This is a genomic window from Streptomyces sp. GDS52, assembly GCF_052246875.1.
Classification (GTDB): Bacteria; Actinomycetota; Actinomycetes; order Streptomycetales; family Streptomycetaceae; genus Streptomyces; species Streptomyces cathayae.
On the sequence record NZ_CM125966.1, the window covers coordinates 6,355,736 to 6,580,484 of the forward strand.

211 protein-coding genes, 5 pseudogenes and 1 riboswitch (1 of these 217 only partly in view) are annotated in these 224,749 nt (G+C 72.2%); of the genes and pseudogenes, 92 read left to right on the forward strand and 124 right to left on the reverse strand.

Going from position 1 to position 224,749, the window contains the following annotated elements; genetic code table 11:
• A protein-coding gene (locus ACTWJ9_RS29080) for a Ppx/GppA phosphatase family protein (protein ID WP_279337233.1) crosses the window boundary here: on the forward strand, positions 1–449 show its end. It extends 451 nt beyond the left edge of the window; the window shows 449 of its 900 coding nt (coding positions 452–900); the start codon falls outside the window, past its left edge; it ends in the stop codon at positions 447–449.
• A 141-nt stretch (positions 450–590) separates the two neighbouring features.
• Here ACTWJ9_RS29080 and ACTWJ9_RS29085 read toward each other — a convergent pair whose 3' ends face one another.
• The 4 genes and pseudogenes from ACTWJ9_RS29085 to ACTWJ9_RS29100 all read right to left on the reverse strand — a co-directional run bounded on the left by ACTWJ9_RS29085 (position 591) and on the right by ACTWJ9_RS29100 (position 4,985).
• A complete protein-coding gene (locus tag ACTWJ9_RS29085) occupies positions 591–1,112 on the reverse strand; it encodes a DUF5958 family protein (protein ID WP_279337234.1) in 522 nt (173 codons plus the stop codon).
• Positions 1,113–1,247: 135 nt separating this feature from the next.
• Positions 1,248–1,448: pseudogene (locus ACTWJ9_RS29090) on the reverse strand (GNAT family N-acetyltransferase); the annotation flags it as partial.
• An 80-nt stretch (positions 1,449–1,528) separates the two neighbouring features.
• Positions 1,529–4,096 (reverse strand): ABC transporter permease, encoded by a 2,568-nt coding sequence (locus tag ACTWJ9_RS29095; protein ID WP_443294938.1) that lies wholly within the window; start codon positions 4,094–4,096, stop codon positions 1,529–1,531.
• A 4-nt stretch (positions 4,097–4,100) separates the two neighbouring features.
• A complete protein-coding gene (locus tag ACTWJ9_RS29100) occupies positions 4,101–4,985 on the reverse strand; it encodes an ABC transporter ATP-binding protein (RefSeq protein WP_443294939.1) in 885 nt (294 codons plus the stop codon).
• A 269-nt stretch (positions 4,986–5,254) separates the two neighbouring features.
• On the opposite strand from ACTWJ9_RS29100, the gene ACTWJ9_RS29105 reads away from it, so the two are divergent.
• The gene (locus ACTWJ9_RS29105) at positions 5,255–5,533 is read left to right on the forward strand and encodes a toxin-antitoxin system HicB family antitoxin (protein ID WP_279337237.1); all 279 of its coding nucleotides are present in this window, start codon (positions 5,255–5,257) and stop codon (positions 5,531–5,533) included.
• Positions 5,534–5,537: 4 nt separating this feature from the next.
• Positions 5,538–5,912 (forward strand): fic family toxin-antitoxin system, toxin component, encoded by a 375-nt coding sequence (locus tag ACTWJ9_RS29110; RefSeq protein WP_279337238.1) that lies wholly within the window; start codon positions 5,538–5,540, stop codon positions 5,910–5,912.
• Here ACTWJ9_RS29110 and ACTWJ9_RS29115 read toward each other — a convergent pair whose 3' ends face one another.
• The 4 genes from ACTWJ9_RS29115 to bioB all read right to left on the reverse strand — a co-directional run bounded on the left by ACTWJ9_RS29115 (position 5,913) and on the right by bioB (position 10,005).
• Positions 5,913–6,617 carry a class I SAM-dependent methyltransferase gene (locus ACTWJ9_RS29115; RefSeq protein ID WP_387036648.1) on the reverse strand — a complete coding sequence of 235 codons (705 nt, stop codon included), beginning with the start codon at positions 6,615–6,617 and terminating at the stop codon, positions 5,913–5,915.
• Between the two features lie 146 nt (positions 6,618–6,763).
• Entirely contained in the window at positions 6,764–7,495 is a 732-nt protein-coding gene (gene bioD / locus ACTWJ9_RS29120; RefSeq protein WP_279337240.1) for a dethiobiotin synthase, read from the reverse strand.
• Position 7,496: 1 nt separating this feature from the next.
• Positions 7,497–8,786, reverse strand: a complete 1,290-nt coding sequence (locus ACTWJ9_RS29125; protein ID WP_279337241.1) for an adenosylmethionine--8-amino-7-oxononanoate transaminase — start codon at positions 8,784–8,786, stop codon at positions 7,497–7,499.
• Positions 8,779–10,005 (reverse strand): biotin synthase BioB, encoded by a 1,227-nt coding sequence (gene bioB, locus ACTWJ9_RS29130; RefSeq protein WP_279337242.1) that lies wholly within the window; start codon positions 10,003–10,005, stop codon positions 8,779–8,781. The genes ACTWJ9_RS29125 and bioB overlap by 8 nt, the downstream gene beginning before the upstream one ends.
• A 146-nt stretch (positions 10,006–10,151) precedes the next feature.
• Here bioB and ACTWJ9_RS29135 point away from each other — a divergent pair, with 146 nt between their 5' ends.
• A complete protein-coding gene (locus ACTWJ9_RS29135) occupies positions 10,152–11,279 on the forward strand; it encodes an 8-amino-7-oxononanoate synthase (RefSeq protein ID WP_387036644.1) in 1,128 nt (375 codons plus the stop codon).
• Between the two features lie 88 nt (positions 11,280–11,367).
• Here ACTWJ9_RS29135 and ACTWJ9_RS29140 read toward each other — a convergent pair whose 3' ends face one another.
• Positions 11,368–11,592 carry a DUF397 domain-containing protein gene (locus ACTWJ9_RS29140; RefSeq protein ID WP_279337244.1) on the reverse strand — a complete coding sequence of 75 codons (225 nt, stop codon included), beginning with the start codon at positions 11,590–11,592 and terminating at the stop codon, positions 11,368–11,370.
• A 9-nt stretch (positions 11,593–11,601) separates the two neighbouring features.
• Positions 11,602–12,462: a helix-turn-helix domain-containing protein gene (locus ACTWJ9_RS29145; RefSeq protein ID WP_279337245.1), complete on the reverse strand. Its 861-nt coding sequence runs from the start codon at positions 12,460–12,462 to the stop codon at positions 11,602–11,604.
• 211 nt (positions 12,463–12,673) lie between these two features.
• Here ACTWJ9_RS29145 and ACTWJ9_RS29150 point away from each other — a divergent pair, with 211 nt between their 5' ends.
• A complete protein-coding gene (locus tag ACTWJ9_RS29150; protein WP_279337246.1) occupies positions 12,674–13,132 on the forward strand; it encodes an ATP-binding protein in 459 nt (152 codons plus the stop codon).
• A gap of 97 nt (positions 13,133–13,229) precedes the next feature.
• Here the strand turns inward: ACTWJ9_RS29150 and ACTWJ9_RS29155 are convergent, their stop codons facing one another.
• The 3 genes from ACTWJ9_RS29155 to ACTWJ9_RS29165 all read right to left on the reverse strand — a co-directional run bounded on the left by ACTWJ9_RS29155 (position 13,230) and on the right by ACTWJ9_RS29165 (position 15,198).
• Complete coding sequence (locus ACTWJ9_RS29155) at positions 13,230–13,703, reverse strand: C40 family peptidase (protein WP_279337247.1); 474 nt, start codon at positions 13,701–13,703, stop codon at positions 13,230–13,232.
• Positions 13,704–13,706: 3 nt separating this feature from the next.
• Positions 13,707–13,837: riboswitch (cyclic di-AMP (ydaO/yuaA leader) on the reverse strand.
• A gap of 409 nt (positions 13,838–14,246) precedes the next feature.
• On the reverse strand, positions 14,247–14,555 hold the full coding sequence (locus tag ACTWJ9_RS29160; protein WP_279337248.1) for a hypothetical protein: 309 nt from the start codon (positions 14,553–14,555) through the stop codon (positions 14,247–14,249).
• A 7-nt stretch (positions 14,556–14,562) separates the two neighbouring features.
• Positions 14,563–15,198 carry an ATP-dependent Clp protease proteolytic subunit gene (locus tag ACTWJ9_RS29165; protein WP_387036641.1) on the reverse strand — a complete coding sequence of 212 codons (636 nt, stop codon included), beginning with the start codon at positions 15,196–15,198 and terminating at the stop codon, positions 14,563–14,565.
• Between the two features lie 68 nt (positions 15,199–15,266).
• On the opposite strand from ACTWJ9_RS29165, the gene ACTWJ9_RS29170 reads away from it, so the two are divergent.
• Positions 15,267–15,563, forward strand: a complete 297-nt coding sequence (locus ACTWJ9_RS29170) for a type II toxin-antitoxin system Phd/YefM family antitoxin (RefSeq protein ID WP_279337250.1) — start codon at positions 15,267–15,269, stop codon at positions 15,561–15,563.
• Positions 15,564–15,647: 84 nt separating this feature from the next.
• Here the strand turns inward: ACTWJ9_RS29170 and ACTWJ9_RS29175 are convergent, their stop codons facing one another.
• Positions 15,648–16,373: a lysophospholipid acyltransferase family protein gene (locus tag ACTWJ9_RS29175; protein WP_279337251.1), complete on the reverse strand. Its 726-nt coding sequence runs from the start codon at positions 16,371–16,373 to the stop codon at positions 15,648–15,650.
• 224 nt (positions 16,374–16,597) lie between these two features.
• Between ACTWJ9_RS29175 and ACTWJ9_RS29180 the strand changes: the two genes are divergently transcribed.
• Complete coding sequence (locus ACTWJ9_RS29180) at positions 16,598–17,053, forward strand: RpiB/LacA/LacB family sugar-phosphate isomerase (protein ID WP_279337252.1); 456 nt, start codon at positions 16,598–16,600, stop codon at positions 17,051–17,053.
• A 24-nt stretch (positions 17,054–17,077) separates the two neighbouring features.
• On the opposite strand, the gene ACTWJ9_RS29185 is transcribed toward ACTWJ9_RS29180, so the two are convergent.
• From ACTWJ9_RS29185 to ACTWJ9_RS29205, 5 genes are all read right to left on the reverse strand, one after another.
• Positions 17,078–18,304, reverse strand: a complete 1,227-nt coding sequence (locus ACTWJ9_RS29185; protein WP_387035419.1) for a PP2C family protein-serine/threonine phosphatase — start codon at positions 18,302–18,304, stop codon at positions 17,078–17,080.
• A gap of 24 nt (positions 18,305–18,328) precedes the next feature.
• Entirely contained in the window at positions 18,329–20,851 is a 2,523-nt protein-coding gene (locus ACTWJ9_RS29190) for a SpoIIE family protein phosphatase (protein WP_279337254.1), read from the reverse strand.
• Between the two features lie 173 nt (positions 20,852–21,024).
• Positions 21,025–22,251: an ornithine--oxo-acid transaminase gene (gene rocD, locus ACTWJ9_RS29195; protein ID WP_279337255.1), complete on the reverse strand. Its 1,227-nt coding sequence runs from the start codon at positions 22,249–22,251 to the stop codon at positions 21,025–21,027.
• Positions 22,248–23,060 carry a dimethylargininase gene (gene ddaH, locus ACTWJ9_RS29200; protein ID WP_341483703.1) on the reverse strand — a complete coding sequence of 271 codons (813 nt, stop codon included), beginning with the start codon at positions 23,058–23,060 and terminating at the stop codon, positions 22,248–22,250. The genes rocD and ddaH overlap by 4 nt, the downstream gene beginning before the upstream one ends.
• 144 nt (positions 23,061–23,204) lie before the next feature.
• A complete protein-coding gene (locus ACTWJ9_RS29205) occupies positions 23,205–23,699 on the reverse strand; it encodes an Lrp/AsnC family transcriptional regulator (protein WP_279337256.1) in 495 nt (164 codons plus the stop codon).
• A 74-nt stretch (positions 23,700–23,773) separates the two neighbouring features.
• Here ACTWJ9_RS29205 and ACTWJ9_RS29210 point away from each other — a divergent pair, with 74 nt between their 5' ends.
• A complete protein-coding gene (locus ACTWJ9_RS29210) occupies positions 23,774–23,950 on the forward strand; it encodes a hypothetical protein (RefSeq protein ID WP_279337257.1) in 177 nt (58 codons plus the stop codon).
• Positions 23,951–23,971: 21 nt separating this feature from the next.
• On the opposite strand, the gene ACTWJ9_RS29215 is transcribed toward ACTWJ9_RS29210, so the two are convergent.
• The 8 genes from ACTWJ9_RS29215 to ACTWJ9_RS29250 all read right to left on the reverse strand — a co-directional run bounded on the left by ACTWJ9_RS29215 (position 23,972) and on the right by ACTWJ9_RS29250 (position 32,545).
• Entirely contained in the window at positions 23,972–25,177 is a 1,206-nt protein-coding gene (locus ACTWJ9_RS29215) for a sensor histidine kinase (protein ID WP_279337258.1), read from the reverse strand.
• Positions 25,174–26,886, reverse strand: coding sequence for a sodium/solute symporter (locus tag ACTWJ9_RS29220; RefSeq protein WP_279337259.1), 1,713 nt, complete (start codon positions 26,884–26,886; stop codon positions 25,174–25,176). Before ACTWJ9_RS29220 ends, ACTWJ9_RS29215 begins: the two co-directional genes overlap by 4 nt.
• 25 nt (positions 26,887–26,911) lie before the next feature.
• On the reverse strand, positions 26,912–27,271 hold the full coding sequence (locus ACTWJ9_RS29225) for a hypothetical protein (protein ID WP_279337260.1): 360 nt from the start codon (positions 27,269–27,271) through the stop codon (positions 26,912–26,914).
• Positions 27,272–27,280: 9 nt separating this feature from the next.
• Positions 27,281–28,063, reverse strand: a complete 783-nt coding sequence (locus ACTWJ9_RS29230) for a LytR/AlgR family response regulator transcription factor (RefSeq protein WP_279337261.1) — start codon at positions 28,061–28,063, stop codon at positions 27,281–27,283.
• A gap of 105 nt (positions 28,064–28,168) precedes the next feature.
• Entirely contained in the window at positions 28,169–29,119 is a 951-nt protein-coding gene (locus tag ACTWJ9_RS29235) for a cytochrome c oxidase assembly protein (RefSeq protein WP_279337262.1), read from the reverse strand.
• A gap of 155 nt (positions 29,120–29,274) precedes the next feature.
• A complete protein-coding gene (locus tag ACTWJ9_RS29240; protein ID WP_279337263.1) occupies positions 29,275–30,300 on the reverse strand; it encodes a 6-phosphofructokinase in 1,026 nt (341 codons plus the stop codon).
• A gap of 234 nt (positions 30,301–30,534) precedes the next feature.
• The gene (locus tag ACTWJ9_RS29245) at positions 30,535–31,263 is read right to left on the reverse strand and encodes a type 1 glutamine amidotransferase (RefSeq protein ID WP_279337264.1); all 729 of its coding nucleotides are present in this window, start codon (positions 31,261–31,263) and stop codon (positions 30,535–30,537) included.
• A gap of 43 nt (positions 31,264–31,306) precedes the next feature.
• Positions 31,307–32,545 carry a Mur ligase family protein gene (locus ACTWJ9_RS29250; protein WP_384208110.1) on the reverse strand — a complete coding sequence of 413 codons (1,239 nt, stop codon included), beginning with the start codon at positions 32,543–32,545 and terminating at the stop codon, positions 31,307–31,309.
• A gap of 148 nt (positions 32,546–32,693) precedes the next feature.
• On the opposite strand from ACTWJ9_RS29250, the gene def reads away from it, so the two are divergent.
• The gene (gene def / locus ACTWJ9_RS29255) at positions 32,694–33,239 is read left to right on the forward strand and encodes a peptide deformylase (protein WP_279337266.1); all 546 of its coding nucleotides are present in this window, start codon (positions 32,694–32,696) and stop codon (positions 33,237–33,239) included.
• A 3-nt stretch (positions 33,240–33,242) separates the two neighbouring features.
• Here def and ACTWJ9_RS29260 read toward each other — a convergent pair whose 3' ends face one another.
• Complete coding sequence (locus ACTWJ9_RS29260) at positions 33,243–33,884, reverse strand: TetR family transcriptional regulator (RefSeq protein ID WP_279337267.1); 642 nt, start codon at positions 33,882–33,884, stop codon at positions 33,243–33,245.
• A 171-nt stretch (positions 33,885–34,055) separates the two neighbouring features.
• Here ACTWJ9_RS29260 and ACTWJ9_RS29265 point away from each other — a divergent pair, with 171 nt between their 5' ends.
• A complete protein-coding gene (locus tag ACTWJ9_RS29265; RefSeq protein WP_279337268.1) occupies positions 34,056–35,285 on the forward strand; it encodes an acyl-CoA dehydrogenase family protein in 1,230 nt (409 codons plus the stop codon).
• A gap of 191 nt (positions 35,286–35,476) precedes the next feature.
• Positions 35,477–36,139: a transcriptional regulator gene (locus tag ACTWJ9_RS29270; protein ID WP_279337269.1), complete on the forward strand. Its 663-nt coding sequence runs from the start codon at positions 35,477–35,479 to the stop codon at positions 36,137–36,139.
• A 32-nt stretch (positions 36,140–36,171) separates the two neighbouring features.
• Here the strand turns inward: ACTWJ9_RS29270 and ACTWJ9_RS29275 are convergent, their stop codons facing one another.
• The 4 genes from ACTWJ9_RS29275 to ACTWJ9_RS29290 form a co-directional block, all read right to left on the reverse strand.
• Positions 36,172–36,408, reverse strand: coding sequence for a DUF6213 family protein (locus tag ACTWJ9_RS29275; protein ID WP_279337270.1), 237 nt, complete (start codon positions 36,406–36,408; stop codon positions 36,172–36,174).
• A 25-nt stretch (positions 36,409–36,433) separates the two neighbouring features.
• A complete protein-coding gene (locus tag ACTWJ9_RS29280) occupies positions 36,434–37,819 on the reverse strand; it encodes an NADP-dependent succinic semialdehyde dehydrogenase (RefSeq protein WP_443294940.1) in 1,386 nt (461 codons plus the stop codon).
• Between the two features lie 77 nt (positions 37,820–37,896).
• A complete protein-coding gene (locus ACTWJ9_RS29285) occupies positions 37,897–38,361 on the reverse strand; it encodes an NUDIX domain-containing protein (RefSeq protein WP_387035428.1) in 465 nt (154 codons plus the stop codon).
• Between the two features lie 122 nt (positions 38,362–38,483).
• Positions 38,484–39,476 carry an NAD(P)/FAD-dependent oxidoreductase gene (locus tag ACTWJ9_RS29290; RefSeq protein ID WP_388706067.1) on the reverse strand — a complete coding sequence of 331 codons (993 nt, stop codon included), beginning with the start codon at positions 39,474–39,476 and terminating at the stop codon, positions 38,484–38,486.
• A gap of 76 nt (positions 39,477–39,552) precedes the next feature.
• Here ACTWJ9_RS29290 and ACTWJ9_RS29295 point away from each other — a divergent pair, with 76 nt between their 5' ends.
• The 6 genes from ACTWJ9_RS29295 (at position 39,553) to ACTWJ9_RS29320 (ending at position 44,959) form a co-directional block, all read left to right on the forward strand.
• A complete protein-coding gene (locus ACTWJ9_RS29295; protein WP_279337274.1) occupies positions 39,553–40,125 on the forward strand; it encodes a helix-turn-helix domain-containing protein in 573 nt (190 codons plus the stop codon).
• 94 nt (positions 40,126–40,219) lie between these two features.
• Positions 40,220–41,197, forward strand: coding sequence for an NADPH:quinone oxidoreductase family protein (locus tag ACTWJ9_RS29300; RefSeq protein ID WP_279337275.1), 978 nt, complete (start codon positions 40,220–40,222; stop codon positions 41,195–41,197).
• Positions 41,194–42,432 (forward strand): acyl-CoA dehydrogenase family protein, encoded by a 1,239-nt coding sequence (locus tag ACTWJ9_RS29305; protein WP_387035431.1) that lies wholly within the window; start codon positions 41,194–41,196, stop codon positions 42,430–42,432. Before ACTWJ9_RS29300 ends, ACTWJ9_RS29305 begins: the two co-directional genes overlap by 4 nt.
• 74 nt (positions 42,433–42,506) lie before the next feature.
• Positions 42,507–43,607: an acyl-CoA dehydrogenase family protein gene (locus ACTWJ9_RS29310; RefSeq protein ID WP_387035473.1), complete on the forward strand. Its 1,101-nt coding sequence runs from the start codon at positions 42,507–42,509 to the stop codon at positions 43,605–43,607.
• A gap of 190 nt (positions 43,608–43,797) precedes the next feature.
• Entirely contained in the window at positions 43,798–44,661 is an 864-nt protein-coding gene (locus ACTWJ9_RS29315; RefSeq protein ID WP_279337277.1) for a phosphatidylinositol-specific phospholipase C/glycerophosphodiester phosphodiesterase family protein, read from the forward strand.
• Positions 44,662–44,764: 103 nt separating this feature from the next.
• Positions 44,765–44,959 (forward strand): hypothetical protein, encoded by a 195-nt coding sequence (locus tag ACTWJ9_RS29320; RefSeq protein WP_279337278.1) that lies wholly within the window; start codon positions 44,765–44,767, stop codon positions 44,957–44,959.
• 76 nt (positions 44,960–45,035) lie between these two features.
• Here the strand turns inward: ACTWJ9_RS29320 and ACTWJ9_RS29325 are convergent, their stop codons facing one another.
• The 3 genes from ACTWJ9_RS29325 to xylB form a co-directional block, all read right to left on the reverse strand.
• Positions 45,036–45,434 (reverse strand): luciferase domain-containing protein, encoded by a 399-nt coding sequence (locus ACTWJ9_RS29325; RefSeq protein WP_387035434.1) that lies wholly within the window; start codon positions 45,432–45,434, stop codon positions 45,036–45,038.
• Between the two features lie 188 nt (positions 45,435–45,622).
• On the reverse strand, positions 45,623–46,858 hold the full coding sequence (locus ACTWJ9_RS29330; RefSeq protein WP_279337280.1) for an ROK family transcriptional regulator: 1,236 nt from the start codon (positions 46,856–46,858) through the stop codon (positions 45,623–45,625).
• Between the two features lie 65 nt (positions 46,859–46,923).
• The gene (gene xylB, locus ACTWJ9_RS29335) at positions 46,924–48,405 is read right to left on the reverse strand and encodes a xylulokinase (RefSeq protein ID WP_279337281.1); all 1,482 of its coding nucleotides are present in this window, start codon (positions 48,403–48,405) and stop codon (positions 46,924–46,926) included.
• Between the two features lie 114 nt (positions 48,406–48,519).
• On the opposite strand from xylB, the gene xylA reads away from it, so the two are divergent.
• Positions 48,520–49,686, forward strand: a complete 1,167-nt coding sequence (gene xylA / locus ACTWJ9_RS29340) for a xylose isomerase (RefSeq protein ID WP_279337282.1) — start codon at positions 48,520–48,522, stop codon at positions 49,684–49,686.
• A gap of 470 nt (positions 49,687–50,156) precedes the next feature.
• Positions 50,157–50,480, forward strand: a complete 324-nt coding sequence (locus ACTWJ9_RS29345) for a hypothetical protein (RefSeq protein WP_279337283.1) — start codon at positions 50,157–50,159, stop codon at positions 50,478–50,480.
• A 43-nt stretch (positions 50,481–50,523) separates the two neighbouring features.
• On the opposite strand, the gene ACTWJ9_RS29350 is transcribed toward ACTWJ9_RS29345, so the two are convergent.
• Both ACTWJ9_RS29350 and ACTWJ9_RS29355 read right to left on the reverse strand, forming a co-directional pair.
• A complete protein-coding gene (locus ACTWJ9_RS29350; RefSeq protein WP_443294941.1) occupies positions 50,524–51,873 on the reverse strand; it encodes an SWIM zinc finger family protein in 1,350 nt (449 codons plus the stop codon).
• Positions 51,870–54,827 carry an SNF2-related protein gene (locus ACTWJ9_RS29355; protein ID WP_443295930.1) on the reverse strand — a complete coding sequence of 986 codons (2,958 nt, stop codon included), beginning with the start codon at positions 54,825–54,827 and terminating at the stop codon, positions 51,870–51,872. The genes ACTWJ9_RS29350 and ACTWJ9_RS29355 overlap by 4 nt, the downstream gene beginning before the upstream one ends.
• Positions 54,828–55,159: 332 nt before the next feature.
• On the opposite strand from ACTWJ9_RS29355, the gene ACTWJ9_RS29360 reads away from it, so the two are divergent.
• Positions 55,160–55,342 carry a hypothetical protein gene (locus ACTWJ9_RS29360; protein WP_109380710.1) on the forward strand — a complete coding sequence of 61 codons (183 nt, stop codon included), beginning with the start codon at positions 55,160–55,162 and terminating at the stop codon, positions 55,340–55,342.
• 189 nt (positions 55,343–55,531) lie between these two features.
• Positions 55,532–56,428: an oxygenase MpaB family protein gene (locus ACTWJ9_RS29365; RefSeq protein WP_279337285.1), complete on the forward strand. Its 897-nt coding sequence runs from the start codon at positions 55,532–55,534 to the stop codon at positions 56,426–56,428.
• 21 nt (positions 56,429–56,449) lie between these two features.
• On the opposite strand, the gene ACTWJ9_RS29370 is transcribed toward ACTWJ9_RS29365, so the two are convergent.
• Complete coding sequence (locus ACTWJ9_RS29370; protein WP_443295931.1) at positions 56,450–57,082, reverse strand: class I SAM-dependent methyltransferase; 633 nt, start codon at positions 57,080–57,082, stop codon at positions 56,450–56,452.
• A gap of 280 nt (positions 57,083–57,362) precedes the next feature.
• On the opposite strand from ACTWJ9_RS29370, the gene ACTWJ9_RS29375 reads away from it, so the two are divergent.
• Entirely contained in the window at positions 57,363–57,776 is a 414-nt protein-coding gene (locus tag ACTWJ9_RS29375) for a roadblock/LC7 domain-containing protein (RefSeq protein WP_279337286.1), read from the forward strand.
• A gap of 262 nt (positions 57,777–58,038) precedes the next feature.
• Here ACTWJ9_RS29375 and ACTWJ9_RS29380 read toward each other — a convergent pair whose 3' ends face one another.
• Together ACTWJ9_RS29380 and ACTWJ9_RS29385 are read right to left on the reverse strand one after the other, a co-directional pair.
• Positions 58,039–58,905: an acyl-CoA thioesterase gene (locus ACTWJ9_RS29380; RefSeq protein WP_279337287.1), complete on the reverse strand. Its 867-nt coding sequence runs from the start codon at positions 58,903–58,905 to the stop codon at positions 58,039–58,041.
• A 19-nt stretch (positions 58,906–58,924) separates the two neighbouring features.
• Positions 58,925–61,438 carry a DEAD/DEAH box helicase gene (locus tag ACTWJ9_RS29385; protein ID WP_279337288.1) on the reverse strand — a complete coding sequence of 838 codons (2,514 nt, stop codon included), beginning with the start codon at positions 61,436–61,438 and terminating at the stop codon, positions 58,925–58,927.
• 145 nt (positions 61,439–61,583) lie between these two features.
• On the opposite strand from ACTWJ9_RS29385, the gene ACTWJ9_RS29390 reads away from it, so the two are divergent.
• Positions 61,584–62,378, forward strand: a complete 795-nt coding sequence (locus ACTWJ9_RS29390; protein ID WP_279337289.1) for a metal-dependent hydrolase — start codon at positions 61,584–61,586, stop codon at positions 62,376–62,378.
• Positions 62,379–62,407: 29 nt separating this feature from the next.
• On the opposite strand, the gene ACTWJ9_RS29395 is transcribed toward ACTWJ9_RS29390, so the two are convergent.
• The 5 genes from ACTWJ9_RS29395 to ACTWJ9_RS29415 all read right to left on the reverse strand — a co-directional run bounded on the left by ACTWJ9_RS29395 (position 62,408) and on the right by ACTWJ9_RS29415 (position 67,770).
• Positions 62,408–62,662: a type B 50S ribosomal protein L31 gene (locus ACTWJ9_RS29395; RefSeq protein WP_109380703.1), complete on the reverse strand. Its 255-nt coding sequence runs from the start codon at positions 62,660–62,662 to the stop codon at positions 62,408–62,410.
• An 83-nt stretch (positions 62,663–62,745) separates the two neighbouring features.
• Entirely contained in the window at positions 62,746–63,216 is a 471-nt protein-coding gene (locus ACTWJ9_RS29400) for a DUF5709 domain-containing protein (protein ID WP_279337290.1), read from the reverse strand.
• Between the two features lie 200 nt (positions 63,217–63,416).
• Positions 63,417–65,198 carry an ABC transporter ATP-binding protein gene (locus ACTWJ9_RS29405; protein ID WP_279337291.1) on the reverse strand — a complete coding sequence of 594 codons (1,782 nt, stop codon included), beginning with the start codon at positions 65,196–65,198 and terminating at the stop codon, positions 63,417–63,419.
• Positions 65,195–67,033 carry an ABC transporter ATP-binding protein gene (locus ACTWJ9_RS29410; protein ID WP_279337292.1) on the reverse strand — a complete coding sequence of 613 codons (1,839 nt, stop codon included), beginning with the start codon at positions 67,031–67,033 and terminating at the stop codon, positions 65,195–65,197. Before ACTWJ9_RS29410 ends, ACTWJ9_RS29405 begins: the two co-directional genes overlap by 4 nt.
• Before the next feature lie 269 nt (positions 67,034–67,302).
• Complete coding sequence (locus tag ACTWJ9_RS29415) at positions 67,303–67,770, reverse strand: MarR family winged helix-turn-helix transcriptional regulator (RefSeq protein ID WP_279337293.1); 468 nt, start codon at positions 67,768–67,770, stop codon at positions 67,303–67,305.
• Positions 67,771–67,936: 166 nt separating this feature from the next.
• Here ACTWJ9_RS29415 and ACTWJ9_RS29420 point away from each other — a divergent pair, with 166 nt between their 5' ends.
• Positions 67,937–69,739, forward strand: a complete 1,803-nt coding sequence (locus ACTWJ9_RS29420) for an ABC transporter ATP-binding protein (RefSeq protein ID WP_279337294.1) — start codon at positions 67,937–67,939, stop codon at positions 69,737–69,739.
• Between the two features lie 43 nt (positions 69,740–69,782).
• Entirely contained in the window at positions 69,783–70,649 is an 867-nt protein-coding gene (gene mltG, locus ACTWJ9_RS29425; RefSeq protein WP_443294942.1) for an endolytic transglycosylase MltG, read from the forward strand.
• A 45-nt stretch (positions 70,650–70,694) separates the two neighbouring features.
• Here the strand turns inward: mltG and ACTWJ9_RS29430 are convergent, their stop codons facing one another.
• Positions 70,695–71,825, reverse strand: coding sequence for an NAD(P)-binding domain-containing protein (locus tag ACTWJ9_RS29430; protein WP_443294943.1), 1,131 nt, complete (start codon positions 71,823–71,825; stop codon positions 70,695–70,697).
• Between the two features lie 105 nt (positions 71,826–71,930).
• On the opposite strand from ACTWJ9_RS29430, the gene ACTWJ9_RS29435 reads away from it, so the two are divergent.
• Positions 71,931–72,359: a secondary thiamine-phosphate synthase enzyme YjbQ gene (locus ACTWJ9_RS29435; protein WP_384199859.1), complete on the forward strand. Its 429-nt coding sequence runs from the start codon at positions 71,931–71,933 to the stop codon at positions 72,357–72,359.
• A gap of 332 nt (positions 72,360–72,691) precedes the next feature.
• Here the strand turns inward: ACTWJ9_RS29435 and ACTWJ9_RS29440 are convergent, their stop codons facing one another.
• Positions 72,692–73,528: a universal stress protein gene (locus tag ACTWJ9_RS29440; RefSeq protein WP_443294944.1), complete on the reverse strand. Its 837-nt coding sequence runs from the start codon at positions 73,526–73,528 to the stop codon at positions 72,692–72,694.
• A gap of 134 nt (positions 73,529–73,662) precedes the next feature.
• On the reverse strand, positions 73,663–74,565 hold the full coding sequence (locus ACTWJ9_RS29445) for a universal stress protein (protein WP_443294945.1): 903 nt from the start codon (positions 74,563–74,565) through the stop codon (positions 73,663–73,665).
• A 299-nt stretch (positions 74,566–74,864) separates the two neighbouring features.
• Between ACTWJ9_RS29445 and ACTWJ9_RS29450 the strand changes: the two genes are divergently transcribed.
• Positions 74,865–75,335 (forward strand): cation:proton antiporter regulatory subunit, encoded by a 471-nt coding sequence (locus ACTWJ9_RS29450; RefSeq protein WP_279337300.1) that lies wholly within the window; start codon positions 74,865–74,867, stop codon positions 75,333–75,335.
• Between the two features lie 132 nt (positions 75,336–75,467).
• Here ACTWJ9_RS29450 and ACTWJ9_RS29455 read toward each other — a convergent pair whose 3' ends face one another.
• The 8 genes from ACTWJ9_RS29455 to ACTWJ9_RS29490 all read right to left on the reverse strand — a co-directional run bounded on the left by ACTWJ9_RS29455 (position 75,468) and on the right by ACTWJ9_RS29490 (position 82,743).
• Positions 75,468–76,760, reverse strand: coding sequence for an MFS transporter (locus ACTWJ9_RS29455; RefSeq protein WP_443294946.1), 1,293 nt, complete (start codon positions 76,758–76,760; stop codon positions 75,468–75,470).
• A gap of 127 nt (positions 76,761–76,887) precedes the next feature.
• Entirely contained in the window at positions 76,888–77,979 is a 1,092-nt protein-coding gene (locus ACTWJ9_RS29460) for a DNA polymerase III subunit beta family protein (protein ID WP_279337302.1), read from the reverse strand.
• A gap of 46 nt (positions 77,980–78,025) precedes the next feature.
• Positions 78,026–79,534, reverse strand: coding sequence for a hypothetical protein (locus ACTWJ9_RS29465; RefSeq protein WP_387035453.1), 1,509 nt, complete (start codon positions 79,532–79,534; stop codon positions 78,026–78,028).
• Positions 79,535–79,752: 218 nt separating this feature from the next.
• Positions 79,753–80,316: an SRPBCC family protein gene (locus ACTWJ9_RS29470; protein ID WP_387035455.1), complete on the reverse strand. Its 564-nt coding sequence runs from the start codon at positions 80,314–80,316 to the stop codon at positions 79,753–79,755.
• 158 nt (positions 80,317–80,474) lie between these two features.
• On the reverse strand, positions 80,475–80,951 hold the full coding sequence (locus ACTWJ9_RS29475; protein ID WP_384199849.1) for a GNAT family N-acetyltransferase: 477 nt from the start codon (positions 80,949–80,951) through the stop codon (positions 80,475–80,477).
• An 11-nt stretch (positions 80,952–80,962) separates the two neighbouring features.
• Positions 80,963–81,547, reverse strand: coding sequence for a hypothetical protein (locus tag ACTWJ9_RS29480; RefSeq protein WP_279337306.1), 585 nt, complete (start codon positions 81,545–81,547; stop codon positions 80,963–80,965).
• A 135-nt stretch (positions 81,548–81,682) separates the two neighbouring features.
• Positions 81,683–81,889: a DUF397 domain-containing protein gene (locus ACTWJ9_RS29485; RefSeq protein ID WP_279337307.1), complete on the reverse strand. Its 207-nt coding sequence runs from the start codon at positions 81,887–81,889 to the stop codon at positions 81,683–81,685.
• The gene (locus ACTWJ9_RS29490) at positions 81,886–82,743 is read right to left on the reverse strand and encodes a helix-turn-helix domain-containing protein (RefSeq protein ID WP_443294947.1); all 858 of its coding nucleotides are present in this window, start codon (positions 82,741–82,743) and stop codon (positions 81,886–81,888) included. Before ACTWJ9_RS29490 ends, ACTWJ9_RS29485 begins: the two co-directional genes overlap by 4 nt.
• 108 nt (positions 82,744–82,851) lie before the next feature.
• Between ACTWJ9_RS29490 and ACTWJ9_RS29495 the strand changes: the two genes are divergently transcribed.
• Positions 82,852–83,085 (forward strand): hypothetical protein, encoded by a 234-nt coding sequence (locus ACTWJ9_RS29495; RefSeq protein WP_279337309.1) that lies wholly within the window; start codon positions 82,852–82,854, stop codon positions 83,083–83,085.
• A gap of 184 nt (positions 83,086–83,269) precedes the next feature.
• Here the strand turns inward: ACTWJ9_RS29495 and ACTWJ9_RS29500 are convergent, their stop codons facing one another.
• Both ACTWJ9_RS29500 and ACTWJ9_RS29505 read right to left on the reverse strand, forming a co-directional pair.
• The gene (locus ACTWJ9_RS29500) at positions 83,270–83,758 is read right to left on the reverse strand and encodes a hypothetical protein (protein ID WP_388706291.1); all 489 of its coding nucleotides are present in this window, start codon (positions 83,756–83,758) and stop codon (positions 83,270–83,272) included.
• Positions 83,759–84,027: 269 nt separating this feature from the next.
• Positions 84,028–84,420 carry a DUF5997 family protein gene (locus ACTWJ9_RS29505; RefSeq protein ID WP_387035462.1) on the reverse strand — a complete coding sequence of 131 codons (393 nt, stop codon included), beginning with the start codon at positions 84,418–84,420 and terminating at the stop codon, positions 84,028–84,030.
• A 71-nt stretch (positions 84,421–84,491) separates the two neighbouring features.
• On the opposite strand from ACTWJ9_RS29505, the gene ACTWJ9_RS29510 reads away from it, so the two are divergent.
• The gene (locus tag ACTWJ9_RS29510) at positions 84,492–85,301 is read left to right on the forward strand and encodes a LysR family transcriptional regulator substrate-binding protein (RefSeq protein ID WP_387035464.1); all 810 of its coding nucleotides are present in this window, start codon (positions 84,492–84,494) and stop codon (positions 85,299–85,301) included.
• A gap of 26 nt (positions 85,302–85,327) precedes the next feature.
• On the opposite strand, the gene ACTWJ9_RS29515 is transcribed toward ACTWJ9_RS29510, so the two are convergent.
• Positions 85,328–86,077, reverse strand: a complete 750-nt coding sequence (locus tag ACTWJ9_RS29515; protein WP_279337312.1) for a DUF4142 domain-containing protein — start codon at positions 86,075–86,077, stop codon at positions 85,328–85,330.
• 488 nt (positions 86,078–86,565) lie between these two features.
• On the opposite strand from ACTWJ9_RS29515, the gene ACTWJ9_RS29520 reads away from it, so the two are divergent.
• Positions 86,566–87,636, forward strand: coding sequence for a lactonase family protein (locus ACTWJ9_RS29520; RefSeq protein WP_443294948.1), 1,071 nt, complete (start codon positions 86,566–86,568; stop codon positions 87,634–87,636).
• 108 nt (positions 87,637–87,744) lie between these two features.
• Here the strand turns inward: ACTWJ9_RS29520 and ACTWJ9_RS29525 are convergent, their stop codons facing one another.
• On the reverse strand, positions 87,745–88,668 hold the full coding sequence (locus tag ACTWJ9_RS29525) for a sirohydrochlorin chelatase (RefSeq protein WP_279337314.1): 924 nt from the start codon (positions 88,666–88,668) through the stop codon (positions 87,745–87,747).
• An 84-nt stretch (positions 88,669–88,752) separates the two neighbouring features.
• Positions 88,753–89,784 carry an N-acetylglucosamine kinase gene (locus ACTWJ9_RS29530; RefSeq protein WP_387035467.1) on the reverse strand — a complete coding sequence of 344 codons (1,032 nt, stop codon included), beginning with the start codon at positions 89,782–89,784 and terminating at the stop codon, positions 88,753–88,755.
• Positions 89,785–89,906: 122 nt separating this feature from the next.
• On the opposite strand from ACTWJ9_RS29530, the gene ACTWJ9_RS29535 reads away from it, so the two are divergent.
• On the forward strand, positions 89,907–90,623 hold the full coding sequence (locus ACTWJ9_RS29535) for a uracil-DNA glycosylase (protein WP_279337316.1): 717 nt from the start codon (positions 89,907–89,909) through the stop codon (positions 90,621–90,623).
• 133 nt (positions 90,624–90,756) lie between these two features.
• On the opposite strand, the gene ACTWJ9_RS29540 is transcribed toward ACTWJ9_RS29535, so the two are convergent.
• Complete coding sequence (locus ACTWJ9_RS29540; RefSeq protein ID WP_387035469.1) at positions 90,757–91,917, reverse strand: WD40/YVTN/BNR-like repeat-containing protein; 1,161 nt, start codon at positions 91,915–91,917, stop codon at positions 90,757–90,759.
• Between the two features lie 52 nt (positions 91,918–91,969).
• Positions 91,970–93,688 (reverse strand): DNA alkylation response protein, encoded by a 1,719-nt coding sequence (locus ACTWJ9_RS29545; RefSeq protein WP_387035471.1) that lies wholly within the window; start codon positions 93,686–93,688, stop codon positions 91,970–91,972.
• Positions 93,689–93,789: 101 nt separating this feature from the next.
• Here ACTWJ9_RS29545 and ACTWJ9_RS29550 point away from each other — a divergent pair, with 101 nt between their 5' ends.
• Positions 93,790–94,557 carry a PaaX family transcriptional regulator C-terminal domain-containing protein gene (locus ACTWJ9_RS29550; protein ID WP_279337319.1) on the forward strand — a complete coding sequence of 256 codons (768 nt, stop codon included), beginning with the start codon at positions 93,790–93,792 and terminating at the stop codon, positions 94,555–94,557.
• A gap of 149 nt (positions 94,558–94,706) precedes the next feature.
• On the opposite strand, the gene ACTWJ9_RS29555 is transcribed toward ACTWJ9_RS29550, so the two are convergent.
• Complete coding sequence (locus ACTWJ9_RS29555) at positions 94,707–95,510, reverse strand: pectate lyase (RefSeq protein ID WP_279337320.1); 804 nt, start codon at positions 95,508–95,510, stop codon at positions 94,707–94,709.
• A 366-nt stretch (positions 95,511–95,876) separates the two neighbouring features.
• Here ACTWJ9_RS29555 and ACTWJ9_RS29560 point away from each other — a divergent pair, with 366 nt between their 5' ends.
• Positions 95,877–96,344, forward strand: a complete 468-nt coding sequence (locus tag ACTWJ9_RS29560; RefSeq protein ID WP_279337321.1) for a DUF6214 family protein — start codon at positions 95,877–95,879, stop codon at positions 96,342–96,344.
• Positions 96,345–96,362: 18 nt separating this feature from the next.
• Here the strand turns inward: ACTWJ9_RS29560 and ACTWJ9_RS29565 are convergent, their stop codons facing one another.
• Positions 96,363–97,031 carry a DUF305 domain-containing protein gene (locus ACTWJ9_RS29565; RefSeq protein WP_443294949.1) on the reverse strand — a complete coding sequence of 223 codons (669 nt, stop codon included), beginning with the start codon at positions 97,029–97,031 and terminating at the stop codon, positions 96,363–96,365.
• 209 nt (positions 97,032–97,240) lie between these two features.
• Between ACTWJ9_RS29565 and ACTWJ9_RS29570 the strand changes: the two genes are divergently transcribed.
• Positions 97,241–98,752 carry an LVIVD repeat-containing protein gene (locus tag ACTWJ9_RS29570; protein WP_279337323.1) on the forward strand — a complete coding sequence of 504 codons (1,512 nt, stop codon included), beginning with the start codon at positions 97,241–97,243 and terminating at the stop codon, positions 98,750–98,752.
• Here the strand turns inward: ACTWJ9_RS29570 and ACTWJ9_RS29575 are convergent.
• The 4 genes from ACTWJ9_RS29575 to ACTWJ9_RS29590 form a co-directional block, all read right to left on the reverse strand.
• On the reverse strand, positions 98,749–99,504 hold the full coding sequence (locus ACTWJ9_RS29575; protein ID WP_279337324.1) for a TetR/AcrR family transcriptional regulator: 756 nt from the start codon (positions 99,502–99,504) through the stop codon (positions 98,749–98,751). The two genes, ACTWJ9_RS29570 and ACTWJ9_RS29575, sit on opposite strands and share 4 nt — an antisense overlap.
• A gap of 270 nt (positions 99,505–99,774) precedes the next feature.
• Positions 99,775–100,467, reverse strand: coding sequence for a phosphatase PAP2 family protein (locus tag ACTWJ9_RS29580; protein ID WP_387039283.1), 693 nt, complete (start codon positions 100,465–100,467; stop codon positions 99,775–99,777).
• Positions 100,468–100,571: 104 nt separating this feature from the next.
• The gene (locus tag ACTWJ9_RS29585) at positions 100,572–101,504 is read right to left on the reverse strand and encodes a M56 family metallopeptidase (protein WP_443294950.1); all 933 of its coding nucleotides are present in this window, start codon (positions 101,502–101,504) and stop codon (positions 100,572–100,574) included.
• A gap of 101 nt (positions 101,505–101,605) precedes the next feature.
• A complete protein-coding gene (locus ACTWJ9_RS29590) occupies positions 101,606–102,178 on the reverse strand; it encodes a DUF5134 domain-containing protein (RefSeq protein WP_279337326.1) in 573 nt (190 codons plus the stop codon).
• Between the two features lie 154 nt (positions 102,179–102,332).
• On the opposite strand from ACTWJ9_RS29590, the gene ACTWJ9_RS29595 reads away from it, so the two are divergent.
• Together ACTWJ9_RS29595 and ACTWJ9_RS29600 are read left to right on the forward strand one after the other, a co-directional pair.
• Positions 102,333–104,057 (forward strand): FUSC family protein, encoded by a 1,725-nt coding sequence (locus ACTWJ9_RS29595; RefSeq protein WP_279337327.1) that lies wholly within the window; start codon positions 102,333–102,335, stop codon positions 104,055–104,057.
• On the forward strand, positions 104,054–104,704 hold the full coding sequence (locus ACTWJ9_RS29600; RefSeq protein ID WP_279337328.1) for a MarR family winged helix-turn-helix transcriptional regulator: 651 nt from the start codon (positions 104,054–104,056) through the stop codon (positions 104,702–104,704). Before ACTWJ9_RS29595 ends, ACTWJ9_RS29600 begins: the two co-directional genes overlap by 4 nt.
• Positions 104,705–104,744: 40 nt before the next feature.
• Here the strand turns inward: ACTWJ9_RS29600 and ACTWJ9_RS29605 are convergent, their stop codons facing one another.
• Positions 104,745–105,146, reverse strand: coding sequence for a VOC family protein (locus ACTWJ9_RS29605; protein ID WP_279337329.1), 402 nt, complete (start codon positions 105,144–105,146; stop codon positions 104,745–104,747).
• A gap of 93 nt (positions 105,147–105,239) precedes the next feature.
• Between ACTWJ9_RS29605 and ACTWJ9_RS29610 the strand changes: the two genes are divergently transcribed.
• Positions 105,240–105,782, forward strand: a complete 543-nt coding sequence (locus ACTWJ9_RS29610) for a GNAT family N-acetyltransferase (protein ID WP_279337330.1) — start codon at positions 105,240–105,242, stop codon at positions 105,780–105,782.
• Between the two features lie 6 nt (positions 105,783–105,788).
• Here ACTWJ9_RS29610 and ACTWJ9_RS29615 read toward each other — a convergent pair whose 3' ends face one another.
• Positions 105,789–106,472: a glycerophosphodiester phosphodiesterase gene (locus ACTWJ9_RS29615; RefSeq protein ID WP_384199801.1), complete on the reverse strand. Its 684-nt coding sequence runs from the start codon at positions 106,470–106,472 to the stop codon at positions 105,789–105,791.
• Positions 106,473–106,724: 252 nt separating this feature from the next.
• Between ACTWJ9_RS29615 and ACTWJ9_RS29620 the strand changes: the two genes are divergently transcribed.
• The 3 genes from ACTWJ9_RS29620 to ACTWJ9_RS29630 are packed head-to-tail and all read left to right on the forward strand — an operon-like array spanning position 106,725 to position 109,977.
• Positions 106,725–108,122, forward strand: a complete 1,398-nt coding sequence (locus tag ACTWJ9_RS29620) for a DUF6421 family protein (protein ID WP_387039274.1) — start codon at positions 106,725–106,727, stop codon at positions 108,120–108,122.
• Between the two features lie 38 nt (positions 108,123–108,160).
• Positions 108,161–108,907, forward strand: coding sequence for an SDR family NAD(P)-dependent oxidoreductase (locus ACTWJ9_RS29625; protein ID WP_279337333.1), 747 nt, complete (start codon positions 108,161–108,163; stop codon positions 108,905–108,907).
• Positions 108,904–109,977 carry a threonine aldolase family protein gene (locus tag ACTWJ9_RS29630; protein WP_279337334.1) on the forward strand — a complete coding sequence of 358 codons (1,074 nt, stop codon included), beginning with the start codon at positions 108,904–108,906 and terminating at the stop codon, positions 109,975–109,977. The genes ACTWJ9_RS29625 and ACTWJ9_RS29630 overlap by 4 nt, the downstream gene beginning before the upstream one ends.
• A gap of 103 nt (positions 109,978–110,080) precedes the next feature.
• Here the strand turns inward: ACTWJ9_RS29630 and ACTWJ9_RS29635 are convergent, their stop codons facing one another.
• Positions 110,081–110,809: a lysophospholipid acyltransferase family protein gene (locus ACTWJ9_RS29635; RefSeq protein WP_279337335.1), complete on the reverse strand. Its 729-nt coding sequence runs from the start codon at positions 110,807–110,809 to the stop codon at positions 110,081–110,083.
• A 377-nt stretch (positions 110,810–111,186) separates the two neighbouring features.
• Here ACTWJ9_RS29635 and ACTWJ9_RS29640 point away from each other — a divergent pair, with 377 nt between their 5' ends.
• From ACTWJ9_RS29640 to ACTWJ9_RS29655, 4 genes and pseudogenes are all read left to right on the forward strand, one after another.
• Positions 111,187–111,573, forward strand: a complete 387-nt coding sequence (locus ACTWJ9_RS29640) for a thioredoxin family protein (RefSeq protein WP_279338138.1) — start codon at positions 111,187–111,189, stop codon at positions 111,571–111,573.
• Between the two features lie 84 nt (positions 111,574–111,657).
• Positions 111,658–112,186: pseudogene (locus ACTWJ9_RS29645) on the forward strand (flavin reductase family protein).
• A 220-nt stretch (positions 112,187–112,406) separates the two neighbouring features.
• Positions 112,407–113,195, forward strand: coding sequence for an electron transfer flavoprotein subunit beta/FixA family protein (locus tag ACTWJ9_RS29650; RefSeq protein WP_387039271.1), 789 nt, complete (start codon positions 112,407–112,409; stop codon positions 113,193–113,195).
• A gap of 61 nt (positions 113,196–113,256) precedes the next feature.
• A complete protein-coding gene (locus ACTWJ9_RS29655; protein WP_388706128.1) occupies positions 113,257–114,219 on the forward strand; it encodes an electron transfer flavoprotein subunit alpha/FixB family protein in 963 nt (320 codons plus the stop codon).
• 102 nt (positions 114,220–114,321) lie between these two features.
• On the opposite strand, the gene ACTWJ9_RS29660 is transcribed toward ACTWJ9_RS29655, so the two are convergent.
• Complete coding sequence (locus tag ACTWJ9_RS29660; RefSeq protein WP_387039267.1) at positions 114,322–115,227, reverse strand: endonuclease/exonuclease/phosphatase family protein; 906 nt, start codon at positions 115,225–115,227, stop codon at positions 114,322–114,324.
• A 227-nt stretch (positions 115,228–115,454) separates the two neighbouring features.
• Between ACTWJ9_RS29660 and ACTWJ9_RS29665 the strand changes: the two genes are divergently transcribed.
• Entirely contained in the window at positions 115,455–116,759 is a 1,305-nt protein-coding gene (locus ACTWJ9_RS29665; protein WP_279337339.1) for a DUF6986 family protein, read from the forward strand.
• 12 nt (positions 116,760–116,771) lie between these two features.
• On the opposite strand, the gene ACTWJ9_RS29670 is transcribed toward ACTWJ9_RS29665, so the two are convergent.
• Both ACTWJ9_RS29670 and ACTWJ9_RS29675 read right to left on the reverse strand, forming a co-directional pair.
• Positions 116,772–117,599 (reverse strand): hypothetical protein, encoded by an 828-nt coding sequence (locus tag ACTWJ9_RS29670; protein ID WP_279337340.1) that lies wholly within the window; start codon positions 117,597–117,599, stop codon positions 116,772–116,774.
• A gap of 7 nt (positions 117,600–117,606) precedes the next feature.
• Complete coding sequence (locus ACTWJ9_RS29675; protein WP_279337341.1) at positions 117,607–118,683, reverse strand: LacI family DNA-binding transcriptional regulator; 1,077 nt, start codon at positions 118,681–118,683, stop codon at positions 117,607–117,609.
• A 211-nt stretch (positions 118,684–118,894) separates the two neighbouring features.
• On the opposite strand from ACTWJ9_RS29675, the gene ACTWJ9_RS29680 reads away from it, so the two are divergent.
• The 3 genes from ACTWJ9_RS29680 to ACTWJ9_RS29690 all read left to right on the forward strand — a co-directional run bounded on the left by ACTWJ9_RS29680 (position 118,895) and on the right by ACTWJ9_RS29690 (position 121,297).
• Positions 118,895–119,848 carry an ROK family protein gene (locus ACTWJ9_RS29680; RefSeq protein WP_279337342.1) on the forward strand — a complete coding sequence of 318 codons (954 nt, stop codon included), beginning with the start codon at positions 118,895–118,897 and terminating at the stop codon, positions 119,846–119,848.
• 77 nt (positions 119,849–119,925) lie between these two features.
• On the forward strand, positions 119,926–120,117 hold the full coding sequence (locus tag ACTWJ9_RS29685) for a hypothetical protein (protein ID WP_443294951.1): 192 nt from the start codon (positions 119,926–119,928) through the stop codon (positions 120,115–120,117).
• A gap of 139 nt (positions 120,118–120,256) precedes the next feature.
• Entirely contained in the window at positions 120,257–121,297 is a 1,041-nt protein-coding gene (locus ACTWJ9_RS29690; RefSeq protein ID WP_279337344.1) for an NUDIX hydrolase, read from the forward strand.
• 157 nt (positions 121,298–121,454) lie between these two features.
• Here the strand turns inward: ACTWJ9_RS29690 and ACTWJ9_RS29695 are convergent, their stop codons facing one another.
• Complete coding sequence (locus ACTWJ9_RS29695; RefSeq protein WP_387042337.1) at positions 121,455–122,816, reverse strand: dipeptidase; 1,362 nt, start codon at positions 122,814–122,816, stop codon at positions 121,455–121,457.
• Positions 122,817–123,046: 230 nt separating this feature from the next.
• Here ACTWJ9_RS29695 and ACTWJ9_RS29700 point away from each other — a divergent pair, with 230 nt between their 5' ends.
• Positions 123,047–124,300 carry a geranylgeranyl reductase family protein gene (locus ACTWJ9_RS29700; protein ID WP_279337346.1) on the forward strand — a complete coding sequence of 418 codons (1,254 nt, stop codon included), beginning with the start codon at positions 123,047–123,049 and terminating at the stop codon, positions 124,298–124,300.
• Here ACTWJ9_RS29700 and ACTWJ9_RS29705 read toward each other — a convergent pair.
• Entirely contained in the window at positions 124,290–124,745 is a 456-nt protein-coding gene (locus ACTWJ9_RS29705) for a nitroreductase/quinone reductase family protein (RefSeq protein ID WP_279337347.1), read from the reverse strand. The two genes, ACTWJ9_RS29700 and ACTWJ9_RS29705, sit on opposite strands and share 11 nt — an antisense overlap.
• Before the next feature lie 157 nt (positions 124,746–124,902).
• Here ACTWJ9_RS29705 and ACTWJ9_RS29710 point away from each other — a divergent pair, with 157 nt between their 5' ends.
• The 4 genes and pseudogenes from ACTWJ9_RS29710 to ACTWJ9_RS29725 all read left to right on the forward strand — a co-directional run bounded on the left by ACTWJ9_RS29710 (position 124,903) and on the right by ACTWJ9_RS29725 (position 128,183).
• Positions 124,903–125,601 (forward strand): TetR/AcrR family transcriptional regulator, encoded by a 699-nt coding sequence (locus tag ACTWJ9_RS29710; protein ID WP_279337348.1) that lies wholly within the window; start codon positions 124,903–124,905, stop codon positions 125,599–125,601.
• A gap of 137 nt (positions 125,602–125,738) precedes the next feature.
• Positions 125,739–126,065 (forward strand): annotated as a pseudogene (locus ACTWJ9_RS29715) (response regulator); the annotation flags it as partial.
• Positions 126,066–126,434: 369 nt separating this feature from the next.
• Positions 126,435–127,361, forward strand: coding sequence for a hypothetical protein (locus ACTWJ9_RS29720; RefSeq protein ID WP_443294952.1), 927 nt, complete (start codon positions 126,435–126,437; stop codon positions 127,359–127,361).
• A gap of 117 nt (positions 127,362–127,478) precedes the next feature.
• Entirely contained in the window at positions 127,479–128,183 is a 705-nt protein-coding gene (locus tag ACTWJ9_RS29725) for a class F sortase (protein ID WP_387037770.1), read from the forward strand.
• Positions 128,184–128,272: 89 nt separating this feature from the next.
• Here the strand turns inward: ACTWJ9_RS29725 and ACTWJ9_RS29730 are convergent, their stop codons facing one another.
• From ACTWJ9_RS29730 to ACTWJ9_RS29750, 5 genes are all read right to left on the reverse strand, one after another.
• Positions 128,273–129,931 carry a cellulase family glycosylhydrolase gene (locus tag ACTWJ9_RS29730; protein WP_387037771.1) on the reverse strand — a complete coding sequence of 553 codons (1,659 nt, stop codon included), beginning with the start codon at positions 129,929–129,931 and terminating at the stop codon, positions 128,273–128,275.
• A gap of 85 nt (positions 129,932–130,016) precedes the next feature.
• Positions 130,017–131,117, reverse strand: coding sequence for a GDSL-type esterase/lipase family protein (locus tag ACTWJ9_RS29735; RefSeq protein ID WP_443294953.1), 1,101 nt, complete (start codon positions 131,115–131,117; stop codon positions 130,017–130,019).
• Positions 131,118–131,301: 184 nt separating this feature from the next.
• The gene (locus ACTWJ9_RS29740) at positions 131,302–132,795 is read right to left on the reverse strand and encodes a tripartite tricarboxylate transporter permease (RefSeq protein ID WP_279337352.1); all 1,494 of its coding nucleotides are present in this window, start codon (positions 132,793–132,795) and stop codon (positions 131,302–131,304) included.
• A gap of 1 nt (position 132,796) precedes the next feature.
• The gene (locus ACTWJ9_RS29745; protein WP_279337353.1) at positions 132,797–133,336 is read right to left on the reverse strand and encodes a tripartite tricarboxylate transporter TctB family protein; all 540 of its coding nucleotides are present in this window, start codon (positions 133,334–133,336) and stop codon (positions 132,797–132,799) included.
• A complete protein-coding gene (locus ACTWJ9_RS29750; RefSeq protein ID WP_388706295.1) occupies positions 133,333–134,316 on the reverse strand; it encodes a Bug family tripartite tricarboxylate transporter substrate binding protein in 984 nt (327 codons plus the stop codon). The genes ACTWJ9_RS29745 and ACTWJ9_RS29750 overlap by 4 nt, the downstream gene beginning before the upstream one ends.
• Before the next feature lie 349 nt (positions 134,317–134,665).
• Between ACTWJ9_RS29750 and ACTWJ9_RS29755 the strand changes: the two genes are divergently transcribed.
• Both ACTWJ9_RS29755 and ACTWJ9_RS29760 read left to right on the forward strand, forming a co-directional pair.
• Positions 134,666–134,869, forward strand: coding sequence for a hypothetical protein (locus tag ACTWJ9_RS29755; protein WP_279337355.1), 204 nt, complete (start codon positions 134,666–134,668; stop codon positions 134,867–134,869).
• Complete coding sequence (locus ACTWJ9_RS29760; RefSeq protein ID WP_279337356.1) at positions 134,866–135,657, forward strand: response regulator; 792 nt, start codon at positions 134,866–134,868, stop codon at positions 135,655–135,657. Before ACTWJ9_RS29755 ends, ACTWJ9_RS29760 begins: the two co-directional genes overlap by 4 nt.
• A 53-nt stretch (positions 135,658–135,710) precedes the next feature.
• On the opposite strand, the gene ACTWJ9_RS29765 is transcribed toward ACTWJ9_RS29760, so the two are convergent.
• Positions 135,711–136,382, reverse strand: a complete 672-nt coding sequence (locus ACTWJ9_RS29765; protein ID WP_279337357.1) for a phosphatase PAP2 family protein — start codon at positions 136,380–136,382, stop codon at positions 135,711–135,713.
• Between the two features lie 182 nt (positions 136,383–136,564).
• Positions 136,565–138,847 carry a heavy metal translocating P-type ATPase gene (locus ACTWJ9_RS29770; protein WP_279337358.1) on the reverse strand — a complete coding sequence of 761 codons (2,283 nt, stop codon included), beginning with the start codon at positions 138,845–138,847 and terminating at the stop codon, positions 136,565–136,567.
• Positions 138,848–139,084: 237 nt separating this feature from the next.
• Between ACTWJ9_RS29770 and ACTWJ9_RS29775 the strand changes: the two genes are divergently transcribed.
• Entirely contained in the window at positions 139,085–139,258 is a 174-nt protein-coding gene (locus ACTWJ9_RS29775; protein ID WP_279338175.1) for a hypothetical protein, read from the forward strand.
• Between the two features lie 3 nt (positions 139,259–139,261).
• Here the strand turns inward: ACTWJ9_RS29775 and ACTWJ9_RS29780 are convergent, their stop codons facing one another.
• Both ACTWJ9_RS29780 and ACTWJ9_RS29785 read right to left on the reverse strand, forming a co-directional pair.
• Positions 139,262–141,103: a glycoside hydrolase family 15 protein gene (locus tag ACTWJ9_RS29780; protein WP_387037778.1), complete on the reverse strand. Its 1,842-nt coding sequence runs from the start codon at positions 141,101–141,103 to the stop codon at positions 139,262–139,264.
• Positions 141,104–141,186: 83 nt separating this feature from the next.
• A complete protein-coding gene (locus tag ACTWJ9_RS29785; protein ID WP_279337362.1) occupies positions 141,187–141,966 on the reverse strand; it encodes a DeoR/GlpR family DNA-binding transcription regulator in 780 nt (259 codons plus the stop codon).
• Between the two features lie 168 nt (positions 141,967–142,134).
• Here ACTWJ9_RS29785 and ACTWJ9_RS29790 point away from each other — a divergent pair, with 168 nt between their 5' ends.
• Entirely contained in the window at positions 142,135–143,016 is an 882-nt protein-coding gene (locus ACTWJ9_RS29790) for an SIS domain-containing protein (RefSeq protein ID WP_443294954.1), read from the forward strand.
• Between the two features lie 69 nt (positions 143,017–143,085).
• Entirely contained in the window at positions 143,086–143,937 is an 852-nt protein-coding gene (locus ACTWJ9_RS29795) for a class II fructose-bisphosphate aldolase (protein WP_387037780.1), read from the forward strand.
• Between the two features lie 39 nt (positions 143,938–143,976).
• Here the strand turns inward: ACTWJ9_RS29795 and ACTWJ9_RS29800 are convergent, their stop codons facing one another.
• Complete coding sequence (locus ACTWJ9_RS29800) at positions 143,977–145,110, reverse strand: methyltransferase (RefSeq protein ID WP_279337365.1); 1,134 nt, start codon at positions 145,108–145,110, stop codon at positions 143,977–143,979.
• A gap of 122 nt (positions 145,111–145,232) precedes the next feature.
• On the opposite strand from ACTWJ9_RS29800, the gene ACTWJ9_RS29805 reads away from it, so the two are divergent.
• The 3 genes from ACTWJ9_RS29805 (at position 145,233) to ACTWJ9_RS29815 (ending at position 148,090) form a co-directional block, all read left to right on the forward strand.
• On the forward strand, positions 145,233–146,471 hold the full coding sequence (locus ACTWJ9_RS29805) for an ROK family protein (RefSeq protein ID WP_279337366.1): 1,239 nt from the start codon (positions 145,233–145,235) through the stop codon (positions 146,469–146,471).
• A gap of 244 nt (positions 146,472–146,715) precedes the next feature.
• Positions 146,716–147,612: an NAD(P)-dependent oxidoreductase gene (locus ACTWJ9_RS29810; RefSeq protein WP_388706157.1), complete on the forward strand. Its 897-nt coding sequence runs from the start codon at positions 146,716–146,718 to the stop codon at positions 147,610–147,612.
• Positions 147,613–147,667: 55 nt separating this feature from the next.
• Complete coding sequence (locus ACTWJ9_RS29815) at positions 147,668–148,090, forward strand: PPOX class F420-dependent oxidoreductase (RefSeq protein ID WP_387037785.1); 423 nt, start codon at positions 147,668–147,670, stop codon at positions 148,088–148,090.
• 138 nt (positions 148,091–148,228) lie between these two features.
• Here ACTWJ9_RS29815 and ACTWJ9_RS29820 read toward each other — a convergent pair whose 3' ends face one another.
• Together ACTWJ9_RS29820 and ACTWJ9_RS29825 are read right to left on the reverse strand one after the other, a co-directional pair.
• The gene (locus ACTWJ9_RS29820; RefSeq protein WP_443294955.1) at positions 148,229–148,774 is read right to left on the reverse strand and encodes an ATP-binding protein; all 546 of its coding nucleotides are present in this window, start codon (positions 148,772–148,774) and stop codon (positions 148,229–148,231) included.
• Between the two features lie 195 nt (positions 148,775–148,969).
• The gene (locus tag ACTWJ9_RS29825) at positions 148,970–149,293 is read right to left on the reverse strand and encodes a hypothetical protein (protein ID WP_109382788.1); all 324 of its coding nucleotides are present in this window, start codon (positions 149,291–149,293) and stop codon (positions 148,970–148,972) included.
• 356 nt (positions 149,294–149,649) lie between these two features.
• On the opposite strand from ACTWJ9_RS29825, the gene ACTWJ9_RS29830 reads away from it, so the two are divergent.
• Positions 149,650–150,774 (forward strand): PLP-dependent cysteine synthase family protein, encoded by a 1,125-nt coding sequence (locus tag ACTWJ9_RS29830; RefSeq protein ID WP_279337371.1) that lies wholly within the window; start codon positions 149,650–149,652, stop codon positions 150,772–150,774.
• A 27-nt stretch (positions 150,775–150,801) separates the two neighbouring features.
• Here the strand turns inward: ACTWJ9_RS29830 and ACTWJ9_RS29835 are convergent, their stop codons facing one another.
• The gene (locus tag ACTWJ9_RS29835) at positions 150,802–151,641 is read right to left on the reverse strand and encodes a DeoR/GlpR family DNA-binding transcription regulator (RefSeq protein ID WP_279337373.1); all 840 of its coding nucleotides are present in this window, start codon (positions 151,639–151,641) and stop codon (positions 150,802–150,804) included.
• Positions 151,642–151,954: 313 nt separating this feature from the next.
• On the opposite strand from ACTWJ9_RS29835, the gene ACTWJ9_RS29840 reads away from it, so the two are divergent.
• The gene (locus ACTWJ9_RS29840; protein WP_387037790.1) at positions 151,955–154,333 is read left to right on the forward strand and encodes a hypothetical protein; all 2,379 of its coding nucleotides are present in this window, start codon (positions 151,955–151,957) and stop codon (positions 154,331–154,333) included.
• Between the two features lie 31 nt (positions 154,334–154,364).
• Here the strand turns inward: ACTWJ9_RS29840 and ACTWJ9_RS29845 are convergent, their stop codons facing one another.
• Both ACTWJ9_RS29845 and ACTWJ9_RS29850 read right to left on the reverse strand, forming a co-directional pair.
• Positions 154,365–156,797, reverse strand: a complete 2,433-nt coding sequence (locus ACTWJ9_RS29845) for a right-handed parallel beta-helix repeat-containing protein (protein ID WP_388706169.1) — start codon at positions 156,795–156,797, stop codon at positions 154,365–154,367.
• A 108-nt stretch (positions 156,798–156,905) separates the two neighbouring features.
• Entirely contained in the window at positions 156,906–157,511 is a 606-nt protein-coding gene (locus ACTWJ9_RS29850; RefSeq protein WP_279337375.1) for an Rv1733c family protein, read from the reverse strand.
• Between the two features lie 355 nt (positions 157,512–157,866).
• Between ACTWJ9_RS29850 and ACTWJ9_RS29855 the strand changes: the two genes are divergently transcribed.
• Positions 157,867–159,162, forward strand: coding sequence for a hypothetical protein (locus ACTWJ9_RS29855; RefSeq protein ID WP_443294956.1), 1,296 nt, complete (start codon positions 157,867–157,869; stop codon positions 159,160–159,162).
• Here ACTWJ9_RS29855 and ACTWJ9_RS29860 read toward each other — a convergent pair.
• From ACTWJ9_RS29860 to ACTWJ9_RS29870, 3 genes are all read right to left on the reverse strand, one after another.
• Complete coding sequence (locus ACTWJ9_RS29860; RefSeq protein ID WP_443294957.1) at positions 159,146–160,969, reverse strand: asparagine synthase-related protein; 1,824 nt, start codon at positions 160,967–160,969, stop codon at positions 159,146–159,148. The genes ACTWJ9_RS29855 and ACTWJ9_RS29860 overlap by 17 nt on opposite strands.
• Position 160,970: 1 nt before the next feature.
• A complete protein-coding gene (locus tag ACTWJ9_RS29865) occupies positions 160,971–161,606 on the reverse strand; it encodes a lasso peptide biosynthesis B2 protein (protein ID WP_279337378.1) in 636 nt (211 codons plus the stop codon).
• A gap of 689 nt (positions 161,607–162,295) precedes the next feature.
• Positions 162,296–162,745 (reverse strand): DUF6643 family protein, encoded by a 450-nt coding sequence (locus tag ACTWJ9_RS29870; RefSeq protein ID WP_279337380.1) that lies wholly within the window; start codon positions 162,743–162,745, stop codon positions 162,296–162,298.
• Positions 162,746–163,037: 292 nt separating this feature from the next.
• Between ACTWJ9_RS29870 and ACTWJ9_RS29875 the strand changes: the two genes are divergently transcribed.
• Complete coding sequence (locus ACTWJ9_RS29875; RefSeq protein ID WP_443295932.1) at positions 163,038–164,339, forward strand: TerD family protein; 1,302 nt, start codon at positions 163,038–163,040, stop codon at positions 164,337–164,339.
• A gap of 13 nt (positions 164,340–164,352) precedes the next feature.
• On the opposite strand, the gene ACTWJ9_RS29880 is transcribed toward ACTWJ9_RS29875, so the two are convergent.
• Positions 164,353–165,546 (reverse strand): glycosyltransferase, encoded by a 1,194-nt coding sequence (locus tag ACTWJ9_RS29880; protein ID WP_443294958.1) that lies wholly within the window; start codon positions 165,544–165,546, stop codon positions 164,353–164,355.
• Between the two features lie 39 nt (positions 165,547–165,585).
• Here ACTWJ9_RS29880 and ACTWJ9_RS29885 point away from each other — a divergent pair, with 39 nt between their 5' ends.
• The 8 genes from ACTWJ9_RS29885 (at position 165,586) to ACTWJ9_RS29920 (ending at position 176,213) form a co-directional block, all read left to right on the forward strand.
• On the forward strand, positions 165,586–166,371 hold the full coding sequence (locus tag ACTWJ9_RS29885; RefSeq protein ID WP_279337383.1) for a glutamate racemase: 786 nt from the start codon (positions 165,586–165,588) through the stop codon (positions 166,369–166,371).
• A gap of 90 nt (positions 166,372–166,461) precedes the next feature.
• Positions 166,462–167,007, forward strand: coding sequence for a phage holin family protein (locus ACTWJ9_RS29890; protein ID WP_279337384.1), 546 nt, complete (start codon positions 166,462–166,464; stop codon positions 167,005–167,007).
• An 85-nt stretch (positions 167,008–167,092) separates the two neighbouring features.
• Positions 167,093–168,703 (forward strand): apolipoprotein N-acyltransferase, encoded by a 1,611-nt coding sequence (gene lnt, locus ACTWJ9_RS29895; protein ID WP_443294959.1) that lies wholly within the window; start codon positions 167,093–167,095, stop codon positions 168,701–168,703.
• Positions 168,704–168,771: 68 nt separating this feature from the next.
• Positions 168,772–169,251 (forward strand): NUDIX hydrolase, encoded by a 480-nt coding sequence (locus tag ACTWJ9_RS29900; RefSeq protein ID WP_279337386.1) that lies wholly within the window; start codon positions 168,772–168,774, stop codon positions 169,249–169,251.
• Between the two features lie 265 nt (positions 169,252–169,516).
• Complete coding sequence (locus ACTWJ9_RS29905) at positions 169,517–171,511, forward strand: helix-turn-helix domain-containing protein (protein ID WP_279337387.1); 1,995 nt, start codon at positions 169,517–169,519, stop codon at positions 171,509–171,511.
• An 80-nt stretch (positions 171,512–171,591) separates the two neighbouring features.
• The gene (locus ACTWJ9_RS29910; RefSeq protein ID WP_443294960.1) at positions 171,592–173,010 is read left to right on the forward strand and encodes an amidase; all 1,419 of its coding nucleotides are present in this window, start codon (positions 171,592–171,594) and stop codon (positions 173,008–173,010) included.
• Positions 173,011–173,121: 111 nt separating this feature from the next.
• The gene (locus ACTWJ9_RS29915; protein ID WP_279337390.1) at positions 173,122–173,316 is read left to right on the forward strand and encodes a hypothetical protein; all 195 of its coding nucleotides are present in this window, start codon (positions 173,122–173,124) and stop codon (positions 173,314–173,316) included.
• Positions 173,313–176,213 (forward strand): hypothetical protein, encoded by a 2,901-nt coding sequence (locus tag ACTWJ9_RS29920; RefSeq protein WP_387037322.1) that lies wholly within the window; start codon positions 173,313–173,315, stop codon positions 176,211–176,213. Before ACTWJ9_RS29915 ends, ACTWJ9_RS29920 begins: the two co-directional genes overlap by 4 nt.
• Positions 176,214–176,879: 666 nt before the next feature.
• On the opposite strand, the gene ACTWJ9_RS29925 is transcribed toward ACTWJ9_RS29920, so the two are convergent.
• From ACTWJ9_RS29925 to ACTWJ9_RS29955, 7 genes are all read right to left on the reverse strand, one after another.
• Positions 176,880–177,215 (reverse strand): TcmI family type II polyketide cyclase, encoded by a 336-nt coding sequence (locus ACTWJ9_RS29925; protein ID WP_279337392.1) that lies wholly within the window; start codon positions 177,213–177,215, stop codon positions 176,880–176,882.
• Between the two features lie 28 nt (positions 177,216–177,243).
• On the reverse strand, positions 177,244–177,723 hold the full coding sequence (locus ACTWJ9_RS29930; RefSeq protein ID WP_279337393.1) for an SRPBCC family protein: 480 nt from the start codon (positions 177,721–177,723) through the stop codon (positions 177,244–177,246).
• Position 177,724: 1 nt separating this feature from the next.
• Positions 177,725–177,985: an acyl carrier protein gene (locus ACTWJ9_RS29935; RefSeq protein ID WP_279337394.1), complete on the reverse strand. Its 261-nt coding sequence runs from the start codon at positions 177,983–177,985 to the stop codon at positions 177,725–177,727.
• Between the two features lie 28 nt (positions 177,986–178,013).
• Complete coding sequence (locus ACTWJ9_RS29940) at positions 178,014–179,279, reverse strand: ketosynthase chain-length factor (protein ID WP_279337396.1); 1,266 nt, start codon at positions 179,277–179,279, stop codon at positions 178,014–178,016.
• Complete coding sequence (locus ACTWJ9_RS29945; protein ID WP_279337397.1) at positions 179,276–180,544, reverse strand: beta-ketoacyl-[acyl-carrier-protein] synthase family protein; 1,269 nt, start codon at positions 180,542–180,544, stop codon at positions 179,276–179,278. Before ACTWJ9_RS29945 ends, ACTWJ9_RS29940 begins: the two co-directional genes overlap by 4 nt.
• Positions 180,541–181,023, reverse strand: coding sequence for a cupin domain-containing protein (locus ACTWJ9_RS29950; protein WP_279337398.1), 483 nt, complete (start codon positions 181,021–181,023; stop codon positions 180,541–180,543). Before ACTWJ9_RS29950 ends, ACTWJ9_RS29945 begins: the two co-directional genes overlap by 4 nt.
• A gap of 68 nt (positions 181,024–181,091) precedes the next feature.
• On the reverse strand, positions 181,092–182,225 hold the full coding sequence (locus ACTWJ9_RS29955) for a SchA/CurD-like domain-containing protein (RefSeq protein ID WP_279337400.1): 1,134 nt from the start codon (positions 182,223–182,225) through the stop codon (positions 181,092–181,094).
• 245 nt (positions 182,226–182,470) lie between these two features.
• Here ACTWJ9_RS29955 and ACTWJ9_RS29960 point away from each other — a divergent pair, with 245 nt between their 5' ends.
• Entirely contained in the window at positions 182,471–184,126 is a 1,656-nt protein-coding gene (locus tag ACTWJ9_RS29960) for an FAD-dependent monooxygenase (RefSeq protein ID WP_443294961.1), read from the forward strand.
• Positions 184,127–184,160: 34 nt separating this feature from the next.
• Here ACTWJ9_RS29960 and ACTWJ9_RS29965 read toward each other — a convergent pair whose 3' ends face one another.
• Together ACTWJ9_RS29965 and ACTWJ9_RS29970 are read right to left on the reverse strand one after the other, a co-directional pair.
• Complete coding sequence (locus ACTWJ9_RS29965) at positions 184,161–185,135, reverse strand: hypothetical protein (protein ID WP_387039625.1); 975 nt, start codon at positions 185,133–185,135, stop codon at positions 184,161–184,163.
• A gap of 184 nt (positions 185,136–185,319) precedes the next feature.
• Positions 185,320–186,765 carry a glyceraldehyde-3-phosphate dehydrogenase gene (locus tag ACTWJ9_RS29970; RefSeq protein WP_387039627.1) on the reverse strand — a complete coding sequence of 482 codons (1,446 nt, stop codon included), beginning with the start codon at positions 186,763–186,765 and terminating at the stop codon, positions 185,320–185,322.
• A gap of 234 nt (positions 186,766–186,999) precedes the next feature.
• Here ACTWJ9_RS29970 and ACTWJ9_RS29975 point away from each other — a divergent pair, with 234 nt between their 5' ends.
• Positions 187,000–187,404, forward strand: coding sequence for an SseB family protein (locus tag ACTWJ9_RS29975; protein ID WP_279337404.1), 405 nt, complete (start codon positions 187,000–187,002; stop codon positions 187,402–187,404).
• A 36-nt stretch (positions 187,405–187,440) separates the two neighbouring features.
• Here ACTWJ9_RS29975 and ACTWJ9_RS29980 read toward each other — a convergent pair whose 3' ends face one another.
• The 5 genes from ACTWJ9_RS29980 to ACTWJ9_RS30000 form a co-directional block, all read right to left on the reverse strand.
• Complete coding sequence (locus ACTWJ9_RS29980; RefSeq protein WP_279337405.1) at positions 187,441–187,830, reverse strand: MarR family winged helix-turn-helix transcriptional regulator; 390 nt, start codon at positions 187,828–187,830, stop codon at positions 187,441–187,443.
• A 70-nt stretch (positions 187,831–187,900) separates the two neighbouring features.
• Positions 187,901–188,932 (reverse strand): LacI family DNA-binding transcriptional regulator, encoded by a 1,032-nt coding sequence (locus tag ACTWJ9_RS29985; protein ID WP_279337406.1) that lies wholly within the window; start codon positions 188,930–188,932, stop codon positions 187,901–187,903.
• Entirely contained in the window at positions 188,929–189,822 is an 894-nt protein-coding gene (locus ACTWJ9_RS29990; RefSeq protein ID WP_279337407.1) for a carbohydrate ABC transporter permease, read from the reverse strand. The genes ACTWJ9_RS29985 and ACTWJ9_RS29990 overlap by 4 nt, the downstream gene beginning before the upstream one ends.
• Positions 189,819–190,796 carry a carbohydrate ABC transporter permease gene (locus tag ACTWJ9_RS29995; protein ID WP_279337408.1) on the reverse strand — a complete coding sequence of 326 codons (978 nt, stop codon included), beginning with the start codon at positions 190,794–190,796 and terminating at the stop codon, positions 189,819–189,821. Before ACTWJ9_RS29995 ends, ACTWJ9_RS29990 begins: the two co-directional genes overlap by 4 nt.
• Positions 190,793–192,115: an extracellular solute-binding protein gene (locus ACTWJ9_RS30000; RefSeq protein WP_279337409.1), complete on the reverse strand. Its 1,323-nt coding sequence runs from the start codon at positions 192,113–192,115 to the stop codon at positions 190,793–190,795. Before ACTWJ9_RS30000 ends, ACTWJ9_RS29995 begins: the two co-directional genes overlap by 4 nt.
• A 184-nt stretch (positions 192,116–192,299) precedes the next feature.
• Between ACTWJ9_RS30000 and ACTWJ9_RS30005 the strand changes: the two genes are divergently transcribed.
• From ACTWJ9_RS30005 to crcB (ACTWJ9_RS30030), 6 genes are all read left to right on the forward strand, one after another.
• Positions 192,300–194,321, forward strand: a complete 2,022-nt coding sequence (locus ACTWJ9_RS30005; protein WP_443294962.1) for a beta-galactosidase — start codon at positions 192,300–192,302, stop codon at positions 194,319–194,321.
• A gap of 114 nt (positions 194,322–194,435) precedes the next feature.
• On the forward strand, positions 194,436–195,995 hold the full coding sequence (locus tag ACTWJ9_RS30010) for a glycoside hydrolase family 53 protein (protein WP_443294964.1): 1,560 nt from the start codon (positions 194,436–194,438) through the stop codon (positions 195,993–195,995).
• A 223-nt stretch (positions 195,996–196,218) separates the two neighbouring features.
• A complete protein-coding gene (locus ACTWJ9_RS30015) occupies positions 196,219–196,515 on the forward strand; it encodes an ArsR/SmtB family transcription factor (protein WP_387039636.1) in 297 nt (98 codons plus the stop codon).
• A gap of 166 nt (positions 196,516–196,681) precedes the next feature.
• The gene (crcB, locus tag ACTWJ9_RS30020) at positions 196,682–197,128 is read left to right on the forward strand and encodes a fluoride efflux transporter CrcB (protein ID WP_279337414.1); all 447 of its coding nucleotides are present in this window, start codon (positions 196,682–196,684) and stop codon (positions 197,126–197,128) included.
• Positions 197,125–197,511, forward strand: a complete 387-nt coding sequence (locus tag ACTWJ9_RS30025; RefSeq protein ID WP_279337415.1) for a DUF190 domain-containing protein — start codon at positions 197,125–197,127, stop codon at positions 197,509–197,511. The genes crcB (ACTWJ9_RS30020) and ACTWJ9_RS30025 overlap by 4 nt, the downstream gene beginning before the upstream one ends.
• A complete protein-coding gene (crcB, locus tag ACTWJ9_RS30030) occupies positions 197,508–197,885 on the forward strand; it encodes a fluoride efflux transporter CrcB (RefSeq protein WP_443294966.1) in 378 nt (125 codons plus the stop codon). Before ACTWJ9_RS30025 ends, crcB (ACTWJ9_RS30030) begins: the two co-directional genes overlap by 4 nt.
• A 49-nt stretch (positions 197,886–197,934) precedes the next feature.
• Here crcB (ACTWJ9_RS30030) and ACTWJ9_RS30035 read toward each other — a convergent pair whose 3' ends face one another.
• Entirely contained in the window at positions 197,935–198,981 is a 1,047-nt protein-coding gene (locus tag ACTWJ9_RS30035; RefSeq protein WP_443294967.1) for a fatty acid desaturase family protein, read from the reverse strand.
• A 135-nt stretch (positions 198,982–199,116) separates the two neighbouring features.
• Here ACTWJ9_RS30035 and ACTWJ9_RS30040 point away from each other — a divergent pair, with 135 nt between their 5' ends.
• On the forward strand, positions 199,117–199,857 hold the full coding sequence (locus tag ACTWJ9_RS30040; RefSeq protein WP_443294968.1) for a FadR/GntR family transcriptional regulator: 741 nt from the start codon (positions 199,117–199,119) through the stop codon (positions 199,855–199,857).
• Positions 199,854–200,870: an asparaginase gene (locus ACTWJ9_RS30045; RefSeq protein WP_279337419.1), complete on the forward strand. Its 1,017-nt coding sequence runs from the start codon at positions 199,854–199,856 to the stop codon at positions 200,868–200,870. Before ACTWJ9_RS30040 ends, ACTWJ9_RS30045 begins: the two co-directional genes overlap by 4 nt.
• 30 nt (positions 200,871–200,900) lie before the next feature.
• Here the strand turns inward: ACTWJ9_RS30045 and ACTWJ9_RS30050 are convergent, their stop codons facing one another.
• The 3 genes from ACTWJ9_RS30050 to ACTWJ9_RS30060 all read right to left on the reverse strand — a co-directional run bounded on the left by ACTWJ9_RS30050 (position 200,901) and on the right by ACTWJ9_RS30060 (position 204,182).
• A complete protein-coding gene (locus ACTWJ9_RS30050) occupies positions 200,901–202,088 on the reverse strand; it encodes a D-alanyl-D-alanine carboxypeptidase family protein (protein ID WP_443294970.1) in 1,188 nt (395 codons plus the stop codon).
• Between the two features lie 83 nt (positions 202,089–202,171).
• The gene (gene rho, locus ACTWJ9_RS30055) at positions 202,172–203,323 is read right to left on the reverse strand and encodes a transcription termination factor Rho (RefSeq protein ID WP_279337422.1); all 1,152 of its coding nucleotides are present in this window, start codon (positions 203,321–203,323) and stop codon (positions 202,172–202,174) included.
• A 460-nt stretch (positions 203,324–203,783) separates the two neighbouring features.
• Positions 203,784–204,182, reverse strand: coding sequence for a nuclear transport factor 2 family protein (locus tag ACTWJ9_RS30060; RefSeq protein ID WP_279337423.1), 399 nt, complete (start codon positions 204,180–204,182; stop codon positions 203,784–203,786).
• A gap of 80 nt (positions 204,183–204,262) precedes the next feature.
• Between ACTWJ9_RS30060 and ACTWJ9_RS30065 the strand changes: the two genes are divergently transcribed.
• Together ACTWJ9_RS30065 and ACTWJ9_RS30070 are read left to right on the forward strand one after the other, a co-directional pair.
• A complete protein-coding gene (locus ACTWJ9_RS30065) occupies positions 204,263–204,991 on the forward strand; it encodes a class I SAM-dependent methyltransferase (protein ID WP_279337424.1) in 729 nt (242 codons plus the stop codon).
• Between the two features lie 311 nt (positions 204,992–205,302).
• A complete protein-coding gene (locus tag ACTWJ9_RS30070) occupies positions 205,303–206,994 on the forward strand; it encodes a multicopper oxidase family protein (RefSeq protein WP_387039644.1) in 1,692 nt (563 codons plus the stop codon).
• A 174-nt stretch (positions 206,995–207,168) separates the two neighbouring features.
• Here ACTWJ9_RS30070 and ACTWJ9_RS30075 read toward each other — a convergent pair whose 3' ends face one another.
• The 4 genes from ACTWJ9_RS30075 to ACTWJ9_RS30090 form a co-directional block, all read right to left on the reverse strand.
• Positions 207,169–208,236: a right-handed parallel beta-helix repeat-containing protein gene (locus tag ACTWJ9_RS30075; protein ID WP_279337426.1), complete on the reverse strand. Its 1,068-nt coding sequence runs from the start codon at positions 208,234–208,236 to the stop codon at positions 207,169–207,171.
• A 106-nt stretch (positions 208,237–208,342) separates the two neighbouring features.
• On the reverse strand, positions 208,343–209,311 hold the full coding sequence (locus tag ACTWJ9_RS30080; RefSeq protein ID WP_279337427.1) for an acetylxylan esterase: 969 nt from the start codon (positions 209,309–209,311) through the stop codon (positions 208,343–208,345).
• Between the two features lie 189 nt (positions 209,312–209,500).
• Positions 209,501–210,220, reverse strand: a complete 720-nt coding sequence (locus ACTWJ9_RS30085; protein WP_387037000.1) for a ferredoxin reductase — start codon at positions 210,218–210,220, stop codon at positions 209,501–209,503.
• A 73-nt stretch (positions 210,221–210,293) separates the two neighbouring features.
• Positions 210,294–210,899 (reverse strand): sulfite oxidase-like oxidoreductase, encoded by a 606-nt coding sequence (locus ACTWJ9_RS30090; RefSeq protein ID WP_279337428.1) that lies wholly within the window; start codon positions 210,897–210,899, stop codon positions 210,294–210,296.
• Positions 210,900–211,257: 358 nt separating this feature from the next.
• Here ACTWJ9_RS30090 and ACTWJ9_RS30095 point away from each other — a divergent pair, with 358 nt between their 5' ends.
• A complete protein-coding gene (locus ACTWJ9_RS30095; RefSeq protein WP_387036998.1) occupies positions 211,258–212,094 on the forward strand; it encodes a putative protein N(5)-glutamine methyltransferase in 837 nt (278 codons plus the stop codon).
• Here ACTWJ9_RS30095 and ACTWJ9_RS30100 read toward each other — a convergent pair.
• The gene (locus tag ACTWJ9_RS30100; protein WP_279337430.1) at positions 212,084–214,198 is read right to left on the reverse strand and encodes a SpoIIE family protein phosphatase; all 2,115 of its coding nucleotides are present in this window, start codon (positions 214,196–214,198) and stop codon (positions 212,084–212,086) included. The two genes, ACTWJ9_RS30095 and ACTWJ9_RS30100, sit on opposite strands and share 11 nt — an antisense overlap.
• A gap of 243 nt (positions 214,199–214,441) precedes the next feature.
• Here ACTWJ9_RS30100 and ACTWJ9_RS30105 point away from each other — a divergent pair, with 243 nt between their 5' ends.
• The 3 genes and pseudogenes from ACTWJ9_RS30105 to ACTWJ9_RS30115 all read left to right on the forward strand — a co-directional run.
• Entirely contained in the window at positions 214,442–214,813 is a 372-nt protein-coding gene (locus ACTWJ9_RS30105; protein WP_279337431.1) for a hypothetical protein, read from the forward strand.
• A 149-nt stretch (positions 214,814–214,962) separates the two neighbouring features.
• Positions 214,963–216,978: an FAD-dependent oxidoreductase gene (locus ACTWJ9_RS30110; protein ID WP_387036992.1), complete on the forward strand. Its 2,016-nt coding sequence runs from the start codon at positions 214,963–214,965 to the stop codon at positions 216,976–216,978.
• 31 nt (positions 216,979–217,009) lie between these two features.
• Positions 217,010–217,546, forward strand: a pseudogene (locus ACTWJ9_RS30115) (PadR family transcriptional regulator); the annotation flags it as partial.
• Between the two features lie 198 nt (positions 217,547–217,744).
• Here ACTWJ9_RS30115 and ACTWJ9_RS30120 read toward each other — a convergent pair.
• The 5 genes from ACTWJ9_RS30120 to dhaK form a co-directional block, all read right to left on the reverse strand.
• A complete protein-coding gene (locus ACTWJ9_RS30120) occupies positions 217,745–218,284 on the reverse strand; it encodes a hypothetical protein (protein ID WP_279337433.1) in 540 nt (179 codons plus the stop codon).
• Positions 218,285–218,448: 164 nt separating this feature from the next.
• Positions 218,449–219,480 (reverse strand): fibronectin type III domain-containing protein, encoded by a 1,032-nt coding sequence (locus tag ACTWJ9_RS30125; protein WP_387036990.1) that lies wholly within the window; start codon positions 219,478–219,480, stop codon positions 218,449–218,451.
• Positions 219,481–219,711: 231 nt separating this feature from the next.
• On the reverse strand, positions 219,712–220,122 hold the full coding sequence (locus ACTWJ9_RS30130) for a PTS-dependent dihydroxyacetone kinase phosphotransferase subunit DhaM (RefSeq protein WP_279337434.1): 411 nt from the start codon (positions 220,120–220,122) through the stop codon (positions 219,712–219,714).
• The gene (gene dhaL / locus ACTWJ9_RS30135; protein WP_279337435.1) at positions 220,115–220,741 is read right to left on the reverse strand and encodes a dihydroxyacetone kinase subunit DhaL; all 627 of its coding nucleotides are present in this window, start codon (positions 220,739–220,741) and stop codon (positions 220,115–220,117) included. Before dhaL ends, ACTWJ9_RS30130 begins: the two co-directional genes overlap by 8 nt.
• Positions 220,742–220,789: 48 nt before the next feature.
• The gene (gene dhaK, locus ACTWJ9_RS30140) at positions 220,790–221,782 is read right to left on the reverse strand and encodes a dihydroxyacetone kinase subunit DhaK (RefSeq protein ID WP_279337436.1); all 993 of its coding nucleotides are present in this window, start codon (positions 221,780–221,782) and stop codon (positions 220,790–220,792) included.
• A gap of 381 nt (positions 221,783–222,163) precedes the next feature.
• Between dhaK and ACTWJ9_RS30145 the strand changes: the two genes are divergently transcribed.
• The 3 genes and pseudogenes from ACTWJ9_RS30145 (at position 222,164) to ACTWJ9_RS30155 (ending at position 224,571) form a co-directional block, all read left to right on the forward strand.
• Entirely contained in the window at positions 222,164–222,442 is a 279-nt protein-coding gene (locus tag ACTWJ9_RS30145; RefSeq protein WP_279337437.1) for a hypothetical protein, read from the forward strand.
• Positions 222,443–222,557: 115 nt separating this feature from the next.
• The gene (locus tag ACTWJ9_RS30150; RefSeq protein ID WP_387036988.1) at positions 222,558–223,202 is read left to right on the forward strand and encodes a helix-turn-helix domain-containing protein; all 645 of its coding nucleotides are present in this window, start codon (positions 222,558–222,560) and stop codon (positions 223,200–223,202) included.
• Positions 223,199–224,571 (forward strand): annotated as a pseudogene (locus tag ACTWJ9_RS30155) (MFS transporter). Before ACTWJ9_RS30150 ends, ACTWJ9_RS30155 begins: the two are co-directional and overlap by 4 nt.
• Positions 224,572–224,749: the final 178 nt, after the last annotated feature.

The window sequence follows — 224,749 nt, forward strand, 5'->3', positions numbered from 1 at the left end:
GGCTTCCCGGCGGCACCGCGCCGTCCCAACGCCGCCTGGCCGAGATCCGGCAGCACCTTCATCGGTCCCTGGAAGCCGTGCCCGGTCTGCCGCAGGCCGAACCCGATGGGCGGGTGCTGGCCTGTTCCAAGACCTTCGAACAGCTCGCCCGGCTCGCCGCCGCCCAGGGCAAGGCACCGCGAGCCGGACGGCGGCTGGCGCTACCCCAGCTGCGCACGTCAGTCTCCCTGCTGGCCGATGCGGGACCGGCCCGCCGTGCCAAGCTGCCGGGCATCTCCCGGCACCGCGCCGAGCAGTCCCTGGCCGGAGCCCTGATCGCACAGGCCCTCATGGAAGCCTGCGGGGCCAGGAGCGTCGAGATCTGCCCGTGGTCCACCCGGGAAGGGCTGTTGCTCGAACGCCTCGGCCCACCCCACATCACGGCCGACCGGTCCCGCCTGGCCGGCTGAGCCCGAGGGACGTCGAAAGCGTCGACATCCGCACCATGAGGGTGGCCACCGTGAACGGGCATGAGTCACAGGGGATCCAGTTCCCCGCTCGCGAGCCCCCGACGATATGAGCGCGACTCAGATCCGATGCCGCAACCGGACTCACCCTGACGACATCACGCCCACAAACTCAGTGGCGGGCCCGCCATGGACATGGGACTGCTGACCGAGTCGCTCCCAAGTTCCCGGGAGCGCACTCGATGCCTTCAGGGGTGCTGTGCTGGGTTGTCGGACGACGGACAGCCTGTGCCACCAGTGACCGCAGCCGCCGGAGCAGAAGCGCTCGCGGCGCCGCGCGTCGGCAATCGTGAGCACCGCGATCAGCAGCCTGAACGCCTTGCGGCGTTCGTCGAGGGGCGCGAGAGAGGCGATCTTTCCCAGTTGCTCGTCGATCCGGCCTCGTGAGATCAGCACCGCGGGCGTATGCGTCGGGCGCAGCCCGGCACGGCGGATGCTCTCCGGTGCGTCCTCGGCGACGGCGCGCGCCTGGACGCAGTGATGGCGCAGGAACAGCAGCACCTCGGACTGCTCTTCCCGGCCGAGGCCGTCGAACCATTCGATGCCCTCCGGCACCGGGCGCAGCCCCTGCGCGAGTTCGTTGAGCAGGACGTCGCGTTCGTCCATGACTGCCTCCCGTGAGACAGACGCCGCCCCGCAGCGGTGATCTCCGCTCGTGAACAGCCTCCGCTCGAAGTACAGCAACCGTACCTTCCGCTCCGGCCCGCCCCGTCGTGGAGCAGCTGGAAGGTGCCGCCTTCACCCGTCGTAGCCCGCGATCACGGTGCCGACCGGCTCCGCGTCCTTCTCGGCGAGGAACAGCGCCTCGGGATCGCGTGCGACCAGCCGCTCCACGCCGGCCCGGTCGTCACTGATGCTCGTGCCTTCGGCGGCGACCTTCCAGAAGGCCAGTAAGGTGTCCGGGTCCTCGGGCGTCGCGGCCCGTATGCGCAGCCCGGTCATGGGCCGGTCCCAGCACGCGGCACCGTCCGCGACACGGAATTCCACGATCCGGACGCCGGTGCGAAAGCCTCGCGCACGTGTCACTCGTGCGCGATCGCCTCCAGGACGTTCATCCGCGACGCGCGGAGGGCGGGCAGCAGCGCCGCGACGACGCCGATCACCGCCGCACCGATGACGACCGCCACGATCGTGCCCCAGGGGATCGCGAGCGCGGTCATGCCCTGCAGCGCCAGCACCTGGTGCATGCAGACGCCCCACACCAGCCCCAGCACGAGACCCAGCACCGCGCCGAACACCGCGATCACCACCGACTCCAGCCGGATCATGCGACGCAGCTGCCGCCGGGACAGTCCGACGGCCCGCAGCAGCCCGATCTCCCGGGTGCGCTCCACCACCGACAGCGCCAGGGTGTTGACCACGCCGAGCACCGCGATGATGATCGCCAGCCCCAGCAGGGCGTAGACGAGGTACAGCAGGACCGCGATCTGGTCGTGCACCAGATCCTTGTAGTCGGCCTGGTCCCGTGCCTGGACCTGCGGGTACGGGGCGAGAGTGGTCTCCAGCCGGTCACGGAGTTCATCCGCGCTCGTGCCGTCGGCGGCGTTCACGTACAGCGCGGAGTCCTGCCCGCCGGGCACGTACTTCTCGACCGTCGCGATACCGAGGAACAGTCCGCCCTGCACGCCGAAGCCCTCACCGCTCTCCATGTCGGTGAGGGCGCCCACGGTCAGCTCGGTGCGCCGCCCGCCCGGGAACTCGACGGGGATCGTGCTGCCCGTCCGGACGCCGTGGTCCGCGGCGAATTTGGCGTCCATGGCGATACCGCCGTCGGCCAGTGCCGCCGCCGTGCCGCCGCTCGCGTAGGTGAGCCGGGCGACGTCGTCGATCCGGTGGTCGTACCCGGCGGCGGTCGTCTCGATCCTCTTCCCGTCCGGCAGCCGCACCGCCACCGGCGCGAACCGCTGCCGTACGACGACGCCCACGCCCTCCGTGTGCCGCACCTTGTCGGTGACCTCCTGGGAGAACGGCAGGAAGTTGGCGTTCTGGACGACGAAATCGGCGCCCAGCGTCCTGTCGATCTGCTCGTCGAAGGAGCGGGACATGGAGGTGCCGGCCACCGACATGCCGCCGACCAGGGCGAGTCCCACCATCAGCGCGGCGGCGGTGGCACCCGTACGGCGGGGATTGCGCAGGGCGTTGCGCTGGCTCATCCTCCCGACCGGTCCGAACAGGGCGGGGAAGGCCCCGCCCAGCACCCGGATCACCGGTCGCACCAGCAACGGACCGGCGACGACGGCCGCGACCAGGGTCAGCACGACGCCCAGCCCCAGCAGGAACGCCGCCGGCGCCGTCTCGGCGGAGACGGCGCAGCCCGCCAGAGCGGCCGCGCCGAGCGCCCCGACGACGGAACCCGCCACCGCGCGGGTCCGCAACGGCCGGCCCACCCCGGCGATCTCGGCGTCGGCGAGGGCGGCCATCGGGGACACCTCCGCCGCGCGGCGGGCCGGAAGGTACGCCGCCACGAAGGTGACCCCGACCCCGACCCCGTACGCCATGACGGGCGTGCCCCACCCGACGACCATCTCCGTGGTGTTCAGGTTCATGCCGAAGACGCTCATCAGCCGGATCAGCCCGTGGGCGAGCCCGATACCGGCCGCCAGGCCCAGCGTCGAGCCGAACAGGCCGAGCAGCACCGCCTCGGTGAGCACCGACCGGCGCACCTGCCGCCGGTCGGCGCCGATCGCCCGCAGCAGCCCGAGTTCGCGGGTGCGCTGCGCGATCAGCATCGAGAAGGTGTTGACGATCAGGAAGACGCCGACGAGCACGGCGATCCCGGCGAAGCCGAGCATCACGTACTTGATCACGGCGAGGAAATCGCCCAGCTCGTCGGTGGCCGTCGCGGCCTGCTCGTCGGCCGTCTCCACCCGGTAGGTGCCGGCGCCGAGCGCCTCGGTGACACGGCGGTCGACCTGCTCGGCGGTCGCACCCGGCGCCGCCTCGACGGCGATGCTCGTGGCCCGGTCCGCCGAGCCCAGCAGCTCGACGGCGGCGACCTCGGGATCGAGGAAGATGAGGGCTGCGCCCGGGTTGGGGGTGGTGAAGGCGGCGATCCCCACGATCTTGACGCGGAAGGTGCCCGGCTGAGCCTGCACCGACAGGGTGTCGCCGATCGCCAAGTCCTTGGCGTCGGCGGTGTCCGCGTCCAGCACGGCCTCCCCGGCACCGCGCGGGGCGCGGCCGGAGGCCAGCTCCGCGACGCTGTGTTCGTCGGCGTACCAGGCCATCGCACGCGTCGGTGCGCCGGTCGTCGGTCCCACCGGCTCGTTGTCGCTGTCGACGACCGTGACGTTCCCGGCCCTGACGACCGGGCGGGCGGACTCGACCCCCTCGATCCCGGCCAGCCGCTCGGCGAGCGAGGCCGGCACGGTCCGGACCTGGCCGGTGGGCACAGCCGCTTCCAGGTCGTCCGGGGGTGACACGGTCACGTCGGCGGAGGTGGAGGCGAAGAGCCGGTCGAAGGTGTGGGCGACGGTGTCGGAGAAGACCAGACTGCCCGCGACGAACGCCACGGACAGGACGACGGCCAGCGCGGACAGCAGCAGCCGCCCCTTGTGCGAGAGGAAACTCCTGAGCGTCGCCTTCAGCACGGTCTCAGCCCTTGCCGGGGACCGACTCGTCGGGCCGCCCGGCCCCGTCGCCGACGAGGCCGGGAGCGAGGCCGGGAGCGAGGCCGGGAGCGGGGCCGTCGTCGTCGCTCTGGGCGCGGAGCACGTCGAACCGCTTCATCCGCTCCAGCACCGCCTCCGCCGTGGGCCGACGCATCTCGTCGACGATCCGGCCGTCCGCCAGGAACAGCACCAGATCGGAGTGGGAGGCGGCGCCCGGGTCGTGCGTGACCATCACCACGGTCTGGTTCAGCCGGTCGACGGCCTCACGCAGAAAGCCGAGCACCTCCAGACCGGCGCGCGAGTCGAGGTTGCCGGTCGGCTCGTCCGCGAAGATCAGCTCGGGCCGGGAGGCCAGCGCCCGCGCACAGGCCACGCGCTGCTGCTGGCCGCCGGAGAGCTGGGCCGGCCGGTGCTTCAGCCGGTTCCGCAGGCCGAGCGTGTCGATGACCTGGTCCAGCCACCTCTCGTCGGGCTTCCGGCCCGCGATGTCCATCGGGAGAGTGATGTTCTCCAGTGCGTTCAGAGTAGGAATGAGATTGAACGACTGGAACATGAACCCGACCCGGTCCCGGCGCAGGCGGGTCAGCTCACGGTCCTTCAACCCGGTGATCTCGGTGTCGCCGAGCCATACCTGTCCGGCCGAAACGTTGTCGAGTCCGGCCAGGCAGTGCATCAGGGTCGACTTCCCGGACCCCGAGGGACCCATCACCGCGGTGAACCGGCCGCGCGCGATGGCCACGTCCACCGAGTCCAGGGCGAGCACGGTCGTCTCGCCGGATCCGTACGCCTTGGTCAGGCCGCGCGCGCGGGCCGCGATTCCGTCCGCCGACGCGAGGCCGGGGGAGTGCTCCGCAGCAGGTGTGGACAAGGCCGCCTCCTTCGTCTGGAGATGTAGAGAGCGATGCAGAGATACCGCGGTGTGGATATGCCGACAGTGGATATGCCGGCATACGGGCAGGTGGGGATCTGCGTATGCGGGCATCGGACCGTGCCGAGGCGTCTGCCGCACCCGAGGCTAGTGTGACCCGCTCCGCACCAAATATCCCCCGCAGGTGCACCATCACCCCATATCGCTGTAAGGGGCACGTTTTACGGCGGCACTTGCCGGTACTAGCGCATCGGCGCTAGCTTCGAGGCATGGCGAAGACCCAGCTGAACGTACGCGTGGACGAGGGCACCGCCCGGGCGGCGCGGGAGCGCGCACTGGCCCGCGGGATGAGCGTCAACCGCTACATCGAGGAACTGGTCCGGCAGGACGCCGGTGAGGTCGGCCACACCTTCGTGGAGGCCGCCGCCGACTTCATGAAGCAGTACGAGAGCGTCTTCGCCGAGGAGTTCGACGGAACCTCGCCCGCGCGGGCGATGCCGGGAGCGGGGGAGAAGAACCCCGAAGGCCCGAGCGAAGGTCGCCGCTGATCCCTTGGACGGTCTGCGCATCGACCTCGCCTGGCTGCTGATGCTCGCCGAACGGCAGACTCCGGGGGACCCCCAGGTCACCGACTGGGGAGCTCTCGTCGCCGCCGTCGCCCGTCACGAGGCCGAGATATTCGACGTCCCCGTCTACGGCAGCCCGCAGGCCCGTGCCGCCGCGCTGCTCCAGCTGCTGCTCCATGTGCCCGCGCTGGAACGCTCCAACGCCCTGTTCGCCTCCGCCGTCGCGTACGCCTACCTCGTCGCCAGCGGTCTGAAGGTCGTCACCTCGCCGGAGCAGGTGCGCGATCTGGCCCGGCTGGTCAAGAACGGCGAGGCGTCCGTGGACGACATCGCCGCCGAGTTGCGCCGCTGGAGCGAGTGATCAGCTCCGGCCGGTCGGCGCGCCGCCCGCCGCATCGGTCGCCGGCCGCCACGCGGTGCCCAGCACGCAGTACGACGTCGGCAGCTTCGGGCCGCTCTCCGGCATCAGCGTCCGCCGGTACGGGCCGATTTCGAACCCTGCCTCCCGCAACGCGCCCACCGGGTCGCGCGCCACATGGCAGCCACCGGCGAGCAGCGGCCACACCGTCCGGTCCAGGGCGCGCTGGGTGAGGCGCATGACCCGGCCGCCGCCCCGGCCGTGCTCGAAGAACCGCACCTCACCGCCCGGCCGCAGCACCCGCCGGAGTTCCGCGAGCGCCCGCGGCAGGTCCCGCACACTGCACAGCACCAGGGAGACCACCGCCGCGTCGAACGCCCCGCTCTCGACCGGCAGCGCCTCCGCCGCACCCGGCGCGACCTCCACCGGGACGCGGGCGCGCAGGGCGGCCTCCACGGCCAGCCGGCGCAGCACCCGTTCCGGCTCGACGGCGACGACCTCCGAGACGGTGCCCGGGTAGTGCGCGAAGTTGAGGCCGTTGCCGGCGCCGACCTCGATCACCCGGCCCGACAGCCCGTCGAGCAGTCTGTGGCGCACCGCGGCCATGCCCCCGCGGGTCTCCGCGGTGACACTGAGCCGGGCGTAGCAGCGGGCGAACAACGGATGGCGCACGGGATCCCGCGCCACCTTCGCGGAACCGGCGGACATGGGGCACCTCCCTGCCGTGAGGAAACCGGGAAGCCCGGGGGGGCGAGGACTCCGTCCCCGGACCGGCCTTACCGCGATTGTCCCCCGCGGAGCCACCCCGCATCCCACCGACGCATCCCCCGACGCATCCCTCGACAGGAGTTCCGCTACGTCCTTTGCCCCCGGCGTGCCTCCCGCACCTGGAACGCCTCCGCGTCCCAGGTGCCGTCCAGCCGGGGCGCGAGCCAGTGCGGTGCCGCGGTCCGGAAGCCGGCCGGGGCGAGGGCGGCCGCCCCTTCCGGCACCGCGCCCAGCAGCGGGACCCCCGTCACGTCCGGCAGGTCCTGCAGGTTGCAGCGCGAGGCCAGATCGGGCTCGGCGGGCCAGCTGCCGATCACCACACCCGCCGGGGCGAGCCCGCGCGAGCGCAGGTGGCCCGCCGTCAGCTCCGCGACGTTCAGGGTGCCCAGGCCCGCCGACACCACCACCAGGACCGGTGCCGCCAGCAGTGCCGCCGCGTCCGCGAGCGTCCCGCCGGCCGCGTCGAACCGTACGAGCAGTCCGCCGGCGCCCTCCACCAGTACCAGGTCGTGCTCGGTGGCCAGCTTGGCGGCCGCCTCGGCCACCTCGTGCGGATGCACCGGTGCCCGGCCGGCCCGGCGGGCGGCTGTGGCGGGCGCCAAGGGCTCCGGGTACCGGGCGATCTCGGTGGCCGTGACGGCACCGGCGAGCCGGGTGATCTCCTCGGCGTCTCCGGGTTCGCCCGGCGCCACACCCGTCTGCGCCGCCTTCAGCACGGCCACCGACCGGCCCGCCGCCAGCGCCGTCGCGGCGAGAGCCGCCGTCACCACCGTCTTGCCGACCTCGGTGCCCGTGCCCGTGATCACCAGTACCGGCATGTCATCCTTCCTGCGTGGCCGCAGCCGCAGCGCACACCGCGCGGGCGATCCGGGCCACGTCGGTGTCACCGGTGACGTACGGCGGCATGGTGTAGATCAGATCGCGGAACGGCCGCAACCACACGCCCTCGCGCACCGCGGCCCGCGTGGCCGCCTCCATGTCCACGGCGTGATCGAGCTGGACGACGCCGATGGCGCCGAGGACCCGCACGTCACGGACGCCCGGCAGGTCCGCCGCCGGGCTCAGCCCGTCCCGCAGGCCCGACTCGATCCGCTTGACCTCCGCGCGCCAGTCCTGTCCGAGCAGCAGCTCGATCGAGGCGCAGGCCACGGCCGCCGCCAGCGGATTGCCCATGAAGGTCGGACCGTGCGCCAGCACCGGTACCTCGCCGCGCGAGATGCCGTCGGCCACCCGCGCGGTGCACAGCGTCGCCGCCATGGTCAGATAGCCGCCGGTCAGCGCCTTGCCGACACACATCACATCCGGGGTCACGGCCGCGTGCTCCGCCGCGAACAGCGCGCCGGTGCGCCCGAACCCGGTCGCGATCTCGTCGAACACCAGCAGCACGTCGTGCGCGTCGCACGCCTCGCGCAGCACCCGCAGGTACGCGGGGGAGTGGAAGCGCATCCCGCCCGCGCCCTGCACCACCGGCTCCACGATCACCGCGGCCAATTCCCCGGCGTGCCGCCCGATCAGCTCCCGCAGGTGGTCGGCGTACGCCTCCTCGTACTCCGCGGGCGGGGCCTCGGCGAACACCTGCTCCGGCAGGACCCCGGTCCACAGCTCGTGCATCCCGCCCTCGGGATCGCAGACCGACATCGGCTGCCAGGTGTCACCGTGGTAGCCGCCCCGCCAGGTCAGCAGCCGCCGCTTCTCGGGACGCCCGAGCGAACGCCAGTACTGCAGGCACATCTTGACGGCGACCTCGACGGACACCGAGCCGGAGTCGGCGAGGAAGACATGCTCCAGCCCCTCGGGCGACATGTCGACTAGGAGTTTCGCCAGCCGGACGGCGGGTTCGTGGGTGAGCCCGCCGAACATCACATGGCTCATGCGCCCGAGCTGGTCGGTCGCGGCCTCGTTCAGCACCGGGTGGTTGTAGCCGTGGATCGCCGACCACCAGGAGGCCATCCCGTCGACCAGCTCGCCCGAGCCGTCGGCGAGCCGGAGCCGCACCCCGGCCGCCGACTCCACGACCAGCGGCTCCCCGCGCCCCGGCATGGGCCCGTACGGGTGCCAGACGTGCCGCCGGTCCAGCTCGAGCAACTCGGACACGGACCGCTCAGGCATTGGGAGCGAGATCCGTTCCGGCGCCCCGGCGGCGGACCGCGACGAGATCGGTACGCGGCCCGTCGGCCCGGCCGGCCCCCTCCGCGGCGGTCCCGGCACCCGCGGGCGCCTCCGCCTGCGCACACCCGCCGGAGGACGAGGTGCCCGCGCAGGCACCGGCACCCGCGGGTGCCGTACCGCAGACACCGCCGCCGTCGTGCGACCCGCACCCGCCCGTCCGGTGCTCGGGCAGAGTCACCTGGTCGGTGCCCTCCACCTCGAACCCGGCGTCCGCGATCATCTCCAGGTCGGCCCGCCCCGCCTGGCCCTCGCTGGTGAGGTAGTCGCCCAGGAAGATCGAGTTGGCCAGGTGCAGCGCGAGCGGCTGCATCGTGCGCAGGTGCACCTCCCGGCCGCCCGCGATCCGCACCTCGACGTCCGGGCACACGAACCGCACCATCGCCAGGATCCTGAGGCACCGCTGCGGGGTGAGGTTCCACTCCTCGGCGAGCGGCGTGCCCTCGAACGGGATCAGGAAGTTCACCGGGACCGAGTCGGGGTCCAGCTCGCGCAGTGCGAACACCACGTCGACCAGATCCGTGTCGCTCTCACCCATGCCGGCGATCAGCCCGGAGCAGGCGGACAGGCCGGCCGCGTGCGCCTTGTGCACGGTGTCCACCCGGTCGGCGTACGTGTGCGTCGTGGTGATGTCCCCGTAGGTGGCCTCGGAGGTGTTCAGATTGTGGTTGTAGGCGTCCGCCCCCGCCTCGCGCAGCCGCTCCGCCTGGCCGTCGGAGAGCAGACCGAGACAGGCGCACACCTCGACGCCCTCGTTGCCCTCCTTGATCGCCTTGATGGTGTCGGAGACCCGGTCCACGTCACGGTCGGTCGGGCCCCGGCCGCTGGCCACCAGACACACCCGCTTGGCGCCGCCCGCCAGTCCGGCCGCGGCCGCCTCCGAGGCCTGCTCCGGCTTGAGCCAGGTGTACTTGAGGATGTCGGCCTTGGAACCGAGCCGCTGGGAACAGTAGGAGCAGTCCTCCGGGCACAGACCCGACTTGAGGTTGACCAGATAGTTGAGTTTCACCCGTCGGCCGAACCAGTGCCGCCGCACCTTCCCGGCCGCGGTCACCACGTCGAGCAGGTCGTCGTCGGACGTCCCGAGGACGGCCAGCGCTTCCTCGCGGGTCGGCGTCTCGCGCCGCAGCCCCTTGTCCACCAGCGTGTTCAGCAGGTTCATGAGAGCCGATCCTGTCCTATTCGACCGCCGTGGCCAAGGAGGGTCCGTACAACAGAGGCGCTTCCGGGTGTGGGTATGGCCACACAAGGGCCCGCCGGCCACCCCGCTAAGGTCTGTGCACTGCCTACAAGAGCCCCGGAGGACCCATGGCGTTCGGCTGGATCGGCGAACAGGCGGAGCTGCGGCGCCGGGCCGGACTCGTACGGACCCTGCGCCCGCGGGCCGCCGACACACCGCTCCTCGACCTGGCGAGCAACGACTACCTGGGCCTGGCCCGTCATCCGGAGGTCACCGAGGGCGCGGCACGGGCCGCGCGGACCTGGGGCGGCGGGGCGACCGGGTCCCGGCTCGTCACCGGCACCACCGAACTGCACACCGCGCTGGAACGCGAACTGGCGGACTTCTGCGGCTTCGAGGCGGCCCTCGTCTTCTCCTCCGGCTACGCGGCCAACCTGGCCGCCGTCACCGCGCTGGCCCCGCACGGCTCGCTGATCGTGTCCGACGCGGGCAACCACGCCTCGCTGATCGACGGCTGCCGGCTGGCCCGCGGCGGGACGCGGGTCGCGGCGCACGCCGACCCGGACGCCGTACGCAAGGCGTTGGACGGGCACGACGGGCCGGCCGTCATGGTGTCCGACACGGTCTTCTCGGTCGACGGGGACGCCGCCCCGCTCACCGCGCTGGCCGCGGCCTGCCGGGAACACGGCGCGGGACTGGTGCTCGACGACGCCCACGGCCTCGGGGTGCTCGGCGGCGGCGGACGCGGCGCCCCGCACGCGGCCGGACTCGCCGGCGCCGACGACGTCGTCGCGACGGTCACGCTGTCCAAGTCGCTCGGCAGCCAGGGCGGGGCGGTGCTCGGACCGGCACGGGTCGTCGAACACCTCGTCAACGTGGCCCGGACGTTCATCTTCGACACGGGCCTCGCCCCCGCGGCCGCCGGCGCCGCACTGTCGGCGCTCCGGCTGCTGCGCCGGGAGCCCGCGCGTGCCGCACGGGCGGGCGAGGTGGCGCGCGAACTGCACGGACGGCTGACGGCCGCGGGTCTTCACGCGGTGCGCCCCGACGCCGCGGTCGTCTCCGTGCGTGCCCCGTCCCCGGAGCAGGCCGTGCGATGGGCGGCCGACTGCCGGGCGGCCGGCCTGTCCGTGGGCTGCTTCCGTCCTCCTTCCGTGCCCGACGGCATCTCACGGCTCAGACTGACCGCCCGCGCGGACCTGTCCGGGGCCGAGATCGAACGCGCTGTACAGGTGGTCGGCGAGACGCGGCCATGAGTCGGCGGGGCACGGCCGTGGGTCGGCTCGGCAGCGGACGGTTCGGGCGGTGGTGCCGGGCGGGCGGTCGGGCCGGCGGTGCCGCCGGTCAGCGGAGCGCGGCCACGAACTTCGTCCAGCTCCCGGGGGAGACGAGCAGTGCGGGCCCGGACGGGGCCTTGGAATCGCGTACGGCGAGCAGCCCGGCACCCGGGCCGGTGGTCGGCCGGGCCGTCTCGACGCAGTTGTTCGCGCCCGTGCTGTAGCTGCTGCGCAGCCACCGCACAGCGTGCAGATCGGTGCTGGAGAGAAGGGTCCGAGGCGGTACGGGCATCGTGCCTCCTTACCCGCCGGCAGCTGTCCCGGCGATGAAATCCAACGAGTCCTCGGGCGAAAGGGCGTGGATCGAAAGGGCGTTGAAGGCCTCCGAGTACACCCGGAGGTCTTCTTTCCGCTCGAGATAGAGGCTACTCGTCAAGTGGTCGAGAACCACAACATCCAGATCGGAAGTGCGCGAAAATGAGAAGATGACGAAAGGGCCGGTGACGCCGATGTGCGCCCCTGCCGTGAACGGCAGGATCTGGAGCCGCACGTGGGGAAGGCGTGCCGCCTCCACGAGCCGGTTCAGCTGCCGGGTCATCACGCCGGGGCCGCCGACCTCCCGGCGCAGCACCGCCTCGTCCAGGACGGCGGCCAGCTCCAGGGGCGGCTCCGTCCGCAGCACGTCCTGCCGGGCCAGCCGTACTTCCACCAGTGCGTCCAGCCGCTCCCTCGAGGCGCCCTCCAGCGCGGCCTCGGTCACCGCCCGCGCGTACTCGGGTGTCTGCAACAGCCCGGGAACCACCGTGGTCTCCAGGGTGCGCATCGCGCCGGCCTGGGACTCCAGGCTGATGAAGTCCCGGTAGGTGGGCGGCAGTACCCCCCGGTAGGCGTGCCACCAGTGATGCCGTCCGTCACTGTCGTCGGACCCCGCCAACACCAGCAGCAACTCCCGCAACTGGCGGTCCGTCAGGCCGTAGGCGTCGAGCAGTAACCGCACATCGGCCGGTTTCGCCCTGCTCGTGCCCGTCTCGATCCGGCTCACCTTCGACTGGTGCCAGCCCACCAGACGGGCCGCCTCACCGCTGGTGAACCCCGCCGACGTGCGCAGCGAACGCAGTTCGGCACCCAGTTTCCGGCGGCGTACCGCGGGACCGTGCTGCATCGTTCCCCCTTACTCCCTCTGGGCCGCCCGTATACGGTCCCTCGTCGCAGAGTTCACCGTTTTGAGCGACAGATATATGCATATCTTGGCCGTATCGTCGCCCACGCCCCGTGGTGATGGCAGTCTGGCGGCGAAGCACCAGTGCGGGACCGTACTCGAATCAGCCGCTCCGTGCCGGACCGTGGACCCGTGGGAAAGGGACGACGTCGCCATGGCAGACCATCTGGAAGCATCCATCACTCTGCCGAGCGATCCGGCCTCGGTCTCCGCCGCGCGTGCCCATGTGATGGACACACTGGCGGAGTGGGGCATGCCGGCGGACACGGACGTGTCCGACACCGTACGGCTGATCGTGTCCGAACTGGCCACCAACGCCGTGCAGCACACCCTCGGGCAGTCACCCACGTTCACGGTGGACATCGCCCTCGACCACGACGAGCGGTTGCGCATCGGGGTGACCGACAGTCATCCGAGGTTCCCCAAGCGGCTCCCCGCCGCGGTCCAGCAGGACAACGGCCGGGGGCTGGTCATCATCCGCTGGCTGACCGCGGAGTGCGGCGGCAGGATGAGGGTCCGCCCGACCAGGGAAGGCGGCAAGACCGTCTTCGTCGTACTCCCGTGGGCCGTCCCGGCCGAGCCGGTCACGGCGGCGGGACGGCAGGAGCCGTAGGGGGCCGCGAGGGAACAGCGCGGCCCCGGCCGCGTCGGTGACCGTCCGACGGAGGGGCGGGGGCGGCGGCAGGGGGGAATGCCGCCGCCCCCGCGGATCAGCCGACCCGGCCGTACCAGACGCTGCGGGTCCAGATCTTCTGCAGGCGTACCACGTCCCCGGTCTTCGGGGCGTGCCAGATCTTGTTCTGACCCGCGTAGATGCCGACGTGGTAGACGTTCTGACCCGAGTGGAAGAACACCAGGTCGCCCGCCTTGCGGCTGGAGGCCGAGATCTTGCGTGTCTTGTTGTACTGCTGGGCTGCGGTACGCGGCAGTTGCTTACCCGCCTTCTTGTACGAGTAGAGGGTCAGGCCGGAGCAGTCGAAGCGGGACGGTCCGGTGGCGCCCCACCGGTAGGGCGCCCCCTTCTTGGCCGCCGCGACCTGGAGGGCCTTGGTGGCCGAACTCGCGGCCGCCGCCTCCGAGGCCGCACCGGGAACCACGAGTGAGCCGCCCACTGCGGCGAGGGTGAGGGCCGAGGCCGTGCCGGCCCGGGCCATGAGAGACGGGACACGATTGAGCGCGGACATGCGCAACCCTTCGTCAGCCGCCTGTGAAGGATGACCTGTCGGATTCGGGCTGGCGAAGTTGCCCGGCCGCACCTGTGCGGCTTCACCCCAAGGGCTGCTCGGCACGGGAATCCCCGCGCCGGCGACCCGTCATGCTCGGGTCCTCCACTCCTGCCGATCCACTCCTGTCGACCGGTCATCCGGGCGGCGGCAGGACTCGGCGTCCGCCCGGATCGCCCCGCCGCGGTGGCGGGGGCTTGTCGTCAGTGAGCGATCTTGGCAATGGTTGGCCCGAAATCCCACCTGAGCCAGGGGTTTGTGTTGTTACTCACCACTCATCCGTTCGGGTGGACAGTGCTGCGTCCGGACTTCCGTCCAGAGCGCCGAGGAGCCCCGGACCAGCATCGGAATGCTTGATTCCGAAAGGGGGCGCGCGCGGTGCGCAACCTTGGCGGCCCGAAAAGAAGTCGTGCGTCTACGCCGCTTGGGGGTAAGCCTTTTGGTCCGTTTCAACTCCGGTGCGGACATGTCACCGGCGCACGCCCCGACCGGGCCGGTAGGGCGTCAACTGCCGGATCCCGGCGGCAGGATGACGCGGGCCGTGCGCCGCTCGCCGTCCAGCACCCGCAACGCGCGGGCCAGGGTGGCGGTGTGCAGTTCGGTCTCGCCGCGCCTGTGCATCAGGGCCAGCGCGTCGCGCAGGGCGACGGCCTTGCCGACCAGTGCCTGCGCGGCACGCAGCCCCCGGTAGGTGTCGCCGTCGCGGGCCGGGTTGATCCGGCCGAGCAGGTCGACGGCCTCGAGGTAACGGTCGATCAGCTCGGCCTCGGCCCGGGTCAGCGCGGGCAGCGGCGGCAGTTCGGGTGGCAGCATCGGCGGCTCACCTCGTACCGGGAGCGGCCCGGAGGCCCTCGCGGCGGGTCACGATCCGGTCCGCGAGGCCGTAGTCCACCGCCGCCCGGGCGTCGAGGACCGTCTCCCGCTCGAAGTCCGACCGCGCCTGCTCCGGGGTGCGGTGGGTGTGCCGGACCAGCATCTCCTCGAGCCGGGCCCGAACGCGTGACAACTCCTCGGCCCGGACGGCCAGGTCGCTCGCCCGGCCCTCCACCGGTTCCGTCAGCGCGGGCTGATGAAGCACCAGCCGCGCCCCGGGCAGCACGTACCGCTTGCCCGGGGTCCCGGCGGCCAGCAGCAGTGCGGCTGTTCCGGCCGCCTGCCCCAGGCAGACCGTCTCCACCTCGCAGGCGACGTAGCGCAGGGTGTCGTGGATCGCCGACATGGCGTGGAAGGAGCCGCCGGGCGAGTTGACGTAGAGGGAGATGTCCCGGTCGGGGTCGCGGTGCTCCAGGTACATGAACTGGGCGATCACGTCGTTCGCGGAGGTCTCGTCGATCGGTGTCCCGAGGAGGATGATCCGCTCCTCCATCAGCCTCGAGTACGGATCCGTGCTCCGGCGCCCGGACGCCGTGTGTTCGGTGAACTCGGGCAGGACATGGCGGGCGGACGGTCGGGTCATGAGGTCCCCTCCTCGTGGCGGCTGTCTGTAAGAAATGTACAGGACGTACGTGGCGTTATGATGGGGGCATGGCCTACGAGATTCCGGTGACGCAAGCCAGGGCTGAACTCGCCGACCTGATCAACCGCGTGGTGTACGGCGGTGAGCGCGTCGTCGTGACCCGGCACGGAAAGCCTCTCGTCGCCCTCGTGTCCGCCGATGACCTGCGACGACTCGAGGAACTCCAGGAGCTCGACGCGCGACGGGAGCCCACCGGGGACCAGGTGGTCAGCACGGTTTCCGGCGTCCACGGGGTGGCGTCCGCCGCACGCGAACAGCAGCGCTTCGGCATCGCCGCCGAACACCGCGGGACGGCCGCTTCGTAAGGCGCCGAGAAGGCCCCGAACGCACCGTCGTGTGCCCCCGCCGCAGCGGCGGGGGCACACGACGGTGCGTTCGGGCGGGGCCGGTCAGTTCAGCGGCATCCGCGGGAGCCGGCGCTTCTGCGCCGCCTTGCGCTCGGCGTCCTCTACCTTGGCGACGGCCGCGTACTGGTCGACGTACTCCTGCTCGGACAGGCTCAGGATGGTGTACATGATCTCGTCGGTGACGGCGCGCAGGATCGCCTTCTCGTCCTCCAGGCCGGCGTAGCGCGAGAAGTCGAGGGGCCTGCCGAAGCGGATCACCACAGGATGGATGCGGGGGAGGACCTTCCCGGGCGGCTGCGCCTCGAAGGTGCCGATCATCGCGCAGGGAATCACCGGGACACCGGCCTTGAGGGCCATCACCGCGACCCCGACCTTGCCCTTGTAGAGACGCCCGTCGTGCGACCGGGTGCCCTCCGGGTAGATACCGAGCAGTTCCCCCTTGCCCAGCACTCCGAGGCCCTCCCGGATCGCGGCCTGGCCGGCGTCCTTGCCGGAGCGGTCGACCGGGATCTGCCCCGCGCTGCGGAAGAAGAACGCCGTCAGCCGGCCCTTGATGCCGGGGCCGGTGAAGTATTCGGCCTTGGCGAGGAAGGTGATGCGCCGTTTGAGTATCGCGGGCATCAGGAAGTGGTCCGAGAACGACAGGTGGTTGCCGGCGACGATCGCGGCACCGGACGACGGCACATGCTCCAGGCCCTCTATTCGAGGCCGGAAGACCAGTCGCAGCAGCGGGCCCAGCAGCACGTATTTGAGCAGGTGGTAGAACAAGAGCGCGCTCCTCGACTCTGGCGGACGGGCTCAGCGGCGTGCTGCAGCAGGTCGACCGGCACGTCGTGGGGGTGCCAGTCTAGGTCCGGGTGAGGGCCCCCGGCAGGCCGGAGGCGGGACGGGGCGGGGCCGGCCGGGCGGCTGAGCGCCCGTCAGCGGGGGTGCCGGCGGGGACGCGTGTCCCGGCCGCCGCCGGCCGCCGCACGCACGAGTAGGCTCGCCCCATGCGGATCTCCGTCTCCTCCGACATGGACGAACCCGTCGCCCGGGCCCTGCTCGCCGAACTGCGCGAGCGCGGCCACGAGGTGCGCGTACACGGCGCCCTGAACCCCGGGGACGACGCGCGGTGGGCGTTCTGCTCCGAGGCGGCCGCCCGCGACGTCGCCGAGGGGGCCGCCGACCAGGCGGTGGTGTGCTGCTGGACCGGCACGGGTGCCTCGATCGCGGCCAACAAGGTGCCGGGCGTACGGGCCGCCCTGTGCACGGACGCCTACACGGCGGACGGCGCGCGCCGCTGGAACGACGCGAACGTGCTGGCGCTCGGCCTGCGGCTGACGTCCGAGCCGCTGCTGAAGGAGATCCTCGACGCCTGGTTCGCCGGGGTGACCGGACGGGACGCCGACGACCGGCAGAACGTGGACCGGGTGGACCGGCTCGACGGCGCCCGGCCCACCGGCTGAGCCGTACCGCCGTCCCGCGGCGGATCACAGCCGGACGACGACCAGCGCGGTGTCGTCGGTGGCGCCGCCGGGCGGCAGCAACTCCCGCAGCACGATGTCGGCCAGCGACTCCGGATCCCGTGTCCGGTGGCGGCGCAGCGACTCGGCGAGCCGGAGCAGCCCGGTGTCGATGTCCTCCCGGCGGCGTTCGACCAGACCGTCGGTGTAGAGCACGAGAGTCGCCCCGGGGGTGAACGTGGTCGACGCCTCGGGTCTGCGCGCCGGTTCGGGACGGGCGTCGAGCGGAGGGTCGGTGGCCCGGTCGAGGAACTCCACCCGCCCGTCCGGGTGGACCAGTACCGGCGGGGGATGACCGGCGCTGCTGTAGTCGATGGTGTGCCGGTCGAAGTCGACGAAGGTGGTGACCGCGGTCGCCGACTCGGCGCCGTCGACCACGTGGGCGTAGCGCGCCACGACGTCCAGCGCCTCGGCGGGCCCCGCCGCGACCCGGGAGGCGGCGGTGAGCGCGCTGCGCAACTGGCCCATGACGCCGGCCGCCTCCAGTCCGTGTCCGACCACGTCGCCCACGGACACGCCGATACGGTGGCCGCGCACCAGGTCGACCAGGTCGTACCAGTCCCCGCAGACGTTGAGCGCGCCCACCGCCGGCCGATAGCGCACGGCGGCCAGGTGACCCACCTGCCGCGGCGCGGGCAGCATGGACCGCTGCAGTGCCAGCGCCACCTGCCGCTCCCGGGCGTGCGCCTGGCGCAGGCGGTTGTTGAGCTCCTGCAGCTCGCGGGCGCGTGTGTACAGTTCGGCCTCCAGGACCCGGCTCTGGTCGACGCCCGCGCGGTCGCGGGCCCGCATCAGCTCGGTGACCTCCTCGACCCGGTGCACGATCAGGACCACGGAGCCGTCGCTGCCCAGCACCGGTGTGTTCACCGGGCTCCAGAAGCGCGCCTCCCACTCGCCGGGCCGCTCCGGGCTCTCGACGTCGTAGCGCTGCAGGGCCATGGTGTCGCGCTCGCCGGTGGCCACGACCCGCAGCAGGGAGGCGCGCAGGTTGTGCGCGCCCGAGGAGTCCGGGTCGTTCGGGTTGTCCGGGAAGACGTCGAACAGGTAGCGGCCCAGCAGTTCCTCCCGGGACCTGCCGGTCCCGTGGACGAACGCCTCGTTGACGTCCGCGTACACCAGATCGGGGGTGAGGAGCGCCACCATGCCGGGCAGGGCCTGGTACACCGCCGCGTAGTCGATCGCCGTCCGTGTCATGGCCACCGCCTCCTGACGAGAGCGTCATTCCGAAGGGAAGGCCGTCTCGAGGGGGAGATCGCCCGGTCCGGTCAGCGACTGCTCGGCCCAGATGACCTTCCCGTCGGGAACGAAACGGGTGCCCCACTGCTGAGCGAGCTGCGAGACCAGCAGCAGCCCGCGCCCGCCCTCGTCCATGGCGCGGGGGTGGCGCAGGTGCGGTGCGGTGGCGCCGCCGTCGAAGACCTCGCAGACCAGCGCCCGCTCCCGGATCAGCCGCAGGCGGACCGGGCCGGCGGCGTGCCGGATGGCGTTGGTGACCAGTTCGCTGACGATCAGCTCCGTGGTGAAGACCAGCTCGTCCAGCCCCCAGTGGGCCAGCTGCCGGGTGGCCGTCCTGCGGGCCTCGGCCACCACGGCCGGATCCGACGGCAGGTCCCAGGCCGCCACCTGGCCGGAGTCCAGGCGCCGGGTGCGGGCCATCAGCAGGGCCACGTCGTCGTACGGGCGGACCGGTACCAGGGCGTCCACCACGGCCCGGCACCGCGTTTCCAGTGAGGGCGCGGCCCTTTGCAGTACCTGTCGCAGCCGGTCCTGGCCGCCCGCGGTCGAACCGGTCTCCGTATCGGTCAGCAGACCGTCGGTGTACAGGGCGAGTGTGCTGCTCTCGGGCAGGGACAGTTCCCTCGCCTCGAACGGCGGGCCGCCCACGCCGAGCTGGGGTCCCGGCAGCAGGTCGACGAAGCCGACCGTGCCGTCGGGCGCCACCAGGGCGGGCACGGGATGGCCCGCGGCGGCCATCGCGCACCGGCCGTCGACCGGGTCGTAGACGACGTACAGGCAGCCGGAGCCCACGGCCTGGCCGTAGTTCCCCTCCGGCTCGTCCGGATCGGTGCCCTCCTCCCGCGCCGACCGCGACACCAGGTCGTCGAGGTGCGCGAGCACCTCCTCGGGCGGCAGGTCCTGAGCGGCCAGGGTCCGCACGGCGGTACGCAGCCGGCCCATCGCCGCGGCGGCGGCGATGCCGTGGCCGGGGACCTCCCCGACGACGAGGGCGACGCGGGCACCCGACAGCGGGATCAGGTCGTACCAGTCGCCGCCCAGACCGGTCAGCTCGTCGGCCGGGCGGTAACAGGCCGACACCTCGACGGCGTCCAGTTCCGGGAGCCGGCGGGGCAGCAGGCTGCGCTGCAGTACGAGCGTCGCGTCGCGCTCCCTGGTGTAGCGCCGGGCGTTGTCCACACAGACGGCGGCGCGGGAGACGAGGTCCTCGGCCAGGGCCAGGTCGTCCTCGCTGAAGAGGTCCGGGCGGCGCCGGAAGAACCCGGTGACACCCAAGGTGACGCCCCGGGCGCGGATCGGCACGATCATCGCGCTCTGCAGACCGAGTTCGAGGAAGGTGGCCTTCCGGCTGTCCGGCGCGCCGTCGATCCACTCCGTGGCGAGCGGGTCGAGCTGCTCCTGACGCCAGGACCGGCCCGTGGCCAGGCAGCGGACCGGCGGTGAACCGGCCAGGAAGTTCGTCACCGAGCCCGACTCCCGGACCTTCCGCGGCAGGTCCTCGTACAGCGACCGGTGGCCCGCGCGGCGCAGCGTCACCCTGTCCGTCTCCGCGAGCGGTCCGGGGGGCAGCTCGGCGCCCCGCACCACCGTCTCCAGCAGGTCCACGACCACGAAGTCCGCGAGTTCCGGGACGGCGACGTCCGCCAGCTCCTGGGCGGTGCGCAGGACGTCCAGTGTGCGGCCGATGCGCTCGCCGGCCCGGTCGAGCAGGGCGAGCCGCTGACGGGCGCGGTGCCGCTCGGTGATGTCCACGACGCTGTAGTAGACGCCCATCGGGCGGCCCCGGTCGTCGTCGAGCCGGGTGAACGACAGCATGTGCGCCGTCTCGCGCAGCGGCGCCGAACGGACCTGGCCGACGTACTCGTGGCCGACCACCGGCTCGCCGGTCTCCAGCACGTGGCGCATCTGCGCCTCGACGGACTCGGCGTCCAGGCCGGGCTGGACGTCGGCGAACCGCAGGCCCAGCCGCCGCTGGGCCGGGCCGCCGCCGAACTGCTCCAGGGCGGTGTTCGACCACACGTACCGCAGGTCCGTGTCCACGATCGCGAGCCCGATCGACGCTCCGGCGACCATCTGCTCGAGCACCACGGGGCTCAGGTCCCAGCCGGCGGAGCGGCTCATGTCCCGGCCGACGGGACCGGCCAGCTCCGACAGCAGCGCCAGCAGGGACGAGCGGCCCCGCGGCTCCATGGTCCGCATGAGCCGGACCATGACGGGGACCGGCCGCCCGTCCCGGTGCCGGGCCGTCATCGGGCCCGCCCAGCCGTCGTCCGCCCGGCAGTGCCCGAGCAGGTCCGGCACCCGCTCGGCGTCCTCGGGGGTGAGCAGCTCGGCCAGCTTCCTGCCCACCGCCTCGACCGCCGGATACCCCAGCAGCCGCTCGGCCGGACCGGTCCAGTTCGTCACGACGCCCTGCGGATCGAGCAGCAGGGGAGCGGCGTCGGCGACGTCGAACCCCTGCCGGGCAACGTCCGGCTCCTCGTGTCCGTGCTCGTGTCCGCCCACGGCCGACCTCTCTGTCGCTGAGAGTGGTCTACCACCTCTTGTTCCCATCTTCACCCGGGAACCGGGCAGGGGGCTTCCCGGGCACCGGCCAAAAACGCCCGTTCCCACCCTCCGGACGGCGCTCACGCAGGTCAGGCAGGTGGGAACGGGCCGACGGCCGGGGTCTGGGCGGGTCAGCCGCCCTGGCCCAGCACCTTGCCCAGCGTCTCCAGAGCCTCCTGGAGCTCCTCGCCCCGGACGGTGAGCGGCGGGGCCAGCCGGATGGTGGACCCGTGGGTGTCCTTGACCAGGATCCCCTCCCGCATCAGACGCTCGCTCACCTTCCGGCCGGTACCCAGTGCGGGGTCCACGTCGACGCCCGCCCACAGTCCGCGCGAGCGGAAGCCGACGACGCCCTTGCCGACCAGGGCGTGCAGCCCGTCGCGCAGCACCACGCCCAGTTCCGCGGCCCGGCGCTGGAACTCGCCCGTCTCCAGCAGCTCCACCACCGCCGTACCGACGGCCGCGGCCAGCGGATTGCCGCCGAAGGTCGATCCGTGCTCCCCGGGGTGCAGCACCCCGAGCACCTCCCGCCGGGCCACCACCGCCGACACCGGGACGATGCCGCCGCCCAGTGCCTTGCCGAGCAGCACCATGTCCGGGACGACCGACTCGTGGTCCACGGCCAGCGTGCGGCCCGTACGGCCGAGCCCCGACTGGATCTCGTCCGCGACGAACAGGCACCCCGCGCGGCGCGTCAGCTCCCGCACGCCCGCCAGGTAGCCGTCGTCGGGGATGTTCACCCCCGCCTCGCCCTGGATCGGCTCGATCAGCACCGCGGCCGTCGTCTCGTCGACCGCCGCCTCCAGGGCCGCCAGGTCGTTGTACGGCACGATCCGGAAACCGGGGGTGAAGGGCCCGAAACCGGCGCGTGCGGTCTCGTCCGTGGAGAAACTGACGATGGTCGTCGTCCGGCCGTGGAAGTTGTCCGCCGCGACCACGATCGTCGCCCGGTCGGCCGGGACGCCCTTCACGTCGTAGGCCCACTTGCGGGCCACCTTCACCGCGCTCTCGACCGCCTCCGCGCCGGTGTTCATGGGCAGCACCATGTCCAGCCCGGTCAGCGCCGCCAGCCGCTCCGCGAACTCGGCGAGCCGGTCGTTGTGGAAGGCGCGTGAGGTGAGCGTGAGCCGGTCCAGCTGGCGGTGCGCCGCCTCGATCAGCGCGGGATGCCGGTGGCCGAAGTTGAGCGCCGAGTAGCCGGCCAGCATGTCGAGGTAGCGGCGGCCCTCCACGTCCTGCACCCACGCGCCCTGAGCGCTCGCGACGACCACGGGCAGCGGATGGTAGTTGTGCGCGAGGACCGACTCCTCCGCACCGATGAGCTCGGCGGACGAACGGGTACGGACGGCAGGGGTCATGAGCGGATCTCCTGGGTGCAGCACTTGATCCCGCCGCCTGCCTTGTGGAACTCGGACAGGTCGACGGGGACGGGAACGTAGCCGCGGGCGGTGAGCCGGGCGGCGAGGCCTGTCGCCTCCGGGGAGAGGAACACATGGCGCCCGTCGGAGACGGAGTTCAGGCCGAACGCCATCGCGTCCTCGCGGGTCGCGGTCACCGCGTCCGGATACAGCCGGGCCAGCACCTCGCGGCTCCCCGGCGAGAACGCCTCCGGGTAGTACGCGATGTTCTCCCCGTCCAGTGCGAACAGGGCCGTGTCCAGGTGGTAGAAGTACGGATCCACCAGCGTCAGGCTGATCACGGGCACGCCGAAGAACTCCTGCGCCTCCCGATGCGCCTCACGGGTGGTGCGGAACCCGGTGCCGGCGAGGATCCAGCGCCCGGCGGGAACCAGGTCGCCCTCGCCCTCGCACACCGACTCGGGACGGTGGACGTCGAAGCCCTCCGCCTTGAACCAGCTCTCGTACGGTACGGACTCGGGGCGCCGCTCGGGCGCCAGGAACAGGGAGCCGAGGACGCGGCCCTCGACGACGACCGCCGCGTTCGCGGCGAACACCATGTCGGGCAGACCGGGCACGGGCCGCACGGTCTCCACGGTGTGACCGTGCGCGCGGTAGACGTCGACCAGCGTCCGCCACTGCCGCTGGGCCAGACAGACGTCGACGGGGCGGTCGGGACGCATCCAGGGGTTGATCGCGTACCGCACGGCGAAGTGCCCGGGGTCGCAGACGAGATAGCGCCGTGGGGACGGCACACGGGGAACGGTCACAGAGGGGTTCCTCCGCTTCCACGCGGTGTCATCAGGGGTGAGTCCACGGTAGAAAGCCACCGGGGCGGGCGACAAGGAACAAGAGGTGCGTGTTCACGCAGGAATACTGCGTGTTCCCGCCGCTCGACGCACGTCCGCTGCGTCCTACCCCGGATCCTGGGGCGCCGGCTGGCTCGCCCCCGCCTCCGGACTCTCCGGGATCAGATGGGACAGCACCATCACGCTGATCGTCTTCCGGATGAACGGTTCCGCACGGATCCGCTCCAGCACCTCCTCGAAGTGCTCCACGTCCCGCGCCCGCAGATGCAGCAGGGCGTCCGCGCCACCGGTCACCGTCATCGCCGCGGCGATCTCCGGGTGGTTGCGCACCACCTCCGCCAGCCGCCGGGGCGGCGCCGCCCCCTCGCAGTACACCTCGACGTACGCCTCCGTGCGCCACCCCAGCGCCGACGGTCGCACCGTCGCGGTGAAACCGGTGATCACCCCCGTCTCGCGGAGCCGGTCCACCCGTCGCTTGACCGCCGTGGACGACAGCCCGACGGCCGTGCCGATCTCGGCGAAGGACGAGCGGGCGTTCGCCATCAGAGCGGTGACGATCTTCCGGTCGAGTTCGTCGAACGGTGCGGGACTGCTGCTCATACCGGCACCGTAACGGCAGAACCGGGGCACCATGGAGGGAAACCGAACACCAGGACCATGAGGAGGGTGTCGCGATGCCCGGTTCCCACAACGGTTCGAACTCGACGAAGACCATGGGAGTGCTCACCATCGGCGGCCTCGTCGCCGTGACGGCCTACACGGTGGCGCTCGGCAGCAACGGATGGCTGTGGTTCGGCTGGGTCGTCCTGGGACTGATCACCCTCGGAATGGTCGCCACGCGCAGCGCCTGAGCCGCCCGTGGCGTCCGGTGCTCACCTCGGCGTGAGCCGCCCCGCCAGATGCACGCCCGGCTGGTACTTCGGCAGCCGGACGGTGACCCGCATGCCCGCGCCCACCGCGGTCTCGATGACGAGGCCGTAGTCGTCGCCGTAGACCTGGCGGAGCCGGTCGTCGACGTTGGACAGGCCGATGCCGCCCGTGTGGTCGACCTCGCGGGCGAGAACGCGCCGCAGCAGGCCGGGGTCCATGCCGGCGCCGTCGTCCTCGATCACCACGAGGGCCTCGGCGCCGGCGTCCTGTGCGGTGATCTGGATGTGGCACTTGTCGGCCTTGCCCTCGAGGCCGTGTTTGACGGCGTTCTCGACGAGCGGTTGCAGGCAGAGGAAGGGCAGCGCGACCGGCAGCACCTCGGGGGCGATCTGCAGGGTGACGGAGAGGCGGTCGCCGAAGCGTGCGCGGACCAGCGCCAGATAGTGGTCGATGGCGTGGAGCTCGTCGGCGAGGGTGGTGAAGTCGCCGTGCCGGCGGAACGAGTAACGGGTGAAGTCGGCGAACTCCAGGAGCAGTTCGCGGGCGCGCTCGGGATCGGTGCGGACGAAGGAGGCGATCACGGCGAGCGAGTTGAAGATGAAGTGCGGGGAGATCTGGGCCCGCAGCGCCCTGAGTTCGGCCTCGATGAGCCGGGTGCGGGACCGGTCGAGGTCGGCCAGTTCGAGCTGGACGGAGACCCAGCGGGCCACCTCCCCGGCGGCCCGGACCAGGACCGCGGACTCGCGGGGCGCGCAGGCCACGAGCGCGCCGTGCACCCGGTCGTCGACGGTGAGCGGGGCGACGACGGCCCACCGCACCGCGCAGTCGGGGGTGTCGCAGCTGAGCGGGAACGCCTCACCGCGGCCGGAGTCGAGGGGACCGGCCAGTCGTTCCATGATCTCGGTACGGTGATGGGCGCCGGCGCCGTCCCAGACGAGGACCTGCTCGCGGTCCGTGAGGCACAGGGCGTCGGTGCCGAGCAGGGAACGCAGCTTGCGGGCGGACCTGCCGGCGGTCTCCTCGGTCAGGCCCGCCCGGAGCGGGGGTGTGGCCAGGGAGGCGGTGTGCAGGGTCTCGAAGGTGGCGTGTTCGACGGGCGTGCCGAGCCCGGCGAGACTGGCGGGCCGGGCGGTGCGCCGGCCGAGCCAGAAGCCCGCGGCCAGCAGGGGCAGCACGGCGACGCACAGGCCCGCCAGGAATCCGCTCACGTGGACACCTCCGTGCGCAGTTCCTCCGGGAGGTGGAACCGGGCGAGCACCGCCGCCGTGCCGGGCGGCACCCGGCCAGGGGTGGCCAGGGAGACCAGGACCATGGTGAGGAAGCCCAGCGGCACCGACCACAGGGCGGGCCAGGCGAGCAGCGCGTGCAGCGCGCCCCGGCCCGGGAAGCCGGCCATGGTCGCGGCGACGGCGGCGAAGGCGGAGCCGCCCCCGACCAGCATGCCGGCCGCCGCCCCGGGCGGGGTGAGCCGGCGCCACCAGATGCCGAGGACGAGCAGCGGGCAGAACGAGGACGCCGACACGGCGAAGGCGAGCCCGACCGCGTCGGCCACCGGCAGCCCGCCGACCAGGATGCTCGCCCCGAGCGGGACGGCCATGGCGAGCAGGGTGCCGAGCCGGAAGTGCCGTACGCCGCGTGAGGGCAGGACGTCCTGGGTGATCACGCCGGCCACGGCCATGGTCAGCCCGGACGCCGTGGACAGGAACGCGGCGAAGGCACCCCCGGCGACCAGCGCGCCGAGCAGGTCGCCGCCCACTCCTCCGATCATGCGGCCGGGCAGCAGGAGCACGGCGGCGTCCGCGCTGCCGGTGAGGGTGAGGTCGGGGGCGTACAGCCGGCCGAGGGCTCCGTAGACCGGGGGCAGCAGGTAGAAGGCGCCGATCAGGCCGAGGACGGCGACGGTGGTGCGGCGGGCGGCGACGCCGTGCGGGCTGGTGTAGTAGCGGACCACCACGTGCGGCAGGCCCATGGTGCCGAGGAAGGTGGCGAGGATCAGCCCGTACGTGGCGTACAGCGGGCGTTCCTCGCGGGACTCGGCCCGCGAGGGCGACAGGGCGTCGTCGGCGCCCCGTCCGGCGGCCGGGACCTCGGCTCCCTCGGCGAAGGTCAGCCGGGTGCCGCCGTCGATGCGGTGGGTGCCGGCGGGCAGACGGAGCTCGGTGCCGGTGTGCTCGCGGCCGTCGACGGTGCCGTCCACGGTCACGGTCAGCGGCCCGGCGAGCCGCAGGTCGAGGGTGTCGTCGATGCGGACGACACGCTGTTCGCGGAAGGCGGCGGGCTCGTCGAAGGCGTGGCTGGGCGCCCCGTCGCTCTGCCAGGCGAGGACCAGGAACAGTGCGGGCACGAACAGGGCGGTGAGCTTGAGCCAGTACTGGAAGGCCTGCACGAAGGTGATGCTGCGCATGCCGCCGGCGGCGACGATGACGGTGACCACGACGGCGACGATCACTCCGCCGAGCCAGCCGGGAGCGCCGGTGAGCACGGTCAGGGTGAGTCCCGCGCCCTGGAGCTGGGGCAGCAGGTACAGCCAGCCGACGCCGACGACGAAGGCGCCCGCGAGCCGCCGCACCGTCTGCGAGGCGAGGCGGGCCTCGGCGAAGTCGGGCAGCGTGTAGGCGCCGGAGCGGCGCAGCGGGGCGGCGACGAACAGCAGCAGGACCAGGTAGCCGGCGGTGTAGCCGACCGGGTACCAGAGCATGTCCGGGCCCTGGACCAGGACGAGGCCCGCGATGCCCAGGAAGGAGGCGGCGGAGAGGTACTCGCCGCTGATGGCGGCGGCGTTCAGCCGGGGCCCCACGGTGCGGGAGGCGACGTAGAAGTCGGAGGTGGTGCGGGAGATGCGCAGACCGAAGGCGCCGACGAGGACGGTCGCCAGGACGACGAGCGCGACGGCGGGGACGGCGTAACTGGAGTTCACGGTACCGGCGTTCCGTTCCCCGCCCTCAGCGGTCCTCGACGAGCCGCACGAAGTCGCGTTCGTTGCGTTCGGCGCGGCGCACGTACCAGCGGGCGAGCAGGACCAGCGGGGGGTACAGCCCGAAGCCGAGGACCGCCCACTCCAGCCGCCGGGCGTCCGGGGCCGCGGCGAAGACCAGCGGGAGCGGGCCGATGAGCAGCATGAGGACCGCGAACACGAGGAGACCGGTGCGCAGCTGGATGCGCATCAGGGAGCGGACATAGGTGTGGCCGAGGGTGGTCTGCTCGTCGATCTCGGTCCGCGGGCGGTAGTAGCCGAAGGCGCGGCGGGCGCGGCGGGGCGGGCCGGTGACGACCACGCGGCGTTCGGTCGGGTCCTGGGGCACGCCGTCCCCCTAGCCCGTGGTCCGGCGCATCAGCAGGTCCCGCAGTTCACGGGTGTGCCGCCGGCTGACCTGGAGCTCCTCCGAGCCGATCAGGACGCTCACGGTCCCCGCGTCGAGCCGGAGCTCCCCGATGTGGCGCAGGGCCACCAGGTGGCGGCGGTGGATACGGACGAAGCCGCGCGAGCGCCAGCGTTCCTCCAGGGTGGACAGCGGTATCCGTACGAGGTGGCTGCCGCGGTCGGTGTGCAGCCGGGCGTAGTCGCCCTGGGCCTCCACGTGCGTGATGTCCTCGACGGCGACGAAGCGGGTCACCCCGCCGAGCTCGACGGCTATGTGGTCCGGGTCGGGCTCGTGCACGGGGATGCGCGGGGCACTGCCGTGCTGGGCCGCGCGCCGGGCCGCGGCGCGCGGTTCGGCGACGCGGCGCACCGCTTCGGCCAGCCGCTCCTTGCGGACGGGCTTGAGGACGTAGTCGACGGCCTTGAGATCGAACGCCTGCACGGCGAAGTCCTCGTGGGCGGTGACGAACACGACGAGCGGCGGCCGGGCGAACCCGCCGAGCAGCCGGGCCAGGTCGAGTCCGTCGAGGCCGGGCATCTGGATGTCGAGGAAGACGACGTCGATGGCCTCGGGCCCGTCGGGCCCGGACTCCAGGGCGCGGTTGATGCGGCGCAGCGCCTCGGTCGCGTCACCGGCGCCCTCGGCACTGCCGATGCGGGGGTCCGCGTTCAGCAGGTAGAGCAGTTCCTCCAGCGAGGGGCGTTCGTCGTCGACGGCCAGAGCGCGCAGCATGAGGGTGGAGTCTAGGCGGGAATCCCACGTCTGGACATGTGCCGGCCGTGGGCGTTCCCGCACGATCCGGTGGTGGGGAGCGAGGAAGGGGGGAGCGGGGAGGGCTCAGCTCCCGCGTGTGTGCAGGGAGGCCAGATAGGCGTTGTACGCCTGGAGCTCCTTGTCGCCGTCCCGGTCCGCGGCGCGGTCGGTGCGCTTGGCGTGCCGCTTCTCCGAGGCGTACCACTGGAAGAGCAGCGCGATCAGCACCAGCACGGACGGGACCTCGCTGAACGCCCAGGCGATACCGCCGGCCGCGTTCTGGTCGGAGAGCGCGTCGATGCCGAGCGAGGCCGGCGGGTTCTCGAACGTGCTGACCATCGGCGTGGACGCCATCATCACCGCGATGCCGAAGAACGCGTGGAACGGCATGCCCGCGAACAGCTCCAGCATCCGCATCAGGTAGCCCGGCCGGTGCGGACCCGGGTCCACGCCCATGATCGGCCAGAAGAAGACCAGGCCGACGGCGAGGAAGTGCACCATCATCGCGATGTGTCCCACCTGGGAGCCCATCAGGAAGTCGAACAGCGGGGTGAAGTACAGCCCGTACAGGCTCGCGATGAACATCGGGATGGTGAACACCGGGTGGGTGACGACCTGGATGTAGCGGCTGTGCAGCAGCATCAGCAGCAGCTCGCGCGGCCCCTTGCGCCCGCGTCCCGCCGGTGGCAGCGCGCGCAGCGCGAGCGTGATCGGGGCGCCGAGCAGGATCAGGATGGGCGACACCATGCTGATCATCATGTGCTGCACCATGTGCACGCTGAAGATGACCATGCCGTACTCGTTCAGCTTGGTGCACATCATGAGCATGATGCTCAGCACGCCGAGGACGAACGAGACGGTCCGCCCCACCGGCCACTTGTCGCCGCGCCGCGTCAGGCGCACCACCGCCCAGCCGTACAGCGCCAGCCCCAACAGGCAGGAGACGAGGAAGAACGGCTCGGTCGACCATGCGAGCCCTCGCCCCAGCGTGAACGGCGGCAGATCCATGGTCATGCCGTGCCCGCTGTGATCCATCCGCCGGCTCCTGATTCGTGGGGGTTGTGCGCTGTCTGTCCGCACCAGGGTAGAACCGCCCCCCGCCGCGCCTGCGACCGGGGGCGGTCCTGTCCACGGGTGTCGCGGGAGTCACGGGCCCGGGACGGCACGGACACCGCGGGACGCGACGGGTGCTACAGGACGAACTCCGCCTCCGCGTAGCGGTCCTCGGGGACCGTCTTCAGCGTCTCGACGGCCTCCGCCAGCGACACCGTCACGATGTCCGTTCCGCGCAGCGCCGTCATCATCCCGAACTCCCCGCGGTGCACGGCCTCCACGGCGTGCCAGCCGAAGCGGGTGGCCAGCACCCTGTCGTACGCCGTCGGCGTCCCGCCGCGCTGGGTGTGCCCGAGGATCACCGGACGCGCCTCCTTGCCGAGCCGCGACTCCAGTTCCACGGAGAGCTGCCGCGCGATCCCGGCGAACCGCTCATGGCCGTAGACGTCCCTGCCGCCCTCGTCGAAGTCCATGGTCCCGGCCTTCGGCTTGGCGCCCTCCGCGGCGACCACGATGGCGAACCGCTTGCCCGCCGAGAACCGCGCGCCGACCGTCGCGGTCAGCTCCTCGATGTCGAAGGGCCGCTCGGGCACCACGATCGCGTGGGCGCCGGCCGCCATGCCGCAGTGCAGGGCGATCCAGCCGGTGTGCCGGCCCATGACCTCCACGATGAGCACCCGCTGGTGGGACTCGGCGGTCGTCTTCAGCCGGTCCAGCGCCTCGGTCGCCACCCCGACGGCCGTGTCGAAGCCGAAGGTGACGTCCGTGACCGCGATGTCGTTGTCGATGGTCTTCGGGACGCCCACTATCGGCAGGCCGTGGTCCGACAGCAGCCGGGCCGCCTTCAGCGTGCCCTCACCGCCGATCGGGATGATCGCGTCGAGGCCGAGTTCCTGGACGTGGCCCCTGGCCCGCTCCACACCGTCCCGCAGATGCTCGGGACGCACCCGGGAGGAGCCGAGGACGGTGCCGCCGCGGGCGAGGATGCCGCCCACCGCGTCGAGGTCGAGCTTGAGGTAGTCGCACTCCAGGAGGCCCTTCCAGCCGTCCCGGAAGCCGATGACCTCGTCGCCGTGGTCGACGACCGCGCGGTGCACTACGGAGCGGATGACGGCGTTCAGACCGGGGCAGTCTCCGCCGGACGTGAGGACACCAATACGCATAGCCCGAAACAACCTTCTCGCCGTGGGCCGGGACCGGACCGCGTCGTCCGGCTCGATCCCCGCCACCCTAGCGGCATCCGGGGGTGGGTCCGCAGCGCGCGTCCGCCTACTGGACGAGCCCGCTCACCTGGGCGGACCAGCCGTCAGACGGGCCGGTGACGCCCCTTCGGGCACCCGGTCCGCGCCCGGTGTCCACGGGCTCGCGGACACCGGGCGGACGTCGTGGCGCGGGCCCTATCCGGGCTGCTGCGAGGCCGTGATGCGCTCGTCCCGCAGTGCCTCGTACCAGCGGTCGTCGGTCGGCGGCAGCGCGTTGACGTCGAGCGCCAGCTTCAGCAGCAGGTCCGCGATCTGCGGGTTGCGGGCCAGCACCGGACCGTGCATGTACGTGCCGAACACGGTGTCGTTGTAGGCGCCCTCGGTGCCGTCCCCCGTGCCGTTGCCGTTGCCGAAGCGCACCCGGGCGAGCGGGCGGGCCGTCGGGCCGAGGTGGGTGACGCCCTGGTGGTTCTCGAAGCCGGTCAGCGGCGGCAGGCCGAGCGGCGCGTCGATGTCCCCCAGCACGTCGCCGACGCACCGGGCGCCCTCGCCGCGCACCGAGACGACGTCGAGCAGGCCGAGACCGGGCTCCCGCTGGCCGAGGTCGTTGATGAACTCGTGGCCGAGGATCTGGTAGCCGGCGCACACCGAGAACACGATCGCGCCGTTCTCCACCGCCCGGTGCAGTCCGCCGTCCCGGCGCAGCCGCTCGGCCGCGAGCCGCTGCGGACGGTCCTCACCGCCGCCGATCAGGTAGATGTCGCCGGAGGTCGGGATCGGCTGGTCGCTGCGCACGTCGAGCCGGGCCACGTCGAGGCCGCGCTGCCGGGCACGGCGCTCCACGACGAGCACGTTGCCCTGGTCGCCGTAGGTGCTGAGCAGGTCGGGGTAGATCCACACGATCCGCAGACCGTTGTCGCTCATGAAGTCACTGTCCTTGTGAGTACGTCGCGATACGTCGCCCGCGTCAGTTGCCGACGCGGCGGCGCAGGTCCTGGAACGCGGTGTAGTTGGCGATGACCTCGATCCGGCCCGGCGGGCACTGCTGCAGTGCCTGGTCGAGGTCATCGCAGACCTGGAACTGCTGGTCCGCGACCTCGAGCCGCACCGCGAGGTCCAGCTTCCGGTCGCCGAGGACGATGATCGGGTGGCCGGCCAGCTGGGTGTAGTCGACGTCCCACAGCCAGGAGGTGTCGGTGCCGTCGGCGGAGCGGGCGTTCACCGAGAGGATCACCGGGGTGGGCGGCGGGTCGATGAGGGAGAACGTCTCCAGCCAGCCCGCGGGGTTCTTGGCGAGCAGCAGCCGCAGGTCACGGCCCTGGTACTGGACGACGTCGTAGCGGCCGGCAACGGCCTGCACCTGGTACATGCGCTCCAGGGCGACCTGCGGCGGCACCCCGAACACCGCGGCGACGGCCGCGGAACTCGCGGCGTTGGCCTTGTTGGCGCGGCCCGGCAGCTGGAGGTGGATCGGCCAGGCGGAGCCGTGCGGGTCGAGGACGTGGTCGTCGGAGAGTGCCCAGGTCGGGGTGGGCCGGCGGAAGCCGCACTCGCCGCAGAACCAGTCGTCGCCGGGGCGCTGCATCACACCGCCGCAGGACGGGCACGACCAGGCGTCGTCCTTCCACATCTGGCCCGCGGCGACCCAGATCACATTGGGGGAGGAGGAGGCGGCCCACACCACCAGCGGGTCGTCGCAGTTGGCGACGAGGACGGCCTTGGAACCGGCCAGGCCCTCGCGCCAGTTCTCCGCGAGCATGCGGGTCTCGCCGGCCCGGTCGAGCTGGTCGCGGGAGAGGTTGAGCAGGGCGATGCACTTGGGGTCGGTGTCCCGGGCGACGCCGGCGAGGTACTTCTCGTCGACCTCGATGACGCCGAACTTCGCCTCCGAGCCGCCCGCGAGTGCCGAGGTGATGCCGGCGGGCATGTTGGCGCCGAGGGCGTTGGACACGACCGGTCCCGCGGCGCGCAGGGCCTCCGCGATGAGCCGGGTGGTGGTGGTCTTGCCGTTGGTCGCCGACACCAGGATGCAGTCCAGGTTCTGGGCGAGCCGGGCGAGGAGGTCGGGGTCGAGTTTGAGCGCCACCCGGCCGCCGATCACCGAACCGCTGCCGCGTCCCGCGGCGCGTGACGCCGCTGCGACCGCCTTGCCCGCGGTCACGGCCAGCTTGGCCCGCGGCGAGAGCGGGTCCGAGTTGCCTGCCATCAAGTCTCGATCCTCCTTGCGTACGCGCCGCGCCTGTGGCTGGCGGCCACGTGGTGTGGGCCTCAGCCTATCGAGGTCCATTCGCACTCCAGAACCATGGCACCACCGATGAGACGGACGTTGTTGAGAGGACCGTACTCTGAGGGCCATGCGACACGGTTCCATCCCGGGCGTCCACGGACGCGTCCGGCCTCTCACCCTGCTCGGCGACCCGGTGCTGCACGCACCCTGCGCGGAGGTCACCGACTTCGGTCCGGAACTGGCCCGCCTCGTGGAGGACTTGTTCGCGACGATGTACGCCGCGCAGGGGGTGGGCCTGGCCGCCAACCAGATCGGTGTGCCGCTGCGGGTGTTCGTGTACGACTGCCCGGACGACGAGGACGTCCGTCACCTGGGCCATGTGGTCAACCCGCGGCTGGTGGAGACGGACGGTGTGGTGGTGCGCGGTCCGGAGGGCTGTCTGTCCCTGCCGGGTCTGGAGGCGGGGACGGAACGTCACGACCACGCGGTCGTCGAGGGCCGCACGGCGACCGGGGAACCGGTCACCGTGCACGGCACCGGGTTCTTCGCCCGGTGCCTGCAGCACGAGTGCGACCACCTGGAGGGCCGCGTCTACGCCGACCGGCTGTCGGGCCTGCGCCGGCGCAGGCTCGCCCGCCAGGTGCGGCGGGCCTCCTGGAGCGGGCGCGGCTGAGCTTCAGAAGCCGGGCCCGCCGGCCCGGTCGTCGGCCGCTGCCAGCCGGCCCCAGAGCAGATCGGCCAGGCTGCGCACCAATTCCGTCCGGGAGCAGGGGCGTTCGCCGAGCCACCAGTCGCCGGCCGCGTGCATCATGCCGACGATCCCGTGCCCCCAGACGCGGGCCAGCTGCTGGCTGCCCGGTCCGAGGTCCAGCCGCTCCTCGATGACCTGGGCCAGCTCCTCGCCCATGCGCCGCAGCAGCGGCGCCGAGTGCTTGCCGACGTCGAAGCCCTGGTCGCCCGGCGAGCCCTCGGCCGGGTGCATCAGGAACCGGTACACCTGGGGGCGCAGCTCGATGGCGGAGAGGTAGGTGTCGAGGGTGTTCTCGACCCGTTCGCGCCGGTCCGCCGGGGCGTCCAGTGCCTCCCGCAGCGAGGCCAGGAGGGCGTCGGTGTGCCGCTGGGCCAGGGCGGCGTACAGTCCTCCCTTGTCACCGAAGTGCCGGTAGAGGATCGGCTTGGTGATGCCGGCCTCGGCCGCGATCGCGTTCATGGAGGCATGGGGGCCCTCGCGGAGCACCACCCGGTCGGCGGCCTCCAGCAGCTCGCGCCGACGGCGGTCGGCGGACCGTTGCTGGTCGGTCCGCTGTGTGGTGTCCATGGTCTCTCCCCACCCGTGCTGATTCGGTGACGCCTGCGCAAACTAACACTGACGGCGTGCCGGGCACCGGACGGGATCAGGGGGGTCCGGGGGAGTTGACTTTCCCTACCGGCCGGTAACAGACTGGGAGTTACCGTAAGTAACATGCACGTGCGCGCCGCTGGAGGGGACATGGCCGAGTTCATCATGGAACTCAACGAGGAACAGAAGGAAGTCCGTGACTGGCTCCACGGCTTCGCAGCCGATGTGATCCGCCCCGCGGCCGCCGAGTGGGACGAGCGCGAGGAGACCCCCTGGCCGGTGCTCCAGGAAGCCGCCAAGGTCGGCATCTACTCCCTCGACTTCTACGCCCAGCAGTACTTCGACCCCACCGGCCTCGGCGTCCCCACCGCCCTGGAGGAACTGTTCTGGGGCGACGCCGGCATCGCCCTGTCGATCGTCGGCACCGGTCTCGCCGCGGTCGGCGTCCTCGCCAACGGCACCGAGGAGCAGATCGGCACCTGGATCCCGCAGATGTACGGCGACGCCGACGACGTCAAGCTCGCCGCCTTCTGCTCCTCCGAGCCCGACGCCGGCTCCGACGTGGCCTCCATGCGCACCCGCGCGGTGTACGACGAGGCCAAGGACGAGTGGGTGATCAACGGCACCAAGACCTGGGTGACCAACGGCGGCATCGCCAACGTGCACGTCGTCGTCGCGGTCGTCGACCCGGAACTCGGCTCCAAGGGACACGCCTCGTTCATCGTCCCGCCGGACACCCCCGGCTGCTCCCAGGGACAGAAGTTCCAGAAGCACGGCATCCGCGCCTCGCACACCGCCGAGGTGGTCCTGGACGACGTGCGCGTCCCCGGCTCCTGCCTGCTCGGCGGCAAGGAGAAGCTGGACGAGCGCCTCGCCCGTGCCCGGGAGCGTGCCGGGCACGGGGGGACGGAAAGGGTGAAGAACGCCGCGATGGCCACCTTCGAGGCGTCCCGCCCGGCGGTCGGCGCCATGGCGGTGGGCACCGCCCGCGCCGCCTACGAGGTCGCCCTGGAGTACGCGCAGACCCGCGAGCAGTTCGGCCGTCCGATCATCGACAACCAGGGCGTCGCCTTCCAGTTGGCCGACATGCGCACCCGGATCGACGCCGCCCGCCTCCTGGTGTGGCGCGCCTCCTGGATGGCGGTCAACGGCAAGCCGTTCACGGCGGCCGAGGGCTCGATGTCGAAGCTGTACGCCAGTGAGACGGCCAAGAAGGTCACGGCCCAGGCGATACAGATCCTCGGCGGCAACGGCTACACGCGCGAGTACCCGGTGGAGCGGATGCACCGGGACGCCGCGATCTACACCATCTTCGAGGGCACGAGCGAGATCCAGCGCCTGGTCATCGCCCGCACCCTGTCGGGCGTGCCCATCCGCTGAGTCCCGGAGCCGAGGCCCGGCCGAGAGGAAGAACGGCGACGGTCCGGCGGTGCGACCCCCACCGCCCGGCCTCCGTACGGCGAGGACCGTCACCCCGCCGGGGCGCGCCGGGTTCCGCGGCCCCGGCTCCTGGGGGACGATCGTGGAGGAGCCGGCCGCACGACCGGCCGACCGACGCGACGGAGGCCGCGATGACGCGCACGGCCGGGGAACTGCTGGAGACGATCACGCGGGAACTGGCCCCGGACCCGCGGTCCAACCCTCTCGTGCCGCTGATCGCCCGTGGTGAGGCCGACCGGGACACCCTGGCCGCACTCGCCCTCGAGCAGCACCGGGTGATTCCCGCGGACCGCCGGGCGTTCCGGCATCTGGCGGACAGGTCCGCGGACCAGCCGCGGGCCGCCGCGTACTTCACCGCCCTCGCCGAGGGCGAGGAACGGGCGGCACCGCGGCTGGAGGCCTTCGCCGCGGCGTGCGGCGTGGACCGTGACCGGGCAGGCACGTACGACCCCCTGCCGGGCTGCCAGGCGTATCCCGCCTACATCGCCTGGCTGGCCCTCAACGCCGCGCCCGCCGACGCCGTACTCGCGGTGGCCGCCAACTTCTCGGCGTGGGGCGGCTACTGCGCCACCATCGCCGGGGCGCTGCGCACCCACTACGGCTTCACCGACGAGGCCTGCGCGTTCTTCGACCTCTTCGCCGAACCGGCCCCGGACCTGGACCGGACGGCCACGGAGGCGGTCCAGGCCGCCCTGGACGCGGGCCGCCTCGACGAGAACCGTGCCCGGGGGTACGGCCATCTGCTGCAGAGCTACGAGGCGTTGTTCTGGAGGACACTGCTGCGGCCCGTCTGACGGGGGCCGACGGCCTCACCCCGCCGTACCGGTCAGGGCGCGCTTCCACTGCTGTGGGCGATGCAGGCCACGTCGATCCGGTCGGCCAGCTTCGCCAGTTCGATCGTGAGCGCGGCCACCGTGTCCTCGTCGAGCCGGTCCTCCCCGGCCTCCACGAGCCGCAGCCACCGACCGCCCACCGTGCGCAGCAATTTGCTCACGTCCGCCGCGGAGACCTGCAGAACACCGCGGTCGTCGACGATCAGAGGCAGAGTCACTTCGCGGTTCACAGTCGGGATCGTAGTCGTGGGAACGTCACGCACCGTGCCAAACCGTGGTGATGTTGCAGAACTCGCGGATTCCGTGCCCGGACAGCTCACGCCCGTACCCGGACCGCTTGACCCCGCCGAACGGGAACGCCGGATGGGACGCCGTCATCCCGTTCACGAAGACGCTGCCCGCCTCCAGATCCCGGACGAACCGGTCGACCTCGGCCTCGTCACGCGTCCAGACGTTCGAACTCAGACCGAACAGCGAGTCATTGGCGATCAGTACCGCCTCGTCCAGGTCCGCCGCCCGGTACAGCGTGGCGACCGGGCCGAAGGCCTCCTCGCGGTGGACGCGCATCTCCCGGGTGATCCCGGTCAGCACGGTCGGCGGGTAGTACCAGCCGGGCCCGTCGGGCCGCTCACCGCCGCACAGCACGCCGGCCCCGGCGCGTACGGCGTCGTCGACCAGTTCCTCCAGGTCGGCGCGGCCCTGTTCGCTGGAGAGGGGGCCGACATCCGTCTCCTCGTCCATCGGGTCGCCGGTCCGCAGGGCCCGCATGCCCGCGGTGAAGCGTTCGGCGAAGGCGTCGTGGACGTCCGCGTGCACGATGAAGCGTTTGGCGGCGATGCAGGACTGCCCGGTGTTCTGCACCCGCGCGGTGACCGCGACCTCGGCGGCCCGGTCCAGGTCCGCGGAGGGCATGACGACGAACGGGTCGCTGCCGCCCAGTTCCAGCACCGTCTTCTTGATCATCTCCCCGGCGGTGGAGGCGACCGCCCGCCCCGCGGGTTCGCTGCCCGTGAGGGTGGTCGCCTTGACCCGCTCGTCCCGCAGGATCTCGTCGACCGCGGCGGAACCGACGAGCAGCGTCTGGAAGCAGCCCTCGGTGAAGCCCGCCCGGTGGAACAGGTCCTCCAGGTACAGAGCCGTCTGCGGCACGTTCGAGGCGTGCTTGAGCAGGCCCACGTTGCCGGCCATCAGCGTGGGCGCCGCGAACCGTACGACCTGCCACAGCGGGAAGTTCCACGGCATCACGGCGAGCACCGGGCCGAGCGGCCGGTAGCGCACCAGGACCCGGGAGGCGCCGGAGTCCTTCACGTCGGAGGCGTCGGGCTCCTCGTCGGCGAGGAGTTCCGCCGCGTGGTCGGCGTACCAGCGCATCGCCTTGGCGCACTTGGCGGCCTCGGCCCGGGCCTGCTTGACCGGCTTGCCCATCTCGGTGGTCATCACCCGGGCGATGCTCTGCCGGTCCTCGTCGAGGAGGGCGGCGGCCCGGTGCACCAGGCGGGCACGCTCCTCGAAGGACGTCGTCCGGTACGTGCGGAACGTGGCCTCCGCGAGCTGGAGCCGGCGCTCGATCTCCTCCTCACCCATGGCCTGGTACGTCTTGAGCGTCTCGCCGTTCGCCGGATTCACCGTTGCGATGGGCATGGCTGGCCTCCCTCGGGACGGGCTGTGCTTCTCGACCTTCCCGCGCGGCGGTGGGCGTCGCAACGCGGAAGGGCTCCTCAGAGCGAGTGCTCCGCCAGGCGGTCGAGAAACGCCGCCTGCGCCGTGACGACCAACTCCCGGGCCCGGTCCAGGGCGAACCACTCCACCCGGTCCAGCTCGGGGAACTCCCGGATCCGGCCCGACCTCGGCGGCCACTCCCGCTCGAACGTGCCGGGCACGACCGTCGCCGGGTCGAGATCGCCCTCGACCGCCCAGACCGTGACGGTCTTGCCGCCGGACTGCCGGACCTCACCGAGCGGTACGGCCTCCCCGTCCGGGGGCGGCAGCCCCAGCTCCTCCCGGAACTCGCGGCGGGCCGCGTCCCAGGCCGGCTCGCCGGGGTCGTACTCGCCCTTCGGCACGGTCCAGGCGCCGGCCTCCCGGCGGGCGAAGAACGGGCCGCCCATATGCCCGAGCAACACCTCGAGCCCGTGACCGGTGTGCCGGAACACCAGCAGACCGGCGCTCCGGGCGCCCTTCACGGCCGTACCCCGGGGCGTGCGGCGAGCAGCGCCTGAACCGTGTCCGCCTCCCGAGGGCGCTCGTCCTCGCGGCAGCGGACCACGCGGGCGAAGCGGAGGGTGGTGCCCATACAGCCATGGTGCTACGGGGCCGGCTGCCCCACACCCCGGCCGCCCGGCGCCTGTCCGGTCACCGCGGCGTCCAGATCGGTCATCAGCAGGTCTCCGACGATCGCGGCCGCCGCCCGGTAGCCGCCGCTCGCCGCGTGCACCACCTGCTCGGAGAAGCCGATCGCGTTGCCCGCCGCCCAGATTCCGGGCACCGAGGTCAGGCCGGTCGGGTCGACGACCGGGTAGGCGCCGAACGGGGTCTCGTCCAGCTCGGCCCCCAGCCGCTCCAGCAGGCTCGTCCGCGGCACCGGGCGCGGCCCGACGAAGAGCACGGAGCGGGCGTGGACGGAGCCGTCGGCCAGTCGTACCCCGGTGAGCCGGTCGTTCTCGGCCACCAGTTCCGCGACCTCGCCGGGCACCACGCCGACCCCGGCGGCGGCCAGCCGGCGCAGGTCCTGGTCGGACAGCTCCGCCTCGGCGACCCGGTGCAGGAAGAGGGTGACGTCCTTCGACCACCGGGACACCATCAGCGCCTGGTGCACGCTCATCGCGCTCGACGCGAGCACGCCGAACGGCTCGTCGCGCACCTCCCAGCCGTGGCAGAACGGGCAGTGCAGCACGTCCCGCCCGAACCGCTCGGCGACCCCGGGGACCACGGGCAGCTCGTCCTTCAGCCCGGTCGCGACGACCAGCCGCCGGGCGCGCACGGCGCGTCCCGCCTCCCGTACGACGGTGAAGTGCTCCTCCTCCCGGGTGATGTCCGTGACCCGGTCCCGGTGGAGTTCCACGCCGTAGCGGGCGATCTCCTCCCGGCCGAGCGCCAGGAAATCGGCCGGCGGGATCCCGTCCCGGGACAGGTAGCCCTGCAGGTGGGGTGAGGGCGCGTTGCGCGGCTCACCCGCGTCGACGACCAGCGTCCGCAGGCGCGCCCGGCCCAGTACCAGCGCGGCGGACAGTCCCGCCGCGCCACCGCCCACGACGACCACGTCGTATTTTTCGCTGTGCTCGCTGTGCTCGTTGTTCATGCGACCACCTCCACGACGACGGTCGCCCAGTGGCTGCGGGATTGACAAATGTCTTTGCCGATCCTGCAATGCCGGTATGACCACGGATGACGTTCTCGCGGATGTGGGCCCCCGGCTGCGGCGGATCAGGAAGGAACGGGAGGTGACGCTCGCCGCGCTGTCCGAGGCGACCGGCATCTCCGTGAGCACTCTCTCCCGGCTGGAGTCCGGGCTGCGCAAACCCAGCCTGGAACTGCTGCTGCCGATCGCCCAGGCCCACCAGGTGCCGCTGGACGAACTGGTCGGCGCGCCGCCGGTCGGTGATCCGCGCGTCCGCTCCAAGCCGATCCAGCGCCACGGCCGCACCCACTGGCCGCTCACCCGCCAGCCCGGCGGGCTCCAGGCGTACAAGGTGCTCGAACCGCAGCGCAGGCTCGAGCCGGAACCCCGCACCCATGAGGGCTACGAGTGGCTGTACGTGCTCTCCGGCAGGCTGCGGATGGTGCTCGGCGAGCACGACGTGGTGCTGACGGAGGGGGAGGCGGCGGAGTTCGACACGCGCGTGCCGCACTGGTTCGGGTCGACGGGGGAGGGGCCGGTGGAGTTCCTCAGCCTGTTCGGCCCGCAGGGGGAGCGGATGCACGTACGGGCACGCCCCAGGCGGCCGTGACGCACGCGACGGTTCCCTGTCGGCAAGCGACCGCTTAGTATGCGAGTGACCCGGTCAGGCGAACACGACGTTCACAGTCCCGTGGAGGCTCCGCATGCAGGCATGGCAAGTGCACGAGAACGGTGAGCCGGGCGAGGTCATGCGCCTCGCAGAGGTGGCGCGGCCGGTGCCCGGCGAGGGCCAGGTCCTGCTGAAGGTGCGCGCCGCGAACATCAACTTCCCGGACGCGCTGATGTGCCGGGGCCAGTACCAGGTCAGGCCGCCGCTGCCGTTCACCCCGGGCCTGGAGATCTGCGGTGAGACCGAGGACGGACGCCGGGTGATCGCCAACCCCGTGCTGCCGTACGGCGGGTTCGCCGAGTACGCCGTCGCGGACGCCACCGCGCTGCGGGACGCCCCGGACGCGCTGGACGACGCCGAGGCCGCCGCCCTGCACATCGGCTACCAGACCGGCTGGTTCGGGCTGCACCGCAGGGCCGGTCTGGAGGCCGGTGAGACCCTGCTCGTGCACGCCGCGGCGGGCGGCGTCGGCAGCGCGGCCGTGCAACTGGGCAAGGCAGCCGGCGCCACCGTCATCGGCGTGGTCGGCGGCGCCGCGAAGGTGGCCGTCGCCCGGGAACTGGGCTGTGACGTGGTGATCGACCGGCGTGAGCAGGACGTCATCGCCGCGGTGAAGGACGCCACCGGCGGCAGGGGCGCCGACGTGATCTACGACCCGGTCGGCGGTCAGGCCTACGCCCAGTCCGCCAAGGTCGTCGCCTTCGAGGGCCGCATCGTGATCGTCGGCTTCGCCGGTGGCACGATTCCCAGCCCGGCGCTGAACCACGCCCTGGTGAAGAACTACTCGATCCTCGGCCTGCACTGGGGCCTGTACAACACCAAGAACCCCAAGCTGGTCCAGCACTGCCACGAGCAGCTCACCGACCTGGCCGCACGCGGTGCCGTCAAGCCGCTGGTCAGCGAGCGCGTGCCGCTCACCGGCGCCGCCGACGCCGTGCAGCGGGTCGCGGACGGAGTCACCACCGGACGCGTCGCCGTGCTGCCCGTACCGCAGAACGGAGCAGCGGCATGATCGACGCCACCGAACTGAGGCGCCGCACCCGGGAGTTGCTGGCCGCGCAGCCGCCCACCCGTCTCCCGCCACCACCCTCGACCGAGGGCCCTGCGGGCCCGCCCCCCTCGTTCGCCGGCACCGACCGCCTCGACTTCCTGCGCGCCCGCTTCGACGCGGGCCTCGCCTGGGTGCACTACCCCGAGGGGCTCGGCGGACTCGGCGCCCCCCGCTCCCTCCAGGCCGTCGTCGACGCCGAACTGGAGGCCGCCGGGGCACCCGACAACGACCCGCGGCGCATCGGCATCGGCCTGGGCATGGCGGCGCCGACGATCCTGCAGTACGGCACGGAGGAGCAGAAGCGGCGCTTCCTCCGCCCGCTGTGGACCGGCGAGGAGGTCTGGTGCCAGCTGTTCAGCGAGCCGGGCGCCGGATCCGACCTGGCCGCCCTCGGCACCCGGGCGGTCCGTGAGGGCGAGGACTGGGTGGTCGACGGGCAGAAGGTGTGGACCTCCAGCGCGCATCTCGCCCGCTGGGCCATCCTCATCGCCCGCACCGACCCGGAGGTGCCCAAGCACCAGGGCATCACCTACTTCGTCTGCGACATGACCGACCCCGGTGTCGAGGTGCGGCCGCTGCGCCAGATCACCGGCGAGGCCGAGTTCAACGAGGTCTTCCTCACCGGCGTCCGCATCCCCGACTCCCACCGCCTCGGTGAGGTCGGCGACGGCTGGCGGGTCGCGCAGACCACGCTCAACAACGAACGCGTCGCCATCGGCGGCACGCGGCTGCCCCGCGAGGGCGGCATGATCGGCCCGGTCGCGAAGGCCTGGCGCGAGCACCCCGAACTGCGCACCCACGACCTGCACCAGCGCCTGCTGGGGCTCTGGGTGGAGGCCGAGGTCGCCCGGCTCACCGGCGAACGCCTCCGCCAGCGGCTCGCGGTCGGCCAGCCCGGTCCCGAAGGCGCCGGGATGAAGCTGGGCTTCGCCCGCCTCAACCAGCAGATCAGCGGTCTGGAAGTGGAACTCCTCGGCGCGGACGGCCTGTTGTACGACGACTGGACCATGCGCCGCCCCGAACTGGTCGACTTCACCGGCCGCGATGCCGGCTACCGCTACCTCCGCTCCAAGGGCAACAGCATCGAGGGCGGGACGAGCGAGGTCCTGCTGAACATCGTCGCCGAACGCGTCCTGGGGCTGCCGTCCGAGCCGCGTACCGACAAGGACGTCGCGTGGAAGGACCTGGCCCGATGAACCCGATGAACCCGATGAACCCGATGAACCCGACGAACACGGTGGGCGCGAGCAGCACGACGAGCGCGACGCACCTGGAGGACCCGCAGCCCGACCTGCTCTACTCGGAGGAGGAAGAGGCGCTGCGCGCCGCCGTCCGGGACCTGCTCACCGACCACTGCGACGCGGCCGGGGTGATCTCCCGCATCGAGTCGGACACCCCGCACGACCTGGCCCTGTGGAAGTCGCTCGCCGACGGCATGGGTCTGGCCGGTCTGCTGGTGCCCGAGGACCGCGGCGGTCAGGGCGCCACCCACCGGGAGGCCGCGGTCGTACTGGAGGAGCTGGGGCGGGCTGTCGCCCCCGTGCCCTACCTGAGCAGCGCCGTCGTGGCCACCGAGGCGCTGCTGGCCTGCGCGGACGGGAGCGCGGACGGGGAGGACGTGCTGGCCTCCCTGGCGTCCGCGCGCCGGATCGGCGTCCTCGCTGTCGGGCTGCACACCGCGCCCGGCGCGTCCTTCGCCACCGCCCGGGCGGTGGACGGCGTACTGCACGGCGAGTTGACCGGTATCGCCGACGCCGCCGCGGCCGACGTGCTGCTCGTACCGGCGGACGACGGCGGGCTGTACGCCGTCGAGGCGGACGCGGTCACCGTCACCGGTCAGACGTCCCTGGACCTCACCCGCCCCGTCGCCACGGTCGTCCTCGACGGCGCCCGGGGACGCCGGCTGGGCGACGCCGAACCCGCCGTGCGACGGGCGCTGCGAGCCGGCGCCGGACTGCTGGCCTCGGAACAACTCGGCCTCGCCGACTGGGCGTTGACGGAGACCGTCCGCTATCTGAAGGACCGCAGGCAGTTCAACCGGCCGGTCGGCGGCTTCCAGGCGCTCAAGCACCGGCTCGCCCAGTTGTGGCTGGAGGTCGTCAACCTCCGTGCGGCGGCCCGCAACACCGCCGCGGCCCTGTCCGCCGACCGGGATGCCGATGTGGCTGTCGCAGTCGCGCAGGCCTACGCGGGACAGGTCGCCGTCCACGCCGCCGAGGAGGCGCTGCAACTGCACGCCGGCATCGGCATGACCTGGGAGCATCCGGTCCACCTGTACCTGAAGCGGGCCAAGGCCGACTCCCTCGCCTACGGCACGGCGGGTGCCCATCGAGAGGCGCTGGCCGAACTGGTCGACCTGCGGGCGCCCTGAGACACCGTCACGCGCCCGGTCCCGGTCGAAGGAGCCCGCCCCGCACGGGGCGGGCTCCTTCGCGTACTCGGCCCCGGCGAGGTGAACGCGTGACGGCGGATCGGCCAACTCCCCGCACAGCACTGCTTTCCGGGTGCGTGCCGACCTCATACTCCAGTGGTCCCGTACGGCACTTCCAGGGAGGCAGAGCATGGCCCTCACCACCCGTCGCAGAGCCCTCACCACCCTCGGCGCAGCCTTCGCGGGCTCGGTGGCGCTGCCCGCCGCCGAGGCGCTGGCCGGGGAACAGCGGCACCACCCACGTCCGTTGTGGCGCGCCCACGCCCACAACGACTACGTACACCCGCGCCCCCTCCTCGACGCACTCGACCACCGGTTCGGCAGCGTCGAGGCCGACATCTTCCTCGTGGGCGGCCAACTCCTCGTCGCCCACGACCCCGAGGACCTCGACCCGTCCCGTACTCTCGAGTCCCTCTACCTCGACCCGCTCGCCGCCCGGGTACGGGCCCAGCGCGGCTCGGTGTACCGGGGACACCGGGAGCCGCTCCAACTCCTCGTCGACATCAAGACCGAGGGCGCGTCCACCTACCTCGAACTCGACCGCCGCCTGCGCCGGTACCGGCATCTGTTCACCACCTGTGTCGACGGCCGGGTGCTGCCCGGACCGGTCACCGCCGTCGTCTCGGGAGATCGCGCGGCCCGCGCGCCCATGGAGGCCCAGCGGGTGCGGCACGCCTTCTACGACGGCAGGCTGACCGACCTCGGCGGGCCGGCCAGGGCCTCGCTCATCCCGCTGATCAGCGACAACTGGACGCTGCACTTCACCTGGCGGGGCGTCGGCGCCTTCCCCGCCGCCGAGCGCCAAAAACTGCGGGACATCGTGGGCGGCGCGCACGCGCGCGGCCGGCGAGTGCGCTTCTGGGCCACCCCGGACCAGCCGGGCCCCGCCCGGGACGCCCTGTGGGGCGAACTGGCCGCCGCCGACGTCGACCACCTCAACACCGACGACCTGGCGGGACTGGAATCCTTCCTCGACGCGTACCGCCCGCGGTAGACACCACACGTTCGGAGGACAGGTCAGCCGCCCGGACGAACCCTCCGCTACGCCACACTTACGGCCGAACGCCGCGAAGCAGACGTGGCGGAGGAGGTTGACGATGGCCGTTTCCATCTCTGTGGTGCTGCTGCTCGCGGTCCTGGCGGTGATCTTCCTGCGCAACGGCGGACTGAAGCTCTCGCACGCTCTGGTCTGTCTGCTGCTCGGGTTCTCTCTGGCCAGTACCAGCATCGCCCCCACCATCCACAGCGGTCTGACCGCGACGGCGGACATCGTCAGCGGTCTGCGGCCGTAGGACCCGGGGCCCGCCGGGTGACTCGGCGTTCTCGGAGTTTCGAGGGTTTTCTTCTTTCCCGGCGTTTTCGGCTTTCTCAGCGTTCGGTCACCGCGTCGCGCGGCAGCACCGTGACCCGGTGGAAATTGCACCCGGCGGTCGTCGGTGCGCAGGAGGGGGGCGGTGGGGTCTGGTGGGCCTTGAGCGCGACGCTCACCAGGCTCAGCAGCAGGTCCACGTCGGTGGCGCAGTCCAGATGCACCGTCACCCAACTCGACCCCGGGGTCAGCTGGATCGCGGTCGAGGCGTTCAGATCGTAGTGGAAGCGCTGAATGGCGCGGCGGGTCAGGTGGAGGTCGACGTCCCGTTCGGAGTGGAAGTGGACGATCTCTTCGCGAGTGGAGCGGAGAGCCTGTCCGGTACCGCAAGCTGCCTTGCAGGCGGTGAGGTCGGGCCAGGTCCGAAGTAGCTCCATGGCTCGCTGCGCCGGTTTCATGGCCTCATAGTGACCCGCTCATCGTGCGGCAACCAGTAGTTGGGCGTTTCGTAATCGATCGGTGAGGCGGCGCACCCCTTACCCATGATCACATCGTGACAGCGGGCCACCTGGTGACCGCACACGGTGCTCCCGTCCTCGTGTGCGACAAGGGCCAGGGCCGGAACCCGGGGGCAGGGGCAGGGGGCTCAGGCCCTCCCGGCGACCGCAGCCGGGTCGTCCAGGACCCCCCGGACCACCGAGTGCGCCGCGCCCAGCAGGGGGCCCTCGGGGCCCAGGGCCGACACCGAGACGGTGCAGGCCGGGCCCGCCGTGCGCCGGGCCAGTTCGGAGCGGAGCGAGGGCAGCAGCCAGGGCGCGAGCCCGGACAGCGCGCCACCCAGCACGACGCTCTCCGGGTCCAGGAGGTTGACCGCCCCGGTCAGCGCGATGCCGAGCGCCGTCCCCGCGTCGTGCAGGGCACGCCGTACGGCGGGGTCGCCCTGTTCGGCACGGCCGGCGAGCAGGCCCACGCGGTCCTCGCCCGGCTCCACACCGGCGGCGCGCAGCACCGCCCGCTCACCGGCGTACTGCTCCAGGCAGCCGCGTCCACCGCAGCCGCACTCCGGGCCGTCGGGCCGTACCGGCACGTGCCCCAACTCGCCCGCGAAGCCCCGGGTTCCGTGCAACAGCCGCCCGTCCACGACCACGGCGGCGCCGATGCCGATCTCGGCCGACACATGGAGGAAGTCGCGCGGTGTGCCCTCGCCGAGCCAGAGTTCGGCCAGCGCGCCGCAGTTGGCCTCGTTGGCCACGGTCAGTGGGAACCGCGCCGGGAGCAGGGCACCGAGGTCGGTGTCGCGCCAGCCGAGGTTCGGCGCGCGTACGACGGTCCGGGCGTCCCGTGCCACCAGGCCCGGCACGGCCACGGTGAGCCCGGCCGGCCACAGCCCTTCCCCCTCGGCCTCGGCGACGACCCGGAGCAGGAGTCCGGTCAGCTCCTCGATCACCGGTCCGGGGGAGCGGCCGCGGTTCGGGACGTGCCGTACCGCCCGTGCCCGGACCCGTCCCCGCAGATCGACCGCGCACACCGCGAGATGGTCGACGCCGATCTCGGCACCGATTCCGGCCGGACCGCGCCCGCTGACGGCGAGCGCCGAGCCCGGCCGGCCCACGCGTCCCGGTCGCTCGGGGCCCAGTTCCTCCAGCAGGCCCGAGCGAATGAGCTCGTCGACCAGGGTGGACACCGCCGCCCGGGTCAGGCCGATGCGTGAGGCGACGGCGGCCCGGGACAGCGGCCCCTCGGCGCTGACGGTGTGCATCACCCGTGAGAGGTTGCGGCGGCGCATGCCCTGCTGGGTGTCGGGCAGTGTCCGTCCCGGACCGGGAGGGGGCGGTACCCGCCCCGAGCCGGCCGGGCGGGTCTCGTGCAGCGGTGCGCTCATGCCTCCGTCAGTCCTCGTCGGTTCTGTCACGGTGTGGCCGGGGCCGGTGTCCGCCGGCGAAGGCCTCAGTCGGTGTCCGTGCCCCGCTCCAGGAGCGGGGCCGCGTCGGAGAGTACCCCGGCGATCCTGGCCAGCGTCTCCTCGTCCCGCTCCACCGGCTCCAGCACCGGCCCCGCCGCCGTGTCCCAGCGGCGGGCGACCGCGGCCGGGTCCTCCCCGGTGAGCAGGCCGGCCGCCTGCGCCGCCGCACCGAGCGCCACCAGCTCCCGCGCCTCGGGCACCTGCACGGCCCGGCCCGAGAGCCGTCGCACGGTCTGCTGCCAGGCCGTGCCCCGGGAGCCGCCGCCGATCAGCAACAGGGGCGCCGACGGGTCGGCGTCCTTGTCGTTCTGGCCCTTCTGGCCCTTCTCGTCGTCCTTGCCGACGACGCGGTCGAGCGCGCCGAGCAGGGAGTGCACGGCACCGTCGTAGGCGGCCTGGAGCAGCTGACCGCCGGTCGTGTCATGGCGCAGCCCATGCAGCAGGCCGGACGCGTGCGGGAGGTTGGGGGTGCGCTCACCGTCGAGGAAGGGCAGGAGCGTGATGCCGTGGCCCGGTTCGACGGCCTCGCGGTCCAGGCCCAGCAGGGTCGCGACCCGGTCCACGGCGAGCGTGCAGTTGAGCGTGCAGGCGAGCGGCAGCCAGTCGCCGCGCGCGTCGGCGAAGCCCGCCACGATGCCGGTCGGATCGGTCGGCCGGCGCCGCGACACCGCGTACACCGTGCCCGAGGTGCCGAGGCTCATCACCGGGGTACCGGGCCGCACACCGAGGCCCAGCGCGGCGGCCGCGTTGTCCCCGGTACCGCACGCCACCAGGGTGCCCTTGGAGAACGGCAGGTCAGGATGGGCGCGTACGGTCCCGGCCACCTCTTTGGGCCGTACGACACGGGGCAGCAGCGCCGGGTCGAGTCCCACATGCGCGAGGATCTCCTCGTCGTACGACTCGGTTCCGGAGGCCCACCATCCGGTGCCGGAGGCGTCGCCGCGGTCGGTGGTGCCCTGGCCGGTGAGCCGTCCGGTGAGGTAGTCGTGGGGGAGCCGGACGGCCTTGGTGGCGCGGACCGCGTCCGGCTCGTGCTCCGCCAGCCAGGCCCACTTGGTGACCGTGAACGAGGCGGCCGGCACGCTTCCGGTGTGCTCGGCCCAGAACTTCGCGCCGCCCAGTTCCTCGGTCAGCCGGCGGGCCTGCGGCGCGGAGCGCACGTCGTTCCACAGCAGTGCCGGACGCACCGGCTCGCCCCGCTCGTCCAGGGTGACCAGCCCGTGCTGCTGGCCGCCGATCGACACCGCGGCGGCCTCGTGCGCCGCCTGCCCGCACTGGCGCAGTGCCTCGCACAGGGCGTCCCACCACTGGCGCGGATCGCTCTCCCGGCCCGCCCCCGAGGTCACCGTGTGCGGTGCCTGGCCGCTCGCGACGACGCGTCCGGTGGCCACGTCGACGACCAGCGCCTTGGTGGACTGGGTGGATGTGTCCACGCCGACGACGAGCGGACCCTCGGCTGCTGACATCGGTTTCTCCCTCTTCCGCGGTTCAGCGGGGTGTCTCTCTTCCCAGAGCTGCTCCTGCATACTAATTTGTAAATCGCCATGACGAAATAGCCTCAGCGAGCAAGGAGCCACGGCATGAACTACCGGCCCACCCCCGAGGACAAGTTCACCTTCGGTCTGTGGACCGTCGGCTGGCAGGGACGCGACCCGTTCGGTGACGCCACCCGACGCGCCCTCGACCCGGTCGAGTCGGTGCAGCGCCTGGCCGAGCTGGGGGCTCACGGCGTCACCTTCCACGACGACGACCTGATCCCCTTCGGCTCGAGCGACAGCGAGCGCGAGGGACACATCAAGCGGTTCCGGCAGGCGCTGGACGCCACCGGGATGAAGGTGCCGATGGCGACGACCAACCTCTTCACCCACCCGGTGTTCAAGGACGGCGCGTTCACCGCCAACGACCGCGACGTGCGCCGCTACGCGTTGCGCAAGACCATCCGCAACATCGACCTCGCGGTCGAACTCGGTGCCCAGGTGTACGTGGCCTGGGGCGGCCGCGAGGGCGCCGAGTCCGGCGCCGCCAAGGACGTACGGGTCGCCCTGGACCGCATGAAGGAGGCCTTCGACCTGCTCGGCGAGTACGTCACCTCCCAGGGCTACGACCTCCGTTTCGCCATCGAGCCGAAGCCGAACGAGCCGCGCGGCGACATCCTGCTGCCCACCGTCGGCCACGCCCTGGCCTTCATCGAGCGCCTGGAGCGGCCGGAGCTGTACGGCGTCAACCCGGAGGTCGGCCACGAGCAGATGGCCGGGCTGAACTTCCCGCACGGCATCGCGCAGGCGCTGTGGGCGGACAAGCTGTTCCACATCGACCTCAACGGCCAGTCCGGCATCAAGTACGACCAGGACCTCCGGTTCGGCGCCGGTGACCTGCGTGCCGCGTTCTGGCTGGTGGACCTGCTGGAGTCAGCCGGCTACAGCGGCCCGAAGCACTTCGACTTCAAGCCGCCGCGGACCGAGGACCTCGACGGGGTGTGGGCCTCGGCGGCGGGCTGCATGCGCAACTACCTGATCCTCAAGGACCGCGCGGCGGCCTTCCGTTCCGACCCCGAGGTGCAGGAGGCGCTGCGCGCGGCCCGCCTGGACCAGCTGGCCCAGCCCACGGCGGCCGACGGCCTCCAGGCACTGCTCGGCGACCGGTCGGCCTTCGAGGACTTCGACGCCGACACCGCCGCCGCGCGCGGCATGGCCTTCGAGCACCTCGACCAGCTGGCGATGGACCACCTGCTGGGCGCCCGGGGCTGAACCTCGGGCCCCGGGGAGCAGAGGGTCCGGGACGGTGTGAGCGTGGCCGACGTGCTGCTTCGCGTGGCGGCCGCGCTCACCCGGGATCACGAGGACCACGGGGACCACGGGATCGGGCGGTGGCGCGCGGTACCGCACGGCCCGGCCTCCGCGCGGAGCACGCCGCGGGCTCGGGCCCGTGCCCCGGCTCCGTGTCGAATTCCGTGCGGGACGCTCGCGCCGGGAGCGCGTCCGAGGCGACCATGGCCGGTATGGCCAAGCCACCGGTACCGCCCCAGCCGTCCGGCCCGCCGGGTGACACGCCGCCCCCGGGCGGCGGCTTCGGACCCCCCTCGTACGGCGGCGCACCTCCGCCGCCGGACCCCCCTCCGCCCGGCCCGCCTCCGCCTCACGATCCGCCGCAGGACCCGCCAGGCGACGGGGGCGGATCGGGACGGGGTCCCGGCGGGCGCAGGAACCTCCTGCTCATCGTGCTCGCGGCGATCGTGGCCGTGGCGGCCGTCTTCGTGGTCGTGCTGATGGCCTCGGGAGGCGACGACGCGCCGGACGAAGAACCCACCGGGAGCAGCACGGGCGCCCCCGGCTCGCCCGACCCGTCCCCGGGCGTCCCGTCCGAGCTGCCCAGCGGTCTGGAGAGCCTGCTGCCGTCCGGTTTCCCCACCGAGCTGCCGTCGGACTTCCCGAGCGAACTGCCCAGCGGTCTGCCGACCGAGCTGCCGAGCGGCGTGCCCAGCAATCTGCCGAGCGGGCTCGAATCGCTCCTCCCGCCCCTGGACGAGGCCGGGTTGCGCTGACCCGGGCCAGACACGTACACGGCGTCTTCCGGGTGAGACTGTTTCAGGCCGTTCTCCCGGCGTGGAGCTCCGCCCTCGCCGACGCCAGGGCCGTCGCCGGGTCCTGGGCGGCGCCTCCCGCCGGGACCCAGCGGCCGCGCTCCTTGCGGTACGGCCACCAGCGGCCGTCGCGTCCCAGCCGCAGCTGGACCGGCGCACCGACGACGGTCCAGCGGTTGGCACGGGTCCGGAACACCGGCCGTTCGCCCTCGTCGCCCTCGGCCCAGGCCGACTCGAGGGCCGCACGTGCGCGTGCGAGCGCTTCGGCGTCCACCGTCCACTCCTCGTCGAGCACGGCCAGCGCCGCCGTACCACCCTGGCGCCAGGCCCGTACGGCCACGGCCAGCCCCTCCCGGCCACGCCCCGAACCGGCGGCGAGCCGGTCCGCCACGGCGCGCGCCGGGTCACCGGCGGCCAGCCGCACCGCGTCCTGAGCCGCCGTCGGATCCGGCTCCACCGGCTGCCGTTCATGCCCGTCCCGGAGCGCCTCCGCGAGCAGGTGACGGGCCTGCGCGGAGGTCCGTGCGGCGAGGAACCCCAGGGCGGACGGGTCGATCCCGGCAGGGGGAGGCCCGTCCGTGTCCAGCGACGGAGGCACCCCCGGCGCCGCGGGCAGCGGGGGAGCGGCGGGCAGCCCCGGCCGGATGCCGCCCGCCGCGAACGCCTCGGCCGCGTCCACGCCCTCCGGGCGGGACCGCTTCTCCGGGTGTGTCCCGGCATGCGACCGGAGCGCGTCCAGCAGGGCCCGCTCACCGCGCCCCCGCAGCAGGAACAGGACGAACGGGTCCTGGTCCAGCAGCAGGGCCACCTGGTAGCAGAGCGCCGCCGTGTGACCGCAGTGGTCCCAGGCCCCGCAGGCGCACTCCGGCTCCAGATCGCCCAGGCCCGGCAGCAGTTCGACCCCGGCCGACTCCGCGTCCTCCACCAGATGCGGCGGCATCTCCCGGTCGAGCAGCGCCGCCACATGTCCGGCCCGTTCGACGGCCATGCCCAGAAAACGGTCCCACTGCTCGTCGGACAGCTCCTGGAGCAGGACGTCCGCCCGGTGCGCCGTGCGGTCGCGGTCCTGTACGACGGCCGTGATGCGTCCCGGACGCACGGACACCGCGCCGACCGCTCCCGCGCGGGCGAGCCCGCGCCCCGCCTTCAGCTGCTGGGCGTCCAGGGCCGTGCCCTCCAGCGCCGTCAGCCAGGCCCGGCCCCACCAGGTCTGCGCGAAACCACGCCCCCGCGCGGGAGGCAGCGCGGCGAACGTCCGCTCCGTCCCGGAGGCTTCACCGCCGGCCGCATCTCCGTCGGCCTCGTGACCGTCGGCGTCGCGGTCGTCGGTCTCCGCAGCGTCGTACCGGCTCATCGTGCTCCCTCTCGCAGTTCCACCAGATCCGCCAGTTCGGCGTCCGTCAGTTCGGTGAGCGCCGCCTCCCCGGAGCCGAGCACCGCGTCCGCCAGTTCGCGCTTGCGGACCAGCAGCGCGGCGATGCGGTCCTCGATCGTGCCCTCGGCGATCAGCCGGTGCACCTGTACCGGCCGGGTCTGGCCGATGCGGTACGCGCGGTCCGTCGCCTGCGCCTCGACGGCGGGGTTCCACCAGCGGTCGTAGTGCACGACATGCTCGGCACGGGTGAGGTTCAGGCCCGTGCCCGCGGCCTTCAACGACAGCAGGAAGACCGGGACCTCGCCGTCCTGGAAACGCCGCACCATCGCCTCGCGCCCGGCCACCGGCGTGCCGCCGTGCAGGAACTGCGACGGCACGCCCCGTGCGGCGAGGTGACGCTCCAGGAGACGGGCCATCCGCACGTACTGCGTGAAGACCAGCACCCCGGCCTCCTCGGCGAGCACCGTGTCGAGGAGCTCGTCCAGCAACTCCAGCTTCCCGGACCGCCCAGCGAGCACCGGACGGTCCTCCTTGAGGAACTGCGCCGGGTGGTTGCAGATCTGCTTGAGCCCGGTCAGCAGCTTCACGATCATTCCCCGTCGCGCCATGCTGTCGGTACCGGAGATCTCGGCGAGGGCCTCCCGCACCACGGCCTCGTACAGCCCCGTCTGCTCCTGGGTGAGCGACACCGGATGGTCCGTCTCCGTCTTCGGCGGCAGCTCGGGCGCGATCCCGGGGTCCGACTTGCGGCGGCGCAGCAGGAACGGCCGCACCAGCCGGGCCAGCCGCTCTGCCGCTGCCGGGTCCTGCCCGCTCTCCACGGCCTCCGCGTACTGCCTGCGGAAGGTGCCGAGCCGGCCGAGCAGGCCGGGCGTCGTCCAGTCCAGGATGGCCCACAGTTCCGAGAGGTTGTTCTCCACGGGCGTGCCGGTGAGCGCCACGCGCGCGCGTGCGCCGATGGAGCGCAGCTGCCGGGCCGTCGCCGCGTAGGGGTTCTTCACGTGCTGGGCCTCGTCGGCGACGACCATGGCCCAGTCCACCTCGGCGAGCCGGGGAGCGTCCAGGCGCATGGTGCCGTACGTGGTGAGGACGAACTCGCCCTCGGCCAGGTCGTCCAGCGAGCGCCGTGCACCGTGGAAGCGGCGTACCGGTGTACCGGGCGCGAACCGTTCGATCTCCCGCTGCCAGTTGCCCATCAGGGAGGTCGGGCACACCACGAGGGTGGGTCCGGCGGACACGGGGTCGGACTGCCGGTGCAGATGCAGGGCGATCAGGGTGATGGTCTTGCCGAGGCCCATGTCGTCGGCGAGACAGCAGCCCAGGCCCACGGAGGTCATGTGGGCCAGCCAGTTCAGCCCGCGCCGCTGGTAGTCCCGCAGGGTGGCGGCGAGGGCCGCCGGCTGTGCGACGGGCCGCTGTCCCTCGGGGTCGGCGAGACGGTCCCGCAGGGCCGCCAGCCAGCCGGTGGGCCGCACCTCGATCCGGTGGCCGTCCACCTCCACCGAGCCGGTCAGGGCGGCCCCGAGCGCGTCGACGGGCCGCACCTCGTGGTCGTGGCGCGCACGGGCGCGGAGCACCTCCCGAGGGTCGAGCAGCACCCACTGGTCGCGCAGCCGCACGACGGGACGCTTGGTCTCCGCGAGCCGGTCCAGCTCCGCGCGGGTGAGCTGCCGGTCGCCCAGGGCGAACGACCAGTCGAAGGCGAGCAGTGCGTCGGCCGACAGGAAGGACGGTCCCTGGGAGGCGCCCGCGACATCGGGCCGCCCGGAGCGCTCGGGGCGCCGCTCGTCGGCAGCGGGACCGATCTCCGCGCGGGTGGTCAGTTCGCGGGTCAGCTCCCTGGGCCAGTGCACGTCGACGCCCGCGCCGGCGAGCGCCCTGGTGCCCTCTCCGAGGAGCTCGGTGACCTCCTCGTCGGCGAGGTCGACCGCGTCCGGCACGGTCGCCGACAGCAGGGGGGCGAGCGGGGCCCAGGCGCGGGCGGCACGGCGGAGCGCGAGCAGCGTGTCCATCCGGGCGCGCGGTCCGAAGCCGCCGTCTGCGCCGTCTGCGCCGTGCGCGGGGCCGGCCCACACGTCGGTGGCGTCCGCGACGAGCGCGGGGTCGCTCACACTGTGCACCTGGAGCACCACTCGGAACGTGGCGTTCGCGCCGTCGTCACCCATGGTGTCGCTGTCCATGGTGTCGTCGTCCCGGGGATCCGTGAGCCCCGTCAGGTCCGTGAGGCCGTGCACCTCGACGCGCAGGGACAGGCGTACGCCGGCGTCGTGGCCCGCGGCGACGTCGGCGGCCCAGTCGCGCAGTTCGGGCAGGTGCTGCCGCTGTGGTACCGCGTAGGCGGGGGCGCCGGTGACGAGGGGTGCGGCGGGGGAGCGGGGCAAGGTGTCGGCGACCGCGTCGAGGAAGGCGCGCAGCAGCCGTTCGGGATCGGGCAGGCGCAGCGGCCCGGGGCCGTCCACCGGCAGGGCGTGTGCCTCGGGCGGCATCGCGGCGGCCAGCCGGCGCACCGCCTCGATGTCCTCCGCGTCCAGCGGCCCCGTGCGCCAGGCGTCGTGGCCGGCCGGGGACAGTCCCGGCAGCAGCAGTCCGCGCGCCACCAGACCCAGGGCGTGCACGGCGGCAGCGCCCCAGAACACGGCGGCAGGGTGCCCTTCGTCGCGTGCCCGTGCCCGGGTGAGGACGGGCAGCGCGGCGCGTACCGGCAGCAGTGCCGCCGGGACGCTCACCGTCTCCACTCCGGTCTCGCCGGGAACGACGACGGTCAGCTCCTCGACCGACGCCGCGTCCACGGCAGGGGGAGCCGACCCGTCGGGCCGCCAGAAGGCGACCCGGCCGGTGCGGGCCGGATCACCGGGTACGAATACGGCTGAACAGCGGGTCAGTTCGGCGTACCGAGCGGGAGCGTGCGGCGGGGGAGGCGTCTGCGCGACGATGACGGATTCCTTGCTTCATCGATTCATCAAACTTGACTAGCGGCATCGGAGCCGCCGAGAGTACAACACGACCGGGGGTGACCGGGTATGCCTGGGTGGTGAACCGGGTCACCATGGAGACGCGGTCGTGTTCCGTCCCCATGCATCAGTGAGCCGCCGAGTCGCCGAGTCACCGAGTCACTGAGCCGGTGAATCGACGAATCGACGGTGGCCCTCAGGGAAGCCTAGGGGGTGAACCTCAGGGGCGTCTCAGGGGCGCGGTCGGAACCGCCGAGGGCGCGGGTCCGTTTTCACGACAGAGAGCGGCAACGGCCGCGAAGGAGGCGACACTCATGTCGAAGAACGCCAAGATCGCCGCGGGAGGTGTGGCGGCCGGGCTCATCCTGCTCATCTGGCTGCCCTGGTGGGCGGCGCTCCTGATAGTCCTGGGAGTTCCGGCCGCCGCGTACCTCGCCCTGGACCCTTCACAGCGGAGCCGGCTGCGCCGTGTCTCGCGCAAGGAGCTGGGCCGCTGAGACCGGTGGGGCGCGTCCGGCGGGCCGGTGCCGGGTCAGGCCCCGGCCCGGCTCGGATCCGGGGCCGACCGTCTCGGGGTCCGCGGGCGCGACCGCGGCCGCCCGGCGGACCGCCGTGACCCTCACCGGACGTACGGAGCCCGCCACGCACAGTAGAGTCGAAGTCCGGCGGCAGAAGGGGGCGGCGCGGTGAAGCGCTTCGAGCGACTGGAACACATCCGGCGGATGGACCCGTACCGGGACGCCACGGAGATCTACCGCCTCAGCGCGGCGTACGAATTCCCCTGGGACTTCACCCGGTCGCTCGAACTCGCCCTGTACCGCACGTACGCCGTTCCCCGCATCGGCCGTCTGCTCGCCGAGACCGCGGAGCTCACGGACCGCTCCCAGCAGCGCTACGACGACACCTCGCTCCTCCTGGACGCCGTCGTCGAGCACGGGTTCGGCAGCGACCGGGGCCGGACCGCGATCCGCCGCATCAACCGGATGCACCGCAGTTACGACATCCCCAACGACGACATGCGGTACGTCCTGTGCACCTTCGTCGTGATGCCCAAGCGGTGGATCGACGCCTACGGGTGGCGCAGGATGTCGCGGCACGAGACCGTCGCCGGCGCAGTCCACCACCAGACACTCGGTCGGCACATGGGCATCCAGGACATCCCCGGCTCCTACGAGGAGTTCGAGAGCTGCCTCGACTCCTACGAGCAGGCCCACTTCGGCTGGGACGAGGGCGCGCGCCGGGTCTCGGACGCCACGCTCGGTCTCATGACCTCCTGGTACCCGCGCCCGCTCGCCCCGCTGCTGCGCACCGCCACACTCGCCCTGCTCGACGACCCCCTCCTGCGGGCCTTCCGGTACACCCCGCCGAGCGCCGCCACACGCGTGTGCGTACGCCGCGCGGTGCGGCTGCGCGGCCGCGCGGTCCGGCTGCTGCCGCCCCGGCGCGCCCCGCACTTCGCCCGGCAGAACCGGGAGATCAAGAGCTATCCGAACGGCTACCGGCTGGAGGACCTGGGCACCCACCCGGTGCCGGGCCTCGGCGGCTGCCCGGTGCGGCACCCGGACACCACGCCCGCCGACTGAGCGCCGGGGTGGCCGAAGAGGTCAGTCCTCCCGGACGGCCAGCGCCAGGAACCGCGCTTCCTCGTCGGCGTACGACGTCATGCGCCAGCCCGAACCGGCCAGCAGCGGACGGAGGTTGTGCTCCGCGCGGAGATCGTCCGGTGTGAGCGAGCGGCCCTGGCGGGCGGCGAGCGCGGCCCTCCCGATCGGGTGGAACAACGCCAGCACCCCACCGGGACGCACCACCCGCGCCACCTCACGGAGATTTTCGGCCGGGTGGGGCAGATGCGCGATGAGGCCCGCCGCGAACACGGCGTCGAGCGCCCCCGAACGCAGGGGCAGTGCGGCGACATCGGTGAGCAGCAGCGTGCCGTCGCCGTCCCGTCCGGCGGCCGCGGCCTCCCGCAGCATGGCCGGCGTCAGCTCCGCCCCGAGGACCGTTCCCGAGGAGCCCACCGCGGCACGCAGCGGCGGCAGGGCCCGTCCGGTGCCACAGCCCGCGTCGAGCACCCGGTCGCCCTCACGCAGCCCGAGGTCGGCGACCGCGGCCGCGTAGGCCGGACCGTCGTCGGGGAAACGGCGGTCCCAGCCGGCGGCACGCGCGGTGAAGAACTCCTGGACGTGTGTGTGGTCGTGCGTGTGGTCGTCTGCGCGGTCGTCACTCATGTCCCGCATGATCCCCCACCGGACGGCCCGGACCGCGCCCTCCGGCGGTGGAGAGCTTGCCGGCGCGGATTTCGTGCGGGTTCCGTGCAGGACGAACTCGCGCCACTCCTCGTCGGCCACCTTCCGCCCCATGGCTCCTAACCTCCTTGTCCGGCGCCCGGTCGTGGGGAAGGCTGGCCACGGGGATCTCCCTGCCAGGGGATGCACCGCACGGGGGAAGCGAACGGAAAGGCCCACGGACGGAACCACGGGAACCAACACGGGGAAGAGCAAGGGGGAGATGCGCGAAATGACGCAACATCAGGGACTCGACTGGCTGCTGGACGACCTGACCAGGCGTGTCGAGCAGGTGCGGCACGTCTTGGTCCTGTCCAACGACGGACTGGTGACCGGGACGAGCACGGGACTGCGCCGCGAGGACGCGGAGTACTTGGCGGCCGTGTCGTCCGGACTGCACAGCCTCGCCAAGGGATCCGGACAGCACTTCGGTGCGGGCGGAATGCGCCAGACGATGATCGAGTTCGACGACGCGATGCTCTTCGTCACCGCGGCGGGCGCCGGCAGCTGCCTGTGCGTGCTCAGCGGGGCCGAGGCCGACGTCGGACGGGTCGCCTACGAGATGACCCTGCTGGTCAACCGGGTCGGAGAACATCTGGACGTGGACGCCCGCCGACCGGGCTCCAACGGTCTCGCCGGGAACTGACCCGCACGTTCGTCCACCCCCGCGGGGTTATCCACAGGGCTGTCGCAGAGAGTGACGGAGTGGATACGGTTCTCTCCGGGTCGGCGTACACCGCGTCGGCCCCGCACATTCCGCGGGGGAGACGAGCATGTCCGCGAACACCGCCACCCACACCATCACGACGACCACGCCTGCCACACCCGCCGCGCCCGGCCGGCGCCCGCCGGGCCGGGCGCCGGCACGGAATCGCGCGACGGGAACCGGCGACCGGGGGCCCGCTGACCTACAACGCCCGGAACAGCCCCTCCTGGACGACGGACACCAGCATCCGCCCCGCGCGGTCGTAGATCCGCCCGCGGGCCAGCCCCCGCCCGCCCGTGGCGATCGGTGACTCCTGGTCGTACAGGAACCACTCGTCCGCACGGAACGGGCGGTGGAACCACATGGCGTGGTCCAGCGACGCCATGTCGAAGCCCCGCGGACCCCACAGCGGTTCCACCGGGATCCGGACGGCGTCCAGCAAGGTCATGTCGCTGGCGTAGGTCAGGGCGCACGTGTGCACCAGCGGATCGTCGCCGAGCGGGCCGACCGCGCGCATCCACACCGCGCTGCGCGGCTCGGCGTCCTTGACGTCGTCCCGGTTCCAGCGCAGCCGGTCCACGTAGCGGATGTCGAAGGGCTGACGGCGGGCCATCAGCTCCAACTGCTCCGGCAGCGCGCCCAGATGCTCGCGGATCTCGTCCGTGACCGTCGGCAGCGACTCGGGGTCCGGAACCGCGCGGGCCGGCGGCAGCTGGTGCTCGAAACTCCCCTGTTCGGGTTTGTGGAAGGAGGCGGTGAGATTGAAGATCGTGCGTCCCTGCTGCACGGCGGTGACCCGGCGGGTCGTGAACGACCGCCCGTCCCGCACCCGTTCCACCTCGTACACGATCGGCACCCCGGGGCGCCCCGGGCGCAGGAAGTACGCGTGCAGCGAGTGCACGGGGCGGTCGCCCTCGGTGGTGCGGCCCGCGGAGACCAGGGCCTGGCCTGCCACCTGGCCGCCGAAGACCCGCTGCAGCGACTCCTGCGGACTGCGGCCCCGGAAGATGTTGACCTCGATCTGCTCCAGATCGAGCAGGGCGACGAGGCTCTCGGTCGGATTCGTCATGGGAGGAACGCTCCTGTGCTCACAGCTGGCCGACATCGGTGACCCGGACGACCGCACGGCCCTCCGCGTCGGAGGCGGTGAGGTCGACCTGCGCGCTGATGCCCCAGTCGTGGTCGCCGTTCGGATCGTCGAAGATCTGCCGGACCCGCCACAGGCCGTCGGCCGGCACCTCCTCGATCAGCAGCAGCTTGGGGCCGCGGGCGTCGGGGCCGGTGCCGAGTTCCTCGTACTCGTCCCAGTACTTGTCCATCGCCTCACCCCAGGCGTCCGCGTCCCAGCCGGCCTCCGCGTCCAGCTCGCCCAGCGCGTCGACCTGGTCCAGAGCGGCGAGCTCGACCCGGCGGAACATGGCGTTGCGGACCAGGACCCGGAAGGCACGGGCGTTGGCGGTGACCGGCTTGACCTGGTCGGCCTTCTCCTGGGCCTCCTCGGCGGTCAACTCCGCGGGGTTGGCCAGCTGCTCCCACTCGTCCAGCAGACTGGAGTCGACCTGACGCACCATCTCACCCAGCCAGGCGATCAGGTCCTGGAGGTCCTCGGACTTCAGGTCGTCCGGGACCGTGTGCTCCAGGGCCTTGTAGGCGCTGGCCAGGTACCGCAGCACGATGCCCTCGGTGCGGGCCAGATCGTAGTGGGACACCAACTCCGTGAAGGACATCGCCCGTTCGTACATGTCCCGTACCACGGACTTCGGCGACAGCGGATGGTCGCCCACCCAGGGATGGCTCGTGCGGTAGGTGTTGTACGCGTGGAAGAGCAGCTCCTCCAACGGCTTCGGGTACGTGATGTCCTGGAGGCGCTCCATGCGCTCCTCGTACTCGACGCCGTCCGCCTTCATCAGGGCGACCGCCTCGCCGCGTGCCTTGTTCTGCTGGGCGGCGAGGATCTGGCGCGGATCGTCCAGCGTGGACTCCACGGCGGACACCATGTCGAGCGCGTACGACGGCGAGTCCGGGTCCAGCAGCTCGAACGCGGCCAGCGCGAAGGTGGACAGCGGCTGGTTCAGCGCGAAGTCCTGCTGAAGGTCCACGGTCAGCCGGACGGTCCGGCCCTCGGCGTCCGGCGTGTCCAGCTTCTCGACGATGCCGCCGTCCAGCAGCGAGCGGTAGATGGCGATCGCCCGCCGGATGTGCCGCAGCTGCTGCCTGCGCGGCTCGTGGTTGTCCTCGAGGAGGTGCCGCATCGCCTCGAAGGCGTTGCCGGGCCGGGCGATCACCGACAGCAGCATCGTGTGCGTCACCCGGAAACGGGAGGTCAGCGGTTCGGGATCGGAGCCGATGAGCTTCTCGAAGCTCTGCTCCGACCAGGCGACGAACCCCTCGGGCGCCTTCTTGCGGACGACCTTGCGGCGCTTCTTCGGATCGTCGCCCGCCTTGGCCAGAGCCTTCTCGTTCTCGACGACGTGCTCGGGGGCCTGAGCGACGACGAACCCCTCGGTGTCGAAACCGGCCCGCCCGGCGCGCCCCGCGATCTGATGGAACTCACGGGCCCGCAGCGTGCGCACCCGGCTCCCGTCGTACTTGGTCAGGGCGGTGAACAGCACCGTGCGGATCGGGACGTTGACGCCCACGCCCAGCGTGTCCGTACCGCAGATGACCTTCAGCAGGCCGGCCTGCGCGAGCTTCTCCACCAGCCGCCGGTACTTGGGCAGCATGCCGGCGTGGTGCACACCGATGCCGTGCCGGACGTAGCGGGAGAGGTTGCGGCCGAACTTGGTGGTGAAGCGGAAGTTGCCGATCAGGTCGGCGATCCGGTCCTTCTCCTCGCGTGTGCACATGTTGATGCTCATCAGCGCCTGGGCCCGCTCCACCGCCTGGGCCTGCGTGAAGTGCACGATGTACACCGGAGCCTGCCGGGCCGTCAGCAGATCGGTGAGCGTCTCGGTGAGCGGGGTGTAGCGGTACTCGTAGGACAGCGGCACCGGGCGGGTCGCCGAGCGGACCACCGAGGTGGGACGGCCGGTGCGGCGGGCGAGGTCCTTCTCGAAGAAGGAGACGTCACCGAGCGTCGCCGACATCAGGACGAACTGCGCCTGCGGCAGTTCCAGCAGCGGGATCTGCCAGGCCCAGCCGCGGTCCGGCTCCGCGTAGAAGTGGAACTCGTCCATGACGACCTGGCCGACGTCGGCGTGCCTGCCGTCGCGCAGCGCGATCGACGCCAGCACCTCGGCGGTGCAGCAGATGACCGGGGCGTCGGCGTTGACGGACGCGTCGCCGGTCAGCATGCCGACGTTCTCCGTGCCGAAGATCTTGCACAGCTCGAAGAACTTCTCCGACACCAGGGCTTTGATGGGGGCCGTGTAGAAGGTGACCTCGTCCCGCGCCAGCGCGGCGAAGTGGGCGGCCGCCGCGATCATGCTCTTGCCCGAGCCGGTGGGTGTCGAGACGATCACGTTCGCCCCGGAGACCACCTCGATCAGCGCCTCCTCCTGGTGGGGGTAGAGCGTGAGACCGCGTTCCTGGGCCCACGACTCGAAGGCTTCGTACAGGGCGTCGGGGTCGGCGGTCGGCGGCAGCTGATCGATAAGGGTCACGCCCCCCATCTTGCCTGCCGCCGGGCCCCACGTGGGAATCGGATTCGGGAACGAAGATCACGAAGGCTACGCTGTGGCGCCGAGGGGCGTCAGCGCACCTGGTCGACCGGACAGCTGTACACGAGCAATGGGGCGGGTAACGGGGATGATGGGACCAGCACACTCACTGTCGGGAGCCGCGGCCTGGCTCGGCGTCGGAGCGGCGACGGCCGCCGCAGGAAAACCGATGCCCTGGCCGGTGCTCCTGGTCGGCGCGCTCATCTGCGCCGGCGCCGCCCTCGCCCCGGACCTGGACCACAAGGCGGCGACGATATCCCGTGCCTTCGGGCCCGTCTCCCGGAGACTGTGCGAGATCGTCGACAAGCTGTCGTCCGCCGTCTACAAGGCCACCAGGAAGCCGGGCGACCCGCGCCGCTCCGGCGGTCACCGCACCCTCACCCACACCTGGCTGTGGGCGGTCCTGATCGGCGGGGGCACCTCCGTTCTGGCGATCACCGGCGGCCGGTGGGCGGTGCTGGCCATTCTCTTCGTCCACATGGTGCTGGCCATCGAGGGCCTGCTGTGGCGGGCGGCCCGGGGCGCCAGCAGCGATGTACTGGTGTGGCTGCTCGCCGCGACCAGCGCGTGGATCCTCGCGGGCATTCTGGACCAGCCGGGCAACGGCGCCGCCTGGCTGTTCACGGCACCGGGCCAGGAGTACCTGTGGCTGGGGCTGCCGATCGTCCTGGGCGCGCTGGTCCACGACATCGGGGACGCGCTGACCGTCTCCGGCTGCCCGATCCTGTGGCCCATACCGGTGGGCCGCAAGCGCTGGTACCCCGTAGGACCGCCGAAGGCGATGCGGTTCAAGGCGGGCAGCTGGGTGGAGATCAAGGTGCTGATGCCGGCGTTCATGCTGCTCGGCGGAGTGGGCGGCGTGGTGGCGCTCAACGTGGTCTGAGGCGGTGGCCCCCGGCCCGCCCGGGGGCTTCAGCCGGAGCCCTCACCGCCGTACCGGCGCTCGAAGCGGGCGACGCGCCCTTCCGTGTCCACGGTGCGTGCCTTGCCCGTGTAGAAGGGGTGGCTCTCCGAGGAGATCTCCACCTCCACCACCGGGTAGGTCTCGCCGTCGTCCCATTCGATGGTCTGCTCGCTGGTCGCGGTGGACCGGGTGAGGAAGGCGTAACCGGCGGACCGGTCGCGGAAGACGACGGGGTGGTAGTCGGGGTGCTTGTCCTGCTGCATGAAAGCTCCTCGTGCGACTCGTGCGACGTGTCACTCGTGCGACGTGCCTCGCCCGGGGGGGGCGGGCAGGGGAGACGGAGGGGTCACCCGGGCAGGGTGTCCTCGTCGACGACATGCATGGCGGCCTCCTCGGCCGAGGCCGCCGCACCGTCGATACCGACGTCCGTGGCCACCAGGGCGGTCTCCTCGTCCTCGTGCGCCCCCTCGTCGGGAGCGACGAGCCGGCCGGAGCGCGCGGCACCGACCTCGTTGTCCAGGAGTTCGCCGTCGGTGCCCTCGCTGTCGCCGAGACCGTCGCCGTCGAGAGCCGCGGGTTCGGGCAGCTCCTCGGCGAGCCGCTGGTCCAGCGTCTCGCCCGCGCGGCCCTCCGCCGCCGTCACACCGCGGCGCTCCACGGCCCACGGCCGCTCGGGAGGGGACCAGCCCCGGTCGAGGGGGTCGTCCACACCGTCGTCCATGAGGGTGTCCTCGGCATCGAGCAGTCCGGCGTCGTCCTGGACCTCGGACTCGTCGGGCTGGTAGACATCGTCTCCCCAACCGCCGGAACTGTTCACGGGTACCTCCAGGGGTGGCGGCGGGCCCGTTCCCGCCGTGGCCCGCTGCGGGCCGACCTGCACGGAGCACCGGCCTCACCCGCACCCCGGTCCTCCGGAGCTGCCGGATGTTCCCCGAGCCGGTGCCTGACTCCAGCCTTCCACCCAGGTTCGACTCCGCGCAACGGCACGGCGTCCCGCCGGGCGGGACGCCGTGGCCCTCACCCGTGCCAGGAACGCCACAGCGCCGCGTACGCGCCGTCCGCGGCGACCAGCTCGTCGTGGCTGCCCAGCTCGCTGATGCGGCCGTTCTCGACGACGGCGATGACATCCGCGTCATGGGCGGTGTGCAGGCGGTGGGCGATGGCGACGACGGTGCGACCGTCGAGGACGCGGGCCAGGGAGCGTTCCAGATGGCGCGCCGCGCGGGGGTCGAGCAGCGAGGTCGCCTCGTCCAGGACCAGCGTGTGCGGGTCGGCCAGCACCAGGCGGGCCAGTGCGATCTGCTGGGCCTGGGCCGGGGTGAGCGCGAGCCCTCCCGAGCCGACCTCACTGTCGAGACCGTCCTCGAGCGCACGGGCCCAGCCGTCCGCGTCGACCGCGCCGAGTGCCGCCCACAGCCGGTCGTCCTCGGCGTCCGTCCGGGCGAGCCGCAGGTTGTCGCGCAGGGAACCCACGAAGACGTGGTGCTCCTGGTTGACGAGGGCCACATGGCTACGGACCCGTTCCGCGGTCATCCGGGACAGCTCGGCACCGCCCAGGGTCACCGTGCCGTCCCGGGGCGCGTAGATCCCGGCGAGCAGCCGGCCCAGAGTGGACTTGCCGGCGCCGGACGGGCCGACCAGCGCCAGCCGGGTGCCGGGGGCGACCCCGAGTGACACCTTGCGCAGCACGTCGACGCCCTCGTGGTAGCCGAAGTGCACCTGCTCCGCGCGCACCTGGCGTCCGTCGGGGGCCAGGGCGGTGTCACCGGCGTCGGGCTCGACCTCCCGGACCCCGACCAGCCGGGCCAGCGACACCTGGGCCACCTGCAACTCGTCGTACCAGCGCAGGATCAGCCCGACCGGGTCGACGAGCATCTGGGCGAGCAGTGTCCCGGTCGTCAGCTGGCCGACACCGATCCAGCCCTGCAGGACGAACACCCCACCGATCATCAGCACCGAGCCGAGCACGGTCACATGAGTGATGTTGACGACCGGGAAGAGCACCGACCGGAGCCAGAGCGTGTAACGCTCCCAGGCCGTCCACTCCCGCACCCGCTGGTCCGACAGCGCCACTCGGCGCTCGCCGAGGCGGTGGGCCTCCACCGTCCGCCCCGCGTCCACGGTCTCGGCGAGCGCCGCGGCCACGGCGGCGTACCCGGCGGCCTCCGAGCGGTACGCCGCCGGCGCCCGCCGGAAGTACCAGCGGCAGCCGGCCACCAGCAGCGGAACGGCCACCAGCACGGCCGGCGCCAGTTCGGGCGCCGTGACGACCAGCCCGCCCAGCAGCAACGCCGCCCACACCACACCGATGGCCAGCTGGGGCACGGCCTCGCGCATCGCGTTGCCGAGCCGGTCGATGTCGGTGGTGATCCGGGACAGCAGGTCACCGGTTCCGGCGCGTTCCAGCACTCCCGGGGGCAGCCCGACCGACCGCACCAGGAAGTCCTCGCGCAGATCGGCCAGCATCCGCTCACCGAGCACGGCCCCGCGCAGGTGGACCTGCCGGACGAACACCGCCTGGACGATCAGCGCGAGCACGAACAGCCCGGCGGTGAGCCCCAGATGGAGTTCCCGCGTCCGGTCGGACACCCGCTCCACCAGACCGCCCAGCAGATACGGGCCGACCATCGAGGAGACCACCGCGACGGTGTTCACCGTGATCAGCAGCACGAAGGCCCGGCGGTGCCTGCGGAGCAGCTCGGCCACGTAGGCGCGGACGGTGGCGGGGGCACCCACGGGCAGGGTGCCGGCCGTGGTGGGGGCCGCCGGGTCGTAGGCCGGGGGCGCCACGCCGATCATGCCGTCTCCTCGATCTCTTCGAGTTCTTCCAGACCGTTCAGACCGTTCAGACCGTCCAGGTCGTCCAGGCTTCTCAGGTCTTCGACGTCCTTCAGGTCGTCGCGGTCCTCCCGGGCCACCACGGCCCGGTACCGGGGCTCGGTCCGCACCAGCTCGCGGTGGCCGCCCACCGCCACGACCGCCCCGTCGTGCAGGAAGACCACCTGGTCGGCCCGGTCGAGCAGCAGGGGCGACGAGGCGAACACCACGGTGGTGCGGCCCGCCCGCAGCGCGCGCAGGCCCTGTGCGACACGGGCCTCGGTGTGCGAGTCGACGGCCGAGGTCGGCTCGTCCAGTACGAGTACCTCAGGGTCGGTGACCAGCGACCGGGCCAGGGAGAGCCGCTGGCGCTGACCGCCGGAGAGGGACCGTCCGCGTTCGGTGATCAGCGCGTCCATCGGGTCCGACGCGGCGGCCGCCCCCTGCACCAGTGCCGCCAGCACGTCCTCGCACTGCGCGGCCTCCAGGGCCTCGCGCGCTCCGACGGCACCAGAGGCGGGTACGTCGAGCAGTTCGCGCAGCGTGCCGGACAGCAGCACCGGGTCCTTGTCCTGCACGAGGACGGCGCCGCGGGCGGAGTCCAGCGGCAGCTCGTCGAGCGGCACCCCGCCGAGCAGCACCGAACCGTCCCGCGCGGCAGATGCCGCGTGCCCGCCGAGCCGTTCGGCCAGCCGCCCCGCCGCGTCCGGATCCCCGCACACCACGGCGGTGAGCCGGCCCGCCGGGGCGAGCAGACCGGTCACCGGGTCGTACAGGTCACCGGTGGGCGGGGCGGCAGGCGGCGCGCCCGAGGTGTCCGTGGCCCGCTCCAGCGACAGCACACGCGCCGCGCGGGTGGCCGAAGGCCGTGAGAAGGAGTACGCCATGGCGATCTCCTCGAAGTGCCGCAGCGGATAGGCGAGCAGCATGACCGAGCTGTAGACGGTGATCAGTTCGCCCACCGCGATGCGCCCCGCACGGGCCAGATGGACGCCGTAGCAGACCACGGTGATCAGCAGGACTCCCCGCAGCAGCACCTGGACCGCCGCGATGAGGGACCACATCCGGGCACTGCGCACGGCCGCGTGGCGGAGGTCCTGGGACGCGTGCCGGTAGCGATCGAGGAACAGTTCCTCGCCGCCGATGCCGCGCAGCACCCGCAGCCCGGCGACGGTGTCCGAGGCGAGTTCCGTGGCCCGGCCGGCCTTCTCACGCTGGGCGTCGGCCCTGCGGGTGGCGTGCGGCAGCAGGGGCAGTACCGCGAGCGCCAGCAGGGGCACCCCCACGACGACGATCACGCCGAGCGCGGGCTGGAGGACGAGCAGTCCGACGCAGACCGCCACGATGGTGAGCACCGCCGCGGTGAACCGCGACAGGGCCTCCACGAACCAGCCGATCTTCTCGACGTCACCGGTGGACACGGCCATCACCTCGCCGGCCGCGACGCGCCGGGTCAGTACGGACCCCATGACCGCGGCCCTGCGGGCGAGCACCTGCTGGACGCGGGCGGCCGCGGTGATCCAGTTGGTGACGGCGGCCCGGTGCAGGAAGGTGTCGCCGACGGCGTTTCCCGCGCACGCCAGCGCCAGGAGACCGCCGGCCAGTGCCAGGCGGGAGCCGGAGCGATCGACGGCGGCCTGGACCCCGATGCCCACGCAGAACGGCAGCGAGGCGACGGCAAAGAAATGCAGCAGTCCCCAGGCCAGGGCTCTGAGCTGGCCGGAGAGCTGGTTCCGGAAGAGCCACCACAGGAATCGGGGACCCGAGCGGGCATCGGGCACGCCCGGGTCGGGATACGGAAGGTCTTGGATCTGCATGACGTCCCAGTGACTCGCAAAGGCGGGGCCGTGCGTCGTCCGCGGACGACTGCGGCAGCAAACCGTGACAGGTTGACCCCGCTGCGTACGGGAAGGCAAACGGTTTTCCACGGAACCGCACGGAACCGGCTGCCCGCGCCGGCGGGGCACGGCGACCGGACGACCGCCGTGCGGCCCGTCGGACGGGTTGCGGCGCCAGGATCCGGACGGGCCACGGCGCGAGGCTCCGGACGGTCGCGGCGCGCCGCCTCAGCGGGAGGCGCGCCGCTTCAGCAGGACGTGTCGCCCTGCCGCGGTGCGGCCGCCGTTCCGTCGACCAGGGTGTCCAGCAACCCGCCGAGGGCCTCACGCTGTTCGTCCGTCAGCGGAGCCAGGATCTCCTCGGCGGCGGCCCGGCGCGCGGCGTGCAGCTCCCGCAGGGCGGTGTGCCCGTCGTCGGTGAGCTCGATCCGGATCACCCGCCGATTGGCCGGATCGGGCACCCGCCGCACCTTGCCGTTCGCCTCCAGTCCGTCGACCAGCGTGGTCACCGCTCGTGGCACCACTTCCAGCCGCTCGGCCAGGTCGGCCATGCGCGGCGGCGAGGCGTAGTGGGCGAGGGTGCGCAGCAACCGGGACTGGGCCGGGGTGATGCCCAGCTCGCGCCGCACCAGATGACGCTTCTGGATGCGGTGCACCCGGCGGGTCAGCCGAAGCAGCTGCTCGGCCAGCAGGCCGTCGGGGTCGGAGGTGGTCATGCGCGGAACAATATCAGGATGCCGTTCATTGTGAGTATAGGTAACAATGAGCTAGGCTCCGCTGACCCCGGCAGGGGCCGGTGCCAGGCGGCCGTTCCCGGCTCCCTGTCACCCCTGCTGCTCTTCGCTTCCTCCAGTTCCCTGCTGCCAGTTCCCGAAGGAGACCATGCATCCCGACCGCGAACCCGTCTGGAGCGCACCCGCGGGCGCCGGGGAACAGCCCCGGCAGGTGCGCCGCATCCTGAAGCTGTTCCGTCCCTACCGGGGCCGTCTCGCGATCGTCGGCCTGCTCGTCGGGGCGGCGTCCCTCGTCTCGGTCGCCACCCCGTTCCTGCTGAGGGCGATCCTCGACGTCGCGCTCCCCGAGGGCCGGACCGGGCTGCTCAGCCTGCTCGCCCTCGGCATGATCCTCAGCGCCGTCCTCACCAGCGTCTTCGGAGTGCTCCAGACGCTGATCTCCACGACCGTCGGCCAACGCGTCATGCACGATCTGCGCACCGCGGTCTACGACCGGCTCCAGCGCATGTCGCTCGCCTTCTTCACGCGCACCCGCACCGGCGAGGTCCAGTCCCGCATCGCCAACGACATCGGCGGCATGCAGGCCACCGTGACCTCGACGGCGACCTCGCTGGTCTCCAACCTCACCAGCGTCGTCGCCACCGTCGTCGCGATGCTCGTCCTCGACTGGCGGCTGACCGTCGTCTCGCTGGTCCTGCTGCCGGTGTTCGTGTGGATCAGCCGCCGGGTCGGCAACGAACGCAAGAAGATCACCACCCAACGCCAGAAGCAGATGGCCTCGATGGCCGCCACGGTCACCGAGTCGCTGTCGGTCAGCGGCATCCTGCTCGGCCGCACCATGGGCCGCTCCGACTCTCTGACCAGCGCATTCGTCGACGAGTCCGAACGCCTGGTGGACCTGGAGGTGCGGTCGAACATGGCCGGCCGCTGGCGCATGGCCGTCATCACGATCGTCATGGCCGCCATGCCCGCCGTCATCTACTGGACCGCGGGCATCGTCCTGCAGGCGGGCGGGCCCGGCGTCTCCATCGGGACGATCGTCGCCTTCGTCTCGCTCCAGCAGGGCCTGTTCCGGCCGGCGGTGAGCCTGCTGTCGACCGGTGTCCAGGTCCAGGCGTCGCTCGCACTGTTCCAGCGCATCTTCGAGTACCTCGACCTCCCCGTCGACATCACCGAACGCGCGGAGCCGGTCCGTCTCGCCCGGGTCGGCGGCGAGGTCCGGTTCGAGGACGTCACCTTCGGCTACGACGGGAAGGGCGGTCCCGTCCTCGACGGCATCGACATCACCGTCCCCGCCGGCACCAGCCTCGCCGTGGTCGGTTCGACCGGCGCCGGCAAGTCCACGCTCGGCCACCTCGTGCCCCGGCTGTACGACGTCACCTCCGGCCGGGTCGCCCTCGACGGGGTGGACGTACGCGACCTCGACTTCGACACCCTGGCGCGCGCGGTCGGCGTCGTCTCCCAGGAGACGTACCTCTTCCACGCCTCCGTCGCCGACAACCTGCGCTTCGCCAAGCCCGACGCCACCGACGAGGAACTCCACGCGGCGGCCCGTGCGGCGCAGATCCACGACCACATCGCCGCCCTGCCCGACGGGTACGACACGGTCGTGGGGGAGCGCGGTCACCGTTTCTCCGGTGGCGAGAAGCAGCGTCTGGCGCTCGCCCGGACCATCCTGCGCGACCCGCCGGTCCTCGTCCTCGACGAGGCGACCAGCGCGCTCGACACCCGTACCGAGGCCGCCGTCCAGCAGGCCATCGACGCGCTGTCGGCCGACCGCACCACGCTCACCATCGCCCACCGGCTGTCCACCGTCCGCGGCGCCGACCAGATCGTGGTGCTCGACGCGGGCCGGGTGGTCGAGCGCGGCACGCACGAGGAACTGCTGGAACTGGACGGGCGTTACGCGGGTCTTGTCCGCAGGGACGCTCAACTGGAGCCGACAAGATGAAAATATGCCGGGTTTGCGGCGTTCTGGGCGTTACCGTGCCCGCATGCAGAAGAACACTCCGTCACGGAACACGATCCGACTGACGCGCCGGGGCCGGCTCGCCCTCGTCGCGACCGGGGCCGTCGTGGCCGGTACCGCCGTGGCGGTGCCCCTGCTGACCCTGGGCGACGACGATCCCCGCCCCACCACCCTGGTGATCCCGGAGGGCCACCGGGCGAGCCAGGTGTACGCGGCCGTCGACAAGGCCCTCCGACTGCCCGCGGGGAGCACGAAGAAGTCCCTCGCGAAGGCCGCCCTCAAACTGCCGGGTGATGCCGAGGGGAACCCGGAGGGCTATCTCTTCCCGGCGACCTATCCGTTGAAGGAGGGGGCGACGCCGGAGCAACTGCTGTCACTGATGGTCGACACCGCCCACAAGAAGTTCAACGGCGCCCCGGTCGCCGCCGGTGCGCAGCGCAACGCGATGAACGTCTACCAGGCCGTCACCGTCGCGAGCATCGTCCAGGCGGAGGCGTCCACCAAGGCCGACATGGGCAAGGTGGCCCGGGTGATCTTCAACCGGCTGGAGCGGGGAATGCCGCTGCAGATGGACTCGACGGTCGACTACGCCCTGGGCCGTTCGGCATCACGCACCGCCGAGGCGGACACCGAGGTCGACAGCCCCTACAACTCGTACACGCGGATGGGGCTGCCGCCCACCCCGATCGACAACCCCGGCGAGGACGCGATGCGGGCCGCGATCACCCCGACGCCGGGCGACTGGCTGTACTTCGTCACGGTCGCACCGGGCGACACCCGCTTCACCGCCGACCACAAGGAACACCAGGGCAACGTCGCCGAGTTCAACGCGCGGCAGAAGAAGGAGAAGGAGGAAGGGGAGCAGGAAGCGAGCGGCCGGCCCGAGAAGTGAGCCGGCCGGCACCGGCCACCGGCACCGCGCCACCCGGGAGGGGCGTCAGGCCGCGACGCGTTCCTCCGCCAGCAGACGCCTGATGTCCCGTACGGCCGAGCGCCCGGCGCGGTTGGCCCCGACGGTACTGGCCGAGGGGCCGTAGCCGACGAGGTGGACGCGGGGGTCGGCGACCGCCCGGGTGCCCTCGACGCGGATGCCGCCGCCCGGCTCCCGCAGGCGCAGCGGGGCGAGGTGGTCGATGGCGGGACGGAACCCGGTCGCCCACAGGATGACGTCGGCCGCCACTCGCCGCCCTCCCCCAAGCTCTCGACTGCGCTCGAGCAGGGGGGACCCCCACCCCCACTCCACCCCCTCCGGCGTGATCCGGTCGAACATCGGCTGCCGGTCCAGGACGCCGTCGGAGAGACCCCGGCGGATCGCGTCGTTCAGCGGCAGTCCCGTCACCGAGACCACGCTGCGCGGCGGCAGCCCCTGCCGCACCCGCTCCTCGACCAGTGCCACGGCCTCCCGTCCCGCCTCCTCGTCGAAGGGGCCCTCGTGGAAGACCGGGGGCCGCCGGGTCACCCAGGTGGTGGCCGCCGCGTGGGGGGCGATCTCCAGCAGATGCTGGGTGGCCGAGGCGCCTCCCCCCACCACGACCACCCGCTGACCGGCGAACGCCTCGGGGCCCGGGTACTGAGCGGTGTGCAACTGCCGTCCCAGGAAGGTCTCCTGACCCTCGTAGCGCGGCCAGAACGGCCGGTTCCAGGTGCCGGTGGCGTTGATCAGCGTCCGTGTCGACCAGGCGCCCGCCGAGGTCTCCACGAGCAGCCGCCCGCCGGTTCCCTCCCGCACCGCCCGCACCTGCACCGGTCGCCGTACCCGCAGGTCGAACCTCCGCTCGTAGCGGTCGAAGTACTCCGTGATGACCTCGGAGGACGGCCGGGCCGGATCGGCGTCCGTGAGTTCCATGCCGGGCAGCGAGTGCATCCCGTGCACCTTGCCGTACGTGAGTGAGCGCCAGCGGTACCGCCAGGCGCCGCCGGGGCCGGGGTTGTGGTCGAGCACCACGAAGTCGCGGTCCGGCTCGAACCCGGTGCGCCGCAGGTGATAGGCGCTGGACAGTCCTGCCTGCCCGGCGCCTATGACGACTGTCTGGACCTCGGCCACCTCGACCTCACTCATGTAGTTCATGTTTCTACTAACGCCGCTAGGGGGACACATCTTCCCGCGAACCGTCGCCGCCGCCCGGATACTTCCTCCCCCGAAGATCCCGGCACATGGGCCAGGATGGAAACCATGTCAGATGCCTTCACCACCCGGGTCCTGAACGTCGCCACCGGCTCCGCGGAGCGGGTCGTCGACATCACCGGCGACTGCGAGTCCTTCCTGCGGGAGGTGGCGGCCGGCCGCGACGGACTGCTCAACCTCTTCGTGCCGCACGCCACCGCCGGCATCGCCGTCATCGAGACCGGCGCCGGCAGCGACGACGACCTCCTGGCCGCCCTGCACACCCTGCTCCCGGCCGACGACCGCTGGCAGCACCGCCACGGCAGTCCCGGCCACGGCCGCGACCACGTCCTGCCCGCCCTCGTCCCGCCGCACGCCACCCTGCCCGTACTGGACGGCCGACTGGAGTTGGGCACCTGGCAGTCCGTGTGCCTGGTCGACACCAACCGCGACAACCCCGACCGCCGGGTCCGGCTGAGCTTCCTCGGCGGCCGGTAGACCGATGGCCCGGCGAGGCCGGTGACCGACGGAGCGGGCCGGACGTGCCGGAGCCCGGCGGGCGCCCGCTTCGTTGCCGGCGTCGGGCCCGGCGCCGGGGACACTCCCGTGGACCACCCAGGACGGCGGTGCCACCGTCGCCGGTGTCGGTGCGCTCGGCGGACCTGCCCGGTGCGCCCGGTGCGTCGTACGTGAGCGAGCCCCGGGACCGGCCGCCCTCGCGCGATCACCTCCGCGTTCGCCGGCCGGGAGACCCGCGTCGTATACCTGGCCCCCTCGTGCCGTAGAGGTGACCGGACGTCATCACGTCCGACGGCACCGCCCCCGTCCGGTCACCGCTCGCCGCGGACGACGGTGACGGGGCAGTCGGCGTGGTGGAGCAGTGCCTGGCTCACCGAGCCCAGCAGCATCCCGGTGAAGCCGCCGTGCCCCCGGGCCCCGGTCACCAGCAACTGGGCCTCCCTGCTGGCGTCCAGCAGAGCGTGGCGCACCCGGGACCGCTCCACGAGCAGTTCCACGGACACCTCCGGATGAGCGGCCCGCCAAGGAGCCAGGGCCTCCTCCAGCCGGTGTCGGTGCTTCTCGCGGAGCTGGTCCAGGTCCACCACCACGTTCAACGGGGCGCCGGGACCCTCGTAGGGTGTCGGCTCGTTCAAGGTGTTCCACACGTGCAGGGCGACCAGTTGGGCCCCGCGCAGCGCCGCCTCGGCGAAGGCGAATCCGGCCGCCGCCGCACCGGCCGCCGAGCCGTCCGCGGCGAGGAGTACGGGCCCCCGCGGATCGGGGCGTCCCCGAACCGCCATGACCGGGCAGTGCCCGTGGGCGGCCAACTGCACGACCGTCGAGCCCAGCAGCAGATCCCCGAACCCGCCGCGGCCCCGTCCGCCGAGCACCGCCAGCACCGCGTGGCGCGACTCGCTCCGCAGCACCGTCAGGGTGCCCCCGGAGGCCACGGTCCTGGACACCTCCAGACCCGGCGCCACGTCGGCGGCCCGCTGTTCCGCCTGCGCCAGGACACCGTGGATCATCGGATCCAGGTCGGACGCACGACTGAAGGCGTGCACGATCCGCAGCTGCGCGCCGCGCAGCCGAGCCTCACGGGCCGCGACGTCCACTGCGGCGAGACTGGACGGCGATCCGTCCACTCCGACGATCACCGTGTCATCCACTGCTCACTCCCGTCCGGGCCGGGCGCCGGCGCAGGTGCATCCCGGTCACGCCCGCGAGCACCCGAGTACCCGCGGGCCGGTGACCGTACCGGCCCGGAGCCCGGCGGCCCGGAAGCCTCGGAAGGGGGAGCGCGCTACGCGTTCCCCTCCGCCTCCTCCCCGCTGTCGCCGCGGACGACGGCCACCGGGCAGTGGGCGTGGTGCAGCATCGCCTGGCTGACCGAGCCGAGCAGCAGCCCGGTGAACCCGCCCCGCCCCCGGGCCCCGACCACCAGCAACCGCGCCGTACGGCTCGCTTCGATGAGTGCTTCGCGGGTGCCGCCGTGCACGAGCTCGTGCCGGACCTTCACGCCGGGATACCGCTCCTGGTGCCCGGCCAGTGCCTCGGACAGCAGGCGCTCCTCGCCGGCCTCCAGCTCACCGGGCTCGCTCGCGTAGGGAGCCTTCTCGTCCTGCGGGGCCGGGGCCGGCGCGTTCCAGGTGGTCCAGGAGTGCAGCGCGACCAGTTCGGCGCCGCGCAGGGACGCCTCGGCGAAGGCGAAGTCGATCGCCTTCGCGCCCGCCGGGGAGCCGTCGACCCCGACCACGACCGGTCCGTCCGCCGCCCCCGGCTCACGCACGACCAGGACCGGGCACCGCCCGTGAGCCGCCAGGTGTACCGCCGTCGACCCCACCAGAAGCCCGACGAAACCCCCCATCCCGCGGGATCCGACGACCACGAGCTCCGCGGAGGCGGACTGCGCCTCCAGCACGGACAGCGGTTCTCCCGTCACCACGGTGTGCGAGACGTCCACGTCCGGTGCCACCGACCTGGCGTGCTCCACCGCCTCGGCCACCAGCTGATCGGCCACGGCCTGCAGACCGCCCCCGGGCGGGCCCAGCGGCGAAGGGCCCAGCGGTACATGCATGGCGGGCCAGAGGAACGCATGCACCACCCGCAGCTCGGCCTTGCGCCGCCGGGCCTCCTCGGCCGCGGCACCCACCGCGGCCAGGCTCGAGGCCGATCCATCCACTCCCACTACGACCAGACGACTCATGACGCCTCCCCAATCGGTATGTCACCACCATGATCCCATTGCGGCGCCCCGTGGTCATGGGCCCAACGGGCCACACCTCCGGAGCGATCAGGATCCTCCGGTGGTCCGCCCTCGTGAGAGTCGAGTCCACCGCGACCCTTTGTCCATCCGTGACACCACCCACTCTCTCGACAGCAGAGCGGGATGACACCATGTCCCCCCACGGGGGCTGACCATCAGCGGGATGGGGGGACCCCTCACCCAGCACGACGGACGACCAGAGGAAACCGGGAAGGGGACGGGCTGTGCCTGCTCCACGGATGAGCACCACGCCGCTGCCGGGCATCGGCGTGAAATACGACCTCACCACGCGTGAGCGCCAGCACCTTTCCGTGATCGCGCACCGGGACGGCGCACGCACGGTCAATATCTACCGGTCCGACGACCCGGACGCCTGCGCCCAGTCGCTGAGGCTGAACGTCGCCGAGTCGGCCGCCCTGGTCGACGCGCTGATGCCCGCCCACCACAGCCCGAACCTGCTGTACACGACCGACCTGGGCCTGGTCGCGGAGCGCATCGAGCTGTCCGCCGCCTCCCACTGGAACGGCAGGGTGCTGGGCGAGACCAGGATGCGCACCGACACCGGCGCCTCGATCGTGGCCGTGCTGCGGCGGGCCGAGGCGATCCCGTCCCCGACCCCGGACTTCCGGCTTGCGGGCGGTGACACACTCATCGTCATCGGCACCCGCGAGGGCATCGAGACCGCCGCCGAGATCCTCGGACGGGAGTGAGCCCGCGCACTCACTCTTCCGCGAGCTTCCGTCACCACGCTGACGAAGCCGGCCACCGGCCGGCGGGCCGCTCGACGGGCAGGCCATCTCCGGTCCGTGCCACCGGTACGCGGCAAGCGCGACCAGCCCGGCTCAGCGGGTCCGCAGTCCCGTGCGGTCGTTCCGGAGCGGTCCGGAGGCCAGGCCCGCCAGCCCGACGCCGACGAGCATGACGGCACAGGCGACGAGGACGACGGTGGCACCTTCGAGATCGACGAAGGTGCCGAGCACACTGTTCATGAACAACAGGGCCAGGCTCTGCACGAGCACGAGAACCGCCTGGACGCGGGACAGATGGCTTTCCGGCGCCGCTGCCAGAACCAACGGCGCGATGTGCGAGGAGAAGATCCCGTTGCCGACACCGATGACCACGCCGGCGGTCACCGCCCCCGCCGTACCCGGCGCCAGCGCCAGGGCGAGCACCCCCGCACCGGCCAGCACGAGCGCGCCCGCCGACAGCAGACCGGGCCGTCCCAGCGGACCGCGCCTCACCACCGCCAGGGTGATCGCCACCATTCCCACGCCCTGCGCTCCGATCACGAGCCCTGCGGCCCCCGCGCCCCATTCCCGCTCACGGGCGAGCAGGGGAACCAGGAGCGACAGCACGGGCAACAGGAAACCGGCCGCGAAACCGATGAGGCAAAGACCCGGACGCAGCACCGGATGGGCGAAGGCCACGCGCACGCCGTCCAGGGCCTCCTTGAGCAGACCGGCCGCTCTGGGGGACTGCGCCGCTTCATACCGCGGGCGGACGACCGCCAGGACGATCAGCGTGAAGGCGAAGGTGACGGCGTTGAACACGGCCGCGCCCGCAAGCCCGGCAAGACCGACCAGGACGCCACCCAGCGGCCCGCCTCCCATAGCGATCACCTGGCCGCCGACCTGTCGCAGGGACAACGCCCGCGGTAACTGTGCCTCGGCCACCATCCGACGGGGCATGGACCCCGAGGCGGGCAGATAGAAGGCATCGACGACACCCACCGCAATACCTGTCGCGATGAGCAGCCAGGGCGGAGCCCCCAGGTGGTGGGCGAGGGTGGCCAGACCCAGCGAGAGGACCAGCATCACCGCATCGCCGGTGATCAGCACGCGACGCGCGCTGACCCGGTCGCCCACCGCACCCCCGACGAGAAGGAGCAGAACGCGGGGAAGCGTGACCGCGCTCAGCACCAGACCCGCGACGCTCCCGCCGTACGCACTGGCGGCCCAGCCGAGAGCGAAGTAGAAGACCACGTTGCCCACGAGCGAGACCAGGATCCCGACGAGCCACCACAGATAGGACCGAGGCAGCCGCTCCTGGACCCGCGAGTGCCGCCCGCCACCCTGCGCGGACGGGACGCCACAAGCCGCTCCAGGAGACTCCGCGGTCTCGTCACCGGTCGGCATCAGAACCCCCGATCCATGCCGTACCGGCCTCGGGACGAACGGTCCCCGCCACGTCTCACCCACCCATGTCGAGCCATCGGTCCATTCCGCCAGGGGTCCTCAGCGCTTCAGTGCTTCGGCGCTCGGCTCAGGCCTGGCTGTCCAGCCGGACCGGCATCAGCAGCGAGAAGGTGTCCTCGTCGTCGGGGCGGCGGATCGCGAGCGGTGCCGTGGAGGCGCCGAACTCCAGGACCAGCCGGTCACGGGCCCCGGCGTCGAGGGCGTGCAGCAGGAACTCGCGGTTGACAGCGACACGGTCCTGGCCGTCGTCACCGTCCTCGCAGAGGACCACCGTGCCGTCGTCGGCCACCCCGAGCACGCTGACCTCGTAGGGCACCCCGTCCTGCTCGCGCACCTCGCCGGTACGGACGGGACCCGCCTCCACCGCCTCCCGGAAGGCCACCACCTCGACGAGGGCCCGACGCCCGGCCGGCAGATGGACCAGGCGCCGGTAGTCCGGGAACTCGTGGTCGAGGCACTGGCCGGCCACCTGACGGCCGCTCTCGGTCTCCAGCGCCACCCGGTCACCGTCCACGGAGAGCCGGACGGGTTCGGTGCCGCCGGCCAGCGCCCGCATCGCGTCGACCAGCGGCAGGGGCACGGTCACCTGCACGCGGGACCCGCCGTGCCCGGTGACCGCGGTCCGCGCGACGGCCAGCCGGTACCGGTCGGTCGCCACGAGGCGCAGGATGTCGCCCTCGATGTCGAACAGGACCCCGCCGAGCATCGGCAGTTCGGGATCCGTGCCGGCGGCGAAACGGACCGCGTCCAACGCGGTGGCCAGTTCGGGCGAGGCAAGGGTCGGCCGGGCCGAGGAGGTACGGAGCGAGGTCATGGGTTTCTCCCTGTCGTCGAGTAGGGCTCGGAGCGTGGAGAACTCACCGCGGGCATCGGACAACCCCTGTTCCAGCCGGCGCAGGTGCGCCTGAAGGAGCTGCCGGACGAGATCGGTGTCCGCGCCGGCCCAGCCGGCCAGCACCAGCCGGATGTCGGCCAGCGGCATCCCGGCCCGGCGCAACCGCGCCAGCAACCTGGCCTCGTCCGACTGCCCGGGCGCGTACCAGCGGTAGCCGCTGACCGGGTCCACCCAGTCGGGGACCAGCACCCCCGCACGGTCGTAGAACCGCAGGGCGCTCACGCTCAGGCCGCTGTCCCGGGCCATCTCACCGATGCTGCGCATCTCGCTCTCCACACCCGAGACCCTGCCCCCTCGACAAGGTCGAGGGTCAACCGTTCCTATGGGAGTCGGCCAGCGTGGCCGACTCGCCGCAAACCGGGCCGGTGAGGGCCTGGTGACCTCGCGAACGGTCTTCGAGGACGGGGAACAGCACAAGCTGGTCACCTCGGCACGGTCGGGTCTTGCCGCCCCGTCGGGGCGTGCCCGCTGTCCTGGGTGGGCTCGTGGTCCCGCGCGGCCTGGGAGGGGATGCGGTCTGGCCGGTAGCTCTCCGCTGCCCGATCCTCTGGTCGGGTGCGGTCACACCTGGCCGACGCCGGATCCTGTGTCCCAGGCCGCGCCTGCCGATCGCCACGGCGGCACCGTGGTGCCGGGTGACGGTGGTCCTGGTCTGCTGCTGGAGCGAGGGGGCCCAGTGCTTCCCGCCCCAGATGCTGGTGTAGGCGGGGTCGACGGCGATGACGATCAGGCCGTGGTGGTGGGCCATGCCGCGCAGTCGTTCGCGGAATCGTGCGGTGGGGATGCCTGCGACCGTGCGGCGGAAACGTTTGCCGCGCTGCCCGCGGCCCATGGTCTCGCGGCCGGTGGCGCGGGCGTCGGTGAAGCCGAGGTTCTCGATCGTGATACCCGCGCAGCCGTGCTCATGGGCGATGAAGAGCAGGCGGCGGATCGCTGCCCGGAGCCTGCCGTCCCGAGTGGTGGTGGGGCCGGTCAGGTCGAGCGGGACGGTGTGTGGTCCACCGGTCGGGTTGCCGTGCTCGTCAAGGACGATGGCCGCGAGGTGGTCGGCGTTGAGGTCGACGCCGAGCGTGCGCGCACCCGAGGCACGGATCTCTTGTGGGGTGGGCGGCGTGGCCTTGTCCGACGACCAGGAGGCATCGAGGTACCAGCGGCCCCGGGCGGGGGCGTGGACGATGTCGTAGCGGACGGCCCGGTTGGCGGTGACGCGGTCGATCCATTCCTCGCGCAGATGGTGGAAAAGCACCGTGCACTGAAGCCGGTAACGGCCGCGAGGTGCGTTGGCCAGGTGCCGCAGGGGCTCGGGCAGTACGAGGGTGACGGCGCCGTCGCCCGGGTCGACGGCGATGGTGTAGTTGCCGAACGGGGCCGCGGACTCGCCGTCAGCCGTCAGGAACAGGCGCGAGGCCTCCCATCGCCGACGCCACTGCTCTTCGGTGAGCTGGGCGTCGGCGAGGTGGTGACGCTTCTTCAGCAGTCCTCGGCCGCCGACGGTGATCGCCGGACGACCGGATGCGATGCGCTGCTCCACGGCAGCCAGGCGGGTCTTGAGGGACTGCAGGCGGCACTGCTTGTGGAAGCGCTCGTTCTGGTCGGTGTAGCCCCGGGCCTTGCCCACGCGCTTCCCGCACGGCACGGCGAGACGGCGTTCGATGGCGCGGGCGGCGCGACGCAGCCCGGCGGCCTGGTCGTACAGGCACCGCGGGGAGAGCTGGTACTGGTCCTCCGAGGTGCGGGTCATCGCCCCGGCCCACAGCGAGGACGACACAGCGGTGAGCGCCTTCTTGCGCTCCGCCCGCCGATCTGCCTCTGCCTCCACTGAGCCCCCGGGCTCACCACAGCAATTGAGGCAGTGTCAGGACCCGTCCCCAGGCGGAGACTTCCGGGCCCGGGCATGCGGCTTGGCGCTGTACCCGGCATCTCCTCGGCGCGAGGTCGACTTGTACGAGCACGCCGCCGGCACCCCGGCCGCCATCGGCAGCAAGACCCTGGTGGTCAACACCGATACCACCAACCCTTCGGAGGCCGCTGCCCGGATCACTGCTGCTCTTCGGTAAGCCTCTTGATGCCGTGAAGGGTGGCCTCCATCCCCGCGTGCAGTTCTTTCAGCCGGAAGGAAATGATCTCCTCCTCCTGATCCGGCCAGCGCTCGATGGCCAGGGTGACCCCGTTGCGGCCCGGCCCGATGAGGGCCGACTGCCGCAGCCGGGTGCCCTCGCCCTCGGCCTCGAGTTCGTAGCGCCAGGACGCCATAGGCTTCGCCGGATCCAGCGTCGGCTCTCCGAACCGGCCGTCCGCATCCGTGACGGCCCAGGCGAACACCCATGGTTCGTCCACCTCGACCACGTGGGAGACGGTCCGCCACTCGCCGAGCTTGTCGTGGCGGTTGTAGCCCTCGAAGCGCGCACCCACCACGGGCCGGTCCGCGCCGTCGAGCCATACGACGCGCTGCAGCTCCGGACTGAGCCGGGCAGGCAGATGGACGTCCGTCACCAGCTCCCAGACCCGCGGTAAGGCTGCCTCGACATGAACATCGCAGTGCACACGTGGACCATCGGCGAATCGCACGTCAGTCTCCCTCGGTTCGGACTCCCTGATCATCTGAGATCTTGATGTATCTCGCAACAGTTTTTGGCCTCGTCGGCTCGTCCAGAAGCGGGCGCACGGGTGAGGCTCCTGGGCGCAGGGGTACTGGCGGCGGCCGACGTGCTCTTCGACGGCATTGAGAAGCACGTCGTCACCGCGGGCAGGAGAGGAGGTCAGGACAGCAGCAGTTGGTAGACGGCCCGGTGCTTGCCGGGACCCTTGAAGTCCCTGTGGATCGAGACGCCGTTCACTTCCATCTCTCCGGGCACATTGTGGAAACCGAGCGAGAGCCAGGTGGCCTGAGCGCCGGTGTTCTCGGGTTCGGACGTCAAGTAGAGACGGGAGCAGCCCCAGGAGACGGCTCGCAGCCGTACGTGTTCCAGCAGGGTCTTCGCCACGCCGAGCCTGCGGTGGCCGGGACTGGTCATCACGTCCTGGATGTAGACCTCCTCGGGATCTTCCTGACTGCGGAACGCCATGACCGCACCGGCCACTTCCCCGTCGATCAGGGCGACCGGGCACGAGGAGGCGAAAAGGTGCGCGTACAGCCAGTAGTCCGACGCGGTACGGGGGCTGATGTAAGGGGGTCCCTGCTCCATCAACTTGATGACGTCGGGGATCAGGTCCTGGCGAAGGGGGGTGACGTGCATGGCGGTGGGTCTCACTCCGGTTGGTGGATCAATTGGGTCAGCAGGCGGGCGGCGGTGGCGGGGTCGGTGGCCTCCGTGACGCTGCGGCCGACGATGAGCACGTCCCATTCGGGGCTGCGCAGCACCATCCGGTCGGTCGAGCTGAAACCGCCGGACACGGCGACCGGCAGCCTCGTCCAGCTGTGGAGCGCCTGGGAGCGGGCCAGGGGATGGTTGCTCCCGACCCCGATGTCGATGTCGGTGGTGATGGCGAAGCCGTCCACACCGGCCTGCTCCCTGTCGGCGATCCAGTGCGCGGAGACATGTCCGGACGGTACGTCCAGCAGGATGGGCACGCCCAGCCGCCGCCCCGCGTCGACAGCTGCCGACACGCTCGCGATGGTGGCCGGCCCGATGAGGAAGACCGCGTCCGCTCCGTACTCGGCCGTCGGCACCACCTGGTCGCGTCCCCAGTCGGCCGACATCATCTCCGCGACGACGGTGGTGTGGGGGACGGCTCGCTTGATCCGCTCCACGGCGGTGACACCCACCGTCTTGATCAACGGATCGCCGACCTCGATGAACTCGGCACCCGCCGAGGCCACGGCCTGTGCCACTTCGACGGGCCTGGTCCAGGTCGTGCAGGTCCAGCGCGATCCGAATGGACCTGTCACCCCGCAACCGCCGATAGGCGTCGGGAGGCGGAAGTGGCGCGGACGAGCCCGTTGTTGCGCTCCGGAACTCCAGCGGTGCTACAGAGCCGCGAGCGCCACGAACGCGGTCCACTCGGCCTGGCCGACCCGCAGTACGGGCCCGCCGTCCACGGCCTTCGAGTCCCGTACATACACGGTGTCCGAGCCGACGGCCACCTCTACGCAGTCCCCGCCGCTCGTTCCGCTGTAGCTGCTCTTGAACCAGGCGAGTTCACTGGACTGCTCGATGCCCTGATCGGTGCTCATAGCTCCCCTGCCATGCGCTCGATGAGACGGGAGGACTCCTCGGTGTTGAGGGCCTGCGTGCGCAGCATCCCATACCGCAGCCAGAACTCGCTGACCTCGTGCCGGTCGGACCTGACGCTTACGACGTCCTGTGCCTCGATGTACGCGAACTGCTTGCGGTCAGTCGACTCGATCAGCACCATCGGCCCGTTGAGTCCGCTGTGGGCACCTCGGACCGTGGGCATGACCTGGAGTTCGACGTTGCGCATCTTCGAGCACATCAGCAGGTGCTCCAACTGTCCTTGCATGATGGCAGTGCTGCGGACCACCCGCAGGATCGCTGCTTCCTCCACGACGAACACGAAGACCATGGGCGGGTTCTTGCGGCTCAGCAGCGCCTGACGCGCAAGGCGAGCCGCGACCCTTTGCTCGACGATCTCATCGGACAGAGGCGGAAAATGCGCTTCAAGCAGCGCCTGTGCGTATGCCTCGGTTTGCAGCAACCCGGGAATCAACAGGGGGTCGTACGAGAACCTGCTCACCGCCTCGGCCTCCAGCAGGGCGAAGTCCTGGAAGAAGACGGGCAGTTTGGCCCGGTCCACGTCCTCCTGGAGCACCCGCAGCGCCCCGCCCGCCTCCAGCACCCGCTCCGCGGCTTCCGTGAAGGCCGCCTTGGCCGGTCTCCGCCCCTGCTCGACGGAAGCGACCTGCTCCATCGAGTAGTCGATCGCCTCGGCGAGGGCCTGCTGGGTGAGGCCGGCGCGTTCGCGGAAGAGGCGGACGAGCTTGCCGTAGGCGCTCCAGGCTGCCGGGCGTTCCTTGTCCGGCCGGCGCTGACCGGTGGTTCCGCATTCCCGCTGGGTCGTCCTGCTCATCACGCCCCCTGTTCTGCGCAGTGGTTCCTTGTGACGGCAACGATCGGTGAGCCGTTCCGGCCACGGGCTTCGACCCGTACACCTGCCGTACGAAGCCGTACAGCGGCCGTGCTGGACGAGGGAGTGGTGGAGCCCGGTGACGACCGGCACCACATCGCCACCCTGCGCGACTACCGCAGCCTCATGAGACTCGCGCACGACGCCAGAAAGCCCATGTTCGATCTGAAGGCCGCCGACGGTGCGCTCGGCAGCACCCAGAAGTACGTGCAGACCTGCTACCGGGAGTTCCGCAGCCTGGCGGAAGGCGTACTGGCGCGCACACAAGAACTCGGCAGCGGGTGATGGGACCGTCCCCGCGTCTGAGGGAGACATCGAAGACTCGGAAGGATGTCGAGCGTCCCTGCTCCCCGTGAGTACCCCGAGGAACTCCGTGAGCGGGCGACGTGGTCGGTGGTCGAGGCCCGCAGGGGCCCGGCCGGTCGGCTCGGCGCGATCAGGCGGACCACTGATCAGCCCGGCGAGGCACTCACCAGCCGTCCGGCTCCGTCGGTTCCGGGCCGGGTGGGGTCAGGACGGCGAGGGTGCCGGTGGCTGTGCGCAGGGCCTGTTCGAGGGTGGTGGGGCAGTGCAGGGTGCCGGTGCCGTCCGGGGGGACGAGCCATTCCAGGCGGCCGGTGGGGCGGTACGGCGGGGGCACCGCCACCCAGGAGCCACGGCTGACGTGCCGCACGCCGAACCCGATCCACTGGCCGGACGGGTCGGGCGGCAGGAAGAATCCGACTCTGCGTGCCATGACATCCACCAGGGTGGGTCCAGGCACCTTCAGCGGATCGCTCCACAGGAGGTCCAGGGCGAGCAGTCCGAGCCGGTCGGGAACGCTCAGCACGTCCCAGTACCGTCCTGCGGCGAGCAGTGCCGTCCCCGTGCCGTGGTCCCATTCCCGTTTGCACTGCCGAGGGTCTTTGGCCGCCGCGGCCAGCCATTCGACGGCCTGTCTCCATCCGGTGCTCTGCATGTCCCACCCCGCGCACGGTCGGCTGCGCCGCTGCGGGCGCGTGCTGGTCACGGGCCGACGGTCGTCCGCGTGCCGACCCGGCGTGCAGCCATGGTCGTAGATATTTCTATGTGACGGAAGGGGTGGGGCAGGCTCGCGTTCCGTCGGCATCGCGGCACGCGGGGGCGCGTGCAGACGAGAACACCCCCGAGGGGAAAGCCCGTGCGGGGGTGTTCGAGGTCGTTCGGGGGTGTTCGGTGGTGAGGGAAGGCGCGGTGGGGATCGGCCGATCAGTCGTTGCGCTTCGCGCGCTCCTCGTTCCGCTGCTGGATGCGCTCCGCCTCCTTGCGGACCTCCGCCTGGGTGGCCTGCTCCCGCTCCAGCCACTCGGGGCGCTCCTCCCGCAGGGCGTTGATCTGATCCGTGGTGAGGGGCTCGGTGATTCCGCCGCGGGCGAGACCCGAGATGGAGATGCCCAGCCTGGCCGCGACCACCGGTCGGGGGTGCGGGCCGTTGCGCCGCAGGTCGCGCAGCCACTGGGGCGGGTCCGCCTGGAGCGCGTTCAGCTCGGCGCGTGAGACGACACCCTCCCGGAATTCGGCGGGGGTGGCCTCGAGGTACACACCCAGCTTCTTCGCCGCGGTCGCGGGCTTCATCGTCTGGGTGCTCTGGTGCGACGTCATGGTGTCCAGGGTATCGACCGTGTGCGCGACCGCCGACCATGATCGGTGGACGGGGCCGGTAACCTGGTCCGGTGACAGGCTCCGATGTGTCCCCATCGTTCCGGCTCGTGTACGCACCCGGGGTGATGCCCGGCAAGTGGGCACGCGTCTGGAACGAGCGACTGCCCGGTGTCCCGCTGACCCTCACCCAGGTGCCCGCCGCACAGGCGGCCGACCTGCTGCTGAACGGGGACGCCGACGCGGGCCTCGTCCGGCTGCCCGTCGACCGGACGGTGTTCAGCGCGATTCCCCTCTACAGCGAGCAGACGGTCGTCGTGGTTCCCAAGGACCACCTCGTGACGGCGGTCGACGAGGTGGCCCCCGAGGACCTGGCCGACGAGATCGTGCTGCACCCCCTCGACGACGTCCTCCTGTGGGAGACCCTGCCCGGGAAGCCCGCTCTCGAACGGCCCGCGACCACCGCCGACGCCGTCCAGCTCGTCGCGGCCGGGATCGGTGTGCTCGTCGTACCGCTGTCCCTGGCGCGGCTGCACCACCGCAAGGACCTCACTCACCGGCCGCTCAGGGACGCCCCCGAGTCGACCGTGGCGCTGGCGTGGCCCGAGGCCGCGACCACCGACTCGGTGGAGGACTTCATCGGGATCGTCCGCGGCCGGACCGTCAACAGCACCCGGGGCCGCACCCGGCCCCAGCCTTCCGCGCAGGAGAAGCAGGAGAAGCAGAAGAAGCAGAAGAAGCAGGAGAAGCCCGGGCGGGCCGCCGAGAAGGGCGGTGCCCGTCGGCAGCAGGCGGCAGGCGGGCCGGCCGGCGGCGGGCGGCGGAAGGGCACCGGCGGCACACCGAAGAACCCGCGCCGGGGCAACCCCCGCCGCGGGTCCTGACGTCCGTCTCCCGGGTTCCGGGGCGCCTACTTCACCGCCTCACCGGGCGTCGGCGCCGGGGAGACCGTGTTGAGGTCCTTCAGCTCCTCGGGGATCTCGAGCACCAGCACCGGGGCGCCCGCCTGCGGAGCCGGCGGCGTCACCTGCTCCCGGGGCATCTTGGGCGGGCTGGTCTGCTGGAAGTTGACCTGTTCGTGATTGACCAGTCCGGTCTTCTCCAGGACCGTGATGTGGTCGAGCACGGTGTCGTTGGCCTGGTCCGCCAGCTGCCGCACCAGGGTGTTCCTGGTGTTGGCCCGGACCTTGGCGATCACCGAGAAGATCTGGCCGTGCGTCACCCGCATGATGTTCACGGCCGTGGTGTCGAACTCCTTGTCGTTGGTGGCCTTGATGGTCTCCACGAACTGCTCCTGCTGGGGCGAGGCCTGGTTGGGCAGGGTGATGCCCAGCTCGAGGGAGATCCTGCGGCAGCTCTCGTCGAGCCGTCCGTGCCCCACGACCAGGTGCTCGCCCACCTCCTTCATCTCCGGCGTCGTGCCCCGCTCCATCGACAGCAGGCCCAGGGGGTGCTCCCACAGTCCGGCGGCGCGCACCTTGACCACGAAGTCACGGTCGGCCTCGGTCAGTTGGCCGTACTGCGTATTGGCGACGACCCGGTCCTGGGTGCTCGAGGTGTTCTGCACGCCCAGCATGGTGGGGTAGGCGAGCGCGGAGAGGGTGAGAACCATGGCTCCGCCCACGAACGCGGTTCCTGCCGTGCTGCGCGAGATGCGCATCGTTCCTCCTGGTGTATCAACAGCCCAACGCCAGGGAGTACGGACGGCGGTGGCGAAACAATCACCGTTCCGGAAGGAATCTTCTGCCGTCGGCACCCGGTGACGACGGCCGGTGCGGCCCTGCGATGCCGTCGGCCCCGCCCGGCAGGCCGGCACCCAGGCGGCCACGACGGGCCGCCCCCGTGTGACCAGGGCGTTCTTGCTGCCGAGGGTGCTCCCGTCCAGATTTCGTCCAGCAGGGTGACGCCGTCGCGGCTCCGGGAGGGGGGAGGCACCGGAGCCGGAAGTGCCGAAGATCACACGTGACTCCGAGCGTCGGGAGCAGGTGTGCGATGCCTGGGCGGACGAACGGCGGGCTTTGGTCTAGACCTGGAGGGATCGGCTGCTAGCGTCGCTCCGGTCGGGAGGAAACCGGCCGGAGACCGGTGCAGGCCGGTGGAGACCGGCAGGAGCAGCCGCGGACGGCGGGGAACCGGAGGGGATCAGGCGTGACGGACGGCAGACGGCGGGCGTTCATCGGATCGTTCACGGCGGCGGGAGGCCCGGGCATCGTCACCACCGCTGTCGCCCCCGAGGACGGCGCACTGACCGTCCTGGGCACCCTGAAGGATCTGCCCGACCCCTCCTGCCTGACGCTCTCGCCCGACGGAGGGACGCTCTACGCGGTCAGCGAGACGGCCGAAGGGGCCGTGGCCGCGTACCGGGTGCCCGGTACCGGGGCGGGGGACGTGCTGGAGCCGGGCGGCCCTCCGGTGCCGGTCCACGCGAACGGGCCGACTCACCTCTGCGTCTTCGCCGGACACGTCCTCACCGCCAACTACGGCTCCGGCAGCGTCACCGCCGTCCCCGTCCGCGCCGACGGCGGCCTGGGACGGTCCGCGTCCGGGGTGTTCCGGCACACCGGCCCGGGTCCCCACCCGCAGGGACGGCAGGGGTCGCGCGCCCACCAGATACTGCCGGACCCGAGCGGCCGCTGGGCGGTCGGCGTCGACCTCGGTACGGACTCGGTGCGGGTGTACGACCTGGCCGACGGCGCTCCCGAGCAGCACCGGGAGGTCGCGCTGCGCCCCGGCTCCGGCCCCCGGCACCTGGCCTTCCATCCGGACGGCACACGCGCGTACGTCCTCAACGAACTCAGCCCCACCCTGGTCGTCTGCCGCTGGGACGCCGCCGAGGGCGCGCTCCGGCCGCTGGCCGAGATCCCGGTCCTGCCCGGCACCCCGGCGGGCGACGCCTACCCGTCGGATGTCGCCGTCTCGCCCGACGGGCGCTTCGTGTGGACCGCGACCCGCGGCGAGGACGTGCTGTCGGTTCTCGCGGTCGAGACAGACGCAGAGGGGGCGGCAGGGACGGACGGGGCGGCCGGGCTGCGGCTGACCGCCACCGTGCCCTGCGGCGGTCACTGGCCCCGCGCGCTCACCGAGTCCCGCGGCTTCCTGTACGTCGCGAACGAACGCTCCGGGGACGTGACCTGGTTCGCGGTCGACCCGGACACGGGCGTACCGCGGCGCGGCGGTGCGATCCCGGTGGCGGCGGCGTCCTGCGTGGTCGTCGGCTGAGAGCCGCCACCCCGGCGGGCGCAAAGCCGAAAGGCCCGCTTTGACCACTGGAACGGAAGTGGTCGGAGCGAGCCCTTCGGCGTCGTGCGAGCGGATGAGCCGCCCCGGTCAGTGCGCCGGAGCGCTCTGCGCCTGCTGCGGGGCGATGCCCAGCGCGGACGTGTACTTGGCAAGGGCGAGCTTGCCGATCGCCGGGTAGGGGCCCAGCGCCTCGGAGGCGGAGCAGTCGATCTCCTTCGCGGCCTCCTCGACCAGGCTCGCGTCGATCTCGGGACCGATCAGGTACGGCGCGAGAGCCAGCTGCTGCGAACCGGAGTTGCGCAGCTGCTCGGCCACCGACGCGATCGAGCCCTCCTCGTCCAGGGCTGCCGCGATCACCGGCACGGCGAGACGCGCGGCGAGCAGCATGCCGGTGATCCCGGCCGCCTGCACGGCCTCGTCACCGCCCACGGAGGCGAGGATGATGCCGTCCGCGGCGGTCGCCACGGTGAACAGCCGGGCCCGGTCGGCGCGGGCCAGACCGGCCTCGGACAGTCGCACGTGCAGAGCCTCCGCGAGCAGCGGGTGCGGACCGAGCACATCGGTCAGCTCGGCGGCGACGCGGCTGTCCATCAGCGCCTGACGGACCTGGCGCAGCAGCGCGCTGTCCGGACCGGCGAGCAGCGGCACGACGACGGCGACGGGGCCGTCAGGTTCCTTGACGTCCATGCCGGCGGCACGAGCCTGCTCGAAGCGGGCGGTGCGCTCCTCGGCGGCGTGCGCGAGTACCGCCTGCAGCGTGGGAAACTCCTCGTCGTCTCCGTCGAGGTAACCGATCCGAGCGTCTAGGCCGGGGAGTTCGGAGCGGGCGATGCTCACGACCTCGTCCGCGAGGGAACGGGTGGCGCTGCTCGGAGTACCCGGCACGGCGAGGACGAGCGCGGGCGCGCCCTCGGGAGCCACCAGAGGCTCGGGACGGCGGTGCCGTCCGGGCTGGCGGGGGCGCGGCATTCGTACTGGCAGGCCGGACGCGGGCCCAGTGGGGGTGCTCATGGAGCGGAATGTTAGTGGTTTCCTGGGCTCCTCTGTTCGGGGAGGGTACGTCTGCGAGACATCCATCCGGATATGTCTGTTGTGTTATGTGTCGGCGCCGGGAGCGACGGTGTCCCCTCCACCTGCCGGACTCGTCACGCACAGCATCTTCTCGTCACTCGGAAGGGTGAACGAGCCGGTCGCGAGGTCGGTGGCGATGCACACCGCCCCATGCAGCGGATTGCCCTTGGCCGCCACCCGTCGAGCCCCCGGCAGCCGCTTGGCCAACTCCTCGTCCAGGGGTGCGAGAAGCGGGGCGCCCATGTTGAACAGGCCACCGGTGAGCGCCACCAGAGGCTCGACCGCACCCGCACCCGCACCCGTCTCCGGGTAGACGGCCGCCGCCGAGTCGGCCATGTGCCGGGCCGCTGCCCGCAGGATGTCCGCGGCGACGGCGTCGTCGTCGGCGCACTCCGCCACCCGGGGTGCGAAGGAGGCGAGGACGGCCGCCCGGTCGGTGCGCGGGTACAGGTGGCCGGGCAGCGCGGCCGCCGGGCCGAACATCTCCTCGGCGCACGCCAGCAGCCGGCCGGAGCCGCCGTCCCGTCCGTCGTGGGCGCGCAGCGCCGCCTCCAGCCCGGCCCGTCCGATCCACGCGCCGCCGCCGCAGTCGCCGAGCAGATGCCCCCAGCCGTCCGCCCGGCGCCACCCGGTCAGATCGGTGCCGACGGCGATCAGACCCGTGCCGGCGGCGATCACGGCACCCGGCCGGGGCCCCAGGGCGCCGACGTAGGCGGTGACGGCGTCGGCGGCCAGTGCCACCCGCCGTACCCCCAGCTCCCGGGCCAGCGCCCCCGGCAGCTCGGCGCGCAGCGCGTCCCCGAGGCTGGCCAGCCCGGCCGCACCGACGGCCGCCGTGTCCAGCCGCCCGATCCCGGCCTCGGTGGCCAGCCCCCGTGCCATGGGCACGAGTTGCTCCATGAGATGCCCCGGGTCGATTCCCCGGGAACCGGTCCGCACCGGTTCACCGGAAGCGCCCCGGGCGAGCGGACCGCGCCCGGCGGCACCGACGACGACACGCAGTCCGGAGCCCCCGGAATCCACGGCGACGAATCCGGGCCCGGCGGACGAAGACACCGCGTCCCCCCACCTCCTCGACGACCATGACGGGGAGGAACACTAGCGCCCGGACGGCTTCCGGCGCAGGGGCCGGACCGCTTGGTGCGGGCTGTCGGTGCGAGCCACTAGAGTGATCCGGCGTGGCACCACGACCCTTGCATGAACTTGTTGAGCCCGGCTGGGCGAAGGCCCTGGAACCGGTGGCCGGACGCATCGCGGCCATGGGGGACTTCCTGCGCGCCGAGGTGGCGGCCGGCCGGACGTACCTCCCGGCGGGAGCGAACGTGCTGCGGGCGTTCCAGCAACCCTTCGACGACGTGCGCGTCCTGATCGTCGGTCAGGACCCGTACCCCACACCGGGAATGGCGATCGGCCTGAGTTTCGCGGTCTCGCCGGACGTGCGGTCGCTGCCGGGCAGCCTGGAGAACATCTACCGGGAACTGAACGCGGACCTGGGCCTGCCCAGGCCCGCCAACGGCGATCTGACCCCGTGGACCGAGCAGGGGGTCCTGCTGCTCAACAGGGCGCTCACCACCGCCCCGCGCAAGCCGGCCGCTCACCGGGGCAAGGGCTGGGAGGAGGTCACGGAGCAGGCGATCCGTGCCCTCGCCGCGCGGGGAGGCCCGTTGGTGTCGATCCTGTGGGGCCGGGACGCGCGCAATCTGCGTCCGCTGCTCGGGGACTATCCCGCCATCGAGTCGGCTCATCCCTCGCCGATGTCGGCGGACCGGGGCTTCTTCGGCTCGCGCCCGTTCAGCCGGGCCAACGACTTCCTGGTCCGGCAGGGCGCCGACCCCGTCGACTGGCGGCTGCCGTCGGCCCAGGAGACGAACGCGGCGGTTCAGCAGGGCCGTTGACGCGGGTCCCCGGGCCCGTCAGGAGGACGGACCCGACGACCCGAGTCCCGCGGTGCGCATCCGACCGGTCCGCACTGCGGGGCCTGGGATCTCTCCGGTCCTCACCCCCTCAACCTCCTCAGTCCTCAGCCCTTCAGACCACTGCGGCCCGCACGCACAACACGTCCGGCAGATGCGCCGCGAGCTGCTGCCAGCTGTCGCCGTCGTCGGCCGACGCGTACACCTCGCCGTTACGGTTGCCGAAGTACACGCCCGCGGGGTCGGCGCCGTCGTGACACATCGCGTCACGCAGCACCGTGCCGTAGTGATCGCCCTGCGGCAGGCCCTCGGTGAGCGGCTCCCAGCTCCCGCCCGCGTCCGTGGTGCGGAAGACGCGGCAGCGCCGGCCGGCCGGGACCCGGTCGGAGTCGGCGTTGATCGGGAACACGTACGCCGTGTCACCTCGATGCGGATGCGCCACCACCGCGAAACCGAACGTCGACGGCAGACCCCCGCCGATGTCCGTCCACCGCACGCCCGCGTCGTCGCTGCGGTACACACCCCAGTGGTTCTGCAGATACAGCCGGTCCGGTGTCACCGCGTCCCGGGCGACCTTGTGCACGCACTGCCCGAACTCCGGGTTCGGATCCGGCAGGAACACCGCGGAGACACCGGAGTTGGAGGGGGCCCAGCTGACGCCGCCGTCGCGGGTGCGGAACACGCCCGCCGCGGACACGGCCACCGTCACCGCACGCGGATCCCGCTCGTCGGTCAGCACGGTGTGCAGACCCTCGCCGCCACCGCCCGGCACCCACTTCGAGCGGGTCGGATGCTCCCACAGCGGACGGACCAGCTCGAAGGTCTCCCCGCGGTCCTCCGAGCGGTAGAGCGCGGCCGGTTCCGTGCCCGCGTACACCACGTCCGGCTCCGCCGCGGCCGGATGAAGCTGCCAGACCCGCTCCAGCGACGCCCCCGTGTCCTTGGGGAACCTGACGGCGGGCCGCGCCGGTTCGGTCCAGGTGCGGCCCAGGTCGTCGGAGTGGAACACGGACGGGCCCCAGTGCGCGCTGTCCCCGCCGACCAGCAGCCGGGGGACCGCGCCCCGGGTGTCGACGGCGATCGAGTACACCGCCTGGGCGTTGAAGCAGGGGCTGTCGTCGAACTCCCAGACGCCGCCCCGCCGGCGCCCGATGAACAGGCCTTTGCGGGTGCCCACGGCGAGCAGTACCTCGGTCATGCCGATCACCTCCGCGACGTCGCCGACGCCCTCGCCGACGCATCCGTTCCGAACACCGGCCAGTCTGCACCCCGCCACTGACAGTCACTTTTGGATCAGGCGTCGTCGCAGGTCGGACCGGTGCGGCGGCCTACGGGGCCGGAAGCGCGCGGTCCACGATCGAACCCAGATCGGCCCCGTCGGGCAGCGTGCCGAACGAGTGCCCCCAGTCACCGCCGAGCCGCGTCGCACAGAAGGCGTCGGCGACCGCGGACGGGGCGTGCCGGACGAGGAGGGAGCCCTGGAGGACCAGGGCCAACTGCTCCACCAGCCGCCGGGCCCCCGCCTGCGAACCCTGTGCCAGACGGTCCTCGAGCCGGCTCACGGCCGCGTCCAGCCGGGCGTCCGCCCCGCGGCTGAGCGCGAGTTCGGCGAAGAACGCCTGCGCCGTGGCCGTGTCCCGGCCCAGCGCCCGCAGCACGTCGAGGGCGTTGACGTTGCCCGAGCCCTCCCAGATCGACAGCAGCGGGGCCTCGCGGTAGTGCCGGGGCATGCCCGACTCCTCGACGTAGCCGTTGCCGCCCAGGCACTCCAGCGCCTCGGCGGTGAAGGCCGGGCCCCGTTTGGTGACCCAGTACTTGCCGACGGCGGTCGCGATCCGGCGGAACGCGGCCTCCTGCGCGTCCCCGCGCACCGCGCGGTCGGCCGCCCCGGCGAGTCGCAGGGTCAGCGCCGTCGCGGCCTCCGACTCCAGGGCGAGATCGGCCAGCACGTTGCGCATCAGCGGCTGGTCGATCAGCCGGGCCCCGAAGGCACTGCGGTGGCGCACGTGGTGCCCTGCCTCGACGAGCGTCTTGCGCATCAGCGCCGCCGACATCATCACGCAGTCCAGCCGGGTGCAGTTGACCATCTCGATGATGGTCTTCACGCCCTGCCCCTCCGGGCCGACCAGCCAGGCGACGGTCCCGTCGAACTCCGGCTCGCAGGACGCGTTGGACCGGTTGCCCAGCTTGTCCTTCAGCCGCTGGATACGGAACGTGTTGCGCGTACCGTCGGGCAGCACGCGCGGCAGCAGGAAGCACGACAGACCCCCCGGGGCCTGCGCCAGCACCAGGAACACGTCGCACATCGGCGCCGACGTGAACCACTTGTGTCCCCGCAGCGTGTACACACCGGGCTCCGCGGTCGGCGTCGCCCTCGTGGTGTTGGTCCGGACGTCGGAGCCGCCCTGCTTCTCCGTCATCCCCATGCCGGCCAGCAGCCCGCGCTTCTCGCCCGGCACCCGCAGGCCCGGCTCGTACTCCCGGCCGGTCAGCAACGGCTCGTACACCCGGGCCAGCTCCGGCTGCCGGCGCAGGACGGGCACCGCCGCGTACGTCATGGAGGTCGGGCAGCCGTGCCCCGCGTCCGTGTGCCCCCACACGAGTCCGCCGGCGGTGCGCGCGACATGGGCGCCGGGCCGGTCGTCCGCCCAGGGCGCGCCGGCCAGCCCTTCGACGACGGCCGTGCGCATCAGGTGGTGCCAGCTCGGATGGAACTCGACCTCGTCGATCCGGTTGCCGTACCGGTCGTGCGTGCGCAGCTCGGGCTCGTGGCGGTTGGCCTGTTCGCTCCACTCCTGCACCCGGGCACTGCCGGCCAGCCTGCCGAGCCGCCGCAGATCCTCCTCCGCCCAGCCGGCGCCCTCGCGCCGCACCCCCTCCAGGAGGGCGGTGTCGTCGGAGGCGTCGTAGGGGGCCAGGGGAGCGGGCTGGTTCAGAACGTCGTGCGTGGCGTACCCGCGGGGTGCCGCGAGTGCCTCCGGTGCCGCGTGTCCCCCGGGAGAGGCGGCGAGTCCGCCGTGCTGCTCGTGCGCGATTGTCGTGGCCATACACCGAGTGTTGCATTATTTCTGCGACTGTAGCAATGATGCAACGCATGGCGTCCGGCAGTGCACCGCGGGGCGACAAGCGCGCCGTACAGTACGGATCCATGCGGATGAACGACCTGGAGCCAACCGGTGACCTGCGGCTACGTCCCCTGTCCGCGCGGTCGGTCGTGCTGAGCCTGCTGCTCGGCACGCACCCGCCACAGCTTTCGGCGCGGGAACTGGGGCGGCTCGTGGAGCGCTTCGGCGTCGGCGGGTCCACGCTGCGGGCCGCCCTCAGCCGGATGGTGGCCGCCGGTGATCTGGTGCGCACCGAGACCGGTGCCGGCTACCGCCTCAGTGACCGGTTGCTCGACCGCCAGACCCGCCAGGACGAGGCCGTACGGCCGAGCACGCGCGCGTGGGACGGCGACTGGGAGATGGTGGTGATCACCGCGACGGGACGTGGTCCCGCCGAGCGGGCGGAGCTGCGCACCCGGCTGACCGCCCTCCGGCTCGCCGAACTCCGCGAGGGCGTGTGGCTCCGGCCGGCCAACCTGGACCGCCCGCTGTCCGTGCCTCTCGGCCGGGTGGCCCAGCACTACACGGCCCGCCCCGGCCGGCCCGCCGCCGACCTGGCCGGGAGTCTGTGGGCGCTGGACGCCTGGGCGGGCACGGCCCGCGCGCTCCTCGCGCACATCGACGGCGCCGACCGTCCCGCCGACCGGCTCACCGCTTTCGCGGCCGTCGTGCGCCACCTGCTCACCGATCCCGTCCTGCCTGCGGCCCTCCTCCCCGCCGACTGGCCGGGCGAGGCGCTGCGGGCCGCGTACACCGACTACCGGCGTGAACTCATCGGCGAGATCCGCGCGAGCGTGGGCGGGCGGAGGTAGCGCGGACGGGGCCGGCGGTGACGGGGCCGGCCGGCGGCGGGCGGGGCGGGCGGGCGGGCCCGGCACGGCGCGGCGGCCGTACGGAGCACCGCGCGGGGCGCTCCGTACGGCCGCCGCCTCACCGTGGGGGGCCATTGTGCCGGGAAGGGCTACTTGTAGGTGATGTCGGACGATCCGTACTTGCAGTACGTGCCGTCGGCGTTCGAGCCGTTGGTGCTGGGCTCCTTGCCGGTGTTGTTGCCGATGTACTTCTGGCAGGGGATGATCTTCTTGCTGCTGTCCCCGACGACCGTGATGTTGCGCAGGGACACGCTGTCGCCGTAGTTGGTGTTGATCCCGGCGATCCTGCCGCCCTTCCAGTTCACCTCGATCGTGTTGAGGTTGATGGTGCGCTTGTACTGCGTGGAGCAGTTGCCGCAGGAGCGCACGAAGGTGCCGAAGTTCTTGACCGCGAAGTTCGACACGTTCAGCGTCCCGGCGCCGTTGAACTGGAACACCTTGTCGCTGGCTTCCTTCGCCCCGCCGCCGCTGACGGTGTAGACGGCTGACGAGGACTTGCCCTTGAAGGTCGCCGCGTCCTCGCCGACGTCCTCCCACCACACGTTCTGCAGCGTGCAGGACCCCTTGCAGTGGACGCCGTCGGCGGCCGGGGCGCCGAGGATGACGTTCTTCAGGACCGCGCCGTCCGCCAGCTCCAGGATCGGGCCCTGGTCCTCGTCCTGGCTGCCGGAGCCCAGGGCGCCGGTGCCGTAGAGGCGCTTCATCCCGTAGTCCTTGGTGCCGGACACCGAGATGGTGGAGGAGACGCCCTCGCTGCCGTTGGGAGACGGCCAGGTGGCGGCGCCGGCCGGGGAGACACCGGCTGTCATAAGCATGCCAACCGAGAGTCCGAGGGTGGCCAGTGCGCCGGTCAGCGCCCGCCCACGGGCGCGCGGTGTTGTCACCGAAGTCATGTTCCGGTTCCTTCTGTCGTGATGTGGGGGTGTCGGCGACGCGGGGTGCGGAGGTGCCATGGATGCGTGAGGTTCACGTCGCTGAACGGAAGGTAGAGGGAAAGCGCTTTCTGGTCAACGTCCCGTGCGGCAGCTATTCAGCCATCTGCAGCCGTAGTGAGCGCGTTCTTCTGCGGAGGGGTGAAAGTGTCGTCTCCCCGACTCCTCGGCCGCACGGCCGAAGTGGCACCCGCTCCGCTGACAGGGTGCCGTCCACCGCTCGGGGTGCGTGTTCGTTCGTATGGAAAGTGCTCACGTGGTTACGTTGCGGGCGTGCTTGAGGAGTGCTTTCTTCATCTTTCCGATCGTTCTCCGGCGGACGGTGCCGTGTCCGTGTGGCCTGCCTGGGAGGTGCGCGAAGGGGAGCACACGACGCGCTGGTTCGATGTGCGGCTGACCTTCGCGGACGGAGCCGGGGTCGAGGCGCTCGCGATGGTGTCCGGGCACAGCGTCTGCGTCGAGGACGTACGGGCCCGGCCCGCGCTGTCGCTGGAGGACCTGGCGCTGTTCGCCGACTGGATCGAGGGGCCGCTCGCGCGGGCCTGCGGCGCCGAGGACGAACCGGCCGCCGGTGTCCTGTCCGGTACGGGGGAGCGGCGGACCCACGTGGTCGGGCCGCAGGGGCCCGTGGGGAGGCGTTTCGTGGCGCGGGAGTACCGCGCGGCCCAGGAGGAGGGCGCCGACCCGGTGCTCGCCGTGATGTGCGCGACCGGATACAGCCGGCGCGGTGCGCTGCGGGTCATCGGCCGGGCACGTGACGCGGGCCTGCTGACCCCGCGTCACACCCGGCGGTGAACGGCCCCGGCGCGGACGTCACAGGAGATCGCGCATCCGCGTGATCTCGCTCGTCTGCTGGGCCACCACGTCGTCGGCCATCTCCTCGATCTGGAGGTTGTTGCCCTGCGCCTTCACGTCCGTGGCCATGGTGATCGCCCCCTCGTGATGGGCGATCATCAGGGTGAGGAAGAGCTGGTCGAAGGTCTTTCCCTCGGCCGCGTGCAGGTTCTTGAGCTGGGCGGGGGTCGCCATCCCGGGCATCGCCGCATGGTCGTGGCCGTGGTCGTGCCCGTCGGCCTTCCTGGTCTTCTTGTGCGTCGTCAGCCAGCCCTCCATCGCCTTGATCTCCGGTTGCTGCGCGGCCGCGATCCGCTCGGCCAGCTTGACGATCTTCGGTGACTCGGCCCGGTCCGGGACCAGAGCAGTCATCTCCAGGGCCTGGGAGTGGTGCTCGATCATCATGCGGGTGTAGGAGACGTCCGCGGAGTTGGGGGAGTCGTCCTCGGCGCGCTGCTCCGCGGCCTCCGCGGCCGACAGGGTCCGGTTCGGCTGCCCGGGCTCGCCCGGGGCGATCACCGAAGGCCCTTCGGCCGCAGCCGACTTGGCGTCGTCCGTGTCGGATTCGCAGCCCGCGAGCCCGAGTACGGCCAGGGCGGTCAGTCCGGTCGCGACGACGGACACGCGTGACACACGGCGGAAGAGCACGGGACCTCCTGTGGCTGGGGACACCCCCTCTGGGGGAGGGCTGCGGGACACCTCGTGAGTGCCGACGACCGTCCTAGCACGCTTCCGCGCGACAGTGATCGGAAAACTTCGTTATGAGTGTGTCGCGCACTGTTGCCATGCGCATGGCCAGGACGATACTGCCGGTGCACCACCCGTTCCGAGCCGAACGGTACAAGGGAGGAAAGACAGTGATCCTGTTGAAAGATCCCCGAACCCGGCGCAGACGGCTGGGAGTTGCCGCAGCAGCCGGGGGGCTGCTGGCCGCGCTGCTCACCGCCGCACCGGCCGCGGCGATCCCCGACCCCGGGGACGAGCCGACCGCCCCGAAGGAGATGTCCCGAAGCGCGCAGGCCGAGGTGCGTGAGGCCATCGAGAGCGGCGAGACACCCGCCCAGGACGAGGTCGTCCACTCCGACAACATCCGGCACGTGGCCAACATCCCCAAGGACGCGCTGACCGGGTTCAACTCGGACCTGGCGTTCCAGGGCCGGTACGCCTTCGCGGGCAACTACGACGGCTTCCGCATCTTCGACATCAGCAACCCGAAGTCACCGAGGACGGTGGCCCAGGTGCTGTGCCCCGGCTCCCAGAACGACATCTCCGTCTCCGGTGACCTGCTGTTCCTCTCCACCGACTCCTCGCGCAGCGACAGCAGTTGCAACAGCACCACGCAACCGGCGACCGAGAAGTCCTCGTGGGAGGGCATGAAGGTGTTCGACATCAGCGACAAGCGGAACCCGCGCTACGTCGCGGCCGTCGAGACCGCCTGCGGCTCGCACACCCACACGCTGGTGCCCGAGCGCAAGAACGTCTACGTCTACGTCTCCTCGTACTCGCCGAACGCCGCCTACCCCGACTGCCAGCCGCCGCACGACGGCATCTCCGTCATCAAGGTGCCGCGCAAGGCCCCGCACAAGGCGGCGGTGGTCGGGTTCCCGGTGCTGTTCCCCGGTGAGGGGCCCGACGGCGGCGGAAACCCGGGCGCGCCCACCCATCCGGGCGTCTCCAAGACCACGGGCTGCCACGACATCACCGTGCTGCCGTCCGAGGACCTCGCCGCCGGTGCCTGCATGGGCGACGGCATCCTGTTCTCCATCAAGAACCCCGAGCGTCCCCAGGTGATCGACCGGGTGCAGGACAACGTCAACTTCGCCTTCTGGCACTCGGCGACCTTCAACCAGCGGGCCGACAAGGTCGTGTTCACCGACGAGCTGGGCGGCGGTGGCGCCGCCACCTGCAACGCGGCCGTCGGACCGGACCGGGGCGCGGACGGCGTCTACGACATCGTCGGCAAGGGCGACAAACGCCGACTCGTCTTCCGCAGCTACTTCAAGATCCCCCGTCACCAGGCGGACACCGAGAACTGCGTGGCCCACAACGGCTCGTTGATCCCGGTCAAGGGCAAGGACCTCATGGTCCAGGCCTGGTACCAGGGCGGCGTCTCCGTCTGGGACTTCACCGACTCCTCGAAACCGAAGGAGATCGCCTACTTCGAGCGGGGTCCGCTGTCCACCGACCAGGTCGTCACCGGCGGCTCCTGGTCGGCGTACTACTACAACGGCCACATCTACTCGAACGACATCGCCAAGGGCCTCGACGTCCTGAGGATCGACGACCGGCGCACGGACCCGGCCAAGAGGATCCAGCTGCGCGAGTTCAACGCGCAGACACAGCCTGACTACTTCGACGACAGGGACTAGGCGCTGTCCGGGGCCGGGCGGCGGGGCGGGGCCGAGGGCTCCGGGGCCGGTTCGGTCGCGAAGAACCGCGACACATCCGCCCGGTCCGGCAGGCCCGTTGCGCCGGCTGCGTCCGTCCGGCCCGTCCGGTCCGGCGCACCCGTCCCGCCCGGCACCTCGGTGCCGGGCGGGACACCCAGCTCCCAGTCGAGCCGGTAGCGCTTGAACAACTCCGCGCGCAGTGTCTCGACGGGCATCGGCGCACCCGGCATCAGGGCCGAGAACACGGCGCCCATCAGCAGGGCGCGCAGCATCGGGTAGTCGCTGTCGACCTTGCTGGAGCCGTGCCGGGCGACGGTGTCGCTGAGCAGTTCGGCCAGGCGCCGCTGCTCGGGGCAGGGCAGGAAACCCTCGGCCTGCAGCAGCCCGGCCATGTGCTGGCGCATCAGCACGGGACGGTCGCGGGCCAGGCCCAGGATCGCGTCGATGGCCCGCGCCATCCGCTCCGGCCCGTCGTCGGTGCGCGGTTCGCGCTCCAGCGCTTCCTCCAGCGTCCGGTGCATCAGCCGGTGCACCGCGGACTGCACCAGATGGCGCTTCCCCGGGAAGTAGTACGAGACCAGACCCCGCGCGGACCCCGCGCGGTCGGCGATGTCGCCGAGCGTCGTCGCCTCGTAGCCGCGCTCGCTCACCACCTCGACGGCGGCTTGCAGAAGCCGTTCCTTCGAACGCCTCCGCAATTCTTCATTGACCGAGGGGCTGCGCGGGGACATGCTGGACTCCTGCATTGACTGGCCGACAGCCAACTATACTCAATGCGTCCGGTCGGGCCCCTGGTGGGCCCGCTCCGGGCTGCCGTTCTCCTCGGGCGACGCGGGGGATCGCCCGAGGGGGACGGCGCTGAGGAGCAGCCGCACCCCGGCCCTGCGGGCCGCCGCCCGGGCTGTCCGGCGCGTCGGCGCTCGTGCGTCCCGCCGAGCCGGCACCGGGAAGTGGTCACGGAGGCCCCGCGGGAGGATCCGGAAGACGCGGATCGTGCGGTCTCACGGGTGCCGCCGCCGGTGGACGCGCACCGCCACGGCCACGACCAGAGCGCCGAAGAGCCACCCCCCGAGCACGTCCGTCACCCAGTGGACGCCGAGCCAGACGCGGGTGAGACCGACGCCGGCCACCGAGAGCGCCGCCACGGTCACGGCCCACACCCACACGGCCCGGCTCACGCCGTGCCGGTGCAGGAGCCACAGCAGGAGACCGCAGACGATGGTGGCGGTCATGGCGTGGCCCGACGGGAAAGCCGCGTAGTGGGCCGAGTCGACCGGGTTCTCCCACACCGGGCGAGCACGGCCCACCGCCGCCTTCAGGACCTGCTGCAGCACCGTCCCCACGGCGCAGGTCACCACCAGCCACCCCGCGGTCCAGCGGGCCGCGTACCGGAACACCAGCAGCAGTGCGACCGCCCCGGCCAGCAGGCGCATGGTCCACGGGTCCCAGACCCAGTCCGTCAGGACGCGGGCCGTCTGGGTCAGCCCCGGTTCGTCCACCGCCCAGCGGTGGGTGGTACGGGCGACGTCCCCGTCCATCCCGGTCAGCGGGCGCCACTCGGCGCCGACCAGGATCAGCAGCAGTACCGAGCACAGGGCCGGCACACCGATGGACAGGGCGGCCGGGTGGTGCCGGTGCCCGGGTGGACGGGGCGGCGGCCCGAGGTCGGGGGGAGACATGTGGGGGGAGCGCATGAAGCGATCCTCGCCGACCGCCGGGGTCCGGGGCCAACACCGACGCCCTGAGCGCCCGCACGCCCCGGAGCGAAGAGAACCTCGGCGCACGCCTTTGGGCGGTGCTAGCCCAGAGCCCGCAGCCCGGGGGCGAACGCCACCAGGACCGGGATCACCGGAACCAGCGACGCAACGGCCGTCAGCCGCAGCCGGCGCCCCGCCGTGAGCCGGTCCGGGGGAGTCAGCAGCCGGTGCACCCGGGCCCTGATCTGGCCCTGGGAGGCCGGGCAGGGGCCGAAGACCCCGCGGTGCTCGTTGAGCTCGACCAGGGCGAGGGCGGTGGTCAGCCGGCCGAAGCGGCGGGAGGCCGTGTCGTCGGCGGCGAGCTCGACCAGCCGGTGCATCTCGTCGCGGAACGCGGCGAACACGGGTACCCGTGGGAACCCGTCCGCCAGCGCGGCGGAGCAGTGCAGCAGCCAGTCGTGCCGGGCCCGCGCGTGCCCCCGCTCGTGCGCGAGGACGGCGTCCAGCCGACGGCCCCTCAGCCGGCGCAACGCCGCCGTGGTGACGACCAGCCGGGGCGGGGAGCCGGGAAGCCACCACGCGTCGGGGTGCTCGCCCTCCAGGACCACCAGCCGCTCCGAGCCGGGGTCCTCGCCGGGCAGCAGCGGCGCCCGCACCAGGAGATCCTTCCGCCGGGCCCGCCGCCGGGCGCGGGCCCGTACGACCTCGCGGACCAGCATCACCGCGCTCCACAGCCCACCGCACGCCAGCGCGACCGCGGTGGTCGCGGCCGCCGGGCCGGCCGTACCGAGGGCGTACGCCTCCACCACCCCGCTCGGTGCCGTCGCGAACACGGGAGTGCCGACCGCCCGCGAGGCGGCCGCCGCGCTGAACGTCATCGACAGGGCACAGCACAGCAGCACGGTCGCGATCACGCACTGCCACACCCACAGCGCCACCACCGGCTCACGGTCCGGCCAGTCGGCCCGCGCGAGCAGCCTGGGACCGACGACGGCGGTCAGGACGCCGAGCAGCAGCGCCGCGGGGAGCATCATGCGGCCAGCCTAGGAGCGCGGACCACCCCCGGACACGGCCCATCGGGCAAAGTGCCGCAGACAACGGTCCCGCTCGTCGGCCCGCGGCCGGCCGCCCCGCCTCACATCGTCAGCAGCATCGCCACCATCGCGATCCCCATGGACAGCCGGCACGCCAGCACCAGTTCGGGCCGGTCCCCCCAGCCCGGGACTCCGGGGGACCCCGCCCCGGTGGCCGCCGAGCGCTCCGGCGCGGCGGCCACCGGTACCAGCCGTACGCCCGTCACCAGCACGTACCCGGCGAAGTACAGCAGCAGGAGCCCGGTCAGCGCGGGTATGCCCACGCCGCCGTGCCCGTGCTCCCGGCCGGGGGAGGCGGCCATCGCCACCGCCATGTAGGCCATGGCTCCGGCGCCCACCGAATGGTGCAGATGGTGCGGGCTCCCGCGCCCTGTCCACAGGGCCTGCACCGCGGCCGCGCCGAACACCACCGCACAGGCGGGCCACGCCCACGGGGGCGGGGTGAACACCGCCGCCGGTACGGCCATCGCGGCCATGCCGAAACCCATCAGCGCCTCACCGCCCGCGGCGCGGCGCTGTTCCCCGACACTGCTGCGCATCCGCAGCAGGCAGTAGGCGCCGGTCGCCGCGCAGAGCGCGACCAGCAGCCAGCCGGACGACGCCGGTCCGTGCACGCGTACCTCCCCCGGACCGCTCCACGGTCGGTCAAGGCATGCCCCGCCCGGCGGCGTGCACGCGGGCGCACAGGCGTACACGGGGAGCATTCGGGGGAGCACCGCTGGTCACCGCAATATTTTACGAGTAAAAGACCTGTTATCGTGGGACGTCATGAGCAGTGCGACCCCCACACCCACCCCCGACCCCAAGCCCCGGCGCTTCCCCGTGGCCAGCGTGCTGCGCCTCGGGCGGCCCTCCGACATCTGGTTCAAGCCCGCCCTCAGCGTGGTCGCCGCGGTCGCACCGCCCAACCTGATCCTGGTCGCCCTCGGCCGCCTTGACCTGGCCGCCTACACCATGGCCGGTTCCCTGTGCGCCCTCTACGCGCACAACCGTCCCTACGCCGCCCGGGCCAAGGCCCTCACGGGAGTCGTGCTCGGCATGCTAGGCGGCCTCGCCGTGGCCCTGGTCTCGGCCTCGCTCACCTCGAACGCCGTCATCCTGGTCACCGTCGGCGCCGTACTGGCCGCCGTGCAGAAGGTGCTGTGCGACGTCACCCGTATCGGCCCGCCCGGCAACGTGATCCTCACCTTCGTCAGCTCCGCCTCGCTGTTCGTCCCCCAGACCCTCGGGCAGGTCCCCGGCCATCTCGCGCTGGCCGCGGTGGCCGGGGTGTGGGCCTGGCTGGTCGGCATGGCGCCCGTACTGGTCCGGCCGCACGGCCCCGAGCGCCGCGCCACCGCCGACGCGCTGTCCGCCACCGCCGCGTACGTCGAGACCGGCGGCACCGGCGACGGCCACACCCGGGCCCGCGCCGCCGCCTACGCCGCCGTGCAGGCCGCCTGGCAGTGCCTGCTCCTCACCGGAACCCGCTCCGCCGCCACCCGCCGGGCCCTCGAACGGCTCGTGGTCCGCGCCGAGATCGCGCTCGCCGCGCCGGCCGACGCCGACCCCGCACTGCTGCGCGCCTGGGCCAGGGCGCTGCGCGGCACGGGCCGCCGCGTCCCGGGCGCCGACGCCCCCCTCACGGGCGCCGACGAACTCCTCGGGGTGGCAGCCGAGCGCGCCGTCCCCCCGCGCCCCCTGTGGCACCGCCTGGGGCCGCTCACCCCCATCGCCGTACGCACCGCCCTGGGCTGTGCCCTCGCCGGCTACGCCTCCCTGGCCGTCGGGGTCGGGCGGCCCTACTGGGCGCTCGTCACCGCCGCCTCGCTCTACCAGGCCAACCTCAGCCTCACCTGGAGCCGGACCGTGCAGCGGGTCGTCGGCAACCTCGTCGGCGTGCTGATCTTCGCGGCCGTCGCCCCGGTCGCCCACCTGGGGCCGCTCGCCCTCGTCCTGTGCTGTCTCGTCTTCAACTTCGGCGCCGAGGCGCTGATCGGCCGCAACTACTGGCTCGGCAGCGTCTGCGTGACCCCGATGGCCCTGCTCATCACCGAGTTCCCCGGTTACCAGGACACCGGCTCCCTGGTCACCGACCGTGTGGTGGACACCCTGATCGGCGCGCTGGTCGGCTTCGTCGCGGCCCTGGCCGTCACCAACCGGCGGGCGGGCGGCCGGGTCGAGAGGGCGCTCGCCACCGTGGACCGCGAGCGCGAACACACCATCCGTCTCCTGGCCGTCCCGCACACCGCCCTCGCCGCCCTGGAAGCCGCCCGCCGCGGCCTTGCCGCCGCGCTCGTCGACCTGCGGGCCACCGCCGACGCGGCCGCGGGCGAATGGTGGCTGAGCTCACTGCCGCAGGAACGGGTCGTGCTCGCCGAACAGGCGGGACACCGTACGCTCGCGGCAACGGTACGACGCCAGAGGGCGCTGACCGGCCCCGGCGCGGAGACGGAACCGGACACACACCCGGGCAGCGGGACGGACCCGGACACGAAGGACGGACGGCCATGACGACGACCGAGCGGCTCACGGCCGACGGCGGACCTGGAGGACTCACGGCCGAGGGCGGGCGTGCCGACGGGCCGCTCCCGGCCGGCCCCGGGCTCCCCGCCGCCGGGACAGGGACCTCCTCCGGTGCGGGAGGCCCGGCGGCCGACGGCGACACCGTGGCCGCGGTGGTCCGGCAGTGGCGGACCGTGTACCCCGGCCTCGACACCGGACCCATGGAGGTCATCGGGCGCATCAACCGCTGTGCCGCCCTCCTCCAGCAGGCCGAGGACGCCCCGCTGAGCGGGGCGGGACTGACCCGCCCCGAGTTCGACCTGCTCGGCGCGCTGCGTCGCACCGGGCGCGAACTGACTCCGGGCGAACTGGCACGCGAGACCTTCTCCTCGGGCGCCGCCGTCACCAAACGCCTCAAACAGCTCACCGGGCGGGGCCTGGTGGAACGCCGTGGCGACCCGCGCGACCGCCGCATGGCCCGGGTCCGCCTCACCGACGCCGGACGGGACGTCGTCGACGGCATCATGCCCGCGCAACTCTCCTACGAGAACGCCGTGCTCTCCGGTCTGGGCGGGCCGGACCTCGGCGAGCTGGCCGCGCTGCTCGGCGGGCTGCTGGTGGAGCTGGAAGGACGACTGGACGCCGTACGGGCGTGACGCGTCCTTCGCGCCCCTCCTCGGTCCCGGACCACCGGCCTCAGATTCCCGGCCGGTACCGCAGCGGATGGTCGGCCGGGGTCTCCACCAGGACGATGGGCGTGCCGTCCGGGTCGGCGGTCCACATCTCGATGAGGCCCCACGGCTCCCGCACCGGCGGCCGGACGATCTCGACGCCCTTGTCCCGGAGCTCCTCGTGGGCCGCCGCCACGTCCGCGACCTGGAGCCACAGCCGGGCAGCCGTGGCCGCCGGGGCCGCCGGGGAGTCGGACCGGCCGGACAGCTCCAGGAAGCCGCCGCCGAGGAAGTAGACGGTGCCGCGCTCCGGGCCGGTGCCGAACTCGCGGTACACGGCGAGGCCCAGCTGCTCGCCGTAGAAGGCGCGGGAGCGCTCGGGATCGGTGGGGCGCAGCAGGACGCGACTGCCGAGTACATGCACCATGCGGCCGAGCGTAGCGGCCGGGTTAGTCTCTTCCATGCCCTGGCCACGCCGGGAAGTGACGCAGAGGCGAGCGAGAAACCGGAGAAGTGCCCCATGGATACCGTCACCGAGAACGCGTTGACCTTCCGTGACGCCGCCGCCGCCGATGTGGAGGCCCTCGTCGCGCTGATCGAGTCGGCGTACCGGGGGGACTCCAGCCGGGCCGGGTGGACCACCGAGGCGGACATCCTCGAGGGGCAGCGGACCGACGCCGAGGGGGTGCGGCAGGTCGTCGAGTCCCCGGACAGCCGGCTGCTGACGGTGGAGCGCGAGGGCCGGATCGTCGCCTGCTGCCAGCTCGAGCACCGCGGCGACCACGCCTACTTCGGCATGTTCGCGGTCAGCCCCGAGCACCAGGGCACCGGGCTCGGCAAGGTGATCATCGCGTACGCGGAGCGCCTGGTGCGCGAGACCTGGGGCGCGACCGAGATGCACATGACCGTGATCTCGGTGCGCGAGGACCTGATCGCCTGGTACGAGCGGCGCGGCTACCGTCGTACGGGAAGGACGACGCCCTTCCCGTACGGTGACGAGCGGTTCGGTATTCCGCTCCGTGCCGACCTGCGGTTCGAGCTGCTGGTCAAGGAACTGGCCTGACGGCCCTCACGCGGTGAAGCGGCCGGTGCGCTTGATCTGCGGGTAGTCGGTGGTCGCGCCGTCGAGCCCGAGGGCCCGGACCAGCCTGAGGTGGTCCTGCGTGTTCACCACCCAGCCGATGATCCTCAGGTCCGCCTTGCGGGCCCGTTCGACGATCTCCAGGGTGAGGCGGCGGATGTTCAGGCAGACGGTCGCCGCGCCGACGCCGACCGCCCGCTCCACGATCTCGGTGTCATAGCGGCTCGCGACGAGCGCGGTGCGCACCCCCGGCACCAGGCGCGCGATCTCGGCGATCGCGTCGTCGTGGAACGAGGACACCTCGATCCGCTCCGTCAGGCCCCGCCGGTTCATCACCTCGGCCAGCGCCCTGGCTGCCTGGACGTCCTTGATCTCGGCCTGCAGCGGGGCCTGGACGGCCTCCAGCACCTCCGCGAAGACGGGGACGTGCTCGCCGCGGCCGGCGTCCAGGGCGCGCAGCTCGGCGACGGTCCGGTCGGCGATCGGGCCCGTGCCGTCCGTCGTGCGGTCCAGTTCCGCGTCGTGCATGACGACGAGTTCGCCGTCCTTGCTGAGATGCAGATCGAGCTCGATGACGTCCAGGCCGGCCTCCTGGGCGGCGACGAAGGACCGAAGGGTGTTCTCGGGCTCGACGCCCATGACTCCGCGGTGACCGATGGTGAGGAAGTTCAAGATCCGACTCGCTTCCGTCGACGGCGGCGCAGGGCCGCGTCCCTACGGCCCTCCTGGACCGTATCGCCTGTGCCCGTTCCGTCCAGACGCTGAACATCATTTTTGAGGAGTGTCACCCACTCGAGTGGTGGGCAGGAAAAAATGCGGTGACCACCGGGGTAGCGCAGGATAATTTACGGAGACTCCTCTTGCTGGGGGAAACCCTGTATGTATACGGTCGGCGCACAAAGTTTCTTTTGCGGAGGATGGGACATGGCGGAAATTCTTGTGCAGGTGGGTGTGGAGGAGAGTGTTTCTCCGGCGGCAAGGGTGGTCGAGCACCCGGCGTGGCCCGTGCTCAAGGATGCCGTGCAGCGGATCCGGCCCTGGCAGGCGAAGGACGGCTCGATCGACTTCGACGCCGAGGAGGCCCCGGGCCGCGCCGAGGCCGAGGCCGCGGTGCGCCGGGTGACCGACGCGCTCGACGAGCTGTCCCCGCTGCTCCCGCACGACCGCGCCTACCACGAGGCCCTGGTGAAGGATCTGCGCCGCTGGGCCGAGGGCGGCTTCGAGGTGCCCGACTTCCTCGACTCGCTGCTGGCCTTCCAGCCCGCCGCGAGCCGCGAGGACGGCCTCCAGCACCTGGTGGTCTTCCCGATGTACACGCAGAACGGCAACCCCGACCGCAACCTCGAGGCGGTCGTGCTGCGCATGGTCTGGCCCGACTGGCTGGCCGAACTGGAGCGCACCCGCTACGACAACCCGCTGTTCTGCGGCATCACCTTCGAGGACTTCACCGCGGGCTACGACACCAACTCCGCGGTGCTCTTCCCCGAGACCATCGCCGTGCGCGAGGCTCCCGAGCGGTTCACCTGGGGCGGTATCTTCTGCGACCGCGAGGCCGCCCGCTTCCGCCGCGTCACCGAGGCCGCCGTCGACATCCTGGGCCTGGAGCTGCCCGGGGACGTCGCCGCCATGGTGCACGACCAGAAGCGCTGCGAAGAGGCGTTCGTGCTCTGGGACATGGTCCACGACCGCACCCACAGCCACGGCGACCTGCCCTTCGACCCGTTCATGATCAAGCAGCGCCAGCCGTTCTGGATGTACGGCCTGGAGGAGCTGCGCTGCGACCTCACCGCCTTCAAGGAGGCCGTCAAGCTGGCCGGCGACGGCGTCCCGCAGGCACGTGACGTGCAGGTCGCGGTGCTGTTCGACCGGATGTTCCGCTTCCCGGTCACCGGCGAGCGGGTCCGCAACTACGACGGCCTCGGCGGTCAGCTGCTCTTCGCCTACCTGCACAAGCACGACGTCGTCCGCTGGACCGACAACAAGCTCAGCATCGACTGGGACCGCGCCCCGCAGGTCACCAACCAGCTGTGCGCCGAGATCGAGACGCTGTACCGCGACGGCATCGACCGCCCGAAGCTCGTTCACTGGTTCGCCGGCTACGAGCTGGTCTCCACCTACCTCTCCCCGCACCCGGGATCCAAGTGGGCCAAGGGCCCCGAGGCACTGGACCTGACGCAGCCGCCGCGGAAACTCGTCGATGACGTGCTTCCGGACGAGTTTCCGCTGAGCATGTTCTATGAGGCACTGTCCAAGAAGCTGAAGAACGTGATCGCCTCGACCAGGGGCATCGTGGGGGACAGCGCCGAGCGGGTCGCCGCGTGAGCGACCTCGTTCACAACACTGCTCAGGAGGCGAGGACCATGGGGAACGGGGCGCTCGAGGGTGCGGTGATCGCGGTGGCCGGCGCGGGGGGACCCGCGGGGCGTGCGGCACTGCTCAGGCTGGCCGAGGCGGGGGCGACGGTGGTCGGCTCCGACAACGACCCGGAGCGGCTGGCGGCAGCCGTGGACGCGGCGCGCTACGCGCACGGCGGGGCCACCGTCACGGGTGACACGGTCGACCTGCTCGACCTGGATTCCACCCGCGAGTGGGCCACCCGCACCGAGAAGGAGTTCGGCCGGGTCGACGGCCTGGTCCATCTGGTCGGCGGCTGGCGCGGCAGCGAGACCTTCACCAAGACCAGCCTGGACGACTGGGACTTCCTGGAACTGCTGCTGGTACGCACCGTGCTGCACACCTCGCTCGCCTTCCACGAGGCGCTCCAGCGCAGCGACCGCGGCCGGTACGTCCTGATCAGCGCGGCCGGCGCCAGCAAGCCCACCGCGGGCAACGCGGCCTACGCGGCCGCCAAGGCCGCCGCCGAGACGTGGACGCTGGCCATGGCCGACTACTTCCGCAAGGCCGGGGGCGAGCAGGGGGCCACCTCGGCGGCTGCGATCCTGGTGGTGAAGGCGTTGGTGCACGACGCGATGCGTGCCGACCGCCCCAACGCGAAGTTCGCGGGCTTCACGGACGTCAAGGACCTCGCCGAGGCCATCGTCGGCGTCTGGGACAAGCCCGCCGCGGAAGTGAACGGAACCCGTCTGTGGCTCACCGAGAAGCCGTGAACCCGCCCAGGACCGACGCACGTCGTCATCACGACCCGGCCGTCCGTGGTTTCGCCAGCGACAACTACGCCGGGGCCCATCCGGAGGTGCTCGCCGCCCTGGCCCTGGCCAACGGCGGACACCAGGTCGCGTACGGCGAGGACGCGTACACGGAGAACCTCCAGCAGGTGATCCGCAGCCACTTCGGCCCCACCGCCGAGGCCTTCCCGGTCTTCAACGGCACCGGCGCCAACGTCGTCGCGCTCCAGGCGGTCACCGACCGCTGGGGCGCGGTGATCTGCGCCGAGAGCGCCCACATCAACGTGGACGAGGGCGGGGCACCGGAGCGGGTCGGCGGGATCAAGCTGCTCACCGTGCCCACCCCGGACGGCAAGCTCACCCCCGAGCTGATCGACCGGCAGGCGTACGGCTGGGAGGACGAGCACCGTGCCATGCCGCAGGTGGTGTCCGTAGCCCAGGCCACCGAGCTGGGCACGGTGTACACGCCGGAGGAGATGCGCGCCCTCTGCGAGCACGCGCACGCCCGGGGCATGAAGGTGCACGTCGACGGCTCCCGGCTGGCCAACGCCGCCGCCACCCTGGACGTGCCGATGCGCACCTTCACCAACGCGGCCGGCGTCGACCTGCTCTCCCTGGGCGGCACCAAGAACGGTGCCCTGTTCGGCGAGGCCGTCGTCGTACTGAACCCGGACGGCATCCGGCACATGAAGCACCTGCGCAAGCTGTCCATGCAGCTCGCCTCGAAGATGCGCTTCGTCTCGGTGCAGCTGGAGGCCCTGCTGGCCCGGGACCTGTGGCTGCGCAACGCCCGGCACGCCAACGAGATGGCCCAGCGCCTCGCCGAGGGCGTACGCGCCGTGCACGGCGTGGAGATCCTCCACCCGGTACAGGCCAACGCGGTCTTCGCCCGCCTGCCGCACGAGGTGAGCGAGCGGCTGCAGAAGCGCTTCCGCTTCTACTTCTGGGACGAGGCCGCCGGCGACGTCCGCTGGATGTGCGCCTTCGACACCACCGAGGACGACGTGGACACGTTCGTGGCGGCGCTCAAGGAGGAGATGGCGCACGCGTAGGGACCGCGTGGGGGCGCGGCCGGTCGGGAACACGTCGACTCCCGGCCGGCCGCGCTTTTGCGGCTGCCCCCGTTCTCGCCGTTCGCGGAGGGGGTGTCCGGGCTCAGCGTGCCTCGGCCTCGCGGACCTGTTCCGGGGTCGGGGCCGTCCCGCCGAGATGCGCCGGCATCCACCAGGTGTCGTCCTGGCCCCTGGGGCGCACCGGGTAGGCGCGCTGCGCGGCCTCCAGCAGCTCCTGGACGCGCTCCCGCAGCTGCCGGGTGATCGCGCCCGCGTACTTGTCCCTGGACGCCTCGAGCGCCTCACCGACACGCATGGTGATCGGGGTGTGACTGCGCTTGAAGTTGCGGGGGTGGCCCTTGGTCCACAGCCGTTGGGTGCCCCACACCGCCATCGGGATCAGCGGCACGCCGGCCTCCTGCGCCAGGCGCGCGGCACCCGACTTGAAGCTCTTCAGCGTGAACGACTGCGAGATGGTCGCCTCCGGGAAGACCCCCACGATCTCGCCGGACCGCAGCGAGTCGAGCGCGTGCGCGTACGCCGTCTCGCCCTGCTTGCGGTCCACGGGGATGTGCTTCATCCCGCGCATCAGCGGACCGGAGACCCGGTGCCGGAACACGGAATCCTTCGCCATGAAGCGCACGAGGCGCTTCTGCGGGAGGGCGGCGAGGCCGTTGAAGACGAAGTCCAGGTAGCTGATGTGGTTGCTCACCAGCACGGCGCCGCCCGATCGCGGGATGTTCTCCGAACCCTGGCAGTCGATCTTGAGGTCCCACACCTTGAACAGAGTCTGGGCGAAACCGATCACGGGGCGGTAGACGAGTTCTGCCATGGGTGGGGTGGAACCCTTCCTGCTCTGTCTGGGAAGGGGACTCCCAGCCGAAGTTACGCAGCCGTAGGTTTACGGCTTGTCGCTGATGGTGCCCCAAGAACGACCGGCGAACCAGCCCTGAGGGCCGCCTGCGGCGAGATTCTCGTCACGTCCACCCCCTTGATCCACCTCGGGCTTTTGCGTCGCCGTTACCCCGTGCGCCCCGTCGTCCGCCGTGGGAGCGGGTGCATCCTGCGACCCTCCCGCGTCGATGCCCGTGGAACAAGTGTCCCGTACGCGAATCCGTACAGGACACCGGGAATCTTTGCGGCCTCGTGAACGCTACGAAGGGTCGGTGACCGGGCTGACCGGACCGACGGTCATGACGGTGTGTGCCGGTGCTCGCGGCGGCGAGTGCCCACGGAGTGCCGCGGCGGCGGCGGAGCGGGAGAGTGCGGGTGCGCGGGCGGGACGACGGCAAGCGGCTCCGAGCGCCGGAACTCGGTGCGGAACTGGGTGAACGCGCCACACTGGTGCAGTTCTCCAGCGCCTTCTGCGCACCCTGCCGGGCGACCCGGCGGGTGCTCGACGAGGTGGCCGGCCTGGTCCCGGGCGTGGCCCATGTGGAGATCGACGCCGAGGCCCACCTGGACCTCGTACGCCGGCTCGAGATCCTCAGGACGCCGACGGTGCTGGTCCTCGACGCCGACGGCCGTGTCGTGCGGCGGGCCGCCGGGCAGCCGCGCAAGGCCGATGTGATCGCCGCGCTGGGGGAGGCGATGTGACGGAGGAGCGCCCCCCCCGTGAGTCATCTCCCATATTCCGGGGCCGACTTGACGGTGCGTGGCCCCCGTCGTCAGCCTGACATCATGTTCTCGGCGTACTCGAAGTGCTCGGAACTCCTTCACCCCCGGTGGGTGCCCGCCTCGCCGGAGCTGCTGCGCTCCGTCTTCCGGCAGCACGCGGCGGGCGTGGCGGTGATCACCGCGCGTGGGGAGTCCGGCCCGGTCGGCTTCACCGCCACCTCCCTCGCCTCGGTCTCGGCCGATCCCCCCCATGCTCTCCTTCGGTGTCGGCACCGGGGGCGCCAGCTGGCCCGCCATCGCCGCGGGCGACCACGTCGGGGTCCGTGTGCTGGGTGAGCACCAGCGGGAGCTGGTGACCACCTTCGCCCGCCCCGGCGCCGACCGCTTCGGCGCGGCCACCGCCTGGCGCGAGGGCCCCGAGGGCGTCCCCGTGCCAGGCGGCGTCCTCGCCCGGGCGGTGTGCGCGGTGGTGGCCCGGGTGCCCGCCGGTGACCACCGGATCGTGCTGGCCGAGGTCCTGCTCGGCGACCACACCGGCCCCGGCCGGCCCCTCGTCCACCATCAGGGCCGGTTCCGCGCACTGCGCGACTGACCGGGCCGGGGGTCCCTGCTGCGGGCCCGTCGGGTTCCGGTTACGCTGCGTTGCGAAGGTCACAGTTCAAAGCGCTTGCTCAGCGGGAAAGAACTGGGTGTACTGGCGAGTAATATTTTGTTGGGAAGAGTGCTTCGCCCCGATCGGGAACGGCCGTTTGAGGCGCTTATGCTGCCTGAAGGCAGGCAGCCAGAAATGACGATGCAGTAGGAGAGCCGGCGTGAGCTTGAGGATCGTTGTCCCCGTGAAGTATGTGCCCGACGCCACGGGCGACCGGCACTTCGCCGATGACCTGACCGTCGACCGCGACGACGTGGACGGTCTGCTCTCCGAGCTGGACGAGTACGCGGTCGAGCAGGCGCTGCAGATCTCGGAGAACTCCGACGACGACGTGGAGATCACCGTGTTGACGGTGGGTCCGGAGGACGCCAAGGACGCGCTGCGCAAGGCGCTGTCCATGGGCGCCGACCAGGCGATCCACGTCGAGGACGACGACCTGCACGGCACCGACGCGATCGGCACCTCGCTGGTGCTGGCCAGGGCGATCGAGAAGGCCGGCTACGACCTGGTCCTCTCCGGCATGGCCTCCACCGACGGCGTCATGGGTGTGGTGCCGGCGCTGCTCGCGGAGCGCCTGGGCGTGCCGCAGGTGACGCTGCTGTCCGAGGTGGCCCTGGAGGACGGCACCGTCAGGGGCCGCCGGGACGGCGACGCCGCGACCGAGCAGCTCGAGGCGTCGCTGCCGGCCGTCGTGTCGGTCACCGACCAGTCGGGCGAGGCGCGCTACCCGTCGTTCAAGGGCATCATGGCGGCGAAGAAGAAGCCGGTGACCTCCTGGGACCTGTCCGACCTCGACCTCGAGGCGGAGGAGGTCGGCCTGGAGGGCGCCTACACCGTGGTCGAGTCGGCGACCGAGCGTCCGGCCCGCACCGCGGGCACGATCGTCAAGGACGAGGGCGAGGGCGGCAAGCAGCTCGCCGAGTTCCTCGCGAGCCAGAAGTTCGTCTGAGCTACGAGGCTCAACTCGCTTCCCGCCCCTCATACTTCGCAAGCAGGAGAGAAGAAGTCCCATGGCTGAAGTTCTCGTCTACGTCGACCACGCGGACGGCGCGGTCCGCAAGCCGACCCTGGAGCTGCTGACGCTGGCCCGCCGCATCGGCGAGCCGGTCGCCGTCGCGCTGGGCGACGGCGCCGCCGACACCGCCGCCACGCTGGCCGAGCACGGCGCGGTGAAGGTCCTCACCCACGAGGCCGCCGAGTACGCCGACTACCTGGTCGTGCCGAAGGTGGACGCCCTGCAGGCCGCGGTCGCGGCCGTCTCCCCGGCCGCCGTGCTGGTCTCCTCGTCCGCCGAGGGCAAGGAGATCGCGGCCCGCCTGGCGCTGCGCCTGGGCTCGGGCGTCATCACCGACGCCATCGACCTGGAGGCCGGCGACGAGGGCCCGGTGGCCGTGCAGTCGGTGTTCGCTGCCGCCTTCACCACCCGCTCCCGTGTCTCCAAGGGCATCCCGGTCATCACGGTCAAGCCCAACAGCGCGGCCGTGGAGCCGGCCCCGGCCGCCGGTGCGGTCGAGGCCCTGGACGTCACGTTCTCCGAGCAGGCGAAGGGCACCAAGGTCGTCTCGCGTACGCCGCGGGAGTCGACGGGCCGTCCGGAGCTGACCGAGGCCGCGATCGTGGTCTCCGGTGGCCGCGGGGTCAACGGCGCGGAGAACTTCGCGGTCATCGAGGCGCTCGCCGACTCCCTCGGTGCGGCCGTGGGTGCCTCGCGTGCCGCGGTGGACGCGGGCTGGTACCCGCACACCAGCCAGGTCGGCCAGACCGGCAAGTCCGTCTCGCCGCAGCTGTACGTGGCCGCCGGTATCTCCGGTGCGATCCAGCACCGGGCGGGCATGCAGACCTCGAAGACGATCGTGGCGGTCAACAAGGACGCCGAGGCCCCGATCTTCGACCTGGTCGACTACGGCGTGGTCGGCGACCTGTTCGACGTGGTCCCGCAGCTCACCGAGGAGGTCAAGGCCCGCAAGGGCTGACCGTCCCCGCACTGTACGAGGCCCCCGCGACCGCACCTCGAGTTCCCGTGGTCGTGGGGGCCTCGGCCTGTCCCGGCGCCTCCTGTTCCGATGCGGTGCCGGTCATCCCGGGGTCAGTGACGCCTGTACCGGCAGATGGTCGCTCGGGTACCGGCCGTCCAGGGAGAAGGTGTTGACCGAGGCGCGGTGCACCGTGGCGCCGGGTGTGGTCAGGACCCAGTCGATGCGGGCACCGTCCGGCACGAGCGGCCCGTACCCGTGGAACGTCCCGTAGGGCTCGCCCCGGCCGGCCGCCGCGTCCCAGGTGTCGACGAGACCGGCGCCCAGCAGCGTGCCGTACACCGGGTTCCCGTGGGCGGCGACGTTGAAGTCCCCCGTCACGATCACCGGCAGGGAGCGCGCGAGGCCGGCGACGCGCTCGGCGATCAGGGCGGCGGCCCGCTCGCGTGCGTACTGGCTGGCGTTGTCCAGATGGGTGTTGAGGACGTAGAACTCCCGGCCGCCGGCGCGCAGATCGCGGAAGCGGACCCAGGTGACCATGCGGAGGTGGGCGCTGCCCCAGGTGTTCGAGGCGATCGTGTACGGCGTGTCGGACAGCCAGAAGTGGTCGTACTCCAGCGGGGCGAGCCGGCGGGTGTCGTAGAGGACCGCCATGAACTCGTCGCGGCTGCCGCCCGCCCGGCCGGTGCCGATCCAGTCGTAGGACGGCCCCAGATCGGCCTCGATGTCGCGCAGTTGCTGGTGGAGGCCCTCCTGGGTGCCGATGACGTGCGGCTGCTCGCGGCGCAGCAGCCGGCGCGTCACGGGTCTGCGGGAGGCCCAGCTGTGGGGTTCCGCCGTACTCGCGAAGCGCAGGTTGAACGACATGACCTCCAGCGGCCGGTCCGGACGTTCCCGGGCCGAGGCGGGCTCGGGGGGCAGTGCCGTACTGGAGAGCGGAAGCGCGACGGAGGCGGCGAGCGCGGTTTTCAGTCCCAGGCGGCGCGTGACTCGGCTGTGGTTCGGCACAGAAGCTCCTTCGCTGGTGCTGTGCGGCGGTTTCCGGGCGAGTCGGGCGGAGACGGCGAGTACAAACAGTGCCAGAGGGACGTGAACATGCCGAGAAGGTGGAGTGGATCGGGCTGTGAGCGAGGCGTAAGACGGTGTTGACCGGCGCGGAGGCCGCCCGATAGCTTCGTTAGCTTCGTTCGACGGATTATTGATTCCGTACCGCGGAAGACGGGCGGGTGTGGGAGATGAGCCAGGGCCGGCAGGAGCAGGTCGCGACGAGCCTCACGGACGCCGTCGGCGCGGAGATCGGCGCCTTTCTGGCGCCCGTCGACGCCGAACTGGCGCGGCGCTATCCCGGAGACCCCGGCACCCGCCAGCCCGTCCACACCGTCTACGTCCCCGGCGACGCCTTCACCGCCGGGACCCTCCGCTCCTGGGGCGACCAGGCCCTGGCCACGCTCGACGAACACGCCCCGGACGCCGCCTCGTTCGCCGACGCCATCGGGCTGGACCCGGCACTCGCCGAGGACGTGTACGGCCGCGTCCGCTCGAAGCTGGAGCGCGAGCCCGTCGAGGATCTGCGCGTCGACTTCGAGGACGGCTACGGCAACCGCCCCGACGCCGAGGAGGACGAGACCGCCGCCCGCGCGGCCCTGCTGATCGCCGAGGCGTACCGGGACGGCACGGCCGCCCCCTGCATGGGGATCCGGATGAAGTGCCTCGAGGCCGCCGTGCGCGACCGGGGCATCCGCACCCTCGACATCTTCCTCACCGGCCTGGCCGAGGCCGGCCCGCTGCCCGCCGGACTGGCGCTGACCCTGCCCAAGGTCAGCTGTCCCGAGCAGGTCACCGCCATGGTGCGGCTTCTCGAGGCGTTCGAGGAGGCGCGCGGCCTCGAGCCCGGCCGGCTCGGCTTCGAGATCCAGATCGAGACCAGCCAGGCCGTCCTCGCCGCCGACGGCACCGCCACCGTCGCCCGGATGATCCAGGCCGCCGCGGGCCGCGCCACCGGACTGCACTACGGCACCTTCGACTACAGCGCCTGCCTCGGTGTCTCCGCGGCCCACCAGGCCAGTGACCATCCGGCCGCCGACCACGCCAAGGCCGTCATGCAGGTCGCCGCCGCGGGCACCGGCGTACGCCTCTCGGACGGCTCCACCAACGTCCTGCCCGTCGGCCCGACCGCACAGGTCCACGCGGCCTGGCGGCTGCACCACCGCCTCACCCGCCGCGCCCTCGCCCGTGCCTACTACCAGGGCTGGGACATGCACCCCGGTCACCTTCCCACCCGTTACGCGGCCGTCTTCGCCTTCTACCGCGAGGGCTTCGAGCAGGCCGCCGCCCGGCTCGCCCGGTACGTCGACCGGACCGCCGGTGACGTCATGGACGAGCCCGCCACCGCCAAGGCCCTCGCCGGACACCTGCTGCGCGGCCTGGACTGCGGCGCCCTGGACCTCGCCGAGGTCGCGCGGGCGAGCGGTCTCACCCGCGCCGGCCTGGAGGGCTTCGCGTCCCCGCGCCGCGGCGGCCCGGCGGCCTCCGCCCGGTAGCCCCGCCGCCGGCTACGCGCGGGGCGGCGACGAGGACACGCCGGCGCCCGGGCTCCCCGCCCGCCGGGACCGTACGTACCGCTCCAGACCCGACGACGTCACCAGGTGCTCCTCGGCGAACACCCGCGTGCCCCGCGCGCACAGCAGCCGGTCGGCACGGGCCCGCGTACTGAACTGTTCGGCGGAGACGCCGAACAGTTCCCGCAACCTCCTCGATCCCATGAGGAGTCCGGTGAGCAGGGGGCGCTGCCCGCAGTGGGTGCGCGGGGCTCCGGTGCCGTCGTGCAGGACGCCGTGCCGGTTGACGTAGGCGTGGGCGCCGGGGAGCGGGGTGCCGTCGGGGAGTTCCACGCGGACGTCGGGTGCGGGCAGCCAGGCGCGGTCGTAGTTGCCGTCCGGCAGCGGCACGCCCTCGCTCGCGTCGATCGCCGAGAGCTGCTCGGCGTCGAGCCAGATCACGAACAACTCCCGTTCGACACCGGGGGCCTTGAGCGGAGAAGCGGACACATAGCCCATCCGGCTCACATGCGCCGAGACGCCCACGTCGACACCGGTCACCCGGGCCCGCACCATGGGGACGGGCGAGGAGATTCCGAACCGGGCCACCTTGTGGCGCAGTTGGCCGGGGCTGGCGTTGGAACCGAAGGCGAGGACGGGCACCCGGTCCTCGTGGACCAGGCGGTCCAGCGGCAGCAGCCGGTCCCCGTCGAGCAGCCCCGACTCCCGTGGCCACGGCCCCGGATACCGCAGCGGGTGCTCGCGCGGCGCCTCGGCCAGGCCCAGCGCCCGCAGTGTGCGTCCTGCGGGACCCGGGTCACCGGTGCGGTCCTCGGTGGACACCGCGGGCTCAGTCCGCCGGGGGCAGTTCGCCGGAGCCGCGTGTGATCAGCCGGGTCGGCAGCTCGATGCGCTCGGGGGCGCGCAGGGTGCCGTCCAGCTGGCGGAAGAGGCGCTCGGCCGCGGTCCGGCCGAGGGCCGCCGCGTCCTGGGCGACGACCGTGACACCCGGCTGGAGCAGATCGGCGAGTTCGATGTCGTCGAAGCCGACGAGCGCGACCTGACGGGACTGCTCGGTCAGGACCCGGATCACGGTGACGGTCACCCGGTTGTTGCCCGCGAAGACCGCGGTGACCGGGTCCGGGTGGGAGAGCATCTCCTCGGTGGCCCGGCGCACCCGCTCGGGGTCGGTGACGCCGAGCGAGATCCAGGCGTCCTCCACCTGTATGTCCGCGTCCTCCATGGCGGCGCGGTAGCCGCGCAGCCGCTCGGACGCGGTGTGGATGCCCGGCATGTCACCGATGAAACCGATCCTCCGGTGCCCGTGGGCGATCAGGTGCGCCACGCCGTCACGGGCACCGCCGAAGTTGTCCGAGAGGACGACGTCGGCGTCGATGAGGCCAGCCGGCCGGTCCACGAAGACCGTGGCGACGCCCGCCTTGAGCTCCGGTTCCAGATACCGGTGGTCGTCACCGGCCGGAATCACCACCAGCCCGTCCACCCGGCGGGCGCACAGCGCCAGCACCAGCTCCTGTTCGCGGTCGGCGTCCTCCGCGCTGGAGCCGTTGATCAGCAGCGCGCCGTGCGCGCGGGCGACCTCCTCGACCGCCCGGCTCAGCGGACCGTAGAACGGGTCCGCGAGATCCTCCAGGACCAGACCGACACTGGCGGTGCTGCCCTTGCGGAGCACCCGGGCGCTGTCGTTGCGGCGGAAACCGAGGGCGTCGATGGACTCCTGCACCCGGCGCTCCGTCTCCGGCGTGACCCCGGGCTCGCCGTTGACCACCCGCGAGACCGTCTTCAGTCCGACTCCGGCGCGGGCCGCCACGTCCTTCATGGTCGGACGGTTGCCGTAACGGGGCCCTGAGAGGCGGTCGGTGCGGCGGGGCGTCTCCGGCACGGTGCGGTGTCCTGTCCTGTCGACCACGGGATGCGTGGATCCATGGGCTTGTATGAGGATGTGGCGTCGAGCATAGAGCCTGGACAACGTTGTCAAGCTCGGGGGACACTGTTCGTCGCGCACTCCGGCCCGCGGACCACCGCGAGATCGAGGTGTGACTCGCCCTGTGTGTCGGTTCCTGGCCGGGCATGGGTCATTTCGGCGCTTTTTGACAGTTGACGGGGGAGATCCGACACTGATGCACACCGACCTCGTGGCGGCGCTCGACATCGGCGGTACCAAGATCGCCGGCGCACTGGTGGACGGCCGCGGCCGGATCCTGGTCCGTGCCCAGCGGCCGACACCCGCCGAGGAGGACGGCGACACCGTGATGCGGGCGGTCGGGGCGGTGCTGGCGGAGCTCACCGCGTCCCCGCTGTGGGAGAACGCGGGCGCGGTCGGCATCGGCAGCGCCGGCCCCGTGGACGCCTCGGCGGGCACCGTGAGCCCGGTGAACGTGCCCGGCTGGCGTGACCACCCGCTGGTCGCCGGGGTCCGGGAGGCGACCGGCGGACTGCCCGTGGAACTGATCGGCGACGGTGTGGCGATCACCGCGGCCGAACACTGGCAGGGCGCCGCCCGCGGCCATGACAACGCGTTGTGCATGGTCGTCTCGACCGGGGTCGGCGGCGGACTGGTGCTGGGCGGCCGGCTGCACCCCGGGCCGACCGGCAACGCGGGGCACATCGGCCACATCAGTGTGGATCTCGACGGCGACCCGTGCCCGTGCGGCTCACGCGGCTGTGTGGAACGCATCGCGAGCGGCCCCAACATCGCCCGCCGGGCCCTGGAGAACGGCTGGCGCCCCGGACCGGACGGCGACACCTCCGCCGCCGCGGTGGCCGCCGCCGCCCGGGCCGGGGACCCGGTGGCCGTGGCGTCGTTCGCCCGGGCCGCGCGGGCACTGGCCGCCGGGATCGCGGCCACCGCGACCCTCGTCGAGATCGACATCGCCGTGGTCGGCGGGGGAGTGGGCAAGGCGGGCGAGGTCCTCTTCGCGCCTCTGCGGCAGGCCCTGACCGAGTACGCGACCCTGTCCTTCGTCCAGCGGCTCGTGGTGACACCGGCGCAGATGGGCACCGACGCCGGCCTGGTGGGCGCGGCGGCCGCGGCGCTGGCGAGGCGGAAGGACCCGGCCGCCGCGGGCGTCTGAGGGCGGCCGGCCGTACACATCACGCCGTGTTCGCCGTGCCGCGTGACCCCGAGGCGGTTCCGGCAGTTGGGCCGGGCATGAAGAAGCGCAGCATGCTCGCCATCGCCTCCCTCGCCACCGGCTTCGTCGTCGCGGCGATCACCCCCTCGCACGCGCTCGGTGAGAGCCTCAACAGCCTCCCCGCCGGCGACGCCCTCAGCGCCCTCGACCGGACCGTCGCCGACGAGAGCCCGCTCCTCGCCGACGACGACCGGGAGGCCAGGGGCTGACGGGACCCACCGCGAAATCCACGGCGCCGACGCCCCTCGAGGGGCGTCGGCGCCGTCGGCGTGCGTTCTCAACTGGGGCTGGTTTCCGTGGCAGGGTGGAGCGGGCAAGCCACAGGGGGCCGACAGAAGAGGGGGAACCGTGATCGTCTGGATCAACGGTGCGTTCGGTGCGGGGAAGACGGCGACCGCACGGGAACTGATCGAACTGATCCCGAACAGCGCGCTCTTCGACCCCGAGGTGGTCGGCGGGGCGCTGGGCCATCTGCTTCCGCCCAAACACCTCGCCGAGGTCGGCGACTACCAGGACCTTCCCATCTGGCGCCGGCTGGTGATAGACACGGCGGCGGCGATGCTCGCCGAACTCGGCGGGACCCTCGTCGTTCCGATGACCCTGCTGAGACAGGAGTACCGGGACGAGATCTTCGGCGGCCTCGCGGCCCGCCGCATTCCGGTCCGGCATGTTCTCCTCGCCCCGGCGGAAACGATCCTGCGCGAGCGAATAGCGGGCCGGGAGGTCCCACCGGACCTCCCGGACGGCGAGATGCGGGTACGGCAGTGGTGCTACGACCACATCGAGCCGTACCGGGCGGCCCTGGCCTCCTGGCTCACCGCCGACGCCTACCCGGTCGACACCGGCCCGCTGACTCCGTACGCCGCCGCCGCCCGCATCGCCGAGGCGGTCGGCAACGGAGAGGTGCCCGCCTGCGACATCGTGCAGACACCCGAGCCGACCGCCGAGACCGTGGCCGCCGGTGTCCTGCTCTTCGACGAGCGGGACAGAGTGCTCCTCGTGGACCCGACCTACAAGCCGGGCTGGGAGTTCCCGGGCGGGGTCGTCGAACCCGGGGAGGCACCCGCGCGGGCGGGCGTGCGCGAGGTCGCCGAGGAGACCGGGATCCGCCTCGACGACGTGCCGACGCTACTCGTCGTCGACTGGGAACCACCCGCGCCGCCCGCCTACGGCGGTCTGCGCCTGCTCTTCGACGGCGGTCGTCTGGCCGCCGCCGACGCCGCGCGGCTGCTGCTGCCCGGCCCCGAACTGCGCGACTGGCGCTTCGTCTCCGAGACGGAGGCCGCCGACATGCTGCCCCCGGTGCGCTACGAGCGCCTCTGCCGCGCCCTGCGGGCACGGGAACGCGGGAAGGCCATGTACCTGGAAGCGGGGGTACCGGTCGGCTGAGGAGCGGACGCGGGACGGCGGCGGGCCGCTCGGCGCCCACAGGCTCGGTGGGACGCCCCGGCCGCGTCCGCCGCCCGCGCAGAGCGCTGCCGCCGTGCGTGTGTCCGGATCCGCGCACGGCGGCAGCGCGGCAGAACGTCGGACGGGCCCGGCGGAATCAGCCCACGGTGGCCGCGTAGTTGCGCAGGAACAGCGCCTCCGTGACCGACAGCCGCTCCAGCTCGTCGGGGGAGACGCTCTCGTTCACCGCGTGGATCTGGGCCTCCGGCTCGCTCAGCCCGATAAGGAGGATCTCCGCCCGCGGGTAGAGCGCCGCGAGGGTGCTGCACAGCGGGATGGAGCCGCCCTGGCCGGCGTAACTCATCTCCTGGCCCGGGTACGCGACCGCCATCGCGTCGGCCATGGCCCGGTAGGCCGGGCTGGTGGTGTCGGCGCGGAACGCCTGACCCTGCCCGATCTGCTCGGTGCTCACCCGCGCACCCCACGGCGTGTGCGCCTCCAGGTGCGCCTGGAGCAGCTTGGTCGCCTCGACCGCGTCCACGCCCGGCGGCACGCGCAGGCTGATCAGCGCGCGGGCGCTCGCCTGCACGGACGGGGTGGCGCCGACGACCGGCGGGCAGTCGATGCCGAGGACGGTGACGGCCGGGCGGGCCCAGATACGGTCGGCGACCGTGCCGGAGCCGATCAGGTCCACGCCGTCGAGCACCTTGGCGTCCTTGCGGAACTGCTCGTCGTCGTACTGCAGTCCGTCCCACGTGCTGTCGCCGGTCAGCCCGTCGACGGTGGTACTGCCGTCCTCGGCGCGCAGCGAGTCCAGGACGCGGACCAGGGCGGCCAGGGCGTCGGGGGCGGCGCCGCCGAACTGGCCCGAGTGCAGGTTGCCCTCGAGGGTGTCGACCCGCAGCCGTACGAGCGTCATGCCGCGCAGGGTGGAGGTCACCGTCGGCAGACCGGCGCGGAAGTTGCCGCTGTCGCCGATGACGACGGCGTCGGCCGCCAGGAGTTCGGGGTGCTGCTCGGCGTACCGCTCCAGGCCGCCGGTGCCCTGTTCCTCCGACCCCTCGGCGATCACCTTGACGTGGACGGGCACACCCCCGTCGGCCTGGAGCGCGCGCAGGGCCAGCAGATGCATGAGCACGCCACCCTTGCAGTCGGCGGCCCCGCGCCCGTACCAGCGGCCGTCCCGCTCGGTCAGTTCGAACGGCGGGGTGTCCCAGCCCGCCTCGTCCAGCGGCGGCTGCACGTCGTAGTGGGCGTACAGGAGCACTGTCCTCGCGCCCTCGGGGCCGGGGAGGTAGCCGTACACCGACTGGGTCCCGTCCGGGGTGTCGAGGAGGGCCACGTCCTGGAACCCCTCGGCGGCGAGCGCGTCCGCGATCCAGCGCGCGGCGCCCTCGCTCTCACCGCGCGGGAACTGGTCGAAGTCCGCCACCGACCTGAAGGCCACCAGTTCGGCGAGTTCCTCCTTCGCCCGGGGCATCAGCGAGGCGACGGTCACGGCGACCGGATTCGACGACATGGGCACGCTCCTTGTGGGTGCGACGTTGTACGGATGCGTACTTTCGTGTGCGGGACGGTCATGCGGCACGGGCAAGGCCCTTGTACGGGGCATCCATGCCGTCCGATCCTCCCACAGCGGCCTCGAGTGATCGTCGCCGTAGTATGCGGGAGACAGACGGGGTGCCCCCTGCTCGAGCGGAGCCGAGAGCCTGGGGGAGGCAGGCGGCTGGATCGGGAGCAGTAACCATCGTGAGCAGCGAGAACTCTTCGGCGGACGACGCACGGCAGGTATGGGACGTCGTCGTGGTGGGCGCGGGACCCGCGGGGGCCTCGGCCGCCTACGCGGCGGCGGTCGCGGGGCGGCGCGTGCTGCTGCTGGAGAAGGCGGACCTGCCGCGCTACAAGACCTGCGGCGGCGGCATCATCGGCCCCTCGCGCGACTCGCTGCCCCCCGGCTTCGAACTTCCGCTGAAGGACCGCGTGCACGCGGTGACGTTCTCCCACAACGGCCGCTTCACCCGCACCCGCCGGTCGAGGCAGATGCTGTTCGGACTGATCAACCGGCCCGAGTTCGACCACCAGCTGGTGGAGCACGCGCAGAAGGCTGGCGCCGAACTGCGGACCGGCGCCGCCGTGCAGCGGGTCGAGCAGCACGGCTCGGCCGTGCCGGACCGCCGCACGGTCGCCCTCGTCCTGCAGGGCGGTGAGACCGTGCTCGCGCGGGCCGTGGTCGGCGCGGACGGCAGCGCCGGCCGGATAGGAGCGCACGTCGGGGTCAAGGTCGACCAGGTCGACCTGGGGCTCGAGGCGGAGATCCCGGTGCCGGAGACCGTCGCCGAGGACTGGAAGGGGCGGGTGCTCATCGACTGGGGGCCGATGCCCGGCAGTTACGGGTGGGTCTTCCCCAAGGGGGACACACTGACCGTCGGTGTGATCTCACGGCGAGGCGAAGGCGCCGCGACCAAGCGGTACTTGGAGGACTTCATCGGACGGCTCGGCCTCGCCGGCTTCGAACCGAGTATCTCCTCCGGCCACTTGACCCGCTGCCGCGCCGAGGACTCGCCGCTCTCACGCGGCCGGGTACTCGTCTGCGGGGACGCCGCCGGACTGCTGGAACCCTGGACCCGTGAGGGCATCTCCTTCGCGCTGCGCTCGGGCCGGCTGGCGGGGGAGTGGGCGGTGCGTATCGCCGAGGCGCACGACGCCGTGGACACGCGCCGACAGGCGCTGAACTACGCCTTCGCGGTCAAGGCGGGACTCGGAGTCGAGATGAGCGTCGGCAAGCGGATGCTGGCCGCGTTCGAACGGCGTCCCGGGGTGTTCCACGCCGTCCTCACCGGCTTTCGCCCCGCCTGGAAGGCGTTCCGGGACATCACGCGCGGGGCGACGACACTGGGCGAGCTGGTCCGCACCCATCCGCTGGCCCACCGCGCCATGACCGCGCTGGACCGGCGTCCCGCGGGCGGCGGGTCCGACTCCGAGGGCGCGTCCGTCAGTTCGTGACCGTGATCCGGAAGACCGGGTGGTCGGGGGCGGACGCGACGATCTCCTCGTCGGAGGACTCGGCGGTGACCCCCTGGAAGTACTGGTTCACCTCCCAGCCCCACTTCTTCAGGTAGGTCCGCAGGATCGGGAGCTTCTCCTCGTCGGGAAGCTCCACCGCGGTGAAGGAGCGGACCTTGCGCCCGACGCGCAGTTCCCCGCCCCCGGCAGCGCGCATGTTGCGTACCCACTGGGAGTGGCCGCGCGCCGAGACCAGGTACTGCGTGCCCTCCCAGATGTGCGGGTTGACCGGGATGCGCTGCATCCGGCCGCTCTTGCGGCCGCGGACGGACATCTCGGCGGTGCCGGCGAGGCTGACCCCGTGCCGGGCCAGCCAGCCGATGACGCTGTTGAGCCGGACAGCCACGGGACTGCTCTTGCGGTAGTAGGGCGTTGACGACGCCATCGGTGTCCTCCGGTCGGAATGCCGTGGGGAGCGACGCTCTCTTTTGTGAGCACTGCTCTCGCTACGTGTCCTCAGTCTGCACGACGCCGGCGCGAGAAATCAAGAGCACTGCTCTCTTTTGTGTGCGCTGCTCTGGACCTGTGGGACACTGAGGCGCATGAGCAGCACTGCACACGGCGCCCGTGCCCGAGCGAGGCTCGAAGTCACCGCGGCCATCAAGGAGGCGGCCCGCAGTCAGCTCGCGGCGGAAGGCGCCGCCAAGCTCTCACTGCGGGCCGTGGCCCGCGAGCTCGGTATGGCCTCCTCCGCGATGTACCGGTACTTCCCGAGCCGCGACGACCTGCTGACCGCGCTCATCATCGACGCCTACGACTCCCTCGGTGACGCTGTGGAAGCAGCCCACGACGCGGTCGCCGACACCGCGCCGGCCCGGCGCTGGACCGCGGTCTGCGAGGGTGCGCGTGACTGGGCGCTCGGGCGCCCGCACGAGTACGCGCTGATCTACGGGTCGCCGGTGCCCGGATACAGCGCGCCGGAGACCACCGTCCCGGCCGCCGCCCGCCTGGGCTTCCTGATGATGGACATCCTGCGGGACGCGCAGCGCGACTCCGCCCTGGCGAAACCCCCGCTTCCGGCCGGGCTGCGGCCGGAAGCCGAGCGGATGGCCGCCGACCTCGCGCCGGACCTCCCCCCGGAGGTGGTGGCGGCGATGGTGGCGGCCTGGGCCGAGCTGTACGGACTGATCGGGTTCGAGGTGTTCGGGCAGTTCCACCGGGTCGTGGAGGACCGCGAGACGTTCTTCCGGCACGCGGTGGGCCGGCTCGCCCACTCCGTGGGGCTGCCGGCATCGGCGTAGCGGCCTCCCCAGGCACCCTTGATCACGTACTTCGCCGGGAGTGCACGTGATCGCGACGTCGGGGATGTGGCGGCCCGGCCCGCCCGGCCGGTGCCGCCGGTCCCCTCGCGCGACTGCTGCCGTTCGTGTCCGGCACGGTACTGCTGATCCGCGAACTGCGGCTCGACATCGTCCTCATGGACATCCGCATGCCCGCACTCGACGGGCCGGCTGTCACCCGCAGGGTCACCGGACACACGGACCTGACGGTCATGAAGGTGGTCATGCTCGCCACCTTCGAGCTGGACGAGTACGTCTTCGAGGCGATCCGGTCGGGTGTCTCGGGTTTCCTGGTGAAGGACACCGATCCGGAGGAACTCCTGTGCGCGGCGCAGGCTGTGGTCGCGGGAGACGCGCTGCTCCCACCGGCGGTGCCCCGGCGTCTGATCGCCGGGTTCGCGACCCGTTCCAAGGAGCCAGCCGCGACCGGGCACAACTGGTCTTCCTGGTCAACGAGTCGGGCCTGGTGCGGCCGGGCCGGCTGGGCTGAGCTGAGCAGTCGTCCGGAACCGCGGCAGCGCACCGACCACACGGACGAGGGAGAGAACTGACGCGAGCACCGGCCCGGCCCGGAGCGGGAGACCTTCGACGGTGCCCGGGAGACTGAAGGGAGCGCGGAGCCGCCGCCACCCCGTGAGCACTCGCCGGTACGCCGTCGGGGTGAAGCCGTAACCCGTGTGAACGCCTCGAATGGTGGGAGCGGCTCTTATGACTGACGGTTAATCACGTCGGGGCCCGGTCAACCGTGCTGGTTAAGTGTCAGCAGCCGGGCGCGCCGACGGAAGGAAAGTCAGATGCGCTCTGCCCGCATGCTGCTCGCCACCGCGACGGCCACCGCGGCCCTCGTGGTCGGGGCGCCTGCAGCCTTTGCCGCCCATATGGGCGACTCGGACCACGACAAGTCTTCCTACAGCAAGGAGCACAAGGAGGACAGCAGCCACGACGAGGACGACTACGAGAAGAAGCCGTACGGCGGAGTGCACACCGGTGGCGGCGCTCTCACCGCTGTGGGCGAGGACGACGGCGAGTACAAGGACGAGAAGGACGACGGCGAGTACAAGGACGAGAAGGACGAGGGCGACTACAAGAAGGGCGAGGAGGACGAGGGCGACTACAAGAAGGGCGACAAGGGCGACGAGTACAAGAACGACAAGGACGACGAGTACAAGAAGAAGCCGCACGGCGGAGTGCACACCGGTGGTGGGGCTCTCGCGGCCGTGAGCGGGGACGACTGGAGCGGCAAGCAGGACGAGGGCGGCTACGAGGACAAGGAGGACGAGGGGGACTACGAGGACGAGGGCGACTGCAGGGACGAGAAGAGCGACGAGTACAAGGACGAGAAGGGCGACTGCAGGGGCGACAAGGGCGACGAGTACAAGAACGACAAGGACGACGAGTACAAGAAGAAGCCGCACGGCGGAGTGCACACCGGTGGTGGGGCTCTCGCGGCCGTGAACGGGGACGACTGGAGCGGCAAGCAGGACGAGGGCGGCTACAAGGACGAGGGCGGCTACAAGAAGGACGAGGGCGGCTACAAGGACGAGGGCGGCTACAAGGAGGACGAGGGCGGCTACAAGGAGAAGCCGCACGGCGGAGTGCACGCCGGCGGTGGCGGCCTCGCGGACCCGGGTGTCTCCGGTGGCGGCCTGGCCGCCCTGGCGGTCCTCGGTGCCGGTGCCTACGCGCTGAAGCGCAAGAAGGCTTCCGGAAGCGTGGCCTGAGCCATGCCTGACGTCATAGCAGTCGGGGCCGCCGTATGCGCGTCGCGTGTACGGCGGCCCCGACTCGCCCTTTCGTATGCCGTGTTCGCTGCCGTGTCCGAATGAGGTGGTACCCCGATGGCAACCCGCCCCCTTTCCCCCGACCACACCGATCCGACTCCGGCGAGGCGAAGACTGCGCGCCCTCATGACGGCGATCTTCTGGGGTACGGCGGCCCTGGTGCTGGCGGTGAGCCTGCTCGGCGGCGGGGAGGAGCCCCCCGCCGACGCCCGCGGCTCGCACTCTCCCCCCGCGGCCTCCGCCGTGATGTCCCCCTCGGCGTCCCCTTCGGCCTCCGGTTCCGCCGCGGCCGGGCCGGCGACCAAGCAGCTGCCGCGGTCCGCCCCGACCCGGATCCGCATCCCCGACATCGACGTCGACGCGCCCTTCACCGATCTCGCCATCAGAGCCTCGGGCCAGCTCGACGCACCGCCGGCGGACGACATCAACCTGGTCGGCTGGTTCGCCGGCGGAGTGTCGCCGGGGGAGCGCGGAACGGCGATCATCGCCGGGCACGTGGACACGAAGACCTCGCCGGCCGTGTTCGCCCGGCTCTCCGAACTCGAGAAGGGCGACCGGTTCAAGGTGGAGCGGGCCGACGGGCGGGACGCGACGTTCGTGATCGACCACGCGGAGTCGTTCCCCAAGAAGGACTTCCCCGACGATCGGGTCTACGCCGACGCGGACGACGCCCAGGTCCGGCTCATCACCTGCTCCGGAGCCTACGACCGTGTGGCCAAGGACTACACCGAGAATCTGGTGGTCTTCGCCCACCTGGTCTGACCCTGACGGACCGCCCGCCGTGGACGGCAGCCGGCGTGGGTCCGCTGCCCGGAAGGGGGAGGAAGGCACCCTTCCGGGCAGCGCGTTCGTCAGGCCACGGAGCAGGCGGACCCGTTGAGAGTGAACGCCGAGGGACTCGGATCACGGTCCGTCATGGTGGCCGTGAAGCCGAGGGTGACGGAGCCGGCCGCGGGGATCGCCGCGGTGTAGGGGACCGAGGCGACACTGACCTCGGAACCGGTCTGGAGCGGGGTGCCGCCCCACATGTGGGTGATGCGCTGGGCGCCCGGGAAGGTCCAGTTCAGCGTCCAGCCGTCGACCGCCGAGCTGCCGGTGTTGCGGATGGTGACCTCGCCCTGGAAGCCGCCGGGCCATTCGTTCGTCACCCGGTACCCGACCGCGCAGGCGCCCTGGCTGCCGCCGGAGGACGTGGTGGCGGTCACCGTGGCGGAACGCTGTGAGCGGTTGCCGGCCGCGTCGCGGGCGTACACGGCGAAGGTGTAGGAGGTGGCGGGGGAGAGGCCGGTGAGGGTCGCGGAGGTGCCGGCGGTGGTGGTGACGACCGTCTCGTCACCGCCGTCGATCCGGACGACGTCGTAGCCCGTCACTCCGTTCGCGTCGGTGGCCGCAGTCCAGGAGAGCGTGGCGGACGACGAGGTCACCGAGGAGACGGCCGGTGTGCCGGGGGTCGTCGGGGCCGTGGTGTCACCGCCCGGGCCGGAGGAGTAGACCGCGGCCTCCTCGGAGGTGGCCGCGATTCCGTTCGCGCCGTCGAAGAGACGCTCACCCCAGCCGGTCAGCCGGTCCGGGTCGAAGTCCGCGACCATGTCCAGGTACTCGACTCCGCCGCCGTTGCCGCTCCAGGACCAGCCGAGGTAACCGAGCCCGAGCTGCCGGGTGACGGCCAGAATGGTGTCCTCGTCGGGGTCGCCGTCGGAGTGGTCGTGTCCGAACTCGCCCACGACGAGGGGCAGCCGTGCGGCGACGAAACGGCCCAGGTAGTCGCTGATCTCGGCCGCGGTGTCGAAGACGCCGTACATGTGGATGGAGAACACCGTGTTGGCGTCCGGGTCGGCGGCGAACACCGAGGCGGCGTTGTCACGCATGGTGAACGCCCAGTCCTGGCCCCAGTTGGGGGCGTCGACCATCAGCGTGTGGTCGAACCCGGCGTCGCGCAGCTTGCGGATCGCGGCCTTGGTGTCGGCCGTCCAGTTCGTGTAACCGGTGTTGCCGTAGGGCTCGTTGCCGATGTTGACGATGACATGGTCCTCCTGACCGGTCAGCGCGCTCCGCACACCGATCCAGTAGTCGGCGGCGCGGGAGAGCGTCACCGCTCCGCTCTGCTCGCCGTAGCCCGTGGTGTCGTGCACCTCGAGGACGCAGATCAGCCGGTTCTGCTTGCACCGCGCCACGACGTCGGCCACGTCGGCGGTGTCGTCGGCGGTCCACCGGTCGCCGCTGGAGAGAACCACACGCACGGTGTTGGCACCCTTGGCCTTGATGTGTGCGAGAGAGCTGATCCGGTCCGTGTACCAGGTGTGGGCGTGGTTGACGCCGCGCATCACGAAGTCGTTCCCGGAGGCTTCCAGCAGCCGGCCGTTCTCGACGCGGAAGCCGGTGGGGGCCGCGTGGGCCGGGGTGCCGAAGGCGAGCAGAGGGAGGAGAAGACCCAGGAGGGCGGCGATCAGACCGGCCGCGCGGGGGGCGGTGGACGGGGGAGGGGGCAGGTGGGCAGTGCGGGTTCTCATGGCGGCTCCAGAGATGCGGTTCGGGGGTCGGTTCGGTCCTGGTCCGTGCGGTGCGTCATGGGGGCGTGCCCGGTGTACGCCGTGCTCAGGAGGTCGCCGTGGCCGTGCAGCCGAGAGTCGCCGCCGGGGCGCCGGACGTTGCCGGGGTGTGGGCGAGGAAGCCGAAGGCGGTGCTCGCGCCGGGAGCCAGGGCGCCGTTCCAGCCCGCGTCGGTGACGGTCGCCGTGCCGTCGGCGGCGGTGCCGAGCGTGCCGTTCCACACCTGCGTCAGTCGAGCGCCGTCGGCCGGTGCGACCGTCGCGGTCCAGCCGGAGAGGGGGACGGCGGAGGTGTTCCGTACCGTCACCTCGGCCTGGTAGCCGCCCTGCCAGGATGAGACGGCCCGGAACGACGCGGTGCAGGCGGGTTCGCCGGTACCGGGGTCGCCGGGGTCACCGGGATCGCCCGGGACTCCCCGGTCGAGGAGTTCGGACAGGGCCGGGTACCAGCGGGCGGCGATCTTCTGGTTGCCGGAGTCGTTCGGGTGCACGCCGTCGTACGTGTCGGTGGCGGTGTCGAAGCCCGTCCACTGGTCGACCACGGTCACCGGGGAGCGGCTGGTGCTCGTCGCCTCGGCCCACCCGGGGATCAGGGCGTTGAGGTCGACGACGCGCCGGGCGCAGCCGGTGCAGCTCGCGGGGTTCATCGGGATGATCCTGGCCACCAGGAGCCGCGTGTCGGGATCGGCCGCGCGCATCTGGGCCACCAGCTTGGTGTAGGCGGCGAGGATGCGGTCGGGGGAGACGCCGCTCCAGACGTCGTTCGTGCCGAAATGCAGGACAACGATGTCCGGCCGGGTCGCCGCCAGTCGTCCGGGCAGCAGGTCCCGGTCCGCGACGTCGGTCACCAGTTCGCCGCCGTGGCCCTCGTTGTCGCCGTCGTACGCCAGGCCGCAGCCCTGGCCGGGCAGGGTGCCGACGAAGTCGATGTCCGTGTGGCCGGCGTCCTGCAACCGGTTCCACAGCAGGGCCCGCCAGCAGCCGGGTGAGCCGGTGATCGAGTCGCCCAGCGGCATGATGCGGACGGGATCCGCGTTCGGCGCGGCCGCCGCGCGTGGCGCGAGAGGGCCGAGAGCGAGGCCGAACGGGAGGAGCAGGGCGGTCAGGACGAGCAGGGCCCGTAGCGACAAGCGGTCGGCGACGCGCATGGTGTTCCCTTCCCTGGATGAGGTGGGAGCGCTCCCATGAAGTCATCAAGCCACCCTTGTCGGTGACGCGTCAAGAGGGGTGGTGGAGGGAAGTGCGTGCGGCGGGTCCGCGATGTCACGACGCCCCATGGGTGTGGCGCACAGGTGCGCCACACCCATGGGGCGTCGTGACATCGCGGGCGGATCAGGACCCGACGCGCCTGCGGAGCACCACCTTCCTCAGCAGCGGCCAGGCCAGCAGCAGCGCGACGACCGCGTACACGGTCACGGAGAAGGGCGTATCGACCAGGCCCCGTACGTTGCCGTCACTGATCTGCAGCGCGCGGCGGAGCTGCTGCTCGGCGGCCGGGCCGAGGATGACGGCGATGATGGCGGGCAGCACCGGCAGGCCGTACCGCCGCATCCCGAAGCCGATCAGACCGATGATCAGCAGAATCACCAGGTCGATCACCTCGCCGCCGACCGCGTACGCGCCGATCGCCGCGAAGAACAGGATCCCGGCGTACAGGTACGGCCGCGGGATGCGCAGCAGCTTCGCCCACACCGGCGCCAGCGGGAGGTTGAGGGCGAGCAGCAGCACCATGCCGACGAACAGGGAGGCGATCAGGCCCCACACCAGCTCGGGCTCACGTTCGAAGAGCAGCGGGCCCGGCTGGATGCCGTACTGCTGGAAGGCGGCCAGCATCACCGCCGCGACGGCCGTGGTCGGCAGGCCGAGCGTCAGCATGGACACCAGCGTGCCCGCCGCCGAGGCCGACGCCGCCGACTCCGGTCCCGCCACGCCCTCGATGGCGCCCTTGCCCCACTCGTCCTGGTGCTTGGACAGCCGTTTCTCCGTGACGTACGACAGGAACGTCGGGATCTCCGCGCCGCCCGCCGGGATCGCCCCGAAGGGGAAGCCGATGAACGGGCCGCGCGCCCAGGACTTCCACGTGCGCCGCACGTCGCCGCGGCCCAGCCACGGCCGGCCCACCGGGATCGGCTCGGGCGGCCTGCGCCGCAGGTGCGCGGCGACCCACAGTGCCTCGCCGATGGCGAACAGGCCCACCGCGACGATCACCACATCGACGCCGTCGGCCAGTTGGAGGGCACCGAAGGTCAGCCGCTGCTGGCCGGTCATCTGGTCCAGTCCCACCAGACCGATCGTCAGGCCGATCAGCAGCGAGGCCAGACCCCGGATCCGCGACGAACCCAGCACCGACGTCACGGCGATGAACGCCAGCACCATGATGGCGAAGTAGTCCGGCGCGCCGATGTCCACGGCGAGTTCGGCGACCGCCGGTGCCAGCACGACCAGCAGGATCGTGCCGACCATGCCACCCGTGAAGTGACCGATCGCGGCGGCGGCCAGTGCCTGCGCGCCACGACCCGACTTGGCCATGGGGTTGCCCTCCATGGCCGCGACCACGGCGGCGCTCTCCCCCGGTGTGTTCAACAGGATCGAGGTCGTCGAACCGCCGAACATCGCGCCGTAGTAGATCCCCGCGAACATGATGAACGCGGCGATCGGATCGAGCCCGTACGTCACCGGCAGCAACAGCGCCACGGCCATCGCCGGGCCGATACCGGGCAGTACGCCGATCGCGGTGCCCAGCAGCACACCGATCGCGGCCCACAGCAGGTTGATCGGGGTCAGAGCCGTACCGAAGCCGTCCAGAAGGGAGTTGAGGGCGTTCACGTCACAGCACTCCCATCAGCGGACCACCGGGCAGCGGTACTCCGAGCAGGTTGTCGAACACGGTGTGGGCGACGAGGGAGACGACCGCCGCGATCAGCGGATCACGGTCGAATCTGCGGCTGCCGAGGGCGAAGGCCGCCCCCCAGAAGAGCAGTGCGCCCGCGACCGGGAAGCCGAGCGGTTCGATGAGGACGGCCGAGCCGAGGAACACCCCGGCGAGCAGCAGCACCGTGCGCCAGTCGGCGGGTTCGGACAGGTCGACGTCCTCGCCGGTCTCGGCCTGACCCCGGCCGCCGCGCAGGACGTCGACCGCGAGCAGGGCGGCGACGAGCAGCAGTCCGGCGCCGACCACGACCGGTACCGTCCTCGGCCCGACGGGGCCGCGCTGGGTGATGTCGACGTCCATGGTGAGGGCGTCGGTGAGGACGAGGACGCCGAGCGCCGACAGCAGGGCGCAGACGCCGAGTTCCGAGTGGTCGCGCAGCCAGGAGCGCCGTCCGGGGGCGGGTGCGGGGGACAGGTCGGTGGTCGGTGCGGTCACAGTCCGAGCTCCTTCAGGACGGACACCACGCGCTTGTCCTCGGCGTCCAGGAAGTCACCGAACTCCTCACCCGTCAGGAAGGCGTCGTCCCAGCCGTTCTGCTTCAGGGACGTGCGCCATTCGTCCGAGTCGTGCAACTCCTCGGCCAGAGCCACGAGTGTGTCGCGTTCGGCGTCGGTCAGTCCGGGCGGGGCGACGAGGCCGCGCCAGTTGGTGAAGTTCACGTCGTAGCCCGCCTCCTGCAGCGTGGGCGCGTCGAGTCCGGGGACCCGCTCCGGTCCGGTGACCGCGAGCAGGCGCAGCTCACCCGCCTCGATCTGGTCGAGATACTCACCGACACCGGACACGCCGAACCCGACCTTGTTGCCGAGGATCGAGGCGAGCAGTTCGCCGCCGCCGTCGAAGGGGATGTAGTTGACCTGCTTCGGAGCGATCCCGGCGGCCCGCGCCATCAGCATCGGCGCGAGGTGGTCGGGTCCGCCGGGGGAGGAACCGCCGCCCACCGGGAGCCTGCCGGGGGCGTCCCTCCAGGCGTCGATCAGGTCGTCGATCGTTCGGTACGGGGAGTCCTCGGCGACCACGACGACGTCCTGCTCCTCGGTGAGCCGGGCGATCGGGGTGGTGTCGCCGAGGGTCTTCGGCGCGTCGTTGGACCGGACGGCGCCGACGACACCGAGGCCCATCGACATGGCGAGCTTGCCGTTGCCGTGTTCGCTCACCAGCCTGCTGAGGCCGACGGTGCCGCCGGCGCCGGGCAGGTTGAACACCTGGATGTTGTGGGTGAGCCCGGCGTCCTCGGCGTTCCTCGCGGCCGTACGGGCGGTGATGTCGTAGCCGCCGCCGGGCGTGTTGGGAACCATGAGGCGCAGGCCCGGGATCCGTGTGCCGGTCTCGGTGCCGCTGCCGGTCGTGAGCAGCGGCGGACCCACGAGTACCAGCACGGCGGCCCCGAGCAGGGCGAGGGGGGTGCGCAGGCGCACGAATACCACCACCTGTCGGTCGGTCGTCCGGAGGTCACGCGAAGCCCTGTGGGGGAGGGCGGCGTGCGCCACATGGTGCACGGGTGCCCGCAGGCTGTCCCGGTTGCGGAACCAACGGAGGTTTTGGTCATTGCGTCAGCGGCCCGCCGCGCGTCCGGGGCGGGCCCCGGGCGGCCGTGTCGCGGCATTCCCGGGGCACCGACGGCACGTTCGGACGGGGCATGTGTCTTTCGTTCGGCGCAGGTGGGCGCCATGATGGGGCAGCCCGTCACCCGCGTCGCACCGCGTCGTGTCCGCCGGAGCGCATCGCCGACCGGAGAGCCCGCCGGCAGAAGAGATTGAGTACGCCGTGGCCGTCACCTTCCGCCGCCGGACCCCCGCAGGCGAGATGCCGGTGCGTCGGCTCACCGTCGGCCTGGTGCTCACCCGCCTCGTCCGCGAACGTCACGGCGGCGCGATCTCGAGGACCGACACCCCGGACAGGACGATGTCCGGCGCCCGCATGACCGTGAGCCACCTCGCCGACGCGGTGGCGGAAGGAGCCGGCCGATGACCAGTACGCACGGTGAGCACGCCGGGCCCGCCCGCGCCGACGCCATCGACGTGCTGGTGGTCGACGACGACTTCATGGTGGCCCGTGTACACCGCGCCTTCGTCGACCGCCTCGAGGCGTTCCGGGTGGTCGGCGTCGCCGGCACCGGTGAGCAGGCCGTCGCCGCGGTGGACGAACTCCGTCCCGGTCTGGTGCTGCTCGACCTGTACCTGCCGGACCTGTTCGGCCTCGAGGTGATCCCCCGGCTGCGCAGCGCGGGGCACGACTGCGACGTGATGGTCGTCAGCGCCGCACGGGAGGCGGAGACGGTGCGCGGGGCGGTCCGGCACGGGGTCGTCGACTATCTGCTCAAGCCGTTCGAGTTCGAGGACCTGCGGGTCAGACTGGAGCGGTACGCCGGCCGGCGCGGTCGGCTGCTGGGCACGGTCGTGCGTGGCCAGGCCGACGTGGACCGGGTGCTGGCCGGAGCGGCGGCGCCGGTCGTGGCGTCCGCGGCTCCGGTGCTGCCCAAGGGCATGAGCGTGGAGACCGCCGAACTGGTCGAACGCACCCTGCGCGAGGCCGACGGCACGCTGTCGGCCACCGAGTGCGCCGCCCTCACCGGCGTCTCCAGGGTCAGCGCCCGCCGCTACCTGGAACACTTCCACACCGTCGGCACGGCCGAGGTCTCGCTGCGGTACGGGGTCGCGGGACGGCCGGAACGCCGCTACCGGTTCGTCGGACGGCCCCCGCGGCAGGCCGGCCGGCGGGCCGGCGAGGTCCGCCCGTGGGGCGGGGCACGGCTCTAGGGGCTTTGGCCGGGGACCGGCGGGGGCCGGTGTTCAGCCTCCCCGGCCGGCGGTCAACGGGTCCGGGGCGGGCGTGGCTTTCTGCTCCCGTACGAGGCGGGGAGGCGGGCGGACGCCAAGGCGAGGGCGGTGGCCGCGCTCACGATGCCGAGAACCGCACCGGCGGCGACGTCTCCCGGGTAGTGCACGCCCGTATGGATGCGTGAGTAGCCCACCGCGCCGGCCAGTGCGCCGAGCGGGCCGGAGGCCGCGGGCAGGACCGTACCGACGGCGGTGGCGAAGGCGACCGCCGAGGCGGTGTGCCCGGAGGGGAAGGAAGCCGAGGTGGGCATCGGGACATGCCGGTCCACGGTCACCCGGGCCGCCTCCCGGTCCGGCCGGTCCCTGCGGACCAGACGCTTGCCGAGCAGATTGGCCGACGCCGACGCCACGGCTATGGCCCCCACTCCGACGAGCGCGGCCCGGCGCTGCTGCGACCCGCCCAGAGCGAGGGCACCGGCGATGGCGAACGAGATCTTCGAATGGTCGGCCGCGTGCGAGAGGCGGCGCAGGGCCCGGTCGAGGGTGGGGGTGGGAGTGGCCGCCACCGCCGCGTACAGGGCGCCGTCCACGGCCCTGAGATCGCCGAGGACGGCGGACGCCACCCGGCGGAGTCCGTCGGCGGGCCGGGCGGGTGCGGTGAGCGGACGGGCACCGCCCTGGTCGGTGGTGGTCGGCTCGCTCATTCGTCTCTCCCGCGGGGGCGTTGTGGAGGGGGGTCCGCGGGTACGGGGCTCGCTGGGCGCGCCCGCACCCGCACCGTGGACCGGGGGTCACCAGGTGTCCACGGTACGCGTGGTCCACCCGGTGCGTCCCCGCGCCCCCGCCGCAGTCCGGCCGTCACACCCGTCCGGGTGACCGCCGCCGGTCAGGCCGCCCGGAAGGTGCGCAGCCGGAGGGAGTTGCCGACGACGAAGACCGAGGAGAAGGCCATCGCCGCCCCCGCGATCATCGGGTTGAGCAGGCCGGCCGCGGCGAGCGGCAGCGCGGCGACGTTGTAGGCGAAGGCCCAGAACAGGTTGGACCGGATCGTGCCGAGAGTGCGGCGGGCCAGCCGGATCGCGTCCGCCGCGGCCCGCAGGTCGCCCCGGACGAGGGTCAGGTCGCCGGCCTCGATGGCCGCGTCCGTGCCGGTGCCCATGGCCAGTCCGAGGTCGGCCTGGGCCAGCGCGGCCGCGTCGTTGACCCCGTCGCCGACCATCGCGACCGAGCGGCCCTCCGCCTGGAGGCGCTTGACGACATCCACCTTGTCCTGCGGCAGCACCTCGGCGATGACGTCCTCCGGCGCGATCCCGACCTCGCGGGCGACGGTCCGGGCCACCGCCTCGTTGTCGCCGGTCAGCAGGACGGGCCTGAGGCCGAGCGCGCGCAGCCGGCGCACCGCCTCGGGGCTGGTCTCCTTCACGGCGTCGGCGATCTCCAGCACCGCGCGCGCCTCGCCGTCCCAGGCCACCGTGACGGCGGTGCGCCCGGCCGCCTGGGCCGACTCCAGGACCCGCGCCAGCTCGGCCGGCAGCTTCAGTTCCCCCTGCGTCAGCAGCTGTTCCCGGCCGACGAGCACCGCACGGCCCTCCACGACACCCTGGACGCCGAGTCCGGGCACGTTGCCGAACTCCTCGGGGGAGGGCAGCGTGCCCAGCTTCTCCCGGGCGCCGTCGGCGACGGCACGGGCGATCGGGTGCTCGGAGGAGTGCTCCAGGGCGCCGGCCAGCCTCAGCACGTCGGCCTCGTCGGTACCTTCGGCCGGGTGCACGGCGAGCAGGGTCATCCGGCCGGTGGTGACCGTGCCGGTCTTGTCGAGCACCACGGTGTCGACGCGGCGGGTGGTCTCCAGGACCTCCGGGCCCTTGATGAGGATGCCGAGCTGCGCGCCGCGCCCGGTGCCGACCATCAGCGCGGTCGGCGTGGCGAGGCCGAGGGCACACGGGCAGGCGATGATCAGTACGGCCACGGCGGCGGTGAACGCGGCGGTCAGCCCGGCGCCGTTGCCCAGCCAGAAGCCCAGCGTGCCCAGGGCCAGCGCGATCACGACCGGTACGAAGACCGCGGAGATCCGGTCCGCGAGCCGCTGCGCGGCGGCCTTCCCGTTCTGCGCGTCCTCCACCATCTTCGCCATCCGGGCGAGCTGGGTGTCGGAGCCGACCCGGGTGGCCTCCACGACGAGCCGTCCGCCCGCGTTGAGTGTGGCCCCGGTGACCGCGTCCCCGGGGGCCACCTCCACCGGCGCGGACTCTCCGGTGAGCATGGAGACGTCCACCGCCGAAGTGCCCTCGGCGACTGTCCCGTCGGTCGCGATCTTCTCGCCGGGGCGCACCAGGAAACGGTCACCGACCACCAGATCCTCGACGGGCACCGTCTCCTCGCGCCCGTCGGGCCGGAGCACGGTGACGTCCTTCGCGCCCAGTTCCATCAGCGCCCGCAGCGCCGCGCCCGCCTTCCGCTTGGCGCGCGCCTCGAAGTACCGCCCGGCCAGGATGAACGCGGTGACACCCGCGGCGGCCTCCAGGTAGATGTTCCCGGCGCCGTCCGAACGGGCGATGGTCAGCTCGAAGGGGTGGGTCATGCCCGGGGTGCCGGCGGTGCCGAAGAAGAGCGCCCACAGCGACCACAGGAACGCCGCCGAGGTGCCGACCGAGACCAGCGTGTCCATGGTGGCCGCACCGTGCCGCGCGTTGGTGAACGCCGCCCGGTGGAAGGGCCACGCCGCGTACGTCACGACCGGTGCCGCCAGCGTCAGGGAAAGCCACTGCCAGTACTCGAACTGCAGGGCCGGGATCATCGCCATCGCGATGACGGGCACCGACAGCACCACGGCCGTGATCAACCGCTCCCGCAGCGACCGGAGCTCGTCGGGGGAGTCGGTGGAGCCGGAGGCGGCGGGTCCGTTCCCGCGCGCGGGCGGCGCGGGCTCCCGTGCCGTGTACCCGGTGGCCTCGACGGTGGCGATCAGGTCCTGGACGGTGACCGCACCGGCGTGCGACACCCGGGCCTTCTCGGTGGCGTAGTTGACCGTGGCGGTGACCCCGTCCATCCGGTTGAGTTTCTTCTCGACCCGCGCGGCGCAGGAGGCACAGGTCATCCCGCCGATGACCAGCTCCACCTCTTCCTGGGCCCCGGCCTCGGTCTCGGTGCCGGCTGTACGGACGGTCATGAGCGCTCCTGGTGACGAGGGCCGGCCTGGACGTGCCCGGCCGCCGGTTGCAGTATACGGGCCGGGGGTATCCCTCCCGGTTTCAGGTATACCCCTGGGAGGTATGCGGATTCAAGGGTCGACCGGACTTGATTGTGTACCCCCCAGGGGTATGGTGAGGTGTGTGGACACCGCCCCGGACCCGGGCCGGTGTCCGGTTCCGAGAGGATTCCGAGAGGATCCAGAGGAGGGGTGACCATGCGTACCGGAGTGAAGATCACCGCATTCGCCGCAGCCCTGGCCGTGACCTTCGGCACGGCTTACGGCGTCGGCCGGGTGCTGGACCCGGTCATCGCGGACAGCGCACCCGCACCGGCGCACGACGGGAAACACGCCCCCGCGCCCCGCGAGGGCGCGGGCCACGGCCACTGAGGATCAGCCCAGGGCGCGGTCCAGATTGAACGCGGCACTGATCAGCGAGAGGTGCGTGAACGCCTGTGGGAAGTTGCCCTGCTGTGCACCGGTGTGGCTGATCTCCTCGGCGTACAGGCCCAGGTGGTTGGCGTACGTCAGCATCTTCTCGAAGGCGAGGGACGCCTCGTCGAGCCGTCCGGCCCGGGTCAGCGCCTCGACGTACCAGAACGAGCAGATGGAGAACGTGCCCTCGTCGCCGCGCAGGCCGTCCGGGCTCTCCTGCGGGTCGTACCGGTAGACCAGCGAGTCCGACACCAGGTCCTCGGTGAGCGAGTCGAGCGTGGACAGCCACTTCGGGTCGGTCGGCGCGATGAACTTCGTCAGCGGCATCATCAGCACCGCCGCGTCGAGCACGTCCCCGTCCTCGTGCTGCACGAAGGCCCGGCGCGCCTCGGACCAGCCGTGGCTCATGATCCGCCGGTAGATGGTGTCGCGGCTCGTCCGCCAGCGGGGGAGATCGGCGGGCAGACCGCGCCGGTTGGCCATGCGGACGGCCCGCTCGATCGCCACCCAGCACATCAGCCGTGAGTACAGGAAGTTCCTGCGCCCGCCGCGCGTCTCCCAGATGCCCTCGTCGGGCTGGTCCCAGTGCGCGCACACCCAGTCCACCAGCGCGCACACATGGTCCCACTGCTCGCTGGAGATGGGCTCGGCCCACTTGTCGTACAGGTAGAAGGAGTCGATCAGCGCCCCGTAGATGTCGAGCTGCAACTGGTCGGCCGCCGCGTTGCCGACCCGCACCGGTGCCGAACCCCGGTACCCCTCCAGATGGCCGAGTTCGCGCTCGGCCAGGTCGGTACGGCCGTCGATGCCGTACATGATCTGCAGCGGGCCGGAGGGGCACCCGTCGCCGGGACTGACGTGCCGGGACACGAACCCCATGAACGCCCTGGCCTCCTCGGAGAAGCCCAGCCGCAGCAGCGCGTACACGCAGAAGGCCGCGTCCCGCATCCACACGTACCGGTAGTCCCAGTTGCGCTCCCCGCCGAGCTCCTCCGGAAGACTCGTCGTGGGCGCCGCCACGATCGCCCCGGTCGGCGCGTAGGTGAGCAGCTTCAGGGTGAGGGCGGAGCGGTGCACCATCTCCCGCCACCGGCCGCGGTAGCGGGAGGAGGACAGCCAGTGCCGCCAGTACCGCACCGTGGTGCCGAACTGCTCCTCCGCATCCCGGTGCGCGCAGTGGCGGGGGGCCACCTCGCCGCCGACCCGGTCCAGGGTGAACACCGCGGTCTCGCCCTCCGCCAGTTTGAAGTCGGCCCGCACGTCCGGGCCGTCGGCCTCCAGCGGGACGGTCGAGGTGAGCGCGAGGGACAGCGCCTCGGACTCGAACACCGCCAGGTCGCCGGCCAGCCGCAGGGTGTGCGGCCGGGTGCCGTACTCGAACCGCGGCGCCGCCCGCATCCGGAACGGGAGGGCCCCGCGCACGCACAGCACCCGCCGGATCAGCCGGTGCCGGTCCTCCTCGGCCGGCTCCGGCTCCCCGGTGACCGGCATGAAGTCCTGCACCTCACCCACGCCGTCCTCGGTGAAGAACCTGGTGATCAGGACATTGGTGTCGGGGAAGTAGAACTGCTTGGTGTGCGCCGGCACGGCCGCCGCCAGCTCGAAGGAGCCCCCGCGCCCGGCGTCCAGGATCGCGGCGAAGACACTGGGTGAGTCGAAGTCCGGGCAGCAGTACCAGTCGATGGTGCCGTCGGTCGCCACCAGCGCCACGCTGCGCAGATCTCCGATCAGGCCGTGATCGGAGATCGGTGCGTACCGCTGCCCGCCGGACGTTGCCCACTCCCTCGCCGCCCCGTCCATCGCAGCCTCCCTGGCCCGCCGGTACGTGCCGCCCTGACTGCCAGCTTAGGCAGGCCCGGCCGGACGGGCCCGCGGTAGGAGGTTCACGCCACGAGGACGCGCAGTCCCGCCTCCTCGAACCGGCGCACCGCCTCCGGGGAGGCCGCCGCGTCCGTGACCAGGGTGTCCACCGACCCGGCCGGACAGATCCGGGCGAACGCCCGCCGGCCCAGTTTGCTGGAATCGGCCGCCACGATCACCCGCTCGGCCCGTTCGCACAGCAGCCGGTTGATCGCCGCCTCCGCCTCGTCGTGCGCCGCCGCGCCGTGTGCGACGTCGAAGGCGACGACACCGAGCACCGCCACGTCGAGCGTGATCTGCCCCAGCACCCCGTCCGCGAGCGGCCCGACCAGCTCGTACGACTGGGCCCGCGCCACCCCGCCGGTCACCACGATCTTGAACTGCGGACGCACGGCGAGCTCGCCCGCGATGTTGAGCGCGTTGGTCACCACCGTCAGCGCGGGCGACCCGGACGCGAGATCACCGCGTACCGCCAGCGCACGCGCCACTTCCGTGGTGGTGGTGCCGCCGGTCAGCCCGACCGCCTCGCCCGGCGCGAGGAGCCCCGCCACGGCCTCGGCGATCCGCTGCTTCTCGGAGGCGCGGCGAGCGGTCTTGTAGCGCAGCGGCAGCTCGTACGACACCCCGTGCGCCACCGCCCCGCCCCGGGTGCGCACCAGCATCTGCTGCCCGGCGAGGGTGTCGAAGTCCCGGCGGATCGTCGCGGCCGACACCTCCAGCTCGGCGGCGGTCTCGTCCACGTCCAGTCGGCCCCGCTCGACGAGCAGTTCGAGCAGCGCCTGCCAGCGGGCGTCCCGCGACATCCGCCCTCCCGTCCTGCCGCCACCTGCCGTCTCCCGGCCTGCGGCGACCCTAGCGCCTGTCCGGCGGACAGGCCCCGACGCACCGACGATCTCTGCTCGAATGCTTGATTGTGCTCGAAACTCCGCTCTATCTTGCAACAACAATCACCGAGGCGGGTGGGGACGGCCATGACACATGTCGAGGACGAACTGACGAGTCAGCCCGAGTGCTGGACGCGGGCCGCCACGCAGGCGGCCGAGCACACCCGGGCCCTCCCGGCACCGGGGGAGCGGGTCGCGGTCGTCGGCTGCGGCACCTCGCACTTCATGGCGCAGGCGGTGGCGGCCCTGCGCGAAGGGGCGGGTCAGGGCGAGACGGACGCCTTCGCCGCCTCGGAGTTCCCGCACGGACGTGCCTACGACCACGTCGTCGCCCTCACCCGCTCCGGCACCACCACCGAAGTCCTGGACCTGCTCGACCGGTTGAAGGGCGGCACCCGTACCACCGCGCTCACCGCCGACCCGGACACCGCCGTGACGGCATCGGCGGACGAGACCGTCGTACTCGACTACGCGGACGAACGCTCCGTCGTGCAGACGCGGTTCGCGACCACGGCCCTCACCCTGCTCCGCGCCCACCTCGGCCTGCACACCGGCACGGTCGTCGAGGACGCGCGAACCGCCCTCGCACGACCGCTGCCCGAAGGGCTCGTGGACTGCACCCAGTTCACCTTCCTCGGCCGCGGCTGGACCGTGGGCCTCGCCCACGAGGCGGGTCTGAAGATGCGGGAGGCCGCACTGGCGTGGACGGAGGCCTACCCGGCCATGGAATACCGGCACGGCCCCATCAGCGTCACCACGCGCGGTACCGCGACCTGGATGCTGGGCGACGCACCGGACGGTCTGGCCGAACAGGTGCGGGACACCGGCGGAGCGTGGATCCAGGGCACCCTCGACCCGCTGGCCGAACTCGTCCGCGCCCAGCGCCTCGCCGTCGCCGTCGCCGAGGCCCGCGGACTCGACCCCGACCGCCCCCGCCACCTCACCCGCTCGGTCGTTCTCGAGCCCTGACCCCGCCGGAAAGCACCGGAAAGCACCGGAAGGCGCTGAAAGGGACCGGAAAGAACGGAAGGAGCGAACGTGCCCCTCACCACCACCGGCGAACTCGTCGGCCGCGCCGCCGCGGCGGGCTCCGCCGTCGCCTCGTTCAACGTCATCACGCTGGAACACGTCGAAGCCGTCATCGCCGGTGCCGAGTCGGTGGACGCCCCCGTGGTCCTCCAGGTCAGCGAGAACGCGGTCAAGTTCCGCTACGGCCGCCTCCTGCCGCTCGCCCGCGCCGCCGTCGCCGCCGCCGAACGCGCCGCCGTCCCCGTCGCGTTGCACCTCGACCACGTCCAGAGCGACGCCCTGCTGCGCCAGGCCCCGGACGCCGGCTTCGGTTCCGTGATGTACGACGCGGCCCGGCTGACCTACGCCGAGAACCTCGCCGCGACCCGGGCGGCCGTCGACTGGGCGCACGCCCGGGGCCTGTGGATCGAGGCGGAACTGGGGGAGATCGGCGGCAAGGGCACGACGCCGCTGGACGCCCACGCGCCCGGCGCCCGCACCGACCCCGAACAGGCCCGCGCCTTCGTCGCCGACTCCGGCGTGGACGCCCTGGCCGTCGCCGTCGGCACCACCCACGCCATGACCACCCGCACCGCCACCCTCGACCACGCCCTCCTCGGACGCCTCTCCGCCGCCCTGGACGTCCCCCTCGTCCTGCACGGCTCCTCGGGCCTGCCGGACACCGAACTCACCGCGGCCGTCGGCTCGGGCATCGCCAAGGTGAACATCGGCACCGCCCTGAACCTCGCCATGACCGGCGCCATCAGGGACTTCCTCGCCGCCCACCCCGAAGCGGTCGACTCCCGCGGCTATCTGACCGTGGGCCGGGAAGCGATGACCCGCGCGGTGGCGGACCTCATCACGACGCTCGCCCCCCGCTGAAGCAGGCCACCGGGAGTGCTGCGGCGCCGTGCTGCGGCGCTACCGTCGGACGGACTTCAGAACGACGAACTTCGGGTCGCTCGCCACCACTTCACTGTTCCCGAACAACCGCCGCAGCTTCACGTGGTACCCCAGATGGCGGTTGCCGACCACCCACAGCTCACCACCGGGGCGCAGGGTGCGCCTCGCGCCGGTGAACATGCGCCAGGCCGTCGCCTCGCTGGTCGCCTGGTGGGAGTGGAACGGCGGGTTGTTGAGCACCAGGTCGACGCTGTCGTCCGGCACGCCCGCCAGACCGTCGCCGACCCGGAACTCGGCATGCCCCGGTACGCCGTTGGCCCGGTACGTGGCCTCCGCGGACGCCACCGCCTGGAACGACTCGTCGACGAACAGCACCTCGGCCCGCGGATCGGCCAGCGCCACCGCCGTACCGACGACACCGTTGCCGCACCCGAGATCCACCACCCGCAGGCCCGTCCGCCCGGTCGGCAGATGCTTCAGGAGGAACCGGGTGCCGATGTCGAGCCGGTCGGCGCAGAAGACCCCCGCGTGGTTGACGACGGTCCGGCCCGAGACCGCGCCGACGCCGTCGGGCAGCGCGTAGCTGTACGGCCAGGGACTGGAGGGCCGGACCAGGGCCGGGTCCGGGGTGCAGAAGACGAGCCGCGCCTTCTTCTCGGCGAGGGAGGTCCGGGTGGGGCCGATGATCCGCTCGAAGAGGTTCAGCGTCGAGGTGTGGATCTCCTTCACCATGCCGGTCCCGACGACGACCGTGTCCTCGTGCACCGCGGGAGCCAGCCGCAGCAACTGGTCCTCCAGCAGGGCCAGACTCTTCGGCACCCGCACCAGCAGCACATCGATCCGGGCCGGCGGCGGGTCCTGCGTGGTGAGCAGCCGGACCGCGCCCGGCTCGACACCGGCGCGTGCCAGGTTCGCGCGGGTGGCCTGCTGCCCCAGCCAGGAGTCGGTGATCTGTGTCGGCCGGTGCGCGGCGAGCGCCGTGACCAGTGCCCCCCAGCGGTCTCCGACGACCACGACCGTGCCGTCCAGCGGGATCGGCTCCCGGTCCAGATGTCCGAGGAGGTACTCGTCGGAGGCGTCCCAGGCGCGCAGTCTGTCGCGGGGGTCCTCGGGGAAGCGGGCCAGCACCGGCGCGCCCCACGCAGTCGTCATACGGTCGTTCATCGTGCGACCAGGCTAGCGGAGCCCGGAGTCCCGCCGGGCGGCCGAGCCTCCCGCTCCGGGACGGCGGCCGGTGGCCCGTCGCCGTTTCGGATCATGGGAGACTCGCCCTCATGAGCGGGAAGGCGGACCCCCGGCCGGCGGGGGAAGGGACCACCTCGAGGACACGGCTGGACCGGGGACGCGGAGCCCTCGGGCCCGCGTTGGAACTCGTGCACACCGGACGTGCCCCGACCCGCGCGGTGCTCACCACGGAACTGGGCGTGACGCGGGCGACCGCCGGTGCCGTCGCCGCCGAACTGGAGGCGCTCGGCCTGATCAGGGTGGACGCCCGGCCCGGCGCGGCCGCCGGTTCGCAGGGCAGGCCCTCGCATCGGCTCTCGATCGCCGAGGACGGACCGGTGGCCCTGGCCGCGCAGGTGCACGCCGACGGGTTCCGGGCCGCCCTGGTCGGCCTGGGCGGCCGGATCGTCGCCACCGCGCCCGGCAGCGAGGTCATCGACGCCGACCCGGCGAAGGTGCTGGGCTCCGTCGTCGCGGCCGGCGCCGAACTGCTCCGCGAGACCGGACGCCGGTGCGTCGGAGCGGGGCTCTCCGTGCCGTCCGCGGTGGCCGAACCCGAGGGACTGGCCTTCGGCCCGCTGCGCCTGGCCTGGCCCACGGGCGCCCCGGTGCGGGAGATCTTCGCCGAGCAGGTGCGCGCCGCCGGTCTCGGCGGCCCCGCCTTCGCGGCGAACGACGTCAACCTCGTCGCCCTCGCCGAACACCGGCACGGTGCCGGGCGCGGCGCACGCGACCTGCTGTGCGTGGCCACCGGCCACCGGGGTGTCGGCGGCGCGCTGGTGCTCGACGGCCGCCTGCACACCGGCAGTTCCGGTCTCGCCCTGGAGGTCGGCCACCTCGCCGTCAACCCCGGGGGCCGCCCCTGTTACTGCGGCAGCCGGGGCTGCCTGGACGTGGAGGCGGACCCGCTCGCCTTCCTCACCGCGGCCGGACGCGAACCCGGCCCCGAGATGTCCCTCCTCAAACAGGCCGACACACTGATCCACGAGCACCACGACGACCCGGCCGTCCGCGCCGCCGTCGACACCCTCGTCGACCGCCTGGGACAGGGTCTCGCCGGTCTGGTGAACATCCTCAACCCGGACAGGATCATCCTCGGAGGCCTGCACGGCACCCTCCTGGAGGCCGCCCCGGACCGGCTGCGCGCCGTCGTCGCCGACCGCAGCCTGTGGGGCCGCAGCGGCGGCGTCCCGATCCTGGCCTGCGCCCTGGACCACAACAGCCTGGTCGGCGCCGCCGAACTGGCCTGGCAGCCGGTGCTCGACGATCCGCTGGGGGCCCTGGCATAACGGTCCGGCCGGTGGGCAGGCGGATGCCCGGGTCGAGAGGCGGAACCACGGCCGGACACCGCACAATGATCCACGAAACGTGATCGGCGAAGCGCTGCCGGGCAGTGCGCGCGCCGACCGGGCACGGGACACTCGACCCGGTGCCGGACCAGGGACCCGGACCGGACCAGGGACCCGGACCGGAGCACGAGGCACTGCCCACCGCACGCGGAGCGACCACCCCGACCCGCAGAAAGCCGAGGTCATGACCGATCAGCTCACCGTGACCGTCCTGGGCACCGGCATCATGGGTGCCGCGATGGCCCGCAACCTCGCCCGGGCCGGTCACGCCGTCCGCGTCTGGAACCGCACCCGCGCCAAGGCCGACCCGCTCGCCGCCGACGGCGCGCACGTCGCCGGCACCCCCGCCGAGGCGGTCGAGTCCGCCGATGTCGTCCTGACCGTGCTGTACGACGGTCCCGCCACGCTGGAGACGATGCGGCTGGCCGCCCCCGCCCTGCGGCGCGGCACCGTCTGGGCGCAGTCCACCACCGCCGGTCTCGAGGGCCTCGCCGAGCTGGCCGGCTTCGCGCGCGAGCACGGCCTGCTCTTCTACGACGCCCCGGTGCTGGGCACCCGGCAGCCGGCCGAGGCCGGACAGCTGACCGTGATCGCCGCCGGACCGGCCGAGGGCAGGACCACGGTGGCCCCGGTGTTCGACGCCGTCGGTGCCCGCACCGTGTGGACCGGCGAGGACGGGGCGGCAGGCAGCGCGACCCGGCTCAAACTCGTGGCCAACAGCTGGGTCCTCGCGGCCACCTCCGCCGTGGGGGAGACCCTCGCCCTGGCCGAGGCGCTGGACGTCGACCCCGGCGGCTTCTTCGACCTCATCGCGGGCGGCCCGCTCGACATGGGCTATCTGCGCGCCAAGGCGGGGCTGATCCTGGACGGGCCGCTGGCCCCGGCCCAGTTCGCCGTGACCACCGCGGCCAAGGACGCCCGTCTGATCGTCCGGGCCGGTGAACAGCACGGTGTGCGCCTGGACGTGGCCGCAGCCGGCGCCGAGCGCCTGGAACGCGCCGCGGCCCAGGGCCACGGGGATGAGGACATGGCCGCCGCCTACTACGCCAGTTTCGCCGGTCACGGCGAGTCCCCCACCTGAGCACCCGGTACGAAGCGTCCGGGGAACCGTTCGACGAGCCACCGAGGAGTCCGTAGTGTCCAAGCCCCCGCTGCCTTCCGAGGCCGACGACCTGCTGCGCCGTCCCAACCCCTGTGTCATGGCCACCCTCCGCTCCGACGGCACACCCGTCTCCACGCCCACCTGGTACGTGTGGGAGGACGGCCGCGCGCTGATCAGCCTGGACGAGGGCAGGGTGCGCCTGAAGCACCTGCGCCGCGACCCGCGCGTCACCCTCACCGTGCTGGACGAGGAGAACTGGTACACCCATGTCACCCTCATCGGCCGCGTCGTCGAGCTGAAGGACGACGAAGGCCTGGCCGACATCGACCGCCTCTCCCGGCACTACACCGGCAACCCGTACCCCGACCGGGTCCGGGCCCGGGTCAGCGCCTGGATCGAGGTCGACCGCTGGCACGGCTGGGGCGCGCTGAAGGACAGCGACCAGCCGTCCACCTGAACCCGACGGGCCCGCCGGGGGAGGGGAGCGGGTGCCGCCGGCCTCCCTGATCCGGGCTCTGGTCGTCGGTGGCGGCAGCGCACCGCTGCGCCGCGCGGCAAGGGTGGTGCGACACGGCCACCGGAGGTCAGAGCCCGGTCAGCCGGCAACGACGGACCGGGCGGGTTCCGGTTCGGCCCGGTGGCCATCGACGGCGTGCTCGACGAGTGCGACCTCCGCGAACCGGTGTGCGGCGGGCTCGACGGTGTCGATCCTCGGACACCGGTCCCAGTCCGCGACGGGAGTCGCGGACGGCGTCGGCAGCGTGAACCACACGACCTTGCCCGAATCGCCGTCCGGCAGCGCGCCCCAGCTCTCGCTCATCGCGGCCACCATGGCCAGCCCCCGCCCGCAGGTGGCGAGCGGACCGGCGTCCGCCACGGCCGGCAGCCGCGGGTCGTGGTCGCGCACCGAGACCTTGAGCCGGTCGAGCAGCACTTCCAGCTCGACCATGCAGGTCTTGTCGGGCTGGGCGTGCCGGTGGACGTTGGACAACAACTCCGTCACACCGAGCGAGGCCCGGTCTATCAAGATGTCCATATGCCAGTAGCGCAATTGCGCAGATACGATTCTGCGGACCTGGCCGATCCGCGCGGGCAGAGCCTGGAGCTCCACCGTGCAGTGTCTGCTTGGGTGAGTGATCACAGCTGCGACTCCCCGGTGTCAGGTCCGGACGGACGTCCGGAAGAACACGGAGTACGGATCCAGCAGGGTGCCCGCGTGACGTGGCTGCCTGCTGTCGTGGCCGGCGGGCTGGTTCGCAGCGTTATCGCCGGTAAACCCAGAGTGACGTGACAACAGCGTGACGCAGGGCCCGAAGTGGCGCAACTCACGGACACATCAGGCGCCGCGGCCCGATGCCCGGCGTACGGCTTCGATGAAACGGCGGGCCGCGGGCGGTCCCGGCTCGCCCGGCGCCGGGTCGTGGTCACCCAGCGTCAGCAGGTACCGATGGCCGTTGAGGTCGGCCAGGGCCCGGTCCTCGGGTGCGAACCAGGGACGGGAGGCGCGGACGGCCTGCACCGGCGCGCTGTCGATCTCGGTTCCGTGGCTGGTGAGCAACTCGAGCCTGCCGTCGCTGATCCGGACCTGCCCGGCCCGGGTGAGCGACCGCAGCCGCCTGCCGATCCGCACGCCCCTGGCCGTGAACTCCGGCTCGGCCATGCCACCCGCCCCCTTGTGCGCGTCGGTGTGCCGGACCGTGTTCCGCGGGCCGGCTCGTGTCCAGATCCAGTGTGCCCCCGTCCGGGACCCTGCTCCGCCGGTGCAGTCTGCCCGCCCCCGTCGCCGAGCACCAGTGCACGTGCCCCTGTTCCCGCGGTGCTCGAAGCACTCGCGCGAATGCGCCCCCACCGCCGCGCCCCGGGCGCCCCCCGGCAGAGGGCCATGACGTGGTCCCAGGGTTGCCTTTGAGCCGCCCAAAGAGGCGTTTATGCAGGTGAGAGGCTTTCCTGGGGTGCATATGATCGGTGTGTCGGCCGCGCGGGACGCCGTCGGCGCTCAGCGTAAGGAGCCCTGCCGTGAGTACCCCCCAACAGCCCCCGGGCGATGTCACCCTCGATGTCGACCACAGCGACCCCGGCTACCGCGACTGGCTGAAAGAGGCCGTGCGCAGGGTGCAGGCCGACGCCAACCGGTCGGCCGACACCCATCTGCTGCGCTTCCCGCTGCCCGAGCGGTGGAACGTCCACCTCTACCTCAAGGACGAGTCGACGCATCCGACCGGCAGCCTGAAGCACCGGCTCGCCCGCTCCCTCTTCCTCTACGGGCTGTGCAATGGCTGGATCCGTCCGGGCCGCCCGGTGATCGAGGCGTCCAGCGGCTCGACCGCCGTGTCGGAGGCCTACTTCGCGAAGCTGATCGGGGTGCCCTTCATCGCCGTCATGCCCCGCACGACGAGCGCCGAGAAGTGCCGCCTCATCGAGTTCCACGGCGGCCGGTGCCACTTCGTGGACGACCCCCGCACGATGTACGAGGCGTCGTCCGCCCTCGCGGCGGAGACCGGCGGCCACTACATGGACCAGTTCACCTACGCCGAACGGGCCACGGACTGGCGGGGGAACAACAACATCGCCGAATCCATCTTCCGTCAGCTGGAGTCGGAGCCGTTCCCGGTGCCCGAGTGGATCGTCGCCACGGCCGGCACCGGCGGCACCTCGGCGACCCTCGCGCGCTACGTCCACTATCTGCAGTACGACACCCGCGTCTGTGTCGCCGATCCGGAGAACTCCTGCTTCTTCGAGGGCTGGACCACCGGCGATCCGGACGTCACCTGCGACAGCGGTTCCCGTATCGAGGGCATCGGCCGGCCCCGGATGGAGCCGAGCTTCCTGCCCGGTGCCATCGACCGGATGATGAAGGTGCCCGACGCTGCCGCCGTCGCCGCCGTACGGGCCCTGGAGCGGGTCATCGGCCGCAAGGCGGGGGGCTCCACCGGCACCGGGCTGTGGAGCGCGCTGAAGATCGTCGCGGAGATGGTGGCCGAAGGGCGGCAGGGGAGCGTGGTGACGCTGCTCTGCGACCCGGGGGACCGCTACCTCGACAAGTACTACTCGGACGAGTGGCTGGCCGGCCAGGGACTGGAGATCGCCCCGTACACGGCGACGATCGAGACGCTGCTGCGCACCGGGGTCTGGCCGGACTGAGGTCTTCCGGGCGGCCCGGACGCGGGGTCAGCCGACCGCGGGATCGGCAGGACCGTCGGGTTCCCCCGCCACGACCAGGTTCCGCAGGTGCTCGAAGACCTCGAGGCGGGCCCCGGCCGGCAGCCCGGAGTCCGTCACCAGCGTGTCCACCTGGTCCAGGGACGCGAACGAACTCAGGCCCACCGTGCCCCACTTGGTGTGGTCGGCGACCACGACCACCTGCCGCGCCGACTGCACCAGACGCCGGTTGGTCTCGGCCTCCGCGAGGTTCGGCGTCGACAGCCCGGCCTCGACCGATATCCCGTGCACCCCCAGGAACAGCAGGTCGAAGTGGAGCATCGAGATCGCCTGGTCGGCCACCGGCCCCACCAGCGAGTCCGACGGCGTGCGCACACCGCCGGTCAGGACGACGGTGGCCGCGCCCTGCCGGGGGCCCGAGGAGCGCTGCGCCGCGTGGAAGACGTCCGCCACCCGCACCGAGTTGGTGACCACCGTGAGGTCGGGCACCTCGAGCAGCCGGCCGGCCAGCGCGTACGTCGTCGTGCCGCCGGAGAGGGCGATCGCCGCGCCCGGGACGACCAGTTCGGCCGCCGCCCGCGCGATGTCGTCCTTCGCGCTCAGCTCCAGACCCGACTTGGCCTCGAAACCGGGTTCGTGCGTGCTGGCCTCGACCAGTGGGACCGCGCCGCCGTGCACCTTCTCCAGGACACCCTGCCGGGCCAGCGCGTCGAGATCGCGGCGGACCGTCATGTCCGACACGCCGAGCTTGCGGGTCAGCTCGTTGACCCGGACTCCGCCGCGGCGCCGGACCTCGTCGAGGATCAGGGTGCGTCGCTGCTCCGCGAGGAGGTTCTGATTCTCGCTCACGTACGCTCCGGTCCTTTCGCCGCCAAGCCGTCCGACACGCCGCACACGCCCGGTCCGACTGGCAGGTTCTCTCCGTCACCGGTGCGTCGGCGTCCCATCCTCGCATGCCGGGGCAAGGGGGACGCACCCGGCTGTCAGGCGTGTGCATGCCATCATTGTCCCGCGGGTTCGTCCCAGGGGGCCGTCCCGCGGGTCGCCCGGGCCTCACCCGGATCGGGGAGATTCCGTGAGAACAGGTGTGAACCGCTCGGGCAGGGGAGATCCTGCCGGCACGGGCGGAACCGACGGAGTGTCACGGGGGAAGTGCGAAGCGGTGGAGCGTGCGCGGGAACACAGACCGGCCGGGGGCGCGGGCGAGACGGCCGAGCGGCCCGGGGAAGCCGGCACAGCCCTGGAACTTCTGGTCCACGGGGTGGGCGGCACCACTCCGCAGGAGATGCTGAACGATCCGCGCACGGTGCGGATCACGGGCGACGACATCGCCGCCGTGTTCCGGCGCGCCGACGACGCCGACGCGGAGCACCGGCCCGCCGGCCGCCAAGGCGGCCCGGTCCCCGAGGCGTACGTCTGGTGCAACCTCACCTCCGGCAACGGCACCCGCGCCCTGTGGCTGTTGCTGCTGCCCTTCATGGTGGTCAACCTCGCCCACTGGATGCGCCCGACGGCCCGGGGCCGCGGACGCCTCGTGCGGCTGTACGGACTGCTGGTGCGGCTGACCGGACTGAGCCTGACGGTGCTGTTCGTCGCGGCCGCCTGCGAGGTCGCCCTGGACCTCGCGGCCTGGCAGTGCGCGGGCACGCACGCGTGCGCCGCACGGCACTCCTGGCTCGGCTTCCTGTCGCCCGAGGCCTCGGACGGCGGCTGGTGGAGCCTGCCGGGCCGCCGGCTCGCCCTCGCCGCCCTGGTGCCCACCGCCCTGACCGGGCTGCTGTGGTACCTGTCCCTGCGCACCTGGAGCGCGTACGAGTCCCAGCAGCCGATCGCCCACGGGACCGAACCCGAGGAGCCCGAGGAAGCAGGCCCCACCGCCCTGGGCCGGCCCGGCTTCTGGTACGGCCGTCGCCTGGTCGCCCGGCTGCGCGCCGCGCACACCGCCGCCGGACTGCTCACCGTCGCCGCCGCGGTCGGCAGCGCGGCCGCCCACCACGACCGTGCTCCCGGCGGCCCCGCGGTGCTGGGTGTCCTCGGCCCGCTCCTCGAAGCGGCGCTGTTCGCCGGCGCGGCCGTCGTGGTGTGGGTGGTCTGCCGGCGCGGCCGCACCGACCGCCGGCTGGACGGCGAACTCGACACCCGCGTGGTGCGCCTGCTGCCCCTGGCCGCGCTCACCCTGCTCGTCCTGACCCTGGTGTACGCCGGATGGCAGCGCCCCGGCTGGGAGTCGGCGGGCCGGCTGTCCGGCGATGCGACCTTCGGCGCCGTCACCCTCGCCCAGGGCCTCCTCGTGATCGTGCTCGCCGGAGTCGCCCACGCCCTGTACCGGAGCGCCCCCGACCGGCGTGCCGCCATGCGGGGACTGGCCGGGCCCGCGGTCGCGATGCTGGCCTGCGCGTTGGGCGGCGTGATGTCCGGCGGCGTGGCCCAGAGGGTCTCCGACTGGCTGGACGGCACCGGGGCGTCGATTCCCGGGCCACCGGTGGTGCTCACCTGGCAGGCGTCCGTGATCCCGCCCCTGCTCGTCCTGCTGCTGGGGCTCTGCGGCTGGCTGGCCCGGCGGGCCTGGCACATCGCCCGCGACGAGCACGCCACCGTGGCACAGGAGTTCCCGGGGGAGACCGGCGACCCCGCCCGTACCCGGCGGATCGCCTACGCCCGCGCCATGGCCACCCTCACCGACCGGGCACCCCGCATCGTCGCCGTCACCTCCGCCGCGACCCTGCTGCTGGGCGCGGGCGCCCTCGTCGGCGCCCTGACCACCGACCGGACACCCGGCCGGGCCGCACAGGGCAGCTACCCCGTGGTGCACGGCGCCGCCGAGACGGCGCAGGCCCTGGGCTCCTGGCTGATCGGGCTCGGCTTCATCCTGTTCGTCACCTGGGGCCGGCGCGCCTACAAGGACGCCTCCGCACGGCGCACGATCGGCATCCTGTGGGACGTCGGCACCTTCTGGCCGCGCGCCGCCCACCCCTTCGCACCCCCCTGCTACGCCGAACGGGCGGTGCCGGACCTGACCTGGCGGATCGAGACCTGGACACGGTCCACCGGCGGACGGCTGGTGCTCTCCGGACACTCCCAGGGAAGCGTCCTCGCCGCCGCCGCGGCCTGGCAGCTCACCCCCGCCACCCGCAACCGCGTCGCCCTGCTCACCTACGGGTCCCCGCTGGAACGGCTCTACGGCCGCTGGTTCCCGGCCCACTTCGGACCCGCCGCGCTCGGCGCCCTGCACCAGGAGGTCGTCTGCTGGCGCAACCTCCACCGGCTCACCGACCCCATCGGCGGCCCGGTGCGGCTGCCCGGCGACCGCGGCCCCGGGGTGGACCGTCCTCCGCTCGGGGACCCCCTGGCGTACGGCCGCACCGAGGCCCACCCGCTGCCCGCGCCGATCCTCGGCCACTCCGACTACCAGGCGGACCCGGCCTTCGCCGAGGAACGCCGACGGCTGCTGGCCCGGCTGCGGCCGGAGGTTCCGGTACCGCGGCACCCGGGAGAACCCGACGACGGCGTCCGCAGCGGCTCCGGCGCGCCCACCGCGTGAGGTGCGCGGCGCGCGCCGCGCGGCGGCGGGATCAGGGCAGCTCGGGCAGGTCGTCGGCGTAGAGCAGGGTCAGGTCGTCCGTACTCGGCTCCGGCAGCTGGGCGACCCGGCTCGCGTGCCGCTCCACCATCGCCTCGAACGTCTGCCGCGCGGTGCGGCCGTTGCCGAACGCGGGACCCCTGGGGAGCTCCGTGAAGTACTTCAACAGGCCCTCCGAGGCACCCGCCGCCAGCCGGTACTCGTGCTCCTCGGCCTGCTGCTCCACGATGCGCAGCAGCTCCCCGGACCCGTAGTCACCGAAGGTGATGGTCCGTGAGAAGCGGGACGCCACCCCCGGGTTGACGGACAGGAACCGCTCCATCTCCGCCGTGTACCCCGCGACGATCACCACGACCGCGTCCCGGTGGTCCTCCATCAGCTTCACCAGCGTGTCGATGGCCTCCTTGCCGAAGTCCCGCCCGGAGTCCTCGGGGGAGAGCGCGTACGCCTCGTCGATGAACAGCACACCGCCGCGCGCCTTCTCGAACGCCTCCTGGGTGCGGATCGCCGTGGACCCGATGTGCTCGCCGACCAGATCGACCCGGGAGACCTCGACCAGATGCCCCTTCTCCAGCACGCCGAGGGAGGCGAGGATCTCGCCGTACAGGCGGGCGACCGTGGTCTTGCCGGTGCCGGGGGAACCCGTGAACACCAGGTGGCGCTTGACGGAGGCCGCCTTCAGCCCGGCCTGCTGCCGGCGCCGGCCCACCTCGATCATGTCGGTGAGGGCCCGCACCTCCCGTTTGACGCTCTCCAGGCCCACCAGTGCGTCGAGTTCACCGAGCACGGTCCTCGACGGCCGCAGCTCCTTCTCCGGTCCGACGGCGGGGGCGGGCGGCGCCTGCCCGGCACGGGGTCCGGGAACGGCGCCCAGCAGACCGGAGGAGTGGGTCACGGTCTGCACGGCCGGCTCCGGTGCCGTCGGTGACGCGGGATGGCCGCTCTCGTCGCTGGTGCAGTCCTCCACCACGGGACCGCCCGCACCGGTCGCTCCGCCGCTCTCGGCGAACTCGTAACCACCGCGCGCGCAGCGCTCCGTGCGGCACTTCCGCAGTGTCGTCCGGCTGCCGTCTATCACATGGAAGCCGTACCCGCCGCTGCCCGTGACCCGGCAGTCCAGAAAGCTGCCGCGGCCACCGGCCGAGACATAGACACCGGCCTCGGCCGGGGAATCGACGGTGCAGCGCTCGACGGTCGGGTCGGCGCCCTTGGTGACGATCACTCCGGTCTGCATGCCGTCCAGGGTGCAGTTGCTGAGGGTGCCGCCACTGCCGTGGTCCCGGAACCAGGCCCCCGTGGCCGCCTCCCGGATCCGGCAGTCGTCGAGCTGCGCGGTGGCGCCGTCGCTCACCGACACCGCGGTGTTGCGCACCTGCGACAGGTCGCTGTCGACCACGTCCGCGCGTGAACCGCGGTCGAGGACGAACAGGGCGTCCGGCACGTCGTGCACCCGGCAGGAGTCCAGTACGACGGTCGCGCCGTCACTCACCCACACCGCCGGATAGTCGCCGGTGCTGTCGGAGATCTCGCACTGGTTGGCGTCCGCGCGGGTGCCCGGATCCCACACCGACAGGCCGTTGCGGCCGAACTGCCGCACGGTGGTACGGGTCATGGTGAGGACGGAGCGGGAACGCAGATCGACCGCGTTCTCCGGGATGTCGTGGATACGGCAGTCGGCCAGCGTCAGGACCGCGTCGGTGTCGAGGGTGACACCGTCGCCGGTGGTGCGGTGCACCTCGCAGTCGGTGAGGTGCGCGGTCGCCCGGCCGGTCACCTGGACACCGCTGCCCCGCACCTCGTAGACCTCGCAGCCCACCGCCTCCAGCGCCGAGTTCTCCCCGGTGGCGGTGAGTCCCGAGCCGGCCGTGTGGTGCACGCGGCAGCGCTCGAGCCGGGGGTGCGCGCCCCCGCGCACCGCGACGCCCGCCTGCCCGGCGGCGACGACCTCGCACTCCTCGAACACCCCGCCCCCGCCGTCGAGGACGGCGATACCGACCCCCGCCGGGTTGTCGACCGTGCAGTGACGGACCGTCGGCCGGGCGCCGCCGCGCACCTCTATGCCGACGGCCGACCGGGTGACCACCCGTACGTCCCGCAGTTCCGGGGTGCCCTCCTCTATCAGCAGGGCCGGCGCCGCGGAGTCCTGCCCCTCCACATGCAGGTCCTGGACCATCGCGGACGCGCGTACGGTCAGCGGGACCCCGTCCACGGGGGCGATGCGCACCGAGCCGGGCGAGCCCTCGGGCCCGCGCAGGGTCACCGCCCGCTCCACGACGAGGTTCTCCCGGTAGGTCCCGGGAGCGACGGTGAGGATGTCGCCCTCGGCCGCGGCCTCCAGGGCGGCGGCGAGCGACGCGTATTCACCTGTGCGGCGCCGCCATCGCGATGTGCCGGTGTGCGTCACCTGGACCGTGCCCTGTGCCATGGCGTAGCTGTGCCCCCACCTTGTCGTACGCGGGTCTGCCGGCGAGTGCTCCGGCCGGACCACCGTAGCGTGCGCACGGCTGTCGCATTGACCAGAGGCACCAGGCCGTCAGCTTCCGGTGCCAGTCCTGCCCCAGTCGGGGCCCGCCCTCTCCCAGGCCCGGTCCAGGCGGACGTACCGGTGGTGGACCATGCGCCGGACGACCAGCCGTCTGACGCACTCGATCGCACCAGCCGTCAGCAGGGTCACGCCGAAGCCGGCGAGCACGGCGTGCGTCGTCGCCGTCACCGTGTCCATCGGCCGTGCCGTGGGACGGCCCCCGGCGTCGGTCCACAGGGGGAAGCGGTCGCCCGGCCGCGGGTTCTTCAGACGCGTCGCCACCGGGCCGCTGTGCCCGGTGCCGTCGGAGGCGGTCCAGCGGGCGAGGACCCGGGTGCGCGGGTCCCCGCCGACGGAGCCCTCCGGGTCGATGTTCAGCGGGGCGGGGTCCACCTCGCGTACCACCGTGGCCCGCACCTGATGCCGGTTCGCGTGCTGTTCGCGCACGGAACGCCGCAGGGCGTCCTCGGTGGCACACCCGACGAGAACCCCGACGACCGGGGCGGCGAGGACGACGAGCAACAGCGCCACGAGCCCCACCCGGCCCTCGGCCAGATCGGTCGGGCGGCACAGCGGGTTGTGCCGCCAGCGCCACAGTCCCCTGATCGCCCGCACCGTCCGCACCGCCTTCCCGCTTCCGTGTCCCCCGCTTCCGTGATAGCTCCCGGCGGAGCGGTGCGTGCGGGGTTCCGTGGAAGAGAGAGGGACGTCACCCTTCGCCGGGGCCTTCCGCTAGGCCTTCCGGAGGCGTCCGGATGGTGATCCGGATGATCAACGCGGACGATGGTGCTCGAGCCCCGGATGCTCCGCGGTTCCCGGACGGCGCTCACCCGTGCAGTGCCGCAGCGACAGTCGAAGTCGAGGGAGGACCCCGTGAGCCCAGTCGGCGCAGGCCGGTGTCTACCGGCGGGACTCCTTGCGGTCGGCTCGAGCGCGGGGCGGACGGCCCGCGGCGGCAGGAGGTGATCGTGTGAAGACTCCCCCCGGCGACGGCTCGCGCCTGCGGGCGCTGCTGATCGCGCCGGGCACCAGGAAGTCACCGGCCGCCATGGCGTTGATCCTGCTGGTCCTCCTTCCGACGGCGCTGCTGCTGGGCTGGTGGGGCATAGAAGACCTCAGCGAGGCCCTTACCTACACGGGGCGCATCACCGGTGCCATCCTCATTCTGGTCGCGGCCCTCTCGTTGCTGGGCTCCGTCGCAGTCGTGGACCACTGGGGCCGGAACGTCTTCCCCTATTCCGGGATGGTCGCGCTGATCGGCACGGTCGCGGCGTTGTTGACCAACACCATGCTTCTGCTCGAGACATTCAGGGACGGCGACTCCACGCTCTACCGGGTGTTGTTAAGCCTGCTCACGGCAGGTTCCGCATGGGCCGCCCTCACGGTGTGGCGGACATCGGTCGTGATCCCCTCTCCGAAGCGGGTGGCCGCGGCAGTGGTGGTCTCCTCGGCTCTTGCGGTGGCCAATTTCGGCTACCAGCACCTCTACCAGCCGTCCCAGCACAGTGCCAGGCCCCTTGTCAACGTCACCGTGGGAAAGCCTGTGCTGAGCAAGGACCGTAAGAAGTTCGTCGTACCGGTCGACATCAAGATCGAGAACCGCAGCGATGTGGGCTTCTACGTGCTCGGCACCGAATTCCACGCCATGGGTGAACGGGTGACGCTCAGTCGGACGGACCGGCCCCGCGAGCAGTGGCGTGCGGACGCCAAGACGTTCCGTGAGTTCTATGTGCAACGTCCGCTCTCCCGAAAGGAGGTCTACCAGCCCGGCCAGTTGGTGTCGGCGCAGCCATGGATGCCTTTCGGGAACTGGATCGAGGCGAATGACGCGTTCGTCACCCAAACGGTGGTGCAACTTCCCATCGACACGCCGTATGACCAGTTGGCGCTCTACGCCTCCGCGCAATTGGCGCGTAAGGACCGGCTCGGTCTGGACCAAGTCGAGATGAAGGGGTATTCCTGGGGTGAGGGCAAGGTGCCCCAGTGGGTCAAGAAGGACAAGAATCTCGACTCCGTCGCCTACCGGGGTCGGGTGTATGAAAACAATTCGGTCGACCGGCACACGATGGATCCCCGCTATGCCACTGTCTATTGGCAGTTCGGCGCGCATGGCGCATTCTTGTTGGCGTCCATCACGCGAGGCGATGAGGAGAACCGCATCCCGTCCATAGCGGAAAGGCACGAGATGGTGAACCGGTACGGCTTGGTCACCGCCGAAACGGGTCCGATCAAACGGACGCTCTGGGACATCAAGAAGCAGGGATGACCGGCATGGCCGCACGGCGCGCGCGGGAACTCCGGTCCAGTCGCTCCAGCCACGCCACGAGGGCGAGGGAACTGTTCACTCGGTCCCAGGAATAGGAGTCCCCCATGCCGAACTGCGCCTCCCTCACCGCCCGGCACAGCGTTTTGACGTCGAACATCTCCGTGACCAGCGGATGCCTCGCGGAGCGGCAGAGGTCGATGAGTTCGTCGCCGTGTGTCCGCAGGCCGCGGGCGTAGAGCTGGTTGAAGGGGACCTTGTCGACCCGGCCGCCGATCCGGGGCGGAAGCAGATCCGCCATCGCCTCGCGCAGTACCGCCTTCGGACGGCCCGGCTGGAACGCGGTCTCGGCGGGGAGGCGGCGCATCGTGGCGATGACCTCCGGGTCGAGGAAGGGGTGGGAGAGGAAGAACCCGTCCTGCCGTGCGCGGCGCCAGGACAGCGGGTCGGGAGCGGCGAGGTAGTTGGCGGCCTCGTAGAGGGACTGCTCGGGCTCGCGTCCGAACACGAAGCGGCTCTCCGCGATGCCGGCCGCACGGTAGCCGTGAGCCCGCGCGAATCCGGAACGCAGCCATCGGGGGCGGGCGAAGCCGCCGAGGCCGCCGAGCACCGTTCCGCGGCGGCGGACGAGCGCCGTGACCCGTTCGGCGGCCAGCGGAAGAGCCGGCTGCACCACGTAGGCGGAGACGATGTCCCACAGGCCCCGCTCGCTGCCCGCGGCCCAGTCACGGGCCTGCCTCGTCATCCGCCGGAGCTGTCCCGTGCGGGCCAGCCTGTGCAGGTGAAACGGGTTGGCGTCCACGATCGGATCGGCCCCGCAGCCGGTCAGGAGGGTATCGCAGCCCAGATCCGCCGCAGCGGCATGGAGCCTGCTCCAGAACGGGGCGCGGAAGGCGTGCGCATGAGGCTCGTCCGGGTCCCCCGCGTGGTGCTGGAAGTCGTCGAAGTCAGCCACGTCGTCGGCATCGAGGACCACCGGGCGGGCTGCGGGCGCGTACCGGCGGATCTCCGCCATCGCCTCGTCCACATAAGGCCGTTCGGCGGCGAGCTCTCCGTTTTCGAAGCGCCCGGCGAGCAGGACGAGGTCCCCGGGGTCGCCCTGTTCCGCGGCCAGCAGACGTGCCGCGAGCAGCGCGACGCTGGTGGAGTCGGTGCCGCCGGAAACATGGCATGCCGTCATCCTGCCCACACGGCGCCCGACAGCGTTCTCCAATGCGAGACGCAGGTCCTTCGCGGCCCCGCCGAGACCGGGTCCGTCCGCTGCCCGCACCGACGGGTCATGGGCCTGACGGACGTGTCGCGGCACCCGGCCGCGCATCTGCCCCGTGAGTGAAAGTTCCACCACCTCGCCGCCGAGGATGCGGTGCACCCCGGCGAAGGGGGTGAGCTCCGAGTGGGGTTGCGCCATGTTCCCGGTCAGGTATCGGCAGAAGTAGCGCCGTTCCAGCTCCGCTCCGCCGCCCAGGTGGCGCGCCGAGGTGCTCACCGCGGTGACACGGCCACCGGATTCCCTGAAGAACAGGGGGATGCGCGCCTGCTGGTCCCGCATCAGCAGGACGCGGTCGCGGCACACCAGGAGGGCCGCATAGTCGCCGGTCGGCAGAGGCGGCGGTGCCGCTTGCGGCCGGCTCCAGTCGTCGAGGAGGCCGCGCGCTCCCGCCACGCGCCCACGGACGGAGCCGATCCAGCCGGCGACCACCGCGGTCCCGGCCCGTGAGGAAACCGTCGTCACGAGCCCCTGCCGCGCCATGGAGTCGGCTGTCCAGAGCTGTGGGACGCCTCCGTCCCACTCGAGGCGGAGTGCTTCCACGTCACTGCCCTCCGCCGCCGACCGAGAGGACCGGAGCGAACGCGTGCCCGCGCGGATCGGCGTCGGGGATGCACAGGCCGGCCGAAGACGTCCAGGCGTGCAGGGCGAACGGGTGCTCGCGCACACCGACGTGGAGTACGGCCCGCAGGCCGCGCCGCCGCAGCAGGACGAAAGCCGTCATGGCCTCGGCCTTGCAGTCGCCGTTGACGAACCAGCTTCTGTGACCGTGTGATTGCACCGCCCGTTTCAGCCGTTCGACGTCCTTTGCGGCAGCGGGGTCCGCACGGGCGTAATCCGGGGCCGCCAAGGACAGGAGCCGAAGGGCGCGTCCGAATCCCACGGCCCGGATCAGCAGGTGTACTCCGCGCAGCCAGAGCCCGATCGCGGTGTCCGACGGCTGCCTCCGGCGGGCCGTCGTACACCCGGAGTGGAGGAGACCGGCGACGATGTCGGCGCGTTCCTCGGAGAGTCCGTCAGCGAACTTCCGGATGTCGGCCGTCGTCATTCCGAGAAAACGCGTCCGCCGCCAGTCCGCGATCAGCGCTCCGTCGGACATCCTGGTGACACGGCAACACGGTGACAGGATCCGCTCCATGGCCACCAGTGCATCGGTGTCCTCTGCCACGTCCTCTGCCACCGCGCAATCCTCCAGGGTCGGCCTGGCACCGTCTCCGCGGCGGACCCGGTCCGACGGGGGACGGTGTCAGGAGTGGTATCCGTGACCGTCGTAGAAGGCTCCGCTGAAGCCCCGGATCAGACGGCCGTTGCCGAGAAGGACGAGCCGATGCGGTGTACGACGCCGCAGCAGTCGGAGAAACATCGCCTACCTCCAGAATCAGGTAGTATCGGTAAATTTCAGGCTACTCCGCCCTGGAGGCCCCGCAACCGGACTGCCGGCTCCGGTGCCGCGAAGGCAAGGCGCCCGCTGCGCAGCTGTCGTGAGAGGTGATCATCCCGGCCTGCTCGAGCGGCGGCCCGAAGATGGGCGGGCCCTGCGAGGGGATCCGCTCCGGGCGCGGACACGCCGGAGACCGCCGTCGGCCAGAAGGTCGGCGGCGGCCTGGGCGAGGCGTGGATGCCCGCGTCGCTGACGACCCTCCCCCTGTCGTCGATCGGCATCCAGGGCCGGACTCCGGTCGGTCCCCAGGACTCCGCGGAGACCTCCCGCAGGGACAGGCTCCGGAAAGCCCTGACCGGACGTACGTGAATCGAGTGCGGCAGCACGTTCCCCATGGAGTCGTCGTGTCGGCCGGCGACGGCGACTCCATGGGGCCGGTCGGTTCCGCGGAACGGCTCCGTACCCGGGGATCGGTGCCCCGGGACGGCTCAGTAGCCGCGGTACTGCTGGTTGTTGTACGGGTCCTGGTACGGAGCGGGCGCCGGCCGCGGGGTCGCGGGGCGCATCGCCTCGTAGCCCGAGCCGGGAGGGGCCGGACGCGGCGGCTGCGGCTGGGGGTAGCCGCGCGGAGCGCTCGCCTGCTGCGGGATGTACGCGGTGGCCTGCTGCGGGACGTACGGGGCGTGCGCCTGCTGGAGCGGGGCCGGCTGTTGCGCCTGCGGGTAACCGTAGGCGGGCTGGGAGGGGGCCGCCGGGAGGGCGGGCAACGCCGAGGGAAGCGCCGGGAGATGGGTGCCCGGCGCGTCGTAGGCGGAGGGGACCCGGATCGGGGCGATCTGCGGGGTGCCCCGCTCGGCGACGAGCGAGTCGTAGATCGGGGTGTCCGGGAAGGAGGCGGAGTAGTAGCCGCCGCCATAAGTGGAGCGGGGGGAGGTCATGGCCATAAGTTAAGCCCACGATGTGCTGGTTGGGGAGACCGATAAGAGGGTTGTTTTCCGTGTCCTCAGCGACCAGGGATCACTAAAACGGGCGAACTTGGAGGAAGTGGCTGTTATTTCGGGTGGCCTTCTGGTAAAAGCCGAGTTCCGGGCGGGTTACCGGCGGGTCGTCACTTCTCCGCGCACGCCCCGTGAAGGCTTCCCGCACGCGGGTACTAAGTTGGGCGGACGAGATCCGACGGACGCCGGGTGCGACCTGGCGCGGTGACACGTGAGAGGGGCGGGCATGTCGATGTCGATGTCGAAGGGATCGAACACACCGGTGCCGACCACGGCACTCAGGGTGGAACTGGGGTGGCGCTCGGGTCCCGGCGTCCCCGACGCGGACGCCTCCGCGCTGCTGCTGGCCGGCGGCAAGGTCCGCTCCGACAGCGACTTCGTCTTCTACAACCAACCCGCCCACTCCTCCGGAGCCGTCCGGCACGAGGGCAAGCGGAACGCCGGCGGGCAGGTGACCGACACCCTTCTCGTCGACCTCGCACGGGTGGAGCACGGAATCGAGACCGTGATCCTCGCGGCCTCCTCCGACGGCGGCACCTTCGGCCGGATCCCCGACCTGTACATCGAGGTCAGGGACGCCGCGCAGGGCACCGTCGCGGCCCGGTTCGACAGCGTGGGCGCGACCGACGAGAGCGCCTTCGTGCTCGGCGAGTTCTACCGCCGCCAGGGAGCCTGGAAGTTCCGCGCGGTGGGGCAGGGGTACAGCAGCGGACTCGAGGGCCTGGCCACCGACTACGGCATCACCGTGGACGAGCCGCAGCACGCCGCCCCCGCCGGCCCGGCCCCGGTGGCCCCGCCCCCGCCTTCGGCGCCCCCGGCCGCCATGCCTCCTCCGGCCCCCGCGGCCCAGCCCCTCGCCCCGCCCGCGCCCGCGCCCGCCGCGCCGCCGTCGCCGGTCCGGCTCACCAAGGTGACGCTCACCAAGGAGGCCCCGGCCGTCTCGCTGACCAAACAGGGCGGAACCTCGGGCGCCCTCCGGGTGAACCTCAACTGGCAGGTGCGCAAACAGTTCTCCGGCTGGATGGGCAAGCTGGGCCGCCCGGCCGCCATGCACTCCGACCTCGACCTCGACCTGTGCGCCCTGTACGAACTCGCCGACGGCAGCAAGGGAGTCGTCCAGGCCCTGGGCAACGCCTTCGGATCCCTGCAGCGGCCCCCGTTCATCCACCTGGACGGCGACGACCGCACCGGTGCCGTCACGTCCGGCGAGAACCTCACCGTCAACCTCGACCACCAGCAGCACTTCCGGCGGATCCTCGTCTTCGTCACCATCTACGAGGGCGCCCGCTCCTTCGCCGACCTGCACGCCACGGTCACCCTCCAGCCGCAGCACGGCGCCCCGGTCGACTTCTCGCTCGACGAGTGCACCGTCCCCTCCACGGTGTGCGCCCTCGCCCTCATCACCCACACCGGCGGCGACCTCGTCGTCCAGCGCGAGGCCCGCTACCTGGTGCCCGAGCGGGGAGTGAGCCCCCAGCGCACCGTCGACCACGCCTACGGGTGGGGCATGAACTGGACCCCGGGCCGCAAGTGACCCGACGGCCGGCTCAGCCCTCGTCGGGCAGCACGCCCGGGCGCGGGTAGGTGCGGCCCTTCCAGGCCGCACCCCGTCCGCGGTGGTGCCGCACCGCCGAGTCGACCGTCATCAGGAGGTACAGGAACGCGGTGAACGGCAACAGCGGAGCGAGCCACAGCGGTTGCCGGTAGTAGCGGAGCATCGGGAGGTACGTTCCCGCCATCACCAGCCAGGCCGCCGCACCGACGGCCACGGCACCCCGGTCCCCGGCCGCCAGCCCCGCGACGACGGCCACCGGGGGCACCAGGTACACCAGCGCCAGCCCCACGATCGTCCCGGCCAGCAGCACCGGGCTGTGCCGCAGTTGCGCGTACGCGCTGCGCGACACCATGCGCCACAGGTCGTCCAGCCGCGGATACGGGCGCACACTGTCCACCCGGTCCGCCAGCCCCAGCCAGACCCGTCCGCCGCCGGCCTTGACCGCCCGCGCGAGAGCCACGTCGTCGATGACGGCCTGCCGGATGGCGTCGGGGATCCGCGCCCGCTCGGCCGCCTCGGCACGCAGCAGTACACAGCCTCCGGCCGCCGCGGCCGTCCGCGTTCCCTGCCGCCCGATCCGGCGGAACGGATACAACTGCGCGAAGAAGTACACGAACGCCGGTACGACCAGCCGCTCCCAGGCGCTCTCCACGCGCAGCCGCGCCATCTGCGAGACGACGTCGAACCCCCCGGTACGGGCCGCCGCGACCAGCCGGCGCAGGCTGTCGGGCGCGTGCGCGATGTCGGCGTCCGTCAGCAGCAGGTACTCGGGCGCCCGCGCGCGGGCCAGCTCGATGCCGTGCCGCACCGCCCAGAGCTTGCCGGTCCAGCCGGCCGGCGGCTCACCGGGCGAGCCCACGGTCAGCGGCAGGCTCCCGGGCCGGCCCGCCAACTCCCGTGCGAGTTCCCCGGTGCCGTCCGTACTTCCGTCGTCGACCAGGAAGACCTCCGCGCGCCCGGGGTAGTCCTGGGCGAGCAGCGACGGCAGGCTCGCGGGCAGCACCGCCGCCTCGTCGCGCGCGGGGACGACCACGCACACCGACGGCCACGCCTCGGGTTCCCGCCGGGACGGCAGCCGGACATCCGTACGCCAGAAGAAGCCCTGGAAGAGCAGCAGCCACAGCCAGGCGGCGAGGGACACGGCAGCGGTCCACACTACGGCGCTCACAGGCGCAGTCTGCCCCACGGAAAAGGCCGGAAGCGGCTCATCGTCTATCGTGGCCGGGTGAAGATCGCGCTGATGGACTCCGGAATCGGCCTGCTGGCGGCCACCGCAACAGTACGGCGCCTGCGCCCCGACGCCGATCTCGTCCTCTCCCTCGACCCCGACGGCATGCCCTGGGGCCCCAGGACCCCCCAGGACCTCACCGCCCGCGCCCTGGCCGTCGCCGAGGCGGCTGCCGCACGGCGGCCCGACGCCCTGATCGTCGGCTGCAACACCGCGAGCGTGCACGCCCTCACCGCCCTGCGCGCCCGGCTCGAACCGGTGCTGCCCGTCATCGGCACCGTCCCGGCGATCAAGCCGGCGGCCGCGGGCGGCGGACCGTTCGCGATCTGGGCCACCCCGGCGACGACCGGCAGTCCGTACCAGCGGAACCTGATCCAGGACTTCGCCGACGGCGTGACCGTCACCGAGGTGCCCTGCTGGGGTCTCGCGGAGGCCGTGGAGCGCGCGGACGGGAACGCGATCGACGCGGCCGTCGCCGCCGCCGCCGCACTCACCCCGGAGGACGTGACGACCGTCGTCCTGGGCTGCACCCACTACGAACTGGTCGCCGAACGCATCCGGGCCGCCGTGCGGCGCCCCGGCCGGCCGCCCCTGATCCTGCACGGCTCCGCCGGAGCGGTCGCCGCCCAGGCCATGCGCCGTATCGGTGAACGGCCTGCCCCCGAGGCCCCGGCGACCGGCACCCTCACGGTGCTGCTGAGCGGCCGCGAGGGCACGCTTCCGCCGGCGGCCCTCACCTACGCGGAAGGCCGGCTGCTGCAGGAGGTCGCCCCCGCCGGGTGAGACCGCCGAGGGACCGGTGCACGCCCGGTCGGCGCAGTGACGCCGTGCGACCCCGTACCCGCGCGGCGAAACCGAAGTAGCCTCGAGCGCATGAGGGACCACTCCCGCAGTGCCCGCCCCCCGTACCCCGATGTCTGGACCGGCCGCGCGACCAACCGCATGCAGTGGCTCCTGGCACTCATCGGTGTCGCCTGCATGACGCTCGGCATCGTGCTGGCCCTCGACTCGGCATGGACGACCGGCGTCGCGCCGCTGGTCATGGCCGTCGTCGGGTGCATCGCCGCCGGGCTGCTGGTGCTGTTCGGCACGCTCGCCTTCGTGCACGTCGCGCTGCGTGTCGACGAGGACCACCTCGAGGTGCGCTGCGGTCACATGGGTGTGCCGCGCCGCCGCATCCCGCTGTCGCACGTCGCCGGAGCCGAGTTCGTACCGCACGTCACCCCGCGGCACTGGGGCGGCTGGGGCTACCGCTGGCGGCCCGAGAAGGGCACGGCGGTCGTCGTACGCCGTGGTGAGGGTCTCGTCCTGAGGCTGTGGGACGGGCACACCTTCACGATCACCGTGGACGACGCGGAGGCAGCGGTACGCGTCATCCGCGACCGCCTGCACCCGCACCGGCCGGACCCGGTCCACTGACCTGCGGGGGAGAGCGGTCACCGCGGTCCCGGCGGCCGGGCGCTCGTGCGGTCGGCGCCCAGGTCACGCGCCGTAGACTCTCCGGGTGACCGTCACCGCAACCTCCGTCGGCGAGTCGGCCCCGGTGCCGCCGCGGACCGCGCCCAGGGCGTGGTCCGGGTGGCTCGCGCGCCTCGTTCCGGCCGCAGCGGCAGCACTCTCCGGGCTGCTCCTCTACGTCAGCTTCCCGCCGCGCACCCTGTGGTGGCTGGCGCTGCCCGCCTTCGCCGTCCTCGGCCGGGTGCTGCGCGGACGCGGCTGGAAGGCCGGGCTGGGCCTCGGCTACCTCTTCGGGCTGGGCTTCCTCCTGCCGCTCCTGGTCTGGACCGGTGTGGAGGTCGGACCCGGCCCGTGGATCGCCCTCGCCGTGATCGAGGCGCTCTTCGTCGCGCTGGTCGGCGCGGGTGTCGCCGCGGTGTCGAAGCTGCCCGGGTGGCCGGTGTGGGCCGCCGCGCTGTGGATCGCGGGTGAGGCGGCGCGTGCGCGTGTGCCGTTCCACGGGTTCCCCTGGGGCAAGGTCGCGTTCGGGCAGGCGGACGGCGTCTTCCTGCCGCTCGCCGCGCTGGGCGGGACCCCGGTGCTCGGCTTCGCGGTCGTGCTGTGCGGCTTCGGCCTGTACGAGATCGTGCGGGTGACGGTGGACGCCCGCCGTACCGGGACCGTGCGGCGCGTCGCGGCGGCCGTCGGCGCGCTGAGCGTGGCGGTGCCGGCCGGGGCCGCGGTGGCCGCCCTGCCGCTGGTGAGCGACACGGCCGAGACCGGTACGGCGACCGTCGCGGTCGTCCAGGGCAACGTGCCGCGGCTGGGGCTCGACTTCAACGCGCAGCGGCGGGCCGTCCTCGACCACCACGCGCGCGAGACGGAACGCCTGGCCGCGGAGGTCGACGCGGGCCGGGTGGAGCGGCCCGACATCGTGCTGTGGCCGGAGAACTCCTCCGACATCGACCCCTTCGCCAACGCCGACGCGTACGCCGTGATCGACCGGGCGGCCAAGGCGATCGGCGCGCCCGTCTCGGTCGGCGCCGTGGTGGGCAGGGACGGCAGGCTGCTCAACGAGCAGGTCCTCTGGGACCCGGTGAAGGGCCCCGTCGACACCTACGACAAGCGGCAGATCCAGCCGTTCGGCGAGTACCTCCCGCTGCGCTCCCTGGTCGGGGCGATCAACGACGACTGGACGTCGATGGTCCGCCAGGACTTCAGCCGGGGCACCGAACCCGGCGTGTTCACCATGGCCGGAACCGGGGTCGGCCTCGTCACCTGCTACGAGGCGGCCTTCGACTGGGCGGTGCGCGACACCGTCAAGGACGGCGCCCGGCTGATCTCCGTACCCAGCAACAACGCGACCTTCGGCCGCAGCGAGATGACCTACCAGCAGCTCGCCATGTCCCGGGTCCGCGCCGTCGAGCACAGCCGCACCGTCACCGTCCCGGTGACCAGCGGGGTGAGCGCGATCATCATGCCGGACGGGACGGTCAGCCGGAAGACCGGCATGTTCGTCGCCGACTCCCTGGTGCAGGAGGTGCCGCTGCGCTCCTCGCAGACCCCCGCCACCCGCCTCGGCGTCCTGCCGGAGACCGCTCTCGTCCTGGTCGCCGCGGGCGGCCTGGGGTGGGCCGTCGCCGCCGGTGTGCGCGGGCGGCGCGCCGGTGACGCGTAGTCGTACGGCCGGCGCACACACCCCGAAGCGCCATGGAGCGGCCCGGCCCGCCCGTTAGGGTCACTGCCATGGCTACTCCTGACTTCATCAGCACCCTGCGCGCCTCCGCCGGCCACCAGTTGCTCTGGCTCCCCGGGGTCACCGCCCTCGTCTTCGACGACGAGGGCAGAGTGCTGCTGAACCGCCGGTCCGACACCCGTAAGTGGTCGGTGATCGGCGGCATCCCCGACCCCGGGGAGCAGCCCGCGGCCTGCGCCGTGCGCGAGGTGGAGGAGGAGACCGCGGTGCGCTGCGTCGTCGAGCGGGTCGTCCTGGTCCAGGCGCTGAGCCCGGTGACCTACGACAACGGCGACATCTGCCAGTACATGGACATCACGTTCCGCTGCCGGGCCGTCGGCGGTGAGGCGCGGGTCAACGACGACGAGTCGCTGGACGTCGGCTGGTTCGCCGTGGACGCGTTGCCGGATCTCAACGAGTTCGGACGCTTCCGGATCAAGCAGGCCATGGGCGACGCACCCACATGGTTCGACCCCACCGGTTCCGGCTGAACCACGGGGCGTCACCCTATGGGGCGGGGAGGGCGCTGCCCGGGGCGCGGTCATGCCGCAGGACAGCGCGGTCACACGGCGCGTCGAACCGGAGGAGACCGCCGAGGTGGTGGCGTGTTCGTGCGCTCCGCAGGCGTCCTTCGGGACCGTTGCCTCGCTGGTGCCGGACGATGGCCGGACCGCGCTCCGAGCCGCCGTCCGGTCCCACCGGCCGAGTTGTCCACAGGCCTCACGGGGCGGCCGCGGGATGAGGAATCCTGAGGCCATGTCCCGCGATCACGTACAGTCCGCCGAGCCCCCGGCCCCCGGTTCGACCGTGCCGGGCCGGGCCCGCCCCGACGACCGCTGCGCGTACGGCAGCGCCGAGACGCCGTTCCTGGAGCTCCTGGCCCGGGGCGCGTCCGCCGAGGCCTACGAGCAGCCGGTGCTCCTGGCCCGCGCGCAGGGACTGCCCGCCGAACGGATCGCCGCCCTCGAACAGTCCAGGCGGCTCGCCCTGCGCGTCCGCTCCGACCTGGAGGGGCGGCGGCGCAGGGAGGCCGAGCTGTCCGCGCTCTTCGAGACCGCGCACGACCTGGCCGGACTGCGCGACCTGGACGCCGTGCTCCAGGCGATCGTGCAGCGCGCCCGCTCGCTGCTCGGCACCGACGTCGCCTACCTCAGCCTGAACGACCCGGCCCGGGGCGACACCTACATGAGAGTCACCGAGGGCTCGGTCGCGGCCCGCTTCCAGCAGTTGCGCCTCGGCATGGGCGAGGGCCTGGGCGGCCTGGTCGCCCAGACCGCCCGCCCCTATGTGACCGACGACTACTTCCGCGACGACCGCTTCGAACACACCCTCTCCATCGACACCGGCGTGCGGGACGAGGGACTGGTGGCCATCCTCGGGGTGCCCCTCATGCTCGGGCACACCGTCATCGGCGTACTGTTCGCCGCGGACCGGCGGGCCCGGGTCTTCGAGCGGGAACAGGTCGCCCTGGTCGGCTCCTTCGCCGCGCTCGCCGCGGCGGCCATCGACACCGCGAACCTGCTCGCCGAGACCCGCTCGGCCCTCGCCGACCTGGAGCGTGCCCACGAGATCATCCAGGACCGCAGCGGGGTCATCGAACGCGCCTCCGAGGTCCACGACCGGCTCGCCGAACTCGTCCTGCGCGGCGGCGGGGTCCATGACGTGGCCGCCGCCGTCTCCCGGGTGCTGGACGGCACCGTCGAGTTCACCGAGGCCGCCACCGCGCCGGCCCAGGCCCTCGAGGCGTCCCGCGCGGAAGGACACGCGGTACGGCACGGCCGCGACTGGATCGCCGCCGTGGCCGCGGGCGACGAACTCCTCGGCGCCCTCGTGCTGCGCGGCCACCCCGGTCTGGACCCCGTCGACCAGCGCACTCTGGAACGCGCCGCCATGGTCACCTCGCTCCTGTTGCTCGCCCGCCGCTCCGCCGCCGAGGCGGAGCAGCGCGTCCGTGGCGAACTGCTCGACCACCTGCTCGACGCCCGCGACCGGGACCCGCGCCTGCTGCGCGAGCGCGCGGCCCGGCTGCACGCCGACCTCGACGCCACCCATGCCGTGCTCAGCGCCCGCCTGGAGGGCGCCGCGGCCGACGCCGACGAGGAGGAGGACGCCCGGCGGCGCCTGTGGGCCGCGGCGGCGCACCTCGCGGCGACCCGCCACGGTCTCGCCTCCGCGCGTGACGGCGGCACCGTCCTGCTGCTGCCCCTCGACCCCGGCGACACCGCCACCGACCTGGCCCGCCGTACCGCACGGCACCTGGGAGCGGCCGTGCACGAGCCGGTCACCGTCGGCGCGTCCGCCCCGGTCGAGCACCTCACCGCCCGCCCCGACACCGTGGCGGCGGCCTACGCGGAGGCCCGGCGCTGTCTCGACGCCCTGCGCGTGCTGGGCCGCCCCGGTGACGGTGCCGCCGCCGAGGACTTCGGCTTCCTGGGGCTGCTCCTGGCCGGGGAGCGGGACATCACGGGCTTCGTCGACCGCACCCTCGGTCCGGTCGTCGCGTACGACGAACGACGCGGCACCGAACTGCTGCGCACCCTCGACGCGTACTTCGCCTGCGGCATGAGTCCCGCCCGCACCAAGGACGACCTGCACGTGCACGTGAACACGGTCGCCCAGCGCCTGGAGCGCGTCGGCCGCCTGCTGGGCGAGGACTGGCAGAGCCCGGCCCGCGCCCTGGAGATCCAACTGGCCCTGCGCCTGCACCGGTTCTCGGCACCGGCGGACCCGTCGGGGCCCGGACGGAGCTGACGGGCGGCCCTCTCGCGCGTTACCCGCCGGTACGGAATGATGCCGGGCAACCATCCGTACGGCCGGGAGCTGAGGCAGCGGTGACGACTTTCGAGGAACGCGGCACGGTGCACGCCTTCCGGGACGACGCCCTGGGGGAGCACGACGCCGTCGGTCTCGCCGCGGCGATCCGGCGGGGCGAGGTGAGCGCCGCCGAAGCCGCCCGGGACGCGGCGGAGAGGGTGCGGTCGGTCGAGGCGAGAATCAACGCGGTCCAGACGCACGCAGACGTCCCGGCGCACATCGACGGGGCGGGCGGCGGTGCCTTCGCCGGGGTGCCGACGTTCGTCAAGGACAACACCGACTACCGGGGACTGCCCACCGGCCACGGCAGCGCCGCTTTCACCCCGGCGGCCGCGCGGCGGCACGCGCCGTTCGCCCGGCAGTTCCTGAGCACCGGTGTCACGGTGCTGGGCAAGACCCGGCTGCCCGAGTTCGGGTTCAGCCCGACCACCGAGTACGAGGGCGCCGAGCCCGTTCGCAACCCGTGGAACACGGGCTACTCGGCGGGTGGTTCCTCGGGCGGCAGCGCGGCGCTCGTCGCCGCCGGTGCGGTGCCGATCGCCCACGCCAACGACGGCGGCGGCTCGATCCGGATCCCCGCCGCCTGCTGCGGACTCGTCGGCCTCAAGCCCACCCGCGGCCGGGTCGTGGCCAACGCGCAGGGCCGCCGACTGCCTCTGGACGTAGTCTCCGACGGAATCGTGAGCCGTTCCGTGCGGGACACCGCCGCGTTCCTCGCCGACGCCGAGACGTACTGGCGCAACCCCGAGCTGCCGCCCCTGGGCCTGGTCGAAGGTCCCTCGGGACGGCGGATGCGCATCGGATTCCTGCTGGACTCGCCGAACGGCGTCCCCTCCGACACCGTCACCCGGGAAGCCGTCACCGGGACCGCGGCGACACTCGAACGGCTGGGCCACACCGTGGGGCCCGTGGAACTGGCCATCGACCCCCGCTTCACCGAGGACTTCCTCACCTACTGGGGGCTGCTGTCGTTCCTCCTCGGCGTCACGGGCCGGACCCTCGGAGCGGACTTCGACCGGCGCCGGATGGACGGCCTCAGCAGGGGCCTGCGCGAGGAGTACGTCAGATCCTGGCGGCGTACTCCGGGCATGCTGCGGCGGCTGAAACGTACCCGGGAGGCGTACGCGGCGGCGTTCCGCGGGTGCGATCTCGTCCTTTCCCCCGTGCTCGCCCACACCACGCCGCCGATCGGTCATCTCAGCCCGGTCGTCTCCTACCCGGTACTGATCGAGCGGATTCTGGCGTACGTCGCGTTCACGCCGGTCGACAACGTCGTCGGTACGCCGTCGATCTCGGTGCCCGCTCCGGGGGCGACGGCGGACGGGCTGCCCGTCGGCATCATGCTCTCCGGTCGCCCCGGCAGCGAACGGACGCTGCTGGAGGTCGCGTTCGCGCTGGAGGCGGACCGCCCTTTCCGGCGTGTCCAGGACGTGTGAGCGCGGTCGTCGTGCCCGACGCCTTGTCCGTTTCTGACCGATTGAAGGTAATCGCCTTTCCGGGTGGGCTACTTGCGCCTTGACTGTGTCTCATTCACGTAATGCGGGGTGATGCACCCTCATATCGCGCTAACGTCGGCGATCGGGTTCGGCGCCATGCCCCGCGGCTCCATCGACCTGCGCCGCTACGGGAACGTCAACGTCGTCGACGGGGGATACCGCATCGTGGGCCCGCTCCGCCCGTACCACGTCATGGACCCGCAGGTGGCCCCGTCGCTCGGCATGCGGAACGGAGGCCGTCCGTGAACGACACGTTCACCGTGAGGGCGTTGTGGGCCTGGTACAGCAAACAGGCCGGCTCGCCGGACGAGTACGACGTGCTGCGCTGCACCGGAGGAGCACGGCGCCGCGCCACGTTCTTTGACCACATCACTGCCGCCGGTCTCGGCGGCCCGCCCTCCGCGGCGGCCACGCGCGACCGGCTGCCCTGGGTCTCCGTGACGGGCCTGCCCTGCACCGACCGGCAGTGGACGGGCATCTCCGTGATGGAGCCCTCCCCCCTGCGCGACGGCGTGAACCGGGACGTCACATCGACGCGCTACGTACTGCTCGACTCCACCGAACTGGTGCGCCGGAGGGTGGAGTACGTCACCCTGTGGGACGCCGTTGCCTCCCTGCGTCTGCCGCCGGAGCACGAGGAGACCATCCCGCTGGAGGTGCCCGCTCCGGCCGGCGACGGCCTGCCGGAGGGTCTGGAGACCATCGCCGGCCATGTGCCCGGCACCGTCGGCGACAGCGATCGGCGGCGGGCCGCGGCCGTGCACTGGGCCGTGGCCGTGGCCGCGCTCCTGCTGCAGGGCGGTCCCGTCGTCATCACCGGCGGCGGTGCTCTCGACGCGCGGGCCCGGCTGGCCGTGTTCGACGCGATCGCCGGTCTCCTGCCGTACGGGGTACGCGGCGGGCTGGCCGTGGGCAGTTGCGTCGACGGCGGTGACGAGCCGCCCACCCACCTGGCCTTCGGACCGGCGCACACGCCGTCCGCCCGCTGTGTCGAACTGGGCACCCTCCCGCAGGTTCCGGCCGGCGCCCCGGAGGAGTACCGGCGACAGCTCCTCCGCCTGATCGAGGTCCTGGGACTCGACGCGGTCACCGCCGGCCTGCGCACGTTCGACGCGGCCGTCGCACCGGCCGGCCCCGGGGCCGTCCTGGGCGTCCTCGACCGGCTCGACCCCTTCCGCGCCGCGGTGCACGCCGTGGAGGCCGGGGAGCAGTCCGTGCAGCTGGTGACCAGAGGGCTGAACAGCCTGACGGACGGCGAGGACACGGAATCCGAGGGCTTCCTGCGGCTCGTCAGGTGCGGGATCGACTACGCCGTCGAACCCGGGGGCCGGGAGGTGTACGACGCGCTGAGCCGCCACTGGGCGCACGGGAAGACGGGACCGCGGGTGTCCGCGCTGATGGCGGAAGCGCTGCTGGACGTGGTGCTGGGCGGTGTCTCCGCCGCCGCGGACAGCACCTCGTGCCGCGCCCGGCTGGACGAACTCTGGCGGCTGGTCGAACTGTGCCGCAAGGAGGCCGAGGTGCTGCGGCTGCTGCCCGGCAGCGGGGAACCGGCCGATGCCCAGCGCCTGCGGTACGCGGCCGACTGCCTGTGCCTGCTGGGTCCGGGCAGGGTGGCCGACGGCCGGGCCGACGCCGTGCACGTGCTCCGGGACACGCGTCGGCTCACCCGTGCGGTGCTGGTGCGGGAATCGGCCGATCCCACGCGGCTCGCTGGCTGGCTGACGCTGCTCGAGCCCACCGCGCACGAGGCCCCCGCCTGGCTGCGGGCCTGGGCGGTGCTGGCGGTGGGCGAACGGAAGAAGGCGGCCCTCGTCGAACCGTGTCCCACCGCCGAGGACGCCCTTCACGTGCTCACCGCCACCGTCCGTTCGAGACAGCCCGACTGGACGGCCGAGGCCGTCCGGTGGCTGTGGCCGCAGCTGTGCTCCACCGCCGTCGGACGCGGGGAGAGCGGACGAACGGGCGACGACGGAGCCACCTCCGGGCTTTCCCTCCAGGGCCGGAGCGGATCGCGGAGACCCCCGGCCCGGACCCCGGAGCACCTGGACGACCCCGCGCATCCGGCGGACCCGGCGGGCCCGGCGCATCCGGCGGGCGGGCCGGACGCGCGCGGCGCCTTGCGGACCCTGCTCGCCACCGACACGGATGTGTGGCGGCACTGCCGGGCGCGGGCCGACGTCCTGAACTGCCTGCTGGGCGCCCCGGCCGCCGGGCCCCCGTGGCGGGAGTCGGCGTGCCGCGCCTACGCACAGAGCCTGCACCGCGTCCTTTGGGACGAGGGACTGGCGCCCTTCCTGGCCCTGCTCGTGGAGGCGCTCGCCACGCCGGCACTCGGCGGACCCTGGGGAAAGGAGGGCGAGTCCACCGTGCTGACGGCCCTGCTGCGGGTGCCGGACGAGGCGGCCGCGGAGAAACTGCGCCGCCGCGTCGACGCCCGGAACGACGCGTGGCGGCGACGGCAGGACGCCCTGGAGGCGGAGCGATCCGTCCGGGCCCGGCGCCTCGCCGACCAGGAAGCCGCCCAGAACACCCGACTGCGGGCCGCCCGGGAACGGCACACCGGAACCGGGACAGGCCCCGACTGCGCCACCGGGACCGGCGCCGGCGGGGCGGCCGTACCCCGCGAAGGCCGCGGGCGCCCGCCCGTCATCGGCACCGGCGACCGGACCGGCGACGGACCCGACCCCCTGGACGTCCTCGCCGTGGCCGTCCAACAGCTCCGCTCCCCCCGGGACATCGCGGTGATGTGGGCGCCCTTCACCTTCGACCTGGACTCCGGGACGGGCCGCCGGGCACTCGAACTGACCGGTCGCTGGTGGGGGAGGGCCCCTGAAAAGGAACGCGACGCGCTCTTCGGCCACCTGGAACGCACCCTGCTCACCGCGCACCGGTGCAGCGTCGACGTCACCGCGGACATCCTGCACGAGATCAGGAGCCTGATCATGGCCTGCCACGCCTCCGGCCACAGCAGCGGCGGATGGCTGGCCGGGCCGGTGTTCCGGGAGGCGAAGCGGGAGCTCAGGGACCGCCGCTCCCGGGTGCGCGAGCTGCGGCGGATACGGCTGATGTCCGTCTTCCACCTGGTACCGGGAACGCCGCGCAAGCACAAGGAGCGGAACAGAGGGAGCAGCGACCGATGAACGACACCCTCGCCCGGCGGCCGCCCCGACGCGCAACTGCACGCGCCCGACGACCCCAAGTACCGGGACCTCTCCGCGAGCGGCTGGCCCGACCTGCGCAAGCAGGCCTCGGGACCGACCGGCGACCGCACCCTGACCGGCTACGGAATCGACCCGGCCCCCGGCCACCGGATGCCGGACGAGTCGGGGTCCCGGGCCCGGGCCGCGATGACGGCGGCTCAGAACGCACCCGCCTGCGGCAGGCCGATCTCGTCGTGGCCGGGGCCAGGGCGAGGGGGTGTCCGTCTCGGGGCCGGACAGGCCGGAGAACGGGCCGGATCCGGACTGCGGGTAGGGCTGACCGCCACCACCGACGCGCTGCCCGTGCATATCGGCGACCTGCTCCGCCCGGTCGGCCCCAAGCCCGGGGAGTCCCGCGACATCGATTTCGAGCCGAGCTCCGCCACCGCTCATCGCAAGGGATGGGGGAGCTGCTCCAGGACCGGGAGCTGGCAGCAGGACCGGGACCTGGCAGCTGTCCGTCGACGGCCGGGCGGCCTACGCCGCTTCGCCGGATGCCGTGACACCACGGCTCACCCGGATGGCCCGCACACGGCTCAGCCCCGAGGCCGCCGGCTCCGCGACATGCGCGGCATCGGCGACCTCGGGGCTGTTCGGTCCGCCGGCTCAGGAGCCGGCGCCGCGCTCCCAGTGGTAGAAGCACTGCGCCATGGCGTCCTTGGGACTGCGCCACGTCGCGGGGTCGTACGGGCTGACGTACGCCTCCAGCTGCTCACTGATGCCGCGGAACTCGGGGTGCCCGGCCACCTTCGCGATGGCGGGTGCCGGGTCCTGCTCGGACTCGATGAGGTGCAGATACAGGTCGTCACCGAACTGGAAGAGCCTGCGGCGGTTCACCCCGATCAGGTGGGGGAGCTCGCCCCGGTCGGAGGCGGCGAACACGTCGGCGATCCGCGGCGCCGAACCGGGCGCCATACGGGCGACGATGAGTGCGTGGTGCATCGACGGTCCTTTCCGGATGGGTCGGCGGTCAGCCGGACGTGACGGACGCACCCTTGCGGTCGCGGGCGGCCTGCTCGATCCGGTCCCGGATGAGCGCCATCTGGGTACGCGAGTTGCGGTTGATGTTGTCCGTCATCCAGTCGTCGTCGACCGGGGCGTCGGGCTTCATCGCGAAGTCCTGGGTCCAGCGCATCCGGACGCCGCCCGGGAGCTCCTCGTACTCCCACAGGATGTCCATGTGGGCGAAGGGCCCCGTTTCGACGCGACGGGCGCGCACACTCCGGGTGGCGCGGTCGGGGGTGCGCTCGGAGACCCAGCTCCACACCTTCCCGCTGTCGTCCGGGTGCATGGTCAGCCGGAACGTCGTGGTGTCCCCCTCGCGGGAGAGCACCTCGACGGACGCGTACTCGCTGAACAGCTGCGGCCAGTTCTCGAGGTCGTTGGTCATCTCCCAGACGAGGTCGAAGGGAGCGTCGACGGTGATGCTGTTCTCGGTGTGTCCTGCCACTTCAGGCTCCAGCCTTGAGGGTGCTGTTGACGAGGTCGAGGAATTCCCGGGGCGTTTTGCAGCGCTCCGAGTCGGGGGGAAGCGACCCGCTGTACCGGTTCTCCAGCTCGCCGACGATGCCGAGCAGGCCGAGCGAGTCGAGGCCGAAGGAGTCGAAGGGGGACTCCGCCGCCTGCCTGAGTTCCGCGGGGTCGACGGTGATGCCGGCCGCCTTCTTCATCAGGGCGGCCAGTTCGTCGAAGGTCACTTCGGTGGTGATCATGGGTTGTCTGCTCCTTCCCCGCCCGGTGCTACCGGGCGGATTCGCCACCGCGGCGCACGACAAGCGCCGCGTTGGAGCCCATCAGTCCCCTGCTGAGAACGAGGGCCGTGCGCAGCTCGGCGGGCCGAGCACGCGACATCACCAGGTCGAGGTCGTGGCAGATGTCGGACACGTTGGGTGTGGGGGGCACCTGGCCGTGTTCCATGGCGAGCACCGCGGCCACCGTGTCCAGCACGGGCGCCGCGCAGTGGGCCCGGCCGAAACCGGTCTTGGGCGCCGTGACGGGCACCCGTGTGCCGTGCGCGCCGAGCGCGTCGGCGATCGCCAGCGCCTCGGCGCGGTCCGCCTCCCACACGCCCATGGCGTCGGCGAACACCACGTCGATCTCCTCCGGGGCCGCGCCCGCCTCGTCGAGGGCGCCGCGGATCGCGCGGGCCAGCCCCTCCCGGGACTCCTCCCAGCGGGACGCACCGGTGAAGGTGGCGGCATGGCCGGCCAGGGTGGCCCGCACCGGCGCCCCGCGCCCGCGGGCGCGCTCCTCGTCCTCGACGACGAGCAGGGCGCCGCCCTCGGCGGGCACGAACCCGCAGGCGTTCGAGGTGAACGGACGGTAGGCCAGGTCCGGGTCCTCGACGGTGCTGAGCTCGGGGTAGCCGAGCTGGCAGACCATCGAGTAGGGGGCGAGGGGTGCCTCCGCGGCGCCGACGATCATCGTGTCGGTGCCGCGCCGGACCGCCCCGGCGGCGTGCGCGAGGGAGTCGAGCCCGCCGGCCTCGTCGCTCGCCACCACCCCGCACGGGCCCTTGAAGCCGCCGCGGATGGAGATCTGGCCGGTGCTCGCGGCGTAGAACCAGGCGATGGACTGGTACGGACCGACGAACCGCGGGCCCTGCCCCCAGAGTTTCTGCAGCTCCCGCTGCCCGAACTCGCCGCCGCCGGAACCGGCCGCGGTGACCACGCCGATGGAGAACGGCTCCGCGGGATCCCCGCTGCCGAGCCCGGCGTCGTCGAGGGCGAGGGCGGCCGCCGCCATCGCGAAGTGGCTGAACCGGTCGGTCTGGACCAGGAAACGGTCCTCGATGAGGTCCGTCGCGTCGAAGGTCCGGACCTCGCCCGCCACCCGCAGCGGCAGATGCCCGCAGCCCTCGCGGGTGATCCGGTCCAGCACGCTGATGCCTTCGCTGACGGACTTCCAGTAGGCGTCGGGCCGCAGTCCGCCCGGCGCGACCACACCGATGCCGGTGACGGCCGCGCGGCGGGGGCGCTGAGTGCGCTGAGTCCGCTGAGTACTCATCGGGTCCTCCCACCCGGCCCGGTCAGCAGCACCGCGGACTGGAAACCGCCGAATCCGCTGCCGACGGAGAGCACGTTCCTCAGCCTCCGTGGACGGGCGGTGCGCGGCACGTAGTCCAGGTCGCACTCGGGGTCGGGGGTCTCGTAGTTCGCCGTCGGCGGTACGACCTGGTGCTTCAGGGCGAGTACACAGGCGACCACCTCGATCGCGCCGATCGCGCCGAGCGAGTGCCCCACCATCGACTTGATGGAGCTCATGGGCGTCTCGTGGGCGTGGGCGCCGAGGGACCGCTTCACCGCGGCCGTCTCGTGCCGGTCGTTCTGCCGGGTGCCGGAGCCGTGCGCGTTGACGTAGTCGATCAGTGTGGGGTCGAGACGGGCCTGGTCGAGCGTGCCGTCGATGGCCCGCGCCATCTCCAGGCCCTCGGAGGTCAGACCAGTCATGTGGTAGGCGTTGCCGTACGTGGCGTACCCGCCGATCTCGCAGTGGATCTCCGCACCGCGGGCCCGGGCGTGCTCGTACTCCTCGAGGACGAGGACCGCCGCGCCCTCGCCCATCACGAAGCCGTCGCGGCGGGCGTCGAACGGCCGGGAGGCGTGCTCCGGGTCGTCGTTGTTCGGCGAGGTCGCCTTGATGGCGTCGAAGCAGGCCATCGTGATCGGCGAGATCGGGGAGTCCGACGCCCCGGCGATGCAGACGTCGGCCCGGCCCTCGGCGATGGTGTGGAAGCCGTAACCGACCGCGTCGAGGCCGGAGGTGCAACCGGTGGAGACGGTCTGCACGGGGCCCCGCGCGCCGAACCGCTCGGCGACGACCGAGGCGAGGGTGCTCGGCTGGAACGCCATGTGCAGTTTCGGATCGGCCTGCCGGTGGTCCACGTCCCAGCGCTTGCCGTGCTCGCTGACCTGCACGTAGTCGTGCTCCAGCCGGGTGGTGCCGCCGACCGCGCTGCCCAGCGACACCGCGGTGCGCCAGGGGTCGCCGGTGGCGGCGTCGAGTCCGGAGTCACGGACCGCCTCGTCGGCGGCCACCGCGGCGAACTGGATGTACCGGTCGGCGTGCTGGCACAGATCCGGGTCGAGACCGTGGGCGAACGGGTCGAAGTCGCACTCGGCCGCTATTCGGGAGCGAAGACCGCTCGGATCGAACAGGGTGATGCCGCGGGTCGCGGTGCGGCCGGCGGCGAGCAGGTCCCAGAACGCCGTCGCTCCGGTGCCGCCGGGAGCGACCACACCGACACCGGTGACGGCCACTCGCCGGGTCATTTTATGGCCTCACTGCGCTCGGCCGGCCGCTCCTGCCCCGGCCCGGACACACCCGGCCCGCCCACGGTCAGCTGGGGACCGGCCACGGAACCGGCGTTCTCCTCGGTGTCGACGTGACCGAGACTCGGGTGCGGGGCGAGCGGACCCAGGTGGAACACCATGCGGGCCTCGGCGTCGGAGACGTTGCGGAAGCGGTGCCGCATGTCGATCGGGATCATCAGCCCCTGATCGGCCCGGAGCGCGAACGGCTCCCCGTCCAGGTCGACTTCGAGGGCGCCGCTGACGACGTAGACGAACTCCTCGGAGTACGGGTGGTAGTGCTCGCCGATGCGCTCGCCGGGCTGGATGACGGCCAGTCCCATGAAGCCGCTGGTGGAACCCACCGTGGCCGGGGTGAGCAGGGTTCTGAGGTCGCCCCCGCGCCGTCGGTTGGGTTCCGTCTCGCTCAGGTCCACGATGCGTGGATGCTGTTTGGACATGGTTGGTACCTCCGGGTGTGGCGGGGACGTCCGGACGCGCGGGCCGCGGACGTCCCCACGGTGTGCCGTCAGGAATCCGCCGTGCTGCGGTCGGTGACGGGCAGCATGTCGGCGTGCGACAGCAGCCGGTTGATGGTGCGCTCCGAGTCCAGCGGGCCCTCGACGCCGACCGCGGCGCCGTCCAGGAGCCGCTCCAGCTCCGCCGCCTTCCCCGCGCCCTTGATGCCGAGCGCCGCGAGGGGGTCGAGGTCGAGGTCGCCGGTGGCGTCGATCAGACGGACCACGACGTTGTCGCGCTGGAAGACGGTGCTCGAGTACACCGGGCCGTCCGGCTCGTCGGCCGCGGCCTCGTCCTGGCGGGAGAGGAACCGGGCCAGTTCCTCCCCACGGCCCTCGACGGCCGGGTAGTACAGCGCGTGCCGCCGCAGACCCGCCGGCCGGGGCCCGTGCCGGTCGACGTGGTGCACGGCGGGGAGCGCGGCCCTGGTGAAGAACACGCGCATGGAGCCGGGATCGCCGAGATCCCGGGCATGCTCCAGATAGGGGTTGATGGCCTCTTCGGCCGCCTGGGTCTCGGGCTGATCGGCCACGTGGCGCAGCGCCGTGGCCAGGTCGCCCTCCACCTCGATGGTCCGCACCACGCGGTTGCCGTGCATGAACACGGAGGTGCGGCGCAGTTGCGTGCTGTCGTTCAGCGCGGCTTCGGGGGCCGCGTACCCGGCCAGGTGCTTCGCGACCTTGGACTCGGTGCCCGGCTTGACGGTGAAGGTGAGAGCGTGCCGGGCCACACCCTCGCCCACGCGGGCCTGTGCCTGGAGGTTCGCGGCGGCCTGCCCGGTGAGCGGCCGGCCGTCCCGCATCTCGCGCAGGACGCTGTAGCGCATCGACCGCGTGTCGCGGACGCAACTGTGCAGCGGGCGGACGGTCTCGATGTGCTCCTCGCTGTTCACCCAGGCGAGGAAGGGCGGGGCGCTCTCCCACTCGCTGGTGATGAGCCACTGCGAGGGGTTCTCGATCGACTGGCAGAGCTGGTCACTGATGTGACCGGGGACGGACGCGATCATGCTGCTCATGTGTTCGTACGCGTCGAGGAACTGTTCCTGGGCCCCGTCGTACAGGTCGAGCATCAGGATCACCCGCAGCCTGGAGCCGTCGAACGCCGACTGCGGTATGCGTCCCGTCATACGTCCCGTGGTGGTCATCCGGTGCACCTCTCCTCTTCTTCACGGAAGGTTCTTCACGAGGTCGGGAACGGCCGCCGCATCCGAAGGTCCGGGGTCGCCCTGCACCGATCGTCGACGTGCCCCGCGATGTGCGCGAGCGCCACGGGGCAGGAGGGTGAACCCCGCGTCAACCGGGTGCCGCCAGGACGCGGAACGGCCCGTACCGGGCATGGATCCGACGTCCTTTTCCACCGCCCGTCGCGGGCGAGGCTGGAGGCAGTCCAATGAACCGTTCGGAAACGGCCGACGAGATCGGCCACCGCACGCCCGTCCTGATCGTCGGCGGCTCCCTGGTGGGCCTGTCCATGTCCGTGTTCCTGGGACGTCTGGGCGTGCCGCACACGCTCGTCGAACGCCACCCGGGCACGTCGATCCACCCGCGCGGGCGCGGGAACAACGTGCGCACCATGGAGCTGTACCGGGTGGCCGGAGTCGAACAGCAGATCAGGGAGGTCGCGTCGGTCCTCGCGGACAACCACGGGATCATGCAGACGCCGAGCCTGGTGGAGGGTGACGGCGAGTGGCTCTTCAAGGAGATCGACCCTGGCGGCGGACTGGCCCGGTTCAGCCCCGGCGGGTGGTGCCAGTGCAGTCAGAACGACCTCGAGCCGGTGCTCCTCGCGCGCGCCCGCGAACTCGGCGGCGACCTGCGCTTCGCGACCGAGATGATGTCGTTCGACCAGGACGGCGACGGTGTGACGGCGCGGGTCAAGAGCCGGGAGACCGGCGAGCACACCACCATCCGGGCGGACTACCTGGTCGCCGCGGACGGCCCGCGCAGCCCTGTCCGGGAGCGGCTCGGCATCGGGCAGAACGGACCGGGCGACCTGTTCCACAACGTGAGCGTCACCTTCTCCTCCCGCGACCTCGCGGACATCGTCGGCGACCGGCGGTTCATCCTCTGCTACCTCACGAATCCGGAGGCCGACGGGGCGCTGCTCCCGGTCGACAACGCCGAGAACTGGGTGTTCCACGCCCCCTGGCACCCCGAACACGGCGAAACCTTCGAGGAGTTCACCGACGAGCGGTGCGTCGCCCATATCCGGCGGGCGATCGGAGCCCCCGACCTCGACGTCAAGATCACCGGCCGGGCCGCGTGGCACGCCGCCGAACGGGTCGCCGAACGCTACGCCGACGGCCGGGTGTTCCTCGCCGGTGACTCGGCCCACGAGATGTCGCCCACCGGGGCGTTCGGTTCCAACACCGGCATCCAGGACGCGCACAACCTGGCCTGGAAACTGGCCGCCGTCCTCGGCGGCTGGGCGGGACCCGGACTGCTGGACTCCTACGACGCCGAGCGCCGTCCGGTCGCGGAGGCGACCAGCGCCCGCGCCTCGAACCGCTCGGTCGAGCACAGTCACCCCGGCTACACGCCCGCAGCGGGCGCCGGGGGCAAGGGCCCGAAGGGCGGAATCCTCACCGTGGCGCTGGGCTACCGCTATCCGCGGGGCGCGGTCCTCGGCAGTGACCCGGCGGCGCCGGTCGTCCCCGAGGGCCTGCAGCTGGCGGGGGAGCCCGGCAGCCGGGCCCCCCACCTGTGGCTGGACCGCGCCGGCGCCCGCGTCTCCACCGTCGATCTCTACGAGCGGTCACTGGTGCTGCTCAGCTCCGAGGACGGCGCCTGGCACACCGCCGCGGAGCAGGTGGCGAAGCGCCTGCCGGTGCCGCTCGACTCGTACCGGATCGGCAGCGGTCCGACCGCGGACCTGACGCCGGACGCCGACGTGGACTGGGCGCAGGCCCACGGCGTCACCGAGGCCGGCGCGGTCCTGGTCCGCCCCGACGGGTTCGTGGCATGGCGCTCCGAAGAGGCCGCTGTGGACGCCGCGACGGCGCTGCACGACGCCGTCGCGGCGATCCTGGCCCGGCGACAGGACTGACGAGTGGACTGACGAGAGATACGGAGCGGAGGCGTCAAGCCCCTCCGACGCCGCCCTGCCGCCCCCGCTCCGCCTTGGCCTGGTGCTGTTCGAACCGCTGGACCGCCGGCCCGTCGTCGTTCCACGGCCACGGGGTCACCATGCCCTGAAGCGCCTGGAACACCGGGTACGCGTCGGCGGCCCGGCCGGCCGCGCACAGCGCGTACGCCAGCACGTTCAGATCCGCCTGGGCCGCCGCGTGCTGGAAGAAGCCGGGCTTCGCCCAGAGGGAGGCGGCCTGCTCCAGTGAGGCCGCGATCTGTCCGCCCTTCCACAGCTGACCTGCCGTCATGGCCCGGACACCGCCCTGCGCCACCAGTCCCTGGTACTGCCGCACGGCCGCGGTCACCTCGATCGCGGCGCACGGCGCGTTGGCCGGTATCCGGGCGCGCACCACATCGATGAAGTCGAGGACGGCCGCACTCGAACCGCCTTCCTCCGGCGACAGATGGGCGAGCATCTGCAGATACGCCTCACGGTGCCAGCGGTCGCGTCCGGTGGCCTCCCGCCAGATGGCGTTGACCTCGCTCTGCGCGTACTGCTCGATCCGGGCCATGCCGAGCAGGGTCACCCAGGGCAACGGATCCGCCGGGTTCAGCTCCGCGGCCCGATGACACTGGGCCACCAACTGCCCCGCTTCCTCCAGGTGTCTGTCCCGCAGGCCGCGGGCCAGGCCGACCCTGGAGTGGAACACCAGCGCGTCGGGGCTCCCCGGATCCTTGGCCAGCCAGGAGGACGCCAGGTCCGACCCCGACTCGGCCGTCGCGTCGGCCAGTACGGAGACACGGTGGCCGCGCCGGTCCCAGTCGCTCCCGGTCTCCTCGAGAAGCGTGGCGACGAGTGTCACCTCCGCCTGCTTGACGCTCCCACCGCGCTTGTTCAACTGCTTGAGGACGCGCGCGAGGTCGGCGTCGTCGAGGGAGGGAACGATGCGGGGACGTTTACCGGTACGACTACTGAAGAGGGACATGCCCGCAGACTAGGAACTTTACCGGGCCGGGCAACCGGTACGAGACGATCGTTACCGATCCGGCCCTCAAGGTCACGTTATGCGTCCACCAGGTGGGCACATGGGGCCCGAGCAGGGCGAACACCGGCGGGGCGGGGCCGGACCGCTTGCCGGTCCCACCCCGCCCTGCCGCTCCGTCCGCCGGTCAGGGAGCCGGTGCCGGGAAGGTCGGGTACTCCACGCCGGAGACGTACTGGACGACCCGGACGACCTGGCACGAGTAGCCGAACTCGTTGTCGTACCAGAGGTAGAGGATCGCGTTGTCACCCTCGACCTTGAGGGCGCCGGCGTCGACGATCGACGCGTGCCGCGAGCCGATGAAGTCGCTGGAGACCGCGTCGGGGGCGCTGGTGAAGTCGATCTGACGCTTCAGCGGCGAGGTGAGCGACACGTCGCGGAGGTGGTCGAGGACCTCGGCGCGGCTGGTCGCGCGGCCCAACTGGAGGTTGAGGATCGCGATGGACACGTCCGGTACGGGGACCCGGATCGAACTGCCGGTGATCGTCGCCTCGAGGTCGGGCAGTGCCTTGGCGACGGCGGAGGCGGCACCGGTCTCGGTGATCACCATGTTCATCGGCGCGGAGCGGCCCCGGCGCTCGGACTTGTGGTAGTTGTCCAGCAGGTTCTGGTCGTTGGTGAACGAGTGGACGGTCTCCACGTGGCCGCGCAGCACGCCGTACTCGTCCGCCATCGCCTTCAGCGGCGGGACGATCGCGTTGGTGGTGCAGGACGCGCAGGACAGGATCTGCTCGTCCGGCTTGAGGGTGTCGTGGTTGACGCCGTGCACGATGTTGGGCACGTCGCCCTTGCCGGGGGCGGTCAGCACGACCTTGTCGACACCGGGGCGCAGGTGCTGCGAGAGGCCCTCGCGGTCGCGCCACTTGCCGGTGTTGTCGATGAGGATGGCGTTCTTGATGCCGTACGCCGTGTAGTCCACCTGCGCCGGGTCGTCGGCGTAGATCATCTTGATCGTGTTGCCGTTGGCGACGATCGTGCCGGCCGCCTCGTCGACGGTGATCGTGCCCTGGAACTGACCGTGCACCGAATCGCGGCGCAGCAGCGAGGCCCGCTTGACGATGTCCTGCTCACCGCCCCGGCGGACCACGACGGCACGGAGCCTGAGACCGTTGCCCGAGCCCGACTTCTCGATGAGCAGGCGGGCGAGGAGCCGGCCGATGCGGCCGAAACCGTAGAGGACGACGTCGCGCGGCTCACGGCGGTCGATCTTGTTGGCGCCGGTGGCACCTGCCACGGCCTCGGCGGTGAACTCCGCCACCGACAGTCCCCGGTCGTCGGTCCGGTAGGTCGCGGCGAGCAGGCCGAGGTCGATCTGGGACGGACCGAGGTCGAGCGTGGTGAGGGCCTGGAGGAACGGCAGCGTCTCGGTGACCGAGAGTTCCTGGCCGGCGATCTGGCGGGCGAAGCGGTGGGTCTTGAGGAGGGAGACCACCGACTTGTTCACCAAGGAGCGGCTGTGCAGCAGGACGGTGACGTCCCGCTCGCGGTGCAGCTTCCCGATGATCGGGATCATCGACTCCGCGATTTCCTCGCGGTGCTTCCAGTTGGTGAACGAGTCTTCGTTGACAGTCACAGGATTTATCTTTCGAGCTAGGCGGCGCTCATATGATAACCATGCGGGTCAAGGGGCTCTCAGGGGGTGTCCTTCCGGCCTCTCCGGGGGTGTCCTTCCGGCAGGGTTGTGTCCCGCGCGATCGGGTACGCGTGCAGGACCGTGCCCGGAGCGGATCTTGTTCCGATCACCGATCACCGATCACCGATCCGGTCCGGGGCGGTCCGTACGACCACCGCTACGAGGGAAACAGCCATGGAGACACCCGCGCACGAGAACAACGGACCCACGCCCGCCCAGCGGGCTCTGGACGCTCTCTCGGAGAACACCGAGGACACGGCGGCTCTGGACGCCCTCGCCGACAGTGACGTACTGATCCCCGTGCCCGACGACACGGGCGACGAGACGGCCGCCGACCCCGGCGCCGTCGCGCTGCCGGTGATGGAACAGCCGGACGGCATCCAGGTGGTGCCCGTGTTCACCTCGGAACTGGAGATGTCGGGACTGCTCCCGTTCGTCTCCCGCTACCGTCTGGTACCGCTCGGCGCCCTGGCCGCGCAGTGGCCGGCCGACGAGCTGTCCCTCACCATCGACGGCAGCTCCGAACACCGCCTCACGCTGACGTCCGAGGGCGTCCGCACCCTGCTGGCCCGCCCCTAGAGGTGCCGCCGCGGCCGCCCCGGGTGGCGGCGGGGGCTATCCGCCCAGCGCGCGGGTGAGGGCCGCGCGCTGCAGCGGCAGCACCTCGGCGTGCAGATCGCGGCCCTTTCGGGTGAGCGTCACATACACGCCCCGCCGGTCCTCCGCGCAGGCGCTCCGGACGACCAGGCCGTCCTTCTCCAGCCGGGCGATGAGACGGGACAGCGCGCTCTGGCTGAGGTGGATCCGCCCGGCCAGGTTCTGCACCCTGCAGTGCTCGCCCTCCGCGGGCGGGGAGGTCGCCAGGATGTCGAGCACCTCGAAGTCGGAGGCCCCCAGACCGTACGGATGCAGCGTGCGGTCGATCTCGGCGAGGGTGCGCGCGTGCACCGACAGGATCTCCCGCCACCGCTCCTCGAGCCGCGAGTCCACCGCCTCAGCTGCCATAGGTGAACGGTAGCACTCGTTGGTTTTTCAACGACCGTGTGCGTTCCCGCCGGCGGGCGGTGCCGGCGTGCTACGTCGACTCGCGCTTCACCAGTTCCGTCGGGAGGATCACCGCGGCCGGCTCCTCGCCGCCGATCCGGGCCAGCAGGACCCGCACCATCTCGGCGCTGATGCGGTCCCAGGGCTGGCGGATCGTGGTGAGACGGGGGCTGGTGGCGACGGCGGCCGGGGAGTCGTCGAAGCCGCCGACCGCCACGTCCTGTGGCACCCGGCGTCCCGCGCGGTGCAGCGCCGTCAGCACCCCCTGCGCCATCAGGTCGGAGGCGACGAACACGGCGTCCATGTCCGGCGCGCGGGCCAGCAGCCGCTCCGCGCCCGCCTCACCGCTGGCCCGGCTGTAGTCACCGGAGACGACGAGCCGCCCGTCGGCCTCGAGGCCGGCCTCGGCGAGCACCTCCTGGTACCCGGCGAGGCGCTCCACCCCGCCCGGTGTGTCGAGCGGCCCCGTCACCACGCCCACCCTGCGCCGGCCCAGGTCCAGCAGGTGACGCACCATGTCACGGGCACCGTCCCGGTCGTCCGCGGCCACGTAACTCACCTTGGAGCCCAACCCGATCGGCTTGCCGCACGCGACCAGCGGCACGCCCGCCGCCCGCAGCTCCTCGGCCACCGGATCGCCCGAGTGACTGGAGACCAGCAGCACCCCGTCCACGTGCCCCGCGGTGATGTACCGCACGATGCGCCGCCGTTCGTCCTGCGTCCCGGCGATCATCAGCAGCAGCGGAATGTCGTGCGCGGCCAGTGCCTGCGTACAACCCCGCAGCAGGACGTTGAAGTTGGGGTCCTCGAAGAACCGCTCCTGCGGCTCCGTCAGCAGGAAGCCCACCGAGTCCGACCGGCCGGTGATCAGTGAGCGGGCGTGCCGGTTGACGACGTAACCCGTCTTGCGGATCGCGGCGTCGACCGCCTGAGCCGCGGCGGGGCTGACGTAGTGGCCGCCGTTGAGCACGCGCGAGACGGTGCCGCGCGAGACACCGGCCTCGCGCGCCACGTCGTGGATCGTCGGCGGCTTGCGCCTGCCCCCCGTGTTGCTCATGGTCATGACTTTACGGCCCCGGAGAGCAGGTCCAGGCTCCAGAACCGCTGGATGACCAGGAAGAGCGCGACCAGCGGGAACACCGCGAGGAACGCGCCCGTGATCACCAGGGTGTACAGCGCCGGGGTGTTGGCTCCCTGCTCGAGGAGCGTGTACAGACCGAGGGTGATCGGGAACTTCTCGTCGTCGCTGAGCATGATGTACGGCAGCAGGAAGTTGTTCCAGATCGCCACGAACTGGAACAGGAAGACCGTCACCAGACCGGGCACCATCATCGGCAGCGCCACCCGTGTGAAGATGCGCCACTCGCCCGCGCCGTCCGTCCGCCCGGCCTCCACCACGTCCGCCGGCACCGCGGCCGCGGCGTAGATCCGCGCGAGGTAGACCCCGTACGGGGAGAGGATCTGCGGCAGCAGCACGGACAGGTAGGAGTCGGTGAGGTCCGCCTCGGCGAGCAGCAGGTACTGCGGGACGGCGAGGATCACCGGAGGCATCAGCACACCCGCGAGCAGCACGCTGAACAGCGCCTCGCGGCCCCGGAAGCGGTAGACCGCCAGCGCGTAGCCGCTGACCGCCGACACGCACGTCGACAGCAGCGCGCCCAGACCGGCGTACAGGGCGGAGTTGCCCATCCACCGCCAGTAGACGCCGTCGCGGTAGGCGCCGAGGTCGGAGATGTTCTCCGCGAAGCCGGTGCCGGGCCAGAACGTGAAGGTGGAGAACAGTTCCGAGCCGGACTTGGTGGACGCGACGACCACCCAGGCGACCGGCAGCAGGCAGTACAGCGCGCCCAGCAGCAGGGTCACGGTCGGGATCAGCGCGGTCCGGCGGCGGCGCGCCGGACCGCGGGCGGTGCCGGCCGCGGGCTCGGCCTCGGGCAGGGCGAGGGAGCTCATCGTGCGGCCTCCTGCTTGGTGCGCCGGTTCGCGGCCCGCAGGAAGCCGAAGGACAGCACCAGGGTGGCGAGCGCGATGATGGTCGCCTGGGCGGCTGCCGCGTGGAGGTCGCCGTTACCGAAGGCGTCCTGGTACACCTTCATCAGCGGACTCCAGGTGGTGGACACGGAGTTGGTGAGCGGTTTGAGGGTGGTCGGTTCGTTGAACACCTGGAGCGTCGCGATGATCGAGAAGAAGAAGGTCAGCACCAGCGAGGGCGCCACCATCGGGATCTTGATCCGCAGCGCGATCTGCAGCGGGCCGGCGCCGTCCAGCTTCGCCGCCTCGTACACCTCGGCCGGGATCGCCCGCAGCGCGGTGTAGATGACGATCATGTTGAAGCCGGTGCCGCCCCAGACCGCGATGTTCGACAGCGCCAGATACAGCGGGCCGCCGTCCAGCAGATCCGGCTGCGGCAGACCGAGCCGGTCCAGCACGAAGGAGAAGGGGCTCACGTCCGGCAGGTAGAGGAAGCCCCACAGCAGGGCCGCGATCACGCCCGGAACGGCGTACGGCAGGAAGATCGCGAGCCGGGTGAAGGGAGCGAGCCGGACCCGTTCGGAGTCCAGCATCAGCGCGAACACCAGGGCCAGGCCCAGCATGACCGGTACCACGATGCCGCCGTAACCGAGCACGCGCAGCGCGCCGTTCAGCAGTTCGCTGTCGGACAGGGCGCCGGTGTAGTTCTCCAGTCCGGCCCAGACCTCCTCGCGGGAGCCGGCCCCCAGCCCGAGGCCGGAGACCCGCACCTTGCGGAAGCTGAGCCAGACGGCGTACCCGATGGGCAGCGCGAAGAACAGGAGGAACAGGAGGGTCGCGGGGACAAGGAAGACGTAGGGGGCGCTTCGCGCTCGTCTGAGGGTGGCGGTGGGAGACGGGTGGGCGTACGGGGCCCTCTCGACCCCGTACGGCCTCCGGCGGGCCGGGGATCTCACTCCGCGACTCCGAAGCCCTGCTTCTTCAGGTCGGCGACCGTGTCCGCCTGCATGGTGTCCAGGGCGGCGGTGAAGTCCGACTTGTTCTTCGCGGCGGAGCCGAAGGCGTCCTTGAAGGTCGTGTAGGCGACGTTGACGTTCGGCCCCCAGGCGGAGGGCGCGGTGGTCTTCGCGATCTCGGCGGCCTTGGCGTAGAAGTCGGGCTGGTTGGAGAAGTACTCCGGCGGGCTGGCGAAGGCGCCGCTGAGCTGGGCCGAGGTGGAGGCGGGGTAGATGCCGCCCTCCTTCGCCAGCGCGTTGAGCGCCTCGCCGTCGGTGTTCAGCCAGGCGGCGAACTTCGCGGCGGCGTCCTTGTTCTTCGAGTCCGTGGTCACGGCGGTGGAGGAGCCGCCCCAGCTGCCGGTGCTGCTGTCGCCCTCGTCCCACTGGGGGAGCGGGGCCATGGCCCACTTGCCCTCGGTGTCGGGGGCCGCCGTGGTCAGCGTGCCCGGCGCCCACACGGCGCTCACCCACGCTATCTGCTTGCCGGTGTTGAGCGCCTTGTTCCAGGCCGGGGTGTACATCGGCTGGTTGTCGACGGCGCCCTCCTTGACCAGGCCGCCCCAGAACTCGGCGACCTTCTTCGTCGCCTCGTCGTCGATGCCGACCTTCCACTGGTCACCGGAGGTCGTCCACCACCGGGCGCCGGCCTGCTGGGCGAGGCCCGCGAACAGTCCGGAGTCGTTGGCGGAGAAGGTGGTCAGGTCCTTGTCGGGCGCCGTCTTCTTCAGCTTGCGCGCGGTCTTCGCGAACTCGTCCCAGGTGGCCGGGACGGTGAGGCCGTACTCCTTGAACAGGTCCTCGCGGTAGTAGAACATCATCGGCCCGATGTCCTGCGGGACCGCGTAGACGGCGTCCGTGCCCAGCGTGGTCTGCTGCCAGACACCCTCGGCGAACTTGCTCTTGGCGTCGCCCGCCGTGTCGCCGATGTCGGCGAGCGCGTCATTGCTGACCAGGGTGGGCAGCGCCTGGTACTCGGCCTGCACCAGGTCGGGCGCCTTGCCGGCCTGGTGCGCGGTGAGGATCTTGGTGACCAGCGTGTCGCCGGACGCCTGCTTCTTCACCGTGACGGTGATCTGCTCCTTCTTGCCCGGCCCCTTGTTCCACAGGTCCACGACCTTGTCCATGCCGGGGGTCCAGGTCCAGTACGTCAGTGAGACCGGGCCCGACCGGGCCTCGCCGTCGTCGTCGGACGACGAGCCGCAGGCGGCGAGTGCGGAGGCGCCGAGCGTGACGGCGACGGCGGAACTCACGAGGCGACGGCGCTTCGTGTACGGCATGGATCTCTCCCCTGACCTGGGGCCTCCGCCCGGGGCGAAGACCAGCCATGCTTCTGTGAGCGTTCACAGTAGAGAAACACATCGGACGCTTGTCAATGGTTGTTGCTCTGCGGTTATGTTGGCTTCGAGCCGCCGAGAATGTGTGTGCACGTTCTCAGAACATCGACACATCGGGAGAGAATCCATGCCGGAGACCACCCCCAGGGGCCTCACCGGGCTCGCCTTCGGTGGGGACTACAACCCCGAGCAGTGGCCACAGACCGTCTGGGACGAGGACGTCCGGCTGATGCGGGAGGCCGGCGTCACCATGGTGAGCGTCGGGATCTTCTCCTGGGCCCTGCTGGAACCCTCACCCGGCGTGTACGACTTCGGCTGGCTCGACCGCAGCCTGGACCTGCTGCACGCAGGCGGCATCCGCGTCGACCTGGGCACGCCCACCGTGGTGCCCCCCGCCTGGTTCTACCGCGCCCACCCCGACGCGCTGCCGGTCACCGCGGACGGCGTGCGCCTGGAGTTCGGTTCCCGCGGCGCCATCTGCCACAGCAACGCCGACTACCGGGCCGCCGCCGCGGACATCACCACCCGGCTCGCCGAACGCTACGGTGACCACCCCGCGCTCGCGATGTGGCACGTCCACAACGAGTACGGCGTCCCCGTCTCCGCCTGCTACTGCGACTCCTGCGCCGCCCACTTCCGCCGCTGGCTGGTGGCGGCCTACGGCACCGTCGAAGCCGTCAACGAGGCCTGGGGGACGGCCTTCTGGGGCCAGCGCTACGCCTCCTTCGAGGAGATCAACCCGCCGCGCGCGACCCCCACGGTCGGCAATCCGGCCCAGGCGCTGGACTACCGGCGGTTCGCCGACGCCACGATGCGCGAGAACTTCACCGCCGAGCGGGACATCCTGCACCGCCTGACACCCGGCGTCCCGGTGACCACCAACTTCATGACCGCCCTCAGCCAGTGCGACTCCGTCGACTACTGGGCCTGGGGCCGGGAGGTGGACCTCGTCACCAACGACCACTATCTGATCACCGACGGCCGTCGCACCCACGTCAACCTCGCCATGGCCGCCGACCTCACCCGCTCCGTCGGCGGCGGCGCCCCCTGGCTGCTGCTCGAGCACTCCACCTCGGGCGTCAACTGGCAGCCCCGCAACCCCGCCAAGGCGCCCGGCCAGATGGCCCGCAACTCCCTGGCCCACGTGGCCCGCGGCTCCGACGGCGCGATGTTCTTCCAGTGGCGCCAGTCCCGGCGAGGCGCCGAGAAGTTCCACTCCGCGATGCTGCCGCACGGCGGCACCGAGACCCGCGTCTTCCGCGAGGTGACCGAACTCGGAGCCGCCGTCGACTCGTTGGCGCCGGTCCGGGGCACCCGTACCGAGGCCGACGTGGCCGTGCTGTGGGACTGGCAGTCCTGGTGGGCACAGCACCTCGACTGGCGCCCCAGCGAGGACCACGACGCCCGCGAACGCGCCGACGCCTACTACGAGGCCCTCTACGACCACCACCTCACCGTCGACTTCGCCCACCCCGAAGCCGACCTGTCGAGGTATCCCCTGGTCGTCGTACCGGCCCTGTACCTGATGACGGAGGCGGCCGGGAACAACCTCAGGGAGTACGTCGAAGGCGGCGGCACCCTCGTCGTGTCGTACTTCTCCGGCATCGTCGACGAGCACGACGCCGTGCACGAGGGCCCCCACCCGGGCGCCCTGCGCGACGTCCTCGGCCTGACCGTCGAGGAGTTCTCCCCCCTGCTGCGGGGCGAGCGGGTCCGCCTCACCGGCCCCGACGGGGCGGAACTCGACGCCGACGTCTGGACGGAGTTCGTGGTGCCGCGGGGCGCCGAGACCGTGTGGACGTACGCCGACGGCCTCACCGCCGGCCGTCCCGCCGTCACCCGGCACCGCCTCGGCGAGGGCACCGCCTGGTACGTCTCCACCCGGCTCGGCGCCGAGGGCCTCGCCGCCCTCCTCGGCCGGGCCGCCGAGGACGCCCGGACCGCCCCGCGCACCGACCTGCCCCGCGACGTCGAAGTGGTGCGCCGCACGGGCGAGTCGGGCAGCTTCCTGTTCGCGATCAACCACACCGCCACCGACGCCAAGGTGCCGCTCGACGCCCCCGGCACCGAGCTGCTGACCGGTGAGCGCGCCGCGGGCCGCCTCCCGGTCCCGGCCGGAACCGTCCGGGTCGTACGACTCGACGCCTGAGCCACGACTCCCCTCCGCCCGCGTGAGCACACCGGCCGCGGGCGGAGGGGGCCCCACTCCCTCCCCGGGGCGCGGGGCACCCCCCTCCCCACGTCGAAGGGACGACGAACACCCATGTTCCATCCCAGACGCACACTCCGGGCCCTGCTGCTGCCGCTCGCCGCGGGACTCTCCCTCACCGCACTGCCCGCCCAGACCGCCACGGCCGCGAGCACGCTCACCAACGGCGGCTTCGAGACCGGCGGTTCGGGCGCCGCCACCCCGGCCGGCTGGTCCGAGTACGGCGACACGGCCGCCTCGTACACGGAGTCCGGCGGCCGCGACGGCGGCCACCGGCTCTCCCACTGGTCGTCCTCCGCCTACAAGGTGGAGACGTACCAGTACCTGTCGGGCCTGACCAACGGCGACCACAGACTCACCGCCTGGGTCCGCTCCGGCGGCGGCCAGAACGCCGCCCACCTCGCCCTGAAGAACTGCGGCGGCGCCGAGCAGCGCACCGATCTGCCGGTGTCCGACTCCGGCTGGATACGGATCGTCGTGCCGGTGAGGGTGACGAACAACCAGTGCACGATCAGCGTCACCAGCGACGCGAACGCGGGCAACTGGATCAACGTCGACGACCTGACCTTCACCCCGGGCACCTCCGGCCTGACGATCAAGGGCGCCGACATCTCGTCCCTGCCCAAGAGCGAGGACCGGGGCGGCGTCTACCGGACCGCCTCCGGCACCGCCGGCGACGGCGTCGCCCTCCTGGGATCCGCCGGAATGAACTACGCCCGGCTGAAGGTCTGGGTCGACCCGGCCGACGGCTACAACAACAAGGCGCGCGTCCTCGCCTTGGCGAAGCGGGTCAAGGCCCAGGGCATGAAACTGCTGGTCGACTTCCACTACTCGGACACCTGGGCCGATCCGGGCAAGCAGACCAAGCCCGCGGCCTGGTCGGGGCACTCCTACAGCCGGTTGAAGACGGACGTGTACCAGCACACGTACGACGTCCTGAGCGCCCTCAAGGCGCAGGACACCACGGCGGACATGGTCCAGGTCGGCAACGAGATCAACGGCGGCATGCTGTGGAACGAGGGCTCCACGAACAACTGGAACCAGCTCGCCGGACTGCTCAACTCCGGCTACGACGCGGTCAAGGCGGTCAGCCCCTCCACGGTCGCCGCCCTGCACCTCGCCGAGGGCGGTGACCTCGACGGCACCCGCTGGTGGTTCGACAACGCGGTCTCCCACGGCGTGAGGTTCGACGCCGTCGGCCTGTCGTACTACGGCTACTGGCACGGCACCCTGCACGACTTCCAGACCACCCTGGACGACGCGGCCGCCCGGTACGGCAAACCCGTCTTCCTCGCCGAGACGGCGTACCCGTTCCGCCTCGACAGCGAGGACGGCCACGAGAACATCATCGACCTCGACGGTGAACTCGTCCCCGGCTACCCGGCGTCCACCACCGGCCAGACCCGCTGGATGAACGACGTGGCGAGCATCGTCGAAGCCGTCCCGAACGGACGCGGCCTCGGCGTCTTCTACTGGGAGGCCACCTGGACCGCACGCACCGGCAACGGCTGGGACCCGGCCGACCCGGCCTCCGGCAACGGCTGGGAGAACCAGGCACTGTTCGGCTACGACGACCGGGCGCTGCCCGCGACGGCGTGGTTCCGCCACCGGTGAGTCCCTGAGTCCCTGAGTCCCTGAGTTCCTGAGCCGCGGCGGGGCCCTGCCGCCCACGCGGTACCTGTGCGGCAGGGCCCGTTCCCTCGAGGTGATGTGCGGTTCGACCCCCTTGTGGACAGGGGGCCGACTCTCGGACAAGGTGCCGGAGCGCATGACACGGGGCCCCGGTCGCGGGACAGTGGACGTGCCCGGAGAGGACACCGGGACGGAGGTGGACGGCATGCCGAGGACTCCCGCGGACGGGACCCGACTGCAGATCCTGACGTGGCTGGGAGAACCCGGCCACGCCGCGCACGGCGTCACCGCGGAAGCCGTCGCCGCCCGCTTCGGCATGCCCCGCCCCGTGGCCCTCACCCACCTCCGGCTGCTCACGGCCGTCGGCCTGCTGCGCACCGGCCACATCGCCGGACGCCCGCACTACCGGCGCGACGAGGTACGGATCGCCGAGGTCGCGGCGGTGTTCGCGAAGGGCTGGTGGCACACGCCACCGCGCGACGGCCACGGCAGCGTGAAGTGACCCTCGCGCGCCCCGGGCGTTACGCTGGCCTTCGGCCGCGAGCGCGTCCCGTGGCGCGGCGGTGGGGCCCGCCGTCCCCGAACCGCGGCACACCGCCGACGGTCCCTGCTTGTGGAGGCGCGCGCCCGCACGTCCGGGCCGCGCGACGAGTAGGAGACGCACACCCGTGACAGTCCCGCCCACCGAGGTTCTCCGCGGGCGCCGCCGGTCCCGGCGCGCCGCCGCTCCCGTCGTGGCCGTGGTCGCCCTCGGCGGGGGAGCGGGCGCCACCGCCCGGTACGCGGCCTCCCTGTGGTGGCCGACACCGGCGGACGGGTTCCCCTGGACGACCCTGGGGGTCAACATCACCGGCTGTGCCGTGATCGGCGTGTTCATGGTGATCATCACCGAGGTCCGCACCGCCCACCCCCTGGTCCGCCCGTTCTTCGGCACCGGTGTCCTCGGCGGTTTCACGACCTTCTCGACCTACGCCGTCGACGGCCGGAACCTGTTCGACGCCGGCAGCCACGGCCTCGCCCTCGCCTACCTCGCCGTCACCCCGCTCGCGGCGCTCGGCGCCGTGTGGACGGCCGCTTCCGCGACCCGCCGTGTGCTGAACAGGAGGCAGTCATGACAGGGACGACCGGCAGGGCGCTGCGCCTGACCGTGTTCATCGGCGAGAACGACACCTGGCACCACCGGCCGCTCTACTCGGAGATCGTCCACCGGGCCCACGCCGCGGGACTGGCGGGCGCCAGCGTCTTCCGCGGCATCGAGGGGTTCGGCGCCTCCTCGCTCGTCCACACCTCCCGGCTGCTGTCCCTGAGCGAGGACCTGCCGGTGGCGGTCGTCATCGTCGACACCGAGGAGCGGGTACGGGCCTTCCTGCCCGAGCTCGACGCGCTCGTCACCGAGGGGCTGGCGACCCTCGACGCCTGCGAGGCGGTCCGGTACCCGCGCGACGAACGGCCTTCCGGCCCTCCCGCCGCTCCCGGAACGGAGGGTGAGGGGCCGTGAACTGGCTGCTGGTCGTCCTCGGCGCCATAGTCGGGGCACCCCTGCGCTACCTCACCGACCGCGCGGTGCAGTCCCGGCACGACTCGGTGTTCCCCTGGGGAACCTTCACGGTGAACGTGGCCGGCTGCCTGACGCTCGGTCTGCTCACCGGCGCGGCGGCGGCGGCGGGCGCCGCGAGTTCGCACCTCCAGCTGCTGCTCGGAACAGGTCTGTGCGGCGCCCTGACCACGTACTCCACCTTCTCCTACGAGACCCTCCGCCTGGCCGAGGCGGGGGCGGTCCGCCATGCCGCCGCGAACGTCGTGGCGAGCGTCGCGGCCGGCCTGGGCGCGGCCTTCGCCGGCGCGGCCCTGGCCGACGCGCTGTGGGCGTGACGGACGTTCGTTCCCGCCGCTCCGCCGCCGTGTGCGGGTCGCAGCCCCCTCAGCGGGCCTCGCGCAGTGGTTCCCCCACGTTCCTGAGGTGGCGCAGCGCCGTGCCGTACGAGGCGAACAGCCCTGTCCGGCAGTACGGGACGCCCAGTTCCGCGCAGTACCGCTCGGTGATGACCTGGGCCCGGCCGAGGGCGGGCGTGGGCATGCTGGGGAAGAGATGGTGCTCGATCTGGTGGTTCAGCCCGCCCATGAAGACGTCGACGAACACACCGCCCCTGACGTTGCGGGAGGTGAGGACCTGACGGCGCAGGAAGTCCAGGCGCGTCCCCTCCTCGATCATCGGCATGCCCTTGTGGTTGGGGGCGAACACCGAGCCGAGGTAGATCCCGAACAGGCCCTGGTGGACGGCGAGGAAAGCGAGCGCCTTGCCGGGGGAGAGCACCGTGAACAGGCCGCCGAAGTACACGGCGAAGTGGGCGACGAGCAGTGTTCCCTCCAGCACCGGCCGCTTCACCGACGGGCCGCGCAGCGCCCTGAAGCTGCTGAAACTCAGATTGAGGCCCTCCAGCGTCAGCATCGGAAGGAACAGCGCCGCCTGGTGCTTTCCGACGAACCGCGCGACGCCCTGGGCCCGGCTCGCCTGGCGGCGTGACCAGACCAGGAGGTCGGGGGCGACGTCCGGGTCCTTCTGCTCGTGGTTGGGATTCGCGTGGTGGCGGGTGTGCTTGTTCATCCACCAGCCGTAGCTCATGCCCAGCAGTACGTCGGCCACCAGCAGACCACCGGCTTCGCTGGGGTGCCGACGGGAGAACACCTGGCGGTGCGCCAGGTCGTGCGCGGCGAGTGCGAGCTGCCCGAAGACCACGGACAGGGCCGCCGCGACGAGCAGCTGGCTCCAGCTGTCGCCCAGGACGAGGAAGGCGGTCACCCCTCCCGCGAGGGCGAGGGCCAGGGCCCCGAAGCGCAGGGTGTAGGAGAGCGGGCGGCGCCTGAGCAGCCCCTCGGCGGTGATGCGCCGCGACAGTTCGGCGAAGTCGCTCCCCCTCTCGCGGTCCGGTGTGGGCGGGGTTCCGGTGAGCACCGTTGGATTGGCCATGCACTTGAGTATGTGAACGACTCCCCGGCCGCAGAATGATGTGGGCCCCCAGAACGAGGGGGTGGGTAACCCCACCGCGTACACCGGGCCGGCCCCCGCTTGACAGTCCCCGCGTCCGCCCGCACGATCACTTCCGTGAACCTGTCAGACAGCCGGACAGGTGGGACGGGGCCGCGGCGCGTGAGCGCGATGGAAGCGGTTCTCACCCACCTCCGCGACGCCATCGAGCGGGGCGCGTACTCGGTCGGGGACAAGCTCCCCTCCGAGGCGGAGCTGTGCCGCACCCTCAAGGTCTCCCGGCCGGTGCTGCGCGAGGCCCTGCGGGCACTGCAGACCATGGGCCTGACCGTGTCCAGGACCGGCAAGGGCACCTTCGTCGTGGCCGATGCGGTGGGAGAGCCCACCTTCGGCGACTACGCGGCCGGTGACCTGCTGGAAGTGCGCCGCCACGTCGAGCTCCCGGTCGCCCGGTACGCGGCCCGGCGGCGCACCCCCGAGAACCTCGACCTGCTGAACCACCTGCTGGACCGGATGGACCGGGAGACCGACACCACCGCGTGGGTCGCCATGGACACCCTCTTCCACCTCACCGTGGCCGAGTCCACCCAGAATCCCGTGTTCCGCCGGGTCATCGAGGAGATCCGGGACGCGCTGGCCCGCCAGTCCGCCTTCCTGAACCAGCTGGGGGACCGGCGAGAGCAGTCCAACCACGAGCACCGGGCGATCGTGGAGGCACTGACCGACGGTTCCGAGGACGACGCCCTCGCGGCGATGTCCCACCATCTCGACCGCGTCGAGACGACTCTCGCCGCCATCGTCCGCCCGCCGGGCGCGCACCCTCCCACGGACACCACCACGGAAGAACGATCCCGATGAACCTCCCTTCCCCCGCAGCCGCACCCCCGGTCCGCGAACCCCTCCACGCCCCCGTCGCCCACCTCGTCCGCGGCGGGGTCGTCGAGGGGGTCCACTACGGTTCCGTCGTCGTCCTCGGCGCCGACGGCGAGGCCCGGCTCCGGCTCGGCGACATCGAGGCCGCCTGCTATCCGCGCTCCGCTCTCAAGCCCGTCCAGACCGTCGCCATGGTGCGCGCCGGGCTGCCGCTCGAGGGCGAACTGCTCTCCCTCGCCGCGGCCAGCCACTCCGGGGAGGAACGCCACCTCGCCGGTGTCCGGCGCGTCCTCGCGGGCGCCGGACTCACCGAGGACCACCTGCGCAACGTCCCGGACCTGCCGCTCGGCCCGGCCGTGCGGGACGTCTGGGTGCGTGACGGCCGCCCGCCCTCCCGGCTCGCCCAGAACTGCTCCGGAAAGCACGCCGCCATGCTGCTCACCGCGAAGCTCAACGGCTGGTCCCTCGAGGACTACCTCGACCCCGCCCACCCCCTCCAGCGGGCGATCGCCGCGAACATCGAGGACCTCACCGGGCAGCGCGTCGCCCGGGTGACCGTCGACGGCTGCGGCGCGCCCCTGTTCGCCGTCTCCCTGCACGGACTCGCCCGTGCCGCCGCCCGCGTCGTCACCGCCGCGCCCGGCACCCCCGAGGCTCGGGTCGCCGACGCGATGCGGGAACACCCCGAGATGGCCTCCGGCTCCGGCCGGGACGTCGCCGCCCTGATGCGGGCCGTCCCCGGGCTGCTCGCCAAGGACGGCTACGAGGGCGTCCAGATCGCCGCCCTGCCCGACGGCCGCGCCGTGGCCGTGAAGATCTCCGACGGGGCCGGCCGGGCGCGTGTCCCGGTGACCGCCGCCGCCCTCGCCCGGGCCGGGGTCGAGCCGGCCCTGCTCACCGGGTTCGCGGGCGAACCGCTGCTCGGCGGCGGCCGCCCGGTCGGCGAGGTCCGCCCCGCACCCGCGCTCGCCCCGCTCGACCGGTCCGGTGCGCGGTGAACGGTCCGCACGGGAGGGGAATCACCCCCCTCACGGCCGGGCCCACCTGAGCCGCAGGAACAGTGCCACGCCCGTCGCGCCCAGCAGCGCGGTGCACGCGACCGTCCACGCCACCGGCCGCTCCGGACCGGCGCCTCGTGCCGCGGGGGCCGAAGCCGAAGCCGGGGCCGGACCGGTCGCGGACCGGCCCCGGGGCCCCGGCATCGACGTGGCCCGCAGGGCGTCCAGCGACCCCACCGGATCGACCCGGCCGGACGCCTCGAACCCCCAGTCCAGCAGCGCGCGTGCCTCCTCGTACACGGGGTGCCCGCCGTCCGGCCGGGGGTTGAGGACCGTGACCACGAGGGTGCGCCCGTCCCTGCGGGCGGCCGCCACGAGGGTGTTTCCGGCATTGCTGGTGTAGCCGTTCTTGATCCCGAGGAGGCCCGGGTAGCGATCCACCCCGTCGGCTCCGGTGAGCAGCCGGTTGGTGTTGAGGATTCCGTACGATCCACCGTCACGGCCGGGGAACATCGCCTCCGCACGGGAGCAGTACCGTGCGAAGTCGGGGCTGTGCAGTCCGGCCCGGCCGAAGATTGCCAGGTCGAACGCCGAGGACACCTGGCCGGGAGCGTCGTAGCCGTCGGGTGACTCCACCCAGGTGTCGTGGGCGCCCAGGGAGCGGGCCTTCTCCTGCATCTGCTCGGCGGTGGCCTGCCAGCCGCCGTTGAGCGCGGCCAGGACGTGCACGGCGTCGTTGCCGGAGCTGAGGAAGACCCCGTTCCACAGGTCGGAGATCCGGTAGGTACGGTCCTCGGCGACCCCGACGAGGCTGCTGCCGGGGCTGATGTCCGCGAGTTCCTCCGCGCTGACGGTGTGCCGGAGGCTGCCCGGCAGGACGGGCAGCACGGTGAGGGCGAACAGGGTCTTCAACGTGCTGGCGGGCGGCAGCCTGCGGTGCGCGTCGTGCGCCGCGAGCACCTCACCGGAGTCGGCGTCGGCCACCAGCCAGGACCGGGCGGACAGCTCCGGGACCTCGGGTGCCTCGGAGCGGAGGCGCACCTGGGTGCCGGAGCGGTACAGCAGCGAGTCCGGCGCGGCGCGTGAGGCGGAGCCGGCCGGCGGCGCGGGGTTCGGACGCGTACCGGCAACCGCCGCGGCGGGCGCGAGCGCCAGCAGGCCCGCGGTGCAGAGGGCACAGGCGGACACGGCAGCCCGCGAAGCAAGTCCGATAGTCATACCGCAAACGTAGGAAGGGAACCCCGGAGGGCCGTGGTGACCGGGCCGGGGGTTCTTCGCCAGCACCCGGATGCCGTACGCCGTTACGTCGGTCGGCCATCGGGCAGGGTCGGCCGGACACTCCGGAGGAAGGTCGCGTTGTCGGGGGTCTCCCGCATCCGCTCCAACAGGGTCTCCAGGCCCGCCGCCTGCCCGTCCCGGGGCCGGAGAACCCGGCGCAGACCGCGTACGGCGGCCAACTCCGCGGGGGTGAGCAGCAGTTCCTCGCGACGGGTGCCGGACGGAACGATGTCGACGGCCGGGAACAGCCGGCGGGAGGCCGCTTCACGGCTCAGCCGGAGCTCCATGTTGCCGGTGCCCTTGAGTTCCTCGAAGTAGAACTCGTCGGCGCGGGAACCGGTCTCCACCAGGGCCGAGGCGAGAATCGTGAGCGAGCCGCCTTCCTCCGCCTTGCGGGCGGCGCCGAAGAACCGCTTCGGCCCGACCAGCGCGGACGTGTCGACACCGCCGCTCATGGTGCGGCCACCGGAGGGTGCGGCGTTGTTGTACGCCCGGCAGAGCCGGGTCAGCGAGTCGAGCAGGACGACCACGTCCTCACCCGCCTCGACCAGCCGCTTGGCCCGCTCGATCACCAGCTCGGCCAGGGCGATGTGCTGTCTCGCGGGCCGGTCGAAGGTCGAGGCGTACACCTCGCCGCGCACCGAGCGCCGCATGTCGGTGACCTCCTCGGGACGCTCGTCGAGCAGGACGACCATCAGCCTGCACTCGGGGTGGTTGCCCGCCACGGCCGCCGCGAGCTGCTGGATCAGAACGGTCTTGCCGGTTTTCGGCGGGGCCACGAGCAGACCGCGCTGCCCCTTGCCGACGGGGGCGAGCAGATCGACGAGGCGCCCGGCCGGACCGGACGCGGGGTGCTCCAGGCGCAGCCGCTCCCGTGGGTGAAGCGGCGTCAGGTCCCCGAAGCGCGGCCGGTGGCGCAGCGTGTCGGGGGTACGGCCGTTGACCCGGACGATCTCGGTGAGGTTATGCCGGTCACCGTGCAGCCCTTCGACGTGATCGCCCTTGCGCAGGCCGTGCCGGCGGACCAGCGCGGGGGAGACGGCGAGGTCGGACGGGGAGGGCAGACAGGTGCCGGCCCGCAGCTGCGCCTTCCCGGCCGCATCGATGTCGAGGACACCGCTGACGGGTCGGGGCTGCTGGTGGACGGAGGGGCGGGGGAGTGCGGTGGTGGTCACGGAGGCCGGACCTTTCGTGGGCGACGGGGGGGGAGGGGGGGAAGAACACGCGGTGGAACGGACATGCGAAGGGAAGGAGGGGAACCGCGCCGGAGGGCGCGTCCGCGCTCCTGGGCTGCGGGAAACAGCACCTCGGCGGTGGCGATGGAGCCCTGCTCACGAGGTGGTGGGGAACGCCGGACGGCCGGTCGGAAACGACGGGCGGATCGGTGAACCGATGAACCGGCGAAAAGCGGGAGGAGAACCGGAGAAGAAAGAGAAGAAACGGCACCGAGGCCTGTGATGTGCACGGAGGCGCTGAACGAGTGCTGTCACCAAGGTACCACGGGGCGCACGAGCACGGTCGAGGACGACGGCGTGCGAACCGGAGAGCCGCAGAAGGGCCCGCCGGGACGGTCGGCGGGCCCTGGGGTCGAACAGGTCGGGCGAGCGGGCGGTGTTCCGCCGTTCCCGAGTGCGGTCAGGCCGAGCGGTCCCGCTCCTCACGCGCGATTTTCTCGAACTGCGCACCCATGGCGGCCGCGAGAGCCTGCGCGCCGGACAAAGGACGCACCATCACGGTGAATTCGTCGATACGGCCGTCGTCGTCGACATGGATGAAGTCGCAGCCCTCGATCTCGCGGTCACCCACCCGCGCGGAGAAGACCAGCGCGTGGTCACGGCCGTTCACGTCGTTGATCTCCCGCAGGTACCGGAAGTCCTCGAAGACCTCCGCCACCGCGCGCAGGATCGCCGCCGTGATCGGCTTTCCGGTGTAGGGCTTGAAGACGACCGGGCTGGTGAAGACGACGTCCTCGGCCAGCAGCGCTTCGGCGGCGTCCATGTCGTGCGCCTCGACGGCCTCGCGGAATGCCCGCATCACAGCTCCTCACATCAATGGTTCGCACAGGAGTGCACGAGGCTAGCCCCTCGGGCGATGCCCGGGTCTAGGCTGATCCGATGTTCAGCCCCGAAGGCCCGCGGCTGCGGGAACTCGCCGTCCAGGCGCTGTCGTCCGTGGAGCGCGGCTACGACCTCCTCGCGCCGAAGTTCGACCACACCCCCTTCCGTACACCCGGCTCGGTGCTCGACGCCACCGCCGGGGCGCTGCGGAGGCTGGGGCCGTTCGACACCGGGCTCGATCTGTGCTGCGGCACCGGCGCGGGCGTGGACGTACTGGCGCAGGTGTGCCGCCGAAGCGTCACCGGCGTCGACTTCAGCGCGGGCATGCTCGCCGTCGCGCGCGAGCGGACCCGGCCCGGGGGACCGCCGGCCGGTCATGTGCGGGCGGACGCGCGGGCGCTGCCGTTCGGGCCCGCCTTCGACCTGGTGGTGAGCTTCGGGGCGTTCGGCCACTTCCTGCCGCGCGAGCTGCCGGAGCTGTTCGCCCAGGTCCACCGGGTGCTGCGGCCGGGAGGACGGTTCGCCTTCCCGGTGGGCGCTCCGTCCCGGCCGGGCTCACTCGTGTACTGGAAGCTGCTGGGCTTCGACACGGTGATGCGGGTGCGCAACGCGGTGTGGCGCCCGCCGTTCGTCATGTACTACCGCACCCTCCGCTTCGGCGGCCTCCGGCACGAGCTGGACCGGGCCGGGTTCCGGGTCGAACTCCACCCGCTGCCCGGATTCGGGCAGCGGCCGGACGGCAGCCCCCGAGCCCGCCTGGTCGTCGCCCGGCGGCCCGAGGAGTAGCCGGAGCGCGCCTCCCCGGCACCCCGGCCGGCCCTCCGCGTGTTCCCCGGTCAACGGCCCGGTGAGGTCGAGGAGAAACGCTACGCCGACCAGGCAGCGGCCGAACCGGTGAAGCCGAAACCGCGTCACTCTGCTCTGACCAGCGGTTCCGCCCCCCTCGCGCGGCGGGCGAACATCAGATCGTCATAGATGTCGATTCGGGATGTACCGGATGTTTCGGTGCTGTGCCCCATGCTGGATCGCGCTGCGTCCAACCCCACTCGAGGCCCTTCGGGGCAGGGGTGGGTACGTGTGCGACCGACCGGAGGGCCATGTTCAGTCAGGAACACAACCGTCAGACTTCTTCTCGACCCCGCCGCGCCGTACTCGGTGCCGGGATCGCCGCCGTGGGATCCGGCCTGCTCGCCGCCTGCTCGGACGGCGCACCGGACCGCAAGCACGTCGTGGGTGCTCCGGGCCCCGAGCCCGAGCGCTTCACCCCTTCGAGGGACGGCACGCAGACACCGTCCGCAGAGACTCCGAGCTCCGAACGGCCGGCCCGGGAGCTGACCCTCACGGCGACTGCCGGCACAGTCGACCTGGGGGGTGGGCAGACCGTCAGGACGTGGACGTACAGTGACGAGCTGCCAGGCCGTGAGCTCCGTGTCACCGCGGGTGAGAGACTCAAGGTGACCGTGAACAACCATCTGCCGGAAGCCACCACGGTGCACTGGCACGGCATCGCCCTGAACAACGACATGGACGGCGTGCCGTACGTGACGCAGCGGCCGATCGCCACGGGCAAATCGTTCACGTACCAGTTCCGCGCTCCGGACCCCGGCACCTACTGGTTCCACCCGCACCTGGGCGTGCAGATCGACCGTGGTCTCTACGGGCCACTGATCGTGGACGACCCCCGTGAGCCCCTCTCCTACGACCGGGAGTGGGTCATCGTGCTCGACGACTGGCTCGACGGGGTGAACGGCTCGACCCCGGATGAGGTGTTCGCGCAGCTCCGCAAGGGCAAACCCGCGATGGGACACGGCCCGGGGCACGACGGGCATGAGGGTGACGGCTCGCCTACCCGTCCCCGGGGAGGCATCGACGTCGGGCACGGGCCGCCCCTGAACTATGCGCCGGGGCGCGGGGACGACGACCCTTCGGAGCCGTCGCGCGGCGGTAAGAGCACCTCCCGGGTGCTGAGGGGCGCCTTCAGCAGACTGCTCGGCGGGCACGCGGCCAGTGTCGACCACCCGTACTACCTGATCAACGGGCGGACTTCGGTCGACCCCACACAGTTCAAGGCCAAGCCCGGCGAACGCATCCGGCTGCGCATCATCAACGCGGGCGCTGAGACGGCGTTCAGGGTGGCGCTCGGGGACCACCAGCTCACCGTCACCCACAGCGACGGCTTTCCCGTACGGCACCACAAGGTCGACTCGCTGCTCCTGGGCATGGCCGAGCGGTACGACGTGCTCATCACCGTGAAGAGCGGGGTCTTCCCGCTCACGGCGCTCGCCGAGGGGAAAGGCGGGTCGGCGATGGCCGTCCTGCGCGCGGGCAGCGGCGCCACCCCGAAGCCGTCCGCGCGTCCGGCGGAGCTGAACCGGAACGTGCTGACCGCGGCCGGGCGGCTCCGGCCGCAGGAGTCCGTGGCCCTGGACCGGCGCAAACCCGACCGTCAGATCAAACTCGTCCTGACCGGCAGTATGAAGAAATTCAACTGGGGCATCGACCACCGGCCCTATTCGCCACACCGCATCCACAAGGTCGAACGTGGTGAGCGGGTGCGGTTGGTCGTCTTCAACGGCACGGACATGTGGCATCCCGTCCATCTGCACGGCCACACCTACGGCCTGGCCGGCGGCGACTCCCCCGGTGCCCGCAAGGACACGTCCGTGGTGCTGCCGCACCACAAGCTGGTGGCCGATTTCGACGCGGACAATCCAGGGCTGTGGATGCTGCACTGCCACAACATCTACCACTCGGAGTCCGGGATGATGACGACACTCGGCTACGAGTAGCCACGCGGCTGCCCCGTCGGGGCGGGACCCGCCGACGGCAAAAGGGCCGGCTCGGAGGAGGAACCCCTCCTCCGAGCCGGCTCTTCGCCGTTGCGGGCGCCCTGCCACACACCTGCCGTCACGTCCGCCCGACGTGCGGCTCCCCCCGCTGGACGGGAGAGGCCGACCGGCCGGTCAGCACGCGCCGGCCGGTTCGGAGACCCGGCAGACGTTGTCGACGAACTTGTTGTCCTTGCCCTTCTCGTCGCGGGTGACCAGGTCCGCCGGACCGTTGCCCAGGACGAGGTTGTCGCGGACGGTGTTCTGCTCGTTGGAGACGCCGTCCATGCTGCCGAACACGACGATCCCGCCGGAGTACGGGGAGTCACCCACGTTGTCGCGGACCGCGTTCTGCGTCACCAGCACCTTCTCCGCGCCGACGAGGACGATGCCGACCCCCTGGAGGTGTGGCAGGCGCTCGGAGGCGGGACAGTACTCGTTGTTCTCGTGGACCGCGTTGCGGCGGACGGTCAGGTCGCCCGTCGTGCGCGGCAGCACGACGAAGACACCCGCGCAGTTCTCGGTGACGAGGTTGTGCTCGACGGTGAGGTTCCTGAGCCGGCGGGTGGTCAGGCCGATCCGGTTGCCCGTCAGGAGGTTGCCGCTGATCACCGTGCCACCGGAGTCGAGGGTCTTGCTCTCCGCGTCGGCCTCGAACACGTTGGCGGTGTAGAGCCCGGCGTCGCCGTTGCCGCTCGCGGTGTTGTAGCGGAACGAGCCACGGGTGGAACGATCCTGCGCGATGCCCCACCGGCCGTTGTCCCGGGCGGTCACCCGGCGGACCTCCAGCTGGTCGGTGCGCGTGGCCGTGAGACCGTTCCTCTTGAACCCCTCGACGGTCAGCGACTGGATCCGCGCCCCGGTGACGGGCTGTTCGTCCGTGCCGGTGACACAGATGCCGTCCCCCGCCTCGGCGCACGCGCTCCCCGCCTCCTCGTCCTCTCCGGGCACGATCACGGTCTGCTCGCCCGCGCCCCGGAGGGTCAGCGGCTTGGTGAGCGTGACGCTTCCGCGGTAGGTGCCCCGCGTCAGGACGATGGTGGCTCCGGGGGCGGCCGCGTCGACGGCCTCCTGGAGGGACTGGTCCGGACGGACCACCTGCTCGGACGCACTGCGGGCGGAGGCGGCCGGCGCGAGGGCGCCCATGCCGACGACGAGCGGCGCGATGGCGCAACTAATGCACGTGACTTGGTATTTCCTCATGATCCCGACGTTATGGGCGACCCCGCGGCGCCGCCACTCTTGGCAACCATACGGATACAGAAAGGAGCCGATCGGGCCTGTCGCCCGGCCCCGCGCCCGCGCGAGGTCAGGCGTACGAGCGCAGCCAGCGGAGCTTGGCCGCCTCCTGGAAGGGCCCGCCGCCCTCGTGGTCGTTGAAGTCGTACACCTCGATGGACTTGTCGTCGTGCGTCCAGGCGTTGAAGGCGGCGAAGACCGTCGAGGGCGGGCAGGTCTGGTCCTCGAGAGCCGCCGAGAACAGCGCCGGGGCACGGCCGCGGGCGGCGAAGTGCACCCCGTCGAAGTAGGACAGGGTGCGCAGGGCGTCCTCGGTGCGTCCCCGGTGCGTCCTGAGGAAGAGGCCGATCTCCCGGTACGGGTGCCGGTCGGTGAGCGTCGCGGCACGCGGGAAGTCGCACAGGAACGGCACGTCCGGGGCGACGGCCGCCAGGTCCGGGACCAGGCCGCCCACCGCGAGGGCGACCCCGCCGCCCTGACTCGCGCCGACGGCCGCGGTACGGGCCGCATCGGCCAGCGGGTGTGCGCGGGCCGCCTCCACCGCGCGCACCGCGTCCGTGAACACCCGGCGGTAGTAGTAGTTCTCGGGGGCGTCGATGCCACGCGTCATGAACCCGGGGTACGCCGGCGCGCCGCCCACCGGGTCCGCCGTACCACCGCCGGCGCCCCACCCGCTGCCCTGGCCGCGGGTGTCCATCACGAAGTGCGCCCGGCCCGTGGACGCCCACAGCAGATGCTCGTGGGGCAGCCCGCGACCCCCGCCGTAGCCGATGAACTGCACGACCAGCGGCAGTGGCTCCTCGGCCCCGGCGGGCAGCGTCAGCCAGCCCTTGACCGGGTGGCCCCCGAAACCGGCGAACGTCACATCGAGGACCCGCACCGTGGACAGGCCCGTGTCGACCGGCTCGAAGCGGACGTCCAGATCGTGCTCGCGCGCCTCCGCGAGCGTCTTGGACCAGAACGCGTCGAAGTCCTCCGGGGCCGTGGACGCGCTCCGGTACTCGCGCAGTTCGTCGAGCGGCAGGTCGAACAGGGCCATGGGGACCGCCTTTGTACGGAGACAGGACGAAGCGATCACACCGTACGTGGGCCGCGGGAGCGGTCGCCAGAGCGCGTGCGGGACTCCGTCCGCGTGCGACGCGGGAACAGAGGCACACAGGTGAAGGGCGCGGAAAGCGCTTGTGCCCGGTGGGGCCGGCGTCCTGCGGCGGCCCTGGCGCGGCGCGGGTCAGCCGAAGCGCTCGATACGGATCCGGTCCACGGGCTGGCCGGCCGCGACAAGCAGCCTGGAAGCGTGCTCGGCAAAGGAGTTGGAACCGCACACATAGGCTTCCCACCCATCCTCGGGAGCCTCGGCCAGGAGCGGCGCCACATGTGCGGCCGCCATACGTCCCACGGCCACACCCTCCGGCGCGCTCCGGGTGAACACGGGCAGGGTCTCCGCACCGAGCTCACCCCGGTAGATCAGCTCCTCGGGGCTGCGCGCCGACACCAGCAGCCGCAGGGGCAGTGACAGGCCCCGGGTCCTGTGGTGCCGCACCATCGACATCAGCGGGACCACACCCGAGCCGGCCCCCAGCAGCAGCGCGGGCCGGTCGCCCGGCCAGGCGAAGAAGCCGCTCAGCGGGCCGCGCACCTCGACCCGGTCACCGGGCCGGGCCACCGAGTGGAACCAGCCGGAGACCTCGCCGCCCGCCACATGGTCCAGGGTCAGCTCGAGGTACCCGGAGTCGTCCGGTGCGGACGCGATCGAGTAGTGGCGCTGAGCCACATAGCCGTCCTCGGCGGTCAGCCGCAGCAGCAGGTGCTGACCCGGCACATGTCCCGGCCAGCCGGGCACGGCGAAGCGGAAGGTCGCGGCGCGCGGGGTCTCGCGGCGGATTTCGGTCAGGGTCGCCGTCCGCCACACCGAGGCCGCCTGCCGGCCCACGCCGATGCGTCCGGGCACGGCGAACCGTGTCGGCGGGGCGAACCGGGCGGGCGGAGCCGGGTCCCCGGGCCCTCGCGGCAGTGTCACTCGCTCAGTCACCGGAGTACCGCTGCTCCTCCCAGGGATTGCCGCGTGCGTGGTAGCCGTTGCCCTCCCAGAAACCCGGCTCGTCGTGGTCGAGGATCCGCAGGCCCGCGATCCACTTGACGCTCTTCCAGAAGTACAGGTGCGGCACGATCAGCCGGGCCGGGCCGCCGTGCTCGGACGGGATCGGCCGGCCGTCGTACTCCCAGACGATCCAGGCCCGTCCGCCGGTCAGGTCGGCGAGCGGCAGGTTCGCCGTGTAGCCGGTGTGCGAGTAGGCGACGGCATGGGTGGCGGACCCGTCGGGCCGGACCAGATCCATGAAGGTGTCCAGACAGACGCCGCCGAAGCGCACCCCGAACTTCGACCAGCCCGTCACACAGTGGATCGCGCCCTCGTACGCCGAGGCCGGCAGGGCGTGCGCCTGCTCCCAGTCCCAGGTACGGGGATCGGCCACCAGCCCGTCGATCCGGAACGTCCAGTCGGCGGGCGCGAGGTCGGGGGTGACCTCGGCGGACAGCACGGGCCATTCGTCGCCCGCGTCGTACTGACCGGGCGGCAGACCGGGGTGGTCCACGCGGGGGCGGCCGGTGAAGCCGCGGGTGATGTTCACGTGATCGGCGATTCCGTTACGAGTGGTGCTCAGGTGTTTCCGGTGTTTCCGGCTTCAACCGTACGGGGTGCCGGAGAGCACCCGCACACCGATCTCGCCTGCCGGCCCACGGCCGTACCGCCGGCCTCGGTCCCGCCCCACCGTGTGCACCGCGCCATACAAAGAACGCCGTACGGCCGGCAGCGTCGTCGGGTAGTGTGGCGGCCCGGCTGCGGACGGTCCCAGCCGTCGACGGCCCGGGGAGGTGAGACCCATTACCGCTGTGTCAGGTCGGGTGCTCTCACCTCGAAGCGACGCGGATCACCCGCAGTAGGTGACCGCGGGAGCACCCTTCGGCTCCCGAAAGGCTCTTGCCGCCATGCCGTCCCCCTCGCCCGTCCCCCCGTTCTCTCCCGCCGGGCCGCCGCACGCCCCGCCTTCAGCGCCCGCCGCCCGGGACTCCGTCGTCGCCACGCTGCGCACCGCCGGCTGTGTCTTCGCCGAGGACGAGGCCGAGCTGATCCTCGCCGCCGCGCACACCCCGGACGAAGCGACCGCGATGGTCGCGCGCAGGGTTCGCGGGCTCCCGCTCGAACTCGTCGTCGGCTGGGCCGAGTTCAGGGGTCGGCGGATCGTCGTGACCCCCGGCGTCTTCGTACCCCGGCGCCGTACCGAGTTCCTCGTGACGCAGGCGCTCGCCCAGGCGCCCGACGCGGCCGTCGTCGTGGACCTGTGCTGCGGTTCGGGCGCCGTCGGCGCGGCGCTGGCCGACGGGCTCGGCGCGGCCGAACTGCACGCCGCCGACATCGATCCGGTCGCCGTGCGCTGTGCCCGCCGCAATGTCGCGGACGCCGGCGGGCAGGTGCACGTCGGAGACCTGTTCGAGGCGTTGCCCGCAGCGTTGCGCGGCCGGATCGACATCCTCGCGGCCAATGTGCCGTACGTGCCCAGCGACGAGATCGGTCTGCTCCCGCCGGAGGCCCGCGACCACGAGCCGCGCGTCGCACTCGACGGCGGCACGGACGGGCTCGACGTGCTGTGCCGGGTGGCCGCCGGGGCCCCCGAGTGGCTGGCGCCCGGCGGGTGCCTCCTGGTCGAGACGAGCCGTCGGCAGGCTCCCGCGGCCGCCGCCGTCCTCACCGGTGCCGGACTGCGGGCCCGCCGGGCCGCCTCCGAGGAGGAGGACGCCCATGTCGTGATCGGCGTCAGACCGTAGGAGTGCCCCCGCGTTCCGTACCGTCGGGAGTCGTCGCGCGGGCGATGAGCAGGGCCACGTCGTCGAAGTTGTCGGGCTCGTGCAGCGTGCGCAGCAGCAGGTCGCACATGTCCTCGAGGGGGCGGTCGGGGCCCTCCAGCAGGGTGAGCAGGCGGTCGAGACGCTGGTCCAGCGGGTCCCGGCGGGTCTCGACGAGGCCGTCGGTGTAGAGCACCAGCCGGTCGCCCGGCTCGATCCCGACGACGGTCGTGGAGAACGTGACGCCGCCCACGCCCAGCGGCACCCCGGTGGGCAGATCGAGCAGTTCCGGGGTGCCGCCGGCCCGTACCCGTACCGGCGGCAGATGTCCCGCGTTGGCGATCAGGCACTGGCGCTCACGGGGGTCGTGGACGGCGTAGACACAGGTGGCGATGGCATCCTCCAGACCGCCGACGATCCGGTCGAGGTGCTCCAGGAGCACCGCCGGATCGAGGCCGAGCGAGGCCAGTGTGTCCGTCGCCGTGCGCAGCCGTCCCATGGTGGCCGCCGCCTGGATGCCGCTGCCCATCACGTCGCCCACCACGAGGGCCGTCCTGCCGCCGCCGAGCGGTATCACGTCGAACCAGTCACCGCCCACCTCGCTGGTGCTGCCCGCGGGCTGGTAACGGGAGGCGACCTCGAGCCCGCCCGTGACGGGCGGATGGCTGGGCAGCAGACTGCGCTGCAGGGTGAGCGCGGCGTCGCGGGCGCTCTGGTACCAGCGGGCGTTGTCGATCTGCACCGCCGCCCGGGCGGCCAGTTCCCGGGCCAGCAGCAGATCGTCCTCGTCGAACGGACGCGGATTGCCGGTGCGCTTGAGGTCGAGCGCACCCAGCACCTCGCCGCGCGCGATGAGCGGCACGGCCAGATACGAGTGCACACCCGCCCGGCCCAGCAGTTCGGCCGCCGGGGCGGAGCGGGCGATGCGGGTGAGGTGTTCGTCCTTCACCCGCGGCAGCATCACGGGCAGGCCGGTGCGTACGCACTCGGTGACCAGCCGGTCCGGTCCGTACAGGACCACCTGGCCCGGCGGATCGGCCGCCCGCAGGGCGTCGTCCGAGCCCGCGCCCTCGCCCCGGACCGCCAGCGCCCGGATCATCGCCGGTTCGGCCGGGGTGAGGGCGCTGCGGTGGCCCCGGACCACCGCGTCCAGCAGGTCGACGGCCGCCACGTCGGCCAGTTCCGGCACGGCCACGTCGGCCAGCTCACGGGCCGTACGCTCCAGGTCCAGGGTGGTGCCGATCCGTACCGAGGCGTCGGCGACGAGGGCCAGCCGGCGCCGGGCCGTCTCGGCCTCCATGGCCGCCCGGTACTGCTCGGTGACGTCCACCACGGACACGGCCACGCCCAGCACCGAGCCGAGCGCGTTCTCCAGCCGGTAGAGCGAGACCGACCAGGCGTGGTCCACCTCGGGATCGGCCGGGGTCCGGCCGATCATGGACTGGTCGACGACCGGTTTCCCGGTGTCCAGGACCCGGAACGCCACGGTCTGGATGGCCTCGGCGTCCAGCCGTGGCAGCACCTCGGGGACCGTGCGGCCCAGATGGTCGTCGGCCGGCACGCCGTTGATCTGTGCCAGCGCCGGGTTGACCGAGACGTACCGCAGACCGGTGTCCAGTACGGCCAGCCCGATCGGGGACTGGGAGACGATCCGGGTGGACAGCGCCACGTCCCGCTCCATCCGGCGCACGGTCGACTGGTCGACCGCGAGGCCGAGGGCGTAGACGGCGCCGCGGTCGTCCGTCAGCCGCATGTTGCGGAACTCCACCAGCCGGGTGCCGCCGTCCTTGCGCCGGATGGGGAAGGCCCCGGCCCAGCTCTGCCCGGTGCGCATGACGTCGGAGAACAGCTTGATCACCAGGTCCAGGTACCGCTCGTCCACCATGATCCGCGCGGCGTACCGGCCCAGCGCCTCCTCGGCGCCGTAGCCGAACAGTTCCTCGGCCTGAGGACTCCACAGGACGATCCGTCCCTCGGGGTCCAGCACCACCGAGGCCACACGCAGCACGTCGAGCAGCCCGCTGGGACGGGTCGGCCCCGGTGCCGTTCCGTCACCCTCGCCCAGGGGTGACTCGGCTGAACTCATCGCACGCCCCGCCTTCGCCGATTCCCACGGCACACCGTCGCGGTGCCGTCATCCCTTGTTCTACCGCGCGTGGGGGCGATTTTCCGCCGCTCCGACGGTCTCCCGCCACCTTCTTCCTCTCATCCGGTGAGTGCCCCGCGATCCCCCGGGCACGCCGGTGGTGCGCGGGTGGTGCTCCCGAGCGTGCGGTGTTTCCCCGGGGAGGGGCGGGGAAGCCGGGAGGCGACGAGAGGAGCGATCACGATGGGCAGTGAGCGAGCGCACCCGGAATCCGTCTCGGTCGAGATCAGCGGGTGCGACAAACATGACGCGCGGATCGTCTTCGACACGCTGTGCGCGTGCTACACGTCCGACCGGTGCTCCGACGACGTACCGGAGAAGTTCCACGAGACCCGCCCGATGGTGTGGCTGGGCACGTTCGACGTCGCCGCCCCGCGGGAGGGCGGTGCCCGCCCGGCCCGGCTGTCGTCGTCGGTCGACGCCGACGTGCACGGCGGCTACTGGGCCGTCGACCGGTTCCGCACCACCCTGGACTCCCTGTTCACGGTGCACGATCTGAGCACGGTCTCGGGCGACCAGGAGGAGGAACTGCACATCCGTCTCGAAAGCCGGTGACCCACCGGGGCGCGGCGGCGCGCACAGACGCCCCGACGGTGCTCCGCGTCGCCGGCTCACCGCGCCCTCCGTCACGTTTGTGCAACTAGTTGCACAAACGGGTGCGCGTCCTCTACAAAAGAGGCACCACACCGCGCACGGAGGGCCCGATGAGCCGATACCCGCACCTGCTGACCCCTCTCGACCTGGGTTTCACGACCCTGCCCAACCGGGTCCTCATGGGCTCCATGCACATAGGCCTCGAGGAGGCCGAGGGCGGCTTCGCGCGCATGGCCGAGTTCTACGCCGCCCGTGCCCGCGGCGGTGTGGGCCTCATCGTCACCGGAGGCATCGCACCCAACGACGAGGGGCGGGCCTTCGAGGGCGGCGCGAAGCTCACCACCGACGCGGAGGCCGAGCAGCACCGGACCGTCACCGAGGCGGTGCACCGCGAGGGCGGGCGGATCGCCCTGCAGATCCTGCACTTCGGCCGGTACGCCTACCACCAGGACCTGGTCGCCCCCAGCCCGCTCCAGGCGCCGATCAGCCCCTTCGTACCCCGCGAACTCACCGACGCCGAGGTCGAGCGCACCGTCGACGACTACGTCCGCACCGCCCGCCTCGCCCGGCAGGCCGGCTACGACGGCGTCGAGATCATGGGCTCCGAGGGCTATCTGATCAACGAGTTCATCGTCGAGCAGACCAACCGGCGCACGGATCGCTGGGGCGGCTCGTACGAGAACCGGACGCGCTTCCCCCTCGAGATCCTCCGCCGGGTGCGCGAGGCGGTCGGTGAGGACTTCATCGTCATCTACCGGCTCTCCATGCTGGACCTCGTCCCCGGCGGTTCGACCCTGGACGAGGTGATCGCACTGGCCCGCGCCGTCGAGGAGGCCGGCGCCACGATCATCAACACCGGCATCGGCTGGCACGAGGCCCGCATCCCCACCATCGCCACCTCGGTACCCCGTGGTGCGTACACCTGGGTGACGAAGCGGCTCATGGGCGAGGTCTCGGTGCCCCTCGTCACCACCAACCGCATCAACACCCCCGAACTCGCCGAGGAACTGCTCGCCGAGGGACACGCCGACATGGTGTCGATGGCCCGCCCGATGCTGGCCGACCCCGACTTCGTCGCCAAGGCCGCGGCCGGCCGGTCCGAGGCGATCAACACCTGCATCGGCTGCAACCAGGCCTGCCTGGACCACACCTTCAGCGGACAGATCACCTCCTGCCTGGTCAATCCGCGCGCCTGTCACGAGACCGAACTGGTGCTGTCACCGACCAGGCACCGCAAGCGCGTCGCGGTCGTCGGCGCCGGCCCGGCCGGGCTCGCCTGCGCCGTCAGCGCCGCCGAACGCGGCCACGACGTCACCCTGTTCGACGCCGCGAGCGAGATCGGCGGCCAGCTCAACGTCGCACGGAAGGTCCCCGGCAAGCAGGAGTTCGACGAGACCCTGCGCTACTTCCGTACCCGGCTCGCCGAACTGGCCGTGGACGTACGCCTGGACACCCTGGCCACGGCCGACGACGTCGCCGGCCACGACGAGGTCGTCGTCGCCACCGGTGTCAGCCCGCGCGTGCCCGACCTCCCCGGCATCGACCACCCGAGCGTGCTCGGCTACCTCGACGTGCTGCGCGACGGCGCCCCCGTCGGCGACCGGGTCGCGATCCTCGGCGCGGGCGGCATCGGCTTCGACGTCGCCGAGTTCCTCACCGACGGCGGCGACAAGGCGCACGAGCACCCCGAGACGTACTTCCGCCAGTGGGGCGTCGACATGGAGCACCGCACGCCCGGCGGTCTCACCGCGCCCCGGCGGCCCGCCCCGCCGCGCACCGTCCACCTGCTCCAGCGCAAGACGTCCAAGGTCGGCGCCGGGCTCGGCAGGACCACCGGCTGGATCCACCGCACCGAACTCCGCCACCGCGGCGTCACCATGGTCCCCGGGGTGCGCTACGACCGTATCGACGACGCCGGTCTGCACGTCACCGTCGACGGCGAGAGCAGCGTCCTGGAGGTGGACACGGTCGTCCTGTGCACCGGCCAGGAACCGCGCCGCGACCTGTACGAGGAACTGGTCGCCGCCGGGCACGCCGTCCACCTGATCGGCGGCGCCGACCTGGCCGCCGAACTGGACGCCAAACGCGCCATCAAGCAGGGCACGGAGCTGGCGGCGGCCCTGTAGAGCGGCGCGTTCCGTCCCTAGGATCGATCCCATGTCACTCCCGCACGCCATCCTCACCGCCCTGCTCGAGAAGCCGTCGTCAGGGCTGGAGCTGACCCGGCGCTTCGACAAGTCGATCGGCTACTTCTGGTCCGCGACGCATCAGCAGATCTACCGCGAGCTGGGGAAACTGGAGGCCGAGGGGATGATCCGGGCGCTGTCCGCCGAACAGCCCGCCCGCGGGCAGAAGAAGTCCTACGAGGTCCTGCCGGCGGGCCGGGCCGAACTGGCCCGCTGGACCTCCGCCGCGCAGGACCCCAAACCGCTCCGCGACACGCTGCTGCTGCGGCTGAGGGCGGCGGCGGTGGTCGGCACCGAGGGGCTCGAGGCCGATTTCCGGCGCCATCTGGAGCTGCATGAAAGGCAGTTGGCGGACTACAAGGACATCGAGCAGCGCGACTTCCCACCCGGCAGGGGCGGCCGGGAGGACCGGCTCCGGCATCTGGTGCTGCGGGCCGGCATCGACCTGGAGACCTTCTGGACCCGGTGGCTCGAGCATGCGCTGACGGAGTTCGCGGAGCTGACGGAGCTCGCGGAGCTGCCGGACACCGAGCGGGTGGGGCGAAACGAGCGGACCGGGCGGGCGGAGCCGGCCGACTCGCCGGACCCCGCTCCCACGGACCCGTCCGGCTCCGGGCGTGCGGAACCGGACGGATCGGGCTCCGGAGGGAAGTGACGCCGGCCGCCCGACCGGAGCGCGTCGGACGTGATGGCGGCCGGCGCCGTCTCAGAGGCGGTTCGGCCTGCCGCGCCGCCGCAGGTACCAGGCCGTGGCGACGAGACCGGTACCGACCAGCGCGCCGCCTGCCACCAGTGTCACCGTGCCGTAGTCCGTGGAGCCGCCGCCGATGCCGCCCAGCACCCCGAGGGTCGGCGAGGCGGAGGCCGCCGGGCTGGGAGCGGGAGCGGGATCGGCGGCGACGACGACGGACTGCGTGCCCGCGGTGGTCCCGTTCGAGCACACCACGATCACCGTGTGGGTCCCCGAGCCGACGCCCGACCAGGCGGCGGACTGTCCCGAGCCGGTCCCGGCCAGCGCCACCTGGCGGCCCTGGGAGAAGTTCGACTGGCTGCTGTCGAGCAGCGAGGCAGTGCCCCAGCTGCCGTTGAGCTGGGCGCACGCGGTGGTGGTGACGGAGACCGTCGAACCGGTGGTGCTCACGGAGATTCCGGGGCCCGAGGCGGCCGGACCCGCCAGGGTCAGAGGCAGCGCGGCGGCGGCTGCCACGGTCAGACCGGAACGGAGCAGTGGCTTCGAATAGCGCATGTGAACTGCCTTCCGGCGGCACGGCCGGCGGTACATCCCTTGCGCCGCCGAGGGTCGGGGAGCGCCCGTGCCGCCACGGGCCCAGCCAATGCGCACCCGGCCCGCGGCGCATTCTGGCCGCCGCCGGGCAGGTGACGACTGCCGTCGCCCGGACGAGGACGGGCTCAGCGGCGCGGGCCCGTCGTCACCGTGCGCTCCGCCGAGAAACCACCCCAGGTCCCGTCCGGCAGTTTGGCCCGGATCCGTACCCGATGGGTGACCCCCGCGTCCTCGCCCGCGTAGAAGCTGTACGTCGCCCGGTCGCGCGGCGCGTCCCCTCCGTAGACGAGTGAGGTGGCCGCGCGGCCGTCCAGCCGCACCTCGTACTCGGTGATCACCCCGTCCACGCGCGGCGGCACCCAGCTGAGGTCGATGTGGTACGCACCCTCGAAGCGGTGACTCGTGGCGCGGAAGCCGGTGGGCGCCGTGGCGCGACCGTCGTCACGGCCCGGTGTGGTGAGGCGGACGGGGCCGCCGGCGGGGGAGAGGTTGTCGGCGGCGTCCCGGGCCCGGACGGTGAAGACGTAGCGGGTACCCGGCCGCAGCCCCGTCACCACGGTGGCGGTCTGCCCCCCGCCGACACTGTGGATCTTCGTCTCTCCCTGGTACACCTCGTACGAGAGCACGCCCCGGTCGTCCGTCGAGGCCGACCAGGACAACTGCGCCGCCCGGCTGCCGGCCGCTGTGCCGCGGACGTCCGTGGGGAGGCTGGGCGCGGACCGGTCGGCCGCCGTGGCCGCGGGTGTCGTCGCCCGGACCTCCCGGCTGCGCGGTCCGAGCCGCCCGTCCGTGTCCCGCGCCCGCACGGTGAAGGCATATGTGGTGGCGGGCCGGAGCCTGGTGACATCCACCATGTGTTCGGAACCGGGTACTTCCTTGATTTTTGTGGCGCCCCGATACACCTCGTACCGGCTCACCTCGGCGCTCGCGGCGACGACGGTGTTCCACATGACGTGCACGCTGGTGGCGCTTCCGGCCTCGGCCGTGACACCTGTCGGAGCCCCGGGAGGCCGTTCGCCGTCGTTCCCGCTTCCGTTCCCGGATCCGCTCCCACCGCAGGAGACGAGCAGCAGGAGCCCCCCGCAGAGCGTGCCGCGGAGCATCCCGCGCAGCGCGCCGCGCCGACGCGGGGGCACGGCAACAGGAACGCCTCGCACGGCTCTGCCTCCCGAGGGGCACAGGAAACGGTGAAATGGTCCGTACCAATATGACGTGGCTGACGCGGCCACATCAAGAGGGTGCGGCGGGGTCCTTGTGAGGCGGCCGCAGGCGCACCGCACGGCCCCTGAAAACCGAGACCCCGCCCTGAGGACCGCCGGGCGGCAGCGACGACGGGGGAGAGGCGCGCCCGGCAGTCCGTGAACGGCGACCGCGCCGAAACCCGACCCTCACACCTTCCGGTACGTGTACGCCTCCGCCGCTGCGGCCTCCACCGCCGCGAGGTCCGCTCCCGTCGCCGCCGTGACCACCGCGGCCACCGCCCCCTCCACGAACGGCGCGTCCACCAGCCGGGTGTGCTCCGGGAGTTCGTCGCCCTCGGCGAGCAGCGCCTTCACGGTGAGCACCGCGCTGCCCAGATCGGCCAGGACGGCGACCCCGGCGCCGCCGTCGACGGACGCCGCCGCGGTGACGACGAGTGCGGCGCTCGTACCGAGACCTCCGTCCTCCGTGCCGCCCGCCGGGGCGACGGCCACCGCGGTACCGGCTCCGGCCAGGCCCGTCGCCAGCTCGGCGACCGAGGCCGCCACCTGCGCGCTGTGCGACACCAGGACGATCCCCACCAGCTTCCCGTCACTCATCGGCAGCCTCCGCGGCTCCGGTGGGGCCGGAGGCATCGGCGAGGCCGGCGATCAGCAGCGCCGACGAGGTGGCCCCGGGATCCTGGTGCCCGATGCTCCGCTCGCCCAGGTAACTGGCCCTGCCCTTGCGGGCCCGCAAGGGCGTCGTGGCCACCGCACCCTCCTCGGCGGCGGCCCGCGCCGCGGCGAAGGAATCACCGAGCGCGTCGGCCGCGGGCACCAGGGCGTCGATCATCGTCTTGTCGCCCGGCGCCGCGCCCCCGAGCTGCCGGACCGCGTCCACTCCGGTGCGCAGCGCCTCGGCCAACTGCTCCCTGCTCACCTCGGTGGCCGCCCCGAGTGCCTTGCCGGTGCGGCGCAGCAGCGTCCCGTACAGGGGCCCGGACGCGCCGCCCACGCTCGAGATGAGCAGGCGCCCGGACAGGGTCAGGACCGCGCCGGGCGTGGCGGGCGGCTCCTTCTCCAGCGCGGCCCGCACCGCGGTGAACCCGCGCTGGAGGTTAGTGCCGTGGTCGGCGTCCCCGATGGGTGAGTCGAGGGCGGTGAGCCGCTCCGCCTCACGGTCGACGGACGCGGCGGTCACCGTCATCCAACGGCGGAAGAATTCGGCGTCGAGCACTGGAACTCCTTGCGAGATAGGCACTGTGAACCGATACCCCGGTGTCCGTCAGACACCCCAGCGCAGTCCCGGGGTGTTCACCGGCGCGTCCCACAGCCGCAGCAGCTCCTCGTCGATCTGGCACAGGGTGACCGAGGCGCCGGCCATGTCGAGCGACGTCACGTAGTTGCCGACGAGGACCCGGGCGACGGGGACACCACGCTCGCCGAGCACCCGCTGCACCTCGGCGTTGAAGCCGTACAGCTCCAGCAGCGGGGTCGCGCCCATGCCGTTGACCAGGACCAGGACCGGATTGCGGGGGGTGAGGTCCTGGAGGATCGCGTCGACGGCGGCCTCGGCGATCTCGCCCGAGGTCATCATCGGCCGCCGCTCCCGGCCCGGCTCGCCGTGGATACCGATGCCCAACTCCAGCTCGCCGGACGGCAGATCGAAGGTGGGGCTGCCCTTGGCGGGCGTGGTGACGGCGCTCAGGGCCACGCCGAAACTGCGGGAGTTCTCGTTGACCTGACGGGCCACGGCCTCCACCCGCTCCAGCGGCTGCCCCTCCTCGGCCGCCGCGCCCGCGATCTTCTCCACGAACAGCGTCGCCCCGGTACCGCGCCGGCCGGCGGTGTAGAGGCTGTCGGTCACCGCGACATCGTCGTTGACCAGTACTTTCGCGACCTGGACGCCCTCGTCCTCGGCGAGCTCGGCGGCCATGTCGAAGTTGAGCACGTCACCGGTGTAGTTCTTCACGACGAACAGCACCCCGGCCCCGCTGTCCACGGCCGCCGCCGCCCGCACCATCTGGTCGGGCACGGGGGAGGTGAACACCTCACCGGGGCAGGCCGCCGAGAGCATCCCGGGCCCCACGAACCCGCCGTGCAGCGGCTCGTGCCCCGATCCGCCGCCGGAGACCAGACCCACCTTCCCGGCCACGGGGGCGTCCCGCCGGACGATCACCCGGTTCTCCACATCCACCGCGAGTTCGGGATGAGCCGCCGCCATCCCCCGCAAGGCGTCCGCGACCACGGTCTCCGGCACATTGATCAACATCTTCACGGGTGCCTCCTAGAGTGCTTGGCAGGTGAGTCTTCGAGCTGTGTTTTTGCTGGTCAGAGCGAATAAGAGAAGCTCTCGACCGTGACGGTCCGTGGCGGTCGCGAGCGGGCTGTGGCGTTACTGATGCTGACTTGGTGCTGACTTTGACGACGGGCCGTCAGGTCTGCTGGGTGGTCGGATGCGGGTCGGCTGAAGTCCTCTTGTCTGAAGTATTGACCTTGCGGGAGCGAAGGTCACGTACGCGGGGACTCAGGTGTGCCCGGAAGGTGGGACGGTCCGCGATGCGGACGGGGCCCGCGTGGCCGACGTGGCGGTGACGGGGGAGGCTCAGATGATCCCGGTAGCTCATCGGAACCGAAGCGCTTCCCTTACCGGTCCGGCATGTACATCACCAAATTCTTCGCGGGGCTCGGCATGAACCGGGTACACGACGGCTCGCCCCGGCACCGTCGGGTGGCCGACGTCCTTGACGCGATGCCGGCCGAGCTTCTCACGCCCGCCGATCGGCGCGGCCTGACCCCGCTGTTCTGGTCCCACGTGCGCCCGTACGGCGAGGTCAACCTTGACATGGTCACTCGCCTCAACCTCACCGCGGTCACGGTGCCCAGCCCCCGTAAGGCGGGCGATCAGGAGCCAGCCGGGGAACGTACGGGCGCGTGAGGCTGTCCAGTCCCGTCACCGACGCAGTGCCGGTGACGGGCTACCAGCCAACTTTCCAAAAGAAATTCTGCAAAAATACTTTTGCAGAACCTCTGGGCCGCTCTACCCTCCCGTCATGGTCAGCGAAGAGCAGAAACGCGTACTCGATCCCGAGCGAGATGCAGCAGCCCTAAAGGCCCTCACGCACCCTCTGCGCATCCGGCTGCTCGGGTTGCTGCGGCAGGACGGCCCGGCCACCGCAAGTGAACTCGCGGTCAGGACTGGGGAGTCATCCGCTTCCACCAGCTATCACCTGCGGGTTCTGGCGAAGTACGCGTTCGTTGCCGAGGCCGAGCACCGTGACGGACGGGAGCGCCGCTGGCAGGCGGTGCACTTCGTGACCTCCTGGAGCAACAAGGCAATGGCAGCCGCGCCAGGCAGCCGCGCCTGGGTCAGCCTGTCGCGCAGGGCCCAGATCGAGCACCTGGAAGCATCTCTCGCCCGGCACGAGGCCGACATCGCCGACGGGCGGCTGGGCCAGGAATGGGTGGAGCCGTCCGGAATCAACGACCTGATGCCCCGCCTGACCCCCGAGTCGCTCACCGAACTCTGGGAGGTGCTCGACCGGAAGCTGGAGGAACTGACCACCCGCGATGCACGAGATCCGCGCGCCGCACAGGTCGTGCTCCTCACTGCCGGATTGCCCCTGGCACCGCGCGACCCCGGCGCTGAGGCGGACACCTCTGCCCCTGCAAGGACAGATGCCGAGGACGCGTCATGACCGGGCCGCTGGACATACGCACCGCACGCCGCCGCTACATCACGGTCTGCGTTCTGTTCTGGCTGCCACTGGGACTGAGCATCGCTCCCCTGATCCTGCTGTTCACCGAGCGCGGCATGGCCATGGCGGCCATCGCGGGCTTCTTCGCCGCGCACTCCCTCACCGCCGCCGCACTGGAACTGCCCACCGGAGGACTGTCCGACGTCCTCGGACGCCGCGCTGTTCTGGCCTCTGCCGGCCTGCTGAACCTGGCCGCCTTAACCCTCGTGGGCCTGGGCACTGCTCCCTGGCTGCTCGGCCTAGGCATGGCCCTGATGGGCGCAGGCCGTGCCCTGTCCAGTGGCCCGGCCGAAGCCTGGTACGTCGACACCGTCCAGGCGCACTCCGGCCCCGACGCCGAACTGCGCACCGGGCTGGCCCGCGGCGGCTCCGCGACATCCGCCGCGCTCGCCACCGGAACCCTGCTCGGCGGTGCCCTTCCCTGGCTGCTCGGGCTCGGCCCCGACCTCGGCGCCCGACTCAGCGAGACAACGTCCGGGCTGGTGCTGCCCCTCTCTGTTCCGATGCTGCTGGGCGCAGCGGTCGAGATCGCCTTCGTGCTGTATGTCCTGATCGCTCTGCGGGAGCCGACCCGGCCGGCAGCCACCCTGCCCGACGTACTCCGCAGCATCCCGGCCACCGTCGTGGGCGGACTGCGCCTGGGGGGCCGTGACGCGCTGATCCGCCGGGTGCTCCTCAGCGCAGGGGCCGCCGGCGGCCCCTGGCCGCGATCGAACTGCTCACGCCGGGCCGTGCCGCGGCCCTCACGGGCGCATCGGAGTCGGGGGCGGTGCTTTTTGCCGCACTCGCCTGCGCCGGATTCATCTGCGCGGGTATCGGCAGCCACCTCGCACCGCTGACCGCCCGGCTTGCGGGCAGTGGCGAGCGTGCGGTCATGGTCAGCCTCGGCGCGAGCGCGAGCGGCCTGCTTCTGCTCGGCGCCACCGCAGCGTTCACAGGAGTGGGCTCCATGGTCCTCGCGGCCGTCGGCTACGGCCTGGTCTACCTCGGGCTCGGCGCGGCGGGGCCGAGCGAGAACGACCTCTTGCACCGCCGGGTCGCAAGTTCGGGCCGGGCCACCGCGTTGTCCGTCCAGTCTCTCGCCCTGCAACTGGTGGCAGCTCTCACCGGCTTGATCATTGGTGTCCTTCCGTCAGGCCCGCTGCCCTGGCTGCTGGGAGGCACCGTGCTGCTGGCAGGAGCTCTCCTGTGGATTCACCGCAGCGGGACCACACCCCGGACTCCGGTGGCAACGCCTCAGCCACACACCGTGTCGTCCTCTCCGAGCACCGCTGGCTCCGACCCCCATCAGCAACATGTCGACCAGTAGCGCCGAGACCAACCCGAAGACAGCACAAACGTACGGATGACCGCAAAGGGGCCGAGCATGTTCGCGCACACACGGTTCGTTCGCGCGGCGCTCATCTATCGACCGATTCCTGAGCAAGATCCGAACGCAGCGGTCGGCGGCCGGATCGGCGCCGGATCATGCGCGAGAAACGGTGTCA

Bases quoted from the DNA above. Each gene is read 5' to 3' on its own strand.
- ACTWJ9_RS29085 (WP_279337234.1), bottom strand. From the start codon at position 1,112: ATGGACGAACGCGACGTCCTGCTCAACGAACTCGCGCAGGGGCTGCGC.
- ACTWJ9_RS29105 (WP_279337237.1), top strand. From the start codon at position 5,255: ATGGCGAAGACCCAGCTGAACGTACGCGTGGACGAGGGCACCGCCCGG.
- ACTWJ9_RS29115 (WP_387036648.1), bottom strand. From the start codon at position 6,617: ATGTCCGCCGGTTCCGCGAAGGTGGCGCGGGATCCCGTGCGCCATCCG.
- bioD (WP_279337240.1), bottom strand. From the start codon at position 7,495: ATGCCGGTACTGGTGATCACGGGCACGGGCACCGAGGTCGGCAAGACG.
- ACTWJ9_RS29125 (WP_279337241.1), bottom strand. From the start codon at position 8,786: ATGCCTGAGCGGTCCGTGTCCGAGTTGCTCGAGCTGGACCGGCGGCAC.
- bioB (WP_279337242.1), bottom strand. From the start codon at position 10,005: ATGAACCTGCTGAACACGCTGGTGGACAAGGGGCTGCGGCGCGAGACG.
- ACTWJ9_RS29135 (WP_387036644.1), top strand. From the start codon at position 10,152: ATGGCGTTCGGCTGGATCGGCGAACAGGCGGAGCTGCGGCGCCGGGCC.
- ACTWJ9_RS29140 (WP_279337244.1), bottom strand. From the start codon at position 11,592: ATGCCCGTACCGCCTCGGACCCTTCTCTCCAGCACCGATCTGCACGCT.
- ACTWJ9_RS29145 (WP_279337245.1), bottom strand. From the start codon at position 12,462: ATGCAGCACGGTCCCGCGGTACGCCGCCGGAAACTGGGTGCCGAACTG.
- ACTWJ9_RS29150 (WP_279337246.1), top strand. From the start codon at position 12,674: ATGGCAGACCATCTGGAAGCATCCATCACTCTGCCGAGCGATCCGGCC.
- ACTWJ9_RS29155 (WP_279337247.1), bottom strand. From the start codon at position 13,703: ATGTCCGCGCTCAATCGTGTCCCGTCTCTCATGGCCCGGGCCGGCACG.
- ACTWJ9_RS29160 (WP_279337248.1), bottom strand. From the start codon at position 14,555: ATGCTGCCACCCGAACTGCCGCCGCTGCCCGCGCTGACCCGGGCCGAG.
- ACTWJ9_RS29165 (WP_387036641.1), bottom strand. From the start codon at position 15,198: ATGACCCGACCGTCCGCCCGCCATGTCCTGCCCGAGTTCACCGAACAC.
- ACTWJ9_RS29170 (WP_279337250.1), top strand. From the start codon at position 15,267: ATGGCCTACGAGATTCCGGTGACGCAAGCCAGGGCTGAACTCGCCGAC.
- ACTWJ9_RS29180 (WP_279337252.1), top strand. From the start codon at position 16,598: ATGCGGATCTCCGTCTCCTCCGACATGGACGAACCCGTCGCCCGGGCC.
- ACTWJ9_RS29185 (WP_387035419.1), bottom strand. From the start codon at position 18,304: ATGACACGGACGGCGATCGACTACGCGGCGGTGTACCAGGCCCTGCCC.
- rocD (WP_279337255.1), bottom strand. From the start codon at position 22,251: ATGACCCCTGCCGTCCGTACCCGTTCGTCCGCCGAGCTCATCGGTGCG.
- ACTWJ9_RS29205 (WP_279337256.1), bottom strand. From the start codon at position 23,699: ATGAGCAGCAGTCCCGCACCGTTCGACGAACTCGACCGGAAGATCGTC.
- ACTWJ9_RS29210 (WP_279337257.1), top strand. From the start codon at position 23,774: ATGCCCGGTTCCCACAACGGTTCGAACTCGACGAAGACCATGGGAGTG.
- ACTWJ9_RS29230 (WP_279337261.1), bottom strand. From the start codon at position 28,063: ATGCTGCGCGCTCTGGCCGTCGACGACGAACGCCCCTCGCTGGAGGAA.
- ACTWJ9_RS29235 (WP_279337262.1), bottom strand. From the start codon at position 29,119: ATGGATCACAGCGGGCACGGCATGACCATGGATCTGCCGCCGTTCACG.
- ACTWJ9_RS29240 (WP_279337263.1), bottom strand. From the start codon at position 30,300: ATGCGTATTGGTGTCCTCACGTCCGGCGGAGACTGCCCCGGTCTGAAC.
- ACTWJ9_RS29245 (WP_279337264.1), bottom strand. From the start codon at position 31,263: ATGAGCGACAACGGTCTGCGGATCGTGTGGATCTACCCCGACCTGCTC.
- ACTWJ9_RS29250 (WP_384208110.1), bottom strand. From the start codon at position 32,545: ATGGCAGGCAACTCGGACCCGCTCTCGCCGCGGGCCAAGCTGGCCGTG.
- def (WP_279337266.1), top strand. From the start codon at position 32,694: ATGCGACACGGTTCCATCCCGGGCGTCCACGGACGCGTCCGGCCTCTC.
- ACTWJ9_RS29260 (WP_279337267.1), bottom strand. From the start codon at position 33,884: ATGGACACCACACAGCGGACCGACCAGCAACGGTCCGCCGACCGCCGT.
- ACTWJ9_RS29265 (WP_279337268.1), top strand. From the start codon at position 34,056: ATGGCCGAGTTCATCATGGAACTCAACGAGGAACAGAAGGAAGTCCGT.
- ACTWJ9_RS29270 (WP_279337269.1), top strand. From the start codon at position 35,477: ATGACGCGCACGGCCGGGGAACTGCTGGAGACGATCACGCGGGAACTG.
- ACTWJ9_RS29280 (WP_443294940.1), bottom strand. From the start codon at position 37,819: ATGCCCATCGCAACGGTGAATCCGGCGAACGGCGAGACGCTCAAGACG.
- ACTWJ9_RS29290 (WP_388706067.1), bottom strand. From the start codon at position 39,476: ATGAACAACGAGCACAGCGAGCACAGCGAAAAATACGACGTGGTCGTC.
- ACTWJ9_RS29295 (WP_279337274.1), top strand. From the start codon at position 39,553: ATGACCACGGATGACGTTCTCGCGGATGTGGGCCCCCGGCTGCGGCGG.
- ACTWJ9_RS29300 (WP_279337275.1), top strand. From the start codon at position 40,220: ATGCAGGCATGGCAAGTGCACGAGAACGGTGAGCCGGGCGAGGTCATG.
- ACTWJ9_RS29305 (WP_387035431.1), top strand. From the start codon at position 41,194: ATGATCGACGCCACCGAACTGAGGCGCCGCACCCGGGAGTTGCTGGCC.
- ACTWJ9_RS29315 (WP_279337277.1), top strand. From the start codon at position 43,798: ATGGCCCTCACCACCCGTCGCAGAGCCCTCACCACCCTCGGCGCAGCC.
- ACTWJ9_RS29320 (WP_279337278.1), top strand. From the start codon at position 44,765: ATGGCCGTTTCCATCTCTGTGGTGCTGCTGCTCGCGGTCCTGGCGGTG.
- ACTWJ9_RS29325 (WP_387035434.1), bottom strand. From the start codon at position 45,434: ATGAAACCGGCGCAGCGAGCCATGGAGCTACTTCGGACCTGGCCCGAC.
- ACTWJ9_RS29330 (WP_279337280.1), bottom strand. From the start codon at position 46,858: ATGAGCGCACCGCTGCACGAGACCCGCCCGGCCGGCTCGGGGCGGGTA.
- xylB (WP_279337281.1), bottom strand. From the start codon at position 48,405: ATGTCAGCAGCCGAGGGTCCGCTCGTCGTCGGCGTGGACACATCCACC.
- xylA (WP_279337282.1), top strand. From the start codon at position 48,520: ATGAACTACCGGCCCACCCCCGAGGACAAGTTCACCTTCGGTCTGTGG.
- ACTWJ9_RS29350 (WP_443294941.1), bottom strand. From the start codon at position 51,873: ATGAGCCGGTACGACGCTGCGGAGACCGACGACCGCGACGCCGACGGT.
- ACTWJ9_RS29360 (WP_109380710.1), top strand. From the start codon at position 55,160: ATGTCGAAGAACGCCAAGATCGCCGCGGGAGGTGTGGCGGCCGGGCTC.
- ACTWJ9_RS29370 (WP_443295931.1), bottom strand. From the start codon at position 57,082: ATGCGGGACATGAGTGACGACCGCGCAGACGACCACACGCACGACCAC.
- ACTWJ9_RS29375 (WP_279337286.1), top strand. From the start codon at position 57,363: ATGACGCAACATCAGGGACTCGACTGGCTGCTGGACGACCTGACCAGG.
- ACTWJ9_RS29380 (WP_279337287.1), bottom strand. From the start codon at position 58,905: ATGACGAATCCGACCGAGAGCCTCGTCGCCCTGCTCGATCTGGAGCAG.
- ACTWJ9_RS29390 (WP_279337289.1), top strand. From the start codon at position 61,584: ATGATGGGACCAGCACACTCACTGTCGGGAGCCGCGGCCTGGCTCGGC.
- ACTWJ9_RS29395 (WP_109380703.1), bottom strand. From the start codon at position 62,662: ATGCAGCAGGACAAGCACCCCGACTACCACCCCGTCGTCTTCCGCGAC.
- ACTWJ9_RS29405 (WP_279337291.1), bottom strand. From the start codon at position 65,198: ATGATCGGCGTGGCGCCCCCGGCCTACGACCCGGCGGCCCCCACCACG.
- ACTWJ9_RS29410 (WP_279337292.1), bottom strand. From the start codon at position 67,033: ATGCAGATCCAAGACCTTCCGTATCCCGACCCGGGCGTGCCCGATGCC.
- ACTWJ9_RS29415 (WP_279337293.1), bottom strand. From the start codon at position 67,770: ATGACCACCTCCGACCCCGACGGCCTGCTGGCCGAGCAGCTGCTTCGG.
- ACTWJ9_RS29420 (WP_279337294.1), top strand. From the start codon at position 67,937: ATGCATCCCGACCGCGAACCCGTCTGGAGCGCACCCGCGGGCGCCGGG.
- mltG (WP_443294942.1), top strand. From the start codon at position 69,783: ATGCAGAAGAACACTCCGTCACGGAACACGATCCGACTGACGCGCCGG.
- ACTWJ9_RS29430 (WP_443294943.1), bottom strand. From the start codon at position 71,825: ATGAACTACATGAGTGAGGTCGAGGTGGCCGAGGTCCAGACAGTCGTC.
- ACTWJ9_RS29435 (WP_384199859.1), top strand. From the start codon at position 71,931: ATGTCAGATGCCTTCACCACCCGGGTCCTGAACGTCGCCACCGGCTCC.
- ACTWJ9_RS29445 (WP_443294945.1), bottom strand. From the start codon at position 74,565: ATGAGTCGTCTGGTCGTAGTGGGAGTGGATGGATCGGCCTCGAGCCTG.
- ACTWJ9_RS29450 (WP_279337300.1), top strand. From the start codon at position 74,865: ATGAGCACCACGCCGCTGCCGGGCATCGGCGTGAAATACGACCTCACC.
- ACTWJ9_RS29455 (WP_443294946.1), bottom strand. From the start codon at position 76,760: ATGCCGACCGGTGACGAGACCGCGGAGTCTCCTGGAGCGGCTTGTGGC.
- ACTWJ9_RS29460 (WP_279337302.1), bottom strand. From the start codon at position 77,979: ATGCGCAGCATCGGTGAGATGGCCCGGGACAGCGGCCTGAGCGTGAGC.
- ACTWJ9_RS29470 (WP_387035455.1), bottom strand. From the start codon at position 80,316: ATGATCAGGGAGTCCGAACCGAGGGAGACTGACGTGCGATTCGCCGAT.
- ACTWJ9_RS29475 (WP_384199849.1), bottom strand. From the start codon at position 80,951: ATGCACGTCACCCCCCTTCGCCAGGACCTGATCCCCGACGTCATCAAG.
- ACTWJ9_RS29485 (WP_279337307.1), bottom strand. From the start codon at position 81,889: ATGAGCACCGATCAGGGCATCGAGCAGTCCAGTGAACTCGCCTGGTTC.
- ACTWJ9_RS29490 (WP_443294947.1), bottom strand. From the start codon at position 82,743: ATGAGCAGGACGACCCAGCGGGAATGCGGAACCACCGGTCAGCGCCGG.
- ACTWJ9_RS29500 (WP_388706291.1), bottom strand. From the start codon at position 83,758: ATGCAGAGCACCGGATGGAGACAGGCCGTCGAATGGCTGGCCGCGGCG.
- ACTWJ9_RS29505 (WP_387035462.1), bottom strand. From the start codon at position 84,420: ATGACGTCGCACCAGAGCACCCAGACGATGAAGCCCGCGACCGCGGCG.
- ACTWJ9_RS29515 (WP_279337312.1), bottom strand. From the start codon at position 86,077: ATGCGCATCTCGCGCAGCACGGCAGGAACCGCGTTCGTGGGCGGAGCC.
- ACTWJ9_RS29525 (WP_279337314.1), bottom strand. From the start codon at position 88,668: ATGAGCACCCCCACTGGGCCCGCGTCCGGCCTGCCAGTACGAATGCCG.
- ACTWJ9_RS29545 (WP_387035471.1), bottom strand. From the start codon at position 93,688: ATGGCCACGACAATCGCGCACGAGCAGCACGGCGGACTCGCCGCCTCT.
- ACTWJ9_RS29550 (WP_279337319.1), top strand. From the start codon at position 93,790: ATGCGGATGAACGACCTGGAGCCAACCGGTGACCTGCGGCTACGTCCC.
- ACTWJ9_RS29555 (WP_279337320.1), bottom strand. From the start codon at position 95,510: ATGACTTCGGTGACAACACCGCGCGCCCGTGGGCGGGCGCTGACCGGC.
- ACTWJ9_RS29575 (WP_279337324.1), bottom strand. From the start codon at position 99,504: ATGTCCCCGCGCAGCCCCTCGGTCAATGAAGAATTGCGGAGGCGTTCG.
- ACTWJ9_RS29580 (WP_387039283.1), bottom strand. From the start codon at position 100,467: ATGCGCTCCCCCCACATGTCTCCCCCCGACCTCGGGCCGCCGCCCCGT.
- ACTWJ9_RS29585 (WP_443294950.1), bottom strand. From the start codon at position 101,504: ATGATGCTCCCCGCGGCGCTGCTGCTCGGCGTCCTGACCGCCGTCGTC.
- ACTWJ9_RS29595 (WP_279337327.1), top strand. From the start codon at position 102,333: ATGAGCAGTGCGACCCCCACACCCACCCCCGACCCCAAGCCCCGGCGC.
- ACTWJ9_RS29600 (WP_279337328.1), top strand. From the start codon at position 104,054: ATGACGACGACCGAGCGGCTCACGGCCGACGGCGGACCTGGAGGACTC.
- ACTWJ9_RS29605 (WP_279337329.1), bottom strand. From the start codon at position 105,146: ATGGTGCATGTACTCGGCAGTCGCGTCCTGCTGCGCCCCACCGATCCC.
- ACTWJ9_RS29610 (WP_279337330.1), top strand. From the start codon at position 105,240: ATGGATACCGTCACCGAGAACGCGTTGACCTTCCGTGACGCCGCCGCC.
- ACTWJ9_RS29620 (WP_387039274.1), top strand. From the start codon at position 106,725: ATGGCGGAAATTCTTGTGCAGGTGGGTGTGGAGGAGAGTGTTTCTCCG.
- ACTWJ9_RS29625 (WP_279337333.1), top strand. From the start codon at position 108,161: ATGGGGAACGGGGCGCTCGAGGGTGCGGTGATCGCGGTGGCCGGCGCG.
- ACTWJ9_RS29635 (WP_279337335.1), bottom strand. From the start codon at position 110,809: ATGGCAGAACTCGTCTACCGCCCCGTGATCGGTTTCGCCCAGACTCTG.
- ACTWJ9_RS29655 (WP_388706128.1), top strand. From the start codon at position 113,257: ATGGCTGAAGTTCTCGTCTACGTCGACCACGCGGACGGCGCGGTCCGC.
- ACTWJ9_RS29665 (WP_279337339.1), top strand. From the start codon at position 115,455: ATGAGCCAGGGCCGGCAGGAGCAGGTCGCGACGAGCCTCACGGACGCC.
- ACTWJ9_RS29680 (WP_279337342.1), top strand. From the start codon at position 118,895: ATGCACACCGACCTCGTGGCGGCGCTCGACATCGGCGGTACCAAGATC.
- ACTWJ9_RS29685 (WP_443294951.1), top strand. From the start codon at position 119,926: ATGAAGAAGCGCAGCATGCTCGCCATCGCCTCCCTCGCCACCGGCTTC.
- ACTWJ9_RS29695 (WP_387042337.1), bottom strand. From the start codon at position 122,816: ATGTCGTCGAATCCGGTCGCCGTGACCGTCGCCTCGCTGATGCCCCGG.
- ACTWJ9_RS29705 (WP_279337347.1), bottom strand. From the start codon at position 124,745: ATGGCGTCGTCAACGCCCTACTACCGCAAGAGCAGTCCCGTGGCTGTC.
- ACTWJ9_RS29710 (WP_279337348.1), top strand. From the start codon at position 124,903: ATGAGCAGCACTGCACACGGCGCCCGTGCCCGAGCGAGGCTCGAAGTC.
- ACTWJ9_RS29720 (WP_443294952.1), top strand. From the start codon at position 126,435: ATGCGCTCTGCCCGCATGCTGCTCGCCACCGCGACGGCCACCGCGGCC.
- ACTWJ9_RS29725 (WP_387037770.1), top strand. From the start codon at position 127,479: ATGGCAACCCGCCCCCTTTCCCCCGACCACACCGATCCGACTCCGGCG.
- ACTWJ9_RS29730 (WP_387037771.1), bottom strand. From the start codon at position 129,931: ATGAGAACCCGCACTGCCCACCTGCCCCCTCCCCCGTCCACCGCCCCC.
- ACTWJ9_RS29735 (WP_443294953.1), bottom strand. From the start codon at position 131,117: ATGCGCGTCGCCGACCGCTTGTCGCTACGGGCCCTGCTCGTCCTGACC.
- ACTWJ9_RS29760 (WP_279337356.1), top strand. From the start codon at position 134,866: ATGACCAGTACGCACGGTGAGCACGCCGGGCCCGCCCGCGCCGACGCC.
- ACTWJ9_RS29765 (WP_279337357.1), bottom strand. From the start codon at position 136,382: ATGAGCGAGCCGACCACCACCGACCAGGGCGGTGCCCGTCCGCTCACC.
- ACTWJ9_RS29770 (WP_279337358.1), bottom strand. From the start codon at position 138,847: ATGACCGTCCGTACAGCCGGCACCGAGACCGAGGCCGGGGCCCAGGAA.
- ACTWJ9_RS29775 (WP_279338175.1), top strand. From the start codon at position 139,085: ATGCGTACCGGAGTGAAGATCACCGCATTCGCCGCAGCCCTGGCCGTG.
- ACTWJ9_RS29780 (WP_387037778.1), bottom strand. From the start codon at position 141,103: ATGGACGGGGCGGCGAGGGAGTGGGCAACGTCCGGCGGGCAGCGGTAC.
- ACTWJ9_RS29785 (WP_279337362.1), bottom strand. From the start codon at position 141,966: ATGTCGCGGGACGCCCGCTGGCAGGCGCTGCTCGAACTGCTCGTCGAG.
- ACTWJ9_RS29790 (WP_443294954.1), top strand. From the start codon at position 142,135: ATGACACATGTCGAGGACGAACTGACGAGTCAGCCCGAGTGCTGGACG.
- ACTWJ9_RS29800 (WP_279337365.1), bottom strand. From the start codon at position 145,110: ATGACGACTGCGTGGGGCGCGCCGGTGCTGGCCCGCTTCCCCGAGGAC.
- ACTWJ9_RS29805 (WP_279337366.1), top strand. From the start codon at position 145,233: ATGAGCGGGAAGGCGGACCCCCGGCCGGCGGGGGAAGGGACCACCTCG.
- ACTWJ9_RS29810 (WP_388706157.1), top strand. From the start codon at position 146,716: ATGACCGATCAGCTCACCGTGACCGTCCTGGGCACCGGCATCATGGGT.
- ACTWJ9_RS29825 (WP_109382788.1), bottom strand. From the start codon at position 149,293: ATGGCCGAGCCGGAGTTCACGGCCAGGGGCGTGCGGATCGGCAGGCGG.
- ACTWJ9_RS29845 (WP_388706169.1), bottom strand. From the start codon at position 156,797: ATGGCACAGGGCACGGTCCAGGTGACGCACACCGGCACATCGCGATGG.
- ACTWJ9_RS29870 (WP_279337380.1), bottom strand. From the start codon at position 162,745: ATGACCTCCCCCCGCTCCACTTATGGCGGCGGCTACTACTCCGCCTCC.
- ACTWJ9_RS29875 (WP_443295932.1), top strand. From the start codon at position 163,038: ATGTCGATGTCGAAGGGATCGAACACACCGGTGCCGACCACGGCACTC.
- ACTWJ9_RS29890 (WP_279337384.1), top strand. From the start codon at position 166,462: ATGAGGGACCACTCCCGCAGTGCCCGCCCCCCGTACCCCGATGTCTGG.
- ACTWJ9_RS29900 (WP_279337386.1), top strand. From the start codon at position 168,772: ATGGCTACTCCTGACTTCATCAGCACCCTGCGCGCCTCCGCCGGCCAC.
- ACTWJ9_RS29905 (WP_279337387.1), top strand. From the start codon at position 169,517: ATGTCCCGCGATCACGTACAGTCCGCCGAGCCCCCGGCCCCCGGTTCG.
- ACTWJ9_RS29915 (WP_279337390.1), top strand. From the start codon at position 173,122: ATGCACCCTCATATCGCGCTAACGTCGGCGATCGGGTTCGGCGCCATG.
- ACTWJ9_RS29925 (WP_279337392.1), bottom strand. From the start codon at position 177,215: ATGCACCACGCACTCATCGTCGCCCGTATGGCGCCCGGTTCGGCGCCG.
- ACTWJ9_RS29935 (WP_279337394.1), bottom strand. From the start codon at position 177,985: ATGATCACCACCGAAGTGACCTTCGACGAACTGGCCGCCCTGATGAAG.
- ACTWJ9_RS29940 (WP_279337396.1), bottom strand. From the start codon at position 179,279: ATGAGTACTCAGCGGACTCAGCGCACTCAGCGCCCCCGCCGCGCGGCC.
- ACTWJ9_RS29945 (WP_279337397.1), bottom strand. From the start codon at position 180,544: ATGACCCGGCGAGTGGCCGTCACCGGTGTCGGTGTGGTCGCTCCCGGC.
- ACTWJ9_RS29950 (WP_279337398.1), bottom strand. From the start codon at position 181,023: ATGTCCAAACAGCATCCACGCATCGTGGACCTGAGCGAGACGGAACCC.
- ACTWJ9_RS29955 (WP_279337400.1), bottom strand. From the start codon at position 182,225: ATGACCACCACGGGACGTATGACGGGACGCATACCGCAGTCGGCGTTC.
- ACTWJ9_RS29960 (WP_443294961.1), top strand. From the start codon at position 182,471: ATGAACCGTTCGGAAACGGCCGACGAGATCGGCCACCGCACGCCCGTC.
- ACTWJ9_RS29965 (WP_387039625.1), bottom strand. From the start codon at position 185,135: ATGTCCCTCTTCAGTAGTCGTACCGGTAAACGTCCCCGCATCGTTCCC.
- ACTWJ9_RS29975 (WP_279337404.1), top strand. From the start codon at position 187,000: ATGGAGACACCCGCGCACGAGAACAACGGACCCACGCCCGCCCAGCGG.
- ACTWJ9_RS29980 (WP_279337405.1), bottom strand. From the start codon at position 187,830: ATGGCAGCTGAGGCGGTGGACTCGCGGCTCGAGGAGCGGTGGCGGGAG.
- ACTWJ9_RS29985 (WP_279337406.1), bottom strand. From the start codon at position 188,932: ATGACCATGAGCAACACGGGGGGCAGGCGCAAGCCGCCGACGATCCAC.
- ACTWJ9_RS29990 (WP_279337407.1), bottom strand. From the start codon at position 189,822: ATGAGCTCCCTCGCCCTGCCCGAGGCCGAGCCCGCGGCCGGCACCGCC.
- ACTWJ9_RS30000 (WP_279337409.1), bottom strand. From the start codon at position 192,115: ATGCCGTACACGAAGCGCCGTCGCCTCGTGAGTTCCGCCGTCGCCGTC.
- ACTWJ9_RS30005 (WP_443294962.1), top strand. From the start codon at position 192,300: ATGCCGGAGACCACCCCCAGGGGCCTCACCGGGCTCGCCTTCGGTGGG.
- ACTWJ9_RS30010 (WP_443294964.1), top strand. From the start codon at position 194,436: ATGTTCCATCCCAGACGCACACTCCGGGCCCTGCTGCTGCCGCTCGCC.
- ACTWJ9_RS30015 (WP_387039636.1), top strand. From the start codon at position 196,219: ATGCCGAGGACTCCCGCGGACGGGACCCGACTGCAGATCCTGACGTGG.
- ACTWJ9_RS30025 (WP_279337415.1), top strand. From the start codon at position 197,125: ATGACAGGGACGACCGGCAGGGCGCTGCGCCTGACCGTGTTCATCGGC.
- ACTWJ9_RS30035 (WP_443294967.1), bottom strand. From the start codon at position 198,981: ATGGCCAATCCAACGGTGCTCACCGGAACCCCGCCCACACCGGACCGC.
- ACTWJ9_RS30045 (WP_279337419.1), top strand. From the start codon at position 199,854: ATGAACCTCCCTTCCCCCGCAGCCGCACCCCCGGTCCGCGAACCCCTC.
- ACTWJ9_RS30050 (WP_443294970.1), bottom strand. From the start codon at position 202,088: ATGACTATCGGACTTGCTTCGCGGGCTGCCGTGTCCGCCTGTGCCCTC.
- ACTWJ9_RS30060 (WP_279337423.1), bottom strand. From the start codon at position 204,182: ATGCGGGCATTCCGCGAGGCCGTCGAGGCGCACGACATGGACGCCGCC.
- ACTWJ9_RS30065 (WP_279337424.1), top strand. From the start codon at position 204,263: ATGTTCAGCCCCGAAGGCCCGCGGCTGCGGGAACTCGCCGTCCAGGCG.
- ACTWJ9_RS30070 (WP_387039644.1), top strand. From the start codon at position 205,303: ATGTTCAGTCAGGAACACAACCGTCAGACTTCTTCTCGACCCCGCCGC.
- ACTWJ9_RS30075 (WP_279337426.1), bottom strand. From the start codon at position 208,236: ATGAGGAAATACCAAGTCACGTGCATTAGTTGCGCCATCGCGCCGCTC.
- ACTWJ9_RS30080 (WP_279337427.1), bottom strand. From the start codon at position 209,311: ATGGCCCTGTTCGACCTGCCGCTCGACGAACTGCGCGAGTACCGGAGC.
- ACTWJ9_RS30095 (WP_387036998.1), top strand. From the start codon at position 211,258: ATGCCGTCCCCCTCGCCCGTCCCCCCGTTCTCTCCCGCCGGGCCGCCG.
- ACTWJ9_RS30100 (WP_279337430.1), bottom strand. From the start codon at position 214,198: ATGAGTTCAGCCGAGTCACCCCTGGGCGAGGGTGACGGAACGGCACCG.
- ACTWJ9_RS30105 (WP_279337431.1), top strand. From the start codon at position 214,442: ATGGGCAGTGAGCGAGCGCACCCGGAATCCGTCTCGGTCGAGATCAGC.
- ACTWJ9_RS30110 (WP_387036992.1), top strand. From the start codon at position 214,963: ATGAGCCGATACCCGCACCTGCTGACCCCTCTCGACCTGGGTTTCACG.
- ACTWJ9_RS30120 (WP_279337433.1), bottom strand. From the start codon at position 218,284: ATGCGCTATTCGAAGCCACTGCTCCGTTCCGGTCTGACCGTGGCAGCC.
- ACTWJ9_RS30130 (WP_279337434.1), bottom strand. From the start codon at position 220,122: ATGAGTGACGGGAAGCTGGTGGGGATCGTCCTGGTGTCGCACAGCGCG.
- ACTWJ9_RS30145 (WP_279337437.1), top strand. From the start codon at position 222,164: ATGTACATCACCAAATTCTTCGCGGGGCTCGGCATGAACCGGGTACAC.
- ACTWJ9_RS30150 (WP_387036988.1), top strand. From the start codon at position 222,558: ATGGTCAGCGAAGAGCAGAAACGCGTACTCGATCCCGAGCGAGATGCA.